Here is a 230686-nt window from a genome sequence, read left to right as displayed (position 1 = left end):
TCAAACTGGTTCGCGCGATCCGCGAATCCGAACACGCGCCCTACCGGCACACACCGATTGTTCTCATCTCCCAGCCACGCTCGCGCCGGGAAGTCGAACGGGCCCGCGATGTCGGTGTCTCGGAATTCCTGATCACGCCGATCGCACCGATCACCCTGCAGAACAGACTGCAGGCGCTGGATACACAGCCACGAGACTTCATCAGCGCGGCCCGCTTTGCCGGGCCGGATCGTCGGCGTCGGCCACGCAAGGCGCACGGGCCGGCCCACAAGCGCACGGCCGATGTCGAGGCTGGCCTGGCAACACCGATGGGCGCCGCCCGGGCGGCAGCGGTAGCGTTGGCCCACGAGACCCAGCTCAGCGGCGACCGGCTGGCGATCCGGGTCGGGCGCTCATTGCAGCGCTTCATCACCGCCGTGACCGACTATACACCCGTCGAGGCCGAGGTTGTCGAAATGCACCGCGCTGCCCTGGCACAACTCGTACGCATGGCTGAGGATGGTAATCCACTGCGCGAACCGGTCGTTGCCGGCCTCGAGCAGGTGGTCGCCAAACGCATGGGCCGCCGCTGACGCCGCTTCCGGGAAACCCCGGCCTGTCCTATCAAGACGGTCCAAGTCCGCAGGATCGCCATGACCGACGATATCCAGTCCCGCCTCGATTCCATCGCCCCGCTCATCGTGGACGGGTCACCACATGCCGTCGCGCTCGGCCTCTCGCTCAAGGCGTTGACGCCGGGACGAGCGGTGATGGGCGCACGTTATGACGAAAGCCTGATCGGTGATCCGGATACGGGAACCCTGCACGGCGGCGTGGTCACCGCCTTGCTTGATCATGCCTGCGGCATGGCGGCCTTTGCCGGTTTCGGCGCCAAGGACACGCCGGCCACACTTGACCTGCGGATCGACTATCTGCGTCCGGCGAAACCCGGCCTTGATGTCACGGCCGAGGCCAGCTGCCTGAAATCGCACGGCCTCGTCGCCTTCGTCCGGGCCACGGCGCATGATGGCGACCCGGATGACCCGGTCGCCATCGCCCAAGCCGCTTTCATGATCACCAAGGCGTCCAAGCTTGCCCAGGAACGGGCCCGCCGGGCCTATACCGAGGGGCGGATGGAATGAGCCAGGTGCTGATCGAAACCCTCATGTCAGCCCCCTATGTTGCCCGCTTCGGTGTCCGCCTGGAGCGCAAGGGCAATGAGCTGACCGGCGTGCTGCCCTTCGCGGACCACCTGGTCGGCAATCCGCTGATCCCGGCCCTGCATGGCGGCGCCGTGGGCGCCTTCCTGGAAATCGTTGCCTCGGCCTCGCTGCTGGCCAGCCAGCCGCTGCAACGCCTGCCCAAGCCGATCGATGTGGCGATCGACTATCTGCGCCCGGCCCGGGCCCAGGACGTCTATGCCCGCGCCGTCGTCGCCCGGTCCGGACGACGCGTCGCCAATGTCCGCGTTGAAGCATGGCAAAACCGCATTGATGCGCCGGTTGCGACCCTGCACGGTCATTTCCTGATTACACCGGGACAAGACGACACCGCGGCCGACTGACCGGTCGGTGTCGTTCGTCGCACACACGCCGTCACTGGTCGCAGAAGACTGACGGGTACTTACCTGCACCTTACAATGCCGACAGTTTCTAACTGTTTTCTCTCAAAGGTTTAGGCCCGCTGTCAGGGCCCGGAGACATGGCATCGTGCAATCTGGTGGGCGTGGTGACGGGTCACAGAGGGTAACCGGCCACGCTTGAGGAGACAGCCCCATGCTTATCACGTCCCTGGCCGCGCTCACGATGAGCCTGACCGCAACCCCACTCGCCGCCGCCACCGATCAGTCCCCGCCAAGCCAGATCGTGCGCATTCATATGAATGAACTCGAAAGCGAAGCCGGTCGGGCCGATGTCGAGACCCGCATCCGCGTCGCTGCGAATCGTGTCTGCCGCCAGCACGGCCTGCGCGGCCTGGTCGCCGAACGCATCCGGCGAGCCTGCTTCCGCGAAGCCTTCACCGACGGCATGTCGCAGCTCAACCGCCAATACGCCGATACGACCAGCCGCACCGTTGCTGTCGTCATCGCCGCCCAGTAGACGCTCGCAATCAAGGCGGCCGCCACGGGGCTGGCGCGGCCGCCTGCGACCTTGTGACATCTCGCCTGTGGCGCGCGCTCGCGGCACGGTGACGCCATGACCAACGCCAATGCCGTGATTGCCTATTTCGACGGTTTGTGTCCGATCTGCCGACACGAAATGGCCGGCTATGCGAGACGCGCCCCCGATCTCATCCAGCTGCATGATTGCAACGGCGAGCTGCCCGGCGATGTCGACCGCGAGGCCGCCCTTGCCAGCCTGCATGTCCGCCTTCCCGACGGTGTCGTGGTCGACGGGTGGATTGCATTCCTGGCAATCTGGGAACGTGTACCTGGCTGGGGCTGGCTGGCTTGGCTGACCCGGCCAGCCTGGATCCGCGTCCCGCTCGACCGCCTCTATCGCTGGTTGGCCCCCTACCGGCCCCGTCAGGTCTGCCGCGACGGTATCTGCGACGGTCGCATCTGACATCCATACAATTTTGTATAGCTGCCAGAGACAAACCTCAACAACACAGCCATGGACTCTTGGACAACCCCACCCAAATAGGGGTCGTTGCATCATGCATGTTTGCATGTCGCGTGACATCCATTCTGGAGAGAGCCATGAAACATACCCTGCTCACCCTCGCCGTCTGCCTGACCGGCCTCACCGCAGCGCTGTCGGGAACGGGTGGTACCGCCACCGCCCAAACACCCGCCGGCCCAGCGGTCCAGATCCCGTTCGAAGCGGCCGACCTGATCGACCCGACCCGCTACGAAGCCCTGCGTGAACGGGTCGAAATCGCCGCCCGCGATGTCTGCCGCGAGCAATTGCTGGGTGATCTGCTACGCCCCGTCACCCTCAACGCCTGCATCCGGGACGCGCATGCCCGGGCCATTGATCAACTCGAGGCGCAACGATCAACGGCCCTGACCGTCGCCGCGGCATCAGTGCCGGACCAGGGCTGACCGTTCGGCTATTGCCTGCCTCGCCGGGCCGGGATAGGTGCGGAACATGTCTGTTCCGTCCCTGACCCGGCTCGACGTCATCAAGCGCGCCTGGCCCCTCGTCTTCGCCAATGCCGCCGTGCCGCTTGCCGGGGTCGTCGACACATTTGTGCTCGGCCTGTCGGGGGACAAGGCGGATCTGGGCGGTGTGGCGCTCGGCGGCGCCCTGTTCGCGGTCTTTTACTGGAGCTTCTACTTCCTGCGGATGGGGACGACCGGGCTGACGGCCCAGGCCGATGGCGCCGGCGACCGGGCCGAGACCCAGCGCATCCTGTTGCGCGCCCTCGCCATCGCCGCTGCCTTTGGCATCCTCATCTTCGCGCTGCGCGACCTGATCGCCCTGGCCGGCTTTGCGGTCCTTCAGGGCGAGGCCCGCGTCGAGGACAAGGGCGCGACCTATCTCGTGGCAAGGGCCTGGGGCGCCCCGGCGGCCCTGGCATGTTTTGCCCTGTCCGGCTGGCTGATCGGGCTGGGGCGCAACGCCGCGACACTGGCCATCTATGTCGTCTTCAGCCTGGTCAATATCGGGCTCGATCTGTGGTTTGTGCTCGGCCTTGGTTATGGGCCAGGCGGAGTTGGCGCCGCGACGGCCATCGCCGAATGGGTCGCCCTTCTGGTCGGCCTGGCCTTCATGGCTGACACACTGCGACGCCAGAAAGGCTGGGCGGACGGCGTTCTCGACCGCGCCCGCCTGCTCGATGCGGCCGCCATCCGCGAGCTGTTCCAGGTCAATGTAAACCTGATGATCCGCACCTGGTCGCTGGTGATCGGCTTTACCTGGTTTGCCAATGCCGGCGCGCGCCAGGGGACCGCCGCGCTGGCCGGCAATCACGTCCTGCTGCAGGTAATCTCGGTCTGGGCCTTCGTGCTCGACGCCTTCGCTTTTGTGGCCGAGACCGAAGCGGGCCGCGCCTTCGGGCGACGGTCGGTAAGCGATTTGCGGCGCTCGGTGCGCCTCACCGGCGAACCCATGCTGATCGCCGGCGGCCTGTTTGCCCTCGCCACCTGGCTGTTCGGTCCCGCCGCCCTGACCGCGCTGATCGAGGACCCCGAAGCCCGCGCCGCCGCCATCGCCTATCTGCCCTGGTGTGCCGTCGTACCGCTACTGGGCGCGCCGGCCTGGCTGATGGACGGTATTTTCATCGGCACCACCAGCGGCAAGATCCTGCGCAATGCCGGACTGGCCGCGGTCGCGGTCTATCTGGCCGCCGATGCGATCCTGGCGCCGGCCTTTTCAAACCACGGAGTCTGGGCCGCTTTCCTGATCTTCTACATCGCCCGGGCCGGGGCGCTGATGAGTGCCTATCCGGCGTTGGAACGCCGGCTTCACTCGGCGCCGACAGCCTCGGCGACAGACGCAAACCCGTCGACCTGAAGCCGCTCCGCCAGGCCGCGCTTGATCCGTTGGACAAGACCCGGCCCCTCATAGACCAGCCCCGTATAGACCTGGATCGCATTCGCCCCGGCACGGATCTTGGCATAGGCGGTGTCGGCACAGGCCACACCACCAACGCCGATGATCGCCATCTCCGGTCCGGCCGCCTTGCGGAAGACCCGGACCAGCTCGGTCGACCGGGCAAAGATCGGCGGGCCGGACAGACCGCCCCCCTCGCCCATCTTGTCACTGACCAGACTTTCCGGCCGGGTGATGCTGGTGTTGGAGATGATGATCCCGTCGAGCTTGTGGCGGGTGATCGCGGCGACCATGACATCGGCCTCGGCGTCATCAATATCCGGCGCGATCTTCAGGAAGACCGGCGCCTTGGCACCAACCGCAGCCACCGCCGACAGAAGGTCATCCAACGCGCCGGAAGATTGCAGTGTGCGCAGGCCGGGCGTGTTGGGCGAAGAGACATTGACGGTGAAAAATTGTGCCAGATCCTGCAGCTCGCGCAGACAAGTGACATAGTCGGAAACCCGGTCCTCACTGTCCAGATTGGCACCAAGATTGACGCCGACCACGCCGCTGCGGCCCATGCGGGCCTGCAGCCGCGACCTGAACAGGTCGAGACCCTGATTGGGAAAGCCCATGCGGTTGATGACGGCGCGGTCCTCGGCCAGTCGGAAAATGCGCGGCTTCGGTTTGCCATCCTGGGCGCGCGGCGTCACGGCGCCGCATTCGACAAGACCGAAACCGGCTGCCAGCAGGGCGTCGGGCGCTTCGGCATTCTTGTCGAAACCGGCAGCCAGCCCGACCGGATTGGGCAGATCGAGGCCAGCCAGCGAGGTTTTCAGGATCGCCGGATCGCGACGCAATTGGCGTGGCCCAAGGCCGGCTTTCAGGCCGAGCAGGCCCAGCCGATGCGAGGTCTCCGGCTCGAATCCGTACAGCAGGCGGGTGGCGAGGTCGTGAATCATCAGCGGCTCTCCAGATCGGCGGGCAGAATCCAGTCACCCTCCTCATTGCGCCGGACATGGCGCATGCCGCGCACGACCGCCGTCGGGATCTCGCCATAGACATGGGGAAAGAGGGCGCCGCCGCGGGACTTTTCCCACTTCACGGCATCGCCCAGCGGTTCCAGATCGATCTCGACCAATAACAGCCGCTCATGGCTGTCATAATGCTTGATCAACGTTCCTTCGACCTGATCGGCAGCGGACAGGTGGATGAAACCGTCGGCGATGTCGTGCGGATCACCGGTGAAACGGCCCGCGGCCATGACGTCGGACCAGCCTTCGATCGTGGCCAGTCGATATGCGGTTTTAATGGTCATGGGGAGGGACTAGCCCCGAGGGCGGATTCGGGCAAGCACACGACTCGCGCATGGGACAATTTTCCTATAGCGTTCCGCGCCCATGCTCACCCATGAGGACATCTGGCGCGGGATCGACCGCCTGGCCCGGCATGCGCAGACCAGCCCGTCCGGTCTGGCCCGACGTGCGGGGCTGGATTCGACCACGTTCAACCCGTCCAAACGGGTATCATCCGACGGCAAGAAGCCGCGCTGGCCGTCGACCGAGAGCATCGCCAAGGCGCTGGCGGCCGCCAATCTCGACTTTGATGATTTCGCCGCCCTGATCTCGGGCCAACCGCGCGGCGGCGCCCTGCTTTCACGCGCCCTCGCGGACAGCGAAGCCAACAACCCGTTTGATGCCACGGGTCACCCGGTCGGCCCCGATTGGGAGGCCATTCCCTTTCCCGGCCTGGCGCCCGGTGATGCCTACGCCCTGACCGTACAGGATGACACGATGCGGCCTGTCTACCGTCCCGGCGATCGACTGGTCGTGTCGCACGAGGCGCCGACACGGGTCGGCGACCGCGTCATCATCCAGCGCCGCGACAGCACGCGTGCAGCCTGGACATTGGCGGAGAAGACCGTGCAAGGCGTGCGGCTGACACCATTCGACCCGCTGCGCCCCAGCATAAACCTGCCCTTGTCGCAGATCGCCTGGATGGCGCGCATCATCTGGGTCAGCCAGTAGCGGCAGATCCTACCGTTGCAGACGCGCATCGGCCCAAGCCGAGACGACGCGATGATCGTCCAGTCGGGCCGCGAACTCGTCAAGCTCACCGAGTATGGCAGCCTCGAAGGAATCACGCGGCGGCAGTTGGCGACCGGTCTCGACCAGTTCACGGATACGGACCCGGTAGGCCGGCTCATCCAGCGCCGCCAGGCCGAGCGCCGCAAAATAGCGCGGTGCCGGACTGGCCGGATCCAGCGCGATGGCTTGCGAATAATAACCCATGCCAGCCTCGACCGAGGCATCGAGCACCCGCAGACCTCGCGATCCGCCACGGCGGGCGACTTCCAGATGCCAGGCCCCCAGCATGCCCAGCGCCCGGGCATTGTCGGGCTGCCGGGCCACGACGTCTTCGAGAAGATTACGGCCGCGCTGCGGAACCCGGGTTAGATAGGCCCGCCAGCCACTCATGTAACGGCCGCGAAAACCGAGTGCGCCGGCAAGGCTGACGCGCGCTTCGACATGATCCTCATCCAGCTGCAGGGCATGTTCGGCGAGATCAATGGCACGCTCGGCCAAGGCTTCACGATCAGCCCCGGCATCCTCGACCATCAATCGGGTCAACAAGGCACTCGCTGCGAAGGCGTACCCGTCGGCTGTGTCCAGCCGCTGCGCCTCATTCGCTGCCAATTCCCAATCGCCTTGTTGATAGGCCGCCGCGGCAGCAGCGTGATCGGCCTCGGCCGGCGCTGCGAGAAGCAGGAATGAGAGAAGCGCGAGGGTCCGGACCATGCCGGCAACTCTAGATCAGTCCGACGACGGCGCAAGTCGCGACCGCGACTTTTCGCGCGCTGGCGTAAGGCGCAAATCGGGCTAGTTTCGTGACGTCACAAGGAAACCCGCATGACCCTCGCCTTCGCGCCGCCCAAACCGCCCTATGCCAACTACAGCGGCGTCGGCAAATTGAAGCTGTCTGACTACTGGACCTATTTCCAGGCGATGCAGCGCAATCCCCTGGAGGTCTGGGGCGAGCATCATTTCTCGATCCGGCTGGCACCCTTCCGCTTTCTCGGCCGCTCCAACCTGCTGCTCAACGATCCGGCCGCCATCCACCAATGCTTCGTCTCCGACGCCGGCAATTTCACCATGAACCCGCTACGACAGGCGGTGCTGCGCCCCTTCCTGCGCGATGGGTTACTGACGGCAGAGGGCGATGTCTGGAAGACCGCCCGCAAGGCCGTTTCACCGGTCTTCACGCCGCGCAAGGTGAACGGGTTCGCGCCACAAATTCGCGATGTGTGCGAGGCCGCAGTCACGCAACTGGCAGACCGGGCCGGTGAGACTGTCAGCGTGTCGGACCTGATGGTCGAGCTGACCCTGGACGTGCTCTTGGAAACACTGTTTTCCGGCGATGAGGCGCTCGACAAGGCGCGCTTCACCCGCGGCATCTGTGATCTCCTGGAAATCTCCGGCATCCCGCACCCTTTCGACCTGATGCACCTGCCCGGCTGGCTTCCGCGCATCGGCCAAGGCAAGTCGCGCCAGGTGATCCGTGATTTGCGCGATCAGGTCGGGGCCGTCGCCGCCGCCCGCCGCGCCGCACCCTCGCCGGAAGCTGCCGGGCGCACACCCGACTTCCTCGACCTGCTGCTGGGCGCCGGACTGGACGATACCGCCGTCATCGACAATCTCCTGACCTTCCTCGCCGCCGGCCATGAGACGACGGCACGCAGCCTCGCCTGGACGCTTTACCTCCTGTCGCGCGACGCGGATTCCCGCGACCGGGTCGAAGCCGAAATCGATGCCGCACCGCTGGCCGATACTGACCCCGCCGCCTGGTCGGGCCTGCTGCCCTTCACCGAGGCGGTACTGAAGGAGAGCCTGCGCCTCTACCCGCCGGCGCCGATGCTGACGCGGACCTCGAAGGCCTGGAGCCTGGTGGCCGGTCTGCCGGTGCCCGCCGGCACCGACATACTGGTCTCGACCTGGCTCCTGCATCGCCAGCGCGACATCTGGCAACAGCCGGACGAATTCCGTCCAGACCGCTTCCTTGGCGAGGCCGCCGCCGCCATTCCGCGCGATGCCTACCTGCCCTTCGGGCTGGGGCCTCGCGTGTGTATCGGTGCCCGTTTTGCGATGATGGAGATGGTGATCGTAATGGCATGCCTGTCCAAGCGCCTGCGTCTCGACTTCGCCGGCGAGCGCGACCCGGTGCCGGTGATGCGCATCACACTGCAGCCGGACACCGGCATGCCGATGACTGTCCAGCCCCGCTAGCGCTGGAAGCGCAGGCGTACATTCACCGATGGCACCGATTGCGAGTCGCGACTCAGCTGATCGAGTGCCACCCCGTCGAGCGTTTCGACACGGCTGACGCCGGCTCGGTCACGACCGGTGCGCAGGGACAGGCGCAGATAGGCGGCGCGGCGAATTTCCCACTCTGACCAGATGTCAGCATGTATGCCTTCGGCACGGTCCAGCGTGTTGACGAGGATCGGTGCATTGCCCGACTGGCGGACCCCGTCGAACACGTAAATCCTGTCCTCGCGATCACCGCGCCAACGCGTGGCAATGCCGGACCGCCAGCCCGGCGCGTGTCGCCACTCGCCATCCAGCTCGACACTGAGACCATTGGCTTCCTTGCGGATTTCCGTCAGCCAGTAATGCATGGCCGGAGCCTTGTCCTCGACTTTGGCGGCCACGACATAGCGCCCGTCGGACCATTCCTGACGCAAGCCAAGACGGACATGATGATCGCGATGGCCCGACGTGGTGCGGGCAAAGCCCTGCAAGGGATCCAGGCGGTCCGACCAGCGCCGCGTCGCCATGCCCTCGACACTCAGCCCATCCAGGCCGAACCGCGTGAGATCGAACTCGAACTCGGCAGTCAGCTGATCAATGCTCTCCGGTCCGACATTGGCCGGACGAACGCTGCCATCACCATCCAGGACATTGGAGACCGGATTGTCCGTGCGCCGGGCGGCAGCCTCGAGACGCAACAAGTCGCGTTCGCCGAAACGGCGCTCCAGCGTGACGCGATGGACCCAGTCGCGTTGCGGTTCCAGCGTCGAGGCGCCCGCCGTGTTGAGGGCGTTGTCCAGATCCGTCGAGGCGAGGAATTGGTCGAGATTGAGCTGACCGACCTCACGTTCCGTGCTCAGGCGCAGCGTCCAGGCTTCCAGCAGGGTCCAGTTGAGATCGGCCCGCGGTGCGATATCGGTCAGGCTGAGCGAAGCACCACCCTGGTTCGAACTTTCCAGCGAGAATTGCTCGACGCGACCGCCAACCGTGGCTGTAACCGTCGAGGATGGTGTCCAGGTCGCCGACGCCAACACCGCCGACCGAGTCTCCTCGACCCGCGCATCGGCGCCATCAATCGCCTGGTCGACCCCGTCAATCGACGCCGAGGAGGCCCCTTCAAGCGTATTGCTGGCCCAGGTGACGCCCGTCTCGGCGGTCAGCCTATCAATTGGCCGCCAGCGCAGATCAGCCCGGGCCGCGGTCTCACTTGTTTCGCGCAGCGAGGCGGAACGGCTGCGCGACCCGCCTGAGAACAGGCTGTCACTGGCGACCGTTTCGCCCTGACGTCGCGTCACCAGCCCGATCATCTGCAATCGCCGGGTGAGGATATGGCGCCAGCGCGCCGAACCGAAACGGGCGACCGAAGACGACTCCCCTGTTTCGATCAACCCGCCCGCGGCCTGCGCCTCGGTGGTGGGCTCACCCGTGTCTTCCCGGCGCTCGGTGGACAGGGTGAATTCAAACTCATTCGCCTCGTCCAGTTCGAACCGGGCCATCGCCTGCCAGTTGCGCCGCGTCCGTGTCGTCAACTCGTCAACCGAGGCTCGTGCGACGGGTTCGTCGGCCGTCGATGCCCGCACTTCAGCAAAATCGATGCGGCTCTCGTCCAGCCCATCAATGCGTGCTTCCAGTTCGAGACGCCCACCACTCAGCGAGGCCAGCAGCTCACCACTATTGCGTTCACCGCCATTGCCGCGCTGCTCCAGCTCGATCCGACCATCGGTGCGAGCGGCGCTGCGCTGGGTTGTCACGATATTGAGCAGGACGGGATAGCCCTGCATATCGACATCGCGGGCGCCGGCATCGATCAATTCCAGCCGCACCACGTCCCCGACCCGGATGGCGCGAACGCGGCTTTCAACCGAGCCGCCACCGCGGGGTGGCCGGCGACCGTCAATCAGGACATTGCCCTGCGCGCCGGAAAGGCCGCGGACATTGTCGCCACCATTGAGGCTGAAGCCGGGCAATTGCCAAACCATGTCCAGGGCGTTGCGCGGCAGATATTCGCGGAAGGAGGCCGGCGTGTAGACGGCAACCCCGGTTTCTGCCGCTGCGGCGGGTTCAACATCGGCGCCGTCTGCCAGGGCCGGTACGCTCGACAGCCCAGCCAGGATCAGTCCGGCTGCGACCGGAAGCTTGTGCCAGTTCTGTTGCGTCACCACCCGCCCTTTCCAACAAAATCAAACGGCAAGATCGCTGAATTTTGTTAGAAAAGAACGAGGATTGACCGGAAAATCCAGCTTGCCCGGCGAGAAATTGCAGCGCAATTCTCCCTTGCGCAACCGGATGCAGGCTTAATCTTCCGGATACTGGAAAACTGCGTCCAATCCGACCTTGAAGACACGGGCGATCTTGAAGGCGACCTCGAGCGAGGGCGAGTATTTGCCTTGCTCGATGGCAATGATGGTCTGCCGCGTCACACCGACCTGCCTGGCCAGCTCGGCCTGGGTCATCTCGCCGGCGTGAAAGCGCAGGGTGCGGATCTCATTGATGATGGGGGTGGGTTTGGCCATGTCTCACACACCTCCCCGATAGCTCATCCATTTCACCAACATGCTCGTCAGGCCGGCCAGCATGGCGCCCACAAAGAGGGTATTCGCGGCCCAGAACGGATCGGAGTCCAGCACCAGCAAGATCAAGGCAATGAAGGCAACAGCATGCATGGCATGCCCACCCCAGGCGTCGCCGCGCCGTTCGATCACGTCATCGCGCTCATCATCCAGCACATCCGCCTCGACGAGTTCTTCCCGGCTGGCGATGGCAGCCCGGATACTGTCGGCAATCAGGGTGGCCACGAAGATCACCACCGCAATCATCATCTCCCCCTTCCAGGACACATCGTCCAACGGCCCGCTGGTGAGTTGCGGCACGACCCGGATGAGATACCAGCCCAAGGCCAGGATGGTGCCGATCGCGGCGGCGCGGTTCAGTTTTTCGAGGAAACCGGACATCACACACCCCGCCGATAATCGACCAGCTTGGACACGCCCTTGACCAGCTCGCTGGCGACCAGGCCGGCCAGGATCAGATTGGCGATCAGGTGGTAGGGCTGCGCGGTCATTGCCGACGCCATCGCCGCCAGGGCAAACAGGGCCAGCACGAAGCCGCCGCGCTGGTCGCCGCGCATCTCGACCAGCTTGTCACGCTCGTCGGCATCCTCATTGGCCTGCGACGGGGCCGAAATTGCGATCGCGATATTGGCGACGATGGAGGCCAGGATGATAATGCCGACCGTGACCAGCATCTTGGTATTGGTCAGGTCGAGCGCGTCCTCCGGACTCATCGCTCCGCCGAACAGGACACCGGCCGAGGTCGCGAAGTACCAGGCATAGACTCCGCCGGTCAGCAGCAGCATGGCGATATTGCTTTTCTCGTGAAAACTCATGTCAAACACTCCATTCTCTGTGTCTGATTTTTTTGACATGATGTTATGTAGGAACAATCGGACTTGATGTCAAATTTTTCTTACATTTTGTGAGAAAAAGAAGACCCGCATGGCGGGCCTTCCAGTCAAATCAACCTGTTACCAGCTCGCCCGCCAGCGCTTTTTCGATCAGCTTGATGGTCTCGCCAACGCCGTAAATGGCGACAAAGGAACCAAAGCGCGGTCCCTGGGACTGGCCGAGCAGGACTTCATAGAGGGCCTGGAACCAGTCACGCAGATTGTCGAATTCCTGCGTCTTGCCGGCGGCAAACACCTCGTCCTGGATCTTGGCAGCGTCACGCTCGCCGGCATCCATCGCGCGAAGCCGGGACAAGAGATCCTCCATCGCTGCCCGCTCCATGTCGGTGGGTGCGCGGAAGGATTTGGTCGGCTTCACGAAGTCCTGGAAATACTGCACGGCAAAGCCGGCCAGCTGGTCGAGCAGCGGATGGCTGGCCGGCGAGGCGCCTTCGACATAACGACCGATAAAGCCCCACATCACCTCGCTATTATGGGCCGACGCGGCCGAAGCGAGATTGAGCATCAGCGCGAAGGAAATCGGCGAGGTATCAGAGGGCGGATTGCCGTCATGGATATGCCAGGCCGGATTTTCCAGCTGCTTGTCCGGCGTCTGGCCGGCATAGGCCGCCAGATGCTGCATATACTCGTCAACTGCCTTGGGAATGACGTCGAAATACAAGCGCTTGGCCGTCTTCGGCTTGACGAAGTTATAGTAGGAGAGGCTTTCCGCCGGGGCGTATCTCAGCCAGTCCTCGACCGACAGGCCATTACCCTTGGACTTGGAGATCTTCTCGCCCTTCTGGTCCAGGAAGAGCTCGTAGACAAATTGCGTCGGCGGCTCGGCACCGAGGATTTTGCAGATGCGCGAATAGATCGGCGCATTGGTCTGGTGGTCCTTGCCGAACATCTCGAAATCAACGCCCAGGGCGGCCCAGCGCATGCCGAAATCCGGCTTCCATTGCAGCTTCACATGGCCACCGGTGACCGGCAGCGTGGTCTCGGTCCCGTCTTCATCGTCAAAGGTGATCGTGCCGGCTGCGGCATCGACAGCCTTCATCGGCACATAGAGGACACGGCCCGTCTTCGGCGAAATCGGCAGGAAAGGCGAATAGGTCGCCTGGCGTTCCGCCCCCAGCGTCGGCAGCATCACCGCCATGATGTCGTCATAGCGTTCGGCCGCGCGCTTGAGCATCGCGTCATAGGCGCCGGACTTGTAGAGCTCGGTCGCCGACTGGAAGGTGTAGGTGAAGCCGAACCCGTCGAGAAAGCCGCGCAGGCGGGCATTCATGTGGGCACCAAAGCTCTCATGCGTGCCGAACGGATCGGGCACCACGGTCAGCGGCTCCTGCAGGTGCTGGTTCAACATGTCCTGTTGCGGCAGGTTGTCGGGCACTTTGCGCATGCCGTCCATATCGTCGGAGACACAGATCAGCTGCGGCTCATAGGCCCCGCCAGTCAGCGCATCGAAGGCGCGCAGCACCATGGTGGTGCGCACCACTTCGCCGAATGTGCCCATATGCGGAAGCCCCGACGGGCCATAGCCGGTCTCGAACACGACCGGCCCGGATTTTCGCCCCAGCTTGTCCAGACGCTTCTTGAGCAGGCGCGCTTGTTCAAACGGCCAGGCTTTCGCGTTTTGGGCAAGATCGGAAACAGACATCCCGGGCAACTTTCTCATGCATGTGGACAGAAGCTCGCGAGGTAGAGGGGAAGCGCTGCAGGGTCAAGCTGGCGGGGCTTGGCAGCGATGGCCTTTTCGACGCGGCTGCGCTTAACTCGCGCGGAAGATGCAGGACAAGAGCGCCAAACCCATGCTGACCAAGGAAGAACGCCAGGCCGCGATCAAAGCGGCGGACGAGGAATGGTGGAAGGGCTGGTGGGCGGCGGATTATAGCTGGGAGGGGTTGGGACGGCTGGACGAGGATGGCGATCCGGTCCATCCGTGGATTGGTTGGTCGGTACAGGAAGACACCGAGGCCAAGACGAAAACCCTGATTGAGGCCAGCCACGCCACGGCTTCGGCACGGCCTGCCAGCTTGCAGGACTATTTCCGCTGGGATGCCGCGTCCCGGCATTGGCGTGGGGACAAGCGGCTGATCGCGGACGGCGCCCTGATCGAGACGCCAAACCAACCGCGTTTCCACATCCTGCATTTGCCCGAACGCTGGAAAGACGGCTCGGAAAGTTGGAAAATTGATCCCGCGCATCCGTTGTGGACAGCCCTCACCGACGAATTGGAGCGCCTGTTCAGTCATACGAAATCTTGCGATATCCATACAGATGGCTTTGAAAAAGGGTCCCTCAAGGGCGCGGATCACCGGGCCCAGCTGACCGGCGCCCATCTTCGCGCCCTGCCCCGCCCACCCAGCCAGCCTGAACACCCTGATACCGACCGCGCCCGATCGACCAATAGCGATGCGCCCGGGGCAAACTCACAGGCTGCCCAACCCGGTGCCTACAATCTGACCGCCCATCACACCCGTTGGCTCGAACATCTGCATCTGGGAAACGCCCGCTTTGACTCCCCTGCGAACTTCAGCCAAGCGCAATTCTCCGGCGGAGACGCGAGCTTCCAACAAGCGCAATTCTCCGGCGGATACGCGAACTTCGGAAAAGCGCAATTCTCCGGCGGATACGCTGGCTTCGAAAATGCGCAATTCTCCGGCGGATACGCTTACTTCAATCAAGCGCAATTCTCCGGCGGAGACGCTGACTTCAATGAAGCGCAATTCTCCGGCGGAGACGCTGACTTCACAGAAGCGCAATTCTCCGGCGGATACGCTAACTTCCAACAAGCGCAATTCTCTGGCGGATACGCTATCTTCAGAGAAGCGCAATTCTCCGGCGGTAACACTTACTTCTGGGACGCGCAATTCTCCAGCGGAAACGCTATCTTCAGTGAAGCGCAATTCTCCGGCGGAGACGCTAACTTCAAAGAAGCGCAATTCTCCGGCGGAGACGCTTACTTCGAAAAAGCGCAATTCTCCGGCGGTGACGCTTCCTTCAATCAAGCGCAATTCTCCGGCGGTAACGCGAACTTCGACAAAATAAGCGCCAAGCATGAGTGCCGTTTTATTGAGGCCCAATTCGAAAAAGCCACCTATTTTCGGGATTGCACGTTCGAGGGTGGTGTCCGATATGGCGACGCCTTTCAGTTTGGCTTGCGCGACACTGCCGTCCGGTCCGGCGCCCGGTTTTGTGCGGAACTCAGCTTCCGCGGTTCGACCTTCCATGCCCTCGCGGATTTTGCTCGCTGCCGCTTTCCCGAACAGGCTGAACACCGCAATGGCGCGCTGGAAGGGGCGCGCTTTCATGAGACGGTGGATTTCAAAGGTGTGGAACACCTGCCCTTCTCCGCCTTTCAGGGGGCCATATTCGATCAGGGCGTGCTGATCGGCTCAAACCATCCCAAGAATGCCGACTTCCACCGGGCCCGCGACGAGACAGAAGCCGCTGTTCGCCGCGATGCCGCCATCTGCACGGACCCGTCCTATGACGCCAACAAGGATGGTGATCGCGACAGGCGGGGCCGCGACGCCCGTTTCGCCGCGCTGGAAAAAGGCTGTTTGGTCCTCAAACACGCCATGGCGCGCGGCAGTGACCGGCAGCGCGAACAGGCCTTTCACCGGATGGAGCTGAAAGCGCGGGAGCGGCGGCCGGTCTACTGGATCAAGCAGAAGCCGGAAACACAGATCTCCATTTTCTCCAATCTCGCCTCACGATTTTACGGCCTCGTGGCCGACTATGGCGCCTCGTCGTCGCGGCCGCTGCTTGCCCTGCTCGCCACGGCCATAATCTTCTTCCTACTCTACACGATGATCGCCCTCGGCCTGCTGAGCCAGGATACAAACCAGCTCTGGCCCGATCCGGACCCAGCCTTGAACCGCGCCAGCCTCGCCGCTCTGGAACTGGCCCTGACCAACATGCTCGGCCCGCTCAAATTCGCCCTGACCGACAGCCAGCCCTTCGCCGCGATGACAGCGGACGCACCGGGCACGCGATTGCTGCTGGGCCTGCTGTCGGCGGGCCAATCGCTGATCTCGCTGATCCTCCTCTTTCTCTCGGCCCTCGCCCTGCGCCGGAAATTCCAGATCAACTAGGCACGCTTCCCCTCTCCCTTGGGAGAGGGGCAGGGTGAGGGGGAAATCCCGATGATGGCGGGCTGATCCCCCTCATCCGCCCTTCGGGCACCTTCTCCCACGGGAGAAGGACTGAAGGCGGCACCCCACACCACGAACCCGTCACCCAAAAGCCACACTTCGCGCCAATCCAACCCAGGCGTGTCGATTTCGCCTTGAACGCGAAGTCGGACGGCGTCATAAGCCGCCTCCCGTTAGCCCCGCTCGGGACCGGCCCATCCGGTCCTGCGCACAAGAAGAGACGATCATGAACCCAGTTCAGACCCGATATCGCCTCTCCCGCCCGGCCCTTTGGCCGGCGGTGGTTGTGCGCGCGGAGGATGACGCTTCCACCCGGTAGACTGGCCCCACAGTCCCGGTTGTTGGCCCTCCCGAGCGCCCGCTCGAGGAGGGTTTTTTGTGTTCTGCGCCGCTCTCCCCCCATGGCGGCCGGAATGCAAACCCAGGGAGGGAGCGCGACCCCCGACGCGCTCCCTCCCGTATTGGGGCAGTCGCGGGTCGCCACAACACTGCGGCGCTAGCCTGCCACCTCGTCCAGCGACCAGCCCGCCTTGCCGCTGCACTTGCGGGCGAGGAGATGGATGAGCAGGCCGACCGGTCCGAACAGGAAAGTCAGGATGAGGGCCGGCGTCACGATCCAGCGGCCCAGGCCGATCCGCCGGGCATCGCGGCTTATCCAGGCACCAACGAAAAGATCAAAGACCAGGAAATGGACCCAGCCGGTCAGCAAGCCGACCGGGTGCGAGAACAGGGCCTGGACAGCGGCCAGGCTGGACATGCCGGCCTCCGGGTCGGACTGGCCGAAGCCGATCCCCAGCGTCAGGAAGCTCAGATAGACCGCCGCCAGGACAAGCGGGATCAATGCACAGTGAACCAGGCGCTGTGTCCATGACCAGCCAGGTGCGAGGATCAGCAGGGCCCAGGCCGGCACAACGGACAGGTTGAGCACGGTGTAAAGGGTGTCATAGCTCATCACGAACTCCTTCCGCGATGGATAGGGGCGAACCGGACTACTTCATCCAGATTCGCGATCGGCTCCACCCTTGTTACTGACTGACTGGTCAGTTATAAACAATCTCATGACCTCCGCTCCCAAACGACGACGCCGCCCTGACGCCCGCCCCGACGAGATCCTCGACGCCGCCCTCGCCGTGTTTTCGGCCAAGGGGTTTGCCGCGGCGCGCGTGGAGGACATTGCCCGGGAAGCCGGCCTGTCGAAGGGGGCGGTCTATCTCTACTTTGCCTCCAAAGAGGCCATGCTGAACGGCTTGGTCGAACAATCCGCCGGCGAGCTGGCCAAGGGTGCCGAGCAGCTGGTCGCGCTGGGCGCACCGCAGGACCCGGAAACCGCTTTTCGCGGTCTTCTGCGCATGCTCTTCGCGGCCATGGGCGATCCGGACATCAATGCCGCGCCGCGCCTGGTCTTCGCCGAGGCCGGCCGCTTCCCGGAGATCGCTGCCCATTACCGCAGCCAGGTCCTGGATGTGGCTCGCCGTGCCTTGCGGGCACTCCTTGCGGCGGGTGTCGAGAGCGGGGCCTTCCGGGATGTCGATGCTGACGCCTTCATGCGCGCCACGGGCGGGCCCGGCATCGCGCATATGGCGCTGACCTCGATTTTCGGCTTCCCGCCCGACCAGCTCACAGATCCAGCCGAGATGGCCGACGCCCTGGCCGACATTCTCCTCAATGGTCTCAAGCCGCGAGTTCCCGCCTTATGACCCGACTTCGCACGCTTGCCCTCCTTCTGGCCCTGCCCCTGGGACTCACCGCCTGCAGTGCGGAAACGAACACCACGCTGCACGGCTACGCCGAAGGCGACTTCATCCGCATCGCACCCCAACAGCCCGGCCAGCTCATCGACACGGCCGCGCGCGAGGGCGATCGGGTGATTGAGGGCGACGAGCTCTTTCGCCAGGACGCCACGGCCGAAATCGCGGCCCTCGCATCCGCTACCGCCCGCATCGATGCCGCCACCGCGCGCTATGATGATGCCCTCGCCGGCGCCCGTGACCCGGAAATCGAGGCCGCGCGGGACTTGTTGCGCCAGGCCCTGGCCGCCCAGAACGACGCCGCGCATTCGCTTGAGCGCAGCCAGGCCCTCTTTGCCGACGGCCATATCTCCCAGGCCCGACTGGATACTGTCCGGGCTGCCGCGACAGCGGCGGATGCCCGGGTCGATGAAATGCGCCAGCGGCTCAACATTGTGCGCCTGCCCGCCCGGGCCGATCAGCTGCGCGCCCTGCAAGCCGAGATCGCCGGCGCCGAAGCCAACCGCGATGCCGCCCTCTACCGGCTGGAGCAGCGCACGACCCGCGCTCCGGTCGATGCGCGCATCCATCGCCAATTGCGTTTTGGCGGCGAACAGGCAGGACCCAGCGCGCCGGTCTATGACCTCCTGCCCGACGACGCCGTGCATGCCGTGATCTTCATCCCGGAACCCGCCCTGGCCAGCCTGCCGGTCGGAACCCGGCTTCGGGTGAGCTGTGATGCCTGCCCGACCGGTCTCGAGGTGACCATTGCGACGATCGACGACGAAGCCGAATTCACCCCGCCCATCCTCTATTCCGACAATGAGCGGGCGCGTCTGGTCTATCGCGCAGAAGCCCGCTTCGCGTCTGATCCGCCGCCACCCGGTACCCCGCTCTTTCTTGAGCCTGCGCAATGAGTGACGCTCTCGCCATCGACGTGCTGGGATTGAGCAAGTCTTTCGGCGGTACCCGGGTCGTCGATGGGTTCGACATGGCTGTCCCGCCCGGGAAGATCTATGGCTTTCTGGGCCCCAACGGGTCCGGCAAGACGACCACGATCCGGATGATGTGCGGCCTGTTGAAGCCCGATGGCGGCGGCGGCACGGCGCTCGGCCTCGACATCATCCGCCAGAGCCGGGAGATCAAGGCACGGGTCGGCTATATGACCCAGCGCTTCTCGCTCTATGGCGATCTGACCGTGCGCGAAAATCTGACCTTCATGGCGCGGCTGCATGCCCTGCCCAAGGTCCGTGATGTCGTCGACCGGGCGCTCAAGGAATATGATCTGGCGCCACGCGCAAAACAGCTGGCCGGCAATCTCTCCGGCGGCTGGAAACAACGCCTGGCCCTCGCCGCCGCCTCGCTGCACCAGCCCGGCCTCTTGCTCCTCGACGAACCGACCGCGGGCGTTGATCCCAAGGCGCGGCGCGACTTTTGGGACCGTATCCGGCGACTGGCCAAGCAGGGCGTCACGGTGCTGGTCTCGACCCACTACATGGATGAGGCGGTGCAATGCGACAATATCGCTTTCATCGCCTATGGCCGAAAGCTGATCGACGCCCCCGCGGGTGAGATCCCGTCGCGCATCGGCCTGCACACGATCCGCATTGAAGGTCCCGGCCTGCAGCCGGTTTATGACACGCTGGAACAGGATCCGGGTGTCGAGCAGATCGCGCGCTTTGGCGCCGCCCTGCACATCTCCGGCCGCGATGCCGACGCACTAGCCGCCGCCGCGCAGCCCTACAACGGGCGCGACGGGCTGAGCGTGAGCGAGGCCAAGACCGGGCTGGAAGAAGCCTTCATCTGGTTGATGAGCGGCGCAGAGGACAATTTCCAGTGAAGAGCCTGTCCCGCATCCTGGCCATTCTGGGCAAGGAATTCATCCAGATGCTGCGCGACCGGCTGACCTTCGGCATGATGGTCGGCATTCCGGTGATGCAGCTCTTGCTGTTCGGCTATGCCATCAATACCGATCCGCGCCATCTGCCGACCCTTGTGGAGATGGGCGATAATGGCCCGGCCAGCCGCGCCATCCTGCAGGCCATGGAGATATCGGCGTATTTCGACCTGGTCGGGACGGTCGCGCCGGGTGCCTCGGTTGAGAACGCCATGCGCGACGGTGAGGCTGTCTTCATCGTCACCATTCCGCCCGGCTTCGAACGCGCCCTCGCGCGCGGCGAGCGGCCGCAAATCCTGCTCGATGTCGATGCCACAGACCCCGTGGCGGCCGGGGCTGGCAGCGGCGTTTTCTCCACCATCGTCCAGCAAGCACTGGAACCCATGCTGGGCGACCTGTCTCCTCCCGTCGAAACCGTGATTCACCGTCGCTATAATCCGGCCGGGCGGACCGCACTCAATATCGTGCCGGGACTTCTTGGCATCATCCTGACCATGACCATGGCGATGATGACCTCGATGGCGCTGACCCGCGAAGCCGAGCGCGGCACGCTGGAGGCCCTCCTCTCCACCCCGACCCGGCCGCACGAGGTGATGATCGGCAAGATCACGCCCTATGTCGTGGTCGGCTTCATCCAGGTGGCAATCATGCTGCTGGGTGCCCGCTTGCTGTTCGACGTGCCCTTTGAGGGTTCGCCGCCCGCCTTCCTGGTCGCAGTCTCGCTCTTCATCCTGGTCAATCTGGCGCTGGGTTTTTTGTTCTCGACCGTGGCGCGCAGCCAGATGCAGGCGATGCAACTGACCTTCTTTGCCTTCCTGCCCTCCATCCTCCTGTCCGGTTTCATGTTTCCCTTCGCCGCCATGCCGCAATGGGCACAAGCGTTGGGACAGATCATCCCGGCCACGCATTTCATCCGGGCGGTTCGCGCGATCATGCTGAAGGGCGCCGAACTGGATCACGTCTGGCCCCAGATCTGGCCGCTTCTGGTGATCTTCACGGCGATCGCAGCGGTGGCGATGCTGCGCTACCGCCGGACGCTGGACTAAGTGGGCAGGCGCTAACCCGCCCACTCATCATCGAAAATGCTCTCGATCGGTTCGCCGAACAGGCGGGCCAGTTTGAAGGCGAGCGGCAGGGACGGGTCATACTTGCCGGTCTCCAGCGCGTTGACGGTCTGGCGGGAGACGTCGAGATGGTCGGCCAGCACCTGCTGGCTCCACCCCTTCTCGCCGCGCAAGTCCTTGAGCCGGTTCTTCATCGCACCTGGACCTGCTGGACGGCGGCAGCAAGAGAGTGCACGACGGCCGCCAACGGAAACAGCATGGTCATGTTGAGCGGTTCCATGATCCCGTAGATCTCGGCCACCCCGAAGACCGCGCTGAACAAAAGCATCGCCAGCATTGCGATCGCCGCAGCCCGAACCTGCATGCGTGCCAGCATCTCGTCGATCGAGCGCACATAGCGAATGACTTCATAGCCGTAGACCAGCAGCGGCAGACAGGTCAGCGCCACCAATGGCCAGGCCGAAATGGCGTCCCAACCATTGAGCGATGGGTTGAGCACCTTGTCGATGGCAACGAGAATGGCGGTGAAGGCGATCATCGCCACGAAAGTCCGCCAGAAATAGCGACGGGTCACCGAGGCCTGTTTTTTACTTGCACTCATGACACGTCCTTTTCGTCGCCGCTGACCAACAGCGAGATAATGCGGGCAATCGCCATCACGCCGAGAATGAACACCGTCAGGCCGGCCATCTTCATTTCAGGAGACAATCCGTCGACGACGTCTCTCACCATGTCGAGCGACGGACCAACCATTCCAGCCAGAAAGATGGTCGGCAGGAATACGACGGCAAACAGGGCCAGAGAGACCAGGCTGGGCGGGTCGCCCGCATCTCCAAAATCCTTCATCCAGTCACGCATCGTCATGAAAACCTCCTTCACGCTTGTAAAGTGACCTTGACTATGTGGCGTAAAGGAAACTTGTCGTCAAGGGTGCTTTACAATCGAATGCGAAAAGAAAGGCGCCCGGTTGCCCTGAGCGCCTCTCTTCCGACCGTATAAAATGCGCCTACTCCGCAGGCTCATCGACCTTGTTCGGCTGTTTCGTCACCCGCAGATAGGGCTTGATCTTGTTGTAGCCGGCCGGGAAGAGCTTGTCGGCTTCGGCGTCCGAGATCGACGGCACGACGATCACGTCCTGGCCATCTTCCCAATTGACCGGGGTGGCGACCTTGTAGCCGTCGGTCAGTTGCAGGCTGTCGATCAGGCGCAGCACTTCATTGAAATTCCGGCCGGCGCTGGGCGGATAGGTGAAGGTGGCGCGGATCTTCTTGTTCGGATCGATGATGTAGACCGAACGCACGGTCAGCTTCGGATCGGCGTTCGGGTGGATCATCGAGTAGAGCTCGGACACGGAGCGATCCGTATCGGCGATGATCGGGAAGTTCATCCGGACATTCTGGGTTTCCTCAATGTCCTTGATCCAGCCCTTGTGGTCCTCGACGCTGTCCACCGACAGCGCGATCGCCTTGGCGCCGCGCTTGGCAAACTCGTCCTTCAGCCTGGCGGTAAAGCCCAGCTCGGTTGTGCAGACAGGGGTATAGTCGGCCGGATGGGAGAAGAAGATCACCCAGTCCTTGCCGATCCAGTCGTGAAAACTGATCGGTCCGTCACTCGTCTCGGCTTGGAAATTCGGGGCGATATCGCCCAACAGCAGGCCCATGGCTTTCTCCTCGGTTCAAAACGCGATGAAACTGGCCTAGGAGTAGGTGCGCCTTGTCGGTCGGGAGATCAAGCCCTGTTCCGCCCGGCACGCCCGACTTTGCAACAGCCGGCCCTGGCTTGAAACAGCGGACGCCATGACTGCCACATTGATCCTTATGCGACATGCCAAGGCCGTCGACCGGCTGGAAGCGGAAGATGATTTCCAGCGCGGCCTGACGCCGCGCGGCCGCCGCGATGCCGGTGATGCAGGAGAGGCTTTGGCGGCGCTCGGCATCAGCGCCGACATCGCCCTTGTGTCGCCCGCTTGGCGCACGCGTCAGACCTTCGACCAGCTGGTCCCGCAAATTGGGTCACCGAAAATGGACGACCCGATGGTGCTCTACCACGCCTCGACCGACATGCTGGAACGGGCCACGCGCGACGTATTGGCGCCGGGACGGAGCGTCCTTCTGGTCGGCCATAATCCGGGCATTGGCGGCTTTGCCCACAAGCTGGCCCAGCTGTGCGGCGCGACCCGCGATCTTCCGTCCGGCTACCCCACCGCGACGGCCAGCGTGTTCGAACTGACCGATTGTGATCTGCGCCAGCCGCACTTCGTGACCTGCAGCAATCCCAAGACGTAACGCCAAGCGATTCGCGTTAAAGATGCAATCATGCTTGTATGCGCCCATGGGAGGCAGTGGGGATCTTTGCACCATGGCGATGCTGGACGACGAAACCCGCGTTCGAACGCGACCGCGAACCGTTGCAAGGCGTGACTCCGTAACATCAACCTTCCGGCCTTGGCGCCCCCAAGGCGGACACGCCTTCCGGCCCACACGACTGGCGCGGCCGCCGGCACAATTGGCGCGCCTGTGGCGGGATCACGCCGCTTGTGGCCTGCCATGCCGGGCGCCCGAGCTGAGTGCTTTTGGCCGGGTGTCGCACGGCCTCGCTACAGCAAGCCTCGCCGGACTTGTCGGCAGCCTGATCCTGTTTCTGCTCGCCCCTGGCCTCGCCTTGTCGCTCGCCAGCTGCCTTGTCTGCGCATTGTTCGCGGCACTGATCGGCCTGCGGCTCGCTGCCAGTGTCGTGGCACCACGCTGGCAAGCGGCGCCGACGCTTCCGGACACAGACCTGCCGACCGCCTGCGTCATGGTCGCACTTTATGATGAAGCGGCCGTCCTGCCACAGCTTGCCGCCAGCTTGGTCGCAATCGATTATCCGCCCGACCGGGTCAGCTTCAAATTGGTACTGGAAGCCGGGGATGGCGAGACCCTGCATGTCGCACGCGCCTTGGCGCTGGATGACCGGTTCGAGATCATCATTGTGCCGCCGGGCCATCCGCGCACCAAGCCGCGCGCGCTCAATTACGCCCTGCGCCTGTGCCGCAGCGAACTGGTCACCGTGCACGATGCCGAGGACAGGCCCGACCCCGGTCAGCTGCGCCGGGCTGCGGAGGCCTTTGCCGCCGGCGACGCCCGACTGGCCTGTATCCAGGCCCCGCTGAACTGGTTCAACCGCAACGAAACCTGGCTGACGCGCCAATTCGCACTGGAATACGCCGCCCATTTCCACGCCCTCCTGCCACTTTATCAACGCTTGGGATGGCCACTGCCGCTGGGTGGAACCAGCAATCATTTCCGCCACGACGCGCTGATCCGGGTCGGCGGATGGGATGCCTGGAATGTCACCGAAGACGCCGATCTCGGCCTGCGCCTGCATGCCGCCGGCTATCGTTGCGGCCTGATTGCGCCGATGACGATGGAAGAAGCCCCGCTGCGCCTGGCACCATGGGTCACGCAGCGCACCCGCTGGATCAAGGGCTATGCCCAGACGCTGGCTGTGCTCGCGGCCCGCCCCGACACACCCTGGAGACAGGTCTGGCCCGGCGCCCTCGTCCTGGGCGGCGCAGCCTTGTCGGCACTGATCCACGGTCCGCTGAGCCTGGTCTGCATCGCGGCGCTCGCGCTCGCCCCGGTCGCCTGGCCCGGCAGCCTGGCGGCCCTGGCCTTCATGCTGACCGGCTATGCCAGCGCCCTCACATGCGCCACCATCGCGATGCGCCGTGCCGGACTGCGCCTGCGGGTCCGTGATCTGGCGATCATGCCCGGCTATTGGCTGTTGCAAACGCTTGCGGCGGCACGGGCCTTGCGTCAACTCCTGACCAACCCACATCACTGGGAGAAAACCGAACACGGCCTGAGCGCCATGACGGGGCGGCCATGTACCTCTCACTCACCCCCACACTCATCGGCCTTGCCGCCTGCATCGGCGCCTTCTTCCTCGCCCGTTGGCGCGCCGGACAGCCGGTCCGCCCGGAACGCGGACCCCGCCTCATCCCCTGGACGCTGATCGCCATTCTCGCCGCGGCAATCGCCATCGTGATGGTGGCACACCTGGTGGAGCTGGCCGGCATGGACCCGGCGGCGTTTCGGCCTCAGCGCTAGGCTGGAACGAAATGTGTAGCGCTCAAAGCCCCGGCCAGGTCCACTCAACGACATAGGCGAGAACGACTGCCATCACCACGCCGAGCGCAAAGCGGGACAGCGCGACCGCCAGCCGCATTTTGTGCGCAACATGGTCCCGAATTTGCGCGGCCGCCGCCTCCGCCGACACCGTCACCAGACGGCCGATCAGATGGTTGTCTCGCGCGCTCAAGGCCTCGATCTGACGCTCAATCCGGGCTTGTTCCTTCTCGAGCATTTCGACGTCCTTGCCGAGCTCGATGATGCGGTCCCGGACCTCATCCCAACTGGAAAGGCTGTCCCAGGCCGATTTGGCCAGCGGTTGCACAAAGCGAACATTCGCGCCTCCCGCCAGCAGGCTCAAGCCGGCAAGCGCCAGCCCGCCCACCGCCTTGCCAACCTTCTTGGCCCGCGTCCAATTGCGATCATCATAGGAGGCTTGCAGCTCATCCTGGATACTCTTGAGTTCGCTGATCGCAGCCGACTGCGTCTCCTTGGCCGACTGTAGCTCAACGACCCAACGCAAGCGTTTCCGGATTGAAGACCTGATTGTCTGCGCCGTCCACACCGCGCGCAAAAACGGCCCGATGGCAAACAGCACGAGCGTGGCAACTTCAACGACAAGCAGCGATGGATGCCAATCCAGCCAGTCACCGAGATATGCGGCAAGCGGGACGACCGCAATTTCGTGCCACGCGACCACGATCCTGTCGACGACATCGGCGACCTGCCCAAGCTGGCTGAGCCAATCTTCGACCACCGAAAGAACGGCATTGGAAAAGTCGCGCCGCACCACAAGCGTCAGTGCGGTCAACAGGGTCGCGGTGAATGTGAGATAGCCCAGCATCGTGCGAAATGCGCCAAGCGCTGTCGTGATCACCTGCGAAATCCCGCGCCGTATCGCCTGTGCCGCAGTCGTTGCTGACATTGGACACTCCTCAAAACCACCACAATGAAAGATAGGCTACACGCCTTATGTGACGGCTCTGCCCGGCGGGTCGACGGAAAAGGGCGCAGGGACTGGAGCGGGTGAAGGGAATCGAACCCTCGTCGTAAGCTTGGGAAGCTTCTGCTCTACCATTGAGCTACACCCGCGACACCGTCAGCTTATACGCACTGATTGCCATAGCGGAAGCCGCGATTTGCACGCCCGGCTGCGACCGGCTCAGAGCGTGAAGAACTTCGACAGCTTCAGGCCTTGCGCCTGGTAGTTCGACGCTACCTGGCCGTAGGCCGTCTGCGGCGGTTCGAGCATCGGCTCATAGACAAGACGGGCGATCGGCTGGCCGTGCTCGAGAATGAAGGGGACATCGCGACCACGCACTTCCAGCACCGCCCGCGCCCCGACACCGCCCGCCTCGGCTGTGCCAAAGCCCGGGTCGAAGAAGCCGGCATAGTGAGCGCGGAACTCGCCAATCTCTGTGGCGATCGGCGCCATTTCGGCCGCCTCGCCACGGCCGATCTCGACCGCCTCGCGCGATGCCAGGATGTAGAACTCACCCGGATCCAGAATGAGGCGCCGATCCGGCGCCCGCAGCGGCTCCCAATAACGGCTCGCCGCATGTCCGCCGATCCGTGCAAGGTCGACGAGTCCGGAATGACGACGGGCCCGATAGCCGACAATACCATCATCAAACCCGGCCAGATCGACGCTGACGGTGACTTCGCGCAGTGTCGAATGCGCACCCTGACGGAACCGGACCTGGCTCAGCCGGTCGCCTTCGCGGGCAAGGATGGAAAAGGTGCAGGGCGAGATCTCGGCATAGAGTGGCCCGTCATACCCGACCGGGGCTTGGTCGAACGCAACCCCGCGATCCGTGATGACGCGGGTGAAGACGTCGACACGACCGGTTGAACTTTTGGGATTCATCGCGGCAGTCAGACCGGCGGGCAATTTGAGTCCTTCCTGCAGTGGCGCGAGATAGACGCACCCCGTCTCCAGCACCGCACCAACGGTGAGATCGACCGTGTGCATGACCAGATCATCATCGAGACGTTCGGCAACCGTGCGGTCCGGACCGGGCAGGAAGCTGGCCCGCAAGCGCCAGGCCTTGCTGCCCAGGCGCAAGTCGATACTGGCCGGCTGCACCTGGCCGTCCGCCAGTGCTTGCTGCGTGGTCAGGATACCCTGTCCGACGAGGGCGGCGAGATGATGGTCAGGTAGGATTCCGGTGTCGGCCATGGCTCTCGATCAGCATGTCTGGTGCGTGGCAGATGTCCAACATCCAGCCCGCCCTGTCCAGCGATGCTGACCGTGGGGGTTGAGCCGGCCCGCCCGCAGGTTGATGATAGCGGCGAATTCAGAACCGACCGGCGGCACAGGGCGTGCCGGTCACAGGGGCGCTCCATGTACCAGCACGAAAGCTGCGGCGTGCGGATCAGTGTCAGTCCGGACTATCTCGAAGACGAAAGCACTCCGGACGAGGGGCGCTATGTCTGGGCCTATACGATCGAGATCGAAAATACCGGCGAGCAACCGGTGCAACTGATTGCCCGCAAATGGGTGATTACCGACGCCAATGGCCGCACCGAGCATGTGCAGGGCATGGGTGTGATTGGCGAACAGCCGGTCATCGAGCCGGGTGAGCGCTTTCGCTATACCTCCGGCGCACCGCTGCCGACCCCGTCTGGCTTCATGAGCGGCAGCTATGAAATGCGCCGCGGCGATGGTGAGAGCTTTGCCGCCACCATCCCCGGCTTCTCGCTCGACCGCCCGTCCGACCGGCTCTGGCTGCATTGATCCGATGAACGCCTCCGCCCGGCACGTCTTGGCCCAGGAAGCCCTGCAACCGTGACCCAGGCCCTGCGGCAAGTCCTCTTCATGATCGGCATGATGGTCACCGTCTTGGCGGTGACCATGCTAGCCCCGGCCCTGGTGGATTTCGCCGCGGGTGATCGCGAGAGCGCGACCGCCTTCATCCTGTCGGCGGTGATCGGGGTTTTCGTCGGCGGCGCGGTAACCCTCGGTACGCGCGGCCCGGTCGGCGACATGCCGCCGCGCGGCGCCTTTGTCCTGATCGTCGGCGCATGGTTAGCACTGGCACTGTGTGCGGCGCTGCCGTTACGGCTGTCCGGCGAGGGGTTGAGCTGGACCGATGCCGTTTTTGAGTCGATCTCGGGCCTGACCACGACCGGGGCCACGGTGATCACCGGCCTCGATTACCGACCGCCGGGCCTGCTGCTGTGGCGGGCCATCCTGCAATGGATTGGCGGCATCGGAATCATTGTCACCGCCATGGCCTTCTGGCCGATGCTCGGCATTGGCGGCATGCAGCTCTTCCAGCTGGAGAGCGGCGACAAATCAGACAAGGTCTTGCCGCGCGCAACCCAGATCGCTGCCGGAATCGCCATCATCTACCTGCTTTTGACCGTGATCTGCTTCCTTGCCTACATCGCGGTGGGGATGGACTGGCTGCCGGCAATTTGCCACGCCATGTCGACGGTCTCGACCGGCGGTTTTTCCACGTCGGACAATTCCATGGGCCAATATGTCCATCTGGGCGCCGACATGATCACGACGGTTTTCATCGTGTTGGCTTCCTTGCCCTTCGCCCTGTTCCTGCTTGCGGCAAGGGGGCGGTTCAGCGGTCTGTTTCGCGATGCACAGGTGCGTGGTTTCCTGCTTGTCATCCTGGTGGCCTCGGTCGGACTCACAGCCTTGCTGATGCTGCAGGACATCCCGACCGACGATGTAGCGGCATGGCGCCATGCCAGCTTCAACGCGATCTCCATTATCACCGGAACCGGCTTTGCCACCACGGATTACGGACAATGGGGACCCTTCGCACAGGCTTGTTTCTTCATCTTCATGTTCATCGGCGGCTGTGCCGGCTCGACAACCTGTTCGATCAAGATTTTCCGCTTCCAGATCGCCGGCACCGCAATCCGCCGATACCTGGCCCGGCTGCTTCGCCCCAATGCAATCATCCCCATGCGGTATAATGGCCGACCGGTATCGGAGAGCATCCTGCATTCGGTGCTGGGCTTCTTTTTTGTCTTCTTCGCGGTTTATGCGGTCTCGGCGGCCCTGCTGTCCGCCTTGGGGCTGGACCTGATCACGGCCTTGTCCGGTGCGGGCACCACGCTGACCAATACCGGCCCGGGACTCGGCACCCTTATCGGGCCATCGGGCACGTTCCAGCCACTGTCCGATCCAGTGAAATGGGTGCTGACCGCCAACATGTTTATCGGGCGGCTGGAAGTCCTCGCCGTGCTTGTCCTGCTCAGCCCGCGCTTCTGGCGCGCCTAGGGGGCGCTGTTCAGCCCGCCACCTCGTCCGGCGCGAAACGCCAGTCGCGATTGCAGTATTCACAGGTCATCACGATGGCCCCGTCAGCCTCCATCTCGGCCCGGTCATCGGCCGGGAAAGAGGCGATGATGCGCCGCAGGCGTTCACGCTCGCAGGAGCAGCGTTTGGTGACAGCCGCCGGCTCGAGCAGGCGAACACCGTCCTCATTGTACAGGCGATAAAGAAGCGCCCCGGCAGACAGGTCAGGATCGAGAAGCTCGGCATCCTCGACCGTCTCGAACAGGGCACGGGCGTGATCCCAGTCCTCCTCGGCCGACCCGCGGGCTTCGTCACCGGCCACCGACTGGAGCAGGGCCCCGCCGCCGCGCCATTGCCGCGCCGCATCGCCGGTCCATATCTCGCCGATCGCACAACGCAGCCGGGTCGGCGTTTGCTCGGACTGACGGAAATAGGTTTCGGCGACCTGGCTCAGGCTCTCGCCTTCCAGCGCCACCACGCCCTGATACTGGTCCATATCCGGCCCGTGATCGATGGTCATGGCGAAGGAACCGCGCCCGAGCAGGGTCGACATCATCGCTTCCGGCGCGATCTCGGCGGCCAAGGCCGCATCCACCGCATCGCGGTCCATCGAGGCAAAGCCCCGAACGCCCTCGCCGGTGACGTATTCAGCAACGAGAAAGCGGACCGGTCCATCACCCTGGGCCTGCACGATCAGGCGACCGTCAAATTTCAGCGCATCACCGACCAGCGTGGTGACCAGCACAGCCTCGCCCAGCAGGCGCGCGACCGGTTCGGGATAGTCATGCGCCGACAGGATCTCGTCGAGCACGGCGCCCTGCCGGGTGATCCGCCCGCGAACGGTGCGGCCTTCAACCTGAAAGCCGGCAACAATATTGTCGTGTTCACCGAGCGGGTCACTCACGGTCGAAATCCTTGTTGATCATCCAAGCCTGACAGGATCAGGCGGTTGGTTCCAGAGCAGCCAATGCCTCGTCCAGCACCGCGACAGCCTCGCTGGCATCGTCCTTGGTGATGACCAGCGGAGGCGCCATGCGCGAGACATTGTCACCAGCGGCGCCGATCAACAGATGACGGTCGCGGGCGAGGCCCACCAGCTTTTTGGGGTCGAAACCCGGCTTCAGTTTCATGCCGATCAAGAGGCCCTTGCCGCGCACTTCCTCGATCTTGTCGGGATGACGGTCCATCAGCCCATGCAATTGCTGGCTGAGATAGTTGGAGACCTCGACCACCTGGTCGAGGAAGCCATCCGAGGTGAGCTCGTCAAACACGACATTACCAACCGCCATGGCCAGCGGGCCGCCGCCATAGGTCGACCCGTGCGTGCCGACGACCATGCCTTCAGCCGCCGCTTCCGTAGCGAGACAGGCGCCCATCGGGAAGCCGCCGCCAATGCCCTTGGCCGCGGCCATGATGTCCGGCTCGGCGCCCTCGACCCATTGGTGGGCAAACAGTTTGCCAGTCCGGCCGGCTCCCGACTGGACTTCATCATAGACCAGCATCAGGCCGTGCTCGTCACAGAGCTGGCGCAGACCGCGCAGGAAGCTGTCCTCGGGGGCGCGCACACCGCCCTCACCCTGGACCGGCTCGACACAGATGGCAGCCGTCTCGTCGCTGATGGCATTCTTGACCGCGTCAAGGTCGCCAAACTCGACCTGGTCGAAGCCTTCCATCGCCGGACCGAAGCCCTCGAGATATTTCGGATTGCCGCCGGCATTGATCGCGCCATAGGTGCGGCCGTGGAAAGCGCCGGTGAAGGTGATGATGCGATAGCGCTGCGGATTGCCGTTCACATAGTGATAACGGCGCGCCGTCTTGAGCGCGCACTCCATCGCCTCGGCCCCGGAATTGGTGAAAAAGACCCGGTCGGCGAATGTTGCCTTGGTCAGCTTGTCAGCCAGTTCGACACCAGCCGGAACCCTGAACATGTTGGACAGGTGCCAGAGCTTGCCGGCCTGCTCGGTCAGCGCCGCGACCGCCTTGGGATGCGCGTGACCCAGGCAATTCACCGCAATGCCCGAAATGAAGTCGAGATACCCTGCGCCATCGCCCGTATACAGGCGCGCGCCCTTGCCATGGTCGAAGACCAGATCCGGCGGGGCATAGGTGTCCATCATCGGTGCGGGCATGTCGTGTCCTCCTGGAGTGTCCGGCTGGTTATCCGGCCCGGTCTTGATGCGGGCCTTTCCTCTCCTCTAGGCCGCGCCGATCAGCTCTTCAAGCGCCAGCCTGCATGCAGGAGCGCATAGCTCACCGCGCCCAGTGCAAGGTTGATCACGGCGAGCAGGACAACACCAATCAGCAGGTTGCCATCGGCATGGCCGGTGAAACCATAGCGAAAGCCGTCGATCATGTAGAAGAAGGGATTGAAATGACTGATCGTTGCCAACGGTCCGGGCAGATTGGTGATGGAATAGAAAGTGCCCGACAGGAAGGTCAGCGGCGTGATCACGAAAGTCGTGACCGCCGCCATGTGGTCAAATTTCTCGGCCCAGAGACCGCCGACAATACCGATCATCGACAGCATGGCCGCCGCGCTGAAACCGAAATAGACCACCGCCCACCAGTGTGTCGGCATGACATCAATGAAGGGTACCAAAGTGATGGCCGTGACGGCCGCAACCAACACGCCGCGCGTCATCGCACCGGCCGTGAAGGCGATAAAGAGCTCCAGCGCCGAAAGCGGCGGCATCAGGAAGTCGACGGTATTGCCCTGGACCTTCGAGACCAGGATCGAAGAGCCGGAATTCGCGAAGGCATTGTTCAACAGCCCCATCAGGATCAGGCCCGGCGCCAGGAATTCCGCGAACGGAATGCCGCCGACATCACCGCGCCGCGCTCCGATGGCGACAGCAAAGACAGTCATGTAAAGCAGCGTGGTTGCGACCGGTGCGAGCACGGTCTGCATGCCGACCTTGAGGAATCGCCGAACTTCCTTCTTGTACAAAGTCCAAAGACCCAACCCGTTGAAAAGGCCGAATTTCTTGGGCTGTGGAAAATCGGTTAAGGCAGCGTTACTCATATCGAATTACCCTTAATTTCCCGGTAACCATCTTCGTTAACGATTGGTGTTGCAAGGGAGCTTTCCACAGGTATGACCATAACCCCATCTTGTGGCACCGCTCCGCGTGGGTACAATATCTAGTGTAATTAAACATGCATTGAGCAATGCGCGGTTTACCATCATCTAGGTAGGCAAGCGCATCCCAAACGGGAGACTAGGGCGATGGCTTGGACTGACGAACGCGTAGAAGAACTCAAGAAACTCTGGTCGGAAGGCCTGAGCGCGAGTCAGATTGCGAAACAGCTCGGTGGTGTGACCCGCAATGCCGTCATTGGCAAGGTGCACCGTCTTGGTTTGTCAGGTCGGGCGACCCCGTCGCGACCGGCCCGCCGCACCGCCAAACCCTCCCGCCCGCGCGCAACCACGGCTTCCACCGCGCCGGCTCGCACCGTTGCGCGCCCCTCCCCCTCAGCGCCCCCGGCTGCAACGCCGGCGCCGGTGGAGCCAGCCGTCCTTCCGTCCGGCGAATTCGCCACCGTGCTGACGCTCCGCGAAAGCATGTGCAAATGGCCGATCGGCGATCCGTCCCAGTCGGAATTCCGTTTCTGCGGCCGCAAGACCGACACCGGTCAGGCCTATTGCAACGCGCATTCCGACATGGCCTACCAGCCGAGCCAGAAACGCCGTCGCCGCAATTCCGACGCTTCGGCTGCACTCGACGCAATTGCTGCCACGCGCCGCTATAATTTCTGACCCGACCCCTCACCCAGGTACCGGGACAGACAATGGCCGCCTCGTTTTCGAGGCGGCCGTTTTTTTGCCGAAATCCCGGTTCCGACCATATCCCGCAAGCACCAGCCTCGCCTCTGCGCCAAGTGACCACACATTTTGCTCGGCAACGTATAGACTTATACAAACATTAAATTTGCGATCTCCACAAAACTTGGAATAAGGCCAAGTTTGCGCATAATAGCGCTCATCTGTTCAGGAGGTCACGATGGAAGCCAAATCAAAAAATCGCACTCTGAATAGGATTTACAACTTAACGGGAAATCCCGATGAGTGCGTGGAAGCTTACAAGGAGTGGGCTGATCATTACGAAGAGGACACCGTAGACGGTATGGGCTATGTCGCGCCGACCGTGGTCGCCGAGAAGCTGGCAAGCCTCGCCAAGCTGGACGGCAAATCGGTTCTTGATGCCGGCTGCGGCACCGGCCTCGCCGGTGTCGAACTGGCGGAACGCGCCAGCGCGCTGATCGACGGCATGGATATTTCGCCGGACATGCTCGACCTCGCCCGCAAGAAGGGGGCGTATGAGGATTTGCGAACCGCCGACATGACCGGCCCGCTCGACTACAAGACCAACCAGTATGACGCGGTCATGTGCGTCGGCACCTTCACCCACGCCCATGTCGGCCCGAAGGGTTTCGACGAGTTGGTCCGCATCACCCGCCCGGGCGGTCTGATCGTCGCCACCGTGCATGAGGACGTCTGGGACGCCGACGACTATCTGGCCCATCTCAAAAGCCTGGACGCCTCCGGCGCTGCCCGCCTCAAGGAGTACGATGTCGCCCCTTATCACCTGCACAAATGCCGGCTTGTGGTACTGGAAGCGGTTTAGCGCCCAATGACGCCTAGCGAGTGAAGCTCGACGCGATCACGCATTCACATCAAACGCATAGCCGGCCGAACGCACGGTGCGGATCGGGTCACGCTCGTCCTTGTTGTTGAGCGCCTTGCGAAGGCGGCCAACATGGACGTCGACGGTACGGGCCTCGACATAGACGTCCGACCCCCAGACCGCGTCCAGCAATTGTTCGCGCGAGAAGACCCGGCCCGGGTGCTGCATGAGATAGTCCAGCAAGCGGAACTCGGTCGGCCCGAGATGGATTTCGCGATCGGCACGGCGCACCCGGTGGGCGACCCGGTCCATGGTGATATCGCCGGCCTCGATCACGTCCTCGGCCAGGCCCGGACGGATGCGGCGCAGCACGGCACGGATGCGGGCAAACAGCTCGGTCATCGAAAAGGGTTTGACGACATAGTCGTCGGCGCCGGTATCGAGACCGCGCACACGATCCGTCTCCTCGCCGCGGGCGGTGAGCATGATGATCGGCACATTGGCCGTTTCCTGGCGACCGCGCAGGCGGCGGCAGACCTCGATGCCGGACACTTTCGGCAACATCCAGTCGACCAGCACCAGGTCGGGCGTGGTCTCCTCGGCCTGCATCAGCGCGTCTTCGCCATCAGCGGCAACCGCAACGGTGTAGCCCTCCTTCTCCAGATTGTACTGAAGCAGGGTGGCGAGGGCATCTTCGTCTTCAACGACTAGGACTTGGGGTTTCATCGACCGGCTCCGGGCTATCGATCAGCTATGGCTCAGGACTTGCCGTCTTCGACCAGTGGCGACGCGGTCACCATGAAGTGGACGGCTTCGGCAATATTGGTGGCATGATCGCCGATACGTTCGAGGTTCTTGGCGACAAACAGGATGTGGACACCCGGGCCAACCAGGCCGGAATCCTCGGTCATCGACAGCAGCATCTCGCGAACCAGCGTGTTGTAGCGCTCGTCCACCTCATCATCGGAATGCCAGACCCGCACGGCCGGTTCGACATCGGCCGAGGACAGGGCGTCCAGCACTTCGCGCAATTGCTTGATGACGATAGCGCCAAGCCGCTCGACCTGCTGGGTCAGCGAGACCGGGGCATAGCCGGCCAGATCGCCGGCGCGATAGGCGATATTCTTGGCCAGGTCGCCGACACGTTCGAGGTCGGTGGCGATCTTGAGTGCCGAAATCGTCATGCGCAGATCCGTCGCCAGCGGCTGGCGCAGGGCAAACAGGCGCAGGACGCGTTTTTCCACGTCAACCTGCAAGGCATTGACCTGGGCTTCGCGGGCCTTGATGTCCGGCTTGACGCTGGCATCACGGCGGACAACCGCAGCGATGGCCTTTTCAAGCTGGGTCTCGACCAACCCGCCCATGCGGGCAAGATCGTCGGCGAGCTGATCCAGCTCCTCGCCATAGGCGGTGACGATATGCGCAGTTCTTGAAAGCGCCATGACTGGCCCCCTTCTCGATGGATGCAGCGGCCTAGCCGAAGCGTCCGGTGATGTAGTCCTGCGTGCGGGTGTCGCGCGGGTTGGTGAAAATGTCCTCGGTTGGCCCGTATTCAACGAGGTTGCCCATATGGAAGAAGGCGGTCTGCTGGGAGACCCGCGCCGCCTGCTGCATCGAGTGGGTCACGATGATGATGCAGTAATTCTCGCGCAGCTCGTCGATCAGCTCCTCGATCCGCGCCGTCGCGATCGGGTCGAGGGCCGAGCACGGCTCGTCCATCAGGATGACTTCCGGATTGACGGCTATGGCGCGCGCGATGACCAGACGCTGCTGCTGGCCACCCGACAGGCTGGTGCCTGGATGGGCAAGCCGATCCGACACTTCCGCCCACAGGCCGGCCTTGTGCAGGGCATTCTCGACGATCTCGTCGAGTTCGGGGCGCGACAGGGCGAGGCCATGGATACGGGGTCCGTAGGCGACATTGTCATAGATCGACTTGGGAAACGGGTTTGGCTTCTGGAACACCATGCCGACGCTCGCGCGCAGCACGACCGGGTCGATCGACTTGTCGTTGATTTCCTGGCCGTCAATGGTCAGTGAGCCGCCGACCTTGGCGCCCTCGATCGTGTCATTCATGCGGTTCAGGCACCGCAGGAAGGTCGACTTGCCGCAGCCCGACGGGCCGATGAAGGCCGTTACCGAGCGATCGGGAATGTCGATCGAGACATTGTGCAAGGCCTGTTTGCCGGAATAGCTCACGGTCACGTCGCGCGCAGCGACCTTGATCGGCAGCTCGTCAGCCGGGTTGTGAATAGCGTCGGTCATGGATCTACCATCTCCGCTCGAAGCGACGGCGCAGATAGATGGCCAGGGCATTGAAGCCGATCATCAGCGCGAGAAGAACAAGGATTGCGGCGGCCGTGCGCGCCTCGAAGGCCCGCTCGGCGCCATCCGACCACAGGAAAATCTGGACCGGCATGACGGTGGCGGGTTGGGTAAAGCCTTCCAGGCCCAGCGTCGGGGCGTCAGCAATGAAAGCGACCATGCCGATCATAAGGAGCGGCGCGGTTTCGCCCATCGCCTGGGCCAGGCCAATGATGGAACCGGTCAGGATGCCCGGCGCCGCCAGGGGAAGAACATGGTGGAAGACGGTCTGGGTCCGTGAGGCCCCCACGGCCAGCGCCGCCTGCCGGATCGATTGCGGCACAGCCTTCAGCGCCGCGCGGGTCGCAATGATCACCGTCGGCAGCGTCATCAAGGACAGGACCAGGCCACCAACCAGCGGCGCTGATCTCGGCAGGCCGAACGCATTGATGAAGACCGCGAGGCCCAGCAGGCCGAAGACAATGGAAGGAACGGCCGCGAGATTGTTGATATTGACCTCGATCAAAGCCGTGAAGCGGTTCTTCGGCGCGTATTCTTCCAGATAAAGTGCCGTGAAGACGCCGATCGGGACCGAGATGGTGATGGTGATGATCATCGTCAGGATCGAACCGAACAAGGCACCCTTGACGCCGGCAAGTTCCGGCTCGCGGCTGTCGGCATTGGCGAAGAGATAGGTGTTGAACGCGGAACTGATCACGCCGCGGGCCTCGAGGGCCCGTGTCCAGACGATCAATTGATCGCTCACCCGGCGGCGCTCGGCCGGCGTGTCGATCACATAGAGCGTCCAGTCTGACATGGCGTCGACCGGCTCTGAGCCGAGCAGGAAGCGGCCGCTCGCCGTCGCCCCGTCTGCAGCGATACTGGTCAGCGCAACTGCCCGCCCGTCGACTTCGACCAGCACACTCGGCAAGCTGGCATCGAGTGCCAATGGGCCAGCGTCCCGCTCCAGGGTCGCGCGGATGTCGAGCGCCCGGCGCCGGTTGAGCTCGGCATCATAAAGCATGTCCTCGGCGTCATTGCCGGACAGGCCTTCGGCGCGTTCAGCCAGCGTGTCGGCCTCGACCTCGAGCAGGGTGGCACGGGCGCGCAAGGTGCGGGCAAACTCGCCCGCGAGGTCGCGAAAGTCGGTCGCGCTGGAACGCACCGTCACGGCATCACCCTCGACCGACAAGGACAGTGCCCCGTCGGTATCAAGGACCCGGTCCTCGACCAGCAGGCCCTTGAGGTAAAGGTCGAGATCATCTGCCAGCGGCATGGTGAAGACATGCCGGCTACCGATCAGCCCGGGATTTTCAAGCACCTCGTCCATCAGGCGGGTCGCGTTGAGCGCGGTGTACAGGCTGAACAGGTTGCGCAGGTCACGGCGCGCCTGCACCTCCGGGAACTCGGCCCGCATCGCACTCTGCAGGACACGGCTGTAACCACCCCGGCGCAGCGACTCCTCGCTGCCATCGCCAAGCGGGTCAATGACCTCGCGTTCAAGATCGACCGTCAGCTCCAGCTCATTGACCGTGAATGCCGGCAGGCCGCCGGAAACGATCGAGCTGAGCAATACGATCAGAATGCCAACGGCCGCCGCAACGGCGGCGAGACCGGCGGCACGAAAGCGCAGTTCGGCGCGATAGCGCGCGCCGAGATTCTTGCTGACGGCGGACCGGATCGGCGAGATGTCGGGGGTATCAGTCATATTTTTCCCGGTATCTTTGCACGACGCGCAGCGCGATGACGTTCATCAGGAGGGTGATGACAAACAGGACCAGACCGAGGGCAAAAGCCGACAGGGTTTTGGGGCTGTCGAATTCCTGGTCACCAGTCAGCAACATGACGATCTGAACCGTGATGGTGGTCACCGATTCCAGCGGATTGGCGGTCAGGTTGGCGCCTTGGCCGGCGGCCATCACCACGATCATGGTCTCGCCGACGGCACGCGATACGGCCAGCAGGACGGCCCCGACAATGCCCGGCAAGGCAGCTGGCATGATCACACGGCCGATTGTCTCGGATTTGGTCGCGCCCATGGCATAGGATCCGTCCCGCAGGGATTGCGGCACCGAGTTGATGACGTCATCGCTGAGCGAGGAAATGAAGGGGATGATCATCACCCCCATGACCAGGCCGGCAGATAGCGCGCTCTGGGTCACCACGTCGTCAATGCCGACCATGGCAAAGAAGCTGCGGATGGCCGGCCCGACGGTGAGCAGGGCAAAGAAGCCATAGACCACGGTCGGAATGCCGGCGAGGATTTCCAGGATCGGCTTCGCCGTGAGGCGAAAGCGCGGCCCGGCATATTCGGACAGGTAGATCGCGGACAGAAGACCGATCGGGACTGCGACAACCATTGCAATCAGGGTGATCATCGCCGTGCCGGCAAACAATGGCACGGCCCCGAAAGCGCCGGACTGGCCGACCTGATCCGCCCGCAACGCAATCTGCGGCGACCATTGCAAACCGAACAGGAATTCGGTCAGCGGCACGGTCGAGAAGAAACGTATGCTTTCGAACAGCAGCGAGAAGACAATGCCGACCGTTGTCAGGATCGCGATGACCGACGACAGGAACAGCATCGCGGTGACGAGGCTTTCGACATGATTGCGGGCCCGGAAGGCGACTGCGACTTGGCCGCGTGTCCGGATCAGACCGGCCACGGCGAGGGCGAGCGCCAGTCCGGCGAACAGGTTGCGCATCTGGGTGTCATGACGCGCCATGACCGCAGCCGCCGCATCGAGTTCATCGCTCGACCGGCTCGCCAGACCGTCGGTGGCGATCCGGCGGGCATCCGACAAAAACAGCTGGCGGCGTTCCCGCGGGGCATGAACGAGTTCAAACCCGGCCAGCGCACGCAGACTGGCCCCGTCCTCGGCAGCGGCACGGGCGACCGCATCCCGCAACATGTTGCGACGGGCCAGCCGGGCCTCCTCGGCCGTCGCGATCTGATTGACCAGCTCGGTCTGTTCGACCCCCAGCGCCTCAAGCCGGTGGGGGTCACGATCGCTGCCGCTGGCGTCGCGCAAATCAGCCATAGAGTTGGTGATCGCTGCGGCCCGCGCACGCAGCATGGTGAGGGCTTCCTCCAGATCACGCGTGGCGGTGTCGGCGACAAGTTCGGCCTCGAAATCGGCGGTCAGCACGACGGCGTCGCGGCGCAGCTCGCTGGCCGTCAACCGGTCAACCAGCGGAGTTCCGAACATGCCGTAGACGGCGAGCAGGAGAAACGCGGGAAGCCCGGTCCAGATCGCTACATAATAGCCGTGATAATTGGGGAGGGAATGCAGGCCCGCTGTCGCGCCGGCTACAGCCGCGATCGCGCGCGAACGACCGACATAGAAGGCGCCGGCCAGCATCACGATGATCGCGAGAGCGACTATGGCGATAATCGACATGCAATTCCCCTCGGCTCGCCGATGGTGGTCGGGTTTCGTTGGCACCGTGCTGCGTGGTACGCCCGGTGCGCGCCCCGTTTATGACAGTCGGGCTACAGTTTTGTGACAGCGCCCGAACTGCCTGCAGGGATATTCCGAATTTCGCCTCAAGCCCTTGGTGTTTGCGACGTTTTTGGCATGCGTTTCATGACAGGCAAAAACACGGTGAAAACAGAACCAGCGCCCGGCAAGCTCTCGACCGTGAAGCCGCCACGATGCCGGTTGATGATGTGTTTGACGATGGCGAGGCCGAGGCCGGTGCCCTCCCTGGGACCGCTTTTCTGACCATCAACGCGGTAGAATCGCTCGGACAGCCGCGGCAGGTTCCGGCGCTCGATCCCCTTGCCGGCATCGCGGATCCGGACCGCCACGAACCGGTCGCCCGCATCCGAACTGGGCGCGGCCAGGGTCAAACGACTTGCCCCCTCGCCCAACAAGAGGCCCGGCCGCTCGGCCTGGTCACGCGTAAGATCATTGCTGAGCTGCAGTGTCACCGTCGCGCCGGGTTCGGAATACTTGATTGCGTTCTCGACCAGATTCATCACGACCTCGAGCAATTGATCGCGATCCCCCATCGCCGTCGCCGGGTCGGCCTCGACGGACAGGGTGATAGATTTCTCGGTGATCTGCGGTCGCAGAACGTCAACGACGTCATCAATGATCGCAGCCATGTCCGCAGTACCGCCCGGCAGTACGTGTTCGTCCATTTCGACCCGGGACAGCGACAGCAGATCATTGATCAATCGCTGCATGCGTTCGGTCTGGTCGAACATGATGCCGAGGAAACGGTCGCGCGCGTCCGGGTCGTCCTTGGCATGGCCGCGCAAGGTCTCGATGAAACCGGCCAGTGACGCCAGCGGCGTCCGGAGTTCATGACTGGCATTGGCCAGAAAGTCAGCCCGCATGCGGTCGGCCCGCTTGATCGAGGTTTCATCGGACAGCACCAGCATGGCGCGCCAGGGCTGCGCCGGATCACCCTGCGACGCGACTGGCGCGACGAAGGCCCGGACATGACTCTCAACCGGCGCCATCATCGAATACTCCACCGGGTCGACAGTTTGCCCACGCAGCGCCGCGCTGACCGCCTCAAGCACTTGCGGCTGGCGCAGCACGGCCGACAAATGCCCGGTCACCGGGCCAAGACCGAGAAACTCGCGCGCCGCCGGATTGGCAATTTCAATGCGACCTCCGGCCCCGATGAGCAGGACCGGAATGGGCAGGCTGTCCAACATCAGCTTGGCATTTGCCGGGCTGTCGGGACCGCTGGCCTCATGCTCGCGCCGCGACGCCGGGTCCGGCAGCGGATTGAGGGTTGTGCGCACGGTCAGGTAATAAAAAGTAGACAGGGCCGCGATGGTGGCGATCGCCACCACGGTTTCCAGCAGTCCCAGCTCGCCGAACAGCCAGAACAGGATGAGCACCATGCTGCCGAGCGCAGCGACCGCCGCTGTGTCGCGCCGCCTGATCCGGATCAGCGGCGCCTCTGAGTCCCTTTTATTGCTCAAGTTTTAGTCGCCTTCGCACTGATGATGCGTCATGTAGCGCGCCAATCGGGCGCAAAGCTTGACCGGAGCGCCCTGTCGCGCGCCGCTTCTAGCGTGATTTGCATCCAAATGACGAGCCTGCGGCATCAAAGGTGTCATGGCAGGCGGACGACATCACGAATTTCGAGAGAGTTTTCATGCCATTCGCTATGCATTTAGTGTTTTTCGATAAAAATCTGTTGACTTTCGCTATGCCCTTCCTAGGATGCAATTCCAATTCAGATCAAGACGTGCGGGGACAACGCATGGCAAAACGTTTGCTAGTAATCGCCACAGCACTGGCCACCGCTTCCTGCAGCACGATGCAGGCCTTCGAGACGCGGGAATTCAGTGCCGATGGAACCCTTCCCCCGGCACCGACCTCCTGGTCGGCCGGGACGGGTGAAGCCGGCGCCGAACTGGCCCGCGACTGGGTCGCCTCCCTCCAGGATGCGCGGCTGACCGCTCTCATCGACGAGGCCTTCGCGGGAAATCCGTCCCTGGCCCAGTCCTTGGCACGGTATCATGGTGCCCGGGCCGCCGCCCGCATCGACGGTGCGCGTTTCCTTCCACAGCTTGACGGCAGCGCCAGCTATACCCGCACCGAGCGTAACACCGGTGCCGGATCGGACAGCGTCAGCCTGGGGCTGTCCGCATCCTGGGAAACCGACCTGTGGGGTGCCCTCCGCGACAACTCACGCGCCAGCGGCCTCAACGCCGAAGCCGCGGCAGAAGACGTGCGCGCCGCGCAATTGTCGGTCGCCGGACTGGTGGCCAAGGGCTGGTTCTCGCTGATCGAAGCCCGCCAGCAGACCGAATTGGCCGAACGCGATGTCGCAACGCGCCAGAGCTCACTCGACCTTACTGAACGCCGGTTCGCCCGCGGGCTGGTTCGCAGTTCGGACGTTCGTACCGCCCGCAGCGCGCTGGCCTCGTCGGAAGCGGCCCTCGCTTCGCGCCAGCGTGCCGAAGCATCGTCCGCGCGCAGCCTCGAAACCCTGCTTGGTCGCTATCCGTCCGCCAGCCTCGCGCCGGAAGGCGACTTCCCGGAGCTTGCCACCCTTGGCGGGCTGGGCACGCCGGTCGACCTGCTCGGTCGCCGCCCGGATGTGCGCGCCGCGCGTGATCGCCTCGATGCCGCCGGCCTGCAGTCTGAGGCCGCAGCCAAGGCCCTCATTCCGAGCCTGTCACTGCGCGGATCGTCCGGTACCGGCGGTGTCGACGTCTCGGACATGTTCGACCTCGACACGCTGGTCTCCAGCATCACGGCGTCGCTTGTGGCCCCGATTTTCGATGGCGGCACCTTGCTGGCGCAGCGTGATCAGGTCTATGCCAATGCCGAAGGCTTGGTCGCGAGCTATGTTTCGACCGTGCTGACCGCGTGGCAGGAATCGGAAAACGCGATCCATGCCGACGCCATTCTCGCCCAACGCGTCGAGAATTTGCGCCAAGCCTATGAAGAAGCCGCCGCTGCCGAGGATCTTGTGGTCCGCGAATATGCCCGCGGCGTCTCGACCATATTCGAACTGCTGACCGCCCAGTCGCGGCGGATCAGCGCTGAAAGCCAATACATCTCGGCGCGTCGCGAACGTGTGACCAATCGCGTCGACCTCTATCTCGCCCTCGCCGGCGATTTCTCCGCGGCCCAGTCCGCAGACCCGGCCGCGCACACAGGAGAATAATCATGGGTAAGTTTCTCGGACGTTTTTTGATCCTGATCGTTGTCGGCGCAGTCGGCATTGGCGTCATCATCAGCCTGGTGGCATCACAACAGCGCCCTGAGCGCGCCAATGCGGCACCGCGACCGGTCGCGGTCTTTGTCGACGAGGCTCGGCTGGACACCATCGCGCTGCAAGTGACGTCGCAGGGCGAGGCGCGGCCACGCACCCAAATCAATCTGGTTCCCCAAGTCGCCGGCCGTATCACTTTCGTGAACCCGGACTTCATCGAGGGCGGTTTCTTCGAAGCCGGCGAGACCCTGGTCCAGATCGAGGATGCCGACTATCGCCTGGCCGTGACCCGCGCCTCGGCGCAGGTCGCCCAAGCCCAGCAAGCCTTGGTCCGCGAACAGGCCGAATCCGAACTGGCTGCCAGCGAATGGGCCGAGCTCGGTGACGGCGAGGCGTCTTCCTTGACGCTGCGCGAGCCGCAATTGGCCGAAGCCCGGGCCCAGCTGGCCGCCGCCGAAGCCGCGCTGCAATCGGCACGCCTCGACCTGCAACGCACCCGCATTTCTGCACCCTTCAGCGGTCGCGTCCGCGTCAAGAATGCCGATCTCGGCCAGTATGTCTCTCCGGGCACGCCGCTGGGTGAGGTCTTCTCGACCGATGCCGTGCTGGTCCGCCTGCCGCTGACCGATCATGAACTCGGCCTGCTGGGCATTCCGATCGCCTATAATGCCGGCGGCGATGGCGAAGGCATGCCGGTCCAGCTGCGCGCCGCCCTGGGTGGCAGCCAGCAAACCTGGCAGGGCCGCATCACCCGCACCGACAGTGCCATCGACCCGCAAACCCGCGTCCTCTACGCGATTGCCGAAGTGACCGACCCCTATGGCGCCGGCGCATCGAACGGCACGCCGCTGGCAGTCGGCCTGTTTGTCACGGCCAGCATCACCGGACGGGATGTGGAAAACGCCTACATCCTGCCGCGGTCAGCTCTGCGCGGCCAGAACAGCGTCTATGTCGCCGAAGAAGGCGGAACGCTGTCGGTCCGCACGGTTGAGGTCATCGACTCCAACTCCGAGCGGGTCGTGGTCTCGTCCGGTGTCCGTGGCGGCGAAATGGTCGTCACCTCGCCGATCCGCGGCGCCAGTGATGGCATGCGCATCCAGACATTCGACGCCGAAGGCACAATGATAGCGTCCCATTCAGCAACCTATGACGAAGAAGACACGGCCGAAGGCCTGGCTGAAACCGAAACCGGCGAAGCTGACAGCGAAGCTGTCGCAAGCGCCGGTTGATCGAACAGTCCCCAGGGAGGAATACGGCGATGACCGACCCGAACACCACTCATGACGAAGCCCCGCGGGGCGGTATTATCGGCTGGTGGGCGCGGAATTCCGTCGCCGCCAACCTGGTGATGATCATCGCCGTTCTCGGCGGTTTCATCGGCTATACTTCGCTCAACCGCGAAGTCTTCCCGACCGTGTCGGTGAACGGCGCCAGCGTGTCCGTTGCCTGGCCCGGCGCTTCACCGCAGGAAGTCGAAGAACAGATCATCGTCCGCATCGAAGAAGCCCTGTCCGACATGGACGGGATCGAGACCATCACCTCGACGGCCCGCGAAGGCGGCGGCAACATCAATATCGAGGGCAAGCGCTCGGTCGATGTTGGTGAGTTCATCGACGCCATCAAGCTGGAAGTCGACTCGGTCAACAACCTGCCGCAATCAGCCTTCCGCCCGGTTGTGACGCCCTGGCGCTCGCAGGACCAAGTCGTCGGATTTGCCGTGCATGGCAGCCCCGACCGGCGTGAGCTTCAGGCGATCGGGCGCGAGATCCGCGATGAAGTGGCCCAGCTCCCGGGTGCCTCCATCGTCAACATGTGGGCAACCCGCGGCGAAGAAGTGTCCATCGAGGTCTCCGAAGAGACGCTGCGCCGCTATGACCTGACCTTTGACGAGATCGTCCGCGCCGTCCGCTCCAGCTCGCTGAATGCATCGGCCGGGAGCGTGCGAACCGATCTCGGTGATGTGAACATCACCTCGCGCCAGCTCGCCGACACGGCGCCCGAATTCGAGGACATCATCATCCGGCAGACCTCGGACGGCGGTACGCTGCGCGTCCGTGACGTTGCCCGGGTGACGGACGGATTCAACGATTTCAACCTTGAAGCCACCTATAATGGTGAGCCGATGGTGCTGGTGGTCGTCGAGACCTCGCCCAATATCGATGTCGTCGACACCTCACAACAGGTCCGGGACTACATTGATCGCAAGCGCGCCGAACTGCCCGATGGCGTCCACCTGTCGCTGTGGTGGGACAACTCGGAAATGTATACGGGGCGTATGGAGACGATTGCCAAATCGGCCCTGTTCGGCGGCATTCTGGTGCTGATCGTCCTCTTCCTCTTCCTGCGTCCGATCGTGGCGTTCTGGGTGACTGTCGGCATTTTCGTGGCCTTCGGTGGCGCCTTCCTGCTCCTGCCCATGCTCGGCGTGACGCTGAACATGCTGTCCCTGTTCGCCTTCCTGCTGGTGATCGGTATCGTCGTCGATGACGCCATCGTTGTCGGCGAGAACATCCACGACCGCGTCGAACGCGGCGAACCCGGGCTGACGGCCTCGATCGTCGGCACGCAGATGGTGGCCAAGCCGGTGATTTTCGCCGTCATCACCACCATCATGATGTTCTCGCCCTGGATGTTGCTGACCGGTCCGGAAGTCCAGTTCACCCGCCAGATCTCGCTGGTCGTGATCGCGGCGCTGGCCTTCTCGCTGATCGAGTCCCTGCTCATCCTGCCGGCCCACCTGTCGCACATGAAGCCGCAGTCCAATACCGGCCTCTTCGGGCCGCTGATTGCCGTGCAGCGGATGATCGCCAACTCGCTGCTGACCTTTGCCCGCGGCGTCTACCGCCCGGTCGCCAAGGCCTGCATCCGCAATCGTTATGCGACCTTCCTCGGCTTCTTCCTTGTCTTCCTGATCTCGATCTTCATGCTGACGACGAACCGCGTCGGCTCGGTCTTCATGCCGCAGATCGAGAATGAGACGATCCAGACCTCGATCACCCTGGCCGAGGGCACGCCCTGGAACCGGACCGAGCAGGTTCGCCAGCAGCTTGACCAGGCCCAGGACGAGGCTCTGAGCTACTATCGGGAGCAGTTCCCGGGCGAAGTCGACATGATCGAAAGCCGCTCGACCCTGGCAACCGATGGCCGTATCCGGGCCTGGATCACACTTGCCGATCCGGAAGTCCGCCCCGGCAACCTGCCGACATCAGAAGTCGCGGCCCAGATCCGCGAGTTTCTGGGACCGATCCCGGATGCCGAAGAAATCCGCCTCGACTCCACGATCAATGACGGCGGCAATTCGATGAACTTCGCCCTGTCCGGGCAAAATCTCGACGAATTGCGTGCTGCGGCAGACGATCTGAAAGCCCAACTGCGCAGCTATGACACGCTCTATGACGTCGTCGACTCGATGCAGACCTCGACCGAGGAATTGCAGGTCCGCCTGCGTCCCAACGCCCAGGCACTCGGCCTGACCCTGAATGACGTGACCCGCCAGGTCCGTCAGGCCTTCTGGGGTGAGGAAGTGCAACGCCTGCCGCGTGACGGTCAGGATGTCCGGGTGATGGTGCGCATGGACGAAGCCTCGCGCCGCTCGCTCGACACGCTTCGCGATGTCCGCATCAGGACCGCTGACGGCCGGGAGATCCCGCTGGCAGCTGTCGCCGAGGCGGATTTCGCACCGGGCCTCAACCGGATCAACCGCCGCAACGGCATGCGGACCATCACGGTCAGTGCCGAACTGTCTGACCCGGCAGCCCGCGGCGACGTCAATACCAGTCTCAACGAGAACTACTGGGAGACCTTCGAAGCCCGCTTCCCGCACGTCTCGCGTGACGAGATCGGCCAAGCCGAAGGTGAGCGCGAATTCATGGCCGAAGTCATGGTCCTGCTGCTCTTCGCGCTGATCTCGATGTATCTGCTGCTGGCGATCGCCTTCCGCAGCTACTTCCAGCCGATCGTGATCATGATCGCGATCCCGTTCTCGCTGACCGGCGCCATTTTCGGACACTATATGTTCGACATGCCGATCGCCCTCTTCTCCTACTTCGGAGTGGGCGCCGCGGCTGGCGTCGTGATCAACGACAACCTGGTGCTGATCGACTTCGTCAACCGGCTGCGGGCCAATGGCGTCGGGGCTTTCCAGGCGCTGGTCGATGCGGGTGTGCAGCGTTTCCGCCCGATCCTGTTGACCTCGGTCACCACCTTCCTCGGGATTTTCCCGATGATGGCCGAGCGCTCGACCCAGGCGGAATTCCTCAAGCCGATGGTCGTCGCCCTGGGTTTTGCGGTCATCTTCGCGCTCTTCCTGACACTGGTGATGGTTCCGGCCATGTACGCGATCGGCGTCGACATCGCCCGCTTCTTCCGGATGATGTGGACGGGCCAGAAACAGCCGGCCCTCGGCGAGCATTATACCGACACCGATTTCGCCCATGGCGAACGGCCCGGCCATCTCGACCATTCGCCTGCCGAATAATTGGCGTCAAAACGCCCCGCGTTGTATCTAGCGCGGGGCGTTTTTGCGTCTTGGACAATGAAACAAGGGGATCATCGCATGAAAAAGCTCTTGCTGAGCACCGCCGTGCTGGCGCTTACCGTGGCCTGCCAACCGGCACCATCCAATGACACGACCGCCGAAAACACGCATACAGCCACCACCGGCAGCCCGGAAATCGGCGCCTGGGGCTTTGACCTGACTGGCATGGATACCAGTGTCGTGGCCGGCAATGATTTCTATCGCTATGCCAATGGCGCCTGGCTCGACCGCACCGAAATTCCGGCCGACCTGACCAATTACGGCATGTTCACCGAGCTCGCACTTGAAGCCGAGGAACAGGTCCAGGACATCATTCTGGAACTGGCGGCCCTCGACGCTGCGAACGGCTCGATCGAACAAAAGGTCGGCGATCTCTATGGCAGCTGGATGGACACCTCGACCATTGACCAGCTCGGCCTGGCGCCGGCCCAGCCTTATCTCGACGAGATCGCGGCAGCCCAGACCCATGCCGACATCAATGCCCTGTTCGCGACGATCCATCACCAGTCGCCCTACGGCGTCGGCATCATCCCCGATCCGGCCGACACCACCCGCTACACGGTCTTTGTCGGCCAAGGCGGGTTAGGCCTGCCGGACCGCGACTTCTACCTGGTCGAGGAAAACCAATCGATCCGCGATGCCTATCTGGCCTTCATTGCCCAGATCTTCGATCTGGCCGGCATCGAGGACGGAGCCGCCAAGGCACAGTCGATCTTCGATCTGGAAATGCGTCTCGCCGAGTCCCATTGGACCCAGGCCGACAGCCGCAACATCCAGAAGATCTACAACCCCATGCCGATGGCGCAGCTTGCCAGCCTCGCGCCCCAGCTGAACTTCGAAGCGGGCATGGAACAGCTTGGTCTTGATGGCGTCGCCACCTATCTGGTCGCCCAGCCGAGTGCCATTGAAGCGGCCGGCGCAATCTTCGAGGAAACGCCGGTTGATGTGTGGCAGGACTACATGACCTTCCACTTCATCCGCTCGAATGCCGGCGCACTGCCGGAAGCATTCGACGCCGCCAATTTCGCCATGTTCGGCACCACGCTGAACGGCGCCGAGGAGCAGCGGCCGCGCGATCGCCGCGGCGTCAACCTGGTCGGTGGCCAGCTGGGCGAGGCCGTCGGCCAAGTCTATGTCGAACGTCATTTCCCGCCGGAGTCGAAAGCGGCGATGGAAGACCTCGTGGCCAATCTCACTGTTGCCTTTGAGGGCCGCCTCGAAGCGCTGGACTGGATGGATGACGAGACCCGGGCCAATGCACTGCAAAAGCTCTCCACCTTCGAGCCACGCATTGGTTATCCCGACGAATGGCAGGACTATTCGGCACTGGAAATCCAGGCCGACGACCTGTTTGGCAACCTCTTCCGCCTGACCGAATTCGAGTGGAATGAGCAAATCGCCGACCTCGCGGGTCCGGTCGATCGCAATGCCTGGCCTTACCCGCCGCAAACGGTGAATGCGTCGTACAATCCGCTGATGAACCAGATCACCTTCCCGGCCGGCATCCTGCAGCCGCCCTTCTTTGATCCCAATGCTGACGCGGCGATCAATTACGGCGGTATCGGTGCCGTGATCGGCCACGAAATCGGCCATGGCTTTGACGATCAGGGCCGCCGCTTCGATCATGACGGTTCGATCCGGGATTGGTGGAGCGAGGCCACCAATGAGCGTTTCGAAGAACGGGCCGACATACTGGAAGCCCAGTATTCCGGCTATTCCCCGGTTGAGGGTCGCTTCGTCAATGGTGAGTTCACCATGGGTGAAAATATCGGCGACCTCGGTGGTCTGCAGATGGCCTACACCGCTTATCAGCGTCATCTTGATGCCTGCTGTGACGGCGAAGCCCCGGTCATTGACGGCTTCACCGGCGAGCAGCGTTTCTTCCTTGCCTGGGCCCAGGTCTGGCGTCGCCTGTATCGGGAAGAAAACCTGATCAACCGCCTGGCGACTGACCCGCACAGCCCGTCACAATACCGGACCAATGGCGTCGTTCGCAATCTGGACGTCTGGTACGAGGCCTTCGGCGTCACCGAGGACAATGACCTCTACCTGCCACCGGAAGAGCGTGTCTCGATCTGGTAGGTTCACACCTGACCGTATGAAACGGCCCGGCGGAGACGTCGGGCCGTTTTGTTACAGGGCTGTAAGACATGTCTCCCGCGTATTGCGCCGCCGCCCTATCGCACTAGTGTTTCCGCCAATGAAATCGCTCTGAGGGGAAACACCATGAAAAAGCTTCTGCTGACCAGCGCCTGCGTGGCGCTGATGGCGGCCTGCTCGCCGACCAGCGAGACGCCGGATACTGCCAACGACACGACCGCGTCCCAGGACACCGCCGCGATGCCGGCCGGCTCGCCGGACCTCGGCACATGGGGTGTCGAGATTGAATACGTCTCCGAGACCGTGGCTCCGGGCGATGACTTCAACCGTTATGTCAATGAAGGCTGGCTCGACACGACCGAGCTACCGCAGGGCTTCTCGTCCTTTGGCGGCTTCACCGAACTTTATCTGCGGTCGGAAGAACGCGTGGAAGGCATCATCCAGGAAGCCGTCGCCGCCAATGCCGAAGCTGGCACACTGCAGCAGCAGGTCGGTGACCTCTACGCCTCCTATATGGACACCGACACCCTCGCGGCCCGCGGCTTGGAGCCGGCGCGCCCGATGCTCAACACGATCGCCGCCGCGCAGTCGCATGACGACATCGCGACCCTGATGGGCAGCCCGGGGACCGCGTCCATCTTCGGCGCCGGCGTCGGCCGCGACCCGGGCAACCCGCAGCGCTACATCGTCTCGGTCAGCCAGAGTGGTCTCGGCCTGCCGGACAAGTCCTATTACGAGCGCGACGACGAGACCTTCGTCGGCTATCGCGACGCCTATGTGGCCTACATGACCGACGTGTTCGACATGATCGGCATGGACAATGCGGCCGAGCGTGCCCAGGGCGTGCTCGATCTGGAAACGCGCATCGCACAAATCCATTGGACGCGCGCAGAGAGCCGGGACCGGGTTCGCACCTACAATCTGATGGGCATGGATGATCTGACGGCTTCGGCACCGGGCTTCCCCTGGCAGGCCTTCATGACCGCGCTCGAGTTTGAGGGCGAAAGTGAAGTCGTGGTCCGTCAGGACACGGCGATCCAGTCGCTGGCCACCCTGTTCACGGAAATCCCGGTCGAGGCCTGGCAGGACTATCTCAGCTTCCGCTACATGTCCTCGAACCAGAACCTGCTGACGCCGGAATTCTACGAGCGCTCCTTCGACTTCTACAGCCGCACCCTTCGGGGCACCGAACAGCCGCGCGAGCGCGATCGCCGGGGCATCCAGTATGTCAACGGCAATCTCGGCCAGGCCATCGGCCAGATCTATGTCGACCAATACTTCCCGCCCGAGCACAAGGCGCAGATGGAAGAACTGGTCGAGTATCTGCGTCGTGCCCTGCGCGAGCGCATCGAGACGCTCGAATGGATGGATGACGAGACCCGCATCGAAGCCTTCGACAAACTTGAGAAATTCCTGCCCAAGATTGGCTATCCGGACATCTGGCCGGACTATTCCGAGATTGAAATCCGGGCCGATGACCTGTTCGGCAATTCCGAGCGGATCGCCGCGTGGTTCCGGGCCGACAACCGCGCCCGCCTCGGCAGCCCGATCCGCGAGTGGGAATGGTTCATGTCGCCGCAAACGGTGAATGCCTACTATTCATCGACCGCCAACGAGATCGTCTTCCCGGCCGCTATCCTGCAGGGTCCCTTCTTCGACCCCTATGCCGACGCGGCCGTGAACTTTGGCGGCATCGGCGCCGTGATCGGCCACGAAATGGGCCATGGTTTCGACGACCAGGGCAGCCAGTCCGACGGTGACGGCGTCCTGCGCAACTGGTGGACAGATGAGAGCGCCGAGAACTTCAATGCCCTCACCGACCAGATCGTCGCCCAGTATAACGGCTTCTCGCCGGTCGAAGGCCAGACGGTCGACGGCTCGCTCACGCTCGGCGAAAACATCGGTGATATCGGCGGTCTGTCGATGGCACACCGCGCCTACCAGATGTATCTGGCCGACAATGGCGGCGAAGCGCCGGTGCTCGACGGCTTCACCGGTGATCAGCGCTTCTTCATGGCCTGGGCGCAGGTCTGGCGGAATGTGCGCACCGAGGACAGCCTGCGCGCGCAGCTCCTGTCCGACCCGCACAGCCCGGCCCAGTACCGCATCAACGGCGTCGTCCGAAACAATGACGCCTGGTACGAGGCCTTCGGTGTGACCGAAGACCATGAACTCTATCTGGCCCCGGAAGAACGCGTCTCGATCTGGTAGGGTTTAACCCTAAACCCACGAAACGGCCCGGCGCTCGCGTCGGGCCGTTTTGCATTGCGGAAGCTTAATCAATCCCCCATCGGCGCGACGCCTGCCCGATTCCAGTTTTGCGGCGTCTGAAACCGTTTTTCGGGGGTAACTGATGAAACACATCCTGCGCGCCGGCGTCGCCGGCATTGCCTTGTCACTCACCGCTCTTGGTCCCACCCTAGCGCAAGACGCCATTCTCGGGGACTGGGGTGTCGAAACCGCCCATGTCAGCGACACACTGAACCCGGGCGATGACTTCTTCCGCTACGTCAATGAGGGCTGGCTCGACACGACCGAGATCCCGGCGGGCTTTTCTTCCTACACCGCCTTCCACGAGCTTTATCTGCAATCGGAAGAACGGATCGAGGGCATCATTCGCGACAGTGCCGCTGCCCACGCGCCGGCCGGAACACTCGCCCAACAAGTGGGCAACCTCTACGCGTCCTACATGAATGTCGACGCGATCAACGCGCTCGGGATTGATCCGGTCCGTCCAGGTCTGGCGCCGATCACCGATGCCGACAGTCATGACGACATTGCTGCCGTAATGGGGATGCTCGGTCATGCCTCGATCTTCGGCACGTCGGTGCAGAGAGACGAAGGCGATCCGAGCCATTACATCCTGTATCTCAACCAAGGCGGCTTGCACCTGCCGACGCGCGATTATTACCTGCTGGAAGATGAGCGCTTCGTCGAATATCGCGCCGCCTACCGCGCTTATATCGCCGACGTGTTCGGCTTCCTCGGGCTGGATGATGGCGAAGCGCGCGCCGACCGCATCATCGCGCTGGAAACCGCGATGGCGAATGTCCACTGGACCCCGGCCGAGAGCCGCGACCGTGTCGCCACCTATAATCCGACATCGCTGGCCGAGTTGCGCGAACTGGCGCCGGGCTTTGACTGGGATGCCTTCTTCGAAACGGCCGACTATGCCGACCAGGAGAATTTCATCGTCTCCCAAACGTCCGCGATTACTGGCCTGGCAGCCGTCTTCGCTGACACGCCAGTCGAGACCTGGCGGGATTACCTGACCTTCGCCTACGTCAATTCGAACACCAATCTTCTGTCCGAGGAAATCTACAACCGCTCCTTCGACTTCTGGGGCCGGACGATGAGCGGCGCCCAGGAGCCGCGCCCCCGAGACCGCCGCGCGATCCAGTTCGTCAATGGCAATCTGGGCCAAGCGATCGGCCAGATCTATGTCGAGCAATACTTTCCGCCCGAGCACAAGGAACAGATGGACGAACTCGTCGACTATCTGCGCCGCGCGTTGGAAGAGCGGATCGAGACCCTGGAATGGATGGATGCCGAGACCCGCACCGAAGCGCTCGACAAGCTCGACAAATTCCTCCCCAAGGTTGGCTACCCCGAGGTTTGGCCGGACTATTCCGAGATCGAAATCCGGTCCGACGACCTGTTCGGCAATGCCTGGCGCATCAATGCCTGGTTCCGCGCTGACAGTCGCGATCGGCTGCGCGGTCCGATCCGCGACTGGGAGTGGGGCATGTCACCGCAAACGGTGAATGCCTATTACAACTCCACCGGCAACCAGATCGTCTTCCCGGCGGCCATCCTGCAACCGCCCTTCTTTGATCCGAACGCCGACCCGGCAGTCAATTTCGGCGGTATCGGCGCCGTGATCGGTCACGAGATCGGGCATGGCTTTGACGATCAGGGCAGCCAGTCCGACGGCGATGGCGTGTTGCGGAACTGGTGGACCGAATCCAGCCGCGAACAGTTCGATGCCCGTACCGACCGGATCATTGCCCAGTACGAGCAATTCTCGCCGATCGAGGGCATGCATGTCGACGGGCAGCTGACCCTTGGTGAAAACATCGGAGATATCGGCGGCCTGTCCATGGCCCACCGGGCCTATCAGATGTATCTGGCCGATCACGGCAATGAAGCGCCGGTACTGGACGGCTATACCGGCGAGCAACGCTTCTTCATGTCCTGGGCCCAGGTCTGGCGCGTGATCCAACTCGACGATGCCGCGCGCAGCCAACTCCTGTCCGACCCGCACAGTCCGGGCCAATACCGGGCCAATGGCGTCGTGCGCAACATGGATGCCTGGTACGAGGCGTTCGGCGTCACCGAGGACAATGACCTCTATTTGCCACCGGAAGAGCGCGTCTCGATCTGGTAGGCCTGAGGATGAACTGACGAAACGGCCCGGCATCACAGCCGGGCCGTTTTGCATCCGGCGCCTTGCCATGTTTCACCAAAACCGGTCCTATCCGCCAACAAGAACCATTCTCGGGGGAATTCATGGACGCCGAAACCGCGCCGCTCTTCAGCAATGATGCGATCATCATGGGCCTGCTTGCCGTCCTGCTCGGCGCCGTATTCTGGACCTCCAACCTCGACAACAAGCTGGCCAAGGGCTTCTACCGGATTTTTCCGCCCCTGCTGCTTTGCTACTTCCTGCCCTCGCTGTTGAACCTGTTCAACATTGTCGATCCGGAAGCCTCGCAGACCTATTTCGTCGCCTCACGCTATTTGCTGCCCGCCGCGCTGGTCCTGCTGACCATGTCGGCCGACCTGCCGGCGACCTTCAAGCTCGGCCCCAAGGCGCTGATCATGTTCTTCACCGGTACGATCGGCGTCGTGCTGGGCGGCCCGGTCGCGCTTTTCATTGCCAGCATCCTCTTCCCCGACCTGATCGGTGTGACCGGTCCGGATGCGGTCTGGCGCGGCATGTCGACTGTGGCCGGCACCTGGATCGGTGGCGGTGCCAACCAGGCCGCCATGTATGAATTCTTCGGCGTCGGAAGCGAGGTCTACTCGGCCTGGATCGCGGTCGACATCATCGTCGCCAATATCTGGATGGCCTTCCTTCTGCTTGGTGTCGCCAACGCCAAGCGCATCGACAAGGCGCTGAACGCCGACAGCCGTTCGGTCGATACACTGCGCGAAAAGGCCGAGGGTTTCGAGAAGACCCATGCCCGGATACCCGAGCTCAAAGACCTGATGATCATCCTCGCCTTCGGCCTTGGGGCCATGGGCCTGTCCCACATCGTCGCTGACTTCATGGGGCCCTGGGTCGGAGCCAACTTCCCGGGCTTGGCGGACCTCGGGCTTAACTCAGGTTTCTTCTGGCTAATGCTGTCGGCCACGGTGATCGGGGTCGCGCTGTCCTTTACCAAGGCGCGCAAGCTGTCAGGTGTCGGCTCCATGAAGGTCGGTTCGGTCTTCATCTATGTGCTGGTCGCCACCATCGGCATGCGCATGGACATCACGGCGATCTTCCGCAACACGGAGTTCTTCGTGATCGGCATCATCTGGATGCTTGTCCACGTCGCGCTGCTGTTGCTCGTCGCGTGGCTGATCAAGGCCCCCACCTTCTTCATCGCGGTCGGCTCGAAGGCAAACATTGGCGGCGCGGCCTCGGCGCCGGTCGTCGCAGCGGCCTTCCATCCATCCCTGGCACCGGTCGGCGTGCTGCTGGCGGTCGTTGGCTACATCGTCGGCACCTGGGCCGCCATGATGACCGGCTACTTGATGATGTTCATGATGGGCGCCAGCGTAACCCCTTGAGTTGAAAACACCTCTTCCATTTCCCCTGAGGGTTGAAAATACCGTCTGACGCGTATTATTTCTTAACGACACCCCGTGTTTCCGTTAACCTTATTTAATCGAGGGGCGGATCAGCGTGCCTTCAGCGAATTCCTAGGGGGGATGCAAGATGAAACACCAACTCCTGTGCGCCAGTGCCATCACACTGCTGACCGCGTCGACCGCGTTTGCCGGTGATACCGAATGGTTCCCGCCGGATCCGCCAACCACCGCCGCCACCGGCGAGTGTTACGCCCGCGTGCGGATCGCGCCGGAATATGATGTCTATTCCGAGCAGGTCACCACCCAAGACTCCTACGAGCGCTACAATGTGGCGCCGCCGAGCCTGCGTGACGAGTATCGCGAATATATCTCGCGCGAAGCCGGCATGCGCTACATCGTGCACGAGCCGGTCTACGAAACGGTCACCGAAACCGTCCAGGTCCGCCCGGCCTATGTCGAGTATGAAGTCGTTCCGGCCACCCATGACACCGTGACCGAGACCATCCTTGTGCGCGAACCGCGCATGGTCTGGCGTCGCGGTTACGTGCCCGGTGCATCGATGACGCGCTTTGACAGCGAGACCGGCGAAGTGTGGTGCCTGGTGGAAGAAGCCGGCGAATACCAGACCGTGACCCGCAACATCGTGGTCTCGCCGGCCAATATCCGTGAGATCAACCATCCCGCCGAATACGCCCAGATCACCCGCGATGTCCTTGTTCAGGAAGCGCGCATCGAGGAAATTCCGATCGCCGAGGAACGCGACACCTATCGCATCGAAGTCCTCGACCAACACGCGACCGTCGACAGCCATGTCGTGCCGGTCGAAACCCAGACGGTGACGCGCTACTCGCTGCGCACCGAAGAGCGTTGGGAATGGCGCCTGGTCGACTGCGAAGAGATCAATCTTCCCGGTCACAACCCGCCAATGAGTTCGGAAATCCCGCCGGTCGCTTCGCGGCAGGCCGCGCCGTCGAGCCAGGGCAACACCTATCTCTACGGCACCGACATGCCGGCCGATGGCAATGCCTATTCGGAAGAAGTGCCGGTGGCGCAGGCGTCCTATTCCTCGCCCCGCTCATCTTCGCGTTCGACCCGGCGCCAGCGCTGATCAACAGACGAAGACTGGACACGGGCGCAAGCCCGGAGACAATGAAATGGCGCGGAGCGATCCGCGCCATTTCTTTTTGTGCGCCGGGATCGGAGTTCGCGTGTCTGACTACATGATCGGTTATGGCAGCCTGCTTTCAAGTTATAGCCGCCGCACCTACTCGAAGATCGAGAGCGTCATTCGTCCGGTTGTCGCCACCGGCTGGCGACGCGGCTGGACCGTGCGCTATGGTGACGAGGCGGCGACCTATGCCGGCGTGAGGCAGGCGCCCGGACAGGTCCTGCATGCCGCCCTCGTCCCGACCCGCATCACCGCGGAGCTGCGCCATCGCGAGCGCGGCTATGTTTTCACAGAAGTCGACCCGGCGACCGTCCACCCGGCCGGGTCGGACAAATCCGCCCTGCCCGACGGGCGCTACTGGATCGTCGTCAATCGCGAACAGCTCCGCGCCGACAGTGCCCATCCAATCCCGCAAACCTATGTCGATACCTGCCTGGCCGGCTGCCTGGAAACGGGTGGCGAAGCCCGCGCCAGGGCTTTTATCGAAGCGACGGAGCTCTGGGATGCACCCTGGGTCAATGATCGTGACAGCGCCGCACCGCTCTATCCGCGACGCACACCGCTGGACGCCGGCGATCGCGCGTTGGTCGATCGGCTGCTATTGGCCTGCGGTGTCCTGAAATACCGACAACCGGTCTGATCGGCCATAAACTGTCAGGCTTCGACCAGTTGGATGTCCCGCGGATCAAGGCCGGTCTCCCTGAAAACCCGCACCATGTCCCGCGCCACCCGGAAGGGGGCGTCAAAGCGGTCCTGCGGATCGGGTATTTCGGTCAAGTCCTCGCTCGCCGGACGGAAAGTCCGTTCATCAAGCAGGCCGGTGGGCCAGATGCTACTGTCCTCGACCGGGTCACCGGCCCAGTGCCAAGCCCCCGTCGCCGGGTCGCGGTCGTAGAAACCGGCGAAGAATTCAGCGTTTTCGGCCAGGAAGCAGACGGCGTCGATGAGATAATCGATTTCCGCCTCCGACATGATCCAGTGCAGGCTCACCCGGCACCAGCCCGGACGGGCACCGACATCGCCCGCCAGGACGCGGGTGCGGATGTCCTGCGTGGTATCCGCGTCAATTCCCAGCAGGTGATGGCCATAGGGACCCGCACACGAACAGCCGGCGCGGGACTGAATTCCGAACAGGTCATTGAGCAACAGGGTCACCAGGCGCGGCTCCACGAGATCGCCATCGGCCTTGCGCAGATTGAAAGCGACAATGCCCAGACGGCGAGCCGGCAATTGCGGCCCCAGCACGTCGATCCGGTCATTGCAGCACCAGTGTGAAAAGGCACGCTCCAGTGCGTCATGCTCGCGCCCCGAAATGACGTCGAACCCGATCTCACTCTGGATCTGCAAGGCCAGCGCTGCCCGGACCAGTTGTGGCAGTCCCGGCGTGCCGGCGCGTTCACGCGCTTCGATCCCCTCGAGGAAATCATGCCCGTCCTGCCAGACATAGCGCACCGTGCCACCGGCACTCTGGGTTGGCGGCAGGTCGCGCCGGTAAAGGCGTTCGTTGAAAACCAGGATGCCGCAGGCGCCCGGACCACCGACAAACTTGTGCGGCGAGAAATAGACCGCGTCGATCGCCGCATCGGGGTCGAGTTCCGGATGCATATCGATCCGCTGATAGGGCGCGCTGGCGGCGCAATCGAGACACAGGATCGCGCCGGCGGCATGCAGGCAATGGGCCAGGCTGGCAATATCGGTGCGGATGCCGGTGACGTTCGAGGCGGCCGAGAAGGCGCCAATCTTCCGCCACCCGTCAAAGCGCGGATCGGCCAATGCCTCGGTCAGCGCCGCGAGGTCGATCCCGCCGGCCGTGTCGAGTCCGATCGGCACGACTTCGGCCAGACTGTCGCGCCAACTCAACTCGTTGGAGTGATGCTCATAGGGCCCGACAAACACGACGGTCTTGACCTTTGCCCCCTGCGACAGCCCCAGTCCGGACCGACTGGCCGGGGCGACGGCGAGGCCGAGAATTTCCTGCAGCTTGTGGATCGCCCCCGTGGCGCCGGCAGCACACGGCAGCTGACAGTCATCCGGCGCCGCATTGACGGCGCGGCGAATGACAGACTCGGCCTGACGCATCCAGCGATTGCTGGCCCGCCCGGTCGCGCTGTCCTCGGTATGCGGATTGGCATAGTCCGCCATCATGCGCTCGACCTGCGTTTCGACATGACGCATCGCCCGTCCGGACGCCGTATAGTCGGCATAGAGGAAGGGCTTGCTGCCGAAAGGCGTCGCCAACATCCGCTCCGCGCCTATCATCCCACGGCGGGCAGCCTCAATGCGAGCAGCGGTTCTCGACGGATGGGACATGCGCGACTCCTGACAATGAGCCGCTATACAAACATCTGACCAGGGGCGATAATCACCAAAGTTCAGCTATACTGGGTTCGAATGATGGTGAAATTCACCTCGATGGAGATAACGCATGGTGTTTGATGACCATGATCGCCGCTTGCTACGGGCCGTACAAAAGGACTCCGACCGGACAGTCCAGGAACTCGCCGACCTGATCGGGTTGAGCGCAACCCCGACGGCCCGACGTTTAAAGCGTCTGAGCGAGGCCGGCGTCATTCGCAAACACGTCGCGCTGCTCGATCCGGAAGCGCTGGATCTGCAAGCGACACTCTTCGTCACTGTGCGGACCAGCCATCATGATGCCGACTGGCTGAAACGTTTTGCCGACGGCGTGGCGCGCATGCCGGAAGTGGTGGAGTTCTACCGTCTGAGTGGCGATATCGACTATCTCATCAAGCTCTGCCTGCCGGATGTGCGCGCCTATGACGAAGCCTACAAGAAGCTGATCGCGATCGCGCCACTGTCCGATGTCAGTGCCAGTTTCGCCATGGAAGCGATCAAGAACACCACCGAATTGCCGGTCTGACCCAAGCCAAGCCTTGCATGCCTGCCGGGTCTGTTTGAAGCTGCCGCCTCGCCGCCCGCGTTTCGGGCACCCGCACCGCCGCCCTCTGACGAGCCATCATGACAATCCCCCAAACCGCCGCTCCCGGAACCGACAGCTATCGCAATGTCGCGGCAATCGTCATTGCCCTCGCCATCCTGCAGACGGCCCTCGGCGGTCTTTCGGTGGTCGGCCCGCTGACCTTGTTGTCGCAGGGCGCTGCGCCAATGAAGATCGGTGCGATCGTATCGGCCTATGCGCTCGGCTTCCTGCTCGGCGCCCGCTTGGCGCCACGCGAGATCATGCAGATCGGCCATATCCGCGCCATCGCCGGTTTCGCCGCGGCGGCCTCGCTCGGCGCTGCCTCGCTTTACATCAGCGGCGCGATGGCCTGGTGGATGCTGGTGCAATTCATCATCGGACTGTGCGTGGCCGGCTTCCTGGCCTCCGGGGAAAGCTGGATCGCCGACGCCGCGCCGAGCCAGAGCCGCGGCGCCATCCTCGGCTTCTACCTTGTCACGTCCAAGCTCGGCTTCATGGCCGGCCCGTTTCTGGTCGCCGGCGCGCCGACAGGAACTGCGACCGGCTTCCTGATCGTCGCAGCCTTGCTAACCGCCAGCCTGATCCCGGTGTGCGCCACCCGCCGAGCCGAACCCGCCATCCCCACCACCAAACCCTTCAGCCCTCTTAAAATCTGGAGTTTTGCGCCGTCCGCCATCATCGCGGCACTGATCTCGGGGATGGTATCGGGTGCCGTCCTGCAGCTCTACGCGGTCTTCATTCAGGACTTCTCCGCCGCCAGCGTCACCCAGACGGCCGCCCTCTTCAACGCCGCCATGATCGGAGGATCCGTGATCGCGACATGGCCGGCCGGCATGTTGTCGGACCGGATTGACCGGCGCCTTGTCATTGCCGGATTGGCAATCGTGGCAGGTGGCTCAGCGCTGATCCTTGCACTGTTCAGTGGCCTCCTTCCACAGGCCGCAATCTTCGCCATCGCAGCATTATGGGGTGCCGGGGCGCTGTCCTATTACGGGGTAGCAGTGGCCCACGCCGCCGACCGCGCGCCCGAAGGGCAGGCCACCAGCATGATGTCCGGGATTTTGATGGTCTGGGCGCTGGGATCCATGATCGGCCCGCTGGTCGCCAGCGTTGTGATGAGCCTGATAGGGCCGTCGGGCCTGTTTTATTTTGCCGCGACCGCCTTGTTCACCCTGACCGGGCTGATGCTGGTCCGCCGCACCGGGACGCCGCCTGTGCGCAGCGAGGACAAGGCCGACTTCGAGCCCACGGCCACGACCTCGGTTTCCGTGATCGAACTCACGGAAAGGGCCGGCGAGGATCAGGAATTCGCGGCCGACCCTGAAACCGAATTCGGATCAGAGTTCGACACCGAGTTCGAGGACGCCAGCTGGCGCGACTGACGTCGCGCGCCCGTACGGGATATCCAGGCCGCCGGCACTGTCATTGCCAATCGCGAGGTTCACTCGACTGTTTTTAAGTAATTGCAAATTAAATCGACATCGATATTGCACAGTTCGCACCTAGCATAAGCATAGTGCCAAGTGAATTTGTAAAAATTTCGCGCACCTGAATTATTTCCTGACCGATAATATATTTTAATCGCACACGCGCCCCTTGATTCGATGCGCATCATCATTATTCCTCTACACGATTAAACTTTGGCGCCGGATGAACTGCGCCCGCAAAAATGGAGAGCTTCCGCTTGATGAAACATGGTCCCCGCCCCACCCGCGTCGCGGCCTTTGTCGCCGAAACCGTCAATGTGCAGCAGATGCAGACGGCCACCGACGCACTTGCCCGCCATAATCGACGCCTTGTCCTGGTATCCGGACAGCAAGCACTGCTGCGCGGCAAAAATGGCGGCACGGAGATCAATTTCGCCGTTGCGGAAACCGTCGCCGATATCGATGAGAGCGCCTATGACGCGCTTGTGCTGCTCGAAGACGCGGTGACCCAGGCCGACAGCGCCAGTGCACTGGCCAAGCTTTTCGCCGACAAGGGCAAGCCGGTGATCGCCCTGAGCGGCAGTGCGACGATCATCGCCGCCATGGCCGGCACCGCGACGCCGACCGACACAACCGCCGCCGCGCTGATCGATGGCAATCTTTACGCCAGCGACGATGCTGACAGCGACTGGAAGATCATCGACGCCGTCGCCGGTCGCATGCAGCGTGAAGCCGCGCCAGCAGCCTGACGCAAACTACCGACGACATGAAAAAGGCCGGGCGCGCTTGCCCGGCCTTTTTCGTGTCTGTTGCCCGCTGTCGTCAGCGGCTATAGGTCAGCACCACCCACTGCTTGGTACGGTCTGCCGGCGAAAGCGGGCTGGACCCGCCTCGATAGTCGGCAAACTGGAATGACAGGCCGACATTGCCCGGCAGGTCGAAATTCAACCAAGCATCCCATTCGCGGCCCAGATCATCGCCATTGCGCTGCGAGGAGAAATCACGGTGCACCGCGCCGATTTCCCAACCGGACAGGAAACCCGCCTCGAGCGTGCCTTCATAGCTGCCTCCAAAGCGCAGATCTTCAAGGCCATCGACCGTCGATTGCGCGCCGCCACCACTGAAGGCATCAGCCCAGCCATGGAAGCTGTGGCCGGAACCCAACGGGGTTGCGATCGTATTGCTGCCATCACCGTCCAGCACGTCATAGCCGAACAGCAATGTCCCGCCGGCGCCAGAGACCCGCACGTCGAAACTTGCGAAACCGAGCTCAAAATCAGCCGTCGATGAGCCATAATCGGATTGGCGGGCCAGCATCGCCGCATAGCTCAGCCGGGCTTCACCAAGCGGCACAGAGCCGGTCAGGCGACCACCCCAGGTCATGTTCGACCGGTCCTGCGGAGCGGCGGGATCGGTGAGATCAATGAAATACGCAAACCCGGTCAGCTCGGCAGAGTCATTGATCGTATAGCCCAGATTGACCAAGTGGCTGTCACTGTCCCAATCGAAATCATCGCCAGGTCCGCGCAGAACCCGGTCGTGATAGACATAGCTGGCGCGCCAGCCGTCCTGACTGAGATCGACACGCACGGCATCATGGGAATTGCGGTCCTGACGCCAGGACGGCGAACCGACGAAACGGTTGCCGTCGAACGACAACAACTGGCGGCCAACGGTGATGCGCGCATGCTCGCTGGCGGCATAGCTCACTTGCAACCGGTTGAGCTCGGTGACGTCATCATCCTTGATCGACGCGTAGGCCGTCTGGCCGTTAAGGCCGGAATTATAAGTGTCCGAGCCGAGGGCAATGACCGACTCGCCTTCAAGCAAAACGGTAAAACCGGCCCATTGCGGCGACTGCCACCCCAAACGGGTTCGCAGCGTCGCCGCCTCCGCATCCAGCTTGCCATCCTGCTCCACCGCCTCATAGCGGGCACGGATGTCGAGCAGGATGGTCCCGGCCTCGTCATCGGCGGCGGCAGCCGGCATGGCGGCAGTGGCAAGCAGCACAGTGGCGGTATTTCGCGTCAGTCGCATCATGGTCGCTCTCCTGCCTCAGGCCGCACGGATGGCGGTCAGGAATTCATCAAACTCGGCCTTCCAGGCCTCGTGCCGGCTGGCCATCTCGGTCGATGCGCTCAACACCGAGCGCGAGACATCATCGGTCTGACGGGTAAATTGCGCGACCTGGTCAACATCAGCGGACGCCCGGCTCGTCCCATCCTGCGCGCGCTGCGCCGACTGGGCAATTTCCGAGGTTGCGACCCGTTGCTGTTCGATCGCCGAGGCCGAAGCCACTGCCAGCTCACCCAATTGCGCGACCGCTTCCAGCGCCTTGGCGGACGAGGCCGTACACGCCTCAGCCGAGCTCTGGATGCCATTGATTTTCTCCGCAATCTGCTGCGTCGCCGACGTGGTCTGCTCGGCCAGGGCCTTGACCTCTGAGGCGACGACCGCAAACCCCTTGCCAGCCTCGCCGGCCCGGGCGGCCTCGATGGTGGCGTTGAGTGCGAGCAAATTGGTCTGCGAGGCGATGGTGTCGATGATTTCAACAATGGCGCCGATCGCGTCAGCTGCCTCTGCCAGTTGGCCGATGACTTCCGCGCTCGACCCGGTTTCGGCGCCCGCCTGCTGCGACAACTCGCTGGTCCGGGTCACCTGGGTCGACACTTCACTGATGGATGCTGCGAGTTCCTCCGAAGCCGCCGCGACGGCCTGGACACTCGACGCCGCATTCGATGCCGCACCGCGGGCTGAATCTGACAGGTTGGCGGCCTCGCCGGACGTCGATTGCATCTGATTGGCCGAGGCCGACAATTGTTCTGATGCCGCCATCACACTGGCCAGAAGCTCACTGGATGCCTGCTCGAACTTGCCAACGGCCTCCTCACGGGCCGCATGGCGGCGCGCTTTCTCCTCAGCCTCCGCCTGTTCGCGCTCGCGGATCGCGTCCGCGGTGCGGAGTGTGTCCTGCAGCGTCGATGTGGCACGCGCGAGATCACCGAATTCGTCGGTCCGCTCGACGCCGATGATATCAACATCCCGGCGACCTTCGGCGAGCGCGCCGACAATGTCGCGTGTCTTGACGACCGAGGCACGGATCGTGCCGCCGATAAGCGAGGTCAGGCCGAACAGGCCGATCGTGGCGATCACGACCGCGATGATCCCGGCCCAGAAAGTCACCGATGCCATGCCGTCAAGGCTTTCCCAAGCCGCATCCAGATCGGCGCGAGCGCCGTCACGAACGGTCTCGATCGCCGTATCCATCCGGTCATCATAATCCGCCAGCTCGACGACGAAGCGGGAAATGCCCTGCTGATCCATGCCGGCAATACCTCGCGCGGCATCACTGATCAGGCGGTGCAATCCTGCATAGTCGGCCCGCACGGCCGATAGCGCGGCATCATACTCTGGCCGCGTCACGATTTGCTCGACCTCAGCCAGCGAGGTTTCAAAGTCTGCCAGATTGCCGCGCGCGGCCTCGATCCGGTCCGCCATCGGCTCGGCCGCCATCAGATAGGTGTCACGCAACAGGGAGGTCAGGTCTTTTTCAACCGTATTCGCCGCCATCAGACTCAGCGTGGCGTGTCGGGCTTCATCCTCGATACCGGAAACGGCGTTTCGCAACAGTCCGTTTGCAACGACATATCCAAGCAGAAGGACCACGGACGTGGCTGCAAGCAATGCGAGCCGGGCTTTCAGGGAAAGGGCCTGGAGACGGAATGGCATGGGGCTACCTTTTTTGTTCAAGCAAAAGCATGGCCCCAGCTAGCGCGGCAAACCTTAACCATCGGCTGAGATGTGCTGGCTAAAGCGGTGGCGAAAAGGTCATATTATATAAATGCTTATCGGATCGCCTCCGACGAACAGGGTTCATGGACGCCTGGCCACGTCCGATTAGCCTGTCGCGGCAGGACAATCGGTCACATGATGCCGGATTCAGCTTCGCCTTCACCGGCCACCAAGGAATGCGGCACCAAGATCCGCCCCATCGGAGGCGCGGATAACGAGCTGCCGTAAGATCGAGGAAATGGCGCACCTTTAGGGATCAGGTTCAACCCCACAGCCCTGAGCGCGTTCCATGTGAGCATCGACCCCGGCACCGAAATTGGCATCAGGCGCGGGTCGAGCGGAGCGGGAGCAAAGAAAGAAATGGCGCACCGGGGAAGATTCGAACTCCCGACCCCCAGATTCGTAGTCTGGTGCTCTATCCAGCTGAGCTACCGGTGCAGACCGTGTCACTCCAAGGCCTCAGCCCCGAAGAGGCGCGGAACCTAGCCCCGGGTTTTGCTGATGGCAAGTCCCCGATTGCGGCAATTGCACAGCGACGTGCAGCACATCTCAATCGCTGGCGGTGCGGGCAGCGTGGACGCCGCGGGCGACGGCGCGGGCAAGGCAGTCGGCAGCGGCGGATCCGAGCCGTGCGAGCGCAATTTCTCCCCCCTCGCCCAGCGGTTTGGCCGCCGTCGACAGCGCAAAAACGACGTCACCATCGAACGGGGTGTGAACCGGGCGGATGGCACGGGCGAGCCCGTCCTGAGCCATGATGGCCAAGCGTTTGGCCTGTGACGGGGTGAGCGCGACATCGGTGGCGACGACGGCAATGGTGGTGTTTTCACGCGGGCCTGGCTGCATCTTGGCGGCGCCCCAGTCTTCGGCGCCGGCCCGCCAGCCAGCGGCCGGGCGGCGACCGCCGAACTCGCTGCCGATCTCATGGGGCCAGGCCCAGTAAACATCGTCGGCGCCAGGCAAGGTGACCGAACCAAAACTATTGACACAGACCAGCGCGGCAACGCGCCCGCCCTCGCCCGACAGTTGGAGACTGGCGCTGCCGGTCCCGCCCGCATGCAGACCGGCCCGGGCGCCATGGCCGGCGCCGAAAGCGCCCAGCTCGACCTCGTCGGAGACCGCCGCCAGCGCCTGTTTCCCGAGCCTGCGATAGGGCGGCTCCTCACCCCATGCCTTGTCGCCGCCATTGGCGAGATCATAGAGGATGGCCGAGGGAACGACCGGGGATTTGGGTACGCCGGGCATGTCGAACAGGCCGAAACCATCGCCGCGCGCGCCCAGCGCCGCGGCGACACCATCGGCGGCGGCCAGGCCATAGGAGGAACCGCCAGACAGCACGATCGCATCGACAGCATCAACCAGGGTGTGACTGGCCAGGGCGTCGGTCTCGCGCGTGCCCGGCCCGCCACCGCGAACGTCGACGGCGCACACCGCGCGCTGGTCAGGCAGGATCACGGTCACACCCGTGCGCACCGCTGCATCATGGACCTGTCCGACGCGCAGACCGGCAATATCGGTCAGGCTGTTGCGGGGTGCTGGCATTGACATGACCGGCCTCTTATCTGTGTGTTGTGGGTCCAGTCTGACCGGACATTGCTGAGGGGCAAGTTAGATGCTGCGTTTCCTGTTCGCCACCACCGCGCTCGCCGGTGGGCTCATTCTTGCCAGTTGCTCCAGCGCCGACGAGGCAATGCCGGAGACCAATGCCGGGGCAGGAATTGAGGCCGAGGTCACCAGCGCGAGCGGTCCGGCCATGGTCGCTGCCGCCAATCCCCATGCCGTTGAAGCCGGGCTGGACGCCTTGCGTGCCGGCGGCGACGCGATTGATGCCGCCATTGCCGTGCAAAGTGTGCTGGGACTGGTCGAACCGCAAAGTTCCGGCCTCGGCGGCGGTGCCTTCCTGCTCTATTACGACGCCCAGTCGGGCGACCTCACCGTATATGACGGGCGCGAAACGGCCCCGGCGACCGCCACGCCCGAGCTTTTCCTTGACCTGAATGGCCAGCCGCTCGGCTTCGTGGAATCAGTCCTCTCCGGCCATTCCATCGGTGTGCCGGGCGCTGTCGCAATGCTGGCAATGGCCCATGCCGACCACGGCGCGCTGGATTGGGCCGATGGCTTTGATGCGGCGACCGGCTTGGCCGAAGACGGTTTCGAGATTTCGCCGCGCCTGGCCGGCTTCATCGCCGGCATGGCACCGCGCGGGCCACTGGATGAGTGGCCGGCCTCGCGCGACTATTTCTTCACCGATGACGGCACACCGCTTCCCGCCGGCCATCTGTTGCGCAATCCGGCCTATGCCGAGACCACGCGCGCGCTCGCGGCCGACTGGCGGGCGCTTTATGAAGGCCCCCTGGCCGCCGCGATTATCGACGCGGTCCAGGACGAGCCGCGCCCCGGCGGACTGACCCTGACCGATCTGGCCGCCTACCAAGCTGTACGGCGCGATGCGCTCTGCCGCGATTATCGCGAATGGACGGTGTGCGGCGCGCCGCCGCCGGCGTCCGGCGGGATCACCGTCAACGAGATCCTGGGCCTGCTCGAACCCTATGACATGACTGCAACCGGCCCAGACACGGTTGAAGGCTGGCGGCGCTTCATCGAGGCCAGCCGCCTCGCCTATGCCGACCGCGACGCCTATGTCGCGGATGCTGATTTTGTCGACGTGCCGGTCGCCGGGCTGCTGGACGCCGACTACATCAATCGCCGCGCCCTGGGCATTAGCCGGACCACCGCATTGCCAACATCGGTACCAGGCATCCCCGATGGTGTGAGCGAGCCAGGCGCCGACGCGACCCCGGATTCACCCGGCACCAGCCATTTCGTGATCGTGGACAGCGATGGCGACGTCGTGTCGATGACCACAACCGTTGAAAGCGTGTTCGGCAGCCATCGCATGGCCGGCGGTTTCTTTCTCAACAACCAGCTCACCGATTTCTCGCGCGCACCGACCGATGCCGAAGGCCGTGTCGTGCCGAATGCGCCCGAGGGCGGCAAACGGCCGCGCTCGTCGATGTCACCGACCATCGTCTTTGATCGCGACGGCGAGTTCGTGCTGGCCACCGGCTCACCCGGCGGCTCCTCCATCATCGCCTATACCGCCAAGACGCTGGTCGGCATGCTCGATTGGGGGCTGACACCACAACAGGCGATCGAGCTACCCAATGTCGTTGCACGGGGCGATATCGTTCGGGTCGAGGATGGCATGGATGCGAATATCCTTGCCGGCCTGGCCGCGCTCGGTTTCACGCTGGATGCCAATCGCGGCGAGAATTCCGGCCTGCATATCGTGCGTCGGCTGGAAGACGGAACCCTGATCGGCGGCGCCGACCCACGCCGCGAAGGCCAGGCCCGCCAGCCCTGATCAGGGGCGCACCGGCGGGGCCGCAGGCAGGCGAACGGCGAAAACCGTGCCGGCGTCACCTGTGGTGACCAGATCGACATCACCGCCATGGGCACGCGCCAGCTCGCGGGCAATCGACAAGCCCAGCCCGCTGCCGCCACGCCGTGTCGAGCCGCTGAAGGCCTGGAAGAGGCGTTCACGCGCCTTGGGCGGCACGCCAAGGCCGCTATCGGCGATCTCGATGCGGATTTCGCCTGATCCGTCGGCAACCAGCGGCATCGCCGTGGCACGGGCGGACAGACGCCGTTCGCCCTCGACCGACTGCATCGCCTGGATGGCGTTACGGCACAGGTTGAGAAAGAGGCGATGCGCTTGGTCGGGATCGGCATCAAGCCGCAATTCATCACCGATATCATTGGTCCAGACGACATCGCCCTCGGCGAGCATCGCGTCACCGGCAACCTCTTCGAGCAGGGCACGGGCCGCGATCGGTTGACGCACCGGGGCGCTTTCCTCGGCCCGACCAAATTCCAGCGTCGCCTCGCACAGGCGGACGCCCCGATCGACCGCCCGCACCAAGCGCTCGCCCATGCCGCGAACCCGGTCATCACTGTCCATGGCCAACCGGTCGGAAACGAGCTGGGCACTGGCCAGAACATTGCGCAGGTCGTGATTGATCTTGGCGACGGCACCGCCGAGCGCGGCCAGGCGTTCGCGTTGCAACAGCGCTTGGCGGACATCAGCCTGCATGCGGGCCAGTTCATGCTCCGCCTGGCCAATCTCATTGCGCGCGGCGCCGGGCCGGATCATGCGGGCGGGATCTGCCGGATCTTCCCGGAAATGCGTCATCGCGCCGGCCAAACGGCGCATCGGCCGGACAAAGAGAAAGAAAAGCGCGCAATAAAGCACAGCACCGACAATGATCGCCGCAAGGCTGGCATAGATGAGCAAGCGGCGTGAAAACTCGCGCAGGGCAGCGTGCAGCGGCGCTTCGCGGACAATCACATCGATCAACTCGTCCGGCGCGCCCATCGGGTGGGCCCGGATGCGCAGCAGCCGGTCGTCAGGCGCGTTCAAGGTCTCGATCGTATCGCGGATATGCGTGAACCAGCCCGCCTTGCGAAGGTCACTCTCGACCAGCCCTTCGCCGATCGGGCCGGAATAGAGCACCAACTCGTTCATGCCATTGCGGACGCGTGCCACAGCGACCGCGTCAGCCCCCATCAGGAGCGCCCGCACTTCTTCCTCGCCGAGAGCCCCGCCGGGTGCCACATCCGCCGCCAGGGCGGCCAGGTGGGCCGCTTCGGCGCGGTCTGTCATCCATTGCAGCCGGAAGCTCGCCGCCGCCGGGAAATAGACCAGCACGAGGCCGACCGTGACCAGACCCAGCGTCACCATCAGCAATTGCGCCCGCAAATTGTCGAGGACACCGACGAGCGGCGCGGCATCGGGGCGAGCTGGATCGTCGCTGGAGGAGGATGGTTCAATGGACATCGGCATTCGCGGATAGCCTAGAGCGATTTGCCCGGCAAGGCGCCTGCTTTTGATGGCCATGTCGAGCGCGATGACATCAAATGGGTGCGACAGCGGCAACCTTGCCGCCCGGCGGAATCGGATCGGCCGACGTTCTCTCTGCGGCAGACCCGGTCCGCAATGCACTGCGAGTCCGGCGAAGGCCGGCTGATGATGTACAGCAGCACGAAAGCCGGGCCATAATCGCTGCCATCCACCGGGCAGCTCTCCCCTGGCAGCCGGTTCCGGCGATCCGGCGGCGCCGACAATGGTTGGACAGGCGCGTCCGACATGTCATTCTCCTGCGCGACAGGGGGCATGAACGCTTGACGCCGCGGCTTCAAGCGCGTAATTGCCGCCGCTCTCGAATTGCATGCCGATGGAGCGCGACCGTGAAACGTACTTTTCAGCCGTCCAAGCTAGTCCGCAAGCGCCGGCACGGCTTCCGTGCGCGCATGGCGACGAAATCTGGCCGTATTATCCTGGCTCGCCGCCGGGCCAAGGGCCGCAAGCGTCTGTCCGCTTAAGGACGATGCCAACGCCGCTTCCTGCCGTCCGACGGCTGAAAACGCGGCGCGAATTTTTGCACGTCGCAAAAGGTAAAAAAGCCGTCCGATCGGGCGTGGTCATCCAGGCCCGCTCGCGAGACGGCTCTTTGCATTTGCAGGACGCGCCCATCGGGGCCGGCTTCACCGCCACCCGCAAGATCGGCGGTGCCGTCATCCGCAATCGGGCCAAGCGCCGTTTGCGGGAGATTGTCCGGCTGCTTCTCCCCCTCCACGGACAGCCCGGCATTGACTATGTATTCATCGCACGTGCGACGACGCCCGATCGGGACTGGTCGCGCCTGGTGGGGGATGTCGAAAGCGCATTGGTGAGTCTGGCCGACGGTCAGGTCCCGGGCGATCGCGAACACAAAGCGCAAGAGGCCTGAGTTTTCATGGGCGAAGATCAACGCAACCTGTTTATCGCACTGGGCCTGATCCTGGTGATCCTGACTGGCTATCAGGTCTTCGTCATGGGGCCGGCCGAGGAAGAGCGCCGCGCCGAACAAGAAGCCGCCGTTGAAGCGGCCGGCCAACTCGCCGATCCGGACCTTCCTGCCTCAGCCTTGGAACCGGCCGCCCCGACGACGGTCGACCGCGAAACCGCGCTGACCGGCAATCAACGTGTCGTCATCGATGCCCCGGCCGTGCTCGGCTCGCTGTCGCTGACCGGGGCCCGTCTCGACGATATCCGCCTGCGTCGCCACAGCGAAACGATTGACGACCCGACGCCGGTCGCCCTGCTCAACCCGATCGGCAGCGACCATGTCTTCTACGCCCGTGATGGCTGGACCTCGGGCACGGCCGGTTTCAATGACCTGCCGGGTGGCGCCACCGAATGGACGCTCGCGTCAGGCTCGACCCTGACCCCGGATACGCCGGTCACCCTGACCTATGACAGCCCGTCAGGCCTGCATTTCGAGCGCGTCATCTCGGTCGACGAGAATTATCTTTTCACGCTCACCGACGTGGTCACCAATAATTCCGGCCAGGAAGTCGAGTTGTCGCGCTATGGCCTGGTGCGCCATGAGGGTCGCCCGGAAGACGAGACGCGCAACATGGCCGTCTTCGAAGGCGCCCTGGCTGTCGTCGATGGCGCCATGGTGCGCAGCAGTTTCGGCAAGCTGGAAGACGGCAATCAGACCGAGGACAGCGGCACTGGCGGCTGGGTCGGCGTGACCCAGCGTTACTGGATGGCGGCGGCCATTCCCGATCAGGACCGTCCCTTCACGGCCCGCTTCCGCACCATTGAACGCGGCGAGATTGATGCCTTTGAAGCCAGCTATGTCGAACAGGCCATCGCTGTTCCGGCTGGCGAAAGCCTGGCCTCCACGACACGGATTTTCGCCGGCGCCAAGGAACTTGGCGTGTTGCAGCAAGTCCAGGACGTGGTCGGCATCGAGCGTTTTGACATGGCGATCAATTGGGGCTGGTTGTGGTTCCTGACGCGGCCTTTCGTCTGGCTGCTCACCATGTTGGAAGGCGCCCTGGGTCAATTCGGCCTCGCCATCCTGGCGCTGACCCTGATGGTCAAGATTGTCATGTTCCCGCTGGCCAACCGCGCCTACGCCTCGATGGCGAAGATGAAGGCCGTGCAGCCGAAAATGGCCGACATCAAGGAGCGCTACGCCTCGGACCAACAAAAGCAGCAGCAGGCGTTGATGGAGCTTTACCGCACCGAGAAGATCAACCCGCTGGCCGGTTGCCTGCCGATCCTGCCGCAAATCCCGATCTTCTTTGCGCTCTACCAGACCCTGTTCAACGCCATCGAAATGCGCCACGCGCCCTTCTTTGGCTGGATCCGTGACCTGTCGGCCGCCGACCCGACCAATATCTGGAACCTGTTCGGCCTGATCCCCTACGACCCGTCCGGCATCTGGCTGATCGGGGGCATTCTGGGCATTGGCGTCTGGCCGATCATCATGGGCCTGACCATGGCGGCGCAGCAGGCGCTCAACCCGCCGCCGCCGGACCCGATGCAGGCGCGCATCTTCGCCTTCCTGCCGATCGTCTTCACCTTCATCCTGGCCCCGTTCGCGGCCGGCCTGGTGATCTACTGGGCCTGGAACAACTTCCTGTCGGTGCTGCAGCAATACATCATCATGCGGCGTCACGGGAATGAGACCCAGGTCGACAAGTTGATCGCCCGCCTGATGAAACGGGACCGCGGAGACTGACCCTGACCGACGGTAGCGACGACCTCGACATCGGCCTCGGACGGCGTTTCTTCTCGCGCCCCTGCACCTTCCTGATGGGTGCAGTTGCGCTGGATCATCTGCCCGAACCGGACCGAATCGAGATTGCCTTTGCCGGTCGCTCGAATGTCGGCAAATCCTCGCTGATCAATGCCCTGACCAACCAGAAGGGCCTCGCGCGCGCCTCGGGCGAGCCTGGGCGGACGCGCGAGCTGAACTTCTTCAATGTCGAAGGCGGCGACCTGCGCATCGTTGACCTGCCCGGTTATGGCTATGCCAAGGCGCCCAAGCCGGTGGTCGAGAAATGGACCCGCCTGACACGCGCCTTCCTGCGCGGCCGGGTCAATCTCAAACGCGTCTACCTGTTGATCGACAGCCGTCACGGCCTCAAGGATGTCGACCTGAAGATCATGGACGTGTTCGACGAGGCCGCGGTGAGCTATCAGGTCGTGCTGACCAAGACCGACAAGATCAAACCGCCGGCTGTCGCCCGACTGATCGGCGAGACCGGCGAGAAGATCGCCAAACGCCCGGCCGCCTTCCCACGCGTCGTCGCCACATCCAGCGCCAAGCAGGACGGCGTCGACCAGCTGCGGGCCGAGATTGTCGCCTTGCTGCCCGACATGGGATGACAGGGGCATGTTGCGTTTCCTGATCCCGGCGCTGTTCGCCCTGCCCGCCCTGACCCTTGCGACGACAGAACGCGCCGATGCGGCCGAACTGTGCAATGAAACCAGCTATATCGTCGAAGCCGCGACGGCATGGCCGGTCGATGGGGGCGTCGCGATCGAGGGCTGGACCCGATTGCGTCCGGGCGATTGCACCACTGTCGCCAGTGATGTCGATCTCGATGGCGACCAACCGATCTTCTTCTACGCCAAATCCTCCATCGCCTATCTCGGCGGTGTGCGCGAATGGCGCGGCACCGTGCCGCTGTGTGTCGATGAGGCGGATTTCGAAGTCGTGGCCAACACGCGCTGCGCCTCGCTCGGCCTGGCCTCACGCGACTTTTTTATCCGGGAAGGCGATGACCGCGAGCGCACCGTGCTGGTCGAACCGATCGATTTCGGCATCCGTGCCAGCGTCGCCGGCATCCAGCGCCTGCTGCAATCGGCCGGCTATCCGATCACGGCGGTCGATGGGTTGAGCGGTCGCTCGACCGCCCGCTCGATCAGCAGTTTTCTCAGCGATGCCGGTCTTGCCAGCCGCCCCTCCGATGATGCGCTGATTGACGCGCTGGAGGCTCGCGCCCTGGGCCGCAACGCCGCCAGTGGCCTGAGCGTGTGCAATGAGGCCGACGGCGACATTGCTGTCGCAATCGGACACCAGGTTGGCACGATCTGGCAGTCCCGCGGCTGGTGGCGTATCCATGCCGGTGAGTGCGCGCGTGTTCTGGCCACCCGGCTGGAGACGGCCAACACTTTTTACTATGCCGAGCGCATCAATACCGCCGGGCGACGCGGCCTGACCGAGGGCGATGAGGGCTTTTGCATCGCACCGGCCCGCTTTGTCGCCGAGGGGCGCCGTGACTGTGCCGACCGTGGCTACACCGCCGCCGATTTCCGCCGCATCACCCAGCCCAGCGAGGGCGGTGCCCGCATCACGCTCGGTGAGGGCGACTTCCGGAGACCCTGACATGGCCGATCTGAGACATATCACCCACTGGGTCTTTGACCTCGACAATACGCTCTACCCGTCCGACGCGCCGATCATGACCCAGGTCGATCAGCGCATGACGCAGTATGTCGCGCGCCTGCTGGACCTGCCCGAGGACGAGGCGCGCGGCGTGCAGAAATCCTACTGGCGCGACTACGGCACCACACTCAACGGGTTGATGGCCAACCACACGGTCGACCTGCGCCACTTCCTCGACTTCGTCCATGATGTCGATCCGACCGTGATCATACCGCATCCCGAGCTGGAAGCGCGGATCCGCGCCCTGCCCGGCAAGCGCCTCGTCTACACCAATGGCTCACTTCGCCATGCCGAGAATATTCTCGGCCATATGGGGCTGACCCACCTGTTCGACGATATCTTCGATGTCGAGGCGTCCGGCTTCCAGCCCAAGCCGCATCAGGCCGGCTTCGACAGTTTCGTCAGCAAATTCGCATTGCCGGTTCCCGAGTCGGTCTTCTTCGAGGACAGTGTCCGCAATCTGAAAACCGCCTTCGACATGGGCTTCACAACCGTTCTCGTCCGCGCCAAACATGGGCCCCGCGACGATGAAAGCGCCGCGCCCGACGAACATCCCGATCATGTCCACCACGCCGTGGACTGCCTGCCCACCTTCCTCGGCACCGTACGGACCGCCGCGACACCGGACGATGACGCCACGTGACGGACCAAGCCAATGCTGCCGCGTTTGATCCTGGTGATGACGATGTGTTTGCCCGCATTGCCGACAAGTATGATCTGCTCTGCGACATATTCAGCTTTGGCATTCACCGTCTCTGGAAGGCTGGCATGGCGCGCCGCATCGCCGCCCTGAATGTCGACACAGCCCTCGACCTGGCCTCCGGCCCCGGCGACATTCCGACCCGGCTGGTGGGACGCAGCGGCGCGCCTCGCCGCCTGATCGTCACCGATCTCAGCCCCAAGATGCTCAGCCTCGCCAGCGAGCGGCTAGCCGGACAGGACCATATCGCGATATTTCGCCTCGATGCCCACACGCTCGACGGCATCGACGATAATTCCGTCGATCTGGTCAGTATCTCCTTCGGCATGAAGATCTGCGACCGAGAACGCGTCCTGGCCTCCGCGCTTAGGGTTCTCAAGCCGGGTGGCCATCTTTTGAACCTCGAGGCCGCCCGTATCCCCGTGCCGGTCATCCACTGGGCCTATTTGACCTATATGGATATCTGCCTGCCACTCATTTCCGGCATTGCGACCGGCGGCGACCGCTCGGCCTATGACTACCTGCTCAAGGGCATCCACACATTTCCCGATCCCGTCAGTTTCTCCGAAGAAATTGCACGGGCAGGGTTTGAAGACGTGCATCATACCAATTACACCGGCGGCATCGTGGCCCTGCACGAAGCCCGCAAACCCGACACCAAGAGTACAGCCCCATGACCGATACCACCCTCATCACCACCATCGACAACGCTTGGGACAATCGTGACAGCGTCTCGACCGACACGACCGGTGAAATCCGTGATGCCGTGGAGACCGCGATCAACCTGCTCGACAGTGGCAAGGCGCGGGTTGCGTCGCGCGGGGATGACGGCAATTGGGTCGTGCATCAATGGCTGAAGAAGGCGGTGCTGCTGGGCTTCCGGCTCAACCCGATGGATCTGATCGACGGCGGCATTGCCGGTGCCAAATGGTGGGACAAGGTGCCGTCCAAGTTTGATGGCTGGGGCGAGCCCGAGTTCAAGGCCGCCGGCTTTCGCGCCGTTCCGCCTTGTGCCGTGCGCCGCGGTGCCTACATCGCTCCGGGCGCGGTGCTGATGCCCTCCTACGTCAATCTGGGCGCGTATGTCGGCGAAGGCACGATGATCGACACCTGGGCCAGTGTCGGCTCGTGCGCGCAGGTCGGTGCACATTGCCATATATCGGCTGGCACCGGCATCGGCGGCGTGCTGGAGCCGCTGCAGGCCGACCCGGTCATCATCGAGGACAATTGCTTCATCGGCGCCCGTTCGGAAGTCGTCGAGGGCGTGATCGTGCGCGAGGGGTCGGTGCTGGCGATGGGCGTCTACATCACGCGCTCGACCAAGATCGTTGATCGCACCACAGGCGAGATCAGCTATGGCGAAGTGCCGCCCTGGTCGGTGGTCGTGCCCGGCGCCCTGCCCGACCCGAAGGGCGGTCCGAGCCTTTATTGCGCGGTCATCGTCAAACGCGTCGACGCCCAGACCCGGGCCAAGACTTCGATCAACGACCTTCTGCGCTAGTCGGCCTCGGCCAGCCAGGCCTCGATACCGCGGGCTGCTGCCATGCCGGTGGCAAAACAGGCCTGCAGCAGGTAACCGCCGGTCGGCGCATCCCAATCCAGCATTTCACCGGCCGCGAACACACCCGGCAGGTCGCTCAGCATGAAGCGCGCGTCGACCGCGTCACGTGCAATCCCGCCTGCCGAGGAGATCGCCCGCTCCAGACCGCGCTGGCCGTTGACGGTCAGGGGCACGGCCTTGATCAACCTGGCCAGGCTGCCCGGATCACGCGGCAGGTCCGGGACGGCGTCCCGCAGGACGGAAATCGCCTGCGGCGTCAGCCCGGCCTTGCGCAAGGTATTGGTCAGCGACTGACCCTTTTTGGCCCGGCCCAGCCAGGCGGTCATGTCGGCCAGATCGCGATGGGGCTTGAGATCGAGATGCAGCGTAACCGGCTGCCCTGTCGCCAGCGCGTCGCGGATTGGCCCGGCCAGCGCATAAACGGCCCCGCCTTCCAGGCCATAGCGCGCGATCATCGCCTCGCCCGCGACACGTTCCTCGCCGAGTGACAGGGCGATGGTCTTCAGCGGCGCTCCCGCGAAGCGGTCCTGTGTGATCGCGCTCCAACGGGTCTCGACGCCGCAATTGGAGGCGGAGAATGGAACCAGCTCAACGCCGCGCGCGGACAACAGATCCGCCCATCCACCGTCGGATCCGAGACGCGGCCAGCTTGCACCGCCAAGGGCCAGCAATACCGCGTCCGGACGCGTGGTGACGCGCCCGTCCGGCGTCTCGAACATCAACGCGCCGTCATCGCTCCAGCCGACCCATTGCTGGCGCAGATGCAGACTCACGCCCATTTCTTCAAGACGCATCCGCCAGGCCCGCAGCAGGGGCGAGGCCTTCATGGCTTCGGGGAAGACACGGCCCGACGAGCCGACGAAACTGGCCTGCCCCAGCCCGTCACACCAGGCCCGCACGGCACCCGGGTCGTGCTGCATGACTGCCGGGCCCAGCCAGTCCGCCGCCTCACGATAACGCCCCAGAAAGGCCGGCAGCGGTTCGGAGTGGGTGAGGTTGAGCCCGCCGCGTCCCGCCATCAGGAATTTGCGTCCCGGCGTCGGCATGCGTTCATGCACGTCGACGCGATGGCCGATCAGGGCGAGATGTTCAGCGGCGATCAGGCCGGCCGGGCCGGCACCGATGATGGCGATGTGTCTGGATGCGAGGGATGACATACAGCCGCCATAGCGGTTGCACGATCAAAAGGCGAGGCGAAGCCCCACCATCGCCGGTCTAGGGTCGCAGGACGATGACCGGATTCTCGCGCGGTGCGGTATAGGCATTGAGCACACGGGCCTGGATGTAGACCGCCGCCGGATCCGGCGTATCGGTGATACTGATACGCAAGCTGCCATGGGCGGGAATGGTCACCACGCTGGCCGCATTGGCAAAGTTGCGCGGACCGACATTCTGCAACACCACGGGCAGCGGCCCGTCATTGCGGACATTGACCCGCAATACGGTTGAATTGCGCTGATAGTCGGCCACCTCAAGGCTGAGCACGGCCCCGAGCACGGTCTGCATCACGTCTTCCCGGCCGATGAACTGGTTCTTGAACAGGGCCACCGTTTGCCGGGCTTCCAGCCCGTCACGAATTCCCTGCAGGGAGCGCTCGGACGCGATCACCAGCGACGCCGTGCGGTGCTCCCCAGCAATGATGTCATAATCATAGTCGATCAGGCCGTGAATGTCGGACGTGCCGAGAATGGCCAGGTCATTGTCGAGGGCAAACTGAAGTGCTTCCTCGCTGAACTCGCCGCCATTGGCCACTTCAATGCCCTGGATCAGACCTTCGCTGACCAGCGCCTGCTGCTCGGCCGGCACCTGCATGATCCCGGCAGGCGCATCGTGGCCCCAGGCCGGATGGTTCCAGAAGGTGAAAGCGCCCTGGCGCTGTGCTTCTTCAAGGGCGAGCCGGGCATTGGCCAGATTATCATCTGCGCGGCGTTCGATCGTCAGGATCGGATTGGCATCCTGGACGAAGACAGCATTGACGTGACCGGGGGGCAGTTGCCGCGTGATCTCCACACCCGGAATAACCAGGGGCGCACTCTCGCCGGCATTGGCCGCAGCCAGCTCGGCCAGCTCGAAAGACCGGTTGCGATCGGGATGGGGGATGTCGTCACGGTGCGGCTGGTATTCCAGGTGCTCGGTCACCGCCATGGCATCAAGCTGGTCACGCGACGACTCCCAGACCCGCACGGTCGGCCAGACATGCCCGTCGGAAAACACGCTGTGCGTATGCAGGTCCACCACCAACAGGGCACGGCCATCCGGAAAGTCAGGGAATTGCAGCGACCGGGACGGCCGGACCTCGGCATGCGGATGGTCATGGGCATGAGCGGGTTGAGACGTCGCCTGCTGGCCGGAAGCGGAAGGTCCCGCCAGGCCGAATAGGATGATCAACGCGCAAACACGATACAGATATGACAACATGAAGCCCCCCCTGCATCGGCTCTACCCCGCCCCCATGACATGCACACGACCATCCGGTGACAGGGACGCGACGACGGGAGCTGTGCTGATGCGCCGCTACCGCTTTGGTGTCGAATCTGGTCACATGGTGGAAATCACTCACAAGGGGCGCGCCATGACTGACGACATCACCAGGGAAAAGCCGGTGGCCAAAAATCCGGCGGCGCCATACGGCTCGGCCGACAACCCGTCGGAATTCGACGTATTGCACCGCATGGGCTCCGAAGAGCCCTATTTCATCATCCGCGGCGGCGACCCGCTGTCCGACGCGCTGGTGGAGCTGCACGCCTATATCGGGGCCGGTCAGTCCGGCGCGGCCCATGACACGCTCGAGCGTATTCTCGCCCTGACCTCGCAGAAGCCGCCGCGTCCGGTGGGCTCGCCGAAATACCGCGAGACCTTCAAGATCTCCGTCTCGATGGAGCGCTTCCGCGAGACCCACGGACGTTCGCACTGAGCGGCAGCTCCTGCGCCTTTGATCAATGCAATGGGTATGACGGCGATGAAACCGGTCCTGCGTCGCGGCAACGCTGCCGATCATGACGCGCTCGGCTTGCTCATGCATGCCGCCGTGCATGGCCCCGGCAGCCCGTACCGTGCGGCCCAGCGCCAAGCCTGGATTGCCGCGCCGCGGTCCGGCCCGGACTGGGATGCCCGCCTGTCCGGTCAGACCATCATCCTGGCCGAACAGGATGACCATCCCGTCGGCTTCATGACACTGGCACCGCCGGACTGTGTCGATTTCGCCTTTATCCATCCAGACTGGCAGGGATGCGGCCTGTTCCGCCGTCTCTATCAGGCACTGGAAGACCACGCTCGCGAAACCGGTATACCTGCCCTGCGCGTCCATGCCAGCCTGCAGGCACGACCGGCCTTTGCGGCCATGGGTTTTGCGGTCACAGCACAGGAAACCGTCACCATCGGCGACCAGTCGCTGGCCCGCTTCGCCATGGAAAAATCGCTGCCCCCCCGGCAACGGGCTGACTAAAAAAGTGGTCCGCCCGAAACCTCCGGACGAACCACATAGAGGGGACTCAGGAAAAGCGGCGACGCAGGAGTTTGAACGCCTGCGCGGATTCCGGCATGGCGTGGCTCAATCCCATGAAGCCGTGCAGCGTGTTCTCGAAACAATAAAGGCCGGCCCTGCCGCCCGCCCGACGAACCCGGCACACGAAATCGGCACCTTCATCCCGCAGCGGGTCATAGCCGGCTGTGATCACGGTGACCGGCGGCAGCCCGGCAAACCCGTCGGCCAGCAAAGGTGACACATCCGGCAATCGAGCCAGTTCCGGATCGTCGAGATAATTGCCCGCCGACCAGGCGACATCCTCGCGGGCCAGGAAATAGCGCCCGTCACCGAGGGTCTGGCGCGAGCCGTGCTCGGGCAGATCGGGAACCAGCATGACCGGGTAGAACAGCGCCAAATGGCTGAGCGTGACCTGCGGTATGTCCCGGGCGCGCAGGGCAAGCGCTGCCGCCATCGTTCCGCCCGCACTGTCGCCGGCGAGGGCGAGCGATGACAGGCCGCGCCGGGCCAGCTCGTTCCCGGCCCAGGCCAGGGCCGAGAGACCTGCATGGATCGCGGTCGGGTATTTGTTTTCCGGCGACAGGGGATAGCCGACACTGGCCACCACATGCCGCGTCGCCACCGCCAGGCGGCGCGCGAAGCCGTCATAGGCATCCAGATTGCCCAATACACAGCCACCACCGTGAAAGAAGACCAGCACACCGCGCGCCCGGCCCCGCGGTTCATAGACCCTGAGGTCTGCGACCTGCCCCTCGACAACGGGCCCGGTCGCCGGTTCAACCGACTTCATGCGCGGGCCGGGCTGGTCGACTTCCGTCATCAGCCCTGAAATCGCGGCCCGCGCCTCGTCCAGCGGCAGATCACGGATGGGTGGCGCGTCCGGCGGGGTGGCATCGAGGAAGGCTTGCGCCCCCTTCGAGAGGGGGCGCGGCCGAGCCCGCGCCAGCGGTACGGGCCGGGTGGTATAGGGTCGGAACCACATGCGCCTTATTGCGTCCGCAGGACAAGGCGGATGTCGAAGGTCCGCGGCGCACCATAGTAGGCGAGCTGGTAGCCGGGGAATTCGATCAGGTCGAAGGCCTGGTTGATATAGGCTTCATCAAACAGGTTGCGGACACCCGCCCGGATCTCCCACCTTTCGTCCGCCGCAGCGATCGAGGCGAAAGCATTGACCAGGGCATAGCCATCCTGCGCCAGACTCTCGGCACTGGAGACGGTGGTATAGGTCTTCGACCGCCAGGACGCATCGGCATGGACGGTGGCATAGAGATTATCGCTCACCGGCCACTCATAGGTGAAGGCAATGCCGCCACTCAGTTCCGGCGTGTTTACCAGTTCCCGGTCGTCAGCGATATTGACCCCGCCGGCGCCGATATATTCCTCGTAGAAGGCGTCCATATAGCCGACATGTCCGGTCAGGGTGAGTCCGTCGGCAGGGCGCCACATGGCTTCCGCCTCAACGCCCTGGATGACCGCCTCGCCGGCATTGGTAAACTGGGCCTCAAAGGCACCCGTCCCCGGATTGGCGGTGAAGCTGGACAATTGCAGGTCGGTGTAATCATTCCGGAAGACCGCCGCATTGAGGACCAGCTCACCGTCCATCAGCGTCGATTTGATGCCGGCCTCATAGGACCAGACAAATTCGGGATCATAAGGGTTGGCATCGAAAGGCGTGTTGGAGCGACCATCAAAGCCGCCGCTCTTGAAGCCGCGCGAGGCCAGCCCGTAGAGCATGACGGCATCATTGACCCGATAGTCCAGCCCGATGCGCGGGGTCAGGGCGTCAAAGGTTTCAGACGTGTCGATATCCGTCGCCACAATCCCGGCCCCGGTCTGGAAGGGCGGCGGGTTGGACGTGCCCGGTGCATAGACTTCCTGCAGCCGCGTGAAGGACTTGTCCTCGGACGTATAACGCAGGCCACCGCTCAGGCGGAGCCGGTCGGACAGGGCATAGCTGGCGTCAAAATAGGCCGCCCAGGCTTCTGTGTTCTGGTCATTGATGGAGGCCGTCTGCAGGGGATAGGGCAGATAGGCTCCACCGCCCAGCGGCAGGGCAATGGCACTGCCAGCCAGCCCGTTAAACGTGGTGTCCTGATCATCGAAATAATAGACACCGCCGGTCAGTTGCAAGGCACCGCCAGCATCATATTCGGCGCGAAACTCCTGGCTGAACTGCTCGGCTTCCTCACGAACAAAGATCTCGAAAATCTCCAACTCAGTGCCGTCCAGATCGAGATTGGAGTCGTAGTCCAGTGTCCGCTGCCCGGTAATCGAGGTCAGGCTCAGCGCGTCCGACACCTGCCATTGGGCCCGCGCTGTCACGCCCCAGCTCGACAGGTCGTCGAGGTCATTATAGCTGGCGCGGATGGCGTAGGGATCGTCCTGGGCGGCGAAGATGCTGACCGTACCGGTCGCCGGATCAATGCCCGCGACATCCGTCATCCGCGCCGGCGTGCGTGAAGTGTCCGGGCTGTCGCTTGCCCCTTCCACCGTCAGCTCGAGTTCGACATCATCAGTCGGCATGAACAGGAAGCCGAGACGACCCGCGATACGGTTCACATCGCCATCATCGGACCCATCGACCTCATTGGTGGAATAGCCATCACGAGCGGAATAGAAGAGCGCCGCCTTGCCGGCCAGCCTGTCATCAACCAGATCCCCGGACATGCGTGCCCGGGCGAAGAGCTGGCCGTGATTGCCGGCTCCCAGTTCGAGCCGCGCGCCCGGGTCCGAGCCCGGCCGGGTCGAGATGAAGCGCACGGCGCCACCGATCGTGTTGCGGCCGTACAGCGTGCCTTGCGGCCCGCGCAGCACTTCCACCCGTTCAACGTCGAACACGTCGAGGATCGCGCCCTGGGTGCGCGCCAGATAGACATCATCCAGATAGACACCGACACCCGGCTCGGCGAAAGCGAGTGAGTCGACCTGGCCGACGCCGCGGATATAGATGACCGCGTTTTCGGCGTCGCCGGTATGCATGGTCAGGTTGGGCACGGCGTTCTGCAGGGCAGAGATGTCGCTCGCCTGGAGGTCTTCCAGCTGCGCCTCGCCGAAGGCCGAGACCGACAATGGCACATCCTGCAGGGATTCCTCGCGGCGCCGAGACGTCACGACGATCACGTCATTGCTGGTGCGGGCAGCGGTCCCGTCGCCGCCTTGGGCCTGCGCAGAACTGGCGGTGGCGAGACTGATGGACCCGGCCAGAGCGATACACACGGCGATTGTCGAAGATGTCCGGAACAGACACATTTTCATTGGTATTCCTCCCCATGATCGACCGGTTATTCCGGCTTGATCTCATGTTGGGAGAAGTGTGCGCCCGGCTGGAGACTGCGCTCAACCGGAGAAATAGCGGAAAGAATACCCGCAAAATCTGCGTCTATTCTTCGCTGTCATCTACTGTTTCCGGACCGAGACCGAAATGCGCCCGGCCCGCCGCCAGGGTGCGTTCGAGGTGCCCGCGCAACAGGGCCTCGAGGCGCTCGGACGGGACCAGCACGGTTGTGCGCCGGTCCTCGCCGGTCTTCGCCTTTGTGAGAAAACCGTCACTGACGGCCCGATTGATCCGCTCTTCCCGGGTCCGGTTGGATCCGGTCTTCATGGCCTGGCAAGCGGCCGATACGGTGATCGGCGTGCCGCGCCAGTGCGAGCGCAGGCAAGCGACGAAAAGATACCAGAATTCCTGCGTGAAATAATGCGGTTGCCCGTCAAAGGCGCGATCCCAGTCGCGTGCATAGTCTTCCAGGAATTCCGACCAGTCGGCCAGCGCGTCGACATTCATCGTATTGCGGTCATCCTTGCGCATACCGGTTCCGGCACTCATTCCCAAACCCCTGCATTACCGCGCTTGTGGCGCTCGGGGCAAGCGATCGGCGCCCGGGCCACACGCCCTAGCCAACCGGCGAGCCATCCTTGCGTGTGAACAGACCCGGCCCGGAATAGCGACCAGGCTTCGCTTCCAGGTCAATGTCGGGATAGTGCGCCCCGTCTTCATCCAAGCGGGAACCGACGACCAGGAAGACACAATCGGCCTCCGACTTGTTGATGAGACAATGCCCGTCCGCCACGCCGCCAGGAAAGCCAGCGCATTCGCCCGCCCGTATCGGGGTTTCGCCGACACCAGTAACCAGCACGGCCTCGCCCTCCACAAGCCAGACGAATTCATCTTCATGCGTATGCCAATGGCGCTGCGCCGACCAAGCACCCGGTTTGAGCCGAACGAGATTGACCCCGAATTGGCTGAGCCCTGCCGGCCCGGTCAATCGGCGCACCAGGCGCCCGTCGACCACGCCAGCGAATTCCGGCGGATATCCGGTACCCGAGCTTTCCTGAATGTCACTCACGGCAAATTTGGGCATGGTTGCCTCCTTGGTCTTGCCTGGCAGCCGCAGTTTGGCGCCGCCTGCGCGCCTGTCCGGCACCGAATATCGGTGACGCCCCACGCCGGCACCAGCACCAGCACCAGCACCAGCACCAGCACCAGCACCAGCACCATGGCGACCACATGATCTCGCGGACAACGCAAACCCGCCGCCCTGTATAACCCGTTACGACCAATACGACCGCTGATCGCTACGGCAAACTTTCGCAGTGGCACCGGCGGCCCTACCCTGCCCCCGCCCCACGGCCTCGGCCTCTGCACCTTGAACGCGACCTCCTCGCCTCCTCGCCGCCTCGCCGCCTCGCCGCCTCGCCTCCTCGCCTCCTCGCCTCCTCGCCTCCTCGCCTCCTCGCCTCCTTGCCTCCTTGCCTCCTTGCCGCCCGGCCACCGGCTGCCATCGGCCCAGCGGATGCCAGGTCAATGCCTACGCTCCCTTGTAAGGAAATATAACGCGCCTTTGTCTCAACATGCCTTATAAGGACAATATGGAGGCAGCGTTATGACTACGAATTTGACGCAAGCAGGCTTGCTGCAGCTCGATCTGGACGCGCATCAGGCGCTGGAATCGCAACGGGCTTCGTTGGACGAGACGCAACTGGACATTCTCAAACGTGTCCTGGCAGCCGCAAGCGACAGGCGCGCCGTCGGCGGGGACATAAAGCCCTCAGCCCGTCCGACCACACCGCACCCGCATCGCCAGGAAGAGTCGCGCCCGCCACCAGGGGGCTGGCAGGACATGGCGGGCGTCAGCGACCGGAAGACCGGTGATTATCTGGTTCGATTGAACATCTATGCCCAGTTCGCGGAAAGCCAAAAGGCCGCCTACCGATTGGCTTTGATCTGGCTGGAAAAACAATATCCTGGTACACTTCACCGGCTCGCTGACACAGCCTCGAGACGCCGCCGAATTGTCGCACGGTCGCCGCAGGCCCTTTATCCCAAGTCCCCATCGCTGGTGAATATGGCTGAAAAGCTGATCGACGACTGGTATGTCGATGTGAACCTCTCGAAACAGCAAAAACTGTCGAGGCTCAAGATCGCCTGCCGCGTTGTCGGCCTCGAATTCGGCAAGGATCTGGTTGTTGACCTTTGATACTGCAAATGATCTCGCCAACCCCCTGCCGCTCGCCCAAGCCCTGATCCGGCGCCCGTCGGTGACGCCGGCCGATGCCGGGGCGCTGGGCGTGCTGGAAGCGGCACTTGAGCAGCTAGGCTTTGCGTGCCGCCGCTACCCGTTCGGCGAGGTCGATAATCTTTATGCCCGGCGCGGCACGGCGTCGCCCTGCTTCCTGTTTGCCGGCCATACCGATGTCGTCCCGCCCGGCGCCGACGCGGACTGGCAGCGACCGCCCTTCGGAGGCGAAGCCGATGACGGCTTGCTGTGGGGGCGTGGCGCGGCCGACATGAAGGGCGCCATTGCGGCCATGGTCGCCTCGGTTCAGCGCTTCCTGGACGCCGCCGGCGAGCCGGACGGATCGATCGCCTTCCTGATCACCGGCGATGAGGAAGGTCCGGCCATCGACGGCACCAAGGCTGTCCTCAAGGCGCTGGCCGATGAGGGCGAGCAATTCGATCATTGCCTGGTCGGTGAGCCGACCAATCCCAACCAGCTTGGCGACACCATCAAGTCGGGTCGGCGCGGCTCGCTGAACTGCACGCTGACCGTGACCGGTCGGCAGGGCCATGTCGCCTATCCCGAACGGGCCGAAAACCCGATCCCGCCGCTGCTCACGCTGCTTGGCCGCCTGCTGGCGCGCAAGCTGGATGACGGGGTTTCGCCCTTCCAGCCATCCAATCTCGAAGTCACATCCGTCGATGTCGACAATCCAACCACCAATGTCATTCCGGCAACCGCCACGGCGCGGCTCAATATCCGCTTCAACATCGCCCATACCGGTGATGCTTTGAGCCAGTGGATCCGCGACGAGGTCGCCAAGAGCGACCTTGAGTTCGACGGGCGGGTCGAAGCCGACATCCACGTCACCGGCGAGGCTTTCCTGACCCCGGCCGGTGCCTTCACAACCTTGTTGCAGGATTGTGTCGAGGCAGAAACCGGTCGCCGCCCGGCCCTCACCACGGGCGGCGGGACCAGCGATGCCCGCTTCATCCAGCTCTATGCCCCGGTGGCCGAGTTCGGCCTGGTCGGCGCCACCATGCATCAGGTCGACGAACATGTGGCGATCAGCGATATCGAGAGCCTGACCGCGATCTACACCCGCATCCTGACCCGCTATTTCCAGGACCGTCCCGCATGATCGGCCTCGTGATGGAAGGCTGGCGCGGCATGGTCGGCGCCTTGCGTCTGCTGACCTTCCGGCCGGGCGGCGAAGCAATGTTCGACGTCTCGCTGCGCGGCTTCTGGCGCTCCTTTGGCGCCATCCTGTTTGCGTTGCCGCTTGCGGCACTGGCCCATATCGAGCGACAGCATCTGGGCACGACAGTCAGCGCACAGACCTATTTCCTGATTTTCTTCGGGACCTGGTTGAGCTTTCCGCTGACCGCCGCGCTCGCAGTGGCGATTGCCGGTGCCCGAAAACGCTATCTGCACTGGGTCGTCGTCCACAATTGGGGCGTGGTCTGGCTTTATGGCGTGATCGCCGCCATCCTGTCGCTGGAAGTGATCGGCCTGATCAACGCCCAGTTCCGCGACTTCCTGTTCTTCCTGTACGGCTATCTGCGCATTCTCGTGCACTGGCGCATCGCCTATGTGACGTTGGGCCTGCCGACGATCACGGCGGCGCTGACGGCAACCATCCCGGCAATGACCTCATTCCTGGTGCTGGTCGCAATCAGCCAGGCACTGGCGACCGGTCAGGCACCGGCCGGGTAGTCCACCGCCGTCAGATAAAGGCCGTCGGCGGGCGCGACAGGGCCGCACCGGCTGCGATCGGCAGCGTCGAGGGCACGCTTGAAGTCCCGCGCCGACCATTTGCCAACGCCGACTTCGACCAGTGAACCCACCATTGATCGCACCTGCCGGTGCAGGAAGGAACGGGCCGAACAGGTCAGCTGCACTTCTTCGCCATAGCGTGACACCGCGATCGCATCGAGCGTCTTGACCGGGCTCTCGGCTTGGCATTGGGCATCGCGGAACGTGGTGAAATCATGCTGACCGATCAGTGCCTGGGCGGCATGATGCATGGCGTCAGCGTCGAGCTTTCGGGTCACCCGCCAGACCTGTCCCTTGTCGAGGGTGAGCGGCGCCCGGCGGTCGATCATGCGGTAGAGATAGTGACGCTGTGTCGCCGAAAAACGGGCATGGAAGTCGTCGGCGACGCGCACCGCCTCGATCACCGCCACCGGGTCCGGTTTGAGATGGTAATTGATGGCATCGCGGACCTTGTCGGTGGAGAGATCCTTGGTCAGGTCGAGATGGGCGACCTGGGCCAGCGCATGCACGCCGCTGTCAGTGCGGCCAGCGCCGTAAACCAGCACCGGCGCGCCATCGAGCTTTTCGGCGGCGCGTTCCAGGCTTTCCTGCACCGATGGCGCATTGTCCTGGCGCTGCCAGCCGGCGAAGGGACGGCCATCATACTCGATCGTGATCTTGTAGCGCGGCATCAGCCCAGCACCGTGCCCGGCGGCACATTATTGCCATTCAGGAAGGTGGCCGCGTCCATGGCGCCCTTGCCTTCGCGTTGCAGGCGGGTGAGCGTCAGCGCGCCGTCGCCACAGGCAATGGTGAGTCCATCCAGCACCGTTCCCGGGCTTGTATTCCCGGCCTCGGCAAGCCCTGCCATCAAGACCTTGACCCGGACCGGTCCCTTCTCGGTCGGCAGCTCAAACCAGGCGCCCGGAAAGGGCGAGAGACCGCGAACATGACTGACCAGCTCGCTGGCCGGCCGCGTCCAGTCAATCCGCGCCTCGGCCGAGGAGATCTTGCTGGCATAGGTGACGCCGTCATCGGACTGCGGCACGGCTTCGAGGGAGCCGCGCTCCAACGCCGCCAGGGCCCGCGGCCACATCAGGGCGCCGGCATCCATCAGCTTGTCGTGCAGGCTGGCGGCGGTATCGGTCGGGCTGATCCGGACGGTTTCGGACAACAGGATGGGACCGGTATCGAGACCCGCTTCCATTTGCTGCAGCTGCACGCCGGTGAGGTCGTCCCCGGCCATGATGGCACGCTGGATCGGCGCCGCACCCCGCCAGCGCGGCAAAAGAGAGGCGTGCAGGTTGAGGCAGCCCAGTCGCGGCGCATCAAGCGCTGCCTGTGGCAGGATCTGGCCATAGGCGACCACGGCCGCGAGATCGAGATCAAGGCTGGCGAAGTCCTCGATCACTGCCGGATCACGAAAACTCGCCGGCGTCGAGACCGGTATGCCGAGGACTTCCGCGAGCTGGTGGACCGGCGTCTTCTGTTCCGCCTGGCCGCGACCGCGTCGGCGCGGGGGCTGGGTGTAGACGCGGGCGACCTCATGGCCGGCAGCCGCGATCTCCGCCAGCGAGCGGGCAGCAAAATCGGGTGTTCCCATGAAGGCGAGGCGCAAGGTCATATTCGTGCCGGTTCGTCAAAGCTTCTGATTGGCATTTGATATCGCCCCTGGCGCTGAAACACCAAGCCCGCGCCTCACCCGCCCCGCGTCGTCGCATCCGGGATGTCGTTGTGACAAAGGCGATCACGACGGTGTGTGATCGCAACAAATCGTGATGGCAGACGCTCGAATATCCACTACGCGCGAACCGGGCAAAGTGGTAGATCGCACGCACGTGCCGATCACGGCACGCGGGTCAAGGACACCTCACATGCGTATGCAATTTGCCGCTGCCTGTTTCGGCGGCGTGCTTCTGATGGCCTGCTCGGCGCCGGACTCCGTGTCGGCTGACCAGGATCTGGCCGCACTCGAAACCCCGGCCGAAGATACCACCGCTGCAGAAACCACCGTCGAGACACCGGTTGAGACCGCGATGCCTGCGGACATCACCACCGAAGCCGACCTGTCTGCCGACGCGCAAGCGATGTGCACGCAGGACTATGCTCCGGTCTGCGGCGCCAATGGCGAAACCTACGGCAATGCTTGCGAAGCAGCCGCTGACGGCGTCGAAGTCGCAGCGACCGGCGAATGCCATGCTGACGAAGAGACGCAAGACTAAGCGTCGCCGTCACTGACAGGACTGCCGACAGGGACGGGCTGGTTCGGAAACGACCAGCCCGTTTCCCGTTCTGCTACCCGGCGCCCCAGGGCGGCGGCGGTGCGTCGACGGGTTCGGTGAGATCAAACTCGGCCTCGAAATGCCGACCCGGTCGGTCGAGTGCATAGGTGAAGGTCGTGTCGGTCACTGTGATCGACCAGACATTCTGCATCGACACAGCAATGCCCTCGCGATCAAACAGGACCCGGGTAAATTGATCCGCCGGGAACTCGGCATGGCTTTCGGTCGGCGTGGCGACGGTCGTGCCACCATATTGCGAGAGGACATCCTCGATGCCGTCCTCGTGCCGGTGCTCATGCTTGAATTCAAGCCCCCCGGCGACCCGGCTCAAAACGAATGTGCGGGATCGATTGTCGCCAACATGCATCGGCATGCGCAACTGTCCGGGCGTACACTCACGAACGTGCAGGGTCAGGATCTCGGAGGCCCAATCTGCATCCCGCGGATCGTCACTCACCACGCGCCCCTCGAAAGCCTGCCCGCACAGATCAGACAGGGTCGAGAAGAGTGCGTCACCCGCAGGCGGGGACGATGGCGAGCAAGCCGCCAAGACCAGCGGAAGCGTCAAAAAACTGATTACTCGCATGAATTCCCCCTCTATTCGGCAATAGCTTGCCCGATCACTTCCGATATGGAAACGATGAGTTTCACCGGCCTGCATAGCAAGCCTGACGAAAATCCCTATCTTGTGGTCTGCCTCGCGCCCACTCGGGCTTATCGGACAGGAACACGCCATGTCTGCCACTGCTACGCTCACCCGGACCCGCCGGATCACCAAGGTGTCACGCGGCCTGCCGACATCCGACGGCGCCGGCGTCAAATTGACCCGCATGCTCGGTCATCGCGGCCTGATGGACCTCGACCCCTTTCTCATGCTCGACCAGATCCGCTCGGACGACAGCGCCGACTACATGGCCGGCTTTCCCAATCACCCGCATCGCGGATTTGAAACCGTGACCATCATGCTCGATGGCAAGATGCGCCATGGCGACAACAAGGGGCATGCCGGCGTGATTGAGGGCGGCGGCGTCCAATGGATGACGGCCGGTCGCGGCATCGTGCATTCGGAACAACCCATACAGGACGATGGCCGGCTGTGGGGCTTCCAGCTCTGGGTCAACCTGCCCGGCAAGCTGAAGATGACCGATCCCGGCTATCAGGAGTTCGACAAGTCGGAAATCCCGGTCGAAACCCGCGACGGGGCGAGCCTGCGTGTCCTCGCCGGCACCAGCTCGACCGGCGTCACGGGCCCCGCCAGGTCAGTCGCCATCCAGCCGACCCTGCTCGACATCGTGCTCGAACCCGGCGCCACGCTGGATGAGTCGATCGATCCCGGCCACACCGCCTTCATCGCGGTCTACAAGGGTTCGGTCTCGTCCGGCGAAGGCCGTGTCGATGATCCCGATCTCGGCGTGCTGGAAGATGGTGACCGGATCGAACTCAAGGCCGGACCCGAAGGCGCCAGCCTGCTGCTGGTCGCCGGCAAGCCGATCAACGAGCCGGTCGCCCGCTATGGCCCCTTCGTGATGAATACCGAAGCCGAACTGCACCAGGCCGTGCGTGACTTCCAGGCCGGGAAGTTCTGACAACGACGAGACCTGGTACGAAAAGGGCGCCCGGAGAGATCCAGGCGCCCTTTTTGTTACACAATACCGACGGCTTAAGCCGCGTCGCGGTCCTTCGACTTCTCGACCTTCTTCACCTTCTGGACCGCGCGCTGGCGTTTCAGTCGGGACAAATAGTCGATGAAGAGCACGCCTTCGAGATGGTCCATCTCGTGCTGGATACAGACGGCGAACATGCCTTCGGCAATTTCGTCCTGCGGATTACCATCATAATCGAGATAGCGGATGCGGATCCGGTCCGGGCGCTCGACCTCGTCATAGACGGTCGGCACGGACAGGCAGCCCTCTTCATAGGGTTTCAGCGTGTCAGACGGGTCGGACAAGACCGGATTGACGAAATAACGCGGCTGCGCTTCCTCGTCCGGACCGGCCAGATCCATGACGATGACCCGCTTGGCAACGCCAACCTGGATCGCCGCCAGACCGATGCCATCAGCGGCATACATGGTCTGCAACATGTCATCCATCAGCTGGCGGAGGTCATCATCAACCTGATCAACAGGTTGCGACACCTCTTTGAGGACAGGATCGGGAACGGTGCGGATTTCAAGAACAGCCATGGCCCCTAGATAGTCGCCCCGGCTTAAAGGATCAAGAATCGACCGCTTCCGGAGCTGTCAGGGCAGGCTTGGAGGCTGGATCGGCCTCGGCGCTTGGGGCACCCTCATACGCGCCGGCCGCGTCCAGATACTCGGCCGGAAGGGACTTGCGGGCATTGGCACCGAGCGTTTTGAGCATTTCGGTTTGGCGCACGAGATTGCCGCGTCCCTCGACCAGCTTGCCCTTGGCCGCCGCCCAGGCATCCTTGGCGCCGTCGATGCGCTTGCCGACGGTTTCCAGGTCTCCGACGAAACCCTCGAACTTGTCGTAAAGCGCGCCGGCGCGATCGGCGATATCGATGGCGTGGCGGTTCTGGCGGTCAATCGTCCACAGATTGCCGACCGTGCGCATGGCCATCATCAGCGTCGTCGGCGTCGCGATCATGACATTGCGCTCCCAGGCAAAGCTCGACAATTCGGGGTCATTCTGCAGCGCCAGCGAGGCCGCGCCTTCGAGCGGAATGAACATCAGTGTGAAATTCACGCCTTCATAGAGCTTGGCATAGTCCTTCTCGCCCAGCGCCTTGATATGGGCCCGCACCGAGGCGATGTGCTGTTTCAACGCCGCCGCCCGGGCCTCGTCATCCTCGGCATTCACACAGCGTTCGAAGGCCGTCAGCGACACTTTGGAGTCAATCACCAGGCGATGACTGCCCGGCATGTCGACGATCACATCGGGACGAAGCAGTGCGCCGTCGGCATTGCGTTCGGTGGACTGGGTGTGGAAGTGCTCGTTTTCCAGCAGCCCGGCTCGCTCGAGAATGCTGGCCAGGATCATCTCGCCCCAATCACCCTGAACCTTGGACGAGGATCGCAGCGCATTGGCGAGCTTCTGGGCGTCCTCAGACATGCGCGAAGCGTCCTTGCGCACGGTCTCCATCAATTGCTTGATCTCGCCGGCATGGCCATGGCGTTCCTTGGCGTCAGTTTCGACCTTGGTGCGAAATTCGCTCAATTGTTCCCGCAAGGGCTTGAGCAGGGTCTGGAGATTGTCGGTGCTCTGCTTGTTCAACTCCTCGCCCGAGGCTTTCAGGATCTCGCCGGCGGTCAGCTTGAACTGCTCGGACAGCCGCTCGCGGGCCTTCTCAAGCTCGGCCAGCTTCTCACCATGATGGCGCTGGGTCGCCTCATGCTCGGTCTTAAGCGCTTCATGGCGGGCATTGAGCGCATTGCGCTCGGTCGTGACCGTTTCCAGCTGTATCCGCAGCCGGTCACGCTCCTCGCTGACACCGTCGAGCCGCGCCAGTGCCTCACGCGCCTTGGCGAGATCACTCGCGGTGGTCTCCTGGCGCTGGCGCCAGTCATCGCGCTCGGCCCGCAGCCGGTCGGCCTCGCCGGTGTCGATCCCGGCGGTGTCCGGCTTGCGCGACAGGATCAACCCGGCCAGCACGATGAGGAGAAGGGCGATCCCGGCCAGAACCAGCCAAGTATCGGTGGATATCTCGTTGAGGGTCACGGTTTCAGCACCTTCTGATTGGCGGCCATTCTGGATGAGTCGGCCCGGAGCGGCCAGCCGCCCGCCTTGCTCATCTCACCCTGCCACGCAGACCCGACAAAACCTGTCACCTGCCACTTGAAGCGGCGACCTCGCAAACCGGCCCGTCCCTTGCTTGGACAAGGGTGAACGTCTTGGGAGGGACAAGGTGCGCACACAAATCGTGTCAATCGAGGACATTTCCGCAGGCCAGGCCGACCAGTGGAACCGTTGGGCGTGCCCGGATGGCAAGCTCATCAGCCCCTATCTGCGTTTCGAATTTGCACAAACTGTCGCCCGCGCCCGCCCGGACTCCCGTGTTGCCATCATTGAGGATGGCGGCGAAACCGTTGGCTATTTCCCGCATCACACCGCACATGGCGGCATTGTCCGACCGATCGGTGCTCCGATGAGCGACTATCAGGGTGTCATCGCCAAAGACCCGTCACGCATCGCACCGGAACGCCTGGCCAGGGCGGCGGGCGGCTCGGCATTGGTCTTCGACAATTGGCACGGCCCCCTGCGCGCGACCGGCGAAACCCGGCGCCAGCGCTGTGGCAGCCATGTCGCCGATATCGGCGCAGACGGTGCCGCCTTCCTGGAAGAGCGCCGCTCGGCGCACAAGGATCACTTCAAGAAAACCGCCCGCCGCCTGCGCGCCGCCACCCGTGATTTCGGCGAGGTCCGTGTCACGCTCGGCGATCCGGACGGTCGCGCCTTTGCGGCGCTGAGCGAGTGGAAACAAGCCCAGTACCGCGACACTGGCAAGCTCAACGTGTTCGGGATCGACTGGGTGCAATCAGTGCTGGACGAGTTGCGCCAGCGCGAAGGCGCGGAGTTTTCAGGCCTGACCGCGGCATTGTGGTTCGGTGATCGACTGGCAGCCGTCGAGTTCGGCCTGGTCGGTGGCGATATCTACCATTCCTGGTTCCCGGCCTATGACCCGGAATTGTCCCGCTACTCGCCCGGCCTGCTCCTGTTGCACGGCCTGTTCGAACAAGCCCCGGCCCGTGGCCTGACCCGGATCGACCTGGGTCGCGGCGGCGATCACTACAAGAAATATTATGCCAGCCATTCAGTACCGCTGGCCGATGGCCGCGTTCTCGCACCCGGCATTGCCGCCGTCGGCATCCGTACCTGGGAATTGGCCGAGCTGGCCGTGGCCCGCATGCCGGGCAAGGTCGGGGAATTGCCGGGCCGACTGCGCCGCCGCTGGTCGCAGGTCAGTGCCTTCCAGCCGCGTCTGGGATCACGCCTGGCCAGCTTCGCGGGTTCAATCGCGCTTTAACGCTGCTCCGGAAAACCCCGGATCGTGATGCAAACACCGCTGCCCCGGCGGCAAGCTTGCGCTAGTCTTGGTGCGGCGATGCCGTGTCGGGAGTTGATGAATGCGTATCATTGCAAGCCTTGCCGCCCTCTGCGCCGCGACGATGTCTGCGGGATGGGCACAAACCGGGATCCACGAGACCGAGCAGGCGGACTTCCGCGTCGAGACGGTGGCCGAGGGGCTGGAATTCCCCTGGTCGATCGCCTTTCTCCCGGACGGCGACATGCTGGTGTCCGAACGCGAGGGCCGGCTGCGACTGATCGATGACGGCGTGTTGCGCGATGCGCCGATCACGGGTCTGCCTGACATGCTCGTTTCCAGGCAAGGCGGCCTGCTGGGCCTCGCCCTGCACCCGGAATTCGACAGTAATCGCCTCGTCTATTTCGCCTTCTCGGAGGGCCGGATCAACGCCAACCACACGGCCCTCGCCCGCGGCCGGTTGAGCGATGACGCCACGGCGCTGGAGACTGTCGAGACGCTGTTCCGGGTCAATTTCGACAAGGCGCGCGGCCTGCATTTCGGCGGTCGCATCCAGTTCATCGCCGACGGCACGCTTCTCCTCACTCTCGGCGAAGGCGGGCTGCATCCCAATGAAGCGCAGAACCTGGCCAATCATCTCGGCAGTGTGGTCCGGCTCAATGATGATGGGACCGTGCCGTTCGACAATCCCTTCGTCAGCGTGCGCGGCGCCGGGCCAGAGATTTACACCTATGGCCACCGCAATGTGCAAGGCATCGCCATCAACCCGCAGACCGGCTCGGTCTGGACCCATGAACACGGCGCCCGTGGCGGTGACGAGATCAACATCATCGAGGCTGGCAATAATTACGGCTGGCCGCGCATCACCTGGGGCATCGACTATGACGGCACGCCGATCTCCGATGCGACGCATGGCGATGGTCTGGAGCAACCGATCTGGTTCTGGGATCCGTCCATCGCCCCGTCGGGCATGGCGTTCTACGAGGGCGAAGGGTTCGAGCGCTGGCAGGGCGATGTGTTCATCGGCGCCCTGGCGGGTTCCCGGCTGGTGCGGATGGAAGTTGATGGTGACCGGGTGATTTCGAGCGAGGACCTGCTGGTTGATCGCGGCGATCGCATCCGCGATGTCGCATCCGGGCCGGACGGACATCTCTATATTCTCACGGACTCCGACGAGGGTGCCGTCTTGCGGCTGGTGCCGGTCATTCCGTGAGCCACTAGCCGGTCAAGTCGGTCAGTCGCCGGCCTTGGGCAATATTGCGCAACAAATAGACCAGCGGCGTGTCGATCACGGCGACGAGCAGTTTCACGATCACCTGACCCAGTATCAGGCTGCCGATCACCGACCAGGTCTGCACCCCCGCAAAGGCGACCGAGATGAAGATCGCGCTGTTGAAGGTCTGCGACACCATGGTCGAGATGTTGTTGCGCAGCCAAAGCCGGTTCTTGCCGGCATCCTTCTCGCGGAGATGGTGGAAGATCATCACATCAGCCAGGGCGCTGATGCCGAAGGCGACCATGCCAGCGAAATTGGTCCGGTTGCCCGAAGATAGCACGTCCACAAACGCGGCCTGCTGCGCATCGGTCCAGCTGCCGCCCGTCGTGATGAAGGGAAAGACGGCCTCGGCGTGCATGGCGTAAAGCAGCAGGATGAGAATGAGAAAACGCATCAGCACGCCGGAAATCACGACACACAGGGCATAACCGCGGCCCCAGACTTCCGAGATCACATCGGTGGCAAGATAGGTCAGGCCGAAAGCCAGTGTACCGGCCGGTACCAGCACCGTAAGCGGTCCCAAATGAAAGGCCTGGATCTTGACGGCGGTGATCGCGGCGAGCACCAGCGACACCATGAACAGGCCAGTGCAGAAAAACAGGATGAAGGTCCGCGGCGTGATCCGAGCCGGATCCATCGCGTCACGCGTCTCTGGGTTAGCCTGATCCACGCTTGTCTCCCCGATGCCGGTTCTGAGAATAGACGGAAATTCGGCGTTGGATAGGAGAATTCAAACGCTTGACCGGCTGCGGAAGGCGGCGGCCAGCGTTCCATCGTCGAGATAGTCAAGCTCACCACCAACCGGCACACCCCGGGCGAGCGAGGTGATCGACACACCGCAATCGGCCATCCGGTCGGCCAGATAGTGCGCCGTCGTCTGACCGTCGACAGTGGCATTCAGTGCCAGCACAATTTCGCTGACCTCATCGCGGGCGGCGCGCTCAACCAGCTTGGCAATATTGAGATCTTCCGGCCGCACCCCGTCCAGGGCCGAAAGGACACCACCCAGTACATGATAGCGCCCCTTGAAGGCGCCGGCGCGCTCCAGGGCCCACAAATCGCCGACGGTCTCGACCACACAGATCGCGGCATCCAGACGGTTCGGTGCGGCGCAGACCGTGCACGGATCGGCAACATCGAGATTGCCGCATTCCTGACAGGCGCGGATCTTGTCGGCAGCATCGGCCAGCGCATCGGCGAGCGGCCGCATCAACGCGTCTTTCTTGCCCAGCAGATGCAGAGCGGCCCGCCGCGCCGAGCGCGGCCCCAGGCCGGGCAGTTTGGCGAGCAGCGAGATTAGGCGTTCAATCTCGGGTCCGGCGGAAGCGGTTTTCATTCTGGCTGCGACCTAGAAGGGCATCTGCATGCCGGGCGGCAATTGCAGGCCGCCGGCCGCTTCCTTCATGATCTCCTGCTGGGCGGCTTCGCCCTTGCGGCGGGCGTCGGCATGCGCCGCCTTGACGAGATCCTCGAGGATTTCCGGCTCGGACGGGTCGATCACACCCGGATCGACCTTCACCGATACCATGTCGCCCTTGGCCGTCAGCGTGACACGGACCATGCCGGCACCGGCTTCGCCAGTGACTTCGGTCTCGTCGAGCCGGGCCTGGGCCTCGGTCATCTTCTCCTGCATGGCCTGTGCCTGTTTCATCAGGCCCATCAGGTCCTTCATGCGCGTTTCTCCGTCGTTTCGTCTTTGTCACGGGTTTGCGCCGGCGCGGGATCGCGCACGGCAATGATCTCGGCCCCCGGGAACAGGCGCAGCGCCTCGGTTACCGCAGGGTCACGACGCGCCTCTTCCAGCCGCTCGGCCTTCTCGCGCTCGCGCCGCTCGGCCCAGGTCTCGCCGCCCGTCAGGCCGGCATCAGCCAGGATCATCCAGCGTTCGCCGGTCCATTCCAGAAGCCGCCGCGACAGGCGCTGGGCCAGATCGCGCGGCGCATCCTCAAGCGGTTGGAAGCTGAAGGAGCCGGGCTTGAAGGCCGCCGGGCGGACATAGCGTTCCATGTCCGACTGCAGGCCGATATCGCGCTTGTCGCGCAACATCTCCATCAGCGCTTCCCAGGTCTGGGGACCGGAGATTGCCACCTCTTCCTGTTCGACAGCGCTGGCCTGTTCCGGTTCCTGCAAAGCACGATGGACGGCTTCCGGGGCGTCGTGCCCGGCGGTGGCAGTCGGTGCCGGCGCAGCGGCCGGATCAGGCTTTCCCGGCGCCTCCGGTGGCGCATTCGTCCGCGGCATTCCGGCGAGGATGCGGGCGGCCTCCTCGGGCGGTGGCAGGCTGGCGGCTGACGCCAAGCGCAAGACTGTCATCTCGGCGGCCGCCAAGGCATCCGGCGCGGCCCGGACATCATCGAGGCCGGTCAGCAGGATTTTCCACATCCGGGTCAATTGCCCCAGCGACTGGCTCTCCGCCAGCGTCACCAGACGCGCCACCGTGTCGGCAGCTTCGCCGAGATCGGCCTTGGGACCGGCGGCCTTCACCCGCGCCGTGGCGTGGACATAGTCCAGCAGGTCGCGCGTGATCACCACCGGGTCTCCGCCTGCATCATGCAGCGAGGCCAGTTCGGCCAGGGCATCGGCGGTCTTGCCGGTCAAAGTCTGTTCGAGAAGATCGAGCACGCGGGCCCGGTCGGCCAGGCCCAGCATGTCACGGACTTGCGGCGCACTGACCGGCCCGTCGGCATCGCTGCCCTGGACAATCGCCTGGTCGAGCAGCGACAACGCATCGCGAACCGAGCCTTCGGCCGCGCGCGAAATCAGCGACAGGCCGTCCCGCTCGACCGACGCGCCTTCAAGGCCGCAGATACGGTCGAGATGATCGGTCAGAACCTCGCGGTCGATCCGCTTGAGGTCGAACCGCTGGCAACGTGACAATACGGTCACCGGGACTTTGCGGATTTCGGTCGTCGCGAAGATGAATTTGGCGTGCTCGGGCGGCTCCTCCAGCGTCTTCAACAGGGCGTTGAAGGCGGAGGTCGAAAGCATGTGGACTTCATCGATGATGTAGACCTTGTAGCGGGCCGACACCGGGGCGTAGCGCACGCCTTCCAGGATTTCGCGGATATCGCCGACGCCGGTGCGAGAGGCGGCATCCATCTCCATCACATCAACATGGGCCGAGCGGGCGATGGCATCACAATGGCGGCCTGTCTCTACCAGGGCCATGGACGGCGCATCGATCTCGTCGGTCTGGAAATTCAGGGCCCGCGCGATCAGGCGGGCTGTCGTCGTCTTGCCGACCCCGCGGACCCCGGTGAGCATGTAGGCATGGGCGATGCGGCCGGCGGCGAAGGCATTGGTCAGGGTCCGCACCATGGCGTCCTGGCCGATCAGGTCTTCGAATGTGTTCGGTCGGTATTTGCGCGCCAGCACCTGATAGCCCGGCGTCGGACCGGTGGCCGGCAGATCGAGCCCGGGCATCAACGCTTCGGTCGCTCCGGTGTCTTCGGCTGGGAGCGGCGTGTCGTCCATGACGTCCTGTCGGCTGGTGCGAGTGGAGTGCGGGTCGGGCGCGGCAACCCCCACGACGACCCCACCGGTCGCCGGGATCGAGCCTAGAGCAAGATTCGCGATCCGCGAAGGGCGATGCGGGGTTTGAAGTGGAAGACCGGACAGCGACCCGAGCGAAAACTCGTTACGGCTGCTTCCTTCCGGACCTGACCGGGTTGGCGAGGCGCTCGTCCACCGCCGATCTTCCGCCCCCTATATCGCGTGCCTGAGGCGGCTGTGCAAGGCGTGGTCTCATTGTGTCTGCAGGACATCCCCCTCACCACGAAGCGCGGCGGCCTCCAGGAAACGGGCATGATCATCGAGCGCTTCGATCAGGGCGAGACTGCCGCCGGACGAGAGCAGCACATCGCGCCAATAGCCGGTCACCCGCGCCTGGGTTTCCAGCCAGTCACGCACGGCGCGTTGGGCGTGGTCCGCCACAGCGCGCGGGCGGTCATCGGGAAAATCACAGGCCATGTCGGCACCTCCTGCACACACAGTAATTGCGACTCATTCTCATAATCAAGTCGAAAGATGACAGCCGCCGCGCCGCGCCGCAGTTGGCCAGCACCCGGCAATGCCCGGAACGGACCGTGTTGAAGGCCGGGTCAAACATATCTATGGCTGCACACAGATTGCTGTCCACGATCCGGATGGTTGCCGCATCATGTTCGGATACTGCCCATGAATGATCGCACAATCCTGGCCGGCCGCGACCCGCTGGTCTTTGCCGGCTCTCCGCTCGACCGCGGCGACCAGCTACGCCGCGACGAGGCCGGCATGGCCGCACTGCTCGGCGGTGATGATGGCTGGTGGCTGGGCCTCATCGAGGGCGATCCGGTCCTGCAGGGCCAGGGCGGATTATTCTGGTTCCGCCGTAGCGAAATTGCGTCACTGGCTGATATGACGACGGGCCTGTTTCTCGGCCACTACAAGGGCTCGCCCTGTTTCGCCGCTGCGATCACGATGGCTGACCAGCTGCCCCTGGATGCCGAGATCGCGCCGGCCCGCCAAGCCGCCATGGCCCTAAGCCATGACGAGGCAGCCATCTACGCCCAGGCCAAGGCCCTGCTCGCCTGGCACGCCCGACACGGCTTCTGCGCTGCGTGCGGAGGCGCCACCACGGCAAAGTCCGGCGGCGGACGGCGGCAGTGTGACGCCTGCGGGAGCGAACACTTCCCGCGCGTAGATCCGGTGGTGATCATGCTGGCGGTCGATGGCGAGCGCTGTCTTCTGGGGCGCCAGGCCTCGTGGCCGGAGGGCATCTGGTCGGCCCTCGCCGGTTTCGTCGAACCGGCGGAAACACTGGAGGAGGCCTGCGCCCGCGAGCTTGAGGAAGAGGCCGGGATCAAGGTCGACATCGCCGGCGTCCGCTATGTCATGGGTCAGCCCTGGCCCTTCGCCTCGTCCTTGATGATCGGCCTTGTCGCCCCGGTGACCGATGCCAATGTGACAATCGACCCGCACGAGCTGGAGCAGGCACGCTGGTTCAGCCGCGACGAGGTGCGCACCATGCTGGCCGGCACCCACGCCGACGCCGCCATGCCACCCTCGATCGCCATCGCCCGCCGCCTTGCGGAATTGTGGGCCGACGGCGACATCTGAACCCCGTCGTCAAAACGGTGCGGGGCCGCGCCCGAAAGCACGGCCCCGGTCCGGTCAGCCGCCGAAGCGGTGAACATAGGCCAAGCTGTAGGCATCGCCATTGCCAAAGCCGTCATAGTCAGTCCGTGTGTAGTCAAACCGCAATGACCCGGCCTGTGTCAGCGCCAGTTCGGCGCCGGCGCCCCAGGCGAAGCTGTTGGCATCCATGCCGCCCGTATAGCTGAAATTGGTCGAAAACTCGTTGTGCACATAGCCACCGCGCGCAAAGAGGCTGAAGCGTTCGCCCACCGGCAGGCGACCGATCGCGAACAGGCCGACACCATAATCCAGTCCGACGGAAGGATCAGCGACAAGGCACGCCGCGCCGGCCGGACAAGTCGCGACCGTGTCATCACCCAGGCCGATATCGAGCTGGCCTTCGAAACCGAAATAGGCGTTGACGTCATAGCCGGCCCGGAAGGTCACAGCATCGAGTTTGAAATCGTCCAGCTGGATCTGGCTGTAACCGCCGGACAGGGTGAACGCGTCGTCCTGGGCGCTGGCCGTGCCGACCATCGCCAAAACGGCCAACACACTCACCGAAATTGTACGCAACATAGTGATATTCCTCGCAAATGTCCCTCGACTTCGGAATAGGCGACGCTGCCTGAGCGCGCGCTGAATGACGGGTTCATCAAGGTTACATCGCGCCAATATTGTGACATTGCGGCAATGAAAAAGGCCGCGGCGCTGCAGCACCGCGGCCTTTCAATGCCCGAAGGCAGACGGCTTAGCCGCCGATGCGACGAACGTAGGAGATGCCGTAGAAATCGGCTTCGCCACCATCATCATAATCATAGCGGGTGTAGTCAGCGCGGACGCCGTTGCGGCCGTCGAAGAAGTATTCGCCACCCACGCCATAGGCCCAGGCCTGGTCGTCGGCATTGAAGTTCAGGCCGGCGGCCGAGGCTTCGGCTTCCGTCGTGGTGTAACCGGCACGCAGGAAGACCGAGCCATTCTCGTTGGAGAAGGGACGGACCACGCCGAACACGCCAGCGACATAGTCGAGGCTGACATCGCCGGTGACGGCACCAACGGTGACGCTTTCATCGCCGAGGCCGATATTCAGTTGGCCTTCGACACCCAGATAGCGGGTGAAGTCATAGCTGCCGCGCACGACAACCGTATCGAAATCAACACCGTCGAAGTCAGCGGCTTCATAGCCGCCGCCGACGCGGATCTGACCGTCCTGTGCCAAGGCACCGGCGGTGAGGGCAAGAACGGAGAGGGAGGAGACAAGCACTGTGCGGATCATTTTGGATCAACCTTGATTAGTATTTTCTAGCTGTACGCCATTGGCGCCCCCCAGCCAGACGTTATCTGGTGAGCAATCGAGTCCGGATCAAGGCGGATGCGTGGCGAACTGCAGGCCGACATGCAGACTGCGCAAAGTGTTGCATCCGGCGCACACCAGGCGTGTCGTGATCACGCTGTGCGGCGCGATACCGCATGCAGATGAGCGCGTTGCGGTGTTGCCTGAGGGCGCGGCGCGTGCCAAACACGGTTCGATTTTCAACCTGAATGAATTTGGGGGCGTCCATGGGCGAACTCTTCTGGAACAAGGTTGCCGGCGTCGTGCTGGCAACAGTACTGGGGGTCCTGGCCATTACCGAGCTGGGTCACCTTCTGGTTCCGTCGCATGCCGCGCACGAACTGACCGCTGAGAATACCGCCTATCCGGTGGACTGGGCTGCCATCGGCTCCGGCCCCAGCACGGAAGTGGTCGAAGAAGGCCCGACCGATTACGGCCTCGTCCTCGCGGCTGCCGATATCGGTGCCGGCGAGCGCGCTGCCCGTCGCTGTGCTGCCTGCCACACCTTCAATGAAGGCGGCGGCAATGGCGTCGGCCCCAATCTCTGGGGCATTGTCGGTGCCGACATCGCAGGGCATGACGGCTTCAGCTATTCCGGCGCGCTCGAGAGCCTGGACGGCACCTGGACTTATGAAGCGCTCGACGCCTTCATCGAGAACCCGTCGGCCTATGCTTCGGGCACGGCGATGTCCTTCCGCGGCCTGGGCAATGATGACACCCGCCTCGAGTTGATCGCCTATCTGCGCTCACTGTCGAACAATCCGATGCCGCTGCCGGCGCCGCTGGCCGACACAGCGCCTGCCGAAGCCGTCGATGACGCCATGGCAACCGCGACGGATGCGGCCGAGGACATGGTCGATGACGTTGCACAAACCGTTGACGCGACGGAAGAGCCGCAAACGACCGAAGACGGTCAGAACTAGGCTTGGCCGCATCGCCAATTGATCAAACCCCGGGCGGATCGTCCGGGGTTTTTTCTTGCTTGAAATTGACGCTGGATCAGGCCGGACGGTAGATCGCCCGCACCGGATTTTCGGCCGCGCGAATGCGCGCCTCGGCCTCAAGGAAGGGCTCCAGCGTTACATCCATGCTCGACGCGTTGGCGTGCAGCAGGTGTTCGCTGTCAGTCATGATGCCGACATGACCGGGCCAGAACACCACATCGCCGCGCTGCCGCTCCGGCTCTCCGGTCACGTCCCGCCATAGCGCCTTGAGCACAGCCTCCTGCTGGTCGGTATCGCGCGGCATATCCTGACCGGCCGCCTGCAGCGCCATCTGCACCAGGCCGGAGCAATCCAGACCCAGGCTCTCCTTGCCGCCCCACAGATAGGGCGCCCCGAGAAAGGCCTCGGCGACGGCAACAAAGTCGGACGCGGTCTCATCCAATGGCGCGCTATGGGCGGCGATCACCCAACCGAGGCCGACCGCCTCGACAAAACGCCCCTCACGACGCCCCGCTGCAAAACACGCATTGAGACTGAGCAGATGGTTTGGTGCCGTCTTGATGCTGGGTTCGGAGAAGGCATAGCTCCGCAGGACGGACACTTTGTGATCAACCGGATGAATCGTCGCGGACAGGCCCGCCATGTCCACCCAGCCGACATAACCATCAGCCCGCGACTGTCCCCAGGCCCATCCATCGCGGGCTTCAAGCACTGCAAAGACCTCACCTGCCAGGAGCTGGTCGTCCATGGCGGCAGCATGTTCCGGTGCCTGGCGGATCGGCGCAGCGGGGATGATGACTTGATGATCGACGGGATCGACAAAGCGCTCCGCATCGACACGCCCCTTCAGTTCAGAGGATGCGAGGTCGGCGCGGGCGGCGGTGACACGGGGATCCAGCTGGGACATTGACGGGTTTCCTCGGCACGATGGGCAACGGCTTCGCCGTAATCGTACAGGAAAACCGCTCCCTTTACAGTGCGATGCACCGACACGTCGCGCTTGTCGGCGCGGTCGCGCTTGCGCCGGACAAAGCCCTGGCGTTCCAGCACGTCGAGCGCCCGCGTCACGGCGGGCTTGGGCAGGTCGAGCTGGCGCGCAAGGTCGCGGATCGCATGCGGGCCGGGTTTCATGAAGATCGCCAGGAGCAGCGCAAATTGACGCGCCGTCAAATCGGCCGCGGCGCCTCGCACCGCGTCCGCCGACACGCGTCGCATCATCTCAAGCGATGTCATCGCCTGTGACGGCATGGCCAACTCCAGAACTCGTCCGACCGGTTTGATCAGCCCTTATTCTGGAACCGCTCCTTGAGCATTTGGTAAACGGCGCGCGCTGCGTGCATGTCGCCGCCCTTGGGCCGGCCGGGGCGAGGCTTGGGGTTCCAGGCGAAAATGTCGAAATGCACCCAGCGCGCCGTGCCGACAAAGCGGCGCAGGAAGAGCGCGGCGGTGATCGAGCCGGCCATCGGCGTTGCGGCACTGTTGACCAGGTCCGAGATCTCGCCGTCCATTTCGCCCTCATACCCGTCCCACAAGGGCATGCGCCACAAGGGGTCGGCGACCGAGCCGGCGCTTTTCGCGAGATCCGCCGCAAGCGCGTCGTCATCGGTGTAGAACGGCGCCACTTCCGGGCCCAGCGCGACCCGGGCGGCGCCGGTCAGCGTCGCGAAATCAATCAGCAGGTCGACATTCTCCTCGGTGGCACGGGTCAGGGCGTCACCCAGCACCAGACGGCCCTCGGCGTCGGTATTGTCGATCTCGACCGTCAGCCCCTTGCGCGAGTCGATGATGTCCCCGGGCCTAAACGCCCCTGCCCCGACTGCATTCTCGACGGCCGGAACAAGCAGGTGCAGGCGAACCGGCAGATTGCGCGCCATCACGATACGGGCCAGCCCCATCGCGTTGGCCGCGCCGCCCATGTCCTTTTTCATCAGGCGCATGAATTGCGCTGCCTTGAGATCGAGACCGCCGGTATCAAAGGTCACGCCCTTGCCGACCAGCGCCAGGCGCGGATGGCTGTCATCGCCCCATTCCAGCTCAAGCAGACGCGGCGCTTCACCGGCAGCGCGACCGACGGCATGGATCATCGGATAATTCTGCGACAGGAGATCATCGCCGCGTGTCACCCGGACCGTCGCCCCGAACTGGTTTGCGAGCGCTCGGAAAGCCGCCTCCAGACCCTCCGGCCCCATCCGGTCGGCCGGCGTGTTGACGAGATCACGGGTCAGGTGCACCGCCTCGGCGACGGCCTTCGCCTCGTCGAGATCGGCCCCCTCCGGCGCCACCAGACATGCCGCCGCGCGCGGCGCCGGCTTGTAGGTCGTGAACATGTAGCTGCCCAGCGCCCAGGCCGTGGCGGCCAGCGTCGCGTCCCAGCCTGCGGGCAGGCTCTCCAGTTGCCAATTGCCTTCCGGCAGGGTGAGCGGCGCGGCGCCAAGCACAAACGCGTCCTTGCCCTTGCCGGTCCCGAACAAGGCCCCGGCCTCGGCCGCATCCGGCAGCAGTGCGATCTGACCCGGCTTGCCCTTGAAACCGGCTGCCAGGCTGCGGTGTTCCGGCGCCAGGGCTGCGATCGCCGCCTCGGCACCGGCCTCATCGACGAGGCGCAGAATCCGGGCATCCGAAGCGGTTGCGATGAGGGCGGTCATGGGTGTTCCTTTCATGGCTCCGGGCGGGAATCCTGTTGCCGGTCCGGAGTGAGCGGGCGGATTAACCCATTCTTGACCGGCGCAGCGCAGATTCAAGTCATGCTTAACAGTGGCCCGGTTCTGACCATGCGCAAACTCATCGCCCTCGCCCCGCTCGGCGCCCTCCTGCTCGCGGCCTGCGCGACCACGGCACCGACCGAGCAGGAACAGGCTGTCATCGACACGATGAACGCCAACACGATCGTGCCGGCCTCGGCCAGCGAGCGTCAGGCCGTGCGCAGCCAAGACATGCTGACCCAGGCCGCCTTCTGGGCCGAAGCCTTCGACCTCAACCCGTCGGACCTGGAAGCCGCGCTGGAATTGTCGCGCACCCTGCGTCAGCTCGGCAATCACCAGCGCGCCAGCGAAGTCGCGCGGCAAACGCTGGCCCTCTATCCGGACAATGCCGATCTTCTGCTGGCCCATGGCAGCGCGCTGGCCGCCGCCGGTCGCGGCGTCGCCGGCATCGAATCACTGCGCCGCGCCAGCCAGATCGACAGCACGCGCTGGCAAATCCACAATGCCCTCGGGGTCGCCCTCGAACAGGCCGGCCAGAGCGAAGCCGCGCGGGGCGCCTTCCGCCAGGCGCTGACCCTGTCGCCCGGTGAACCGGCCATCCTGTCCAATCTCGCAATGTCCTACGTCACCGCCGGCGAACCCGACACGGCCGAACGCATGCTGCGGGAAGCCATGGTGCGTCCGGGTGCCGACGCCACCGTGCGCCAGAACCTGGCGCTGGTGATCGCCCTGCAAGGCCGGTTTACCGAAGCCGAGGAATTGGCCCGCGTCGATGTCTCGCCGCAAATGGCGGAAGCCAACATGGCCTATATCCGCGCCATGCTGACCACCAACCGCCGCTATGACGCGGTGCGCGAGAATTAGCGTCGCGCCGGACGTCCATTCAACAGACCCATCGACGTGATGAGAATGATCGCCGAGAGCGCGATCAGGTTCACCGTGATCCCGAAATAGCCATTCATTTCCATGCCGATGAACGGGTTGCCGACCAGCAGCAGCCAGTCGACCATGGAGGCGAAGAAGAATGCCCCATAGGCAAAGGCCGACCAGCGAGACCGCATGAGCAGCATCACCCATGCGACCAACGCCGCGAACAGGGCGATCAGGAAGACTGCTTCCTGAAGCACCGACATGCTGGCGACATAGCCGTAGGCGTCAAAGCTGAAACGATCACTCGGCCAGGTGCCGGTGCGCACCAAGAGCTCGAGCACGCCCCAGCGCCCATAGGTAAAAGCGCCATATCCGCACAGCAGGACCGTTGCCCAATAGAGCGCCACGTCACGCGATAATTTCATGTAATGATCCCGATCACCTGTATCATCGCCTCGCCCCGGCCTCTTTGTAACCCGCGCGACATCATCCGCGGAATACAAATATTCAGTGGCTGTTGCTGTGCACAGGCGGTGGCGGGGGAGGTGGCGGCGGCGCGACCTCGGCATCGTCGAGGGTTTTGAGCGGAAAGTCCTTGCGCAACAAGGGCGTGACCAGGGTGTGGTCGAAACGGAAATCCTCGACCAGTTCACGCAACTCGACCGGCGCCCGACCATCTTTCGACGCCTCGCTGCCGCGATAAAGCGCATAAAGACGCAGATAGTTCTTGTCGTCGCGGGACAGGGATGTGTCGTCGAGACGCGAGCACACAGTGATCAGCTTTTGCAGACCCTGTTTGCGCTTGCCGGCCTTCAGCTCGATCATCGCGCCGGCCAGACCGACTTTCCAGCCCATGTCGGCGAAATGCGTCTTGGGCGCATGCGACAGGGCGCGGCGGGCCGCCTCGATCTTGTCAGCCGCCAGCGCGCTCATGGTTTCACCCACAGCAGAATCGGCGCTGCGGATTTCCTCGCGGAGCTTGTCGGCCGTTTTTCGCCCGGAAAACATGGGCTGTGTCCACCTGTTCAACATGCACGATACCATTCAAGTAACGCGCCAGAACGGATTCGTCACATGCTATTGAAGCGGATGATGGCCGGACCGAGAATGACGACGAACAAGACCGGCAGGAAGAAGACGATCATCGGCACGGTCAGCTTGGCCGGCAGGGACGCTGCCTTCTTCTCGGCAGCCGCGAGGCGCATGTCCCGGTTTTCCTTGGCCATCACCCGCAGGGCCTGTCCCAGCGGCGTACCGTAGCGCTCGGCCTGGATCAAAGAGGTACAAACCGCCTTGACCCCGGGGTGATTGGTGCGCTTGGCGAGATTTTCATAGGCGGTCCGGCGATCCTGCAGATAGGACAGCTCAGCTGTGGTCAGCGACAATTCCTCGGCCAGTTCAATCGATTGCGAGCCGACTTCGCTCGACACTTTGTGGAAGGCGGCTTCGATCGACATCCCGCTTTCGACACAAATCAACAGCAGGTCGAGGGCATCGGGAAAGGCGCCCATGATCGATTGCTGGCGCTTGGTCGCGAGATTGGAGAGGTAGAGGTTCGGGGCGTAGTACCCAAGCAGGCCGAGCCCGAAGGAGAAGCAGACGCGGGTGATCTGCGGCAGGCCGAAATCATTGATCACGAAGACATAGAACAAGGCCAGGACGAACAGGATGATCGGCGACAACAAGCGGAAGAAATAGAAGGTCATCGCCGGCCGGCTGCCGCGCATGCCAGCCTGGGCAAGCTTTTCGTGCAGGGCCGGATCTTCGAACGCCTTTTGCAGGTTGAGCGCATCGACGATCGAGCGGACCAGGCCCTTGGCCTCGGCCCCGCGGATCGACCCCTTGCCGCCGCGGGCATTGGCTTCCAGTGCCTCTCGGCTCTTGCGACGCAGCTCCTCGCGGCGGTTGTTGACCGACTTGATGCGCTTGTCGAGCTTGTCCGTACCCATCGCCGGCGACGACAGGGTGACGATCGTGGCGAAAACCAGAATGGCCGCGACCATGGCGATCAGGCTCTGCGGATCGGTGAGGAAATCACGTATGTCGGTAAAGCTGATGCCGAACATGACCGCCTCAGATCTTGAAATTGATCATGCCGCGCATGACCATGATGCCGATGAACATCCAGGTCACCCCGCCGAGCAACATCAACTGGCCGGTCGGGTGAGTGAACATCTGGCTCATATAGGACGGGGTGGTGGCATAGACGATGCCGAACACGCCGGGCGGCAGCGAGCCGATGATGGCGGCCGAAGCATTGGCTTCCGACGCCAGCGCGCCGACCTTTTCGCGCATCATCTTGCGCGAGCGCAGCACGGTGGAGAGATTGCCCAGCGTCTCGGCCAGATTGCCGCCGGTCTTCTGCTGGATGATCAGCACGGTGCGAAAGAAGTTCAGCTCGGGCAGCGGCATGCGCTCGCACATCCGGTCGAGACCGTCGGGCAATGACACGCCGACCGCGATGCCTTCCACAAGTTTCTCGAATTCGGTGCGCACCGGTTCGGGACTCTCGACCGAGAGAATTTTCAGACATTCATTGAGTGGCAGGCCAGACTTCACACCGCGGGTGATGACATCCAGTGCGTTGGCGAATTCGCCGGAAAACTGCTTCTGGCGTCGTCCGCGCAGAAAGCCCAACCACCAGCGCGGCAAGCCCAGACCACTGATCAGGCCGACCGCCCCGATCACCAGGAGCTTCTGACCGGTGAGCAAGGCAACCAACATGCCGACCACGGCCAGACAGGCTGATACCACCCAGAAAACAGCGGGCGTGAATGACATGCCGGCTTGCTGGATGCGCGCCTTGACCGACAGCGACTTCTTGCGCTGGTCGCGCTGGCGCTGTTCAAGATCCTTGAGCGTTTCCTGGACCTGGCGCTTGCGCTGGGCGGCCTGGTCGAGGGCCGAGGCCTGACGCCGTCCGCGTTGCAATCCGCCCGTGCCGACGGCCCGGTTCATGCGTTTTTTCGACTGCGCGTCCCCGGCCGCCCCGGTGACGACCCAGCCGACTCCGCCGACCGCCATGAAGGCAGCCGCGGCAGCGAGGATGAAGGCCATGTCACCGCCCATCGCGTCAGGCCTCCGACGCGTCGAGCGCGTTGGCGAGCTCACGCTCCAGGCCGAAATAGCGGGCGCGGTCCCAGAATTTCGGACGCGCGATACCGGTCGAGGCGTGCTGGCCGATGATCTTGCCGTGCTCGTCCTCGCCCTTGATCTCGTAGAGGAAGAGGTCCTGGGTGACGATGACATCGCCTTCCATGCCGACCACTTCGGTGATGTGGGTGATTTTCCGCGAACCATCGCGCAAGCGGGCCGCCTGGACGATGACGTCGATCGAGCCGACAATCATCTCGCGGATCGTCCGGGCCGGAAGGTTGTAGCCGCCCATCGTGATCATCGACTCGATCCGCGACATCGCCTCGCGCGGCGAGTTGGCGTGCAGCGTGCCCATCGAGCCGTCATGGCCGGTATTCATGGCCTGCAGGAGGTCGAACGCCTCCGGGCCACGCACCTCACCGACGATGATCCGTTCGGGACGCATGCGCAGGCAGTTCTTGACCAGATCGCGCATGGTGACCATCCCGGACCCTTCCAGGTTCGGCGGACGCGTCTCCAGTCGCACGACATGTGGCTGTTGCAGCTGAAGTTCGGCGGCGTCTTCGCAGGTCACGACCCGTTCATCTTCCTCGATGAAGCCGGTCATGCAGTTCAAAAGCGTCGTTTTACCGGAACCCGTACCGCCGGAGATCAGCACGTTACAGCGCGAGGCACCGATGATGGACAGGACCTTGGCGCCTTCCGGCGTGATGGAGTTGAACTCCACCAGGTTCTGCATCGTCAGCTTGTCCTTCTTGAACTTACGAATGGTCAGCGTCGGACCGTCCAGCGCCAGTGGCGGCGCGATCACGTTGACACGCGAGCCGTCCATCAGGCGGGCGTCACAGATCGGCGAGCTTTCATCGACGCGGCGACCGACCTGGCTGACGATGCGCTGGCAGATATTCATCAGCTGGGCATTGTCGCGGAAACGGATATTTGTCTCCTCGAGCTTGCCGTTGACTTCGATGAAGACCTTGTCGGCACCATTGACCATGATGTCGGCGATGTCATCACGGGCCAGAAGCGGTTCCAGCGGGCCGAAACCGAGGACGTCATTGCAGATGTCCTGGAGCAGTTGTTCCTGCTCGGCGATCGACATGGCGACATTCTTGATCGAGATGATCTCGGTCACGATGTCGCGGATTTCCTCGGCCGCGGTTTCATTGTCCAGACGCGCCAACTGGCCCAGATCAATGGTGTCGATCAGGGCGTTGAAGATCGTCGTCTTGATTGCGTAATACTCTTCCGAGCGACCGCCCGGCTCCGCGGCGCGGACCGTGCGTTTGGCGGCCTTGGGGCCGGCATAGGCGCCCGGGGCCGGCTTGGCGACCGGCTTCGGGGCCGGCGCAGCCGGTTTGGCGGTGGGACGGGCGGTCGGGGCTGCAGCGGCCTCGCGACGCGGCGACGTCTCAGCACGCGCCTCCGCCTTTGGCGCGGCCGGCGGCGGCGTCAGCGGGGCGGTCGTGGGTGTCGGGCCTCCGGCACGCTTGCCGAACATGGGCTAACTAGCCTCCGAAAAGTTTCGCGATGAGTGAGCGTTTCGGCATCGCCACCGGTGTCCGGCCGGAGACGAGGCTGGCGAGATGCGAAAAGCCTTCCGCGGCTTTCGACTTTGGATCGAGTTCGGTGATCATCTGGCCGTTATTGGCCGCCTTGCCGAACAATTGCGGCTCGAACGGCAGGACCAGGGTTGGCGGAGTGCCCAGCGCTTCGGCGAAATCCTTTATCGGGATTTCCGGACGTTTCGGCATGCCGGCCATGTTGATCACGACGCGCGGCGGCTCGTCATTGGGACGGGCGCCAGCGACCAGATCGAACAGGTTTTTGGCATTACGCAAGGACGCCAGATCCGGCGCCACCGTGACCACGACCTGATCGGCTGCGAGCAATGTCTGCTTCACCCAAGGCGTCCACATGTGCGGCAGGTCGAGTGCAACATAGGGCGCCTGGCGACGGACTTTCTCCAACACCATCTCGTAGTCCTGGGTGCCGAAATCCCATTCCTTGTCGAGGGTTGCCGGGGCCGAGAACAGGCTGAGACGGTCCGTGCAGCGAACCAGGAGCCGGTCCAGCAACGCATCATCCAGACGATCCGGCTCGGCCAGGGCGTCGCCCAGTGTCTGGGCCGGGTCCTGGTTGAAATCGAGGCCCGCAGTGCCAAAGGACAGGTCGAGATCGACCAGCACGGCATCAGACTGCATGCCCTCGGTCAGGGCCCAGGTCGCATTGTGGGCGATCGTCGAAGACCCGACCCCACCCTTGGCGCCGATAAAGGCAATTGTCTTGCCGGCAAACGGCTGCTCGGGATCCAGGAAAAGCTCGGAAATGGTCCGGATCACGTGAATCGGCGTCATCGGCGGCACCAGATATTCACTGACCCCGCGCTTCATCAGCTCGCGATAGAGGCTGATATCATTGGCGGCGCCAATGATGATCACCTTGGTATCCGGATCGCAGACCCCGGCCAGTTCTTCGAGCTGGTCGAACAGGCCGCGTCCGCGCATGCCGCTCTCGATGATCAGCAGGTTCGGGGTCGTCTCGTCATGATAGCGTTCAATGGCCGCCGGCAAGCCGCCCAGCTCAACCGTCACATGCGCCTTGGCGAGGCGGCGGTCATTGGCGGCATTGTGGATCAGCGCCCCGGTTTCCGGTCGTTCACAAAAAGCGCCGACCGAGATGCGCGGCACCGGCTGGTCTGACACGTCGTTATCGACTTCGCCGTAGAGTGACTCGCCGACCTGGATCGCCGCGACTTCATCTTGCACGTCTTCGAATACCGGGTCGATGACGCGCTCCGGCTTGGCCGGAACCGGCGCCGCATCCGACAGGAAGGGATCGTCGCCGAAATCATCATCGAACGTGTCCACCGGGGCTTGTTGCGCCGGAGGCCGGTTCATCTCTTCGCGGGTGGCTTCGCCCAGCAGGAGGCGTTCGACATCGGCCGCGTCCAGGAAGGGATCATCACCGTCCAGGAAAGGGTCTTGCTTCAGTGCGCGATTGGCATCGGTCATGGCTGGCCCTCCCTAGTTTCCGCTGCCGACGCGGGATACGGCGCCACTCTCGTAGTCACTGCGCTCGCTGGCGGTGGATTCACCGGCCCGATAACCGTCGATCACCGTCTGACGGCGACCGGTATCGCCGGCCTCCATGTCGCGCGGCGCGACCAGGTCACGCGGGTCAGCGACCATGGCGGCCAGATTCACAGCCATCGCACAGCCAAAATTGGTGTGGCGCTGGTTGTCGAATTCCATCGCCATCTGGTCCCAGCTGCCATCACATTCGGCAGGCGCCACTGCGGTATATCGGGCGAAGGAGAAGATCACCTCGCCATTGTGCTGACCGCGCGCGTCATAGGCGCCTCCGGCGATCATGCGCCAGTCAATGCCCTGCTCGTAGAAGAAGGTCCGCGCCTCGGCGATGGCGCCGATGGCCGCGTCTTCATTGATCGCGCCCTGGGGATAGCTGATTACCAACGGGCCGTGGCCGCGAGCCTTGTATTCGGCAGCCACCGAGGCGAGCACGCGCTGCTGTGCCCAGGTCAGGCCATTGTCCTGCGGGTCGACGGCAAATTCGGCACGATAGGTCTCCGCGACCGCGCTGGCCTGGGGCAAGCCAAGGCCGGTCGGCGTCGCGGCACAGGCGCCAAGCGAGACAAGGCCGGCCAGTCCGATCAGGGCACCGATTGTTTTTTTGTAGGCCACCATCACCAACTCCACTACTCGAACAGGAAGCCGACCGGACCACTCCAACCGCGTTCGCCCGTATCCGATCCGGGGACCGAATAAGCGCGATTGATGCGGCCGAAGAGCAGGGTCGATGCCTCGCTGGAATTGCGGAATCCGTCCGCAGGCGTCTGCATCTGGTTCGGGTTTGTCGGATCGACCAGATACGGCGTCACCAACACGACCAGTTCGGTTTCCTGGTTCTCGTAATCCCGCGAACGGAACAAGGACCCCAGCACCGGCAGGTTCTGGACACCGGGAACCCCGTCGAGATTCTGGCGCGTTTCTTCCTGGATCAGGCCGGCCAGGACAAGGCTGCCACCCGACGGCAGTTCCACAGTGGTCTCGGCACGGTTCACATTGAGGGCGGGAATGGTCAGGCCCGGCACCGTACCGATGACGTTTCCGTCGTCATCCGTGACATTGTTCGACTGGAAGGTGAGCGAGCCCTGGCTCGTCAATTCCGACACTTCCGTCGAGATGCGCAGCGAGATGCGACCTTCTGACAGGACAACGGGCGTGAAGCCCAAGCCGACACCGAAGGGCTTGTATTCAATAATGATATTGCCATCACGATCGCGCCCGACCGGGACCGGGAATTCGCCACCGGCCAGGAAGTTCGCGCTTTCACCGGTGATCGCGGTCAGGTTCGGTTCGGCCAGGGTGCGGACCAGGCCGACCCGTTCCATCGCCTGCAACAAGGCGCTGACATTTTCGACACCGCCCGGATTGCCGCTGACCCAGTCGAGCATGGCACTCGTGCCACCGAGAAAGCGACCGACGCGGGAGAAGTCCGGCTGCGTCGAGACCCCGAAACCGAATTCACCCGTGGTGCCGGCGGTCGACAGATTGACACCGAGCTGGCGCACGATGGTGCGTTGCATTTCCACGATCCGGACGCGGAGCATGACCTGCTCGCGCGCTTCCACCGTGATCATCGACAGGATGTGATCGGGCTCATCGACCCAGCGCTGGGCGATGCGCAACGCGGCATCGGCATCCGACGCGCTCGGGGCACGGCCCGACAGCACGATATGATCATTCATCGCTTCAACCTCGACCCGCGCATTGGGCAGGAAGCGGTTGATCGATTCCTGCAGCGGCGACAGGTCGCGCTCGACTCGCAAGTTAAGGTCCAGGATCAGCTGGCCATTGGCATCAAAGAAGAAGGCGTTCGTCTGGCCGGTCGCCATGCCCATGATGTAAGCGCGACGCGGCGTCCGCACGATGGCCTCGACCACCGCAGGATTGGTCACCAGCACGTCCGCGACATCAACCGGGAGATGGACAACCGCGGCCTTCGACAGCGGCAGGTTCAAGGTCTCGGAAACCGGACCATTGCCCGGCTCGCGGATATAGACCTGCATCGTATTGCCACGTTCGGTGCCTGCCGGCTGGGCGGCGACCGGCGCTGCAAGGGCCAGGCTGGCCAGCAGGAGCAGGGTGCGGATCATCATCTCGGTCCTCATTCGTCCCCACCCAGCGCAACTTGCTGGGCGCGGCCATAGCGGATCAGGGTGACGGAGCTCGAACGACGCTCCTCGAAAGACTGGGCCGGGGCTTCCGGCAGATTGCCGCCGGAAACCAGGACCGGATCACCGGTATTGTCGGTCAGGCTGCGCAGCACGAGCGCGATTTCGCCGCGGGCGACCGCGACGGACACGGCACGGGCCTGGTCGGGGGTGAGTTCCAAGGTCGCAGTCTCGCCGACGGCAACTTCGTCATCACCATCGCTGGAGAAGGACTGGTCAATCGCGAGCACGCGGGCATTTTCGACGATCGTGCGGGCGACGAAGGCACGGCTCGAACCACGACGGCCTTCCGACTCTTCTTCAAAGGAGACGATCACGTCGACGCGATCATTCGGCAGGATAAAACCGCCCGCCCCGGTCTCGGCCGAGATCGGTACCGCCACGGCGCGCATTCCCGGCGTCAGAACGGCGGCCATGAAACCGGCATCACCGGGCTGGACAAGGCGGCGACCGGTGATCGGTTCTCCCTGACTGATCGGGGCACGAACCACCGAACCGGCGAAGTCGGCAATCGCCTGACCGCGGTTTTCAACAATATATCCCGGCGCAATGGCCTCATCGGGCCAAGCTTGCCAGTAGAAGTCAGCAGCACTGATTCGCTCGCCAATCTGAACGTCGCGGCGGGCCGCAAGAATGCGGACGGCGGGCCGCTCCTCGACTTCCACAACCTGCGGCGTTTCGTTGCTGGACATGGCCTGGCGAACGAAAATGGCCACGGCGACCGCAGCAATGGCGGCGGCGACAAGAATGGCGATGCGGACGGCGTTCATCAGGCGTCTCGAACCTCTCAGGCACACGAATTCATGTGCTAGGAGACGCTGAATTCCTCAAAGTCGCGTTAATGCTATCGGGACAATGCCCCCTAATGAGGGCTTTTTTCAGGGCCGGCAAGACACCGCTCAAATGTGCCTAAAAGGCGCCCCAGAAGACGCTGTTCGGCAGGCTCCAGAAAACCCCGGCGGCGATCGCAATTCCGTAAGGAACCGGGGCATTTACCGCCAGTGCGCTATCCTCGACACGTGCCGCGAGGGCGGGAATGCGCGGGGCAAGCCAGCGCAGGGCAAGGAGGAGGATCACCAGCACCCCGCCGGCAATCACGGTATGGATAAGAAATGCGAGGATTTCCGGCCAGCCGAACCACAGCGCCGAAGCGGCGAACAATTTTGCGTCGCCGCCGCCAATCCAGCCCGGAGCGAACAGGGCAAAGCCGATGAGCAGGGCAATCACGCCACCAAGCATGTGATTGCCGGCGTCCGACCAACCCAGGCCGGCGGCCAGCACCGCGACCGGGAAAGTCAGCACGACCAGGCCGCACAACCAGTTGGGAATGATGAATTTGACGGCATCGAAAACCGCCGCCACCAACATCAGGCCGACCAGGCCCAGTATCACCATCTGCATCAACACGGGTTCGCCCCCTCTACCATTCCTGCGGAGAGTGACCACGAAGCCTTAATGAGCGGTTGGCAAACGAAACAGGGCCGCTCCGATCGGAGCGGCCCTGCCATTCGTGTCACGCAGACGCCGTATCAGATGGCGGCGGTGATTGCGTCGAAATTGCCCGAAAGCTCGGTGCCAAGAGCCGTCACAGCGCCGATGATGACAACAGCGATAAGGGCGGCAATCAGGCCGTACTCAATCGCGGTGGCGCCAGATTCGTCTTTGAAGAAGCGAGAAATCATTTTCATTTTGTATACTCCCGTGAAAGTTCCCAACCATCAGGAGCCGATCCGTCCCGACCCCTCCTGAACGCTGACCAATAGACACGAGAAGACTTTCTGCCGAGTAAAAATTCGTGCTTAACAAAACATATATTTGCGTGAACCTCTGCTATAGTTAACATTCAAATAACGGGAACCGGGCGCAAAGAGCTCAAACAATCTCAGCTGCGTTTAGAAAAGATTCAGACGCGCGCGCGAGAGTGGTCGCCAGTTTCACACAGCGGCACGGAGCGCCTGCCATGTTCAACCGGATTGCCACCGCCTTCACCCTGGCGATTGTCTGCGTCGCCCCCGTTGCGGCGCACGACCTGGCCGTGCCTGTCGAGCATGCCGAAGTGATCCGCCTGCCTGCCGAGGCCTCCGCGATTGTGGTCGGCAATCCCTCAATCGCCGACGCCATGGTGCATGACGGCCGCACACTGATCGTCACCGGTCGCCTGCAGGGCCGCACCAATGTGATCGCCATCGACCGTATCGGCCGCGTCATCTACGAGCGCGACGTCGTCGTCTCGAATCCGGTCGCCGGCCAGGTCGCCCTGTTCCGCGGCCCGAACCAGCACACCCTGTCTTGCGGGGCGGTGTGTGGTGAGGTCCCGCGCGTCGGCGACGATACCGAACGCACCGAAGCCCTGACCGACCAGCAACGTGGTCGCCTGTCGATCGTCGACACGGCGATGTCCGGCGACAATCCCCAGTAACAGGGAGGAGGCCCGCAAAAGCCGGGCCTTGGATGGGGACACCAATGACCACCGCATCAGATACAGCCGCACCAAAGCGCCACCAAGCGCAACTCGCCCGCTTTTGCCGGGCCGACAACGGTGCAACCGCGATCGAATTCGCAATGATCGCGGCGCCCTTCTTCCTGCTTCTCTTTGCGATGATCGAAATCGCCGCTGTCTTCTTCACCGGTACCGTGCTCGAAAACGCGGTTTTGGAGTCAGCCCGCAAGATCCGCACCGGCGAGGCCCAGACCGGTGGCATGTCGCAAGCCGGCTTCCGTCAGGAAGTGTGCAACCTGATCTCGACAGTCGCCGATTGCGATAAACTCGAGATCGACGTGCAGGTGTTCGAGGACTTCGACACGGTCGACCAGTCCAGCCCGATCGACGAAAATGGTGCCCTCGACAATTCCGATTTTGGTTGGGAACCCGGTGACGCGGGCGACATCGTGCTGGTGCGCGTCTTTTATCGCTGGTCGCTGATGACCCCCAATTTCGGCGGCGCCCTGTCCAACATGGAGAACAATCAGCGCCTGATCACCTCCGCGACCGTTTTCCGCAATGAGCCTTTTGATGATTAAGCCGCTCACCCGCTCGATCAGCCGTCTTTTCCGCGACCGCCGCGGCGTGTCCGCGGTCGAGTTCGCCCTGATCGCGCCGTTCATGATCCTGCTCTATCTCGGCTCGGTGGAGATCAGCCTGGCCCTTTCGATCGACCGCAAGATCACCTCGATCTCCAGCGCCCTCGCCGACCTGGTCGCCCAGGACGACATCATCACCGATGACGAGATGACCGACATTCTCAATGCCGGCTCTGTCATCGCGGCGCCGTTTGACCCGACCCCGCTGCAGATCCGCATCACCTCGGTGCTGATGGACAGCAGCGATAATGTCGAAGTGCAATGGTCCGACGCGCAAGGCATGGCGCCCTATTCCGAGGGCAGCACGGTGACCATTCCCAGCGGTGTGTTGGAGCGCAATCGTTCCGTCATCATGGTCGAGGTGAACTACGAGTACGACACCATGTTCGGCGAGCTTGGGGTAAGCCAGTTCAATATTTCTGAAATCTTCTATCTCCGCCCGCGCCGCTCGATCGTCGTCTCGCGGAGTTAGGCAAAGAGCGCCTTGATCCGCGCCGGCAATTCGCCGGTCCCCAGGGCACGCCCGTCGAGCGTCGCTACGGGAACCGCGCCGAAGGCGGCATTGGTCACGAACACCGCCTCAGCCCCCTCCAGCACATCCAGTCCGAACGCACCGGTTTCGACCGGCATCGAGTCAAGAATCTCGGCCCGCACCGTCCCGGCGAGAACACCGCAAGCGGTCGCCGGCGTATAGACCTCGCCGGCAATCAGCCAGAACACATTGGCGCTGTCGCCACCCGACACATGACCGCGCGTATCCAGCAGCAAGGCCATGTCAGCCCCCTGCCCGCGCGCCTGCCGGCGCGCCTGGATATTGTCCATGTAGGACAGGGTCTTGTGGCGCGCCGCCAGACTGGCCGGCGAGCGACGGATTTCACTGAGCGACAGGGCAATGGAGGCGGGCGGCGCAGCGCGGGGCGAGGCCGTCAGAGTCAGCGACGGGACCAGCTCGTCGGGCCGCTCCAGACCGCGCGGCCCCGGCCCGGCCGTCAGGGTGAGGCGCACCATCGCGTCCTTGAGCGCATTGCGCGCCACCAATTCCTCGATCAGGCCGGCCATGCCGTCAGCGTCGTGTGGCCCCGGCAAGCCGAGTTCGGCCGCGCTGCGTGCCAGACGCGTCATATGGCGATCAAAACGGACCGCCTTGCCCTTGATCACATGCAGGGTTTCAAACAGGCCGTCGCCCAGAAGACCGCCCCGATCCGCGAGGCTCCAGCCGGTGCGGGCGGTTTCGATCCACTCGCCATCCTTGAAAGCAATTCCGTTCATGCCGATCCCGCCCCCAAGGCCTGGCGCAGGGCCGAGACCTTGGTCAGTGTTTCCTCGTACTCCGCGACCGGCTCGCTATCGGCGACAATACCACCGCCGGAGCGCAGGCTGGCGCGCCATTGGCCGCCATCGCGGCGCAGGGCCGCCGTGCGGATCATGACATTGAAGTCCATATCGCCGCGTTCCATGTCGATCCAGCCCAGCGCACCACAATAGGCGCCGCGCGGCTCGCCCTCGAGTTCGGAAATGATCTCCATCGCCCGCACCTTCGGGGCGCCGGTGATCGAGCCGGGCGGGAAGCTGGCGGCCAGAAGGTCGAACCCGTCGCGCCCGTCGGCAAGGTCACCCTCCACCACCGAGACCAGATGATGGACATTGGCATAGCTCTCGATCTCGCACAGCACCGGCACGCTGACCGAACCGGGCGCACAGACCCGCGACAGGTCATTGCGCATCAGGTCGACAATCATCAGGTTTTCCGCCCGGTCCTTGGCGCTGGCTAACAATTCAGCGGCCAAGGCCTTGTCCTCGGCCGGATCGGCAGATCGGCGCCGCGTGCCCTTGATCGGCCGCGCCTCGACACGGCGCCCCCCGACCTTGAGGAAACGCTCCGGCGAATTGGTCAGCACGACATGGTCCGCGTCGAGGCAGAGATATGCGGCATGCGGCGCAGGCGAGGCCTCACACAGACGGGCAAAGACCTGCCAGGGCGTGTCGACCGGATCGAGCCAAACGTCAAAGGCCTGCGAAAGATTGACCTGGAAGACATCACCGGCATGGACATAGTCGCGCGCCTTGCCGGCAGCTGCGAGATAGGTGTTGCGGTCCCAGCGCGGCGACCAGTCGAGTGCCCGCGCGTCAACCGCAGCAGTCGACGCCGCGTCCGGGACGGCATTGATGGCATCGGCCAGCCGGGCAACAGCACCGGCAGACCCGCCGCGAACCCGGATCATGCCACCGTCCCGATCAAATTCGGCCCAGGCGGGATAGCGGGCCATCGCAAGCGGTGGCCAGCGCGGATCGAGATGCGGCAGGCGTTCAAAGGCGGCGGCAAGGTCATAGCCGAACAGGCCGGCCCAGACGCCCCCTTCGCGGCGCGCAATGGCCGCCAGCGCGTCGAAATCGGCCCGATCCGTCCCGGTCATCACCCGGTCGGGATGCACGAAGAGACGCGCGCGATTGTGTCGGCCGTCATGCAGGAGCAGCGCGTTCGGCGTCTCGGCCCAAGGCGCAAACACGACGAGCGGGTCGCGCCAGGGCAGATGGGTTTCAGGGTGTGGAGCGGCCATGGCGGGAGGCCGGGTCAGCCGGTCAGCCAGCGTGCGCGCAGGGCGGCGCGTTCATCCTCGGTAATGCCAAGATGCTCACGCACATAATGATCAACCCCGCCCATGGTCTCGAAAGCCTGGCGAAGATAATCACCATCGACACCCAGGAAGACCCGCATCATGTCCGGCTCCATGGCCTGTCCATAATCGGCCAGCACGCGCTCACGGATGCGCGGGATTATGGCGTCGAAATTCACCGCCTGATTGGTCATCTCGTAATCCGCGATGACGGTATCACGATCGACGCCCAACTCGTCGAGCACAAGGGCGCAGAATATCCCGGTCCGGTCCTTGCCGGCAGCACAGTGGACGAGGAAGCCGGCCTCGGCGTCGCCGGTCGCGAGCGCCCGGTAGGCGTCGCGATAGACATCCATATTGCCCTCTTCCATCGGAATGCGGCGATAGGCCGAGAGCATATAGTCACGCACCCCGTCCGGCGTGTGCACACCCATGCGCAAAAAGCGCAGGTGCGGCGGCTCGCCGGCATCACCCTTGTCGGAGGCCAGCACACGCGGCGCGATCGGATCCGGCCAGTTGGAGGGCTCGTTGGTGCGTTCGCGCGGCTTGCGCAAATCCGCGACGACCCGGATGCCCAGCCCGCCGATATGGTTCCAGTCATTGTCACTGGCACGGGAAAAGTGGCCGGAGCGGTAAAGCCCGTCCTTCACGCGTGCGCCATCCCGACCTTCATAGCCGTGGAAATGCCGGAAATTGTGGACGCCTTCGAGCGGTGTGATGCGAGTCATGCATCGGAGGTACGCAATCACCCGCCCCGCGGCAAGGGGCGCTGACCGAATTGCCGCGCTCCGCAAAAGCAGGACGGGGACCATGTATCTTTAGTGCCTGTCCCTCGCCCGCTGAATGATCTGCCGACGGATCGGAATGGCTAGGCGTCCGGGCTCTCGTCCAGCCTCTCCAGCAAACGCTCATACTGGCCGATCAGGAAGCGTTCCTGGGAGGCCAGTTCGGTAAAGCCGATCTGGGTGAAGCGCAGGCTGGGGCCGAGATCCTGCGGGCGCATGATTTCCGGCCCGGCAAACAATAATTCGACGATTTGCCGCCAAGTCGATTCCACACCATTGGCCTGCATTTCATAGATCCGGGCGACCTCGGATACGCGGGCATAGGGCAGAACATTGAGTCGGCCATGCTGCTGGGCGTGCTCCCAGGCAAAACGCGACAAGCCCGGCGCATTGACCCCGCGCGGCAGAACGCGGGGGAATTCATCGAACAGCACGCCCTCGGCCCCCTCCGGCGAGGCCTCGAGTTCCGCGAGCCGCGCACCGATCCGCTCGACCACCTCCTCGTGATAGCCGGCGACGGCTTCCAGGGCCGCGATATTGGCCTCGATCTCGGCGACGACACGGCCCATCGCCGCCTCGGCCGCGCGCCGATCCGCCACATCCTCGCGCCATTCATTGACGAGAAAACCGAGCACGACCGCAAAGACGATCAAAAACCCCTCGACAAGGGCACGACCGAACCAGGACGGCAGGGAGGGGGATGATTGTGTCGACATGAGCTGATCCGCATTGGCTGGCTGGAGGTTAGCCGGACTTGCCCCGGCACAACAACCGTTCAGGAACGCCGCGCACCGCGCGCAAGGATCAGCCATTCGGTCACGACAAGATTTCCCACCCAGCAGGTCCAGGCTGCAATGCCATAAGCGGTCGGGAAATCCAGTTGGAAACCGGCGACCAGGACCGCGGTTTCCGCCCGGAGCGTGACGGCGGAGAAAATCAACGCATAGGCGCGCAGCATCCAGATACGATGGCCGGCCGGATCGCGGATGAGAATTTTGCCAACCCCCATGACGGTGGTGACAAGCAGCAACACTGCCAACGCCGAGAACGCGGCATTGTTGGGTCCACCGCCAAACGCATGCCCGGCGAGGATCAACCCGCAGACAGCGCATAGCACCGCTGCGCCGGCAAAGGTCACGCCGACGAGGCGATGCAGCGCCCTGAGCCGGGCCTGCATGCAAACCAGCAACTGGATCGGTCCGGCCAGCAAAGCCGTCATGCCTGCGGCGATATGGACCACCAGCACATCATGAAGGCCGGCATAGGCGCGGTTCTGCTCGTCAAACGGATAATCCCCGACCGGCGCCGAGAAATAAGCCAGGGACCCGACGCAAACCGCCACGGCCGCAAGTCCGAGCAGCGCCGTGCCGGGACGCTGGCAGATGAAGCCCATGGGCCGCCTCCCGATCCCCGCACGGCGCGACATGCAGCCCTAATACCGCATGGTGACAGCAAGGAAGGCGCCGTACTGGGAGTCGGCATCAATGATCGGGCTGTCGCGTCCCTCGTCGGGGATCATCTCGAACTCGATGCCGCCGACCAGGGCGACACGGTCCGTCAGGGCGTATCTGGCGGTCGCCCCGAAGAACGGCGATACAGTGCCGCTGACCGAATAGGCCGGGCGGTCGAGGGCAACCTCATCGGCAAAGACGCCATACATGTAGGTGCCCAGATCTCCATCACGCCAACGGGCGCCGGTTTCTGCCGCCACCGTCCATCGCGGCGCGATTTGCGACACCACGCCCGCCGTCAGCGCCACTTCCTGGCCCTTGTGGCGGCCGGATATGTCAGTGAGATAGTCGAGGGAAATCGAGACCGGGCCGGTTTCAGTCGACAGGCGGAAGCCGGCATCCACCGCGATTTCCCGCTGCATGTCTGACAGGTCGGGCACGTCTGCCGGGTCCGAAAACTGCCAGCGCGGTGCAACAAGCCCTTCAAGACGGATCCGGTCATTCTCATACAGGCCGACCTCAAGCCCTTCGGGTGACACAGAGAAGCGGTCTCCTTCGTAGGCAATATAGGGCAGCGCCTTGACCGTCGTGTCATCGGTCGCGCCGAGATAGGGATTGGACTCAATGGCGACGCCAAGCCCGAACGTCCATCGGCGCTCTAGCTCTTGCGCGCCGACATTGCCGCAACACAGGCTCGACGCCACCGCGACCGAGGCCAGGATACTCCAGCAATAAACAAGCTTCATCTTCACTCTCACCTTTGGTTGGCGCCCGCTGCCCCCGGGGGGACTTATCTGGGGAGATGGGAGCAACGGGCCGGCTCGACTTGTGACCGTCGGCGGCACACAAAGTCGTCCGGACCGTCAGGCCGGTACGTTCAGATGTCCGGACGGTCACGCCCGGACATGATCGCAGTGAGACAATCGGAAAATTCAGGCGGTGTCCGGCCGCGGCAATCCGTCAGGCCAGACTTCGGGTTCCCGACGCCAGGCACTGGGCGTCATGCCGGTGTGTTTGCGAAAAGCGGCATTGAAGGTTGACCGTGAATTGAAGCCGGTCGCGTGCGCGGTTTCCAGTATCCGGGCTCCGGCGGCGAGGCGCTGGCAGGCCTCACCGATGCGCCAGGCATTTACATAGTCGAAGAAATTTCGCCCCATCTGGTCGTTCAGGGTTTGCGAAATATAGTTCTCGGAGACCCGGATTTCGTCCGAGAGCTGGCGCAAGGACAGGGTTGAGTCGCGGTATAGCTTCCGCTCCTCCATGGCCGCAGCGACACGACCTGCGATCCGTTGCATGCGCGGCGCATCCAGTGCCGAGCGATGATATTTTCCGGTCGGCACCGATGGCGTCGCCGGCTCGACCGGCTTGTAGATCGCCGCCTGACGTACGCCAAAAAAGCCGAACGCAAAGACCCAGCCCAACTCCAGCACCGTTGCCGCGAGGCCCTGCCAGCCCGGCAGACTATTGTCGAAGCGCCACATCACCATCACTGCCCCCCATATCCAGGCCGCCGACAGGACAAACAGGACCACCCGCACCCAGCTCAGCGACTTGTCCTCGATATTGGCGAACAGGTTGCGCACCGAGCGGGTGTGAACGAGCAGGGCCCGGTACGCGATCACCAGGGAGACAAATGCGATAACGAGGAAGGTCGCCATCAAGACCAGGGGTACGGCAGCGGCCAGCTCGAGCCCGTCGGTTTCGCCGGCAAACAAGGCCAGTTTTCTGTCGGCTGGCAGGAAATAGAATGGCAGTGCGATCACATAGCCTGCGGGAACCGACCAGAAATAGCGGACAAGGCGTATCGGCGTCAGCGGTCGTCGCTGAGCCGCGGTCATGTCCCTCACATAAAGCAGGATGGCCGGGCCGATCACCACGGTGACCGGCCAGAACACCATCGCCAGATGCGGATAGGCGACATAGGCGCCGCCGAGCATCGCAAGCTCATCCAGTTCCGACACAGCGGTCGCAAGCAGGAAGATGGCGAGGCCGAGCGCACGCATGCGCGCATCGTGATCGCGACCGAGCAGCAACAGGCCGGCGAACAGCGCCGTCGCGGCTGTCATCCCGCCGGCCACCAGCTCCAGGAATTCGGACAGGGTCAGTTCCAACGGCAAAAACAGACCGGCCATCACATCCTCGCGTGTGCTTGTATTATCCCTCCCCTACCGGAAAGGCGGCGCCGTCACTACCCCGCCTCGGCCTCATTCGACGCTTCCAGCAGCTGCCGGTGCTAGCTGATCAGGCAGCGCTCATCGGACGCAAGTCGATAAGGTCGGTCTGCCTGACGACATCTTCATGATTGTTGCCGAAAGAAGAATGCGGTCGCACAGTGTTGCAATGCCGGCGCCCGGCACGGGGTCTCACGCGATTGCACACTCGGACTGGCGCCTTGAGACTGGGTTGTTGCGCACGAGACGCCATCGACGCGAGCCCGAGCAGTCAATCCCTGAAGGGCGTACTGATTTTGTCGGCGCCGGTCATTGACCGGTCGCCCATCAGGTCATCGCGGCATTTTCGACGGCGGTCCGCACGTCGTCGACGACCGACCGGATCAGCTTCTGTTCGCCCTCGGCCATGACACGAACGACCGGCTCGGTGCCCGACGCGCGCACAACGAGACGCCCCGCCTTTCCCATGCGTGTTTCGGCCTCGGCAATGGCCGCTTTCACCGCCTCCGCTTCCAGCGGCTTTTTGCCCTTCGACACGCGGACATTCTCGAGCAATTGCGGGGCCGGCTTGAACACGTTCAGCAATTCGCTAGCGCGCTTGCCGCTCTCGCCGAGCACGCGCAATACCTGCAATGCGGCGATCAGGCCGTCACCGGTCGGCGCGTAATCCGGCATCACGATATGGCCGGACGCTTCGCCGCCGAGATTGATCCCGGTTTCGCGCATGCGCTCGGACACATAGCGGTCACCAACCTGCGTCCGCTCAAGCGTAATGCCGCGTTTGGCGAGGTGTTGCTCCAGACCCAAATTGGACATCACTGTCGCGACGATGGCCGGGTGTTTGAGATCGCCTGTATCCTGCCAGTGCCCCGCCAGCAGCCCAAGTATCTGGTCGCCATCAATGACACGCCCCTTCTCGTCGCACAGCACCACACGATCACCATCGCCGTCGAGGGCGATGCCAAGATCGGCGCGAAACTTCACCACTTCCTTGGACAGACGGGCCGGCGCGGTAGAGCCGCACTCCTCATTGACGTTGAACCCGTTCGGCTCAACCCCGATCGGGATGACGTCGGCGCCGAGCTCCCACAGGACCGTGGGTGCGACCTTGTAACCGGCGCCGTTGGCGCAATCGACCACGAGGCGAAGATTGGACAGGCGCTGCGAGCGTGGGAAGGAGGATTTGACGATCTCGACATAACGCGCCTGGGCATCATCGACACGCTTGGCACGGCCGAGGTCGGACGGCGCGGCGAGCTCCTCCGACAGCGACCCGTCCATCAGGGCCTCGATCTCGAGCTCGGTCTTGTCGTCGAGCTTGCGTCCGTTGGGGCCGAAAAGTTTGATACCATTGTCGTGGTAGGGATTGTGTGACGCCGTGATCATGACGCCCAGATCGGCGCGCAGGGACCGCGTCATCAGGGCGACGGCCGGCGTCGGCAAAGGGCCGAACTGGAAGACATCCATCCCGACCGAGGTGAAACCGGCGACCAGCGCGCTCTCGATCATGTAGCCGGACAGGCGCGTATCCTTGCCGATCACCACCGAGTGGCGCCCGGTGTGCCGGACAAAATGCTTGCCCGCAGCCATGCCCAGACGCAGTGCTGTTTCCGCCGTCATGGGGAAGCTGTTCGTCAGACCGCGCACGCCGTCGGTGCCGAAATATTTCTTGCCCATGACTTGGTCCCCGAATGTCGTCCGGCGTCCTATATAAGACGTACCGCCTTATGCGAAGTGAATCGTTGTGCTGGACGCTACAATCCCGATACGCTAACCGACAAACCGCTTCGTCAAGGGGATGATAAATGAAGCCTATTCGCAAGGCCGTGCTTCCGGTGGCCGGCTTGGGGACGCGGGTATTGCCCGCCACCAAGACGATTCCGAAAGAAATGTTGCCGGTCTTCGACCGCCCCGCCATCCAGTATGTCGTGGATGAGGCACGCGCCGCCGGGATCGAGCACTTTGTTTTCGTCACCGGCCGCAACAAGGGCGCCATCGAGGACTATTTCGATACCGCGTTCGAGCTGGAAGCGACGCTGGAAGCCAAAAACAAGACTGACATCCTCAAAGAGGTCGCGTGCACGCGACCGATCCCCGGCTCAATGAGTTTTGTGCGGCAACAGGCCCCGCTGGGCCTGGGACACGCCATCTGGTGCGCGCGCGACATAATCGGTGACGAACCCTTCGCGATCCTGCTGCCGGACGTCCTGGTCCAGGCCGAACGCAGCTGTCTTGCCCAGATGGTTGATGCCTATCAGGAAACCGGCGGCAACATTATCGCCGTGGAAGCTGTTCCGGATAGCGAAGTCGACAAATACGGGGTGATCGACCCGGCGTCCCGCGACGGCAATCGCCTGCGTATGAACGGCATGGTCGAAAAGCCACCGCTCGGCACGGCGCCTTCCAATCTGGCGATTACCGGCCGCTATATCCTGCAGGGTGAAATTTTCCGCTTCTTGGCCGACCAGGCAGCCGGTGCCGGTGGTGAAATCCAATTGACCGACGCCATGGCCAGGCTGATGGATATCCAGGACTTTCACGCCGTCGAGTACGACGGACAGTCCTATGATTGCGGCAGCAAGCTGGGCTATCTGCGCGCCAGCCTGGCTTATGCGCTCAATGACAAAGTCATCGGCGAGCAGGCCAGGGCCGTCGCTCGGGATGTCCTTGATCGGCACAAATAGGACCGTCGTGCGCGCATATCCTCCGCTGGCGCCCCGACAAGGAAGCATTCAATTGCCGCAGAACACCTGCCGAGCGTGATCCGACGTCGCGATTTGGCGCGGCAGGTCACGTTTCTCAAGACGTTGTTCAGGCATTCCTGTCGGGACACATCCGGACTCGCCTTGAGACGGCTCGTTTCTCAACACCCCGTCTCAAGGCGGTAGCCTGGGTGGACAGGCTTGTGAAACTCGCACCTAGCCCGGCGGAGTGAAGTGTTCCGCGCTGAAGCTGTAAGCGGGGGCCGCAGCGGGCGACGTCGCCGGCGCCACGTCCAGCGAATAGCCGACATCGCTGCACACGCCCGGGGCTTCCGGCATCGTTCGGTTGAAGATCATCAGGGCGACCGAGTCATACGCAGTGGTGTCGACAACACCGCCACGCCCCAGCGGGATGACCTGGATTTCGCCGCCGTCATGGGCAAGGGCCAGCAATTCCAGCCCGTCATCGCCGCGCAGGGAAAACGCGTAAACCCCGTCCAGATCGACCACAATATAATTGGCGCCGAGCTGCTCCAGACCACCCTTCGACATCCAGCCGCGCTCACTGCTGAGCGTGTGCTGGATACGGACCGTGCTGTTGAACATCGGAGCCAGATCGTAAGCGAGGGCATAATTCTGGGTCCGCCAGCGGCTGATGACGTCCGGGATGGTCGTCCCGACCGGTTCCAGCGTCGCCGCCATCGTTTCGAACCCGTCCAGAGCGACGCTGTTCTCCCACATCGTGACGACAATACCGTCGCCATAGACGTCGGCCATCGACTGCAGCAAGGTCCATTGCGAGTAATCGAACCCGTCCTGGCTGGTGGTCCAGCACACTTCCGGTGCGTCGAAATCGGTCTCGACATAGTCGGTGGCATCCTGGTCGGCGCCGACCGTGGTCGTCTCGGTCCAGGAGGCGGTCGCCTCATAGAGCCAGTCCAGGCCTTCTTCGGAGTCGTAACCGAACTGGATCACATGGTTGAATTCATGCGTCGCCGTGGCGCGCATCAGGCTGTGCACCGACGCTTCCTTGCCCATGCCAACGAAATCATTGTCGATCACGAAGACGGTCCGCGCTGCCGAGGTCTCGCGGACATCGGCAGTATTGGCGTTGTCGAACACGATCTGCACCGGATAGGTCACGCCCATCGAGCCGTCGGCATCGGCGACATAGGCGGTATAACGACCATCATCATCACGTACCGGCTCGGCCCAGCCGATTTGCGTCACCTGGCTGTCGAGCATGGCCTGCAGGGCCTCGCCGACAGATTCGGCATATTCGGTGGAGGAGGCGTCGACGCCTTCCAGCGTATAGTGGACCCGGAAGTCGGGTGTTTCCAGTGTCAGCTCCGGACCGCTCAGCGTGACCCGGTTTTCCAGCAATTCCTGCAAGATATCGACCACCGAGGCCTCGACATGCGACAGTTCCAGCGTGAAATCGCCGGAACTCTCGCCGCTGCGATAACGACGCAGCTCGAGCGTATAAGTCGCGGGTTCCGGTGCCGTGAAGGCGATGGCGGAATGCAGCGAGCCGTCACCGCGATCATCATTGAGCGCCACCGGATTGCCATCCGCGCCGACCAGGCGCAGGACCGTGTCGAGATCGCCATTGGTCGCTTCGGCAATCGCCAGAATGGTCTCGCCGGCAGCGAGCTCCAGCGGATAGTCAAACTCGGTGTCGCGACCACCGATCGTGCCGCTGTATTCGGCAAAGGGCGTGCGCTCGATACTGTCGAAGTCGAACGGCACCTCGGCATGCGGATCGACGGCGATGGACAGGACGACATCGCCGAAACTCGCGCCTTCGAACGTGCCCAGCTCAACCGTGTAACGCCCCGCCTCCTGTGCCTGGAAGACCAGCTGGGAGTTCAGTGATCCATCACCGCGATCATCATTCTGGGCCGCGATCGTGGCGCTGGCGTCCAGCAGTGTGAGCGTGGTGTCGAGCGTCTCGGTGAGCGCATGGGTGGTGACCACCAGGATCTCGTCGGCCGCCAGATCGACCGGTCGGGTCTCGAGCGGGCGCTGGCGTTCGAGCGTGACAATGCTTTCGCTGATGATGCGCGCTTCGCTCGACAGGCCGAACTCGACGCCATCGGCAATGACCAGGTCGAAACTGCCCGTCGCACCGCCATAACCGGTGACCACGGCGGTATGGCGGCCGGACACTTGCGGGACATAGATGAGCTGCGAGGACAGGTCGCCGGGTTCGCGGTCATCATTCTCCGCCACCGTTCGCCCGTCCGGACCGAGCAGTTCGAGCATGGTGTCAAAACCACCGCTCGGCTGGGTCGACACAGTCACGGCCTGGCCGGCTTCCAGCTCGATTTCGATCGTCGCGCGCGGCGCCGCCTCGGTCACCTCGCCGGCGACAATCCGATCCTCGGCCGCCTGCGCAAACGCGCTTCCGGCCAGACACACAAACGCCCCCAGGGCATAACCAACACGCACAGACACCTCCCGCAGCCAGCCGCCGGATGAGTCCGGTGCAACTTCCCTGTCCCGCTTTAGCGGTATCCCGAGGCCACCACAAGCACGGCCCTGCCGCCGACCACCGCACTGGTTCAACGCAGCTTGTAGCGTTGCAGCTTGCCGGTCTGGGTTTTGGGCAGCGCATCGACGAAGACAATGGCGCGCGGATATTTGTAGGGCGCGATCTCGGCCTTCACATGCGCCTGCAGCGCCTGTTCGGTGACCGCCGCGACATCACAGCCGGGCTTGAGCACGACAAAGGCTTTGACGATCGTGCCACGCTCATCGTCCGGCGCCCCGATGACGGCGCATTCGGCGACGGCCTCATGGGTCAACAGCGCCTGCTCGACCTCCGGCGCGGCGATATTATAGCCGGACGCCACGATCAGATCGTCGGCGCGGGAGAAATACCAGAAGCGACCGTCCGTATCGCGGCGATAAAGATCACCGGTGACATTCCAGCCATTGCTGACATAGCCCGCCTGACGCGCATCATCGAGATAGAGACAGCCGGTCGGACCTCGTACGGCCAAGCGCCCGACTTCGCCGTCGGGCACATCGCGGCCTGCCTCATCAATCACACGTGCCTGATAACCCGGAACCGCGCGGCCAGTGGCGCCGGGATGAATATCCCCGCCGGATTCCGAGATGAAGATATGGATCAATTCGGTCGCGCCGATCCCGTCGATCAAGCGAATGCCGGAACAGGCAAAAAAGGCATCCGACGTCGCCTTGGGCAGATGCTCGCCGGCGGAAATCCCCTTGCGCAGCGAGGAGAGATCATGATCGGACCAGCTCGCCATCAGGGCGCGATAGCCCATCGGCGCGGTGAACAAAGTGGTGGCACGGAACCGTTCAATCGTCTCGCACAGGGCCTCAAAGCCCGGCCGCTCGGGCAAGGCGACGGCGAGACCGAAGCGGGCGGGAAAGACGACGAAGGCGCCGAGGCCGAAGGTGAAGGCGAAAGGCGGCGTGCCGGTGTAAATCTCGTCCGGTGCCGGTGCCAGCGTGTGGCGGGCAAAGGTGTCGGCCATGGCCAGGACGCTGGAATGGAAATGGGCGCAGGCCTTGGGCTGGCCTGTCGTGCCCGATGTGAAGGCCAGCAAGGCGACATCATCGCGGGCGGTGTCGACATTTTCAAAATGGGTCGGCATCGCCGCCAGCGCGGTCTCGAACGCACTGCCCGGCCCCCAGCCGGTGATCGAGGCCAACACCGGCTCGGCTTGTGCCGCCTCGCGGACCGGCTCGGCCAGCGCCTGGTCGCACAGGGCAAAGCCGACCTCGCCCTTGGCGATCACCTTGGCCAGCTCACCGGCGCGCAACATCGGCATGGTGGTCACAGCGACAGCGCCGACCTTCATCACCGCATACCAGGCGGCCATCAGATCGATCCCGTTGGGCCCGTGCAGCAGGACACGATTGCCAGGCACCACACCCAGCACCGTGACCAGGTAGTTGGCGATCCGGTTAGCCGCTGCGAGCAGCGCGGCATAGCTCAGCGAGCGGTCGCCACAATGGACCGCCATGCGCTCGCCCCAGCCCTTCGCGACGGCGCCGTCCAGCAGTTCGGCGCCGCAGTTGAGGCGGGCGGGATAGTCCAGACCGGCGAGGTCAAAACGGAAATCCGGCCATTGCTCGCGCGGTGGCAGGCGGTCACGGGTGAACGGGTCGAGATGACCGGTTGGCTGCATTGTCATCACGTCCTCCCCGACGCGGTTGACGATAATGTCGTGCGGACCTTGTGGTCCGTCTGTTCAGTCCGGCAGGACGGCGGTGGTCTCGATCTCGACCTTGGCCCGCGGCTCTACCAGCCCCTCGACGATGACGAAGGCCATCGCCGGGTAATTGCGTCCCATGCAGGATTTCCAGATCGCGCCGAGCTTTGGTCCGGCGGCGAGATAATCTTCGCGGTCAGTGAGATAGCCGGTCATGCGCACCACATGTTCCGGGCCGGCTCCGGCCTCGGCGAGCACGGTCAGCGTGTTGACCAGGACCTGGCGGAACTGGTCCGCGAAATCATCGGACACCACGGTCTCGGTCTCGTCCCAGCCGATCTGGCCGGCCACGAAAACCGTGCGTCCACGCGCGACAATCCCGTTGGAATAGCCCTTGGGCCGCGGCCAGCCGGGCGGTTGAAGAACAGCCATCATGCGGCCTCCCTGTAACCGAGCATGCGGGCCCGCAACGCCTCCGGTATCGAGACCGGCTTGTGGGCCGTCTGGTCGATGAAAACCAGGGTCGGACGGGCCACCATCCGGACCTCCTCACCGCAGCGGGCGGTCAGGGTCAGCCGGATCGATGCGCGTCCGAGATCGCGGACCACAAGTGAGAAAACCAGCGTGTCGTCGAGCCGGCTCGGCGCCTTGAACTCGGCTTCCATATGCGCCAGCGGCACGCCATGCGGCCCTTTCAGGATCATCGCATCGAAGCCGTAGCCGACGCCCTGTTCGAACCAGTCCTCGATGACCGCATTGATCATCTCGAAATAGCGCGGATAGAAGACGATGCCGGCCGGGTCGACATCGGCAAAGCGGATGCGGCGGGTAATGTCGAAACTCATGGCGCCGCCTCCGCCAGATGGGCGCGGGCGATCACCAGTTTCTGGACTTCCGAAGCGCCCTCATAGATCCGCAAGGCCCGGATCTCGCGATAGAGCGCTTCGGGCACGCTGCCCTTGGTGACACCCAGACCGCCGAAGATCTGCACCGCGGCATCAATCGCCTTTTGCGCCGCTTCGGTGGCAAAGAGCTTGGCCATCGCCGCCTCGCGTGTCACCCGCGCGGCGCCCATGTCCTTGGTCCAGGCAGCGCGATAGATCAGCAGCGCGGCGGCGTCGATATCGACCGCCATGTCAGCGAGCTGCGTCTGCACGCCTGGCAGGTCGGCAAGCGGGGCCCCGAAGAGCTTGCGGCCACGCGCCCGGCGTGTCGCCTCATCCAGCGCCCGGCGGGCAAAACCCAGGGCGGCAGCCCCGACGGTTGAACGGAAAACATCGAGCGTCGCCATCGCAATCCTGAAGCCCGCCCCGGCCTCGCCGATCCGGTTGCCCACCGGCACCCGGCAATTTTCGAACTGCAGGCGGGCCAGCGGGTGCGGGGCGATGGTTTCGATCCGCTCGGCGACGACCAGGCCCGGCGTCGCGGCTGGCACAATGATGGCACTCAGCCCACGCGCACCCCCAGCTTCACCGGTGCGGACGAAGACAACGTAATAGTCGGCAATGCCGCCATTAGAGATGAAGGTTTTCTCGCCGCTGATCACATATTGATCGCCATCCTGCGTCGCCGTGGTCGCGATCGCCGCGACGTCGGACCCGGCCTCCGGCTCGGTCAGGGCGAAGGCGGCGCACAGGGCGCCCTCGCCGGTCCCCGGCAGCCAGGTCTGCGCTTGTTCCGGCGTGCCAAACAGCGAAATCGCGCCCGATCCCAGCCCCTGCATGGCGAAGACGAAATCCGCCAGTCCGGAGCGATAGGCCAGGTGTTCGCGGATCAGGCAGAGCGAGCGCACATCCAAGGCCTCGCTGACACCGCCATGGGCGGCCGGCACGGCATTGCGGACAATCCCCGCCGCTCCGAGCGCGCCCCGGATCACCGCGCAATCGGCGTCGACATCGGCGTGCTCGGCAAAGCCGCTGTCACCGAACCGGTCCGCGGCCCAGTTCGTGACATCACGCGCCAGGGCGCGATGATGGTCCTCGAAGAAAGGCCAGGCGAGAAAGCTTGTATCGGCCATTCAATTGCCCTCGAAGATCGGCTTTTCGCGGGCGATGAAAGCCTTGTAGGCGCGCTCGAAATCGCGGGTCTGCATGCAGATCGCCTGAGCCTGGGCCTCTGCCTCGATGGCCGTGTGCAGGCTCATATCCCACTCGGTATTGAGTTGGTTCTTGGTCATCGCATTGGCGAAGTTGGGACCGGCGGCGACCCGGTCGGCCCATTCGCGGGCCGTGTCCATCAGCTTGTCCGCCTCGACCAGCGCATTGTAAAAGCCCCAGCGCTCGCCTTCCTCGGCTGACATGGATCGTCCGAAGAAGAGCAATTCGCTGGCCCGGCCCTGCCCGATGATGCGTGGCAGGATGGCGCAAGCCCCCATGTCACAGCCCGCCAGGCCGACACGATTGAACAGGAAGGCGGTCTTGGCGGCCGGTGTCGCGATCCGCAGGTCCGACGCCATCGCCATGATCGCGCCGGCACCGACGCAGATCCCGTCCACCGCCGCGATGACCGGTTGCGGACAATCGCGCATCGCCTTGACCAGATCGCCGGTCATGCGGGTGAAATCGAGCAGGCCCGCCATGTCCTTTTCGACCAGCGGACCGATGATCTCGTGGACATCACCGCCAGAACAGAAATTGCCACCGGCGCCCGTCACGATGACGGCCTGGACCGACTTTACATAGACGAGATCGCGGAACAGGTCGCGCAGCTCGGCATAGCTCTCGAAGGTCAGCGGGTTCTTGCGATCGGGCCGATTGAGCGTGATCGTCGCCACCCCGTCCGCGAAGAACCAGAGAAAATGCTCCGGCGCATAGGTATTGGGGTCCATCATCATCTATCCATCCTGTTCGGTACGTAGGCTGTGCATCAGGGTTTCGGTGTGGCTGCCAAGGGCCGCGGCGGTCTCGCCCGGCAGATCGGCCAGCAGCTCGGCCAGCCAGTCGGCATGGGCGCGGGCCATACGCGCGAAGGTCTGGCGCCCGGCATCGGTCAGCTCGACCCGGAAACTGCGCCGGTCCTGTGGCAGCGCCGCTCGGGTCGCCAGGCCGTCGGCGACCATGCGGCTGATCAGGCCGGTGACATTGCCATTGGTCACCAGCAAACGGTCTGACAGCTCACCCATCAACAAACCGTCCGGCGCCCGGTCGAGCGCTGAGAGCGCATCAAAGCGCGACAGGCTGACGCCGAATTCACGCTGGAAACGGCTGCGCAACTCTCGCTCGATCAGCGAGACCGGGCGATAGAGACGCAGCCACAGCTTGACCGCCGCGCGCGGGTCCGTCTCCGGATGCCGGGCGGTCGCGTCCATCTCAGATCGCCCCACCGGAGATGGTGATCGCCTGGCCGGAGACCGAGCCTGACAAGGGCGAACACAGCCAGGCGACGGCCTCGGCCACTTCTTCCGCCTGGATCAGCTTGCCTTGGGGATTGGTCTTGGCCAGTTCGGCGATGGCCTCATCGCGGCTGCGGCCGGTCTTGGCCATGATATTGGCGATCGCGTTCTCGACGATCTGCGTTTCGACATAGCCGGGGCAGACCGCATTGACCGTCAAACGCGTGCGGGCATATTCCAGCGACAGCGACTTGGTCAGCCCGACGACGGCATGCTTGGACGCGGTATAGGGGGCAACATAGGCACCGCCGCGCAAGCCGGCGATCGAGGCGATATTGATGATGCGGGCATAGTCGGCCGTCAGCATCGGCCCGATCACGGCCTGGCTGCACCGCACCAGTCCGTCGACATTGACCGCCTGGATTTTCTGCCAGTCGGCCATCGGCGTCTTGTGGAAGGCGGCGGCAGCAGCAATCCCGGCATTGTTGACCAGGATATCGATGGCGCCCGCGGCCGCGAAGGCCTCGGCAACGCTGTCCTCATCGGTTACATCACAGCGGATCGCGCGGGCACCGGCGATGGTCTTGGCCGCGTCCTCAAGCCGGTCTAGCTGGCGACCCATCAGGATGGTTTCGACGCCCATCTCCGCGAGGCGGCGGGCGCAAGCCAGTCCAATCCCGGTGCCGCCACCGGTCACAACGGCCGTGCGGCCCTTCAAGTCACTCATGCCCGAAACTCCGTCTGTTGGGCGCGCCGAAGATTGCGCGCGAGTTGGTCAAAACCGGCGAGATATTGCGGTGGCACATCGACGCCTTTCCAGGCGAGTTCGGCGGCCGCACGCAAAGTCCAGTTGGGATCAAGCAGGTGCGGACGCGCCAGCGCCACGAGGTCGGCCCGGCCCGCCGCCAGGATCGAATTCACGTGATCGGTCTCGTAGATATTGCCGACCGCCATGGTGGCACAGTCGAGCGAATTGCGGATCTGGTCGGAAAATGGAGTCTGGAACATGCGGCCATAGACCGGGCGCGCAGCCGGCGAGGTCTGGCCGGCTGAGACATCGATCAGATCGGCGCCCAGCTCCCGGAAAGCCCGCGCCACAGCGACACTGTCGTCGCCGTCAATGCCTTGGCCCGTTACCCAGTCGGTCGCCGACAGGCGCACCGCCATCGGCTTGTCGGCCGGCCAGACCGCCCGCATCGCTTCGAACACTTCCAGCGGATAGCGCAACCGGTTTTCCAGGCTGCCGCCGTATTCGTCGGTGCGCTGGTTCGAGAGCGGGGTGATGAAGCTCGACAGGAGATAGCCATGGGCACAATGCAGCTCGACCATGTCGAAACCGGCCTGGAGCGCGCGTTCGGTGGCCCGGACGAAATCCGCCTTGATGCGGATCATGTCATCGCGGTCCATCTCGACCGGCGTCTGGTTGTCCTGGTCCCAGGCGATCGCGGACGGGCCGTAAATCGGCCAATTGCCGGTATCGAGCGGCACGTCATAGCCTTCCCAACCGATCTTGGTGGAGCCTTTGCGGCCGGCATGGGAGAGCTGGATCGCCATCCGGGCGTGGCCGTTTTCGCGGGCAAAATCGGTGATTTTCCGCCAAGCGGCAACGTGGTCGTCCGTGTACAGGCCCGTGCATCCCGGCGTGATCCGCGCATCGGCGCTGACATTGGTCATCTCGGTATAAACGAGCCCGCCCCCGCCCATGCAGCGGGCGCCGTAATGGACCTGATGGAAAGCGCCCGGCATCCCGTCGGTCGCCGAATACATGCACATCGGCGAGACCACGACACGATTGTCCAGCCGCATGTCGCGCAGCGCGAAGGGCGCGAACATGGGCGGGCGCGGATCGACCTTGCGACCGCGGCCAGCAAACCAACTCTCGACACCGGCCAGCCAGTCCGGATCGCGCTCGCGCAGGTTTTCATGGCTGATGCGTTGTGAGCGGGTCAGCAGGGAATAGGCGAACTGTTTCGGCTCAAAACGCAGATAACGGTCGAGATTTTCGAACCATTCGGTGGAATTCCGGGCGGCGCTCTGGAGTTTGAGCACTTCGACCTTGCGCGCCTCCTGATAATCGACAAGCCCGTCGGCGATCGGCTTTTCAGTGCTGGTCAGTACGTCGGCCAGCATGATCGCATCCTCGAAGGCCAGCTTGGTACCGGATCCAATCGAGAAATGCGCCGTGTGCGCGGCATCGCCCAGCAGGACGATATTGTCGTGCACCCAAGTCTCGCACAGCACGCGCGGGAAGTTCAGCCAGGCCGAACCGCGCAGATGGCGCGCATTCGACATCAGGGCCTCGCCGTCCAGCCAGTCGGCGAACAGGGTCTCGCAGGCGCGGCAGGTCTCGTCCTGGTCCATCGCGCCGAAGCCGAGCGCCTCCCAGGTCTCCGGCGCACATTCAACGATGAAGGTCGAGGTCCGGTCATCGAACCGGTAGGCATGGGCCCAGATCCAGCCATGCGGGGTTTCGGTAAAGATGAAGGTGAAGGCATCGAACACGCGATGCGTACCGAGCCAGATGAATTTGTTGCGACGGGTCTCGATATCCGGCTTGAAACTGACGGCATGGGCGGTGCGGATTTTCGAGTTCAGCCCGTCCGAAGCGACGATCATGTCGGCATCGGCAAAGCGTGACAGGTCATCACCCGCCTCGCTCTCAAAATGCAGGCCGACCCCGAGTTCCCGCGCCCGGTCCTGCAGGAGGTTGAGGAGGTGTTTGCGACCGATGCCGCAAAAGCCATGACCGCCCGACGTCTCGACCGTGCCACGAAAATGCACGTCGATATCGTCCCAATGGGCCAGGCTTTCGGCGATGGTCCGGGCGCTGACCGGGTCATTGGCCGCGAGATTGTCCATCGTCTGGTCCGAGAACACCACGCCCCAGCCGAACGTGTCGCCGGGCCGGTTGCGCTCATGCACCACGATCTCGCAATCCGGGTCGCGCAGCTTCATCGAAATCGCGAAATACAGGCCCGCAGGTCCGCCGCCGACACAGGCTATTTTCATCGTGCGATCCCTCCCGGCGCGCGCGGTTACTTTAGAAGTAAAATATCTCGACATTCAAGCCCCCGGCAAAAACCCGGGAAGACGCCGTCTATGACCCCGACAATGCCCCCCACGATGAAGCGGCCTTTTTGCCGCCATGCCCCGCATCTGCGTGACAAGCCCGGCGAGATTGTCCAACCTGTCGGGGAAATCACAGGGCCGGGGGATAAAACATGCGTGTTTCCAAGATGGTGAAAGGATTCACCGCATGAGCCTGAAATCACTCGCCCCGCTGATCCTGACCAGTCCGGCCCTGCGCGCCGCCGCCCGCCTCCGGCACACCGTCCAACGCCGACTGACCGGCCGAACACGCACACTCCATGCCTTCATCGAACGCGACGAAGCCTATTCCAACCTCCTGCTGCAAGCCCTGCCACAGCTGGCCGATCGCTACCGGGTCAAGCTCGTCTGGCACGAAGTCGGACCGCCCGACCGCTCCGCCGCCCCGGAACCGGACAAGCTCGCCGCCTGGTCCGCCGAGGACGCCCGCTACCTGGCCACCGCCTACAATCTCGATCCGGCGCCACAAGCCTGGCCGGACACGGCTGGCCCGGATGCCGGCGAGGCCATGCGTACAAGGCTTGGGCACTATGGCTCGGCGATGAGCTGGTTTGAGGGGGAATGGTATTGGGGGATCGACCGGCTGCATCATCTTGAACGCCGACTGGACAGTCACCCGCCGCTATTCGCCCCGATCCCCGAACCCGACACGGCAATGGGTGGCCAGCTCGACGTCTTCCTGTCGCTGCGCAGCCCCTACAGCTATCTCGCTGCCATGCGCCTGTTTGCACTGGCAAAATCCTGGCAAGCGGAGGTCCGCCTGCGGCCCGTCCTGCCCATGGTCATGCGCGCGCTGCCGGTCCCGACCAGCAAGCGCCTCTACATCGTCCGTGACTGCAAGCGCGAGGCCGAACGCCTCGGCCTCCCCTTCGGCCATATCGCCGATCCGGTCGGCCCCGGCGTTGAACGCGGACTGGCGGTTCTGGTTGGTGAGATCAATCGCGGTCGCGGCCAGGCCTTCCTGCAAGCCTTCATGACGGCGGTCTGGTCACAAGGCATCGACCCGGCCGGCGATGCCGGCCTGCGCCGGATCTGCAACAGCGCCGGCATCGCTTGGGACCAAGCGAGTACCGATCTGGCCGACGAAAGCTGGCGCGAGCGTGTTGAAACCAACCGCATCGAGCTGTTTGAGCATGGACATTGGGGCGTTCCGACCTTCAAGGTCGGCGACCGCCTGGCCTTTGGACAGGACCGGTTGTGGCTGGCCGGTCAATGGTTGGCGGAGCGCACGCCCTAAGCCCAGGCGCGGGACAGGAACCAGTAGCAACCCGCCGCCGACAAAAGCGCAATTGCGACGAAACGGCCATAGGTGAGGACCCGGCCGGGAAGCAGTCTGCGCGCCAGCAGGAAGATCAGTCCTGCCAGGGCGACAAATACGACCTGGCCCAGCTCGACACCGAGATTGAAACCAAACAGGGCCGCAACCTGATCCTCACGCGGCAGGTCGAGTTCGAGCAGGATACCGGCAAAACCAACGCCATGAATGAGCCCGAACCCGGCACTGAATGCCGGGATGGTGCGCTGGACTTCGCCGCCGGCTGAAAGCCAGGCCAGATAGCTGCCAACACACACCACCAGCCCGAGCCATACCGGTACGGAGATTGTGCCGACCAGTACGCTGTTCGCGATTGCCATCACCGCCAGCACCATGGTGACCAGGACGACCTGGCGGCGATCCGGCTTCGCGGTCTGGAAAGCCGCCTCGGCCGCCACGAACAGGATCGAGAAACCGATCAACGCCTCGATCGCCGCGCCCGGCGGATTGATCCAGCCGAGATAGGCCAGGGCGAGGGTGGCGGAATGCCCCAGCGTGAAGCCGGCCGTCGCCAACAGGATTTGCCGCCAATTCGCGACGATCAGGAGCAACGCCAGCAGGAAGGCCAGATGGTCCGGCCCGCCAAGAATATGCGTCACGCCGAGCGAGACATAACGCCCGAGCCGTTGCGCCAGCGGCAGCGCTTCACCGGCCTCACTGAGCCGGGCCAGCGTATTGCCGCGGGTGAGGACGAATTCCTGACGTTCACCGACCTGCATCCGCGCCTGCAGGAAATGCACATGGTTCGGGGAGAAAGGGGAATAGACCTGCACGTCGATCGCGACCGGTCCGCCCCCTTCGCTGCAACGCCAATCCGTGAGGCCCTGCAATCGTCCATCAGCCAGCAACCGTACCATCGGGGCCGCGACAAGGTCGCAAGTCCTGTCGCCACGGCGCACTTGCAGACCGTCGGCAAGACGGATGCCGAATGCCGTCTCCAGGCTCGTGCCGCTTGGCATCGTGCCCAGGAAAAGCGTCGCCTGGCGGGCATCGAGCAGAAACTCACCGGTCATCCCGCTTTCGGTCTCGCGCCAGTTCGATACTGAACGACTGCGCTCATGCGCCAGGGCTGGCGCGGACAGGCTGAGGACGACGAGGACAAGCGCGAACAGCTGGCGCATCAATCAGCCTGTATCGCGATGCTGGCGCGGTCCCGCAAATCGGCCAGATAGGATTCGAGCGCGGCTTCCTCGCCCCGCTCGCGCCAAAGCGCCGTCACGGCCTCGCGTTGCTGGTCGAACCCGGCCGGCACCGGATCGACACGCTCGATCACCGTCAGCTGGTGCCGGCGCTCGCCCGCTGCGATAAGATCCGCGGTCTCACCGGCAGCCAGCGCAAGCGCCGCCTGGGCCAGCTCCGCCCCGAGATATCGCCGCAGATCACTGGCGCTGATCAATCGGTCTGGCGGGTGTGAGGCCGGACGGCTCAACCCGTCGCCTGCCGCCGGACCGCTGCGCCAGTCAATACGGAGCAGGACTTCGCCGGAAAAACGCTCCGGCTCCGCCGCGAACAGCGCGCGCAGCTCGGCGTCGGTCGGTTCGAGATCGGCCCGGGCCAGGATCGAGTCGATCATTGCAATGACGACAGACCGGCGAATTGTCGAAGCATTGCGCGGCAGATCAAGCTCGATCGCGCGCTGGTAGAGCAATTCCTCATCGATCAACCGGGCCAGCGCATAGTCCGACGCGTCCTCCGGCAAGACATTGCGGCTGTCGCGCGCCATCGCATCAAGAGCAAGCTGCAGGTCTGCATCGGTAATCAGATGACCATTGATGCGGGCCACAACCGGGCTGACGGGTCGGTCCTGCGACGCCGGCCAGAACAGGCTCACCATCGCCAGCAGGGCACCGGCAGCAGCGCCGGCGAGACAATAGGCGCGGGCGTCGGCCATCAGCCTTCATCCACCACATCACGACCAATCGCTTCGCTGTATCCGAGATAGATCGGTGACGACCAGGCACGGTGTTCAACCTCGGCGACACAGTTCTCATCCATATCAACCCGATAGTCACCGAGACAGGGATTGGCGCGAATGCACTGACCGGTCTCGTCATACTCGCAGCGCAGCGGATCGGCATTGACCTGACCCGTCGGCTCCTGGATCGCCCGTACGTAGTAAACGGTGTCGCGCCCGGTGGTGGCGAATTCCGTATCGGTAAATTCAACGATGCAGCCCTCGCCCTGGTCGTCGCAGGGCAGGACCAGCCAGTCGTCCTCGATCAACAGGTCGAGATTTTCACCGGGCGTGATCTGCGGCCGGATGCGGACAATCTCGATACGGGTGATGCGGTAGCGCTCATTGCCGGGATTGTAACATTCACCGCGACACAATTGCTGCAGCCGGTCCGCCGGCAGGCCGCGGACGGCGTAATCCGGACATCCCGGATCCTGTCGCAAAGAGCCGGCAGCCCGAACCCGGAATACCGGATCGGATTCCGTTTCCGCCTCACCGCCCATCGGGGTCAGCACATTGCCCGCATCGTCGATGCGATCAAACCACAACAATTGGCGCAGACCCGATGTGGCGTAGACATTTCGCGTCTGCAGGGCGTCCCAGATACCATCCCGACTGCGTTCGCCGGCATGGGCGGCAACCAGGCCACCGCCTGTGAAGAAGCTGGACTGGCGTTCGATCTCGGTCAGCTGAAACCCGAGCGTGCGGGTCAACTCTTCGCGCGAGATTGCGCGGGACCGCGGCGGCGCCTCCGGGTCGGATGGCAACAGGCGCTCGGCAATGTCGCGGCTAACGGCACCGCTGGTGTCGGTCATGTAGTGACGCGCATGCGATTTATACCCGATACCCGGCCGGGCCGTGTGGGTGTCGGACGAGCCGATAAAGCCCCAACGGAAACGCTGTGGCTCGTCATCGTCGAAATTGGTGATCGCCAGCCCGTACTGGACCGATGTGGTCGGGTTGAAGTTGAAGGCCGGGAGGAAACAGTCGCGGCACTGGCCGGCATCGAGCCAATCGGCAACGCTTTCGCCCAGCACCGTCAGGTGTGCTGCCAGGCCGACATGCACCGCGTTGACACGGGCTTCCTCGGCCCGGGCCGCACAGTCAACCTCACCCTCCCCAGCGGCGCGGCAGCGTTCTTCAATGATCTGGCCGGCCCGTTGACAGGTCGGCAGATAATCCGCCGTAGCATCCGGACAGACCGGGGCATCGGTTGTCCCGGCATTGGGGCGCCAAGCCCGGTATTCCTCGGCATTGCCGTGACCGGAAAAAATCTCGATCAGCGGAAAGGCCTCGGGTCGCTCGGAGTCGACAAGCTGCTTGTCCCAACTGGTCCCGGGCGGTGTATAGAGCCCCCATGCAGAGCCGTGCGGGATGATGAGTGGGTCGAGCGCCTGGGCTTCAAGACGGGTCACCAACTCTCCGGGCGTCGCCGCCATTTCATAACAATCACGCGGCAGGTCGCCGGACGCGATATCAGGGTCGCACAGCGGCGTGTCGCGGACCTCCTGCACAAATCGCCCGAAATCATAATAGTCCTGCCGGTGTTCGAGATCGAGAAAGACGATTTGTTGCGGCAGCAGACCGCGCGCATTGTCCCGCAAGACCCGCACCGTCGTGCCCGCAGCGGCGATCGGCCGGGCCGCAATCTCGTCCGGGTCAAGCGTTCGGAAGATGACATTCTTGTGCCCGTAATGATCCTCCGGAAGCGGCGCCACCTGGGTCCATTCGAACCCCATAAAGGGCACCACGTCGGGAATAATGCCCGTGCTCGACTGAGCTTCGCATTGCTGCATGCTCTGCAGGGATTGTGCCCAGCGTGCCGGCGTCAGCGCCTCGGCATGATCGGTGATCGCCCAGAAATCGAGCGCCGAGCAATAGCGCGCGAAGTCACAAGCATCAGCGAGCGGATTGGCACCTTCGCCGCGCAGCAGCGGCAAGGCCCAGACGAAGGCGTCGGTCGAGAAGGTCGAATGCACATGCAAATCGCCGAACAGGATTTCGGTCCCCGGATCAACCCCGAGTGCGGCTTGCTGCGCGCGTTGGGCCGAGCGCCGTTCGGCAATGATTTCAGCCGGTATCTCCGTACCGACGATCTCGCCGGGGCCGCGGGTGCGGCCATGCCAACCCTGGAATATGCCGATCACATATATGCCCAGGATGACCGTCAGGACACCGAGCCCGAAAAGGGTCACCCGAAGTACACGCGGCATCACCTTGCCTCCCGCATGGCTGGTTGCATTCATGGGCCGAGACCCTATAAATTGGCACTATGAGTGTCAATTTATTTCGGAGCCTTGGGCATGGTGCAGGACGCAGCCGATGAGGACGATGGCCGGAAGGCGCGACGCGCCCGCAACCGCCTGAAAATCATCCATGCTTTCAAGGAACTGGTTCGCGAAGGCGTGGCCGCGCCAAGCGCGCCTGATGTCGCGGCAAAAGCCGGCGTCGGGCTGCGTACCGTCTATCGCTGTTTCGAGGACATGGGGGCGCTCTATCGCGAGCTGACGACAGTGCTGCACGATGAATTCCAGCCACGTACCCTGACCGACCTCGGCACCAATGACCGCGCGGCGCGACTGGCGCATCTCTTGGCCAATCGGGCCGCGATCTTCTCCGACCTCGAACCCTTCCTGCTGGCGTCCGAGGCAAAGCGGCATGCCTATGCCGCCCTGGAAGATGACTACAACTATCTGCTCCGGCTGGAGCGCGAACGCCTGCAGGCCGTTCTCAATCCCGACGGGCGCTTGCCGGACGAATTATTCGAAGCTCTGCACGCGGTCACCAGCTTCAGCTTCTGGCGACGCTTGCGGGTCGAGCAGGACCTCACGCGTGATGCGTCCCGTCGGGTGATGGCCCGCGTCGCCACCTCATTGCTGACCGCCTTCCCGCTGCCGCCGATCACCCCGCAGGTATGAACCCGATTGAAGCTGTCAGTCATCCGCCAGCGGGACAGGCGGCGCCTGCCAGTCGCGGTCAGGGCCACCGGTATGCCGGCCATACCAGTCCAGTTCGGCATTGAGCCGGAACAGGCGGTGACGCGGCGCGCTGAAACTGTGCTCTTCGCCAGGCACCAGGTAGAAACGCGCTTCAACTCCCAAGTTCCGCAATGCCTGATAGAGCATGATCGACTGGGATGGGTGAACACGCTCATCATCTTCACCGGCGAAGATCAGGGTCGGCGTGGTCACCGCATGCAGATCGCGCAACAGGGATTGCGGCACAAAGGCGCGGTCATAGGCGCCTTCAGCCCAGACATCGGCGTCAAACAGGAGTCGGCGGGCACCGCGGACATCACTGGTCAGGTGATGCACCGCCCAATCGACCGCCCCGGCACCGCTCATCGCCGCCGCGAACCGGTCGGTCTGCGTGATCAGTCGATTGGTCATGTGGCCGCCGGCACTCCAGCCGGAAATGATCATCCGGTCAGGATCCGCCAGACCTGACGCCAGCAGATGATCGACACCCGTCAGCACATCCCGGTCGGCATGGGCGAAGTATTCTCCGTGCATGCCACGCATGAATTCATCGCCATAACCGACACCGCCGCGGTAGTTTACCCACAGGACAGCATAGCCCTCAGCCGCAAGCACCGGCACATAGCGCGACCATTTCCACTGGCCGAACTGGTCGCTTGAGCGTGGGCCACCATGGATCTGGACGACCAGCGGCGGCGGACCATCGCCAGCACGCAGAGGCGGAAAATAAAAACCCTCAATCACCGCGCCATCATGACTGCGCCACTCGACACGCTGTTGCTGCGGCCGGTTGAACGCCGACACCGTCGCCGCACCGATCGTCGTGAGACGTTCGCTCTCCCCGTCCGGGGTCACACGCCAGAGGTCACCATTGCTGGCTTCGGTCTGGAACAGCGCCAGCACCTCACCGGTCTCATCCGCCAGCGACCAGTCGACCAAGGCCCGGTCCTCGAGCGAGATCACGGTCAGGCTGCCGGCATCGACATCGACACGCACCAGGCCGGAGCGGACGCCGTCACGGACCGCAACGACCAGGCTTGCGCCGCCGGGCAACCAGGCGAACCCGTCGACTTCCCAACTGGCGTCCGGCGCCAGCACGCGGGTGACGCCGCCCTCAAGGTCGAGCACGACCAGTTTTTCCTGCACATAATCAAGCCCGTCCTGGCCCAGTCGGGCGCGATAGGCGATCCGGCGACCATCCGGCGACAGACGGGCATTGGCTTCCGGCCAGTTGTTCGATGTGACGCGGCGAAAGGGCTCGCTCGGTCCGGCCGCCACCATCAATTCGCTCTGATAGGTCGCATCGGGATGGGTTTCGGTCGAAACCCGGACCAGGATCGCGCCATTGGCCGCAAGGTGATAGCCGCGGACATGGAGTTCACCCTGGGTGACCTGTTGACGCACGCCGCTGTCCACCCGCACCCGCCAGAGATGTCGGCGACGCGTCGATTCATAGTAGGGATCAACGATATGCGTGGTGCTGCGCCGCTCGCGCTCGGCCTCGGAGCGGGCATCGCTGGCGATGTAATAGACGAACAGCTCGTCCGGAGACCAGGTGATCGAGCGGACGGCCGTGGGATGACGGGTCAGACGCTCCAGCTCGCCACCGTCGAGATCGCGGATATAGACTTCGTCATTGCTGCTGCCTTCCGGCGCGATCTCGGCAGCTATGCGCCGCCCATCGGGTGAAAAGACAACGCGATCAGCGGCGTCGAGATCCGGTTGGTGGACCAGGCCGGTCTGGCCCTGCTGCCAGAGCCAATAGCCGGTCTCGTTCTCGTCTTCGGCCCAATCCGTGCTGACGCGCTGAACCAGGGCGGACCGACCATCATGTGACACGCGAATACCATCCAGGCGGGGCAACTCGATCATGTCGACGGGCGTCATGTCACGCCGCTCGGTGGCCGCTGCGGGATTGAGGGCCACCAAGCGATTGTCATCGGCGAGCGCGAAAGCGGCCTGCGGCAAGGCACAGCTCAGCCAGCCCGCAAAGGCCAGGCTGGCCAGGACGGTTGATCGGATCATGTCAGACTCCGCAGGAATGTCGGGAAAGAATTAGCGCGCAGGCCATCTGCGCGAAGCGGATCCGCCCGCCCCGACCGCCGCAGGGCGGATCGGGACGGGCGTCACCGGAGGAACCGGTTGGCAGCGCGATCAGAACTCGCTGCGGATACCGAAGTAGAACTGCCGCCCGACGAGCGAGTTTTGCGGCGAGTTGATGTTCGAGCTCGAACCGCTCGCGAAATTGCCCGGCATGAAGGGACCCATTTCATCGAACAAGTTCGTGACACCGGCATAGACACTCGTCCGGTAGTCATTGTCGAAGCGGTAGCGGGCATAGACATTGGACCGGAACTGGTCATCCGCCACGAAATAGAGCGGGTCGGTCGGATCGACGTCGAGATCGTCAATGCCACCAGACTCGTAGTGCAGCGTATAGGAGGCGTAGAAACCGCCTTCGCTCCAGGACAGGCGGGCGCGGGCTTCATGCGTCGGATCATACATGGAGCCGTTGGAGTCTTCGCGGACCGGCTGACCGGCCTCACCGACAAACTCGAACTCATCGGCCAGCGAGCGCGAATAGCGCAGGTCCAGACCGAATTCACCCGGCAGGCTGTCGACCTCGAAGTCCCACATCACCGAGACATCAATGCCTTCGGAGAGCAGCTCGTTGAGGTTTTCCTGGCGATTGATGACCTCCACAACCCGGCCGTCCGAGGCGTCACGGGTGATGACATCGCAGAAACGGTTGTTCGGGAAATCGGCCGCGCCATAACACAGATCGACCGTGGTCTGGGTCGAGATCGAACCGATCGCATCCTCAACGCGGATATTGTAGTAGTCCACGATGATGTAGAGGTCTTCAGCGAAGCTCGGAGCCCAGACCGCGCCCACCGTGAAGGTATCGGCCGTTTCTTCCCGGACATTCAGATTGCCGGCATTGGGACCATTGACCGAGCCGTCGAACTCGAAGGGCTGACCGGCATTGTTGGGATCGGCGAAATAGGCCTGGATGCCCGCTTCAGAAAGACAGTTCGCAGAAATCGTTGCGGCACTGAAGTCACTTCCGGCCGGCGGCGTCACACCGCTGCCATCCGGCATCAACCCGTCACACGGGTCGAGCAGGCTGTCGGAGTCCTGACGCGGAGCCGAGAAGATTTCCGTGATCGTCGGCGCCCGTTGCGAGCGGGAATACTGACCGCGCAGGCGCAGGCTGTCAGTCGGTTCCCAATAGCCCCCCGCATTGTAGGAATAGATCGTGCCGATGGTGGAATAATCCGCGACGCGACCGGCCAGCTGGGCGGTCACATTGGAAAACAGCGGAATTTCCAGCTCGGCGAAGGCTTCAACCACATCGAAGCTGGCCTCGATTTCCGGGACGACCGAGAGGCTGGTCGTCTCTTCCAGAATGATCGCGTCGACATTGGTGTCCTGGCTCTCTTCACGCCATTCAATGCCGAACGCCGCCGCAACCGTGCCGGCCGGCATCTCGAACAGATCGCCGTCGACAGAGCCGCCCAGAACCGTCTGTTCGCGGATTTGCTGCACATGGCCAGCAATCCGGATGTAGTCAGCCATTTCCGGCGTGATCGATCCCTCACCGAAAATGTCGAGCGGAACGCAGCCATCAGCCCGGGCGCCGGCATCGACACATTGATAGCCGCCATTTCCGTCCGACTCGATGTCGAGCGCATGGTGGATGTTGAGATAGTTGAGATTATTGCCCTGAATCTGGTTCTGCTCAAACCGTCCATAAGTGGCGAAGGTCTGCCAGCGCCAAGTGTCGCCCAAATCACCAGCAAGACCGACGGCGGCGCGGGCCGTCGTGCGCTCATTGTCGCGGGTTTCCTGACCGATCTCGTTGAAGCGGCGATACCAGCTCACCGAGCCGACACGTGTTTCTTCAACCGCAGCCGGGATGAAGGGGTGGTCGCTGGCGATCTGGCCGATATCGAACGTATTGCCCAACGGGCCGACATCGGTGGAATAGATCGCGGCTTCGTACGAGCCCTCATACAGGCTGTCGACACGCGACCAGAGGAAGTCAGCCGTCGCTTCAACGCCATTGTCGAACTCGTAGCGGGCTGCGAGCGCGGCCGTATAAGCTGTGACTTCCGGCGACAGGGTGCGGCCCGGGCGGAAATTGAACCCATCAAGGTCGGTCTCGAAACCGACACTGGGATTGCGACCGTCATTCGGGGCCAGAGACTGGTCATTGTACCAAACACCATCGACATTCCAAGCGTCATCGCTCTCAAACCGCCCCCCCGGAATATAGGATGACAGGTAGATATCGTTGAACTCGCCATTGCCCGACCAGTCGTCAAAACGGAGCGAATCCGGACGCGTTTCGTCGGCATAGATCGGGGTTTCATGGTCATAGCTGGCGCCGAACATGATATTGCCGCGGTCATTGTCGAAATTGCGGCCCATCGTCAGTTCGACCGTGGTTTCCTCTTCGCCACTGGCGTCGGCAAAACCGTAACGGGCATTCACTTCGATACCGTCGAAATCACGCTCGAGAATGATGTTGGCAACACCGGCAATCGCATCCGATCCGTAAATCGCGGAGGCGCCGCCCGTTGTGACTTCAATCGACTGAACAAAACCGGCCGGGATGGTTTGCAGGCTGACCCGCTCGCCATTGCCCGAGTTCGAGACGGCCCGGCGGCCATTGATCAGCACCAGGGTGCGATCGGCGCCAAGGCCCCGCAGATTGACCGTCGACAGGCCTGAATTCTGGATCGAGAGCTCAGAGTTTTCCGGCGACAGGTCGGCATCCACGCCGGGCATTTCGGCGAGCAGCTCGCCAACATCGACCGTGCCGGACTCGACAATGTCATTGGTCGTGAAAATCTGCGTCGGGATTGCGGTGGTGGCATTGGTCCGGCGGATACGCGATCCGGTGACGACAATCGTGTCATCCTGATTGGCCCCTGCCGGCGCTTCACTTGTTTGTTGCGCCAGACCCGCCGTGCTTGCCAGCACGATTGCAGACATCGCCGCACCAACCATCAGCGTGCCCCGTGTCGTTGCCCGGCCCACTCGTTTCAACTCCCGCATTGGATACTCCCCTCGTCGCATGCCACGCCGTCCCCTCGACGGCGGGTCAACACGCCTGTCTAGGGGAGACACGCCAGCGCGCGGGTCGGGTACCTGCACAGCGACATTTTTGTGAAATTCCGTCCGACCTTGACCGGCGGAGGGACTACCAGTTGCGCCTCAAACCCAGATAAGCCGTGCGTCCCGCGACATCATAGGCCGGGTTGAAATTGCGCCGGTCGCCACTGTCGGTGCCACTGGGAAGGAAGGGACCATAGTCATGAAAGACATTGTTGATCCCGCCGAACAAGCGCCAGCCGTCGGCAAGATCGATCCGGGCCGACACATCGTGTTGCAGCCAGGGGTCCACCGCCAGGAAGAGCTGGCCATCGGTATCGCCCGCGGCAGCGCGATCATGACTGTCCAGACCGGCCCCCTCATAGCGGGCGCGCCATTGCAATTGCCAGTCACCGCGCTCCCAGGTCAGCGAGCCGGCCCAACGATGCGTCGGCGTGCCGACCTCGCCGTCCCAGCGATTGATCTGGACCGAACCATCCGTGCGCGCGAACTCCTGCTGCAGGCGATGGGTGTAGGCGTAGAGAAGTTGCGCATTCCAGTCGCCACGCAACCAGCCATCCGTGACACGCCAGCCCTCGCGGATACGCATATCGACGCCGCTTGATGTGAGCGCATGCAGATTATCGGTGCGATTGAGCATCGCGACCAATTGGCCGGACTGGGATCGTTCAATCGTGTCGCAATAGGCGTTCGCGGCAGGCAGGCTTGTCGCGCCGTAACATTCACGCAGCAGCGACTGGCTGCTCAGCGATGAGATCGCCCCGTCAACGCGGATATCATAGGCGTCCAGCATCAGCGAGAAGCCGGGACGCTGCGGTGGTGTAAAGACAAAACCGAGATTCCAGCTCCGCGCGCCCTCCTCGGTGAGATCGGGATTGCCGGAATTGGGCGCATAGACGCTGCTGCCACTCTGCGTGAAAACGCCGTCGCTTGCGATCACGGCGGCAATACGGGCATCGGCGCGGCAATTCTCCGCCACAGTGCCGGACGATGCCGGTGTGACGCCGTCGCATGGGTCCGACACGCTGTCGTAATCGCCGCGCGGCGGCGAGTACAACTCATTCATGCCCGGCGCCCGCTGGGCATTGGCGATCTGGGCGCGCACTTGCAAACCGGGTGACACCACCCAGCTGGCGCCAAGCCGGAAACTGCCGACCCCGCCAACACTTTCAATGTCGTAGCGGGCCAATCGCCCCGCGAATTCGACACCGAGATGCTCAATCATCGGTCGCCCGGACAACAGCGTCAGGGAGGTTTCGAAAAAGGCTTCCGTTGCATCCACGGCCGCATCCAGGTCCGGCACATCGACATAACCGGTATCGCGCGACTGGGTGACCGGATCACCGACCGTATGCTGCTGGTCACGCCGGTGCTCGACGCCCAGGGCCAAGGGTATGGCACCCAGGCCCGGAAAGACGGCCTCGCCGGTCAGCGTGACACCGAATGTATCCTGGCGCACATCAATATCGAGCCGGTCGGTCGCTCGGATATAGTCCGCGGCTTGAGCGCTGATCGAACCGACGCCGAACATGTCGAGTGGCACACAACCGGCGAGCCGGGCGGCGCTGTCGCGGCATTGATAGCCGCCCGATCCGCCGGCGACCGGCTCGACATCGAGTGCGTTCTGGATATGGCGATAGTTGAGTTCGCCGCTGCGCAACTGGATCTGGGTGTAGCGCCCATGGCCGACATAGGCCTCCCAGTCCCAGCCCGCCGCCTGCCCCGTGAGCCCGGCCCAGAAACGGTCGGTCGCGCGGTCAATATCGCGATATTCCGGCCCCAATTCGGTAAAGCGTCGACGCCAGGTGATACCGCTCAGCCCGTCGGCCAGCGCCGCATCACGGATCGCTTCGGGCACAAAAGGATTATCCAGCGCGATACGACCGATATCGGCCCGGTCGGGACCAAAATCCTGCCCGTAATAAGCCGTCTGTGCTTCGCGTGTCGCCCGGCTCTGACTGCGTGAAATGAGGGCCGTCGCAAAGAGTTCGACATGATCTGCCAAATCATAGCGGGCCTTCAACGACAGCATCTGACGCTCGCGCGGCAAGCTGACCGTGGCTTCGGGCCGGATCGAGACACTGTCCAGGTCCGGGTCAAACCCCTGCTGAAGACCGGATTCATCAAACCAGAAATCATAACCAATGAAGCGCCCACCGGACGTGTAGGTGCTGCGGTCCGCCTCCAATTGCGTGCCGTCATTGGAGAGAGCGATATCGGCCTGCGCCCAGTCCCGCTGGTCGCCGCCGATGCGGCCGACCTGATCGATCGTGAGGTTGGCAAGCACATGGCCGCGGCCGGCCGCAAACGCGCGCCCTATGGTCATGGCCCCCACCGAAAAGGCACCGCCACCATCTTCGGTCAAACCCGATTGGAAAAGCACCGAACCGCCGTCGATACCGTCGCGAAGCACGAAATTGACCACGCCGGCGATGGCATCCGAGCCGTACAGCGCCGACGCACCGCCGGTTGTGATCTCGACCCGTTCGACAAACTCGACCGGGATGGAACCTGATCCGAAACGACTGGCATTGCCGCTGTTGGACACAGTCCGACGCCCGTCGATCAGCACCAGGGTCCGGGTCGTTCCCAACCCCCGCAAGCCGACCGATGTGAGGCCTGCATTCTGGGCGCTCAGATGCGTCGATTGTCCCGAGAACTCGAGTGTCGCTGGAGACTGTGCCGCCAGCAGCGCCCCCATTTCATAGGCTCCGGAGGCTTCCATCTCGGCGCGACCCAAGACGAAGACCGGCGTCACCGCCGTCAGATTGGAGCGGGCAAAGCGGGACCCGGTCACCACGATAACCTCGCCCGGATCAGCCGGTACTGCGGTGCCGGACAAGGTCAACCAACCAACAGGCCGGCTTTCAACAACCCGGGCCGCCTCGACGGGCAGACCCGTCGCCACATCAGGTGATGTCGATACCGGTACCGAGACTGACAGGACCCCGGTGCGGGCATCGACCCGGTCAACCTGCAGGCCGGTGCCGGCCAACAATTCATCAAGTGCCTCGCCGGGCGTTGCCAGACCCCGCAGGGCCGCCACGCGACGCCCCTCGACAAGACGCGATTCGAACAGGAGCTGGCGGCCGGTGAGGATGGAGTAGCGACGCAATGCGTTGGCGAGCGGCCCCGCCGGAATGTCGAACAGGATGCGGGTTTCTCGGCCCGCTTCAGCGCTGGCCGGCGTGTCGGCCTGCGCCATGGCACACGGCGCCAGAACAAGGCTCATGGCCGCGCCAGCCAACAGCCGGGCAGCGAAGCTCAGACCTGACCGCCTGACGCGCATGCCGTCCCCTCAAACCTGTCCGGGCCCGTCCCCGGGGTGTGCAGTGGCACCTCCCCGCCCGTCACTCATTGGAACTGTAAAGCCGGATCCGGTCGACATCGCGATCAATCCCGACCGGGCCCATCCGGTCGAGTGCCGCAAAGAATGCGTCGCTGTCGCGCGGGTCGAACACGCCGGACACGGCAATTTCAGCAACATCCGGATCGGCAAATTCGACGGCAATATCCCCATAGCGCCGGAACTCGTCGACGACATCTGCCAAGCGCCGCCCGTCGAACACAAGCCGGCCGGAGCGCCAGGCCACGGCCAGGTCGGCATCGACCCGTTGCGGTGTCGGCAGTGGCGTCCCCGGGGCCAATTCAACCTGGTCGCCGGCATGCAACAGGGCCGGATTCGCCTGGGCAACCGTATCGCGCGCCTGCACGATCCCTTCGACAACGGTGACCATCGTGCGCCCGTCAGCACGGGTATAGACGTTGAACGCGGTGCCGACGGCCCGCACCTCATACCCGCCCGCCGCGACGATGAAGGGGCGTGACGGATCGTGCGAAACTTCGAACAGGGCCTCACCGCGCGGCAAAACGATACGGCGCTCGCGGTCGCTGAAACTGACCTCGATGCGCGAACCGGTATTCAATGTGACGGTGGACCCGTCGGCCAGGACCCGGGTCTGCATTTCCCCGCGTTCGGTCGAGAAGGCTTCGGCGACAACCTGTTCGACCGGCGCCGTCGGTGTGCCGACCAGAAGCGGGCCGACCAGGAAAGGGGTCACGGCCAACAGCAGGAGGATCGAGGCCGCCAGGGCGAGCGGCCTCCATCCCAGGCCGGCAACGATACCGGCAGGACGTGGCGCAGGTGCGACGTGATCGAGCTCGGCCTCGACTTCAGCGATCAGGTCCTCGGCCCAACCGCCGAACCGCATCTGCTCAAGCGCCGCGTCAAGATCGAGGCAAGCCGACAGGGCCTCGCCATGGCGAGGATCGACCTCCAGCCAGGCTTCCAGCGCCGCCTGGCGCTCAGGGTCGAACGGCGCTCCGGCCTGCAGCCAGATGGCCCAGCCAGCCGCGTCGTGGTGAATATCGGACGTCGGATCAACCGGCATCATTCCCAGCCCCTGTGGTATTGCTTCCGGGTTTGTCCCCGGATTGCAGACGCGCAGCGCACAGCGCCATGCCGCGTTGAATGTGTTTCTTGACCATGTGCGATGACACGCCCATGCGCTCGGCGGCCTGCTGATAGGTCAATCCTTTCAACTTGCACAGCACGAAAGCGGTCCGGCATTTCGGCGGCAGGCTGCGGATGGCCGCCTGCAACGCCTGTTCGCGTGCCTCGCTCGGCATCGCACTTTCAGCCGGCGTGCGCGATTGCACGAACACGTCGGTATAATGGTGCGCGACGCTTTCGGAATGGCGCTGCACGGTATTGCGGTGGCGCAGATGATTGCGCGCCAGATTTGTCGCGATGGTGGTGAGGAAGGCCGATTCATCGCGCACAGGTCGCGCCTCGACATCAGTCTTCAACAAGCGCTCGAAGGCCGACTGGGTGATGTCGTCAGCATCCTGCGGATTCTTGACGATGCGGCGCACAATCCAGCGCAGGCGCGAGCCATGCTCGCGATACAGACTTTCGACATTGAACGCGTCACTCACGGCCACGACCAAGCCCCACGTTTGCGACCTTGTCCGCCACAAACGCTTTCCCCGTTGGCCCGCACACCGGGCCCGCACGCCAGACCACGCCTGACACAAGACTGTCATCGTCGCCCGCACGGGCTGACGACGCAAGGTACCCGATCAGCCGCGCTGCGTGTCCAAGTCAGATGGCCCTTTGACAATCACACAGCAAATATCTGGACCGGTATGGTCCGGGCCAATCTTGCTCGTTTGGATTCATGGACTTGTCGGCAATCCGGGGTGGTCGGATCGGACTCTGCTTGACTCTTTTCGGTTTTGGAACAAAAACAGAACAATGTTCCGCCAACCGATTACCTCCGAGGCCCCTGAGGCCGCTTCGCCCCCTTTTCCCTTCGGATTGGGGCGGGCCGGAATGCATGAGCTGGTGGAAGCGGGGTTCGGGGATTTCCCGGCCCTGACAGGTTTCGCCCTGGCGGCCCTGCGCGATGCGGGGCGACCGGGTGTCAGCCTGTGGGTGCGCCAGCGGACGCTCAGCCTGGAGCACGGGCGGGTTTGCGGCCAGGGCCTGGTCGCGGCCGGGCTCGATCCGGGACGCTTGTTGCTGGTCGAGGCGCGCGACCGGATGGAGGCTTTGCGAGCCGTTGAAGAAGGCGCGCGGGACAAGGCCCTGGCCGCCGTGGTGGCCGAGCTGGACGACATGGATTTCACCGCGGCGCGGCGCCTGGTCCTGGCCAGTCAGGACAGCGGCGTGCCCCTGGTCTTGATGTTTCCCCACAAGCGGTCGGGGGCGACGGCCGCACACGGGCGTTGGCGGGTTTCGGCCCAACCTTCCATGCCCGACCCTCATGATCAGCGCGCCCCGGGGCGGCCGGCCTGGCGCGCAGTGCTGGAGAAGTCCCGCCTGCGGCCGGGCGAGGCGGGACGGGATTTCTATCTGGAGCTTCATGATGAGACGCCATGTCTGCGTCTGGTTTCCGGACTGGCCACTGCAACGCCTCGGCCGCAGCCGCGCCGGCTCGGCCCGGCCCTTGCCGGCAGCAGTGTCGGCTGGCGACGCACGGGATAAGGCGGGATCATACAGGACGGAACCCTCCGTCACGCCGCCCTTCGTCCTGACCGAAAACGGGCCGGCCGGGCTGCGCGTAGTCGCCGCCAACGCTGCCGCACAGGATCAGGGCGTCGAGCCGGGCCAGCGCTTTGCCGATGCCCGCGCCCGCGCACCGGATCTGATGGCCGAACCGGTCGACCGGGATGCCGATGCCCGGGCGCTGAAAGCGCTCGCCCTGTGGATGGAGCGCTGGTCGCCCAGTCTCGCCATCTGGGGCGATGACAGCCTGTTGGTCGATATAACCGGTGGAGCACACCTGTTCGGCGGCGAAACGGCCATGCTGGCGGACATTGCCGGCAGTTTGGCCCGTGGCGGACTGACAGCACGACTGGGCCTGGCACCGACCCCGGGGGCCGCCTGGGCGCTGGCGCATGAGGGCGCGGATCGAACCTGTCTGGACACGCCGGACCTGCACGACGGCCTCCGGGGCCTGGCCATGGCCGGGCTGCGCCTGACTGACGAGACCCTGACCCTGTTGCGCCGCTTTGGCCTGACCCGGATCGGCCAGCTCTATGACATTGACCGCAAGGCGCTGGCCCGGCGCTTCAGCTCGCGGCAGGCGGCGGAAGCGGTCCTGATCCGGCTCGACCAGGCATTGGGCCGACGGACCGAACCGCTGGATCCGATCCGTCCGGCGCCGGATCATTCCGTCCGCCTGCCCTGCCTGGAGCCGCTTTTGCACCTGGACGGGGTACGGGCCGGGCTGGAGCGACTGGCCCCGGCTTTGAGCGAGCGTTTGAACCAGCATGGCGAGGGGGGCCGCAGCTTCCGGCTGGCCGCTTTCCGGGTCGATCAAAGCGTGGCCCAGCTGACGGTCGGCGCGGCGCGACCGGTCTTCGATCCGGCTCACATCCTGCGCCTGTTCCGGGACCGGCTGGAGCAGGTTGATCCGGGTTTCGGCATTGAATTGCTGGAACTGGAAGCGGCGCGGACCGGGCCGGTCACGGTCGTGGCCCGCGGCTTCGGTGCAGATTTCGAGGGTGAAGCCCCGGACCTGGCCGCCATCTCGATGCTGGCAGACCGGATCACGGCCCGCTTGGGCGACCGGGTGGTGCGCATTCTCAAACCCGTCGCCAGCCATCTGCCGGAACGGGCCGAAGCCTTGAGCCTTTACGACGGTGATCTGCCCGATTGGCGCGGAGCGATCCCGGCCGGCCAGGCGCCACGTCCGATCCGCCTGTTCGAACGTCCCGAAACCCTGGAGGTGATCGCAGAAGTCCCCGACGGCCCGCCCATGCGTTTTGTCTGGCGCCGCATCATCCACCAGGTACGCCGGGCCGACGGGCCGGAACGCATCGCGCCGGAATGGTGGCGACCGCCGCCCCGGCCAAGCCGGGCGCGGGATTATTACCGGGTCGAGGACATGCAGGGCCGCCGCTACTGGATCTTCCGTGAAGGCCTTTATGGCGATGGCCGCGGCGGGCCGCCTGCCTGGTATGTGCACGGGCTGTTCGCATGACCGCAGCCCCCGCCTATGCCGAGCTGATTGCGCTGAGCAATTTTTCCTTCCTGCGCGGCACCTCCCATGCCGAGGAAATGGTGCTGGCTGCAAAGGAGCTCGGCCTCGAAGCGCTGGGAATTTGCGACATCAACACGCTGGCCGGCGTGGTGCGGGCGCATCTGGCGGCGCGCGAACACGGACTTAAACTGCTGGTCGGTGCCCGCCTGCGTCCCAGTGACGGGCCAGACTTGGTCTGCTACCCCACCGACCGGGCCGCCTATGGCCGTCTTTCCACCCTGTTGTCCAAGGGCAAGATGGGCGAGGTGCCCAAGGGCGAATGCCATATCAGCCTGGCCGACATCCTCGCCCATGCCGAGGGCCAGATATTCATCGCCATCCCGCCCGCGGATCCCGATCCGGATTTTGAACCCCTGCTCCTGCGCCTCAGGGCGCATTGGGAAGACCGCCTCTACCTGGCCGCCATCCACCGTATGGGCGGCGGGGACGGTGCCCGTCTCGGCGCGCTGGCCGCCCTGTCCGAGCGGACCGGCGTGCCGTTGGTGGCGACGCAGGATGCGCTCTACCACACGCCCGCCCGGCGGCCGCTGCAGGACGTACTGACCTGCATCCGCGAAGGCTGCGACATTGAAAGCGCCGGCTTCCGGCTCGAAGCCAATGCCGAACGCCACCTCAAGCCACCGCAGGAAATGGCCCGCCTGTTCAAGGGATATGAGGCGGCACTGGCCCGCAGTTGCGAAATCACCTCGCTGTGTCAATTCAGCCTGGATGAGCTCTCCTATACCTATCCCGACGAGCCGGTTCCGCCAGGCCGGACGCCGCAACACCACCTGACGGACCTGGCCTGGGAAGGCGCCCGCAAACGCTATCCCGAAGGCATTCCGCCCAAAGTCAGCGCGCTGATCGAGCATGAACTCGCCCTGATCGAAGATCTCGACTATCCGGCCTATTTCCTGACCGTGCACGACATTGTCGCCTGGGCACGTGGCCAGGGCATTCTCTGCCAGGGGCGGGGATCGGCGGCCAATTCGGCGGTCTGCTACTGCCTCGGCATCACCAGTGTGGACCCGGCCAATTCTTCACTCCTGTTCGCGCGCTTCCTGTCAAAGGAAAGGCGGGAGCCACCCGATATCGACGTCGATTTCGAACATGAACGGCGCGAGGAGGTGATCCAGTATGTCTATCGCCGCTATGGCCGGCACCGCGCTGCGTTGACGGCAACGGTGATCTCCTATCGCCCGCGTTCGGCCGTGGGGGATGTGTGCAAGGCACTCGGACTGTCCCGGGACATCTCGACGGCGATGACGGGCACGGTCTGGGGCAGTTGGGGCACCAAGGTGAGTGCTGACCATATCCGTCAGGCCGGGCTTGACCCGGACAAGCCGGTGATCCGCCAGGCAATCCAGCTTGCCAGCGAACTGATCGGTTTTCCGCGCCATTTATCCCAGCATGTCGGCGGTTTCGTGCTGACCCAAGGGCCGTTGATCGAGACCGTGCCCATCGGCAATGCCGCCATGGAGGAACGCACCTTCATCGAGTGGGACAAGGACGATATCGACGCGCTGGGCATCATGAAGGTGGATGTGCTGGCGCTGGGCATGCTGAGCTGCATCCGCAAGGCCTTTGACATGCTGGCGCTTTACAAGGGTGAGACGTGGGACCTCGCCTCGATCCCCGACGGCGACGCGGCGGTCTACGACATGCTGTGCCGGGCCGACAGCGTCGGCGTGTTCCAGGTGGAGAGCCGGGCGCAGATGACCATGCTGCCACGGCTGAGGCCCCGCAATTTCTATGACCTGGTAATCGAGGTCGCCATCGTGCGCCCGGGACCGATCCAGGGCGATATGGTGCATCCCTATCTGCGTCGCCGCAAAGGGCTGGAACCGGTGCGTTTTCCCAGCCCGTCTCCCGATCACGGCCCGCCGGACGAGTTGGCGCAAATCCTCCGTCGCACGCTGGGCGTACCGCTGTTCCAGGAACAGGCGATGCAGATCGCCATTGATGCCGCCAAATTCACACCCGACGAGGCCAATGGTCTACGCCGGGCAATGGCAACCTTCCGCAAGATGGGCACGATCGCCAATTACGAGACCAAAATGGTCGATGGCATGGTGGCACGCGGTTATGCGCCGGAATTTGCTGCCGCCTGTTTCAACCAGATCAAGGGTTTCGGCGAATACGGCTTTCCGGAAAGCCACGCCGCGAGTTTTGCCCTTTTGGTCTATGTCTCGTCCTGGCTGAAATGCCATCACCCCGAAATATTTGCGGCGGCAATCCTGAACGCCCAGCCGATGGGTTTTTACGCACCAGCGCAATTGGTGCGCGATGCGCGTGAACACGGTGTCGAGGTGCGCGGTGTGGACGTGAACTATTCCGATTGGGACTGCACGCTGGAGCCTTGCGAAGCTGGCGGATTCGCCCTGCGCCTGGGCTTTCGCCAGATCGACGGGATGCGCCAGGACGAAGCGGAGGTCGTGATGCAGCGCCGCGGACCCGGCTTCGATGATCCAGCCGGCCTACGCCGCCGCACCGGGTTGGGGCGCGGCATGATGGAAAAGCTCGCCGCCGCCGATGCTTTCCGCTCGATGGGATTGGACCGGCGCGCGGCCTTGTGGGCCGTGCGCGGCGGGGCACGGGATCGCGGCCTGCCCTTGTTCGACAGCGCCGATGTCAGCGCTTTCGGCCATGAAACCGAAGCCGGCCTGCCGCAAATGCCGCTGTCGGAACATGTACTTCAGGACTATCAGACCACCGGCCTGTCCCTGAAAGCCCACCCCATGACCTTTCTGCGCGAAGCGCATGGCCGGCTTGGCCTGGTGACGACAAGCAAGGCCAATGAGCGCCCTCATGGCCGCTGGGTGAAAACCGCCGGCGTGGTGTTGGTGCGACAACGACCCGGCACTGCCAGCGGCGTTGTCTTCATAACCATCGAGGACGAAACCGGCATCGCCAATCTGGTGGTCTGGCCGCGCGTTTTCGATCGCTTCCGGCCCGTGGTGATGGGCGCGCGACTGGTGGCCGTGACCGGCCGGATACAAAAGGCCGATGGCGTGGTTCACATCGTCTGCGACAGCCTGATCGACAAGACCGATGATCTCTCCCTGCTGTCAGAGGACGCCCAGCGCGCGGCACTGGACGGCGCCGTGGCACGGGCCGACGAAGCCAAGGGACCGGTTGCCCGCGACCCGCGCGGCCGCTCCCATCCCAGAAATGTCAGGGTGATTCCGAACAGTCGCGATTTCCATTGAAGCCCGCTGCCGGCAAAGCCCCGCACTGGCGCCAGTTGTTTGGTATTCTTATGGTGACCCGAATCCCTCCGGTCCGACAGACTCTTAATTCTGATGCGGGACCAAATGGGACTCGGGTCACCCACTCCTTGGCCCTAAAACTCGAAGTTACCTAAATCACTTGCTCAACTATGAAAATCGGACGGCGCTTTACTTCCGAAAGCGTGTGCCCGACGTACAAACCCACAAAGCTCACCAGCGAAACCTGAGCACCACTCAAAAAGGTCAGCAGGATTGCCAGTGACGCGTAGCCCGGAACCTCAACACCCAACCAAAAAGACGTGATCAACGTGTACAAACCGAACAAGACGGACAGGAAGCTCACCACGAACCCGACAAACGCTGCTATCCACAGCGGCTTCTCCGAATAGGCGATGATCGTTTCGACGCCCAGTCGGGCGAGGCTCAAAATATTGTAGCTGGATTTTCCGATCGTTCGCTCGTTCCGATCCAACTCCAGAAAGGCTTTTTCGAAACCCAATTGACTCATGATCGCCGGGAACAGCCGCAGCTGTTCCGGATATTGACGGAAGGCCTGAGCCACCTGATCGGAGAATATCCGGAAATTGCCGACCTTGCTGGAAACCTCGAGGCCAGACGCCCAACGAAGCGTGCTGTTGAAGATAGCCGACCCAAGATTACGCCCCGCGCCAAGTCCCGAGGACTTGCGCGCCGCAATAACGACATCCACCGGATTTTCACGCGCATGATCATAAAGTCCGGCAATCGCCTCCGGAGGGTCCTGCAGATCACAATCCATGACGACATACCAGTTGGCACGCGCATGAGCGATTCCAGCAGAAATTGCGGCGTGTTGACCGAAGTTCCGGCTCAGCCGGATGCCCTTCACGCGACCATCGGAACGCGCATTGTTTTCAATGAGCGCCCAAGCCTGGTCGGGAGCCCGATCATCAACAAGAATGATCTCGTAGGAAGAGTTAATAGCGCTCAGCGTCGTATGCAGACGCGAGCAAAGCTCATCGACGAATGGCTCACCCTTGTAGACGGGAATGATGACGCTGATCTCAACATCGCCATCATAGGCCTCTTGTACGGCGACGCTAGGAGCCGAGATAGTCGCTCGATGAAGGGACAAAACGCAATCTCGCGATGTGCGGCGCCGTAAAGGCGTTCATATTGGAAATACGCCAATTACGCTATACTGACGCCCTAACCTTGGCAAGCGGGGCATCACGCAGAACCGGGTTGCCGTAGCAGCCAGGGCAAAATATCGGGTTTGCTTGAAGGTTGCTCTCGGATTTAGGTGACGTTCGTGACTAAAGTGAATGTGAACGGATGACCGGGAGGACACGAACTTCTGCGGGGTTTCAGTGCTCCGAAGTTTGCCGATGACGCGCTCCTTTCACCAGAAGGGGAGGTGGGGCGGCCGCTCGGTTGTCGAGCCAACGTCCAGTCTCCTGACGACCAGCATTGCCGATCAGCGTCATAGCGGCACGATAGGACTCGAGACGATCAATCACGACAACATTCTGATGGCCGTGGCGCTTCACTGGTTTACGCAAAAGCCTCGTCGGGACGTCACGCTCAGTTTGAGCAACTTTGGTTCTGAAATAGCTTTCGGAAATCGCCTTCATCAGACGCGCGGTCCGGTACGGCGTGGTTGGCATTGTTGCCAATACTGCTCTGTTCGGACTCTACCTCGTTCTGGCGAGTTGGGGAGCCACTCCGCCTCTCGTGGCAACGTCGCTCGTATACGCCATCGGCATCGTGTTGACCTATCTTGGCAATGCCCTTTGGTCATTCGAGCGCGCCAGGACACATGCCCACACCGCACCGCGCTACGTCGCAGCCTACTTCATCGGATACATCGTGCAGGCGGGCGGACTCCAAGTTTTTCTTCACACGTTTTCAGTGCCACACCAGATTGCACAATTAATGGCCATGGCATGCGCTGCCGGCTCAATTTTTCTACTGTTGAACATCTGGGTTTTCGCCGCGAACCGACAACAACGCCCCAACGGATGAGCCGCCCGGCACCTCACCCCAAGGCCGTCAACGCTACCTCGACGACCCTCGACACCTCATCCTTCACGCCGTAGTACACCGGCAGGCGCACCAATCTCTCACTGAGTGAATCGGTGTTTGCCATCGAGCCCTCAACCCTTCCAAGCCTGCGGCCGGCCGGAGCTGAATGTAACGGCACATAGTGGAAGGGCGTCATGATGCCGGCGGCCTTCATGGCTTCGATGAAAGCTGACCGATCCTCAATATTGTTGAGGATCAGATAAAACATGTGCCCGTTCGACTCGCAGTGATCCGGCGTCACTGGCAACCGTAATCGCCCTTTTGCCTCGAGCGCTGTGAACGCCTCCTGGTAGGCCGAACACACGTCTCGGCGGTATTGGATAATTTCGGCGGCCCGCTCCAGTTGGGCATACAGGAACGCGGCAACCAGCTCGCTTGGCAAATAGGACGACCCAAGGTCGACCCAGGTGTACTTGTCGATGGCGCCGCGGAAGAACTGGCTACGATTTGTGCCCTTCTCCCTTATAATTTCGGCCCGATGGAACAACGCCTCGTCACGGACAATCAGCGCCCCACCTTCACCCGACAGAATGTTTTTCGTTTCATGGAAGCTGAACGCTGCCGCATCGGACAACGTGCCTGCCTGCCGACCGCGATAGGTCGAAAACAGCGCCTGTGCGGCATCCTCGATGACAAAAAGACCGTGCTTCGAAGCAATCGCATTGATCGCATCCATTTCGGCCACGACGCCTGCGTAGTGCACTACGATGACCGCCTTGGTCCGCTCGGTAATTGCAGCTTCGATCAAGCGCTCGTCGATATTGAGCGTGTCGTCACGAATATCAACAAAAACGGGAATCGCGCCGCGTAGCGCGACTGCGTTGGCCGTGGACACAAAAGTGTAGGACGGAAGAATGACCTCGTCGCCCGGCTGCAGGTCAGCCAAAAGACACGCCATTTCCAGCGCGCCTGTGCAGGAGTGCGTAAGCAAGCCGTGCCCGCCAATCTGGCTGTCGAGCCAAGCATGGCATTTTTTGGTGAATGGGCCGTCGCCTGACAAATGGCCTTGGGCAACAGCCTCCAAAAGATAGTCTGTCTCGCGGCCCACTGTGTTCGGAACGTTGAAGCTTACTTTGGTCACAGATCTTCTCCAGGGCGGCAGAATGTCTTCGATTCTATTTCAGCAAACCTGCTAAGTACGCACCGTATCCACTTTTGCCGAACCGCGCCGAAGCCTGCTGAAGTGCATCGTCAGAGAGCCAGCCTTGGCGCCAGCCGATTTCTTCGGGGGACGATATCTGCACCCCCTGCCGCTCGGAAAGCGTACGCACGAAGTTGCCGGCATCGAGTAGCGAGTTATGCGTTCCGGTGTCGAACCAGGCAAAGCCTCGACCAAGGAGGTTCACTCCGAGATCACCGCGCGCCTGATAGGCCTTGTTGATATCAGTGATTTCCAGCTCACCGCGGGCGGACGGCTCAACTTCGGCCGCAATATCCAGTACGTCATTGTCGTAGAAATACAGACCTATCACGGCGTAGTTGGACTTCGGATGGGTCGGCTTCTCCTCGATCGAGGTAACTTTGTTATCCTGATCGAACGCCACAACACCGTAACGCTCCGGATCATGAACGCGGTAACCGAACACCGTAGCGCCGCTTTGCTTGCCCGCCGCTGACGTGAGTATGCCTCCGAGCCCGGTGCCGTAGAGGATATTGTCACCCAACACCAAGGCGACACTGTCGGAACCGACAAAATCTCGCCCTATGATAAAAGCCTGAGCCAGACCATCCGGAGACGGCTGCTCGGCATAGGTCAGTTCAACACCGAACGCCGAACCATCACCAAGCAAGCGCTTGAACCCCTCTGCGTCGTGCGGGGTGGTGATAACGAGTATCTCCCGTATCCCGCTCAACATGAGCAGCGACAGCGGATAGTAGATCATCGGCTTGTCGTAGACCGGCAGGAGTTGCTTTGACAGGGCGATGGTCAAGGGATGCAACCGTGTGCCCGATCCACCGGCGAGAATGATGCCCTTCATGCTGTGGCTCCTTCGGCGCTCTTGCCGTTGCCTGCCGTTCCCAGGCCGACCCGTTGGCCGCCGCCGGATCTGTCAAGGACGCCGCGCCACCAGGCTTCGTTGTCGAGATACCAGTTCACTGTATCGGCAAGCCCTTGAGTGAAGGTTCGCTTCGGCCGCCAACCAAGCTCGCGCTCGATCCGGCTATAGTCGATCGCATATCGGAAATCATGGCCGGGGCGGTCGGTGACAAAGCTGATCAACTCGCGATGGGGCGGGGCTTCAGGAAAGCGCTCGTCAAGCGAAGCGCAAATCGCGTGCACCACATCCAGGTTGGTGCGCTCGGCGCCACCGCCGACATTGTAACTTTCGCCGAGCTGGCCGCGCTGGGCGATAAGGATCAACGCCTCGGCATGGTCCTCCACATGAAGCCAGTCACGTACATTCGCGCCCTTGCCATACACGGGGAGTTTCAATCGGTCGCGCCCCTTGGCGATCATCAACGGGATCAGCTTTTCGGGATATTGCCACGGCCCGTAATTATTCGAGCAGTTCGACAGCACCACCGGCAGTCCATAGGTTTCTCCCCATGCCCGAACGAGATGGTCGGAGGCCGCTTTCGAGGCCGAATAGGGCGACCGGGGGTCGTAACGCGTTGTTTCGGTAAAGCCGGGTGCGTCCAGCGACAGGGACCCGAATACTTCGTCGGTTGAAATATGATGGAAGCGAAACCGGGAGCGCGCCTCTGCATCCAGGGTTTCCAGGTGGGCACGAGCCGCCTGGAGCATGTTGAATGTGCCGACGATATTGGTCTGGATGAAATCTCCGGGCCCGTCGATTGACCGGTCCACATGGCTTTCGGCGGCGAGGTGCATCACCAAATCAGGTTTGACTGACTCGAATACAGCGCGCACGCGCTCCACATCGCGGATATCGCCCACCTCAAGCCTGTAGCGCCCGGTCCCGACACAGGACTCCACCGCTTCGGGCAAGGCAGCATATGTCATCGCGTCAAGCACGACGACCTCGTGATCGCCGTTCTGGACAAGCTGACGAACGACCGAAGAACCGATGAAGCCCAAACCGCCGGTGACAAGAATTTTCATAAGCCCCCCAGAATGTCCCTGCGCGTTGCAGGTCAAACCTGCCAGTGTACGCGTGTGAACCCCAGCTTTCACGGCAGCCAGTAGACCATTATCTCACCAATAACTACCCTCACGGGCGCTAAAGGCCACAACTGAATGCAATTTCGTGCGGCTCCAGGTCGCGCCCGGCCAATAGCGCCTCGAGCGCCTCCCGCCCCTCGCCCTCGCCGACCGGTCGCGCGCCGAAATCACCTGTCTGGTATAGCGTCCATGGCCCATCGAGACTTCCGCCTTGCGTCGAGAGTAGATGACTTAGCTCGGCACCTTCACCGTTCGGTCCAAAAAAGCCCACGATACGGATCGGTCGCTCCACCGTGAGTCCACCGGGCCCATGACTCCAGAAACTTTCCCATGGAGAGAACGGATCTGCACAAAGCCGCCTCCTTCCAGCATAGCCGACGACATTCAGGTTGGACGTAACAAAGCGAAGAAATCCAAGACCAGGCCCCCTATGGGGGTAGAGATAAGGAAAGTTGTTTTCCGCAACCAGAATGAGTTGGTCTTGCGGTCGAATATCAACACCAGCCTGAATCGGGCCGCGCGAGGCATAGTGTAGATAGTTTGAGACCAATTCAATACGCCGAGAAATGACACCTATGTGCTGCTCAACGTGGATACTTTTTTGAAATCCCAGCGCAAGCACGCAAAGCACCACGACCCCTGAAGCAAAGGAAGGACCTGTTGACACTTGCCCGCCAGCGCTTTCTGCACTCAATGCACCCCGGACGAACGACGCAACGATCTGGAACATCACGCCTACGGAGCAGCTGAGACCGACAACGGAAATAAAGCTGTATCTGTTAGGAAAACCACCTCGCCCAATACTGTAAATTATTATCGGAACAACATAAACAGCCGCAGCGAATCCAATGATCGCGAGCAACCCATACTCTTTCTTGAGAATTGCAAAATAAATGGCGCCGACAGCCATTGCAAAAAGCGCCAACAGCACCACCCATGCGATGAGCTCCCCACCCGGAAGCACGGTGTCGATGGGTGTGGCGAAATTCGACAGCACGGCGCGCAACGGGTCGCCCGCCCACTCGGCGCGGCCAAGCGAAGATTGCTCACGAACGACCTTGGTCGTCACTAAAATTATCGAAAAACAGATCAGGGCGCTTTGGAGGAGCGACTTTGGTCGAATGAAGAGCGCCGCCCAAAAAATTGCAGGCACCAGCAGCACGCTGGACGATATCCCGTCCGAAATAGTGAAAGCGATCAACGCTGAAACAATTACTGTTGCAGGCCAGTTATTCGCATGCCGCCCGTAAACGAGAAACAAAATGCAAACAAAGAAAAAAGCAACATCGAAAACGACATAGCTAAGATTTATTCCAATAAATATTTCCCACTGCCCAACAATCACAAGCGGCAGACTAGCCGCAAGCGCTGCGCCAGCCGGCGCGAGTGAGAAACCCAATCGAAGGGCCCAATACGCAGTCAAGAACAGAGGAACCCCGCCCACAGCGATAAGAACCAGCCGCGCGGCGAACGGAGAAACATTCGTCATTATCTGCGCGAGAAAATTATCAACTATCAGGTGCCTAGTCACCGTACCCCCGCCCCTGCGCATCATGTGGTTGAGCGAAGATTGAAAATATGACGTGGCATCATCATGCCAGAGCAAATAAAGATCCGAGATGTAATTTGCATTCGCAACAAATATGATAGTCGCGCCCACAAACATGAGCGCCCAGTCTTCGCGTCCGGCGACAGGGTTCATGGAGCCGTTGAAAGACAAACTCCGCAGAAACAAGCCTCGCAGTTCGAGGCCTCTCCTAAACCACTGAATCATGCTCTTCCTCCACTCAGCAGAGCGCCTTCAAATGAGAGGACTCCAGCCCATAGATATTTCCGACACAAGCGAAACCCGACCCTCGAACTCCATCGCCGATCAATCTGTTCCCGCCACGCTAGATTCGAATTGGGCCACCACCAGCTCTTCGACGCTTGGCAACAATTACGGTTTTCGACGATACACTTTGGAAACACATGCCCAGTACTTGCCCAGGCAGCACCGCCTCTCTTGAAATTTCCCGAAGCCAGCACGCACCTCGTCGGGCTTGGGCCTTGCCAATCAACGATAACCTTGAGAGTTGTACTTGCGAAACAACCCGCCCACCCCACACCTTCGCAGCTCCCGATCATCACGATGATCTGCTTCTCTGAATATCAGCCGCGAAGCATCGCCCACCCTTCCCGATGGGCCCCGCGATTTCTTGGGTCAAAGCTCGAAAAAGGGGCGAACACTCCCCTCCCCAGCCTTGAAATTTAGATAAATTTCGGGCTTTCGGCAACGACAACTCCATCGCGCAGCTGCGTCCGACCATAAAGCGTTTCGGACGACTGGTCGCTCTCGTACTCCATACAGCTTCCCCAGCCCCGCCCCCCTACAGCCTCAGGATCGAGCGATGATGCTCGGGAGAAATGTGCGTGCCGACCGGCACCGCCTTGACCTGATCATTCAGCAGATTTACCGCTGCCTGGATCGTGCGCACCCTGCGCCTTGGGTATCGACGTGCATGAAGCGAACCTACGGCGCCACGTAGACATAGCCATAGACAAAAGCGTCGTCAGATTCCGAAAGCATCCTGACGTGATTCGTCACTCTCAAATCCGCTAGTCAGTCGTCTCTGTTTCCCCAGCAGGGCACTCCGGACCGAGGCAGGGTTAGCTTGTCCGCAATGCCCCTAGGACATCTGGGACGAAATTCGACCGGCCATAGCGAACGGCGAGGAGCCTCAACGCGGCCTTGCGGCGACGCAAAGCCTCCTTATCTGCGACAGCGGCTTCCAAACGCTCTGGCAACTCGCGGATACTGGCACGATCTTCGGCACACCTGATAACGGCCTGCTCCCAGATCGCCGGCGAGCCAGGCGACTTGTAAGTATCAGCCAACACGACAGGTATCGCGCCACTGGCAATTGTCTCCCACAAACGGATTGAGTTCGGCCCGGTTCCCGATGGACACAAGGCAAACTGGGTCTGAGCCATCACCTGCTTGAACTCCTCCGAGGCGTTATTGTCCACCAAGCCGACGCTACTGTGCGCCCGCGCCAGCACCTGATGGTCATAAACAACCTTATTGTAGTGCCAAGTCTCGCGATCGCGCACAAGGCCGCGCGGGTGCTCGGCCAACTCCTCGATCAGGAAGGTCCTCGACTCCGTGAGGTAGATCGGTGTCGCCTTGGCGCCCACGAATGAGAACAGATATCGCCGGTCCTCAAGCGGGATCTGCGGCCCCTCGGGAATCTGGACCGGATAGAGGGGAAACGGGTGGATCGCGATATTGCGATCATCACCAAATCCGGTCTCGCCATGGGTCGCATGCGACCAAAAAACATCGGTGACACCGGCCATTTCAAATAGCTCTGGAAATTTCAGCATGTGTATGTGCTGGCAAACCGTGAATATCCGCTCACGCCCCGCCAGGGCGTCGACTGCACGCTCCAAACCGTCACGTAAAATACTCAACCGCTCTGTGTCGGTCTGGTTGTGCTTGCTGACATCGATCAGCGTCGCCCACGGAAAGCCCAGATAAGCGGCATCACTGTTGCGCTGGGCAAGCAATCTGACCTGATTGAAGGCATGCTGCTCGGTGATTGCGGGATGCTGCCAATGAGCATCATAGGCCGCAACGTTGCGATCGACATAAACATCCCCCCCGCGCGTCGGCGCCACCAGCGGCGCGTCGACGGCGACAATCGCCGGACGGGTCAATGCGGCGAGCGGATTGTCTTTTCCTATCGGCTGGACAGGCTGCGCCGGAGGAAGCTTTGTCCCTCGCTCTTTCGCCCAACGTTCCAGCGATGCGTTGATCTTCGCACTTCCAAACTGAGCCGACCGGATGGGCCAGAACTCTATGTCCAACTTGGCCGGGTCGGCCAATCCATCGCTTGCGTGCACCATGGCCATGCCGCCAACAATACGCATGTCACCCTTCTTGTCGTATGTTCGCAAGCCGGTCTCATGCACATGAATGCTACGGATATCGTAACAGGGATTATAGATCGTGTGACCATAGACCGCAAAGATATAGGCGACCTTGTTGTCGCAGCGGGGCACGCCGAGCGGGAAATTCAGGCAGCGGTCACGATCAGGATTTGAGGCGTGGGCCGCACAATAGGCCCAGCTGTCCTGGGACCAGTGCGGATTGGGATGAAGACTGGTTTCTTCGCCAATCAGCTCATATCGACTCAACGCGACGAAACCGGTCGGATCAACGGCAAACAAGTCCTCAAGTCGACTCACCGTTTCATCAAAACAGATATCCGCATTCGCCAATATCGAAATGTCCTGCGGACAGTAAGCTTCGGTGAGGCGGGTCCAGTCTTGGTAGGTTGGACGCCGGTCCATCCGGATCACGGTGACACGGCCGTCCTGCTGACTGACCTCCGCATCATCATCAACCATCAGATAGATATGGGAGATCAGCTCATTCTCCCTGTTCTTCTGAAGACAAAGCGCCAGCTCTTCCTGCCTCGCAGCTTCGGCCGGCCTAAAATATGGCATGAACAACGAAATCGACACTACCACCCCCCTCGAAATTGCAATCTGGCCAAGACCCAAAGGTCGCGAGCAACAGGCACCTCTTCACCAATATGAAAATTGCCATCCGTCATTCGAGCACCGAATCATAGCCCAATTGAAGGCACAACGCCTGATAAGACGTGCTGGCTTGCGCTTCCTGGACCAGATCATCGGAATACGCCCGCCGCGATCTCGGCGCAATCTTGTCACCTCGCCGACCGCTGTCCCCGGAAAGCTGGACCGCCGAGAGCAGAGCCTTCCAGTCTGGATTGTACACAAGCTCAAGTCGCCGGCAGATACCCCGCATTGTCTCATCAGGATCAGAAACAAAGCTCTCGTACCGAATGATTGCGACATCTTCGTAAGCGGCAAGGAAAGCGAGATACCGACGCGCGTATTCCTCCAGTGAGAACGGGGAAAAATGCCGCCATCCGTTCTGGTCGAGGGCGAGGTAGGAGTCGATGGGATGGCGAACCGTCACGATCGAGCGAAGCGGCGCAACATCTGCAAGCATCGCCGCAAGGGTTGGCCGGGCACCATAGTCGACATCCGTACAGAATTGGGAATGGGTATGGTCGCGCAGGATCAAGCGACGGCCAGTCCGATTCAGGCGCGTGTACAGAACCTTCACTGCCGCACCAAACATTTCGACCGCGGTTCCCTCATCAACCGGATTCAGCGCACCGCGCGCCAAAAGGATCGGATCGGTCGGCGCAAACCGGGACCGTTGCGTGTTCAGCTGGGCCGTGCTGAGCGGGTCGACCTCGCTCAACAATAGAGAGTTCGGTTGCGACTGCAGCCCCCTGGCGATCAGCGTCCCGCCCGTGCAGGCAAAATGATGAATTGTCCGGATAGGCGCCGGTTCGCCCACCGGACGCTGACTGAGCAATGTGGCCAAGCGGCTGAGATCCCCTTGGCTCAAACCGGCAATTGTCTCAGTTGGCGATCGCGTAAACCCGTCACCTCCGCTGGCAGGTATTGCCGCATTTCTTGTCGTCAACGCCGTCATGAAGACTTCGCCCGACTGGTCACTTTTGTGCTCTTTGAGGAAGACTTGGCCGTTGGGCGTGTCCGCGCACCAACACGCTTGGGACTCGCCTTGGCCCCGGGCGCTTGGTCTGCCCCCATCGATCGCGACACTTTTTGCGCGAGATCATCAAAGAAGCGTTCGAGCTGAAGCTTCTCATCAGCCAATGCGGCAAAACGATCCTGAAGATCGGCGAGATCCGCCTGAGCAATCCGCTGAATTCGCAGTGACAAGCGATTATCGTCTCGCAGCGCCTCGAGTTCGGCACTTGCTCGTTGGGCAGCCTGATTTCGCTCGACCAACCGATCTTCGAGAACGTCTTTCTCGCCCTTCAACTGGTCAAGTTCAAGGCGGACTTCCGAAAGAGCATCCAATGTCGCCTGCGCTTCACTCGCTGCCTGCTCGCGCTCGGTCGTAAACACATCCATCTCGCCCCTCAACCGGTCACGCTCGCGGCACGCTTCCGAAAGAGCATTCTGTGCAGCCTGCGCGTCTGCCGCGATCTTCTCGCGCTCGGCCGCCAGCGCGTCCATCTCGCTCCTCAACCGATCACACTCGAGGCGGGCTTCCGAAAGAGCATCGACATCCAATGAGGCCGCTTCACTCGCCGCCTCCTCGCGCTCGGCCGCAAGCGTGTCCATCGCGTCCCTCAACTGGTCACACTCAAGGCGGGCTTCCGAAAGCGCCTCCAATGAGGTCTGCGCTTCACTCATTGCCTGCTCACGCTCGGTCGTAAGCGTGTCCATCGCGCCCCTCAACTGGTCACACTCAAGGCGGGCTTCCGAAAGCGCCTCCAATGAGGTCTGCGCTTCACTCATCGCCTGCTCACGCTCGGTCGTAAGCGTGTCCATCGCGTCCCTCAACTGGTCACACTCAAGGCGGGCTTCGGAAAGCGCCTCCAACGTAGCCTGTACTTTACCCGCGGCCTGCTCGCGCTCGGTGGCAAGCGCGTCCATCTCGCGCCTCAACCGGTCACGCTCGCTGCACGCTTCCGACAGAGCATCCTGTGCGGCCCGCGCCTCACGCACTGCCTGTTCCCGTTCGGTCGCAAGCGCGTCCATCTCAACTTGCAGGCTGTCGAGGATCGCGCGGTCCTGGTCGAATTGAAGCGCATAAGTTTCTCGCAAATCCGAAATAACCAATTCGAACTCCCGAACACCTTGTTCGAACGTCAAGCTAAGCGCCTTCCAGTTCTTTTCGACCCGCGCAAACCGCATGTCCGGATCGACTGAATCAGCCTCCCAAACAAGGTGTCGGTTCGTCGCTTCAAGCCAGTCGGTCACCATTTTCCGATCCGCGCCGCCGTCATGGAGCGCTGTCTCGGCGACACAGACGACAACGGCATCGAACTGGTCAAGCAAACCAGCTTCATCCAGGTCGGACAACACAACAAGCACTTCCGAAGGGGGCTCGACAACAAGAGCCTTCAAACCCTCAATCGCCGCGACATTACGCCCATCAAGCAAATCGCGGGCCCGAACTGTTTGAACCGGCACACTTTCGAGATACTGCAGGCCTGGAAAGAGGGTCGTCGCGCCAGTATGCTCGCGCACACTGTTCATGTCGCCAAAGCTGGTGCGTCGGAAATGCGCCTCGCCCAGCCTGTCCATTACTGCGGCCTCTACCAGGGAGCCCGCGCCGCTTTCCTCAAGCCAACCCCGAACAGCCTGAGCCCGTTCCGGATCGGGTTCCACCAGCACGAGGTCATCGACACGCCCTTGCCAAGAACGCCCCGCGGCCTCACCGCAACCGATATGGACAACCAAGCCGAAGCGCTCGCCCACGGACTCTAACAACCCTTCCATCATTCGCCGCCCACGTCAGTCGCCGAGCCTCCGCGCAGCCTCCTCAGCGGCGCAGTAACCTTCCAAGATGTTGAATTCCGCATCTGATCGAGCGCATCACGCAACATCTCAGCGTCTCGTTGCGCCCACTCCAGCTTCGACTCGAGATCAGATACCTGGGCCTTGAGTGCGACAAATGCTCCCAGCCCCATTTCACCCTCAGAACCCGCCTGCCTCCGCTTTAGCTCGCCGCCCTTGCGAGATGCCTGACGGTGGCTCCACTCCATCTCGGACTGACAAGCCAGAAGTGCGTCCTGTAACTCCGACACCAGCTCGCGCTGGGCGTCCAGGGCGGTCAGAGGGCCTTCATCAACACCGGCAAGATGGTGCGATGGCGATGCTGCCCGTTTGGCCATGTCCGAAAGCCCGGCCAGCGCCACGTCGACATCCCGCGCCAGAATGTCAGAATCGAAGTCCAACCGCCCCATGCAGCCCCGCAACTCCTCATCCAACCTCTTGAGCACGGGGCTGACTTCGACCGCAGCGGCTCCGATAAGCCGAAACAACAAATGGGTCGGATCCGAAACTGGCTGTTCGTTCGCTCTGATGCGGAAAGCGGGTTGCATGCGCCCCTCGAAATAGGCGCTCACCGCAGTTGCAACAATATTGGGCCGGAGCCAACAGACCTCAGCCGGCAAGATCAACGCTTGGCGCCGGGCACGCCTGAACAAATCCAAAACTTCCTTGATACGCGTCTGTACCCACTCATGGGCGCCATCGGAATCCATGCCTTCTGACAGACAAGCAGCGTAAAGTTGCGGTGCAGGCGCCGCCAACATCACAAGCCGTGCATCGATCTTGCCGTGGAGACGCTTGTGCAGCAATTCGCGGTCGAACGGCACAGCCTCTCCGAGATGTGCCATATTGGCAACGCCCCCTGGGAGCAGTTCCGAATGCACAACCGAGTGATACAAGTTCATGCCCCTTCTCAACATTTTGGACACAACCCGATACCCCACATGCGTACGAGCAACAAGGCCGCCCCGGTGCTTTCAAGTCTCCGTCAGCGAGCATGCGCGTCTTGCGAGCATGCTCGGTGCTTGTCTTCGCTAGTGCGACAGTTTAACAGGATGCTCAAAGATCAGCCCCACATGCTCAAGTTCCGAGAATTCCATGACAAAGCGTGCACTTATTACTGGCGTGACCGGACAAGACGGTGCGTATCTGGCCGAACTTCTACTCGCCAAAGGCTATGAGGTTCACGGCCTCAAGCGTCGGGCCTCGTCGTTCAATTCCCAACGCGTCGATCACCTTTACGTCGATCCGCATGAAGCCGAGACGCGCTTCTTCATGCACTATGGGGACATGACGGACTCGACCAACCTGATCCGGCTGGTCCAGCAGATTCAACCTGATGAAATCTACAACCTGGCCGCCCAGAGCCATGTGAAAGTCAGCTTCGAAGCACCGGAATACACCGCCAATGCGGACGCAATCGGTGCGGTACGCCTGCTCGAGGCGATCCGGATTCTCGACCTCAAGGAAAAGACCCGCTTTTACCAGGCCTCCACCTCGGAGCTTTACGGCCTCGTCCAGGAAGTTCCACAAAGCGAGAAGACACCTTTCTACCCCCGCAGCCCCTATGCTGCGGCCAAGCTTTATGCCTACTGGATCACGGTGAATTACCGCGAAGCCTACGGCATGCACGCGTCGAACGGCATTCTGTTCAACCATGAAAGCCCGACCCGCGGCGAGACATTCGTCACGCGCAAGATCACGCGTGCAGTTGCCGCCATCCACCAGGAACGGCAGACCAAGCTCTATCTCGGCAATCTTGACGCCAAACGGGACTGGGGACATGCCCGCGACTATGTCGAAGGCATGTGGCGTATCGTGCAACACGACGTCGCGGATGATTTCGTGCTCGCCACAGGTGAAACCCACACCGTCCGTGAGTTCGTGGAACTGGCCTTCAAGGAAGTCGGCATTACCCTGGAATGGAATGGCGCCGCTGAAAACGAGACCGGCCGCTGCGCGAAAACCGGTCGTGAACTGGTCGCCGTCGATCCGCGCTACTACCGCCCAACCGAAGTCGACCTGCTGATTGGTGATCCCACCAAGGCGAAGGAAAAGTTGAACTGGGAGCATACGACGCCTTTCCACACCTTGGTAAGCGAGATGGTCCGGAGCGATCTGAAAGTCATCGAAACTGAGGCTGCCTATCGGTCCAATCACGGCGAGGTCTGATCGGATGTATTCGCTTGAAGGCAAACGCGTTTGGGTTGCCGGGCATCGCGGCATGGTCGGCGCAGCCCTGGTTCGGCGCCTTCAGCGCGAACATCCTGCTGAAATCATTACAGTCACACGGGCCGAGTTGGACCTGACCAACCAGGCATCCACATCACGTTGGATAGAGGACACCCGTCCCGACGCCGTTTTCGTCCCGGCCGCCAAAGTCGGTGGCATTTATGCCAATGACAGCTATCCGGCAGAATTTCTGTACCAAAACCTGATGATCGCCGCGAACATCATCCACGCCAGCCACACGGCCGGCGTCGAGAAATTGTTGTTCCTCGGCTCGTCTTGCATCTACCCGAAATTCGCCGATCAGCCGATCCGCGAAGAGGCCCTGCTCACTGGTGATCTCGAGCCGACCAATGAATGGTATGCGATTGCCAAGATTGCCGGGATCAAATTGTGCCAATCCTATCGCAAGCAGTACGGCGCCGATTTCATCTCCGCCATGCCGACCAATCTTTATGGTCCGGGCGACAATTACCACCCGATGAACTCGCACGTTATCCCGGCCCTGATCCGCAAGGCGCACGAAGCCAAGCTCAGTGGTGCCGCCTCCATGGAGATTTGGGGAAGCGGCACACCACGACGCGAATTCCTGCACGTCGATGATTGCGCGGACGCCCTGGTGCACCTGATGAAGGTGCATTCGGACGCCGGCCACATCAACGTCGGGTCAGGCGAGGACCTGCCGATCGAGGACTTGGCGCGCGAAATCATGTCTGTGGTCGGATTTGATGGCGAATTGACGAAGGATACCAGCAAGCCGGACGGTACACCGCGCAAACTGATGAGCGCCGACAAGATCCGCGCCCTGGGCTGGACGCCCTCCATCAAGCTGCGAGAAGGCTTGGAAGATGCTTATGCCTGGTTCCGTGATCACGAACTCGGTTCCTGACACGCAACCCGATTTCGTTTACCCGCCGCAAGCATGTCGACCGAGGCGAGTGGCTGGCGCCCCTCTGGTCGGCGGAAGGTGCCTAACATCGATCCGGTCATAATTCGTAGACGAGATCCCGTTTTCCGCGACGCCCGGCCAAGCCTCCCAGGAGAGGCGGTTGATCACGCGCCGCCCCCGACACGAACCGACCCATTTTGAGTACGCGATCATTGGGCCCTTCAAAATCCACCGCCCCCTGGCCCGAGGCCGCCCCACCCCGGCTGCAGCAAAAGAGGGATCAAGCCCTGTTTCACAGCCCGTAGAAGTCCCAAATCGAGTGCGGCGCCGGGTTTGGCGCTTGTGTCCGTGCAACGCATCAATATAGAAGCTGAAGGTGGCGTTTTGCCTGATCAAACTAGCCGACCGAGCCGCGCTCAGGCGCAATTTTGAGAGCTCACCAAGACATGTCGGGGGAAGGCATGGCCGATACAGGATTCAATATCCAATCGCTGCCTCTTAAAGATGCCGCGATAATAGAAACCCGCCGACATGCCGACTATCGAGGGTATTTTGCGGTTCCGTTCAACCGGGACGCCTTTCGACGCGGCGGGATCACTGCGGATTTTCTGCAGGACAACCAATCCCTTTCGAGCGAAGTGAATACGCTGCGCGGCATGCACTGCCAACTCCCGCCACACGATCAGGCCAAGCTGGTCCGCGTGCTCCAGGGTCGCATCACTGACGTGCTCGTTGATGCCCGCCGCGGCTCCCCGACATTCGGCCAACACGCCAAACAGGAGTTGAGCGCCGAGAACGGTCTTCAGGTATTTGTGCCGCGCGGCTTCCTGCACGGCTTTATCACCCGCGAACCCGGCACTTTGGTATTGTACAAGGTCGACAATGAGTACGCCGCCGGCGCCGATCGATCGGTAAGCTGGAACGATCCGGCGCTGGGCATTGACTGGGGACTGGGCACGCAAGCGCCCATTCTCTCGCGCAAGGACAAAGACGCGTTAAGTTGGGCCGAGTTCGATACACCCTTCCGGTATGAAGCAAGCTAGACAGGCTGGGCGATGAAGCTTCAGATCACAGGAGGATACGGCTTTATCGGTTCCGCAGCTGCGCGCGCCGCGCGTGCTCGCGACGACGCATTCGACAAGGTCAGAATTGGCGATGCTGCCCTGCACGGCACCGTTGGTGCTGTACCTTCTTCACGTCTTGTCTTGGCCGGCACATGACGGGTCTCCGCGTTCTGGTCATCGGACACTCGGGCCAGTTGGCGCGATCGCTGGTCGGCGCGGGCATGGCGCGCGCAATCAAAATCGAAACCGCCGGGCGCCCGTCTCTCGATCTCAACGAAGTCCAGCACGCGCGAACCTGGCTCCGCGAACGCCTGATGCAAACAGACCGTCCGCAGGTGGTGATCAATACCGCCGCCTTCACCGGCGTGGATGCGGCCGAGGCGCAAGCCGCAGAGGCCCGGCGGATGAACACGGACGCCCCGAGAGTCATCGCGAACGTTTGCGCCGAATTTGACCGTCCCATGATCCATGTCTCAACCGATTATGTCTTCTCGGGACGAGCCGTGAGACCGTGGTCGGAGATTGACCAACCGGCACCGGTATCGGTGTATGGGCGAACCAAATTGGACGGCGAACGCTCGGTCGCGCAAGCCTGTCAAAAACACCTCATCGTGCGGACATCATGGCTGTTCTCCGCCTTCGCACCGAATTTCATGACGACCATTCTTCGGCTCGCCCGGGACCGGAATGAAATTTCGATTGTGGACGACCAAGTCGGCACACCGACTCCGGCGGCGGCACTCGCTGACACTTTGCTGACTATGGCTGAACATGCCGCAAGCGAAGATGCGCCCTGGGGAGTGTATCACTACGCCGGCGACACCGTGATGAGTTGGGCGACCTTTGCGGCGCATATCCTGGCCGCCGCCGGCCTGACTGACCGCACCATTCGCCCTATTCCCGGTTCCGATTATCCGAGCATCGCCGCGAGGCCAGCCTGGTCGGCCCTGGATTCAAGCCGGGTCAGGAAAGTCTTCGGCTGCGCCCCGGCCGATTTCAATGCCGGGTTGGCGGCGGCAATAAATCGCCATCGCGCAGACGGCTGAAACCGTTGGTGACGTCGCACAAGCCAGCCTGACATCGCTCGATCAAGCTTGAGCGGAGTTTGCTGCGGCCGAACGCCCCCGCCAAACCCTGAACCAATCGGCAAACGCCTTCAGTCCTTCCTCAATACCCACTTTCGGCTTGTACCCATAATCCGCCTCCAAACGACTGGTGTCGGCATAGGTGCGGGTCACATCGCCCGGCTGCATGGGCAGCATGATTTTCTCGGCATCAACGCCAAGTTCGCGCTCGAGCGTCTCGATCATGTCGACAAGTCGAACAGGTGACGAGCCGCCAATATTGTACACGGCATGGTGGGCGCGAGCCGGCGTAGCGGCAAGAATGCGTGACAGGGCTTCAACAACGTCATCAATGAAGGTGAAGTCACGCTCCATATCGCCATTGTTGAAGACCTCGATGGGGCGACCTTCGAGCATCGCTTCGGCGAACAGCCAATAGGCCATGTCCGGACGCCCCCATGGACCATACACGGTAAAGAAACGAAGCCCGGTCGCCGGAATATCGTAAAGCCGGCAATATGCGGCGCTCATGAGCTCGTCAGATCGTTTGGTTGCCGCATACAGCGAGGCGGGACACTCAGCTGCATCACTTTCGCGAAACGGTACTTGTGAACGCTCTCCATACACCGAGCTCGACGAGGCGTAGACGAGGTGTTCCAGCCGGTCACCAAGCAGACGAGCCGCTTCCAGGACCGACAAATGCCCGAGCAGGTTCGAGCGGGCGTAGGCAAAGGGGGCTTCCAAGGAATACCGGACGCCGGCCTGCGCACCGAGATGCAGAATTCGTTGCGGCCGGACATCCATTGCCAACGCCGCGATGGCGTCATTGTCGGCAAGATCTATCTTCTCAAAGCGGAAGCCGGGAAACCGTGCCAGCTCGTCGAGGCGAGCCCGTTTCAGCGCCGGATCATAATAGGTGTTGAGATTATCGAGACCGACGACATCTTCGCCCGCTTCCAACTGCGCCTTTGCGGCATGAAAGCCGATAAAGCCCGCCGCTCCTGTAACCAGACACGTCAAACGCACGTCTCCCCGATCCGCCGATCAATACCTTCTCGACCCATCCTGTTGATGGAAAACCGGAGGCGCTGTTAACGGCACTGGTGTTTTGCCTCAACGCCGGACGACGCGACAGCCCCCACATACACTAACGCCCGCTAACACCGGGCAGGGGGTCAGGACGGGGAGACGATGCCATCTCCCCGTCTTGCCATCAGGCCCAACCGTCGGGTGTCTCGTCCAACAGGGCCGGAACCCAGGCGCCGAACGGATCGGTCGATTCACCGCCTGGCGCACCAGGCTGGAAACTCGCCAAATGCAATGGTTGGCTGGCCGTGATCGCCAGACCCGTTGCCTCAGGCAAGGTCAGCGTTTCCATGACCGGGCCGGCTTTCTCGGTCAGGACAGCGACGTCGATATCCATCGACATGTCGAGGGCCCACTCGCGCATCACCTGCACTGCGCCCTTTTCGACAGACAACGTCATGGCGTTGGCATCGCTATCGCCCAAAGCTTCAAGCAATGCCAGGTCGTCATCGCTCAGATGCGGATAGACATGCCGATCGTGACCGTGGTCAGGCGCCTTGCTGTCATTGAGGACTGCCATCACAAGATGCCCGCCATCCTCACTCACCGCAAAACGCGGATCGATCGGGGAAAGCTCCAACGGCTTGTCGAGGTCCAGCCCCTCCTGGCCTGCATTCTCCGGATCACCAAAATACTCCGGGTGACCAGTCGCGCCATCATAGGTGATGGTCTCGACACTGATGAGCTCGACAATGCCATCCGGCGACCCGGCCCGGTTGTCGGTGACGACCGTATTGCCGGATCCATTGGTGCTGAGGCTGTATTCACTCGACGCGCCAGAGAAAATGACCGTGTCATTGCCGCTGCCGCCATCGAACACGTCTGTACCGCCAGACGCGTAGAATGTGTCGGCGCCGCCATTCCCGGTCAGCGTATTGTCGGCGTCATTACCGACAAGGATATCATCGCCGCTGCCGCCGATGGCGTTTTCAATCACCGTATCCTTCGCGATCCCGACATTGCCGGTCCGGCCCTGGACACTGGAATAAGCCTGTTCACGCAGGTCGAGAATCTGGTCGGCGCCGGAACCGGAATAGTCGAGTGTGTCGGTACCGCCAGCGTCGAAGATCGTGAAGCTCACCGGGTTTGTGAAGGCGGTCGCATCGAAGATCGTGTTGCCCGCGGTGGAGTTGTAACCGTAGACCGTATCGCCCGACCTGGTCGTCGTCGATGCGCCATACATGTCGTGCACGGCAATGATGTCAGCCACCTGCGGCCCGATCACATACCCGAAAGAGGCGTCCACATACGTATTCTCGTTCTGGGAGAAGTACGACATGATGGATGCCTGCCAAGAGTCATTCAGATAGATCGCATCGACGGCGTAGTCAGCGGACCCATCATAGGGGCCGCCATGACCAAGCCCGAGTGCATGCCCGATCTCATGGATGTAGGTTTGGAAGGAATAGCCATCCAGATTGGTTCCGTAAGTCGACAACCAACCGGTGCCGACATTGACGCTGGCCGAAGTAATGAAGCCACCGGACGTCGTATCCGGTCCCGCAAACGCACCTTCCTCGTCATCATCGAAGGTGATTTCACCTCCGGTCGCAACTTCGCTGAAAGTGATGCCGGTGATATCTGACCACAATTGCAGGGCCGCACGTGCCAATGTCTGGCCGTCCGTCGTCAGGGCCGTGATGTTGACGGTGATCGTATCCCCAGTCGACCGGTCCCATTGCAGGCCGCCGAAACCGTTGGCATTCAGATAGTCGCCAATTTCCTGGTAGTTCCAGGCGCTCAGCGGGTCGACATGGTGGAATTCAAATGTGTACTCGCCGGTCCGCTCATCGGTCGAGCCGCCATCCCAGGAATCCACCTCAATATAATAGGTGCCGGACGTTTCGGCGGTAAAGGCAAGGCGGCTGTCGCGGATGCTGCCCAGCGAGATATCGTCGTTCTCGGCGATAAGATCCCCTGAGGCGTCGAACAGCCGGATAAGGGGGTCCTCGACTTCTTCAGCCCCGGTCCCGGTGAGATTGAACTCGTAGCGCTGGCCAGCAACCAGCTCGACACGGATCCAATCCTCATCGCCGGCCGTCTCAAGATTGCCGACATAGGAGCCGCCGGAGACCATGCTGATCTCGGTAGAGTCATTGTCGGGAATTTCGGCAGCATCATCGATATTGTCGACAGTCACGGTGACCGACAGGTTATTGGACGCCGATCCATCGCTGGCGGTCACTGTGAACTCGTAATTGCCGTCGGCATTGGCATCACCGGGCGCTTCGGCATCCGGCGCGGCATTGAACGTGACCTCACCGGTCGCCGCATCGATCGAGAACAGGGCGGAGTCGGTGCCCGAGATGGAATAGCTGACCGTATCACCCTGGGGATCGGTTGCCGTCGCAACATAGGCCGACGTTTGGTTCTCGGATACCGATTGGCTCGCCGCCGATGAAAAGACCGGCGCGTTCGCCTCGTCGACATCGGTCACTGTGATGCTCACCGCCTGGGTGTCTGTCAGCGTTCCGTCGGACGCGACCACCGTGAAATCATAGACATTGTCGCCGCCATTATCGGCGGGACTTTCGAAATCGGGCGGCGTCAGGAACGACACGGCGCCGGTCGAGGCATTGATCTGGAACAAGGCGGCGTCAGTTCCGGTGATCGTATAGGAGATTGTGTCTCCCTCGGCGTCCGTCGCGGTTGCCGTATAAACGGTTCCGGAGTTGTTTTCAGCTGTCGACGCGCTCGCCGCCGAGGTGATCACCGGCGCGACATCATTCTCGTTGGTCACGCTGATAGCCACTGACTCGGTATCTGACAGAAGGCCGTCCGACGCCGTGACGGTAATGTCATAGACATTGTCGCCATCATCGTCGGCTGGCGCTTCAAAATCGGGCGATACGAGGAAGCTCACAGCACCTGTCGCGGCATTGATCGCAAACAGCGCCGCATCCGTCCCGCCGATGGAATAGACGATTGCGTCCCCATCACCGTCCGTCGCGGTGACGGTATAGGCGGTGCCGCCACCATTCTCGACAAAGTTCGCGGTCGCGGACGACGTGATGACCGGCGCTGCGTTCACATTGGTTACCGTAACGACGAGCGCATGCGTCGTTGTTGTCGACCCGTCACTCGCTTGCAGTGTCAGCTCATAGACATTGTCGGCGTTCGCGTCTGCGGGGTTTTCGAAGTCCGGTGATGACACAAAACTCAGCTCACCTGTCGCGGAATCGATCTGGAACAGCGCGCCATCGCCACTCGCGGCGATACTGTATGTCAGCGTGTCTCCGTCCCCGTCGGTTGCGGCAGCCGTATAGAAGCTGCCAACACTGTCCTCAGCCACCGTGTCGACTGCCGCCGACGAGAAGACCGGTGCGAATTCATTGACATTGGTCACCGAGATCGAAACGGCTTGGGTCACTGTATTGGCGCCGTCCGACGCGTTGACCGTAATTTCGTAGACATTGTCGCCATCGGCATCGAGCGGTGTTTCGAAATCGGGCGGCGCGAGAAAACTGACGGCGCCCGTGTTGGCATCGATACTGAACAGGGCTGCATCGGCACCGGTCACCGAATAGGTCAGCGTCGCGCCTTCCGGATCTGTTGCGGTCGCCGTGTAGACGGTCCCGGCCGTGTTTTCCGCGACCGACGCCGTTGCGCCGGATGTGATCGCCGGTGCCTCATCAACATTATCGACCGTTACGGACACGGTGTGCGTGGTCGTCGCGGTACCATCATTGGCCTGGATCTCGACCTCGTAGACATTGTCGGCATTGCCGTCAGCGGGCGCCTCGAAGTCCGGTGCGGTCAGGAATGTCAATTCACCGGTCGCGGCATCGATCGCAAAGAGCGCGCTGTCGCCCGCCGTCCCGAGCGAATAGGTGATCGTGTCATTGTCGGGATCGGTGGTCGTGGCGGTGTAGACAACCCCGGTACCGTTCTCGTCGAAACTGGTCGCTGTACCCGAGGTGAAAGATGCCGGGCCTTCCTCAACACCATTGACCGTGATCGAAACCGCCTGGGTCGAGCTGGTCGTCCCGTCAGACGCCGTGACGATCACCTCATAAACATTGTCGCCATTTGCATCACCGGGATTTTCAAAGTCGGGTGCCGCGACAAAGCTGACTGCGCCGGTCGCGGCATCGATGGTGAAAAGGGCCGCATCCGTGCCGCCGAGACTATAGGTGACCGCTTCACCTTCGGGATCCGTCGCAGTGGCCGTGTAAACCGTGCCGGCGTCATTTTCGTCGACACTCGCTGACGCACCAGATGAGAAGACCGGCGTCTCATCCACATTCCCGACCGTGATGGTGACGGTCTGGTCGGTCGTGTTGGTCCCGTCCGACGCACGGATCGTGATCACATAATCATTGTCACCACCCGAATCCGCCGGATTCTCGAAATCAGGCGGCGCGTTGAAGGTCACTGCACCGGTCGTGCTGTTGATCGAGAACAGGCTCGCATCCGCACCACCACTGATCGAGAAGGAGACGGAATTGCCGTCGGCATCAGTTGCGGTCGCAGTGTAAATCGTGCCGGTGACATTCTCATCGACGCCCGCCGTCTCGGCCGAGGTGAAAACCGGAGGGTTTGTATTGGTCGGTGGAGGCGTCGGTGTCGGCGAGCTGCCCCCGCCACCACCGCCGCCGCCTGCGGCCGCACCGAGCAGGCCGACACCACCAAGCAGGCCGAGCACTGCACCGCCGCCGCCGCCGCCAGCGGCTGCCCCCGCAGCGGCCTCAAGCAGGGCATTGGCCTCCAACGCCGCGTCAGAGAGATAGACAACACCGTCCAGCACGGTGACGTCCTCAGCGGCGATCAGAACCGTGCGTCCGTCGGCCATCACCAGCTCAACCGACCCGTCGGCACCCATCGCGACCCGGGCAACGCCATCGACACCAGACACCGGCGTGAAACCGTCGGGCGGCGTTGCTCCCGGCTCTTGGGCCTGGGCGCCACCCGCCAGCATCAGGGCTCCCCCCGTCGCCAGTGCGGTGGACAGAAGGGCATTGCGGACAGTGGACTGTCGATTTGTTTTGTTGGCAGCAGGCATGATGGATCTCTCCCGACGATCTTCTTGCTTCTCCGAAAAGGCATATTTCTGCGGGTGCGCATTGACCAACGCCCGCTCACAAGCCCCGCCCTGAACCCAGGGTGTTCATTTCCTCCCGGAACCGGTCTCGTTGCAGACTGGTTCAATCCCCTATCGGGTTCGTCGCGAACCCGGCGTGCCCAGCCGTCCGGCTTTTCGGCACGCGATACAACCAATTTCATTGGCATCAGAATGCCACCGTTCACGGTGCCCGCCCCGGCGTCAAGGCACTGATGTCAACCTTCCAGCATCCGCGCGCGGCTCAGGCATGCGCGCCGTCAACCCCATCAGCTCCAGCTTCTGACGAAGCAGCGAGAACCTCGCACCGATCACATCGAGCTCGGCCCGTTCATACGTCAGGCGTGCATCAACCAGATCAGGCAGAGTTCCCAAGCCGAACTCGAACTCCCCCGAGATCGCGTCGAAATATTCATACTGTGAGCGAGCGACGGCTTCACGACGGACCAATTGTGCTTGCAGCGAAATCGATCGGCGAAAAACGATCTCGGCCTGCTCACGCAGTTCACGCTGGAGGCTTCTCAGACCACTCTCCTGCTGCTCCATCCGGGCCACGGCCCGTTCGCCGCGCGCCTGCAGGGCCTCGCCGGTCAGCAGCGGCACCGACAGGTCTATCCCGACCCGGTCGCGGGCATCCCACGTCTCACTGAAATCATCATAGACCCAGGACGCGATACCCACAGCTTCGATCACCGGAAGTCGGCTGCGCCGCGCCCGTTCCCGCTGCGCATCCAGGCCACGAACGGCCTCGGCCTGGGCAGCAATTCCGGGATTGCGGGTCAGGGTGTGGTCGACCGCATCATGCACCGTCTCGATACCGCGCAACGCGCGGGCAAGGTCTTGCTCCGCGGCCTCCGCGCCGCACAGCGCATCAGGGGCGAAGCCCGTATATTCGCGGATACGGGTCGCGGCCCGGTCACGCATGAACCCCAGTTCCAGCGCGTCGGCCTCGGCCTCGGCCAAACGCGCTTCGATCTGCGCCCGATCCGCACGGGTGGCGCCGCCAGTGGTCAGCAAGGACTGCACGGCAGCCCGCTGACGCTCGAAATAATCGCGCCGCTCGGCCACGACATTGATCATGGCATCGGCTTCCAGATGCGTAAGATAAGCGTCGGCGAGGCGTCCGGATGCGTCGATTTGCTGAGCCCGAAGCTCGTGCGCGCGTTGCTCGATCGAGCTGCTGGCCGCGGCCATGGCGTAGTGGGAATCACCGAAATCCCAGAGTCGCTGTGACAAGCGCAGGCCAACCTGGTTCTCGATCTGACTGCCGGTCAACCCGCTATCGCCCGACGCCGTACGACCGAAGGTCGACAATTGCGGAAGCCTTAGTGACTCGGCCTCGCGGTAGTCGGCGGCGGCCTCGTCCTGACGGGCGATCGCGCCGGCGACTTCCGGCGCGCGTTCGGCAGCGATCCGCAAGGCGTGCTCGAACGACAGGCACGTCTCCGGCTGCGCCGCAAAGGCAGCCGCTGGAGCGGTCACCACAAGACACAGACCGGACAACGCCCGGCCCAACACAAGATGAAAACGGTCAAATCCCATCCCGCTCACCCGGTCCGCGCGCCGCGGAACAGCGACTCGCTGATCGGCTCGAGCAGGTAATCCAGCGTGGTCCGGCTGGACCCGGAGAAGATGAAAACCTCCACCGGCATGCCCGGGATCACATCCAACTCACCCAGACGCGCGGCTTGTTCGGCGGGGATGCGGATACGCACTTCGTAATACGCTGCACCGGTATTCTGGTCGGTCTTGAGGTCGGCGCTGACACTGATCACCTCGCCATCAAGCCGCGGCGTCATCCAGCTCTTATAGGCCGTCAGCCGCGTGCGGACCGCCTGCCCCTCATAGACCGCCGCGCGATTGGCGGGCTGGATACGGACCGACGCCGTCATTTCACCGACGGCTGGAACGATCTCCAAAATGGCTTCGCCGGGCCGGACGACGCCGCCGCGTGTGGAGAAGCGCAAATTGAGGACCTCGCCCGATTGCGGCGCCAACACAACGGACCGGTTCAACACGTCCTGCGCTGCCGCAAGACGCTCCCGCGCCTGTTCCAACTGGCTGCGGACCTCCAGCTGATCAGCCGACACCTGACGGTTGAAAGCTGCCTCGGTCTGGGCGATCTGCCCGTCGAGATCCTGTTCCAGCGTCGCGGCCTGCTGCGCCTCGGTACGCAAGCGCGAAATATCGGCCTCGAGCGCCGCCACATCCCGCTCCATGCCGCGCAACTCGTCGAGCCTCGCCATCTGGCGCTCGTAACGCTCGTTCAGCAGGGACAGCTGGTCCTGGGCCGCTGACAGCACGCGCTGGGTGATGCGAATCTGCTGGGCGTGCAGGTCACGGGAGGAACGGGCGCCGTCACGCCGGGCCGTCAGCACAGCAATGTCGGCCTGGAAGGATTGGGTTTGTTGCCGGAACAGGTCGCGCTGGCGCGTCACCACCGCGTCGCGCTGTTCTGTCGTCAGACCGAGTTCGTCGAGCGACGAGAAATCCGGCTCTTCCAACCCGTCGCGCAAGGCCGCAAGGCGCTGGGTGGAGCCGGTCAGGGTCGCGATTTCCTGCAATAATTCATCGCGCACCGCCAGCGATGCGGTTTCCTGCAACGTCAACAACGGCGCGCCGGCTTCCACCCGGTCGCCGTCGCGCACCATGAGCTCCTGGATGATACCGCCTTCCAGATGCTGCACGACCTGACGGTCATTCTCGACCACGATCTGGCCGGCGGCGGGCACCCCTTCTTCCAGCGGCGCCAGACCGGCCCAGGCGAGAAAACCACCAAGACCAATCAGGCAGGCAAGGGCCGAGCGGCGCACGAAGCTGTCGCCGAGAAGACGGGTGGGTGTGTCGGGACCGGACATCAGGCTGCCCCTCCGCGGCCGGACGCGCTCGCGCCGGCGCCGGGGCCGGTCGCCAGTTTGAGGAATTGCTCGGCCGGCGCCGCCATGACATCGCCATTGCGCACCAGCAACACTGTCTTGGCCCGTTCGATCACCCGTCGGTCATGGGTCGCGGCGAGGATGATGGCACCGCGCTCCGCAGCCTGTCGCAAGGCATTGACCAGGGCCGGTGCCGCGGCCGCATCGAGATTGGCAGTCGGTTCATCCAGCAGCAGCAGAACGGGATCGCCAAACAGCGCCCGCGCGAGACCGATCATCTGGCGCTGCCCGGCCGAAAGGTGCGTGCCACCCGGTCCGACGCGGGTATCATAACCGTCCGGCAAGGCGAGGATGGTTTCATGGGCACCGGCGGCGCGGGCCGCCGCGATGACCGCCTCCGGCTCGGCATCACCGAGGCGCGCGATGTTCTCGCCGACGGTCGCGGGCAGCAATTCCACATCCTGCGGCACATAGCCGACAAAGCGGCCGCGATCCGGCGCCGGCCAGTCATGCAGATTGCGTCCGCCCAGACTCATTGTTCCTGAACCCGGCTGCCAAGCGCCGGCCAGGGTCTGGAGCAGGGTCGTCTTTCCGGCACCATTGCCGCCGGTCACGGCGACCAGCTGACCGCCGGACGCGGACCAGCTGAAGGGCCGAACCTGCGGTGTCTCGGCGCCCGGCACCACGACAGACAGCCGATCCAGCTTGAGTTCAGCAGCCGGCCTCGGCAGCGGTGTGTAACTGGCTTCGGCCTGGGCACCATCGAGGCTTTCCATCAGCCCTTTCCAGGCCGACCAGGTCTGGATCGTGTTGCGCCAGCCACCGACAATCTGGTCGATCGGTCCGAGCGTACGCGCGAGAATGATCGACGACGCAACAATGGCGCCCGGCGAGATTTGCTGGCTCAGCGCCAGCGCCGCTCCTCCGCCCAGCACGCAGATCTGCAGGACCTGGCGGGTCGAGCGTGAGATGGCGGTGAATTTTCCATCATCCTTGGCCGCATCGAGCGAAAACCCCTGCCCCGCCCCCTGGGTGGCGCGCCAGCGACGGAACGCCGCCGGCACCAGACCCATGGCCGCCATCGCCGACCGCTGACGCTCGAGCCCGGCAGCGAAATCGCCCGCACTGCGCAAGGCACCTTGTGAGAACTGCCCGGCCTGCCGGGTGCTCAACTCCGCCGTCACTGCGACGCCGAACACGACCACCGCGCCAACCAGACCAACCAACCCGATGACCGGATGGATCAGAAACAGGACGACCAGGAAAAATGGTGCGAACGGCAGATCCGCGAAAGCCATCAGACTGCCCGTTTGCAAGGCAGTCTGCACGCGCTGGATCGCACCAAGATCCCGCGCCAGATGCGGCTGGCCGGACTCACTCTGGAAACGGTCGAAAACGAGCGGTGTCAGCAACGCATCAAGCTCGCGCCCGGCCAGGGCGCTGACCCGGCGACGACCGGCTTCCGCCGCGCCATAAACACCGAGCAGGAAGACCGCCAGCACTGACAACCAGATCAGGGTATCGATCGACCCCGACGACAGGACACGGTCATACACCTGCAGCATGTAAAGCGGGGACACCAGGAGCAGCAGGTTCGAGGCAAGTGAAAACCCTGCCAACGCCGCCATGTGCGGTCGCAAGCATTGCCTGACCTGCAAGGCGAGGGGTTTTTGCATTCTCACTCCGACCCGGGCGACACGAAGCGGTCACGCTCCCCGCAGGCTGCGTTGACAACCACTTTTACCCTCTCATGCAACGATAACGTCAGAAACGGCATTTCGCCAGTGCCGACACGGGCTTGTGTGCAGGGTCTCAACCTTATTTGAGGCCGACACGCAAAAGATCATGCAGGTGCAATATCCCCACGGGCCGCTTGTCGCCGTCGACAATGAAGAGTTGTATGATCTTGGGCTGCCCTGCAGTCATCAGACGCAGGGCGTCGGCGGCGAGCATGCCGGCGCTGCCGGTTCGCGGGTTGCTCGTCATGACATCCGCGGCGCGCTTGTCGACCAGGCTCGCGCCCATGTGACGGCGCAGGTCTCCATCCGTAATGATCCCGGCCAGCCGGCCCTCGCCATCGACAATACCGGCACAACCAAAACTCTTGGTCGTCATTTCGATCAGCACATCGCTCATCGGTGCATCCTCACCGATCAGCGGGACAGCCTCGCCAGCGTGCATGATGTCACCGACGCTGGCCAGGGCGGCACCGAGTGCGCCGCCGGGGTGAAATGTCTTGAAGTCCGACGCCGTGAAACCCCGTGCCTCCAGCAAGGCCACCGCGAGCGCATCGCCGAGCGCCATCATCAGTGTGGTCGATGTGGTCGGCGCCCGCGTCTCGCCACAAGCTTCCGGTGCCGCCGGGATCGCCAACAGGTAATCACCAGCCCGACCGAGTGTGCTGTCAGGCTGCGCCGTCATCGCAATCAGCGGGACCCCGAAACGGCGGCAATAGGCGATCAGGTCACCCAGCTCCTTGGTTTCACCCGATTTTGACAGGGCTAGCACCGCATCGCTGGCACCGATCATGCCGAGATCGCCGTGGCTGGCTTCGGTCGGATGGACGTAATAGGCCGGCGTTCCTGTCGAGGCGAGGGTCGCCGCGATCTTGCGGGCAACATGCCCCGACTTGCCGACCCCGGCACAGATCAGACGCCCCTCGAGTCCGCGCAGGCGCATCACCGTCTCGGCGAAGTTGGTTGAAATCGATTGCTCGAGCGCGACCATGCCTTCGCGTTCTGTAGCAATCACCCGGCGGGCGGATTGCACGGGATCATTGTCGGACATGCCGGTTCCTCGCAGCCAGTCAGGACAGGAATGCCCTTTTCAGGGATGACCCCATACCAGAACCGCGCACGTCCGGGGAAGAGACGCGCGCGGTTGGTGCGGCGAGATGCGATCCGGCTCTAGGGGGACGGAGAAGAGCCTCACATCCGGCCGCCGCTCATCGGGGCGGATAAGTCATGCCTTGGGTGTGGGTTCGGATTTTTCGAACCAGGCCCGCCCCGGAACCTGTAGTCTCTTTATACCACAACTTGATCGGGAAGTGTAAGTGATTTCTGGGCTCTGCGCCTGCGGGCGCGCCTGCCTTGCCCTGCAGGCCGTCACGGGCTATCGCTGCGCGCAACGGGACAATCTCGGGAGTCGACGCATGCCGCAACTTGCCCTCATCCGACACGGCCAGAGCGAATGGAATCTGCAAAATCGCTTTACCGGCTGGGTCGATGTCGACCTCACCGAAGAAGGCGTGGCCCAAGCCCAGCGGGCCGGCCAGCTGCTCGCCGACACCGGCTTCAAGCCACAGCACGCCTTTGTGTCGGTGCTCAAGCGCGCGATCAAGACTCTCAACTTCACCCTCGATGGCCTCGACCGGCTGTGGATCCCCGTCGACAAGTCCTGGCGGCTCAATGAGCGACATTATGGCGGTCTGGCCGGCCTCAACAAGGACGAGACCCGGGCCAAGCATGGCGATGAGCAGGTCAAGATCTGGCGGCGCTCCTTTGACACACCGCCACCGCCAGTGGCCGAAGACCATGCCTACCATCCGCGCAACGATGATCGCTATGCTGACGTGCCGCGCGAATTCCTGCCGGCCTCGGAATCCCTGAAGTCGACACTGGACCGGGTTGAACCCTATTGGTCGGCCTCCATCCTGCCGCGCCTCAAGGCCGGTGAGACCCTGGTCGTGGCAGCGCACGGCAACAGCCTGCGAGCCTTGGTCAAACTTCTCTTCCACGTCTCCGACCGCGACATCATGGACATTGAGGTTCCGACCGGAAACCCGCTCCTGATCGACCTTGAGGACGACGGCGAAACCATCACGGCGGCGCGCTATCTTGACGCGCAACGCGCCAAGCCCTTGCCGCCGCTCCCCGGCGCATGACAGCGCTCGACGACGCGCGATATATGGGCCTTGCGCTGGCATTGGCGCGGGCCCGGCAAGGGCACACCGCGCCCAATCCCGCCGTCGGCTGCGTTCTCGTCAAGAACGGCCGAATTCTCGCGACAGGCGCCACCCAGGATGGCGGTCGCCCGCATGCCGAACGGGTTGCCCTCGATGCGGCCGGCGCGGCGGCACAGGGCGCGACCGCCTACGTCACTTTGGAACCCTGCGCCCATCACGGCCAGACACCGCCCTGCGCCGATGCGCTGATCGCTGCGGCGGTCTCCCGTGTCGTGATCGCCTGTCTCGACCGTTTCCCGCAGGTCGCCGGCCGTGGCATCGCCCGCCTTGAAGCGGCGGGCATCGCGGTTGATACCGGGCTTGGCGGTACGGCGGCCGGACAACTCTATGCCGGCTTCTTCTCGCGCGTCGAAACCGGCCGCCCTGAAATTCGCGTCGATGCCCGGCTGCGCGGCTATGACGCCACCCTCACGGCGACCACGCCGCACGAGGCAGAATCCGAACTCAAGGCGCATGGAGAAGCCGGTCGGAACCGGATCCGGATTGCGCCGGAACACCCGCTGGCCGGACGCGACTGGCCGACCGCGCATGACAGATAGGCGACAAACAGCCTGTTAACGGTCATTCTCTATGGTGGTAGTCCGGACACTACACCACAGGATCGCGCCGATGACCGGTCGCAAGATCGAGTTCAAGAAACTCACACAGGATGAGGTCGACGCGATCTGCGAGCGGCACGAACGCCTGTGGTCGGGACGCTCCGGCGGTGCCCGGGCCAGCTTCGCCTACACGATCCTGGAAGACATGGTGCTGGCCAATCGTGATCTGTCGGATGCTGATTTCAGCGGCGCCGTACTGCGCGGCACGGTGTTTTCGGGCGCCACGCTGAACAGTGCCATATTCTTCGCGGCCGACATGCGCCGCGCCAATCTTGAAGGCGCCTCGCTGCGCCGCGCCGATCTTCGTGGCGCCATCATGCGCGGCGCCAACCTGACCGGCGCCGACCTGACCGAGGCCGATCTGCGCGAGGGCGCGATCGCGCAGATGGACAAGGAAAAAGGCCTCGCCATCCTGACCCATCAGTCGCAGGAAAACGATGCTGGCAACGCCAATTTCACGGGCGCCAACCTGTCGCGTTCGAAAATGGCCGGTATCGCGGCCCAGAAGGCCGATTTCACTGACGCCATGCTGCTCGGCACGCGCATGATCCGCGCCAATCTGCGAGGGTCCTCCTTCCAGGGCGCAAACCTGGAAGGCGCCGACCTGTCAGGCGCTGACTTGTCCGACACCGATTTCAGCCACGCCGTGCTGATCGGGACCAAGACAGTGATGGCCAAGACCCAGGGAATGAATACGGACGGTGCATTGACCAACAAGCCGGTCGGCATCGATGCCAACGCTCTCGAGCAGCCGGTCGCCGACCAGATCGCCGAACATGTGCGCTGGTGCGATACCAACGGCAAGGAGGGCAAACCCTCGCTGTTCGATGGTACCGATCTGCGCGGCCTGACGTCGCTGGCAGGCAAAACCCTCACCGCCTTCCATGCCCGCGGCGCAACGCTTTACGGGCTCGACCTGGAAGGCGCGCAATTGCAGGGCGCCCGACTGGAAAAGGCCGACCTGCGCATGGTGAGCTTGCGCGGCGCCGATTTGCGCGGTGCCGACCTCACTGGCGCCAACCTGTCGAATGCCGATCTGCGCGACTGCCAACTCGGGCCGCTTCTGCTCGACGGCAACCGCCTTCTTCCGGCCTCGCTCGCTGGTGTGCGGGCGCGCTACACAGACCTGCGTGGCGCCGACCTTCGTCAGGCCAAGGCAACCGGTGGTGACTTCTCCTACGCCACCCTCAATGGCGCCAATGTGAAAAAGGCCAGCTTCAACGGCTCCTGCTTCACTGGCGCTCGCATCGACGAGGAATTTGTCGGCAGCGTCGAGTCGGTCGACGGCGCCGTTGATCTCAACGCGGCCTGAGCCGTCCCCGAACAAGACAAAAGAAAAGGCGGCGAGCTGTCGCTCACCGCCTTCAGGGTCAATCGGAGGGGAAATCAGTATCCGTCAGCGACGGGTCAGGCGGCCTTGGTCTTGCCGCCCTCGATCAGCTTGGCACGGGTCTTACCCGCACCGGATTTGATTTCGATCCGTTTCGGCTTGGCGGCTTCGGGAACTTCCCGGACGAGCCGCACCTGCAACAAACCATTCTGCAGCCCGGCATCAGCCACTTCAACATGGTCGGCCAAGTGGAAACGGCGTTCGAAAGACCGTTCGGCAATGCCGCGATGCAGGAAGCGACGGTCATCGGTTTCGGCTTTCTCACCGATCTTGCCGGACACGGTCAGGACGTTTTCCTGGACTTCCACAACAAGATCGTCCTCACCGAAGCCGGCAACGGCCAGTTCGATCAGATACTCATCATCGGCAACGTGCTGGATATTGTAGGGCGGATATCCCTGCGACTCGATCTTGGTCGCGGAATCCATCATGTCCGCGAGCCGGTCAAAACCGACGATCGAGCGGTAAAGCGGGGTAAAATCAACAGTACGCATGGCAGTCCATCCTCCTTCAGAGCGATAAACAGGCCCGGAAGTCCGGGCAGTTGGAAAATAGCCAGATCCGACGGATCCTGGCCGCTGTTCCGGGTCCCTGATGGCGACCCGTGCCATCTATTTGGGTAACCCGTTTTTCGGCTTCAACCCCCGAAAACAGAATTTGCGCACGGGCGGCAGCTTGGTTACCAATTGCGCTCTCACCAAGGAGTTCTCCATCATGCGTCATCTCTCTCTCCTCGCTCTGCTTGCCAGCACAGCCGTGCTTGCGGCCTGCAGTGGCGAAACCGGCGATCCTGTCGAACCGGTTGCGCCGGACACTGCGGTCGAAGCCGCAGACGAGACCACGACCGATGTCGCAGAGGTCCCGGCCGGTCCCGACCTGACCGTGCTGGCCGAGGTGATCAACGCGGATTGGCGCGCATCCAGCCAGGACCGGGACAGCTCGCGCCATCCGCAGGAGACACTGGAATTTTTCGAGATCGACCCGAGTGGCACGATCGTCGAGATCTGGCCCGGTGGGGGCTGGTATGCCGACATTCTGGCGCCGTGGATCCATGCCAATGGCGGCCAGTATGTGGCGGCCCATTTCGACGCCGAGTCGGATAGCGAAAATCGCCGCCGGTCCCGAGCCGCGTTCGAAGCCCACGTCGCGAATGCCGAGATCTATGGCGATGTACAGATTGTCGACTTCAACAGCGACACGGCGCTGGCGCTGGAACCGGGATCGGTCGATACAATCCTGACCTTCCGCAACATTCACAACTGGATGTCACGCGGCTATGCCGAACGCGCCTTCGCGGATTTCCACACAGCGCTCGCCCCCGGCGGCACGCTCGGCGTTGTCGAACACCGCCTGCCCTCGACCCGCGAGCAGGACCCCGGCGCATCAAGCGGCTATGTCCAGCAGGCCTATGTCATTGCCCTCGCGGAAGAAGCCGGGTTTGAACTTGTCGGCGCCTCGGAGATCAACGCCAATCCTGCAGACACTGCCGACCATCCGATGGGCGTGTGGACGCTGCCGCCGGTGCGCCGCAGCCCGGCAGCCGACAGCGAACAGGCCGCCGATTTCGACCGCGCCGCCTATGACGCGATCGGCGAAAGCGACCGCATGACGCTGTTATTCCGCAAGCCGGCCGCCAGCGAATAATGCGCCTCGGCCTGCTCATGATCGGTCTGGTGACCGGCCTCCTGTTGCCGACGGATGCGTTCGCGCAATCCGTCGAACGGGAGGCCGGCCCCCTGCCCCGTTTCTTTCCCCACCGGGAGACTTATCTCGAGCTGGATGCCGACCGACGCAGCCATTTCCAGCTCGCCTATATCGTATCCTCGCAGGACGGCATCCCGCCGGACGAGATCGAGATGTGGTACGAGCTCGATGGCACGCGCATCTCCTTCCGGATCGACGCGCAGGGCCGTATCCAACACCTGCCAGACCTGGAAACACTTGAGGCTGAACCCGCCGTCTGGATCAATCAGGAAGGCGGCGGCATGTCGCTGTCCATGCAGTTCGAGGCGCGGCTCGGGGACGGACCAGCCTATGCCGCGGATGACCTTGACCTGGCCCTGGGCCAGGCCAATCACGCCGTCCGACAGGCCGCCGGCGTCGCCGCCTTGTTCGCACCGAATTTCAAAACCCTGGTCTTCGTCTTCGACGGTCCGGCGCCCCGGGCCCGCGCCATTCACGAAGACGGATCATCGACAGACCTGACGGTGCAGGAAAACCGAGTCCTCGTGCGCCCGCGCGATCGGGGCATGCGCGATCTTGTGCGTATCGAGTTCGGTGAGGCGCCGATCCGGGTCTTGATCGACAGCTAAACAGCAGCATCCGAAAGATGTTCAAGCGCTTGCTCAACCAGCGACCGGCTGGCGGCGGCAACAACCTGTCCGCCGCCCGAGGCCTCGCCGCCCGACCAGTTGGTGACGACACCGCCAGCGCCGGTCACCACGGGGATCAGCGCTTGCACGTCATAGATCTGCAGGCCGCTCTCGATCACCAGATCGACGCCGCCAGCCGCCAGCATGGCGTAGGCGTAGGCGTCGAAACCGAAGCGGCACAGCCGGGCCCGGTCCAGCACCGCTTCAAAGGCCCGCCGCTCGCCGTCCTCGAACAGATAGGGATCGGTGGTGGCCATGATGGCGGTGTCGAGCCTGTCGCAGTTTGACACTTTCAGGGCACGGCTTACGCCACCATGGTCCAGCGAAGCGCCGCCAGGCCAGCCGGTGAAACGCTCGCCGATATGCGGCTGGTCAATAACCCCCACCCTTGGCTGGCCGGCCTGTTCCAGGGCGATCAGCACAGTCCAGGTGGGCAGGCCGGCGATGAAGGCGCGGGTGCCGTCGATCGGGTCGAGAACCCAACGGCGGTCGCCCGGGGCATCGGTTATGCCGAACTCCTCGCCCAGAATACCGTCGTCCGGCGCCAAGCGGGCGAGTACATCGCGCATGGCCGCTTCCGAGGCCCGGTCAGCGGCCGTGACCGGGTCGAATCCGCTCGACAACTTGTTGTCGACCGAAAGGGCGGTCCGGAAATAAGGCTTGATGGCGGCGCGTGCCGCGTCCGCCATTTCGTGGGCGATGCCGATATCAGGCTGGAAGGTGCGATCAGACATGCAAAGGCGCCTAGCACGGGCGGCGAGCCGGTGCCAGACGCCATCGCGTCAATATCGGACTGGTCAGGCGGCGTCGTTCGCCGCCTCTTCGGGCTCGAGCGATTTGGCCAGCTCAAGAAGCCGTTTGCGCGGCCGCTCACCGAGCCGGTAATAGGCACGGATCAGGTCGACCGTTTCCTTTTGCGACAGCACGTCGGGCGCCAGCGTATCATCGCCACCCGCCTCGTCGCGCTTGGACAGGCCCTCGTAGAAATACTGCACCGGCACATCCAGCGACTCCGCCAGCTCGAAAAGCCGGCTCGCGCTGACGCGGTTGGCGCCGCACTCATATTTCTGGATCTGCTGGAAGCGGATACCGACCGACTCGGCCAGTTGTTGCTGGGTCAGGCCCAGCAGGCGACGCCGACGGCGCAACCGTTTACCCACATGAAGGTCGATATCATTCGTCATAACTACTCGCCGCCTAATCTTCGCGTCTCAAAATGCGCCGGTATGGGACGCACACCTCACAGGGGAGCAAAGCGCGTGCCGGGCGAAGGCAGCGACCAGTCTTCGCCTGAAATGGGCATGATTATGGCTAGCGGAGCATCGACCAGTCGGTTGCCGTCAATCCCCTGACAAAGCAGCGCATTTTGTCGATCAATTCGGCGTGACACGCGGTCAGGGTGACCCGGTTTTCATCCATGTAGAGGCGGCGATTGATCTCGATCTGGATCACATTCACCGCTTCCATGGGACGGCCATAATGCTCGGTGACATAGCCGCCAGCATAGGGATTGTTCCGAACTGTAACGAATCCCAAGTCGCGGAAAAGCGCCTCGACCCGATCAATCACGACATCACTGCACGACGTGCCGAACCGGTCTCCGAGCACGATATCGGCGCCGTGTGCGCTGAGCGCCGGCATGGAATGCATGTCGGCGAGCACGACACAGCCAAAACGGCTCCGAAGCGCGGCAATCTCGTTCTGCAAGGCTTGGTGATAAGGGTGGTAGAAGCGGGCCAGCCGGGCCTGGGCCTCGGCAAATCGCAGGCGGCGGCGATAAAGGGTGCGCCCGTCGGCACCGATACGCGGGATCACGCCCAGCCCTGATGCGGCGCGCCGGGATGGCTGCACATCATCCGCCGGGACCCGGTCTGAAAACATGCCGGGATCTATTTCCCCGACCGCACGATTGACATCGACGAAAACGCGCGGAAATTCGGCACAGATCAGTGACGCACCATATTCCGGCGAAAAATCAACTAGTTGATCGACATACGCATCTTCGGACCGACGCAAATGATCCACGGAAAGTCTTGTGGAAGCCCTCAGATCGGCGTCATACTCGCGTCCGGAATGCGGCGAAGCGAGTATGACCGGTCGAGCCAGGTCGAAAGACGGACGCTCGATCCGCACAACCTTCCCGTCACGCTTCGGTCGAAGTGTTTCGTCCGTGGCGTGCGGAGTGGGAATCGTGGTTGCCATTGACGAAGATTGGTCAGCTGCATCTCGCGGGTCAAGCGCCGCAGCGCGTTCAGCCCGTTTTTACCAGATGGCTGTAGGGTGCGTTCACTTTGAGATTTCGCAAGGGTGGGAACACACATGGCTAAGATACTTCTCGCGGAAGACGACGATTCGATGCGCGACTTCCTCGCCAAGGCGCTCAAACGGGCCGGGCATGAGGTATTGGTCTGCTCGGACGGCGAAGAGGGGCTGGATGCGATCGGCGAGCAGCCGGCCCAGTTCGACCTGTTGCTGACGGATATCGTCATGCCGGGTGTGGATGGTATCGAGCTGGCGCGACGCGCGGCCGAGATCGATCCGGCCCTCAAGATCATGTTCATCACCGGCTTCGCGGCCGTGGCGCTGAACCCGGGGTCCGGCGCCCCGACGAATGCCAAAGTCCTGTCCAAACCGTTCCACCTGCGGGAACTGGTCGACGAAGTGGCCCGCGTCATGGCGGCCTGAGCGGCCACGATACTTGAAAAGAAAAGGCCCGCCGGCGATTGCCGGCGGGCCTTTCACATTGCCATCAGGGGTGTCCGGTCAGAGACCGCCCGGACCGCAATCATTCTCCAGGAAACCCAGCATCTCACTGTAGAGCGTCATGCGGTGGTCGAATGTCAGCGTGTTGTCGAAGTGGTCTGCCCCCTCCAACACAACAAAACGGTGCGGTTTGCCGAACCGTTCCAGCTGATCGACGAATTGTTCGGAATGATAGAGCCGAACCCGTTGATCGAGCGCGCCGTGGATGACGAGGATCGGAACGTTGACGTCCGCAGCCCGGTCAATCGTGTTCATGCCGGCATATCCCTCTTCCAGCATCGAACGGCCGAAACGGTTCCGGGTGAAGAACGCCCGGAATTCCACCGGATCACCCACGCCCGCGCCGGCAATCGTGCACTGATAGATCTGCGGCGTCCGAATGGATGCAGCAAAGGCTGAATAGCCGCCAAAGCTCCAGCCGAACATCGCGATCCGGTCCGGATCGACCAGGCCCTGGTCGACGAGGTACAGCGCGCCATCATCCATGTCATCCGACATCGCGCCCCCCCATTCGCCGAAAGCCGACAACCAGTGATCATTGCCGTGACCTGTCGTCCCGCGGAACAGCGGCTCAAGGACCATGTAACCATTATTCGCCAGAACCTGGCCCCACTCGTCAAAGCCCGTTGTGCGGAAATTGACCCACGGACCGCCATGCGGCAGCACGATCAGCGGGAAGGGACCTTCACCCTGCGGAACGGTCAGATAACCGGGAATCCGGCGACCATCACGCGCGGTGTACTCGATGTACTCAACATCGGCCAAGGCATCAGCAGGAAGGGTCGGGCGTTGGTTCCCGATGACCTGGAGCTGACCATCGGCAAGCAGGTAATACGTGCCGGGATCGTCGCCGCTGACGGTGTGGATCACCATCATCTCGCTTCCGCGCGACCGGCTGGAGATGGTCACTTCCTTGCCCGGGAAGGTCGCCTGCAACTGCTGATACAGCGCCTGCTCCTCAGGATTGATGAACGCCACCTGGCGCTCACCATCGGCATCATAGAAGACAAAACCGATCAGATCGCCAAGCGTGTCCGGATCGGTGCTGAACCAGCCGCTGTCGATATCCTGATGTGGCACATTGTCCAACATGTCATAGCCGAACACGCGCTCGCCAAAACTTGCCGTCAGGATGTTGAACTCGTAGATGCTCGCCGTGTCCTGACCACGATTGGCCGATACGAACAGCATGTTCGGATTGGACGGATCGAAGTCGATGATCGAGAAGGACGAGTTGCGATCCTCGGTGTCCGTTCTGAAGAACTCCACCCATTCACTGTCTTCGCCTGGCGCGCGGTGCCAATACACCGACTGACGGTTGGCAGGATCGAAGGACTGGGCGATCCGGACATTGCCGTCATTGTCGAGCCGATAACCACCCAACATCGAGACGCCGCGCAAATAGGTCTGCGTCCGCATGGTGTCCACATTCAGGATTTTAAAGTCCGGAACAATTGCGGACATCGAGCGACCGCTATTGCGGATGTCGTCGCTGTTCATGTCCTCATAATTGACATCCGCGCTGTAGATGAGGATTTCGTTCGGGCGATCCGGAAGCGAGCTGTAGAGCTGCACGTCATCAAACAATTCACGGAAGCGACCGCGGCCGTCAGCGCGAACAATCGCCTGCTTGGATTGGAAAACGCCGGCATTCTGACCTTCGATGCGGTTCCGCACTTGCTGGAGGAAACTGACCCGCAAGTGCTCGTTGCTGACCCAGGAAAAGCCGGTGATATCCATGCGCTCGGATCCGAGGCGAACCGGATCGGCTCCGAGATTGTCGGTCTCGCGAATTTCGATGTAGTAGTCGCCGGTCCGATTCTGGGCCACGCGATAGGCGAGATAGCGACCATCGGGCGAGAGCGCGACATTGCTCATGACCGGTCGGGTTGCAAAAGCTTCAAGCGGAAGCGGGTCCTGGGCTTGCACCGTGGCCCCGAAGCTGGCCAGCGCGGCGGTCAGGCCGGCCAGGAAAACCGTGATTACGTAACGCATAGTTACTCCCCGTATGGCTATGCGGTGATTGTGAAGGTGACCCACGGTCGCGTGACGCCACCAGCCTGAGCGCAAACGGCGCCGTGGTTACCCACGGCGCCGTCCACTAAAGCCGGGATCACCTGCGGCAAGCCGCAGGTGATCATTCAAGTGCTTAGAAGCGCTTGGAAATGCCAGCGAAGAAGGTACGGCCGTAAACGTCGTAACCCATACCGATCACCGCGTTGGCGGAGTTCGGAACACCTTCATTGCTGTCAATGATCGGCGGGGATTCAGAGAAGACGTTCCGGATACCACCGGTGATTTCCCACGTGTCCTGCTCCCAGGAGACAGACACGTCGTGGAAGATCTTGGCATCAGCTTCCTCGACATCACGGAAGCCTTCCTCGAAGAAGACAACACCGCTGGCTTCGTCGATGAACTGACCAACGCGAACCGCGTCGATATCATCTTCTTGCCATTCACCGATGTAGCGGGCCGACCAGTTCAGGCCGAAATCACGCCAATCAAGGTTGGCGCTCATATTACCCTGCCACAGCGGATAGCCGTAATTGCCGCGGAAGGATTCGATCGGAGCCGTATCCTGGTCAGCAAAGATATCGCGACGGTTGGACGCGATATAGGTGGCAACGCTGTTGACCGACAGGTCAGCCTGCGAACCGAAGAGCGTGAAGTCGGTATTGAAGCCGACATTCAGGTCAACACCATCGGTTTCAATCCGGCCCACATTCACGAAGCCGGAATTGATCTGGCTGATGAAGTTACGGGACGGATCGGTCGAGGTCGAACGATCGATGAGTTCGCAGAACGGCGAATTCAGGTTGGTCGACTCGACGATACAGGAATTGAGGATGAGACCGACAGTCGGCTCCTCAATGGAGTCCTGGATTTCGATTTTGAAGTAGTTGACCGCAAGACGGAGGTCGAACGAGTCGAACCAAGGCTGCTCAATGATGAAGCCGGCTGACAGCGAGTCAGACGTTTCAGCATTCAGCTCTTCAAAACCACCCGAGACAACGGCGATCGAGGTCGCGCCGCCAAGGCCGAGCGAGTCCACATCCGCACCCTGCAGCAGGCAGTTGTTACGGATACGGGCTTGATCATCGGCATCGGTGTAATTGTCGTAGGTCGACGCGACGCAAGGATCGGAGAACGCGCTGGCGAACGACGTCTGGCCACCGAGGAACTGCTCGCGCAGGTTCGGCGCCCGGAAGGTGGTGCCAACCGTGGTACGCAGCGTCACCCAGTCAACCGGACGATACAGGGCCTGACCACGATACGTCCAAAGCGAACCGTAGTTCTCTTCGTCGGTATAGCGGGCAGCGGCCGTCACAGACAGTTCTTCAGCGAGCGGCATGCCAGCCAGGATCGGGATTTCCGTCTCAACGAAGAATTCCCGGGTGGTGGTGTTGCCGACCGTGTTGCTTTCCGAACGACCCGTGCCGGAAGCAGAGGTGATCAGATAGCTGTTCTCGGTGTAGATTTCGTCCTTGCGGTATTCGAAACCGAACACCACCGGCACGGTACCAGCCGGCAGATAGGCCAGGTCGCCAGAGAAGGCAGCTTGGAACATCGACTGCTGGATGGTCGTCCGCGTCGAAGCGAGGCCACCGGCATACGCCAGGAAGTCTTCCGGCAGCTGACCGTTGATGTAGATGTCCGGATCGGTGATGTCGAGCGGGACACATTCTTCAGCGGTAATGAAGCCGAACAGGTCCGACGGGACCGATTCACAGCTGAACGTGCCATCGCCATTGTCCGTCACATTGTTCAGTGCGGCAGCGACGCGCTCTTCGTTCAACGTTTCCTGGGTGTCGATACCGACATTGCGGTCATAGGAAGCGAAAACGTCATAGGTCCAGTTGTTCAGACCGATGCCGAAGCTTTCACCACCCAGATCGCCCTGGATGAAGTCCAGGTTGCCACGCAGGCCGCCGAGGCCGCGCGTTGCGGTCACGTCGACATTGATCGGGCCGAGCGTGTTGTCGATGATCGGCGTCCAGACGAGACCACCGAGACCGGCACCTTCAAGAATGCTGCGGAACGGTTCACGGCAGGAACCAGCGTTTGCAAGCACCGGATCCGACTGAAGGAACGGGTTGTCACACTGGACGGCCGGGAAGATCTGGTTACGGCCGGCATAGATTTCCTGGGTACGACCGGAATGCAGGGCTTCAAAGTAGAAGTCCGCATCGCCGAGCATGTCCAGCGAGTATTCGCCATTCGTGAAGAATGAATAGCGCTGCGTGCCCTGGGCAAGGTCGAAGGCGCCCTGGCCTGCATTGTTGTTGTAACGCGGGTCATACAACCAACGCGAACCGAGGTCATCGCCCGGGCCACCCGGCTGCGAGTTGGTCGGATAGACCTGGAAGCCGGAGCCATTGTCGAAATCAAAGGCAAGAATACCGAAGTCGGCGCCAAGGCCCGGATCATCAACCGTACCGAAGAACACCTGATAGGGGTCCAGGAACATGTTGCCGAAGGCATTGTTTTCGCAGATTTCGCGGATCGTGCCCGTGTCAGGATTGACTTCGACGTCACGCGTGCAGAGGGCGGTGAACTTGCGCTCGCCGCGACGCACATTGTCGCGATTGTAGTATTCGAAACCGAAGCCGATATAGCCGCTGGAATTGCTGACACCGGTCACGATGGAGATCTGGCGCTCTTCACCGCCACCGTCTTCCGGATGCGAGAAGAAGGTGTCGATTTCGATGCCGTCAAACTCGGTGCGGGTGATCACGTTGATCACGCCGGCAACGGCGTCCGAACCATAAACCGAGGAAGCGCCATCGGTCAGGATGTCATAACGCTCGACAATGCCCGACGGAATGAGGTTCAGGTCGGGACGGGTCGGCGCGCCACGCACACCGGCCGGACCAACACGACGACCGTTGAACAGGATAAGCGTACGCTCGGCGTCAAGACCACGAAGGCTGACCGTCGATGCACCCGGACCGGAGTCCGTGACCTGGCCGGTGAAGGTGTTGTCGAACTGCGTACCAGCAGCCACCGAGGTGCGCTGGACGATGGAAGCAGCATCGATCAGACCCGCGTCGCGCGCGGTGTCGGCATTGATGACCTGCAGCGGCGACGGGCTGGAGAAAGTGTTACGCGCAATACGCGAACCGGTGACGACAATGCGGTCGTCCGCGCTGTCTTCTTCTTCTTCCTCAACTGCGTCAGGAACCTGCTGGACTTCCTGTGCGTAGGCCGGCGACATCGCCAGACCTGCGACAGCAAAACCAGCAAGCATGGTGGAGCGCAGAAGACGCTCCCGATCCCAAATATTGCTCACGATTGTACCCCTTTGTTACGTGTCACCCGGATCCACTTTGGCGCAGAACTCGGGATGGTTGGGTTAAACCCTACCTGCCGGGACTATGTCGAAGGCCGATGGACGATGAAAGCAAGACTCACCGCGCCGCCGCATTTCCGTCTCAATTGTTGCAAAAAAGTCATAGCCCATTCAGGTGCCGGACATGCCGTGGACAGAAAGCGTGACCCGCACCGTCACGCTTCAGACACCGTCGCCTGCGACCCGTGTGCAACCGGGTGCGACAGACGGCTTGCACTCCGCGGAAGCTGAGGTTAGAACCCCGGCTCTCTTGAGACGGATGGGCGATTAGCTCAGCGGGAGAGCACTTCGTTGACATCGAAGGGGTCACTGGTTCAATCCCAGTATCGCCCACCATCCAAGTCTCAGGCATTCCGGACACCGTAGAGTGCAGAGGCAAGACACACCGGTCGAGCCCGCCGGACAGGCGTGTCGGCAATCTCGTCACGGCTGCAAAGGCCCACATTCCGCCGCCGACCAGGCAATGCCGAAGAACTGATCCGGATCGGTCGGAGCCTTCCCCGACGGGCAGAGACGGCCGACGCCATCCGGCGCCGGCCGCTCCTCACCAGGACTCTCGACCGAGCACCGGTGGAGAATGACACGCGGGAATTGGGTGAGGACCCACGCGCCAAACCTGTCGGACTAGCCCTCGGCGTCGACGCGGTCCGGCAGACCGGTTTGAACCATCCGGCCGCTGGCGCTCAGGCGCGTCTCACCGAGCAATTGCCCGAGCCGTTCAATCTCCCGTCGGGGGTGGCCGATCGGGAATGGGGGTGGCGGTATGCTGGCGCCATTGGTGGCAAGCGTGGACCTGACATCGGCCCATTTGTCGCCGAACGCAGCAACCGCCCGACCATTATCGACGATCCGCAATCCGTCAGGGTAAAGGGCGAGGTCGCCCGCCCGGCGCTGTCGCGCCAACCGGTTTGATATCCACTGCAACCATCTCATCCCCGCCCCCCGGTCTCGCGCTTGGCTTGGCCGGAGATTCACCATGTCGGGGCAATGCGCGGAATACGGCGATCGTCGTATTTTCGACGCGTTCAACTCATCCCGCCGCGATCGGCAGCACCAGCCTTGCGATGACGCCGCGTCCCGGCCGCGACCGGATACGCAACGGCGCATCGACCAGTTGCGCCATGCGGAATACGAGGTCGAGGCCATGGCCGGAATTATGGGCGGCCGGCGTCAATCGATTTGCGAAGAAACCGGCGCTGTCGAGGTCCAGCGCGACATCGGACAGGCCGCGCCCATTGTCGATGACCAGGATCACGACCCGGCCCCGTCGCGGCCGGGCGATCAGCTGGACACGTGTGGCGCCGGCATGATTGATGGCGTTGACGAGAAGGTTGACGAGGATGCGCTCGATCATCGCCGCACTCGTGCTCGCCGTGCACGGGCTGACCCGGGTCGTCAAAGCGATATCGCCGGAGGGAATCATCGCCGCAACGCGATCCCGGATGCCATCGAGCAGGGCGGCGAGTGCCACCTCGTCACGCGTCCGCCAGCCGGGCAGGTTTCGTTCAGCCCGCGACAATTCCAGCACCGAGGTCAGGATATGCGATACATGGCGTGTCAGATCCCGCTGGCGGGCCGCAAGGTCGCGGGCGGCCGGCAGGTCGGCGCGCCCGATCGCCCCGTCCAGGGCGAGCGCATTGGCATCGAGGGCGAACAGGGGCTGGCGCGCATCATGGCCGGTCGTGGTGAGCAGGAGGGAGAGGACCGAATTGACTTCTTCGGCCTTCTCGCGCGCATCGGCATAGACCCGGGTGAGGTGGAAATTCCGGCGACCGGCGCCGCCGAGCAGATGCAGGCTGAAATGCAGGATGAGCAGGGTCACCAGCATGCTGGTGCCGCCGATCAGATAGGGGCGCGGATCGTCCGGCCGGAACACGGCAAGGAGCAAAAAATACCAGACCACACAAACGGCGCCGAACAGACGGGCCCGCAGCGCGTTGTGGAAGGTCACGATACCGACCAGGCCAAAAGTCAGCGTGACCCAGAAAGATGTCGCCAGAAAACGGTCGGCGAGGCCCTGCGGTGTGGTTTCCAGACTGAGATAGACCGTCGAGACCACGGCGATCTCAACCAGGTAAAGGGCCAGCCAAGCCGTCAGGACATGCCCCTCGGTGGCGTGCGGGCGACGCGGAACCCGCCACAGCCAGTAGGCTGCCGCCACGACGCTGCTGACGACCAGAAGAATGCGCAGCGCGATCAACAGGCTCATGCCCGGATGCTCGGCGATGCGTCCCATCTCGTGCGAGATCGACACCAGCCAGATCAACCCGCTCGACACCACGATGAAAGCCGCCAGCTGCAAAGCCTGGGCCCTGACCGAGCGCCGATAGGCGGCTTCAAGGTCGTCATCAGCAAAAGCGCCAGTCAAACCGTCGATCTTCGGATACTCGATCAGACCCATTTACTTCCCCCCGGCAATCTGTACGGGTACTGTTCGGGTCGACACAGTATTGCTTTGTTCCCGTGATGGAAGTCATGACGCCAGCACAATCCCCGTCCGACAAGGCCCCTGCGATGCAGGGCCGCACCGTGCTGTCAGAGACCGGCATCACCGCGCTGATCCTCGACGACCACCAGATCGTGATCGACGGGATGGCCAGACTTCTGCGGGATCAAGGGCTGGTCGACCATGTCCTGTCACGATCAAGCCTCGCCGGACTGGCCGACGACCAGGCGTTTGACGCGCTGAGCTTTGCCATCATCGATGTCGGACTGGCGGGCGAATCCGGACTGGACGCCGTCGCCACGCTGCGATCCGCCACCCCGTCCCTGCCCTGCATCCTGATGACCGGCTCACCGCTCGATGCGGACGAACGCCAACGCCTGCAGGACCATACAGGCCATTTTTATCACAAGCAGGATCCGGTCGAGCAATTGATCTCGGTTGTGCGCGACGTCCTTGATGCGAACCCGACCGCTGGCACAGCGACCGGTCCCGAAAGCCCGGATATCGACCCGGACCTCACCCCGCCCGGTCTCGGTCGGATCGGCCAGCTGACCCGGCGCGAGCGCGACGTCCTGCGACAAATCGGCCGCGGTGCCGGTCTGACGGAAATCGCGGCGCGCCTCGGCATTGCCCGGGCCACGGTCCGCAAGCATCGCGAGAACATCATGGACAAGCTGGCCGTCCGCTCGAGCGCCCGGCTTGTGCGGATTGCGCTGCAGATCGGACTGTCCTGACACCACCCTGCCGGCCGCGCCTGCGGCTGCCGCTTTAACCGGCGTGCCGGAAGGCCTATCTCAGCCGGGCAACCGGAGGCCCGACATGGATACCCGCCTGAAAGCCGCGCTCAACACTGTTATCGAGACCCAGTCCGGCCGTCCTTTGGTCGATGCCGACCGGATCGAGTCCGCGGCCATACGCGGCGATACGGCCACCATCATCCTGCGCGCACCTGTCGCCGGCAAGGCGGATATGGACCGGCTGAAACCAGAGATCGAACAAGCCCTGGGCAAGCTCGACGGGATCGAACGCGTCCAAGTCATCATGACCGCCCACAGCGACAAAAAGCCCGCCCCTGCCCGCCCGGCGCCACAGCGCACCGGCAAGCCGGCAGGCGCCAAGCCCGCCAAACGCATCATCGCCGTCGCATCCGGCAAGGGCGGTGTCGGCAAATCAACCATCGCCGCCAATCTCGCCGTGGTCCTGGCCCGGACCGGGCTCAAGGTCGGCCTGCTCGACGCCGATATCTACGGCCCGTCAGCACCGCGCCTGTTCGGTCTCACGGATGTCGCCGGCCTGCGCAAGACCGATGCCGGTGTCCAGCCGGTCGAAGCGCATGGTGTGAAAATCGTCTCGATGGGCTTCGTGGTAAAACCGGGCGCCGCCGTGGTCTGGCGCGGCCCGATGGTGCAGGGCGCGATCCGGCAATTCATGATGGACACGGATTGGGGCCAGCCCGACGTGTTGATCATCGACATGCCACCGGGCACCGGCGACGCCCAGCTGGCGATCGCCCAGGACCTCCCGGTTGATGGCGCGGTGATCGTCTCGACCCCGCAGGATCTGGCCCTGGATGATGCCCGCAAGGCAATGAGCCTGTTCGAACAGACCCATGTCCCCCTGCTCGGCATGGTCGAAAACATGAGCGTCTTCCTGTGCCCGCATTGCGGTGAAAGCAGCCATATCTTCGGCGAGGGCGGTGTCCGCGCCGAAGCCGAGCGCATGGGCCTGGCCTATCTCGGCGATATCCCGCTGCACCCGGATCTGCGCGCCCGGTCCGATGCCGGCGAACCTGCAGCCCTTGACGACGGCCCCGTCGGCAAGGCTTTCCGCAAGACGGCCCTGGCCGCGCTCGAAGCCGCCGAACAGGCCAACAAGCCGGCGCCGGAAATCGTCCTCAGCTAGACGGGTTCAGCGGGACAGGCGAAGCCCTCCGGACGTCAGCCCGTCCGGCGCTTCGACGCCGAAAACATCCGCCAGGACTGTGGTCGTCAGCGCCTGTGCCGGTGGTCCATCTGCAACGGGCTGACCCTGATCGAGCACAATGACGCGATCTGCATGCCGGGCCGCAAGGTCGAGCGCGTGCAGCGACACGATCACCAGCGCACCACGCCGGGCCTCGGCGGCCAGGATTTCCAGCACACCGAGCTGGTGACGCACATCAAGCGCCGCCGTTGGCTCGTCCAGCAGAATGACGGAGGCCCCGACCGCCAGTGTCCGCGCCAACAGCACCCGGGCCTGCTCGCCTGATGACAGCGTATCAAAGCCACGCTCGGCGAGATGCGCCGTCGCCGTCCGCTGCAGGGCGTGCTCGATGGCGGCCTCGTCGTCCGCGGTCAGGCGGCGCAGGGGTTTGAGGTGTGGAATACGACCCAGCGCGACGAGGCGGCGCGCGGTGATCGGCCAGGCAGCCCTGCCATCCGGTGGCAGATAGGCGATCGCCCGCGCCCGCTCTGCCTCGTTGAGCGCGGCGAGGTCGCGACCGTCGAGGAGAACATGGCCGGCAGCCGGCGCGGCCAGGCCCGCTGCCAGTCGCAAAAGGCTGGACTTGCCGGCCCCGTTCGGTCCGACCAGCGCCACCAATCCCGGGCCGGAGACCTCAAAGGACAGGCCGGCAAACAGGTCTGCAACGCCGGGGCGATAGGTGACGGTGTCGAACACAATCCGGGTCATGGCGCGCGCCTCTGGGAATGCCGGACCAGCCACAGGAAGAAGGGCGCGCCGATCAACGCCGTCAACACGCCAAGATAAAGCGGGATGCCCGGTCCGGACAGCAGGCGCGTGACCAGATCGGCGAGCACGATCAACACGGCGCCACCGAGTGCCGATGGCAGGATGAGGGCGCCGGGGCGGTGTTCGACGAGCGGTCGCAGGATATGCGGCACGACGAGACCGACAAAGCCGATAGCACCGGCCACGGCAACGCCGCCACCGACCACCAAGGCCGTGCCGAGGATCACCGCCAGTCGCAATCGCCCCAGTCCGATCCCCAATGATCGCGCCGTTTCCTCGCCCAGCCCCAGCGCGTCCAGCCCGCGGGCGAGCGGCGCCAGGACCATGAGTCCGGCCAGGATGACCGGCGCCGCGAAACCCACTTCGGTCCAGCTGGCATCATTCAGGGACCCCATCAGCCAATAGGCGATTTCCGCCAGCGCCCAGGGATTGGGCGCCAGATTCATCAACAGGGCGGTGACGGCACCGGCGGTCGCATTCACGGCGACACCGGCCAGTATCAGCGTGGTCGCGGTCGCACCGCGCCCGGCGATCAGGAACAAGGACGCCACGCCCAGGGCGGCACCGGAAACACCTGCCAAGGGCAGGGCCAGGGCGAAGCTTGCCGACAAGCCGAAATAGAGACAGATCACCGCCCCAAGTCCGGCACTGGCCGAAACACCGATCACACCGGGATCGGCCAGGGGGTTTCGGAAAAACCCCTGCAGCACGGCCCCCGCCGCACCCAGTCCGGCACCAATCAAAACGCCCAGCAAAACCCGCGGCAGCCGCAATTCGCGCAGAACGAGGGCGTCAAGCGCCCCGCCAGTGTCGAACAGGGCCGCCGGTGCGGCACCGCCACTGCCGGCGAAGATCGCGACCAGCGACACCAACACCAGTGCAACAAGCAGAAGCCCATTGAGACGCAGATGGGTCACGCGCCGTCCTCCCAGGCATCAATCGCATCCGCGATCAGTTCCGCAGCATCGACCAGGCGCGGCCCCGCACAGGGCCACAGGCCGGCGGGGATTTCCGCACGCTCGGGATGGTCGAGCAAGCGGCGATAGGCGGCATGGCGGCGGGCCCGGTTGAACGTGCTGGCATAGCCGTCGATGAAGAAGCTGGTGAGCACGATGTCGGCCTCGAGCGTGAGGGCAAATTCCGGATCTGACCGGGTCCAGCCCACCGCGCCGTTTTCCGCCACGACATTGATCCCGCCGGCCGCGACGATGGCCGTGTCGATATAGGTTCCCGCACCCGCAGAGCCGCCCGACACACTGAGATAGGCAATCCGCGGTGTTCGGGCTCGGGCCTCGGCTCGACGCACCATTTCGGCAAGGCGCGCGTCGATATCGGCAATCACGGCATCGGCCGCCTCGGCCTGGCCGGTGGCGGCACCCAGGGCGCGAAGATTGCCGCGGACCGCATCAAAATCATCGGCCCAGGCCAGCTCGAACACCGTCTGCCCGGAACGCTCCAGCAAACGACCGGTTCGGCCCGCCTCGCCGGTTCCGAACACGGTCAGTGCCGGTGCCAGCGCCAGCAAGCGCGCCGCATCCGGCCACGCCTTGGGCAAGCCGCGAGACCAGGACGGCGCGACAGAGACGGGTTGATCAACCTGCCAGGACAGGGCGCTGATCGACTCCATCGGCACCACGGCCAGCACATAGGCGTCAGCGCACAAGGAGGCCGAGGCGACGCCGACGTGCGGCGTCGCCTCCTGGGCCAGGCCTTGCGGAGCCAGAAGCAGACTAGCGGTGGCTGAGACGCAGGCCGACATGAAGGCCGCGCCCCGGCGTGTGATAGCCGAAGACATCCTGATACTCCTCATCGAGCAGGTTTCCCCCACGCGCATAGACCTCAATGCCGGGCCGGACATCCCAACTGACCTGACCGCCGACCAGCGTGTAGGCATCGAGCACCACCGGTTGGAACGTCCCGAAATCGGTATCGGTCTGATCGCCGGTATGGTCGAGCGTCGCCGAGGCCGAAACCGGCCCGTCCGCCGGCGCCCAGGATATCGTCAGCGAGGCGAGTTGCTCGGGGCGGCGGATTTCTGCGACACCATTCTCCTCGCTCTCCAGCAGGCTCAGCGAGCCGAACAGCGACCAGTCGGCGTCGATTTCCCAGATGCCGGAAATCTCCACCCCGCTGCGGTCCGATTGCGTGCCGGAATTGAGCGCGGTTGACGGGAAGGCCGAGAAATCCGTGTAGATCTCATTCTCCAGCTCGGATCGGAAATAGCTCACGGACAGGCTGGCGGCGCCGTCCAGCAGCGTCTGGTCCCAAGCGATTTCCCAGCCTTTTGACTGTTCCGGTTCCAGATCGGGATTGCCAACGAAGAAATCCGGGAAGAAGCCGAACAATTCATAGACGCCGGGATTCTTGACCGCCTCGCCGAAATTGGCCCGCAGACGACCGTCAAGACGGTCGAACGCCCAGCCGGCGCCGACGCGCCAGGTCGTCGAGTCCGCGAACAGGGTGTGGACATCGCGCCGGGCCGATGCGGTGAGATCGAGAGCACCGCGCGAAATACCATAGTCAAACGCGATCGCGTCGGCCTCGAGCTGGCGGCTCTGATTGGAACCTGCCGCCGGCCCGGCATCCGCCTTCAAACGATCCTGGTCGCGCTCGATCAGACCGGTCAGGCGATGCTGGAAGGGCCCGGTCTCCCAATGCCCGGTGAGCTGGTAATGCGCCTGCAAGCGCTGGCCAAGTGAACGCGATGTCCGGACTCCCGCCGACAGGGATTGCGAGGTGTCGTCGGTCAGCTGCACGGCCGCCTCATGGGAGAGGCGGACGCTGCCGACGCTCTGCTCAGCCAGCACCGCGACCCGCGCCAGCACCGTCTCGCTGTCAGTATGCAGATCGACATTGTCGAGCCGGCCATCGAAGTCCGTATCGCTGTCATAATCGCTGCCGCTCTCGATGCGGCGCAGCGTGGCTTCAAGGCGAACCGCCTCGTTGAACCGGTAGCCGCCAGACAGCGCCAGGACGGTGTTGTCATAGCCATCCGTCTCGCCGCCAAGGCCGGACACATCGATGCCGTCGCTGGCATAATCGCTGAAACTGCCGGTCAACCAGTGATCCCCCAACTCGCCGCCGGCCTGCAGGCTGATCCGCCGGGTGTCGAAGCTTCCTGCCTCCAGGCGCAAGCCGACATTGAAATCGCTGTCGGGACGGACCGAGTTGAGCCGGATCACACCGCCGATTGCGTCAGCGCCCCACAAGGCTGATTGCTCGCCGCGCGCCACCTCAATCGAGGCCAGATCATCGAACACATAATGCGAGAAATCCGCTTCGCCGGTGAATGGGTTGGATGCTTCCACGCCGTCGATCAGCACGAGGACGTGATTGGCCTCAGCGCCGCGCGCCCGAATCTGGGTCAGCGAGCCGGGAGCACCGGACCGTGACACGGCAAGGCCGGGCACGGCCCGCAGCGCGTCAGCGGCAAACGGCGCACCGCGAGCCTCCAGCATGGCGGCATCAAGCAGGGTCACGCTCGACGTGGCCTGGTCAGCCGGCAGCGCGATACGCGCCGCAGTGACATAGACGACATCCTCGTCGCCGATATCCTGGGCCAGAACCTGGCCGGGAAGGGAAAGACAGGTGGCAGCAAGGCAGAGCCGGTGCCAGTTTTTGATACGCATATGCCGCGTCTCCATAGCATGGGTGCCGGCGCCCGCGCGGGTCACCGGTTGGTTGCAAAGGAGTCGTCAAGAAACGGATATACCGCGCCGGTCTCGTGAGCTCCCGCACGAGCGGACAGACGACAGCGACGGCAGGTCTTCCGGCTTGCGGGTCATTGCAGATGAAGCGCCTTCCCAGGGTCGCCCCAGTGGCTTTGTGCTTCACCGCTCACCGCCTACGGCTGCGGGGACAGCGCTGGACTTGGCGTTGCGGCCTGACCAGCTTCCCTATTATTCCCGTGAGGGAACCATCACGGCGCGGACGCTATGTCGCGCTGCGGCAAAAAGCAATGAAGGAGGGTCAGTCGCGCGTTGCGAGCTGGCGCTCGAGATCGCGCAGGCGCAGATGGAGATTGCGTTCCTTGACCTTTTCCGGCGCGCCAAGTGCCATTTCCAGCTCACGCATCGAGCGCCGCGTCTTGCGCCAGCGGCGCCACAGCAGCAGGATTTTCGGCCCTTCAACCAGGTAGCGACGCCACATGCGGGTCGGCTCCTGGACCAGACGGTGCAACCATTCCAGTCGTGACTTCTGCATCCAGACCGGCGCCCGCTGCGCAGCCCCGGCGAGAAAATCGAGCGACGCGCCGACACACAAGCCGACACCGGTGCAGCCACCATGGTCCAGGCAGGCTTCAGCAATCATCTCCTGTTGCGGCGAGCCGACACAGAAAAAGGTGAAGCGTGAGGGATTGTCGGCGACGAATTTGGCACACGCCTCAACCGCTTCGCGGTTGTGTCGCAGCCCCATGGGAGGCTCATGCCAGCGCACATCGGTGAGGCCATAACGTTGCGTCACGGCATCAATGACCGCCTGGCTACCACCGATGATGGTGACCGGCTGGTGCGGATCAATGACCGTGTCGAACAGGCGCGCGGTGAGGTCCGAACCCGGCGTGACATCAATCGTTTCGCCGGAGATCTTGCCGATCAGTTCGAGCACGCGGCTGTCACAGACCGTCAGCCAGGCCTGGGCGTAAAGCGTCGCCAGAACCGTGTCCGTTTCGAGCCGAACGAGGTGGTCGACATTGGGTGTGACGACGAAAGCGAAGGGGCTGGCGGCCTCGCGCTCCGTGATCCGGCGCAGGGCGACGTCCATGCTGATCTTGTCGAAGGCCGAGTTCAGGAACCAGACATGTCGCGAACCGGAACGCCGATCAACGAAACTCTCACCCGTTGCCATGACCATGTTGCACCACTCTTGTCTCGATACGCGTCAAATCGCGCGCTTGCGCCCGTCCCGTGCAAAACCTGCGCCGAAATTTTCCGGTCGCCCTGCATCCAAATGCACGTTTGGCGGCATCACAGGTCGAAGCCTTGATGTGAGGGGAGAGGATGATGCTGACGAAATCCGCGATTATCGCCGGACTTCTTTCGGGCGCGCTCGGCCTGCCGGTTGCCCTGCCCTATGCCGCCGGCGCGGCCGTGTCGGTGTCATTCGGGCCGGTGGGCGTCGAAGTTTCCCGGACCCATGGCGTCGATTTTGATCTGGATGTTTCCTGCCTGGTCTCGGCCTGCCCGATCGCCATGCTGCATATCGGACCAAGCGAGGCGCCGCGTTATCAGCCGGTCGTCTGACCGGCCTTGCGCGCTCGCCGCTCGGCAAACCGCTGCGGCCCCAGCACCGCCCGCGCATCGGCCGCCAACACCGACGCACCGCCGGTTATGCGGCTGACAAGATCTTCCGCCAGCAAGGGCGCATGGGCAAAACCGCGGGACCCAAGCCCTGACAGGATGGACAGCCTGTCGCCAAGCATCCCCGCCACCGGCAACCGGTCCGGCGTCGAAGCCCGTACACCGCTCCACCGCTCCGTCACACGCCCCAGCGCGAGGTCTGGCAAACGCTCGGCGATGGCCGTCCGGAAGGACGCCTCGGCCTCGTCATCGGGTGCCGCCGCCTCACCGCGCAGATGGGTCGCGCCGACCAGCACGCCGTCGCCCGCCCGACAGGCATAATGCCCCCAACTGACCGGTGAGGCCGGCGCCGGCCCCTCAAATACCGCGACCTGCCCGGCGCTGGGCGAAATATCGCCATGGAAGGCCTGGGAAGCCGCCCCGGCGGCAATCACCAGATGCGCCGCCTCAAGCCGGCACACACCGTCACGGTCGAACAGGCGCACACCATCACCACCCGCCTCGTGATGACCGAATTGCCAGTCCTGGCGATCACAGGCACCGATCAGGCCGGAGACCAGGCGGGACGGTTCAAACCGTCCACCACAGCTGATCACCAGGCGGTCATCCTGCCAGTCGAGATGGTCCGGCAGCCAATCGGCCAGCACCGCGAAACGCGCCGCCTCGCGCGCATCCCCGGGCAGGCGGATCACCGGTTCGGCGTGAAACCCGTCGCGACCCTCATACAGGCGACGGGCAAAATCAAAGGCCGCCATCGTCGCACGGACATGCGGGCGGTCGGCTTTTTCCAGACGCGGCGTCAACAGGCCGGCCGGTGCATTGGAGGCGCCGCCGGGCGCATCCGCCGCGCCGATCAACACCGTCTCGACGCCGCGCGCTGCCAGGGCGTGCACCAGGCTCGCACCGGCGATACCGGCACCAATAATGGCGACCGGACCCGCGGCCTGCAATCCCGACCGGGCCACCGTCTCACCCGGCCAGATTGCCTCCAGACGCTCACGCTTGCGCCCGAAGCCCGGGCGTTTGGCAACCGAGAATCCGGCCTCGGCCAATCCGCGCCGGACAAAACCTGCGACCGTGAATGTACCGATCCGGGCGCCCGGTGCCGACAGCTGACCGATGCGGTTGAAGACAGGTTGTGACCACATGGCGGCATTCCTGTCAGGCGCAAAACCATCAAGGAACCACGCGTCTACCGGACCATCCATCTGCGCCAGCGCGGCCTCGACCTCGTCCTGGAAAATCGTGATCGCGAACCGGTCTTCAGGGAAGACAAGCCGCTGCGGCCCTTTCAGACGGCTTGGCCATTGCGCCAGCAGGCGCCCGGCCAGCTCGCCCAATTGCGGCCACGCCGCGAAGGCGCGCGCAGCCGAGGCCCGGTCGAGCGGGTGTTTCTCGATCGAGACCAGGTCAAGCCAGCCATCATCCGGCCGGGTCTTACGCCACAGCTGCCACAAGCCCAAGGCGTTGAGGCCGGTGCCAAAACCGAGCTCGCCGACGGTGTAAGTGCGCCGTCCGGCCCAGGCGTCCGGCAGGCCGCAGGCGCGCAGGAAGACCGCGCGCGTCTCTTCCAGGCCATCTTCGGCGGAAAAATAGACATCGCCATAATCACGGGCACGCGGGCCGCTTTCGGCAGACCAGTCGAGCACGGCGGGCTGGCAATAAAGCCCGTCCGGGGTCATTGCGGCGTCGTACCGAGGGATTGGGTGAATTTGGCGAAAGCCATCAAGCCTTCCGGCCACGGGCCATGCCCGCTCTCGGCCTCGAAATGACCCGCCTCGCCGGCATTGCCGAAACGAACCTCCCAGTCACGCGCCCAAGCTTCCGCCTTCAGTATATTGCAGGTCGGATCATTGGAGCTGGCCAGCATCAGGCCGGGAAAGCCGAGCGGCACGCGCGGCACCGGGTCGAAGCCGTGATCGCCATACTTGTCCTTGAGTTCTGGACGTTCCCAATCAGAGGCGCCCACGAGAAAGGCCCCGGCCACCTTGTCGACCAGGGCTGGGGCCGCATGGGCAACCGTCAAAACGCCAACCGAATGGGCAATCAGGATGACGGGCTTTTCAGCCTTCTCGACTTCGTCGATCAGGCGATTGGCCCAATGCTCGCGCCGTGGCAGATCCCAGTCATCCTGCTCGACCCGGCGCGCGGTGGACATCTTGTCCTGCCAGCGACTTTGCCAGTGGAAGGGCGAGGCGTTGCCGAGGCCCGGCACGATGAGAAGTTCGCAATCCTTGATTTTCATGCCGCTCTTCTAACCTCAATTTCGGCGGCTGCCAGCCCCGGCAGGGCGAGCGATTGCACAAAAACAAAGGCGCGGAGCCTTTCAGCTCCGCGCCAGTAACCCGTGTGCGCCTTGTTTGATCAGGCCGCTTCGGCGGGAATTGCGTCCAGGGCCGTTTCCAGCTCGGTAAAGCTGGGCTGCATCTTGGAGGGCACGCCGCCGCGACCGATCTCGACGGAGATCTGGGCGGCATTGCCGTGCAGATGCGCCACCAGCACATCCTGGATGATCTTGTAAAAAGCGTGCTCTTCGTCATAGACGGCCTGCATGTAAGCTGCGAACGGGCCGACAAAACCATAGGCGATGAAGACGCCGAGGAAGGTCCCGACCAGCGCGCCACCGATATAACCGCCCAGCACCGCCGGCGGGCTTTCGATCGCGCCCATCGTCTTGATCACGCCCAGCACGGCCGCGACGATACCCAGGGCCGGCAGGCCGTCGGCCATGGTCTGCATGGCATGGGCCGGGTCGGCGGCTTCGTGATGGTGCTTTTCCAGCTGTTTTTCCATCGCGTCCTCAACCTGGTGCGGATCTTCCAGGTTCATGGTCATCATGCGCAGCGTGTCGCAGATGAAGTCGACCGCAAAATGGTCCTTCATGATGCGTGGGAAGCGGGTGAAAATTGTGCTCTCGGTGGGGTTCTCGATATGACTTTCGAGCGCAATAACCCCTTTTGTCTTCATTGTTTTTGTTAGCAAGAACAATAATGACAAGAGGTCGGTATAGTCCTGCCCCTTCCATTTGGGACCGGTGAAGACCTTGGACAGGTCGCCCAGGGTTTTCATCACGGTTTTCGGCTTGTTGCCGATCAGGAAAGCCCCGACGGCAGCGCCGCCAATCATCATCATCTCGAAGGGCAAGGCCTTCAAAATAACGTCGAAATGCCCGCCGGCGAGCGAAAAGCCGCCAAACACCATCACGAAAACGACGACAATGCCGATAATCTGAAACATCTACCCGTCCACCACGCTTTCCGGGCGGTTTCTCCACCCGATTTGAGCGTACTATGGCGCGGTAAGCTTAATGTCCGGTTGAACCGGCGTTAGATGGCTGTTTACCGGAGGCCATCGCAAAATCAGATGGCGGCCTTTCGGGATTGGCATTGGACGCCGCCGGACCACGCGGTCTACATCTGCCGCATGACGCCGCCCTATGATCCCGCCAATCCATCCAGCCATGCCGAACGCCGCAAGGCCTTTCGCCTGCTCTTCCTGTGCCTGATGGCGACCGGCATCGGCAATAACATGCTGTTTGCCATCCTGCCGCCGCTGGCGCGCGGACTGGCTGTGCCGGAGTACTGGGTTGGCGCGATCTACACGGTGTCCGCCGTCCTGTTCATGACCATGACCCCGATCTGGGGCGCCTTGTCCGACCGGCGCGGGCGCAAGGGCTTCATCGTTTTCGGCCTGTCGGCCTTTGCCTGCTCGACCCTGATCTTTGCCGGCGCCGCCTGGGCCGGGGAAAGTGGCTGGGTACCGCCGCTGGCAGCGATCTTCGCAATGGCGCTGGCCCGCACCCTGTTTGGCTCCCTCGGCTCGGCCACCAACCCGGCCGCCCAAGCCTATGTCGCCGACCGGACCTCACCGGCTGAACGCACCGAGGCCCTGGCCGGACTGACCGCCGCCTTCGGCATGGGCGCCGTGATCGGCCCGACCCTGGCGGCAACCCTGGTCGAACTGGTGGGCGTGCCGATCTTCATGGTCATCATCTCGGCGACCGTGGCCGCGGGGGCCGCAGCGGTGTGGTTCAAACTGCCGGAACAATCGCCGCCGAAACAGCAAAGCCGACCGATCAACCCGTTCAAACAATTCGCCTTTGCCGCCGATCCGCGGATCGCGCCCTTCGTCGGCTATGGCTGCGTCACCTGGATCGTACAATCGCTGAGCCTGTCGACCCTGGCCTTTTTCATCATGGACACGCTGATGCTCGATGAGGCCCAGGGGCTGCAAATGTCGGCCATCGCCCTGGCGGCCGGGGCCGGCGCCTTGATCGTCGCCCAGCTGGTGGTCATCCCGGCGATGAAAGCCAGTGCGCGCGTCCTGATGGCCATCGGGGCGCTGATCACCGTTGCCGGCTTCGCCCTGATGATCATCGCCCCGAATTATGCCGGCATCGTCACGGCCTATATCCTGATCAGCTTCGCCTTCGGCCTGTCACGCTCGGGCTTTGTCGGCGGCGCCTCGATTGCGGTCGAGCCGGAAGAACAGGGCCGCGTCGCCGGACTGACCACCGCGACAGCCGGCCTCGGCTTCATCATCGGCCCGGTTGGCGGTCTGGCCATGTACAATCAGCTCGGCCATCTGGTGCCCTACTACGTGGCCGTCGTGCTGAGCGTGATCGCCGCCCTCATCGCCTGGTACCATCCCGGCATCCGGCGCGCGGTGGATGTGGTCGAGATCGAACCCGACGTCTGATCAGTCGGTGTTTCCGGCCTGCGCCGCAATCACCGCCTCATACATCGCCCGTCCGACATAGCCATCGGCCAGCAGACCGTGGGCACGCTGGAAGGCGCGCAGGGCGGCCCGCGTATTGGGACCAGCCAGACCGTCAGGTGTTCCACTGTCGAAGCCCAGCGCGTTCAGGCCGGCCTGGACTTCCCGCGTCTGGCTGCGGTTGATCGGCGGATTATCAAGCGGCCACGGACCGACCAAGGGGGCCTCGCCGGCGATACGGTCAGCCAGGTGGGCGACGCCGATCGCGTAGGAGGTGGAGTTATTATAGCGCTTGATGACGCGGAAATTGGGAAAGGTCAGAAAGCCCGGCCCCTGCCCGCCGGCGGGCAATTCGAGACGCGCCGCCCGCATCAGATGGTCGGCCTGCCATTCACCGGCAGCCGGCAGCAGGCCCAGCATGGCCCACTCGCTGACCAGGCGTGACTGGCCCGGATCCCAAGCGGCAAAGTCGAACTCGGCCGGAACGCGGACTTCCAGCAGGGTCGGTGCGCCAACGCGCCAGCCTTCGCGGGCGAGGAGATTGGCGGCGGAGGCAAGCGCGTCCTCCGGATCGGTCCAGATATTGCGCTGTCCATCGCCGTCCCAGTCATGGGCGCGTTCGAGATAGGTCGTCGGAATGAATTGCATCTGCCCCATCGCACCGGCCCAGGAGCCGGTCAGCTGGGCCCGTGTGGCATAGCCGGACTCGAGCATTTCAGCGACGGCGACGAGTTGCGCCTCGGCCCAGGACCGGCGGCGCCCTTCCCAGGCCAGGGTCGCAAGCGCCTGGACGATGTCGTTATTGCCGGGAATCGCGCCGTAGGAGCTTTCCAGCCCCCAGATCGCAATCAGGATTTCGGCCCGCACACCGAAATGGGCGGCGATATCGTCGACCGCATCGCGGTTTTCCGCAAAGGCGGCGCGACCATTCGAGATACGCAGGTCGGATGCCGCGATGTCGAGATAGGACCAGAGCGGGCGGACAAATTCCGGCTGGCTGCGATCGCTCTCGATAATCCGCATCTGCGGCTGAAGCCCGTCCAGCATGGCCGCAGCCGTGGCCTCTTCAACGCCGGATGCGACAAGCCGTGTCCGGAACCCGCCAAGCCAGTCGGCGAAACTCTCACCTTCGGGCTGGGCGGTCACACCGGCAGTGATCAGGGAAAAACTGGCGGCCAGTACAAGCAGTCGACGGATCATCCATTCCTCACACGCACAGCCGGCTCGAGAAAACGGGTCGGATCGAGCCCGGCGATTTCGATAATAAGCTTGCGCCGCAGCGCGTCCACGAAATCATCATGCTCATTACTTGGCGAAATGAAGGCACCGGGTCCGGTTATCACCTGATTTTCAAAATAGGCGCTGACATCAATCGAGACTGAAGGCCGGAAAGGATGCTGGCGGTTATTGGTGATCGGCAGACCGTTGACGGTGATGTTGGCCGTATCCGCCCGCTCCCGCGCCAGGCTCAGGCTGGGACCGGAATTCTGCGGACCATCGCCGGAAATATCGATAACCTGGCGCACGCCCTCAAAAGCATTGTCCTGCATCAGGCCGACGGAACTGTCGATGGCCGCGCCAATCGCCGTCCGGCGTCCGGAGATGAAAGGCGCCGTCGCCAGCGTGGCGGCAAAGATCTGGGCATCCTCTTCGGTTTCGATCACCGTCCAGGGCGCCACGACACGCTGGAAATCGGCATCGGCCCACTCCAGATAGACCACCGCGATCCGGCCATAGCCGCCGCTCTGAATGGCCGAGATGATGTCCGGATCGGCAAGGGCTGCCACATGCCCCTCGCGCTGGCGGCGCGCCTCGGTCTCGTCGATCGAGGAGGACACATCGACAGCCAGCACAAGCTCCAGGTCAACAAGTTCGCGACCATCATCGGTGTATTCGTGCGGACGCGCTTCCCCGACCCAAGGCGCAGTCGCCCTGCCGCCGGCGCCCAGCATCAACCAGGCGCTGGCTGCCAGAACGAGCGTGCGCAGAATTGGCCGACCGTCCGTCACGGGGCGCGGCCCACGACCATTCCGTACTCGGCATCAACTTCGCCCGGCGACGGGAGAGCACCGGCGATCTCGATGATCAGCTTGCGCAGGATCGCCTCGCGGAACTCGGCCTCGGTGCGCGCCGGCAGCACAAATGCGCCCGGCCCGGTGATCACATTATCGCGGAAATAGTCGTCCAGATTGACCTCGACCGGGCGCACCCAGCGACCATCGCCCGACGAGATGACGGGCAGGCCATTGACGACGACGTGCGCCGCATCGGCCATCGCCCGCGCCTGTTCCAGCGGCAGGCCCTGGTTCTGCGGCCCGTCGCCGGAGATATCGACGATCAGACGCGGCGCATTGTAGTCATTGCTCTCGATCCGGTTGACGGCATCGGCCAGCGCCGCACCGATCGCGGTGTAATGCCCACGTTCAAGCGGCGCCGCGGCGACGCGCGAGGCAAAGGTCAGCGCATCCTCTTCCGACCCGATCACCATCCAGTCGGCAGCGGCGCGCTGGAAGCCGCTGTCGGCCCATTCGACATAGGTCACAGCGATCCGGCCCAGCGGCCCGCCCTGGATCGAGCGGATCACGTCTTCAGACGCGAGCGCGGCAACATAACCCTCGCGCTGACGCTGCGCCTCTTCCTCGTCCACGGAATAGGAAATATCGACGGCGAGCACGAGTTCGACATCAACATCAATGGACCCCGGCTGGTACGCCGATGCAGCGGACGCAGCCACGAAAAAGGCCGCCAGAACGGCGGCACCCGTATTACCCAAGCCTGTCATGGCGCGCACATTATGGAGCGCCTCTGCGCCGGGCAACTTTCGATACTGTAAGGCAGACGCTTGGCGCGCGGGTGTTACCCCCAAACCTCATCATAGAGTGCGATGATCTCGTCATGGGTCGGAATGCGCGGATTATTGCCCGGTGATCCTGAGGCCAGCGCCTGTTCGGCCATCAGAGGCCGCAATTGCTGCCAGCGCTCCGGCTGGATACCGAAACCCGCCGGTGTCGGCACGCCCAGCTCGGCGTTCAACGCACGCAACTCATCGAGCAGCGCCGTATTGGCGATCTCATCGCTCACACCGTCGCCAACAACGCCCATCGCCCGCGCGCAGTCGGCATAGCGCCGGGTTGCGGACGGGATGGACCAAGCCGTCACCGCCGGCAGCAGCATGGCGTTGGAAAGCCCGTGCGGGACATGGAAGAAGGCACCGATCGGCCGACTCATCCCGTGTACCAGCGCCACAGACGCATTGGAGAAGGCGATGCCGCCAAAACAGGCCCCGATCAGAAGGGCCTCGCGGGCCTGCCGATCCTCCCCGTCATGAAAGGCGCGGCGCAGATTGGGCGCGATCAGGCGCATCGCCGCCAATGCCTGTTGGTCCGAGAAGGGTGAGGCCTTGCGGCTGACATAGGCCTCGATGGCATGGGTCAGCGCGTCAATGCCGGTATCTGCCGTCACCCGCGGCGGCAAAGAGAGGGTGAGGTCCGGATCAAGGATCGCCGCAACCGGCATGAAGGCCAGACCCATGCACAGCATCTTCTCGTCATTGTCGGGATCGGTGATCACCGTGACGCGGGTCGCTTCGGATCCGGTCCCGGCCGTGGTCGGAATGGCGATGACCGGCAGGGCGGGCTCGTCGACAATCCTGGGCACCTTGTAATCCCGCATCCGGCCGCCATGGGGGCCGAGCACCGCAAGCGCCTTGGCTGTATCAATGGCGCTGCCGCCGCCAAGCGCGACCAGACCGTCAAACGCCTGCCCGTCCAAACCGGCTCGCAAAATAGCCTCGGCAACCAACACGGAGGTCTCTGTCGGTTCCGGCTCGGTCGCGTCGAACAGGCCGAACTTGATCCCGGCTTGCGCCAGACCCTGTGCGAGACGGACGAGATAGCCCAGCGCGACCATGGTGGCATCGGTGACAATGAGCGGACGTTTCACGCCGCAAGCGGTCAACACGTCGGGCAATTGGCCGAGCGCACCGCTTCCGGTCCGGATCAGGCGTGGCAGGACAATCGAATGGGTCATGAAAGCTCCGGGTCGGGCCCACGATTGAGCGGCACCCGACCCGGCAGGTCAAGCAGGCACGGCGTCAGTCGTCGAAGCGCCGCGCATCGGGATCGGTCAGGCTGACCTCGGGCAGGCGGATGGCGCGGACTTCCCGGTTCGGGCGGCTGATCGCCCAGATCACGCGGTCATCGGCGGGATCAAAGGCAAAGGCCTGGCCTTCGGCCTCCAGCTCGATGGTCGCGACATGCAGCAGGGCCGGTCCCATCGCCGGACGGGCCAGCACATAAAGCTCCGGCACGTGATGGCCGAAGACGTAGAGCAGGCCGTCAGACCCGATCGCTCCGCCGGAGGCCGCTTGCGGTGCCATGCGCTCAATCAAGGCCGGCGGCAGTCGCCAGCCACCCGTGCGGCGCCATTGGGCGTCAAACGTGTGCACGCCGCCATAGGCGTTGGATTTGAACGGCTCGCCGGTCTCGTCGTTATAGTGGGCGAAGCCGACGATCCAGCCATCGCGATAATGGTCGAACCAGGTCAGCGACCCCTCATCCATCAGGCCGAGGCTATGGCTGTCGACATGGGTCATGCCGTCGGTTTCGAAAACCTCGACCGAACTCGCCATCGGCACTTCGGGATGGTTGGAATTGGCGCAGTAGAGACGGCCTTCTTCCTCGAAACAGGAATTGAGATGGCCGATCAGGCCACGGCGCGGACCGATCCAGCCGCCGACCCGCTCGCCACTCTCGCGGTCATACTGGCCGATGGCGAAATTGACGATGGCGTAGAAGTGCGAGTCATCGACCGCTGCGCCCTGGCCCGCTTCGACGGCCGGAAAACTGTTCAACGTCTCAGCTTGGAGCACAACCGGCACGGGGGCCTCATAGACCGGAATGGACCGCAGGTCGGGCTGCGCCGCAGCGATGCCGGAAAGACCGGCTGCCAATGCGAGGCCAAGGCCCAGGCTTTTGATGTTCAATGTCATCTCTGTCTCCTTCAAACGCACAGACACCCGGGCGCATGAGAGCGCCCGGGTGCTGTTGCTGTGATGCGGCCTAGTTGAAGGCGCCGGTGAAGCCGACCCAGAAGGTGCGACCGAACTCGGCATCTTCCTGCAGGTATTGCGCGTCCGGACCGGTCAGTTCGCGACGCCCCTGGTCGGTCAGGTTCTGGACCTCACCAATCAGCGTGAAGCGGTCGGTCAGGTTGAAGCGGGCCTGCAGGTCAACCTGCGAACGCTCTTCCCAATACTCGTCGAGATTGGGATTGTTGGCATTCATCGTGTCGAGGAACATGTCCGTGAAATTGTAGGACACGCGGACCTCGAAAGCCTCGGTCGCGTAGAAGCCGGTCAGGTTGTAGGTCAGGTCCGGCTGCTGGAAGTAACCGGTCGTCCGGCTGCCCGTTGCGGTCGGCACTTCAAACTCGGTATCGAGAATGGTGACGTTCGCGGCGACACCGAAATCGCTGAACGGACCCGGCAGGAAGGCCAGTGTCTGCTGATATTGCGCTTCGAAGCCGAGAATTTCGGCGCCCGTTGCATTTTCCGGCTGGGTCAGGGCGTCATAGGTGACACCGTCGACCGTGATCGGACCCTGGGTGGTCTGCACGAAGACCTCGTCCTGGATGTCCTTGTAGAACAGGCCGGCGGCGAGGATGCCGTGCGGGATATACCATTCGGCCGACAGGTCGAAATTGGTCGACTGGCGCGGCGCGAGGTCCGGATTGGAGCGCGAGATGGTGTTGTTGACCAGGTTGATGCTTTCGCCCCGGGTCAGCTCGTTCAGGTTCGGACGCCCCAGCGTCCGGGACGCTGCGGCCCGCAGGACAACGTCATCATTCAGATCGAAGCGGACGGTGAGCGACGGCAGGACGTCCGTGTAATCGCCGGAAACCCGCGTGCCGCCCAGCGGTGCACCATCCCATTCGGTCTGCTCGATGCGGACGCCGCCGATGAACTGCCAGCGGCCGGTGCGATAGTCGCCCATCGCGTAGACGGCATTGACGTCCTCATTGGCGGACGATCCGCTCTGAACGGTCAGCACGGAGTTGAACGTGTTGGCGCCGAAGAAGGCGTCGGACGCGTCCAGCCCGATCCGGTTCTCGAACCGGTATCCGCCCTGCCAGACCAGATTGGCCAGCTGCGGGTCGGCAACATCCGCCAGCGTATAGTTGGCGGCCGGATCAGCCACAAAACGCTCGAAGGTGAAACCTTCCGACTTTTCGATCGACCGGCTCAGCAAGCCACCCTTCAGGGTGAGGCCGGCGACCAGACCATCGGTCCAGGTCGCGTCGAGGCGGAATTCGCGGGTTTCGTCTTCGGCAAAACGGTCCAGCGTGCCGCGATTGACGTGGTTCCAATTGGACAGGTCGTTATAGGCAGCCGGATCGAGCGGGCTGAACGTGTTGAAGAATTGCGAGGTGTCGTAACGCGCACCATAGCCGGTTCCGGTGCGGAAACCTTCCGTCACTTCCGGATTGTCGAGCTCGGCTTCTGTGTAGACGAGATTGGCTTCGATCAGCCAGTTCTCGGCCGGCACCCAGTCGGCACCCGCGCGCAGCGACAGGATTTCACGGTCAAGCACGAAGCGGCCAATGCCAATAAAGCCATAACCGGTGTCCGTGATACCGGATGTGGCGGTCTGGTCCCGGATCACGGCCGGTTGCGAGGACGCACCGCTGGTGCCCAGCTCATAGGTCTCTTCGTCGCGGCGTTCGCTGTCATTGTACTGGTTGTAGGAAATGCCGGCATCAAGGTGGAGGGCGTCGCTGGCGCGCCACTCGAACTGACCGGACAGGCCCAGGCGTTCGCGCACATTATTGTAGAGGAAAAGGCGGTTATTGGTCGGGACAACGAAACCATTGCCATTGCCGAGGCCGACATTGGCGCCGGTGGCGTCAAATTCGGTGTAGTCGGCATCATCGACTTCGACCTGGGTGATCTCGAAATTGCGGATTGAATAGTCGATGCCGAAGACAACGCCGAACTGGTCATTCGGACCAAAGGTCGTACCGGCCGCGAAATTGCCGCGCCAGGGCTGGACCTGATCGCCTTCATCCAGCGTGGTGCCGGAACCGGCGCTTTCGTGGCGGCCAAGGAAAAGACCGCCGACGAAGAACGGGTCTTCGCTGTCAAAGGCCGAACGGGTGACCAGATTGATCGTGCCGCCGATGGCGTTGTGATCAAGATCCGGCGTCACCGACTTGCGCACTTCGATACTGCCGACCAGCGAGGCCGGGATCAGGTCGAGCGGGACTGCGCGGGCCGAACCGCCGCGCTCCGGCGAAGCGACAATGCCGCCATCAATCGTGGTGCGGTTATAGGTGGCGTTGAGACCGCGGATGATCGGGAAGCGGGATTCGCCCTGGTCGTTCTGGACCGCGACGCCCGGCACGCGGACGATGGCCTGGGCAATATTGAGGTCCGGCAGGCGGCCGATATCATCCTGGGCCACCGCATCGAGGATGCCGTCAGCCTCACGCTTGGCTTCGATGGCCCGCTGGATCGACAGCGCCTGACCGTAAACCGTGACCACGTCTTCCGACGCCGCCTGGTCCTGTGCGACAGCCGGTGCCGCAAGAACGGCGCTTCCGATTAGCAGAGCGGCCTTGAAGCCGTTTGAGTATGCAGTCGCCATGATTGATCCCCTCTATCCAGGCGTTACCGCGCCGCATATGGGATCGAAACGTAACAAAGAGGAGACGATTTATTAACGTTTTGAAGAATTGAGAAAGCATACAATCACCTATGGTTGATATCAATATTCTGAAAGTTTCAAATTCACGAAATATTCGCAAAAAAGAGGTCGGCATTTCGCGCGCCGTGCTGAACCGCTCCCTACGTACACCGTCAAAATGACGTCTGGCGCGATTGAAATCCGCCAGCGAGAGAACTGCAGTCCGGCCGAATTGCGCAGGCGGATCGTGTTGACAGGCCGCTATTGCTCCAGTATCCACCGCGCTCCGTTGAATTACGCTTCTAATGCGAAGGCCATACGATGAAAGTCCGCAGCTCGATCAAATCGCTGAAAAACCGCCACCGCGATTGCCAGGTCGTGAAGCGCCGTGGCCGGATCTACGTGATCAACAAGACCGATCCGCGCTTCAAAGCGCGCGCCGGTTAGTCGACGCGTCGGCAGCGCCCCACCGGGGCGCGCCCGCTTATCAGCTTTTACGCCGCTTGCCCCGTGCATCGAAAAGGTGCGCGGGTTTTGCGTTGAGGAGATGGCCATGACGACGAAAGCCGTTCTGTGGGATCTCGGCAATGTCCTCCTGGACTGGTCGCCCGCCTATCTCTACTCGAAACTCTTTGCGACGGACGCCGAGTGCCGGGACTTCCTGGACAATGTCTGCACCATGGACTGGCATGCCGAGCATGACCGCGGCGTCTCCATGGCCGATAACCGTGTCGCCCTGATCGAGGCCCATCCCCACCTCGAAGATGCCATCCGCGCCTGGGAGACGGGCTTCGAGCAAATGCTCAACGGCGCCGTCGAAGGCACGCCGCAGATCATGGACGCGCTTGCCGCCCACGGCGTGCCGCAATACGCGCTGACCAATCTGCCGGCCGAATGGGTTGAACCGGTCCATCGCCTTTACCCGCAGATGGCCCATATGCGCGACGTCATCGTCTCGGCACATGAAGGCGTGATCAAGCCGGATCCCAAAATTTACGCGATTGCCGAGGCCCGTCTTCCCCATGCCCCGCATGAGGTTGTCTTCTTCGACGACCGGCAGGCCAATGTCGACGCGGCACGGGCGCATGGCTTCGATGCCGAGTTGTTTACCGGCAAGGCGGCGCTGAGCGACGCCCTCGAATCGCGCGGCCTGCTCGTCTCGGCCTGACGCCGCCGCCCGGGTCTCGCCCGGGCCAAACTTCCCCTTACGTCACCCTGACCTGCGCCGCAGCGCCGCACCAATTGCTGCAGGTGCGCACTATTCACACCGGCAGGTTTTGATTTACATACATACCCAGTCATCGAAAGCGGCACGGACCCGGCACAAGACCAGGCCCCGCCTTCGTCGTGAATACGGTCGATAACAGGGCGCGAGGAGAAACAAGATGGATCTGAATTTCACCCCCGAGGAAGAGGCCTTCCGTGCGGAAGTCCGGGCTTTCCTCAAGGAGAATTTGTCCGAGGAGCTGGCCACCAAGGTCCGCAATGGTCGCGACCTGAACAAGGCCGACCTGGAAGGCTGGCACGCGACGCTGAACAGCCGCGGCTGGCTGGCGCCGGGCTGGCCGGTCGAGCACGGCGGCACGACCTGGGACTCGGTCCACATGCATATCTTCGAAGAGGAGTGCGCCCGTGCCAACGCGCCGCGCACGGTGCCCTTCGGCCTCAGCATGCTGGGCCCGGTGCTGATCAAATTCGGCACCGAGGCGCAGAAGGCGACCATCCTGCCGCGCATCCTGTCGGGCGAGGATTGGTGGTGCCAAGGCTATTCCGAGCCGGGCGCCGGTTCCGATCTGGCGAGCCTGAAGACCCGCGCCATCCGCGATGGCGACGACTACATCATCAATGGCCAGAAGACCTGGACCACGCTGGGCCAGTTCGCCAACAAGATCTTCTGCCTTGTTCGCACCTCGACCGAGGGCAAGCGCCAGGAAGGCATTTCCTTCATCCTCGTCGATCTCGACACGCCGGGCATTGAAATGCGTCCGATCAAGCTGATCGAGGGCGGCTATGAGGTGAATGAGGTCTTCTTCACCGATGTCCGCGTGCCCGCCGCCAACATGGTCGGCGAGGAGAATATGGGCTGGACCATCGCCAAATACCTGCTCGGCCACGAGCGCACCAATATCGCCGGCGTCGGCGCCTCCAGCGAGGCGCTCAGCCAGCTCAAGGCCCTGGCCCGCAAGGTCAAGCGCAGGGGCAAGCCGCTGGCCCAGGACCCGATCTTCGCGGCCAAGATCGCCGAGGTCGAGATCGATCTGGAAGCGATGCGGATGACCAATCTGCGCATGCTGTCCGGCGTAGCCGACGCACAGGGCTCGGTCTCGTCCATGCTGAAGATCAAGGGCACGGTGATCCGCCAGGCCATCAATGACCTGGCACGCCGCGCCCTCGGCGCCACGGCGGCGCCCTTCCCGTCAGAGGATGTGATCGGCAATTACGCCATTGCCCCGTCGGAAGCGGCGTCGAATGCCGCCAACTACTTCAACAATCGCAAACTCTCGATCTTTGGCGGATCGAACGAGATCCAGCGCAATATCATCGCCAAAGAAACATTCGGAGCCTGATCCATGGATTTCACGCCAACCGAAGATCGCCGCATGATCGGCGATAGCCTGCGTCGCTATCTGGCCGAGCAGTATCCGATCGAACACCGCAACAAGATCGCCTATGAGGGCGACTTCCACGACCCGGCCAAATGGGCCGAGCTGGCCGAACTGGGTATCCTCGGCGCCCTCGTTTCCGAGGATGATGGCGGTTTCGGTGGTGCCGGTTTCGACATCACCACCGTGTTCGAGGAGATGGGCCGCGCCATCTGTGCGGAACCGATGCTGGGCAATCTCATGGCCCTGCGCCTTTATGCCGCCCATGGCGAGGCCGAGCGCGTCGAAGCCATCATCGCCGGGGCCGAAAAGGCGGCCTTCGGCTTTGACGAGAGCGACGCCTATGGCGATCTCGACAGCATCACCACCAGCGCCGACGGCGACACGCTGACCGGCCGCAAAACGGTGGTCTATGGCGGCAATAGTGCTGATTACCTGCTCATCGCCGCCAAATCGGCCAAGGGTGCGCTCGGCCTCTATGAGGTTGCTGCCAACGACGCCGAAGTCCTGCCCTATGCCATGATTGACGGCGCCGGGGCGGCCGAGATCATTCTCGACAAGTCCAAGGCTCGTTGCCTGGCCGAAGACGCCCGTGCCGCCATCGAGCTCGCACTGGATGCCGGTCGCGTTGCGCTGTGCGCCGAAGCGGTCGGCGCCATGGATGTCCTCAAGGTCATGACCAAGGACTACCTCATGCAGCGCCAGCAATTCGGTCGCCCGATTGCGCTTTTCCAGGCCCTGCAACACCGGCTGGTGGATTTCTCCATCGAGATCGAACAGGCGCGCTCGATCACGATCCATGCCGCCGCCAAGTTGGACTCGAATGATGCCAAGGCCCGCGCCCTGGCCGTCGCCCAGGCCAAGAACCTGATCGGCCGGGCCGGCAAGCTGGTCGCCGAGGAAGCGGTGCAGATGCATGGCGGGATCGGCATGACCTGGGAATATTCCGGGTCGCACTACGCCAAACGCCTGATCATGATCGACCACCAGCTGGGCGATACCGAAGACCAGCTGCGCACGGCGATGGCCCTGTCCGACCTCGCCGGAACCGCCTGAGCCGCCGATTGACGGGCCGGTGACACACCGGCCCGTTACGGCATGCCTGCGCAAATATTTGTCGGACCGACAGAATTGCGCTTCAATCATACCCGCGGGCGTCACCGATAGCAGCGACGCGGGAGGCGATTGCGCTAATGCGTGATCTCAGGGCCAATGCGATCATACTGATCGCCTATCTGATCGTCGGCGTCGGCTCCTTCCTGCTTGCCATACCCCCGGGCTTCCTGGCCCCGGTCTGGCTGCCCGGCGCTGTCGGTCTTGCCAGTGTCCTGATTGTCGGTCACCGCGCCCTGCCCGCCATCGCGCTTGGCATGTTCGCCC

Annotated in this window: 206 protein-coding genes, 3 tRNA genes, 1 other RNA gene, 2 pseudogenes and 1 riboswitch (2 of these 213 only partly in view); of the genes and pseudogenes, 85 read left to right on the top strand and 127 right to left on the bottom strand. The window is 63.2% G+C overall.

All coding sequences use genetic code 11. The features are described 5' to 3' along the window. The 7 genes from C7435_RS01685 to C7435_RS01655 all read left to right on the top strand — a co-directional run. A protein-coding gene (locus C7435_RS01685; RefSeq protein WP_121209775.1) for a response regulator crosses the window boundary here: on the top strand, positions 1-572 show its 3' portion. The gene continues 262 nt to the left of window position 1, outside the view; only the last 572 of its 834 coding nucleotides appear in the window; its start codon lies off the left edge, out of view; its stop codon occupies positions 570-572. A gap of 60 nt (positions 573-632) precedes the next feature. Further along, positions 633-1121, top strand: a complete 489-nt coding sequence (locus tag C7435_RS01680) for a PaaI family thioesterase (RefSeq protein WP_075188791.1) — start codon at positions 633-635, stop codon at positions 1119-1121. Beyond that, the gene (locus C7435_RS01675) at positions 1118-1543 is read left to right on the top strand and encodes a PaaI family thioesterase (RefSeq protein ID WP_121209774.1); all 426 of its coding nucleotides are present in this window, start codon (positions 1118-1120) and stop codon (positions 1541-1543) included. Before C7435_RS01680 ends, C7435_RS01675 begins: the two co-directional genes overlap by 4 nt. A 211-nt stretch (positions 1544-1754) precedes the next feature. Then, positions 1755-2078: a UrcA family protein gene (locus tag C7435_RS01670; RefSeq protein ID WP_075188789.1), complete on the top strand. Its 324-nt coding sequence runs from the start codon at positions 1755-1757 to the stop codon at positions 2076-2078. 96 nt (positions 2079-2174) lie between these two features. Beyond that, a complete protein-coding gene (locus tag C7435_RS01665) occupies positions 2175-2543 on the top strand; it encodes a thiol-disulfide oxidoreductase DCC family protein (RefSeq protein WP_121209773.1) in 369 nt (122 codons plus the stop codon). 137 nt (positions 2544-2680) lie between these two features. Beyond that, complete coding sequence (locus C7435_RS01660; protein ID WP_170150305.1) at positions 2681-3025, top strand: UrcA family protein; 345 nt, start codon at positions 2681-2683, stop codon at positions 3023-3025. A 46-nt stretch (positions 3026-3071) separates the two neighbouring features. Next, on the top strand, positions 3072-4439 hold the full coding sequence (locus C7435_RS01655) for an MATE family efflux transporter (protein WP_121209771.1): 1368 nt from the start codon (positions 3072-3074) through the stop codon (positions 4437-4439). Here the strand turns inward: C7435_RS01655 and C7435_RS01650 are convergent. Together C7435_RS01650 and C7435_RS01645 are read right to left on the bottom strand one after the other, a co-directional pair. Further along, positions 4391-5422, bottom strand: a complete 1032-nt coding sequence (locus C7435_RS01650; RefSeq protein WP_121209770.1) for a quinone-dependent dihydroorotate dehydrogenase — start codon at positions 5420-5422, stop codon at positions 4391-4393. The genes C7435_RS01655 and C7435_RS01650 overlap by 49 nt on opposite strands. Next, entirely contained in the window at positions 5422-5778 is a 357-nt protein-coding gene (locus tag C7435_RS01645; RefSeq protein ID WP_075188784.1) for a DUF952 domain-containing protein, read from the bottom strand. The genes C7435_RS01650 and C7435_RS01645 overlap by 1 nt, the downstream gene beginning before the upstream one ends. An 82-nt stretch (positions 5779-5860) precedes the next feature. On the opposite strand from C7435_RS01645, the gene C7435_RS01640 reads away from it, so the two are divergent. After that, positions 5861-6487: a S24 family peptidase gene (locus C7435_RS01640; RefSeq protein WP_121209769.1), complete on the top strand. Its 627-nt coding sequence runs from the start codon at positions 5861-5863 to the stop codon at positions 6485-6487. A gap of 9 nt (positions 6488-6496) precedes the next feature. Here the strand turns inward: C7435_RS01640 and C7435_RS01635 are convergent, their stop codons facing one another. Then, a complete protein-coding gene (locus tag C7435_RS01635; protein WP_121209768.1) occupies positions 6497-7258 on the bottom strand; it encodes a tetratricopeptide repeat protein in 762 nt (253 codons plus the stop codon). A 111-nt stretch (positions 7259-7369) separates the two neighbouring features. Between C7435_RS01635 and C7435_RS01630 the strand changes: the two genes are divergently transcribed. After that, positions 7370-8743 (top strand): cytochrome P450, encoded by a 1374-nt coding sequence (locus C7435_RS01630; RefSeq protein WP_121209767.1) that lies wholly within the window; start codon positions 7370-7372, stop codon positions 8741-8743. Here C7435_RS01630 and C7435_RS01625 read toward each other — a convergent pair. The 5 genes from C7435_RS01625 to C7435_RS01605 all read right to left on the bottom strand — a co-directional run bounded on the left by C7435_RS01625 (position 8740) and on the right by C7435_RS01605 (position 13872). Then, on the bottom strand, positions 8740-10929 hold the full coding sequence (locus C7435_RS01625; RefSeq protein ID WP_121209766.1) for a TonB-dependent receptor plug domain-containing protein: 2190 nt from the start codon (positions 10927-10929) through the stop codon (positions 8740-8742). The genes C7435_RS01630 and C7435_RS01625 overlap by 4 nt on opposite strands. Positions 10930-11061: 132 nt before the next feature. Continuing rightward, positions 11062-11280 (bottom strand): helix-turn-helix transcriptional regulator, encoded by a 219-nt coding sequence (locus C7435_RS01620; protein ID WP_075188776.1) that lies wholly within the window; start codon positions 11278-11280, stop codon positions 11062-11064. 3 nt (positions 11281-11283) lie between these two features. Continuing rightward, positions 11284-11718 (bottom strand): hypothetical protein, encoded by a 435-nt coding sequence (locus C7435_RS01615; protein WP_121209765.1) that lies wholly within the window; start codon positions 11716-11718, stop codon positions 11284-11286. Beyond that, positions 11718-12152 (bottom strand): hypothetical protein, encoded by a 435-nt coding sequence (locus C7435_RS01610; protein WP_075188774.1) that lies wholly within the window; start codon positions 12150-12152, stop codon positions 11718-11720. Before C7435_RS01610 ends, C7435_RS01615 begins: the two co-directional genes overlap by 1 nt. A 130-nt stretch (positions 12153-12282) precedes the next feature. Then, positions 12283-13872 (bottom strand): lysine--tRNA ligase, encoded by a 1590-nt coding sequence (locus tag C7435_RS01605; RefSeq protein WP_199288351.1) that lies wholly within the window; start codon positions 13870-13872, stop codon positions 12283-12285. Between the two features lie 151 nt (positions 13873-14023). Here C7435_RS01605 and C7435_RS01600 point away from each other — a divergent pair, with 151 nt between their 5' ends. Continuing rightward, positions 14024-16312, top strand: a complete 2289-nt coding sequence (locus C7435_RS01600; RefSeq protein WP_170150304.1) for a pentapeptide repeat-containing protein — start codon at positions 14024-14026, stop codon at positions 16310-16312. A gap of 556 nt (positions 16313-16868) precedes the next feature. Here the strand turns inward: C7435_RS01600 and C7435_RS01595 are convergent. Continuing rightward, positions 16869-17324: an ABA4-like family protein gene (locus tag C7435_RS01595; RefSeq protein WP_121209762.1), complete on the bottom strand. Its 456-nt coding sequence runs from the start codon at positions 17322-17324 to the stop codon at positions 16869-16871. A gap of 106 nt (positions 17325-17430) precedes the next feature. Between C7435_RS01595 and C7435_RS01590 the strand changes: the two genes are divergently transcribed. Genes C7435_RS01590 through C7435_RS01575 form a run of 4 tightly spaced genes read left to right on the top strand, consistent with a single transcriptional unit; the run spans position 17431 to position 21042 of the window. After that, a complete protein-coding gene (locus C7435_RS01590) occupies positions 17431-18069 on the top strand; it encodes a TetR/AcrR family transcriptional regulator (protein ID WP_121209761.1) in 639 nt (212 codons plus the stop codon). Beyond that, positions 18066-19016, top strand: a complete 951-nt coding sequence (locus C7435_RS01585; protein ID WP_121209760.1) for an HlyD family secretion protein — start codon at positions 18066-18068, stop codon at positions 19014-19016. The genes C7435_RS01590 and C7435_RS01585 overlap by 4 nt, the downstream gene beginning before the upstream one ends. Then, the gene (locus C7435_RS01580) at positions 19013-19939 is read left to right on the top strand and encodes an ABC transporter ATP-binding protein (RefSeq protein ID WP_121209759.1); all 927 of its coding nucleotides are present in this window, start codon (positions 19013-19015) and stop codon (positions 19937-19939) included. The genes C7435_RS01585 and C7435_RS01580 overlap by 4 nt, the downstream gene beginning before the upstream one ends. Then, the gene (locus C7435_RS01575; protein WP_121209758.1) at positions 19936-21042 is read left to right on the top strand and encodes an ABC transporter permease; all 1107 of its coding nucleotides are present in this window, start codon (positions 19936-19938) and stop codon (positions 21040-21042) included. Before C7435_RS01580 ends, C7435_RS01575 begins: the two co-directional genes overlap by 4 nt. Positions 21043-21053: 11 nt before the next feature. Here the strand turns inward: C7435_RS01575 and C7435_RS01570 are convergent, their stop codons facing one another. The 4 genes from C7435_RS01570 to C7435_RS01555 all read right to left on the bottom strand — a co-directional run bounded on the left by C7435_RS01570 (position 21054) and on the right by C7435_RS01555 (position 22720). After that, on the bottom strand, positions 21054-21254 hold the full coding sequence (locus C7435_RS01570) for a helix-turn-helix transcriptional regulator (RefSeq protein ID WP_075188766.1): 201 nt from the start codon (positions 21252-21254) through the stop codon (positions 21054-21056). Next, positions 21251-21661 carry a hypothetical protein gene (locus C7435_RS01565; RefSeq protein ID WP_121209757.1) on the bottom strand — a complete coding sequence of 137 codons (411 nt, stop codon included), beginning with the start codon at positions 21659-21661 and terminating at the stop codon, positions 21251-21253. The genes C7435_RS01570 and C7435_RS01565 overlap by 4 nt, the downstream gene beginning before the upstream one ends. Then, positions 21658-21924: a hypothetical protein gene (locus tag C7435_RS01560; RefSeq protein WP_147422601.1), complete on the bottom strand. Its 267-nt coding sequence runs from the start codon at positions 21922-21924 to the stop codon at positions 21658-21660. The genes C7435_RS01565 and C7435_RS01560 overlap by 4 nt, the downstream gene beginning before the upstream one ends. A gap of 142 nt (positions 21925-22066) precedes the next feature. Next, positions 22067-22720 carry a peroxiredoxin gene (locus C7435_RS01555; protein ID WP_121209755.1) on the bottom strand — a complete coding sequence of 218 codons (654 nt, stop codon included), beginning with the start codon at positions 22718-22720 and terminating at the stop codon, positions 22067-22069. Between the two features lie 136 nt (positions 22721-22856). On the opposite strand from C7435_RS01555, the gene C7435_RS01550 reads away from it, so the two are divergent. Then, entirely contained in the window at positions 22857-23345 is a 489-nt protein-coding gene (locus tag C7435_RS01550; RefSeq protein ID WP_083634916.1) for a SixA phosphatase family protein, read from the top strand. Between the two features lie 295 nt (positions 23346-23640). Next, positions 23641-25056 (top strand): glycosyltransferase family 2 protein, encoded by a 1416-nt coding sequence (locus C7435_RS01545; RefSeq protein WP_170150303.1) that lies wholly within the window; start codon positions 23641-23643, stop codon positions 25054-25056. A gap of 117 nt (positions 25057-25173) precedes the next feature. Here C7435_RS01545 and C7435_RS01535 read toward each other — a convergent pair whose 3' ends face one another. From C7435_RS01535 to C7435_RS01525, 3 genes are all read right to left on the bottom strand, one after another. Continuing rightward, positions 25174-26097, bottom strand: coding sequence for a hypothetical protein (locus C7435_RS01535; RefSeq protein ID WP_147422600.1), 924 nt, complete (start codon positions 26095-26097; stop codon positions 25174-25176). Positions 26098-26190: 93 nt separating this feature from the next. Continuing rightward, positions 26191-26264: transfer RNA gene (locus tag C7435_RS01530), tRNA-Gly, on the bottom strand. Between the two features lie 70 nt (positions 26265-26334). Next, positions 26335-27351: a 2'-deoxycytidine 5'-triphosphate deaminase gene (locus C7435_RS01525; RefSeq protein ID WP_121209752.1), complete on the bottom strand. Its 1017-nt coding sequence runs from the start codon at positions 27349-27351 to the stop codon at positions 26335-26337. Between the two features lie 165 nt (positions 27352-27516). Here C7435_RS01525 and apaG point away from each other — a divergent pair, with 165 nt between their 5' ends. Together apaG and C7435_RS01515 are read left to right on the top strand one after the other, a co-directional pair. Next, a complete protein-coding gene (gene apaG / locus C7435_RS01520) occupies positions 27517-27909 on the top strand; it encodes a Co2+/Mg2+ efflux facilitator ApaG/CorD (RefSeq protein ID WP_075188970.1) in 393 nt (130 codons plus the stop codon). A 51-nt stretch (positions 27910-27960) separates the two neighbouring features. Further along, the gene (locus tag C7435_RS01515) at positions 27961-29418 is read left to right on the top strand and encodes a TrkH family potassium uptake protein (protein ID WP_121209751.1); all 1458 of its coding nucleotides are present in this window, start codon (positions 27961-27963) and stop codon (positions 29416-29418) included. A gap of 10 nt (positions 29419-29428) precedes the next feature. Here the strand turns inward: C7435_RS01515 and C7435_RS01510 are convergent, their stop codons facing one another. The 3 genes from C7435_RS01510 to C7435_RS01500 all read right to left on the bottom strand — a co-directional run bounded on the left by C7435_RS01510 (position 29429) and on the right by C7435_RS01500 (position 32458). Further along, positions 29429-30349, bottom strand: a complete 921-nt coding sequence (locus C7435_RS01510) for an Hsp33 family molecular chaperone (RefSeq protein WP_121209750.1) — start codon at positions 30347-30349, stop codon at positions 29429-29431. Positions 30350-30377: 28 nt separating this feature from the next. After that, positions 30378-31565 carry an aspartate aminotransferase family protein gene (locus C7435_RS01505; protein ID WP_121209749.1) on the bottom strand — a complete coding sequence of 396 codons (1188 nt, stop codon included), beginning with the start codon at positions 31563-31565 and terminating at the stop codon, positions 30378-30380. Positions 31566-31645: 80 nt separating this feature from the next. Continuing rightward, positions 31646-32458: an ABC transporter permease gene (locus C7435_RS01500; RefSeq protein ID WP_075188756.1), complete on the bottom strand. Its 813-nt coding sequence runs from the start codon at positions 32456-32458 to the stop codon at positions 31646-31648. A 204-nt stretch (positions 32459-32662) separates the two neighbouring features. On the opposite strand from C7435_RS01500, the gene C7435_RS01495 reads away from it, so the two are divergent. Together C7435_RS01495 and C7435_RS01490 are read left to right on the top strand one after the other, a co-directional pair. Then, positions 32663-33193, top strand: coding sequence for a GcrA family cell cycle regulator (locus C7435_RS01495; RefSeq protein ID WP_075188755.1), 531 nt, complete (start codon positions 32663-32665; stop codon positions 33191-33193). 313 nt (positions 33194-33506) lie between these two features. Next, the gene (locus C7435_RS01490) at positions 33507-34061 is read left to right on the top strand and encodes a class I SAM-dependent DNA methyltransferase (protein ID WP_233350649.1); all 555 of its coding nucleotides are present in this window, start codon (positions 33507-33509) and stop codon (positions 34059-34061) included. Between the two features lie 36 nt (positions 34062-34097). Here C7435_RS01490 and phoB read toward each other — a convergent pair whose 3' ends face one another. From phoB to C7435_RS01460, 6 genes are all read right to left on the bottom strand, one after another. After that, complete coding sequence (phoB, locus tag C7435_RS01485; protein ID WP_075188753.1) at positions 34098-34787, bottom strand: phosphate regulon transcriptional regulator PhoB; 690 nt, start codon at positions 34785-34787, stop codon at positions 34098-34100. Positions 34788-34819: 32 nt separating this feature from the next. Then, positions 34820-35503, bottom strand: coding sequence for a phosphate signaling complex protein PhoU (gene phoU / locus C7435_RS01480; protein WP_075188752.1), 684 nt, complete (start codon positions 35501-35503; stop codon positions 34820-34822). Between the two features lie 31 nt (positions 35504-35534). After that, on the bottom strand, positions 35535-36326 hold the full coding sequence (pstB, locus tag C7435_RS01475; protein ID WP_075188751.1) for a phosphate ABC transporter ATP-binding protein PstB: 792 nt from the start codon (positions 36324-36326) through the stop codon (positions 35535-35537). Positions 36327-36330: 4 nt separating this feature from the next. Continuing rightward, positions 36331-38073: a phosphate ABC transporter permease PstA gene (gene pstA / locus C7435_RS01470; RefSeq protein WP_075188750.1), complete on the bottom strand. Its 1743-nt coding sequence runs from the start codon at positions 38071-38073 to the stop codon at positions 36331-36333. Next, positions 38066-39766, bottom strand: a complete 1701-nt coding sequence (gene pstC, locus C7435_RS01465; protein WP_121209747.1) for a phosphate ABC transporter permease subunit PstC — start codon at positions 39764-39766, stop codon at positions 38066-38068. Before pstC ends, pstA begins: the two co-directional genes overlap by 8 nt. Positions 39767-39912: 146 nt before the next feature. Further along, a complete protein-coding gene (locus tag C7435_RS01460) occupies positions 39913-41310 on the bottom strand; it encodes an ATP-binding protein (protein WP_233350648.1) in 1398 nt (465 codons plus the stop codon). Between the two features lie 284 nt (positions 41311-41594). Here C7435_RS01460 and C7435_RS01455 point away from each other — a divergent pair, with 284 nt between their 5' ends. From C7435_RS01455 to C7435_RS01415, 9 genes are all read left to right on the top strand, one after another. Continuing rightward, positions 41595-43010 (top strand): efflux transporter outer membrane subunit, encoded by a 1416-nt coding sequence (locus C7435_RS01455; RefSeq protein WP_075188748.1) that lies wholly within the window; start codon positions 41595-41597, stop codon positions 43008-43010. A 2-nt stretch (positions 43011-43012) separates the two neighbouring features. After that, entirely contained in the window at positions 43013-44287 is a 1275-nt protein-coding gene (locus C7435_RS01450) for an efflux RND transporter periplasmic adaptor subunit (RefSeq protein WP_121209746.1), read from the top strand. 29 nt (positions 44288-44316) lie between these two features. Then, positions 44317-47535, top strand: a complete 3219-nt coding sequence (locus C7435_RS01445) for an efflux RND transporter permease subunit (RefSeq protein WP_075188746.1) — start codon at positions 44317-44319, stop codon at positions 47533-47535. Between the two features lie 78 nt (positions 47536-47613). After that, the gene (locus C7435_RS01440; RefSeq protein WP_121209745.1) at positions 47614-49677 is read left to right on the top strand and encodes a M13 family metallopeptidase; all 2064 of its coding nucleotides are present in this window, start codon (positions 47614-47616) and stop codon (positions 49675-49677) included. Positions 49678-49821: 144 nt separating this feature from the next. After that, a complete protein-coding gene (locus tag C7435_RS01435; RefSeq protein ID WP_121209744.1) occupies positions 49822-51906 on the top strand; it encodes a M13 family metallopeptidase in 2085 nt (694 codons plus the stop codon). A 142-nt stretch (positions 51907-52048) separates the two neighbouring features. Next, complete coding sequence (locus tag C7435_RS01430; RefSeq protein WP_121209743.1) at positions 52049-54082, top strand: M13 family metallopeptidase; 2034 nt, start codon at positions 52049-52051, stop codon at positions 54080-54082. 122 nt (positions 54083-54204) lie between these two features. Next, a complete protein-coding gene (locus C7435_RS01425) occupies positions 54205-55473 on the top strand; it encodes a DUF819 family protein (RefSeq protein ID WP_075188742.1) in 1269 nt (422 codons plus the stop codon). 148 nt (positions 55474-55621) lie between these two features. Further along, positions 55622-56602, top strand: a complete 981-nt coding sequence (locus C7435_RS01420) for a hypothetical protein (protein ID WP_121209742.1) — start codon at positions 55622-55624, stop codon at positions 56600-56602. A gap of 100 nt (positions 56603-56702) precedes the next feature. Continuing rightward, complete coding sequence (locus tag C7435_RS01415; RefSeq protein WP_143742864.1) at positions 56703-57302, top strand: gamma-glutamylcyclotransferase; 600 nt, start codon at positions 56703-56705, stop codon at positions 57300-57302. A gap of 14 nt (positions 57303-57316) precedes the next feature. On the opposite strand, the gene C7435_RS01410 is transcribed toward C7435_RS01415, so the two are convergent. Then, on the bottom strand, positions 57317-58903 hold the full coding sequence (locus C7435_RS01410; protein WP_233350647.1) for an aminotransferase class V-fold PLP-dependent enzyme: 1587 nt from the start codon (positions 58901-58903) through the stop codon (positions 57317-57319). A gap of 184 nt (positions 58904-59087) precedes the next feature. Between C7435_RS01410 and C7435_RS01405 the strand changes: the two genes are divergently transcribed. The 3 genes from C7435_RS01405 to C7435_RS01395 all read left to right on the top strand — a co-directional run bounded on the left by C7435_RS01405 (position 59088) and on the right by C7435_RS01395 (position 61779). Then, positions 59088-59543, top strand: coding sequence for an Lrp/AsnC family transcriptional regulator (locus C7435_RS01405; protein WP_075188739.1), 456 nt, complete (start codon positions 59088-59090; stop codon positions 59541-59543). Positions 59544-59641: 98 nt separating this feature from the next. Next, the gene (locus tag C7435_RS01400; protein WP_075188738.1) at positions 59642-60985 is read left to right on the top strand and encodes an MFS transporter; all 1344 of its coding nucleotides are present in this window, start codon (positions 59642-59644) and stop codon (positions 60983-60985) included. 305 nt (positions 60986-61290) lie between these two features. After that, positions 61291-61779: a DJ-1/PfpI family protein gene (locus C7435_RS01395; protein WP_158025534.1), complete on the top strand. Its 489-nt coding sequence runs from the start codon at positions 61291-61293 to the stop codon at positions 61777-61779. A gap of 73 nt (positions 61780-61852) precedes the next feature. Here C7435_RS01395 and C7435_RS01390 read toward each other — a convergent pair whose 3' ends face one another. The 4 genes from C7435_RS01390 to C7435_RS01375 form a co-directional block, all read right to left on the bottom strand. Beyond that, on the bottom strand, positions 61853-63070 hold the full coding sequence (locus C7435_RS01390) for an alginate export family protein (protein ID WP_075188736.1): 1218 nt from the start codon (positions 63068-63070) through the stop codon (positions 61853-61855). Positions 63071-63085: 15 nt separating this feature from the next. Continuing rightward, on the bottom strand, positions 63086-64759 hold the full coding sequence (locus C7435_RS01385; protein WP_121209740.1) for a methyl-accepting chemotaxis protein: 1674 nt from the start codon (positions 64757-64759) through the stop codon (positions 63086-63088). Positions 64760-65183: 424 nt separating this feature from the next. Next, positions 65184-65260 (bottom strand) — tRNA-Arg (locus tag C7435_RS01380). Between the two features lie 111 nt (positions 65261-65371). After that, positions 65372-66367 carry a P1 family peptidase gene (locus C7435_RS01375; protein ID WP_075188734.1) on the bottom strand — a complete coding sequence of 332 codons (996 nt, stop codon included), beginning with the start codon at positions 66365-66367 and terminating at the stop codon, positions 65372-65374. 64 nt (positions 66368-66431) lie between these two features. On the opposite strand from C7435_RS01375, the gene ggt reads away from it, so the two are divergent. After that, the gene (ggt, locus tag C7435_RS01370; protein WP_121209739.1) at positions 66432-68183 is read left to right on the top strand and encodes a gamma-glutamyltransferase; all 1752 of its coding nucleotides are present in this window, start codon (positions 66432-66434) and stop codon (positions 68181-68183) included. On the opposite strand, the gene C7435_RS01365 is transcribed toward ggt, so the two are convergent. After that, positions 68184-69662 carry a sensor histidine kinase gene (locus C7435_RS01365; protein ID WP_121209738.1) on the bottom strand — a complete coding sequence of 493 codons (1479 nt, stop codon included), beginning with the start codon at positions 69660-69662 and terminating at the stop codon, positions 68184-68186. A gap of 404 nt (positions 69663-70066) precedes the next feature. Here C7435_RS01365 and rpmH point away from each other — a divergent pair, with 404 nt between their 5' ends. The 8 genes from rpmH to dapD all read left to right on the top strand — a co-directional run bounded on the left by rpmH (position 70067) and on the right by dapD (position 76310). Continuing rightward, a complete protein-coding gene (rpmH, locus tag C7435_RS01355; protein WP_075188732.1) occupies positions 70067-70201 on the top strand; it encodes a 50S ribosomal protein L34 in 135 nt (44 codons plus the stop codon). 5 nt (positions 70202-70206) lie between these two features. Further along, on the top strand, positions 70207-70608 hold the full coding sequence (locus C7435_RS01350; protein ID WP_075188731.1) for a ribonuclease P protein component: 402 nt from the start codon (positions 70207-70209) through the stop codon (positions 70606-70608). Between the two features lie 6 nt (positions 70609-70614). Beyond that, positions 70615-72396, top strand: coding sequence for a membrane protein insertase YidC (yidC, locus tag C7435_RS01345; protein WP_121209736.1), 1782 nt, complete (start codon positions 70615-70617; stop codon positions 72394-72396). 74 nt (positions 72397-72470) lie between these two features. Further along, positions 72471-73046 (top strand): ribosome biogenesis GTP-binding protein YihA/YsxC, encoded by a 576-nt coding sequence (gene yihA / locus C7435_RS01340; RefSeq protein ID WP_233350646.1) that lies wholly within the window; start codon positions 72471-72473, stop codon positions 73044-73046. A 7-nt stretch (positions 73047-73053) separates the two neighbouring features. Continuing rightward, the gene (locus C7435_RS01335) at positions 73054-74049 is read left to right on the top strand and encodes a DUF1036 domain-containing protein (RefSeq protein WP_121209734.1); all 996 of its coding nucleotides are present in this window, start codon (positions 73054-73056) and stop codon (positions 74047-74049) included. A gap of 1 nt (position 74050) precedes the next feature. After that, the gene (locus tag C7435_RS01330; RefSeq protein ID WP_121209733.1) at positions 74051-74752 is read left to right on the top strand and encodes a pyrimidine 5'-nucleotidase; all 702 of its coding nucleotides are present in this window, start codon (positions 74051-74053) and stop codon (positions 74750-74752) included. After that, the gene (locus C7435_RS01325) at positions 74749-75486 is read left to right on the top strand and encodes a ubiquinone/menaquinone biosynthesis methyltransferase (protein ID WP_121209732.1); all 738 of its coding nucleotides are present in this window, start codon (positions 74749-74751) and stop codon (positions 75484-75486) included. The genes C7435_RS01330 and C7435_RS01325 overlap by 4 nt, the downstream gene beginning before the upstream one ends. Beyond that, the gene (dapD, locus tag C7435_RS01320; protein ID WP_121209731.1) at positions 75483-76310 is read left to right on the top strand and encodes a 2,3,4,5-tetrahydropyridine-2,6-dicarboxylate N-succinyltransferase; all 828 of its coding nucleotides are present in this window, start codon (positions 75483-75485) and stop codon (positions 76308-76310) included. Before C7435_RS01325 ends, dapD begins: the two co-directional genes overlap by 4 nt. Here dapD and C7435_RS01315 read toward each other — a convergent pair. Next, the gene (locus tag C7435_RS01315; protein WP_121209730.1) at positions 76307-77527 is read right to left on the bottom strand and encodes a TIGR03862 family flavoprotein; all 1221 of its coding nucleotides are present in this window, start codon (positions 77525-77527) and stop codon (positions 76307-76309) included. The two genes, dapD and C7435_RS01315, sit on opposite strands and share 4 nt — an antisense overlap. 58 nt (positions 77528-77585) lie before the next feature. After that, entirely contained in the window at positions 77586-78788 is a 1203-nt protein-coding gene (locus C7435_RS01310; RefSeq protein ID WP_075188723.1) for an Sb-PDE family phosphodiesterase, read from the bottom strand. 88 nt (positions 78789-78876) lie between these two features. Here C7435_RS01310 and C7435_RS01305 point away from each other — a divergent pair, with 88 nt between their 5' ends. Together C7435_RS01305 and C7435_RS01300 are read left to right on the top strand one after the other, a co-directional pair. Beyond that, positions 78877-79284, top strand: coding sequence for an aspartate decarboxylase (locus C7435_RS01305; RefSeq protein WP_233128228.1), 408 nt, complete (start codon positions 78877-78879; stop codon positions 79282-79284). A 36-nt stretch (positions 79285-79320) separates the two neighbouring features. Next, on the top strand, positions 79321-79815 hold the full coding sequence (locus tag C7435_RS01300; protein ID WP_170150302.1) for a GNAT family N-acetyltransferase: 495 nt from the start codon (positions 79321-79323) through the stop codon (positions 79813-79815). Positions 79816-79861: 46 nt separating this feature from the next. On the opposite strand, the gene C7435_RS01295 is transcribed toward C7435_RS01300, so the two are convergent. The 4 genes from C7435_RS01295 to C7435_RS01280 all read right to left on the bottom strand — a co-directional run bounded on the left by C7435_RS01295 (position 79862) and on the right by C7435_RS01280 (position 84212). Then, positions 79862-80836, bottom strand: a complete 975-nt coding sequence (locus tag C7435_RS01295) for an alpha/beta hydrolase (protein WP_121209728.1) — start codon at positions 80834-80836, stop codon at positions 79862-79864. 5 nt (positions 80837-80841) lie between these two features. Then, on the bottom strand, positions 80842-83109 hold the full coding sequence (locus C7435_RS01290) for a TonB-dependent receptor (protein ID WP_121209727.1): 2268 nt from the start codon (positions 83107-83109) through the stop codon (positions 80842-80844). A gap of 124 nt (positions 83110-83233) precedes the next feature. Beyond that, positions 83234-83677, bottom strand: coding sequence for a hypothetical protein (locus C7435_RS01285; protein WP_075188720.1), 444 nt, complete (start codon positions 83675-83677; stop codon positions 83234-83236). Positions 83678-83744: 67 nt separating this feature from the next. Continuing rightward, positions 83745-84212, bottom strand: a complete 468-nt coding sequence (locus tag C7435_RS01280) for a cupin domain-containing protein (RefSeq protein ID WP_121209991.1) — start codon at positions 84210-84212, stop codon at positions 83745-83747. Between the two features lie 522 nt (positions 84213-84734). On the opposite strand from C7435_RS01280, the gene C7435_RS01270 reads away from it, so the two are divergent. Genes C7435_RS01270 through C7435_RS01260 form a run of 3 tightly spaced genes read left to right on the top strand, consistent with a single transcriptional unit; the run spans position 84735 to position 87065 of the window. Beyond that, entirely contained in the window at positions 84735-85328 is a 594-nt protein-coding gene (locus C7435_RS01270; RefSeq protein WP_147422597.1) for a hypothetical protein, read from the top strand. Further along, entirely contained in the window at positions 85315-86490 is a 1176-nt protein-coding gene (gene dapE / locus C7435_RS01265; RefSeq protein WP_121209724.1) for a succinyl-diaminopimelate desuccinylase, read from the top strand. Before C7435_RS01270 ends, dapE begins: the two co-directional genes overlap by 14 nt. Next, on the top strand, positions 86487-87065 hold the full coding sequence (locus tag C7435_RS01260) for a hypothetical protein (RefSeq protein WP_121209723.1): 579 nt from the start codon (positions 86487-86489) through the stop codon (positions 87063-87065). Before dapE ends, C7435_RS01260 begins: the two co-directional genes overlap by 4 nt. Here the strand turns inward: C7435_RS01260 and truA are convergent. Both truA and fmt read right to left on the bottom strand, forming a co-directional pair. After that, on the bottom strand, positions 87047-87796 hold the full coding sequence (truA, locus tag C7435_RS01255) for a tRNA pseudouridine(38-40) synthase TruA (protein WP_121209722.1): 750 nt from the start codon (positions 87794-87796) through the stop codon (positions 87047-87049). The genes C7435_RS01260 and truA overlap by 19 nt on opposite strands. Beyond that, positions 87796-88728: a methionyl-tRNA formyltransferase gene (gene fmt, locus C7435_RS01250; protein WP_121209721.1), complete on the bottom strand. Its 933-nt coding sequence runs from the start codon at positions 88726-88728 to the stop codon at positions 87796-87798. Before fmt ends, truA begins: the two co-directional genes overlap by 1 nt. Before the next feature lie 250 nt (positions 88729-88978). On the opposite strand from fmt, the gene C7435_RS01245 reads away from it, so the two are divergent. Next, positions 88979-89326 (top strand): Kazal-type serine protease inhibitor family protein, encoded by a 348-nt coding sequence (locus tag C7435_RS01245; RefSeq protein ID WP_121209720.1) that lies wholly within the window; start codon positions 88979-88981, stop codon positions 89324-89326. Positions 89327-89399: 73 nt separating this feature from the next. On the opposite strand, the gene C7435_RS01240 is transcribed toward C7435_RS01245, so the two are convergent. Continuing rightward, entirely contained in the window at positions 89400-89972 is a 573-nt protein-coding gene (locus C7435_RS01240; protein ID WP_121209719.1) for a hypothetical protein, read from the bottom strand. A 148-nt stretch (positions 89973-90120) separates the two neighbouring features. Here C7435_RS01240 and C7435_RS01235 point away from each other — a divergent pair, with 148 nt between their 5' ends. After that, entirely contained in the window at positions 90121-90972 is an 852-nt protein-coding gene (locus C7435_RS01235) for a pirin family protein (RefSeq protein ID WP_121209718.1), read from the top strand. A 74-nt stretch (positions 90973-91046) separates the two neighbouring features. Here the strand turns inward: C7435_RS01235 and def are convergent, their stop codons facing one another. Together def and rmuC are read right to left on the bottom strand one after the other, a co-directional pair. Continuing rightward, on the bottom strand, positions 91047-91571 hold the full coding sequence (def, locus tag C7435_RS01230) for a peptide deformylase (protein WP_121209717.1): 525 nt from the start codon (positions 91569-91571) through the stop codon (positions 91047-91049). Positions 91572-91602: 31 nt separating this feature from the next. After that, a complete protein-coding gene (gene rmuC / locus C7435_RS01225; protein ID WP_170150301.1) occupies positions 91603-93066 on the bottom strand; it encodes a DNA recombination protein RmuC in 1464 nt (487 codons plus the stop codon). Positions 93067-93253: 187 nt separating this feature from the next. Between rmuC and C7435_RS01220 the strand changes: the two genes are divergently transcribed. Then, on the top strand, positions 93254-94372 hold the full coding sequence (locus C7435_RS01220) for a GNAT family N-acetyltransferase (RefSeq protein WP_121209715.1): 1119 nt from the start codon (positions 93254-93256) through the stop codon (positions 94370-94372). A gap of 100 nt (positions 94373-94472) precedes the next feature. Next, positions 94473-95603, top strand: coding sequence for a PQQ-dependent sugar dehydrogenase (locus tag C7435_RS01215; RefSeq protein ID WP_075188709.1), 1131 nt, complete (start codon positions 94473-94475; stop codon positions 95601-95603). 4 nt (positions 95604-95607) lie between these two features. Here C7435_RS01215 and C7435_RS01210 read toward each other — a convergent pair whose 3' ends face one another. From C7435_RS01210 to C7435_RS01185, 6 genes are all read right to left on the bottom strand, one after another. Next, a complete protein-coding gene (locus tag C7435_RS01210) occupies positions 95608-96336 on the bottom strand; it encodes a queuosine precursor transporter (protein ID WP_147422596.1) in 729 nt (242 codons plus the stop codon). 60 nt (positions 96337-96396) lie between these two features. Further along, positions 96397-97002, bottom strand: a complete 606-nt coding sequence (recR, locus tag C7435_RS01205; protein WP_075188707.1) for a recombination mediator RecR — start codon at positions 97000-97002, stop codon at positions 96397-96399. A gap of 12 nt (positions 97003-97014) precedes the next feature. Next, positions 97015-97338, bottom strand: coding sequence for a YbaB/EbfC family nucleoid-associated protein (locus C7435_RS01200; protein WP_075188706.1), 324 nt, complete (start codon positions 97336-97338; stop codon positions 97015-97017). Beyond that, entirely contained in the window at positions 97335-99140 is a 1806-nt protein-coding gene (locus tag C7435_RS01195) for a DNA polymerase III subunit gamma/tau (RefSeq protein WP_121209713.1), read from the bottom strand. The genes C7435_RS01200 and C7435_RS01195 overlap by 4 nt, the downstream gene beginning before the upstream one ends. A 127-nt stretch (positions 99141-99267) precedes the next feature. Then, positions 99268-99366: signal recognition particle sRNA small type (ffs, locus tag C7435_RS01190), an RNA gene on the bottom strand. 44 nt (positions 99367-99410) lie between these two features. After that, positions 99411-99635: a hypothetical protein gene (locus C7435_RS01185; RefSeq protein ID WP_121209712.1), complete on the bottom strand. Its 225-nt coding sequence runs from the start codon at positions 99633-99635 to the stop codon at positions 99411-99413. A gap of 207 nt (positions 99636-99842) precedes the next feature. On the opposite strand from C7435_RS01185, the gene nudC reads away from it, so the two are divergent. Beyond that, positions 99843-100763 (top strand): NAD(+) diphosphatase, encoded by a 921-nt coding sequence (gene nudC, locus C7435_RS01180; protein WP_121209711.1) that lies wholly within the window; start codon positions 99843-99845, stop codon positions 100761-100763. 54 nt (positions 100764-100817) lie between these two features. Here the strand turns inward: nudC and C7435_RS01175 are convergent, their stop codons facing one another. Further along, positions 100818-101360: an outer membrane beta-barrel protein gene (locus C7435_RS01175; RefSeq protein WP_121209710.1), complete on the bottom strand. Its 543-nt coding sequence runs from the start codon at positions 101358-101360 to the stop codon at positions 100818-100820. 172 nt (positions 101361-101532) lie between these two features. After that, entirely contained in the window at positions 101533-102057 is a 525-nt protein-coding gene (locus tag C7435_RS01170; RefSeq protein WP_083634906.1) for a porin family protein, read from the bottom strand. Between the two features lie 284 nt (positions 102058-102341). Here C7435_RS01170 and C7435_RS01165 point away from each other — a divergent pair, with 284 nt between their 5' ends. Continuing rightward, positions 102342-103037 carry a c-type cytochrome gene (locus C7435_RS01165; protein WP_170150300.1) on the top strand — a complete coding sequence of 232 codons (696 nt, stop codon included), beginning with the start codon at positions 102342-102344 and terminating at the stop codon, positions 103035-103037. 76 nt (positions 103038-103113) lie between these two features. Here the strand turns inward: C7435_RS01165 and C7435_RS01160 are convergent, their stop codons facing one another. The 3 genes from C7435_RS01160 to C7435_RS01150 are packed head-to-tail and all read right to left on the bottom strand — an operon-like array spanning position 103114 to position 105703. Next, on the bottom strand, positions 103114-103965 hold the full coding sequence (locus C7435_RS01160; protein ID WP_121209708.1) for a C40 family peptidase: 852 nt from the start codon (positions 103963-103965) through the stop codon (positions 103114-103116). Next, positions 103905-104306, bottom strand: a complete 402-nt coding sequence (locus C7435_RS01155) for a MarR family winged helix-turn-helix transcriptional regulator (RefSeq protein WP_121209990.1) — start codon at positions 104304-104306, stop codon at positions 103905-103907. The genes C7435_RS01160 and C7435_RS01155 overlap by 61 nt, the downstream gene beginning before the upstream one ends. Positions 104307-104338: 32 nt before the next feature. After that, a complete protein-coding gene (locus C7435_RS01150; RefSeq protein WP_121209707.1) occupies positions 104339-105703 on the bottom strand; it encodes a leucyl aminopeptidase family protein in 1365 nt (454 codons plus the stop codon). Between the two features lie 99 nt (positions 105704-105802). Between C7435_RS01150 and C7435_RS01145 the strand changes: the two genes are divergently transcribed. Beyond that, positions 105803-106624 (top strand): tetratricopeptide repeat protein, encoded by an 822-nt coding sequence (locus C7435_RS01145; protein WP_075188698.1) that lies wholly within the window; start codon positions 105803-105805, stop codon positions 106622-106624. Here the strand turns inward: C7435_RS01145 and C7435_RS01140 are convergent. The 11 genes from C7435_RS01140 to C7435_RS01090 all read right to left on the bottom strand — a co-directional run bounded on the left by C7435_RS01140 (position 106621) and on the right by C7435_RS01090 (position 116671). Continuing rightward, a complete protein-coding gene (locus C7435_RS01140; RefSeq protein ID WP_147422595.1) occupies positions 106621-107055 on the bottom strand; it encodes a hypothetical protein in 435 nt (144 codons plus the stop codon). The genes C7435_RS01145 and C7435_RS01140 overlap by 4 nt on opposite strands. An 82-nt stretch (positions 107056-107137) precedes the next feature. Further along, complete coding sequence (locus tag C7435_RS01135) at positions 107138-107638, bottom strand: hypothetical protein (RefSeq protein ID WP_121209705.1); 501 nt, start codon at positions 107636-107638, stop codon at positions 107138-107140. A gap of 62 nt (positions 107639-107700) precedes the next feature. Continuing rightward, positions 107701-108696, bottom strand: a complete 996-nt coding sequence (locus C7435_RS01130; protein ID WP_075188695.1) for a type II secretion system F family protein — start codon at positions 108694-108696, stop codon at positions 107701-107703. A 7-nt stretch (positions 108697-108703) separates the two neighbouring features. Further along, complete coding sequence (locus C7435_RS01125; RefSeq protein WP_233128225.1) at positions 108704-109699, bottom strand: type II secretion system F family protein; 996 nt, start codon at positions 109697-109699, stop codon at positions 108704-108706. Between the two features lie 4 nt (positions 109700-109703). Next, complete coding sequence (locus tag C7435_RS01120) at positions 109704-111227, bottom strand: TadA family conjugal transfer-associated ATPase (RefSeq protein ID WP_121209704.1); 1524 nt, start codon at positions 111225-111227, stop codon at positions 109704-109706. A 7-nt stretch (positions 111228-111234) separates the two neighbouring features. Continuing rightward, complete coding sequence (locus C7435_RS01115; protein WP_233128224.1) at positions 111235-112740, bottom strand: CpaE/TadZ family protein; 1506 nt, start codon at positions 112738-112740, stop codon at positions 111235-111237. 12 nt (positions 112741-112752) lie between these two features. Beyond that, positions 112753-113433 carry a CpaD family pilus assembly protein gene (locus C7435_RS01110; protein ID WP_121209703.1) on the bottom strand — a complete coding sequence of 227 codons (681 nt, stop codon included), beginning with the start codon at positions 113431-113433 and terminating at the stop codon, positions 112753-112755. Between the two features lie 11 nt (positions 113434-113444). Beyond that, positions 113445-114920 carry a type II and III secretion system protein family protein gene (locus C7435_RS01105; RefSeq protein ID WP_083634904.1) on the bottom strand — a complete coding sequence of 492 codons (1476 nt, stop codon included), beginning with the start codon at positions 114918-114920 and terminating at the stop codon, positions 113445-113447. Beyond that, entirely contained in the window at positions 114917-115753 is an 837-nt protein-coding gene (gene cpaB / locus C7435_RS01100) for a Flp pilus assembly protein CpaB (RefSeq protein ID WP_075188691.1), read from the bottom strand. The genes C7435_RS01105 and cpaB overlap by 4 nt, the downstream gene beginning before the upstream one ends. Before the next feature lie 139 nt (positions 115754-115892). Beyond that, the gene (locus tag C7435_RS01095) at positions 115893-116384 is read right to left on the bottom strand and encodes an A24 family peptidase (RefSeq protein ID WP_121209702.1); all 492 of its coding nucleotides are present in this window, start codon (positions 116382-116384) and stop codon (positions 115893-115895) included. A 128-nt stretch (positions 116385-116512) separates the two neighbouring features. Beyond that, positions 116513-116671 (bottom strand): Flp family type IVb pilin, encoded by a 159-nt coding sequence (locus tag C7435_RS01090; protein ID WP_075188689.1) that lies wholly within the window; start codon positions 116669-116671, stop codon positions 116513-116515. Between the two features lie 272 nt (positions 116672-116943). Here C7435_RS01090 and C7435_RS01085 point away from each other — a divergent pair, with 272 nt between their 5' ends. Genes C7435_RS01085 through C7435_RS01075 form a run of 3 tightly spaced genes read left to right on the top strand, consistent with a single transcriptional unit; the run spans position 116944 to position 118536 of the window. Then, positions 116944-117402 (top strand): pilus assembly protein N-terminal domain-containing protein, encoded by a 459-nt coding sequence (locus C7435_RS01085; protein ID WP_075188688.1) that lies wholly within the window; start codon positions 116944-116946, stop codon positions 117400-117402. A gap of 44 nt (positions 117403-117446) precedes the next feature. Further along, positions 117447-118004: a TadE/TadG family type IV pilus assembly protein gene (locus tag C7435_RS01080; RefSeq protein WP_121209701.1), complete on the top strand. Its 558-nt coding sequence runs from the start codon at positions 117447-117449 to the stop codon at positions 118002-118004. Then, on the top strand, positions 117997-118536 hold the full coding sequence (locus C7435_RS01075) for a TadE/TadG family type IV pilus assembly protein (protein ID WP_075188686.1): 540 nt from the start codon (positions 117997-117999) through the stop codon (positions 118534-118536). Before C7435_RS01080 ends, C7435_RS01075 begins: the two co-directional genes overlap by 8 nt. Here the strand turns inward: C7435_RS01075 and C7435_RS01070 are convergent. The 8 genes from C7435_RS01070 to glmM form a co-directional block, all read right to left on the bottom strand. Then, complete coding sequence (locus C7435_RS01070; protein ID WP_121209700.1) at positions 118533-119333, bottom strand: aminotransferase class IV; 801 nt, start codon at positions 119331-119333, stop codon at positions 118533-118535. The two genes, C7435_RS01075 and C7435_RS01070, sit on opposite strands and share 4 nt — an antisense overlap. Next, positions 119330-120622 carry an anthranilate synthase component I family protein gene (locus C7435_RS01065; RefSeq protein ID WP_121209699.1) on the bottom strand — a complete coding sequence of 431 codons (1293 nt, stop codon included), beginning with the start codon at positions 120620-120622 and terminating at the stop codon, positions 119330-119332. Before C7435_RS01065 ends, C7435_RS01070 begins: the two co-directional genes overlap by 4 nt. Before the next feature lie 14 nt (positions 120623-120636). Continuing rightward, on the bottom strand, positions 120637-121407 hold the full coding sequence (locus tag C7435_RS01060; RefSeq protein WP_121209698.1) for a tyrosine-protein phosphatase: 771 nt from the start codon (positions 121405-121407) through the stop codon (positions 120637-120639). Between the two features lie 140 nt (positions 121408-121547). Then, positions 121548-122180 (bottom strand): hypothetical protein, encoded by a 633-nt coding sequence (locus C7435_RS01055; RefSeq protein WP_121209697.1) that lies wholly within the window; start codon positions 122178-122180, stop codon positions 121548-121550. A gap of 59 nt (positions 122181-122239) precedes the next feature. Further along, positions 122240-122857, bottom strand: a complete 618-nt coding sequence (locus tag C7435_RS01050) for a DUF2306 domain-containing protein (RefSeq protein WP_170150299.1) — start codon at positions 122855-122857, stop codon at positions 122240-122242. A gap of 39 nt (positions 122858-122896) precedes the next feature. Beyond that, a complete protein-coding gene (locus C7435_RS01045; RefSeq protein ID WP_121209695.1) occupies positions 122897-123661 on the bottom strand; it encodes a MipA/OmpV family protein in 765 nt (254 codons plus the stop codon). A gap of 186 nt (positions 123662-123847) precedes the next feature. Continuing rightward, complete coding sequence (locus C7435_RS01040) at positions 123848-125047, bottom strand: helix-turn-helix transcriptional regulator (RefSeq protein WP_075188679.1); 1200 nt, start codon at positions 125045-125047, stop codon at positions 123848-123850. A 366-nt stretch (positions 125048-125413) separates the two neighbouring features. Continuing rightward, the gene (gene glmM / locus C7435_RS01035; RefSeq protein WP_121209694.1) at positions 125414-126763 is read right to left on the bottom strand and encodes a phosphoglucosamine mutase; all 1350 of its coding nucleotides are present in this window, start codon (positions 126761-126763) and stop codon (positions 125414-125416) included. 128 nt (positions 126764-126891) lie between these two features. On the opposite strand from glmM, the gene galU reads away from it, so the two are divergent. Then, the gene (gene galU, locus C7435_RS01030; protein ID WP_075188677.1) at positions 126892-127770 is read left to right on the top strand and encodes a UTP--glucose-1-phosphate uridylyltransferase GalU; all 879 of its coding nucleotides are present in this window, start codon (positions 126892-126894) and stop codon (positions 127768-127770) included. Positions 127771-128004: 234 nt separating this feature from the next. Here galU and C7435_RS01025 read toward each other — a convergent pair whose 3' ends face one another. The 9 genes from C7435_RS01025 to C7435_RS00985 form a co-directional block, all read right to left on the bottom strand. Next, positions 128005-130239 carry a DUF2268 domain-containing putative Zn-dependent protease gene (locus tag C7435_RS01025; protein WP_121209693.1) on the bottom strand — a complete coding sequence of 745 codons (2235 nt, stop codon included), beginning with the start codon at positions 130237-130239 and terminating at the stop codon, positions 128005-128007. Positions 130240-130352: 113 nt separating this feature from the next. Next, positions 130353-131957, bottom strand: a complete 1605-nt coding sequence (locus C7435_RS01020; RefSeq protein ID WP_233350644.1) for an AMP-binding protein — start codon at positions 131955-131957, stop codon at positions 130353-130355. 57 nt (positions 131958-132014) lie between these two features. Further along, on the bottom strand, positions 132015-132407 hold the full coding sequence (locus tag C7435_RS01015) for a RidA family protein (RefSeq protein WP_121209988.1): 393 nt from the start codon (positions 132405-132407) through the stop codon (positions 132015-132017). Next, positions 132407-132820, bottom strand: a complete 414-nt coding sequence (locus C7435_RS01010; RefSeq protein WP_121209692.1) for an acyl-CoA thioesterase — start codon at positions 132818-132820, stop codon at positions 132407-132409. The genes C7435_RS01015 and C7435_RS01010 overlap by 1 nt, the downstream gene beginning before the upstream one ends. After that, the gene (locus C7435_RS01005; protein WP_121209691.1) at positions 132817-133992 is read right to left on the bottom strand and encodes an acyl-CoA dehydrogenase family protein; all 1176 of its coding nucleotides are present in this window, start codon (positions 133990-133992) and stop codon (positions 132817-132819) included. The genes C7435_RS01010 and C7435_RS01005 overlap by 4 nt, the downstream gene beginning before the upstream one ends. Then, positions 133993-134805: an enoyl-CoA hydratase family protein gene (locus C7435_RS01000; RefSeq protein WP_121209987.1), complete on the bottom strand. Its 813-nt coding sequence runs from the start codon at positions 134803-134805 to the stop codon at positions 133993-133995. It abuts the gene before it with no gap. A 3-nt stretch (positions 134806-134808) separates the two neighbouring features. Continuing rightward, positions 134809-135282 (bottom strand): MarR family winged helix-turn-helix transcriptional regulator, encoded by a 474-nt coding sequence (locus C7435_RS00995; RefSeq protein WP_121209690.1) that lies wholly within the window; start codon positions 135280-135282, stop codon positions 134809-134811. A gap of 1 nt (position 135283) precedes the next feature. Continuing rightward, on the bottom strand, positions 135284-136033 hold the full coding sequence (locus C7435_RS00990) for an SDR family NAD(P)-dependent oxidoreductase (protein WP_121209689.1): 750 nt from the start codon (positions 136031-136033) through the stop codon (positions 135284-135286). Beyond that, entirely contained in the window at positions 136030-138315 is a 2286-nt protein-coding gene (locus C7435_RS00985) for a bifunctional salicylyl-CoA 5-hydroxylase/oxidoreductase (protein WP_121209688.1), read from the bottom strand. Before C7435_RS00985 ends, C7435_RS00990 begins: the two co-directional genes overlap by 4 nt. Before the next feature lie 247 nt (positions 138316-138562). Here C7435_RS00985 and C7435_RS00980 point away from each other — a divergent pair, with 247 nt between their 5' ends. Further along, positions 138563-139651: a 2-hydroxychromene-2-carboxylate isomerase gene (locus C7435_RS00980; protein WP_170150298.1), complete on the top strand. Its 1089-nt coding sequence runs from the start codon at positions 138563-138565 to the stop codon at positions 139649-139651. On the opposite strand, the gene C7435_RS00975 is transcribed toward C7435_RS00980, so the two are convergent. Genes C7435_RS00975 through C7435_RS00965 form a run of 3 tightly spaced genes read right to left on the bottom strand, consistent with a single transcriptional unit; the run spans position 139648 to position 143896 of the window. Beyond that, positions 139648-140850 (bottom strand): HupE/UreJ family protein, encoded by a 1203-nt coding sequence (locus C7435_RS00975; protein WP_121209686.1) that lies wholly within the window; start codon positions 140848-140850, stop codon positions 139648-139650. The genes C7435_RS00980 and C7435_RS00975 overlap by 4 nt on opposite strands. After that, positions 140850-141620 (bottom strand): hypothetical protein, encoded by a 771-nt coding sequence (locus C7435_RS00970; protein ID WP_121209685.1) that lies wholly within the window; start codon positions 141618-141620, stop codon positions 140850-140852. The genes C7435_RS00975 and C7435_RS00970 overlap by 1 nt, the downstream gene beginning before the upstream one ends. Beyond that, positions 141620-143896, bottom strand: a complete 2277-nt coding sequence (locus C7435_RS00965) for a DUF3604 domain-containing protein (RefSeq protein WP_170150297.1) — start codon at positions 143894-143896, stop codon at positions 141620-141622. The genes C7435_RS00970 and C7435_RS00965 overlap by 1 nt, the downstream gene beginning before the upstream one ends. Before the next feature lie 90 nt (positions 143897-143986). On the opposite strand from C7435_RS00965, the gene C7435_RS00960 reads away from it, so the two are divergent. After that, a complete protein-coding gene (locus tag C7435_RS00960) occupies positions 143987-144601 on the top strand; it encodes a TetR/AcrR family transcriptional regulator (RefSeq protein ID WP_075188664.1) in 615 nt (204 codons plus the stop codon). A gap of 15 nt (positions 144602-144616) precedes the next feature. Here C7435_RS00960 and C7435_RS00955 read toward each other — a convergent pair whose 3' ends face one another. From C7435_RS00955 to C7435_RS00935, 5 genes are all read right to left on the bottom strand, one after another. Beyond that, the gene (locus C7435_RS00955; RefSeq protein ID WP_121209683.1) at positions 144617-146686 is read right to left on the bottom strand and encodes a S9 family peptidase; all 2070 of its coding nucleotides are present in this window, start codon (positions 146684-146686) and stop codon (positions 144617-144619) included. A gap of 129 nt (positions 146687-146815) precedes the next feature. Beyond that, complete coding sequence (locus C7435_RS00950; protein WP_170150296.1) at positions 146816-149725, bottom strand: TonB-dependent receptor plug domain-containing protein; 2910 nt, start codon at positions 149723-149725, stop codon at positions 146816-146818. A 145-nt stretch (positions 149726-149870) separates the two neighbouring features. Beyond that, positions 149871-153014, bottom strand: coding sequence for a TonB-dependent receptor (locus C7435_RS00945; protein ID WP_170150295.1), 3144 nt, complete (start codon positions 153012-153014; stop codon positions 149871-149873). A gap of 118 nt (positions 153015-153132) precedes the next feature. Next, positions 153133-154176, bottom strand: coding sequence for a FecR family protein (locus C7435_RS00940; protein ID WP_121209680.1), 1044 nt, complete (start codon positions 154174-154176; stop codon positions 153133-153135). Then, entirely contained in the window at positions 154163-154720 is a 558-nt protein-coding gene (locus C7435_RS00935; RefSeq protein ID WP_170150294.1) for an RNA polymerase sigma factor, read from the bottom strand. The genes C7435_RS00940 and C7435_RS00935 overlap by 14 nt, the downstream gene beginning before the upstream one ends. 397 nt (positions 154721-155117) lie before the next feature. On the opposite strand from C7435_RS00935, the gene C7435_RS00930 reads away from it, so the two are divergent. Genes C7435_RS00930 through C7435_RS00920 form a run of 3 tightly spaced genes read left to right on the top strand, consistent with a single transcriptional unit; the run spans position 155118 to position 160520 of the window. Then, entirely contained in the window at positions 155118-155771 is a 654-nt protein-coding gene (locus C7435_RS00930) for an ImuA family protein (protein ID WP_121209678.1), read from the top strand. Beyond that, positions 155653-157272, top strand: a complete 1620-nt coding sequence (locus tag C7435_RS00925; RefSeq protein ID WP_121209677.1) for a Y-family DNA polymerase — start codon at positions 155653-155655, stop codon at positions 157270-157272. Before C7435_RS00930 ends, C7435_RS00925 begins: the two co-directional genes overlap by 119 nt. Then, a complete protein-coding gene (locus C7435_RS00920; protein ID WP_121209676.1) occupies positions 157269-160520 on the top strand; it encodes an error-prone DNA polymerase in 3252 nt (1083 codons plus the stop codon). The genes C7435_RS00925 and C7435_RS00920 overlap by 4 nt, the downstream gene beginning before the upstream one ends. A gap of 151 nt (positions 160521-160671) precedes the next feature. Here the strand turns inward: C7435_RS00920 and C7435_RS00915 are convergent, their stop codons facing one another. Together C7435_RS00915 and C7435_RS16905 are read right to left on the bottom strand one after the other, a co-directional pair. Further along, positions 160672-161655 carry a glycosyltransferase family 2 protein gene (locus tag C7435_RS00915; protein ID WP_083634895.1) on the bottom strand — a complete coding sequence of 328 codons (984 nt, stop codon included), beginning with the start codon at positions 161653-161655 and terminating at the stop codon, positions 160672-160674. 232 nt (positions 161656-161887) lie between these two features. Continuing rightward, on the bottom strand, positions 161888-162154 hold the full coding sequence (locus C7435_RS16905) for a hypothetical protein (protein WP_143742857.1): 267 nt from the start codon (positions 162152-162154) through the stop codon (positions 161888-161890). Between the two features lie 22 nt (positions 162155-162176). Between C7435_RS16905 and C7435_RS00910 the strand changes: the two genes are divergently transcribed. Further along, positions 162177-162545 carry a GtrA family protein gene (locus C7435_RS00910; protein ID WP_075188656.1) on the top strand — a complete coding sequence of 123 codons (369 nt, stop codon included), beginning with the start codon at positions 162177-162179 and terminating at the stop codon, positions 162543-162545. Positions 162546-162558: 13 nt separating this feature from the next. Here the strand turns inward: C7435_RS00910 and rffA are convergent, their stop codons facing one another. From rffA to C7435_RS00870, 8 genes are all read right to left on the bottom strand, one after another. After that, complete coding sequence (rffA, locus tag C7435_RS00905) at positions 162559-163686, bottom strand: dTDP-4-amino-4,6-dideoxygalactose transaminase (protein ID WP_075188655.1); 1128 nt, start codon at positions 163684-163686, stop codon at positions 162559-162561. Positions 163687-163720: 34 nt separating this feature from the next. Then, positions 163721-164584 (bottom strand): glucose-1-phosphate thymidylyltransferase RfbA, encoded by an 864-nt coding sequence (rfbA, locus tag C7435_RS00900; RefSeq protein ID WP_121209675.1) that lies wholly within the window; start codon positions 164582-164584, stop codon positions 163721-163723. Then, complete coding sequence (gene rfbB, locus C7435_RS00895; RefSeq protein WP_121209674.1) at positions 164581-165669, bottom strand: dTDP-glucose 4,6-dehydratase; 1089 nt, start codon at positions 165667-165669, stop codon at positions 164581-164583. The genes rfbA and rfbB overlap by 4 nt, the downstream gene beginning before the upstream one ends. A gap of 118 nt (positions 165670-165787) precedes the next feature. Then, positions 165788-167503: a hypothetical protein gene (locus C7435_RS00890; protein ID WP_121209673.1), complete on the bottom strand. Its 1716-nt coding sequence runs from the start codon at positions 167501-167503 to the stop codon at positions 165788-165790. Positions 167504-168378: 875 nt separating this feature from the next. Continuing rightward, positions 168379-170238, bottom strand: coding sequence for an exostosin domain-containing protein (locus tag C7435_RS00885; protein ID WP_147422591.1), 1860 nt, complete (start codon positions 170236-170238; stop codon positions 168379-168381). A gap of 88 nt (positions 170239-170326) precedes the next feature. Further along, positions 170327-171136 (bottom strand): sulfotransferase, encoded by an 810-nt coding sequence (locus C7435_RS00880; protein ID WP_158025524.1) that lies wholly within the window; start codon positions 171134-171136, stop codon positions 170327-170329. A gap of 107 nt (positions 171137-171243) precedes the next feature. Further along, positions 171244-173073 (bottom strand): hypothetical protein, encoded by a 1830-nt coding sequence (locus C7435_RS00875; protein ID WP_147422590.1) that lies wholly within the window; start codon positions 173071-173073, stop codon positions 171244-171246. Next, positions 173070-173972, bottom strand: a complete 903-nt coding sequence (locus tag C7435_RS00870) for a hypothetical protein (protein ID WP_147422589.1) — start codon at positions 173970-173972, stop codon at positions 173070-173072. Before C7435_RS00870 ends, C7435_RS00875 begins: the two co-directional genes overlap by 4 nt. 250 nt (positions 173973-174222) lie before the next feature. Between C7435_RS00870 and gmd the strand changes: the two genes are divergently transcribed. From gmd to rfbD, 5 genes are all read left to right on the top strand, one after another. Beyond that, complete coding sequence (gene gmd, locus C7435_RS00865) at positions 174223-175296, top strand: GDP-mannose 4,6-dehydratase (protein WP_075188646.1); 1074 nt, start codon at positions 174223-174225, stop codon at positions 175294-175296. A 4-nt stretch (positions 175297-175300) separates the two neighbouring features. Further along, the gene (fcl, locus tag C7435_RS00860; protein ID WP_075188645.1) at positions 175301-176242 is read left to right on the top strand and encodes a GDP-L-fucose synthase; all 942 of its coding nucleotides are present in this window, start codon (positions 175301-175303) and stop codon (positions 176240-176242) included. A gap of 461 nt (positions 176243-176703) precedes the next feature. After that, a complete protein-coding gene (gene rfbC / locus C7435_RS00855) occupies positions 176704-177285 on the top strand; it encodes a dTDP-4-dehydrorhamnose 3,5-epimerase (RefSeq protein ID WP_075188644.1) in 582 nt (193 codons plus the stop codon). A 12-nt stretch (positions 177286-177297) separates the two neighbouring features. Further along, entirely contained in the window at positions 177298-177462 is a 165-nt protein-coding gene (locus C7435_RS17070) for a hypothetical protein (protein WP_158025523.1), read from the top strand. Next, the gene (gene rfbD / locus C7435_RS00850; protein WP_121209668.1) at positions 177459-178352 is read left to right on the top strand and encodes a dTDP-4-dehydrorhamnose reductase; all 894 of its coding nucleotides are present in this window, start codon (positions 177459-177461) and stop codon (positions 178350-178352) included. Before C7435_RS17070 ends, rfbD begins: the two co-directional genes overlap by 4 nt. A gap of 42 nt (positions 178353-178394) precedes the next feature. On the opposite strand, the gene C7435_RS00845 is transcribed toward rfbD, so the two are convergent. From C7435_RS00845 to C7435_RS00820, 6 genes are all read right to left on the bottom strand, one after another. After that, on the bottom strand, positions 178395-179390 hold the full coding sequence (locus C7435_RS00845; RefSeq protein ID WP_121209986.1) for an NAD-dependent epimerase/dehydratase family protein: 996 nt from the start codon (positions 179388-179390) through the stop codon (positions 178395-178397). Between the two features lie 193 nt (positions 179391-179583). Next, positions 179584-184458, bottom strand: a complete 4875-nt coding sequence (locus C7435_RS00840) for a cadherin domain-containing protein (RefSeq protein WP_121209667.1) — start codon at positions 184456-184458, stop codon at positions 179584-179586. Between the two features lie 261 nt (positions 184459-184719). Next, positions 184720-186057 carry a TolC family protein gene (locus C7435_RS00835; RefSeq protein ID WP_121209666.1) on the bottom strand — a complete coding sequence of 446 codons (1338 nt, stop codon included), beginning with the start codon at positions 186055-186057 and terminating at the stop codon, positions 184720-184722. 5 nt (positions 186058-186062) lie between these two features. Then, positions 186063-187373, bottom strand: a complete 1311-nt coding sequence (locus C7435_RS00830) for an HlyD family type I secretion periplasmic adaptor subunit (protein WP_075188640.1) — start codon at positions 187371-187373, stop codon at positions 186063-186065. Further along, entirely contained in the window at positions 187373-189067 is a 1695-nt protein-coding gene (locus C7435_RS00825; protein ID WP_075188639.1) for a type I secretion system permease/ATPase, read from the bottom strand. The genes C7435_RS00830 and C7435_RS00825 overlap by 1 nt, the downstream gene beginning before the upstream one ends. Positions 189068-189209: 142 nt before the next feature. Beyond that, a complete protein-coding gene (locus C7435_RS00820; RefSeq protein ID WP_121209665.1) occupies positions 189210-190178 on the bottom strand; it encodes a KpsF/GutQ family sugar-phosphate isomerase in 969 nt (322 codons plus the stop codon). A gap of 364 nt (positions 190179-190542) precedes the next feature. Here C7435_RS00820 and gpmA point away from each other — a divergent pair, with 364 nt between their 5' ends. The 3 genes from gpmA (at position 190543) to C7435_RS00805 (ending at position 193266) form a co-directional block, all read left to right on the top strand. Next, positions 190543-191274, top strand: coding sequence for a 2,3-diphosphoglycerate-dependent phosphoglycerate mutase (gene gpmA, locus C7435_RS00815; protein ID WP_121209664.1), 732 nt, complete (start codon positions 190543-190545; stop codon positions 191272-191274). Continuing rightward, the gene (ribD, locus tag C7435_RS00810; protein ID WP_121209663.1) at positions 191271-191894 is read left to right on the top strand and encodes a bifunctional diaminohydroxyphosphoribosylaminopyrimidine deaminase/5-amino-6-(5-phosphoribosylamino)uracil reductase RibD; all 624 of its coding nucleotides are present in this window, start codon (positions 191271-191273) and stop codon (positions 191892-191894) included. The genes gpmA and ribD overlap by 4 nt, the downstream gene beginning before the upstream one ends. A 70-nt stretch (positions 191895-191964) precedes the next feature. Next, a complete protein-coding gene (locus C7435_RS00805) occupies positions 191965-193266 on the top strand; it encodes a pentapeptide repeat-containing protein (RefSeq protein WP_121209662.1) in 1302 nt (433 codons plus the stop codon). A gap of 95 nt (positions 193267-193361) precedes the next feature. Here C7435_RS00805 and C7435_RS00800 read toward each other — a convergent pair whose 3' ends face one another. Then, on the bottom strand, positions 193362-193838 hold the full coding sequence (locus C7435_RS00800; RefSeq protein WP_075188634.1) for an Hsp20 family protein: 477 nt from the start codon (positions 193836-193838) through the stop codon (positions 193362-193364). A gap of 220 nt (positions 193839-194058) precedes the next feature. Here C7435_RS00800 and C7435_RS00795 point away from each other — a divergent pair, with 220 nt between their 5' ends. Next, positions 194059-194988: a class I SAM-dependent methyltransferase gene (locus C7435_RS00795; protein WP_121209985.1), complete on the top strand. Its 930-nt coding sequence runs from the start codon at positions 194059-194061 to the stop codon at positions 194986-194988. Further along, positions 194988-195656, top strand: a complete 669-nt coding sequence (locus tag C7435_RS00790) for a hypothetical protein (protein ID WP_121209661.1) — start codon at positions 194988-194990, stop codon at positions 195654-195656. Before C7435_RS00795 ends, C7435_RS00790 begins: the two co-directional genes overlap by 1 nt. Here the strand turns inward: C7435_RS00790 and hisN are convergent. From hisN to C7435_RS00775, 3 genes are all read right to left on the bottom strand, one after another. After that, positions 195653-196450, bottom strand: a complete 798-nt coding sequence (gene hisN, locus C7435_RS00785; protein WP_121209660.1) for a histidinol-phosphatase — start codon at positions 196448-196450, stop codon at positions 195653-195655. The two genes, C7435_RS00790 and hisN, sit on opposite strands and share 4 nt — an antisense overlap. Before the next feature lie 63 nt (positions 196451-196513). Then, a complete protein-coding gene (locus C7435_RS00780) occupies positions 196514-196900 on the bottom strand; it encodes a helix-turn-helix domain-containing protein (protein ID WP_075188631.1) in 387 nt (128 codons plus the stop codon). 127 nt (positions 196901-197027) lie between these two features. Further along, positions 197028-197918, bottom strand: a complete 891-nt coding sequence (locus tag C7435_RS00775; protein WP_121209659.1) for an N-formylglutamate amidohydrolase — start codon at positions 197916-197918, stop codon at positions 197028-197030. Positions 197919-198035: 117 nt separating this feature from the next. Between C7435_RS00775 and cpdR the strand changes: the two genes are divergently transcribed. Beyond that, positions 198036-198401, top strand: a complete 366-nt coding sequence (gene cpdR / locus C7435_RS00770) for a cell cycle two-component system response regulator CpdR (RefSeq protein ID WP_075188630.1) — start codon at positions 198036-198038, stop codon at positions 198399-198401. A gap of 78 nt (positions 198402-198479) precedes the next feature. Here the strand turns inward: cpdR and C7435_RS00765 are convergent, their stop codons facing one another. Continuing rightward, the gene (locus C7435_RS00765) at positions 198480-200474 is read right to left on the bottom strand and encodes an alpha/beta hydrolase family protein (protein ID WP_121209658.1); all 1995 of its coding nucleotides are present in this window, start codon (positions 200472-200474) and stop codon (positions 198480-198482) included. A 154-nt stretch (positions 200475-200628) separates the two neighbouring features. Then, complete coding sequence (locus tag C7435_RS00760; protein WP_143742852.1) at positions 200629-203769, bottom strand: TonB-dependent receptor domain-containing protein; 3141 nt, start codon at positions 203767-203769, stop codon at positions 200629-200631. Between the two features lie 321 nt (positions 203770-204090). On the opposite strand from C7435_RS00760, the gene C7435_RS00755 reads away from it, so the two are divergent. Further along, positions 204091-204165, top strand: a tRNA-Val gene (locus C7435_RS00755). Between the two features lie 288 nt (positions 204166-204453). Here the strand turns inward: C7435_RS00755 and C7435_RS00750 are convergent. Together C7435_RS00750 and C7435_RS00745 are read right to left on the bottom strand one after the other, a co-directional pair. Continuing rightward, positions 204454-204762 carry a hypothetical protein gene (locus tag C7435_RS00750; protein WP_147422588.1) on the bottom strand — a complete coding sequence of 103 codons (309 nt, stop codon included), beginning with the start codon at positions 204760-204762 and terminating at the stop codon, positions 204454-204456. A 97-nt stretch (positions 204763-204859) separates the two neighbouring features. Beyond that, positions 204860-206230: a sensor histidine kinase gene (locus C7435_RS00745; RefSeq protein ID WP_121209656.1), complete on the bottom strand. Its 1371-nt coding sequence runs from the start codon at positions 206228-206230 to the stop codon at positions 204860-204862. 74 nt (positions 206231-206304) lie between these two features. On the opposite strand from C7435_RS00745, the gene C7435_RS00740 reads away from it, so the two are divergent. From C7435_RS00740 to C7435_RS00735, 3 genes and pseudogenes are all read left to right on the top strand, one after another. Then, positions 206305-207009, top strand: a complete 705-nt coding sequence (locus tag C7435_RS00740) for a response regulator transcription factor (RefSeq protein ID WP_170150293.1) — start codon at positions 206305-206307, stop codon at positions 207007-207009. Between the two features lie 85 nt (positions 207010-207094). Next, positions 207095-207301 (top strand): annotated as a pseudogene (locus C7435_RS17380) (iron-sulfur cluster assembly protein); the annotation flags it as partial. 101 nt (positions 207302-207402) lie between these two features. Continuing rightward, positions 207403-208177 (top strand): annotated as a pseudogene (locus tag C7435_RS00735) (Mrp/NBP35 family ATP-binding protein); the annotation flags it as partial. 6 nt (positions 208178-208183) lie between these two features. Here the strand turns inward: C7435_RS00735 and C7435_RS00730 are convergent. From C7435_RS00730 to C7435_RS00710, 5 genes are all read right to left on the bottom strand, one after another. Beyond that, on the bottom strand, positions 208184-208945 hold the full coding sequence (locus C7435_RS00730) for an ABC transporter ATP-binding protein (RefSeq protein ID WP_121209653.1): 762 nt from the start codon (positions 208943-208945) through the stop codon (positions 208184-208186). Continuing rightward, positions 208942-209922, bottom strand: a complete 981-nt coding sequence (locus tag C7435_RS00725) for a FecCD family ABC transporter permease (RefSeq protein WP_121209652.1) — start codon at positions 209920-209922, stop codon at positions 208942-208944. Before C7435_RS00725 ends, C7435_RS00730 begins: the two co-directional genes overlap by 4 nt. Beyond that, positions 209919-210800, bottom strand: coding sequence for an ABC transporter substrate-binding protein (locus C7435_RS00720; protein ID WP_170150292.1), 882 nt, complete (start codon positions 210798-210800; stop codon positions 209919-209921). The genes C7435_RS00725 and C7435_RS00720 overlap by 4 nt, the downstream gene beginning before the upstream one ends. Beyond that, the gene (locus tag C7435_RS00715; RefSeq protein WP_170150291.1) at positions 210736-212634 is read right to left on the bottom strand and encodes a TonB-dependent receptor plug domain-containing protein; all 1899 of its coding nucleotides are present in this window, start codon (positions 212632-212634) and stop codon (positions 210736-210738) included. The genes C7435_RS00720 and C7435_RS00715 overlap by 65 nt, the downstream gene beginning before the upstream one ends. Before the next feature lie 113 nt (positions 212635-212747). Then, a riboswitch (cobalamin riboswitch) is annotated at positions 212748-212941 on the bottom strand. A gap of 33 nt (positions 212942-212974) precedes the next feature. Then, positions 212975-213859 carry a WecB/TagA/CpsF family glycosyltransferase gene (locus C7435_RS00710; protein WP_075188619.1) on the bottom strand — a complete coding sequence of 295 codons (885 nt, stop codon included), beginning with the start codon at positions 213857-213859 and terminating at the stop codon, positions 212975-212977. 149 nt (positions 213860-214008) lie between these two features. Between C7435_RS00710 and C7435_RS00705 the strand changes: the two genes are divergently transcribed. Next, positions 214009-214248 carry a hypothetical protein gene (locus C7435_RS00705; RefSeq protein ID WP_143742849.1) on the top strand — a complete coding sequence of 80 codons (240 nt, stop codon included), beginning with the start codon at positions 214009-214011 and terminating at the stop codon, positions 214246-214248. On the opposite strand, the gene mnmD is transcribed toward C7435_RS00705, so the two are convergent. The 3 genes from mnmD to motA form a co-directional block, all read right to left on the bottom strand. Further along, positions 214233-215987, bottom strand: coding sequence for a tRNA (5-methylaminomethyl-2-thiouridine)(34)-methyltransferase MnmC2 (gene mnmD, locus C7435_RS00700; RefSeq protein ID WP_121209649.1), 1755 nt, complete (start codon positions 215985-215987; stop codon positions 214233-214235). The genes C7435_RS00705 and mnmD overlap by 16 nt on opposite strands. After that, the gene (locus C7435_RS00695; protein WP_121209648.1) at positions 215984-216550 is read right to left on the bottom strand and encodes an RBBP9/YdeN family alpha/beta hydrolase; all 567 of its coding nucleotides are present in this window, start codon (positions 216548-216550) and stop codon (positions 215984-215986) included. The genes mnmD and C7435_RS00695 overlap by 4 nt, the downstream gene beginning before the upstream one ends. Positions 216551-216669: 119 nt before the next feature. After that, entirely contained in the window at positions 216670-217542 is an 873-nt protein-coding gene (motA, locus tag C7435_RS00690) for a flagellar motor stator protein MotA (RefSeq protein WP_075188615.1), read from the bottom strand. A gap of 126 nt (positions 217543-217668) precedes the next feature. On the opposite strand from motA, the gene C7435_RS00685 reads away from it, so the two are divergent. Beyond that, a complete protein-coding gene (locus C7435_RS00685; protein WP_233350640.1) occupies positions 217669-219003 on the top strand; it encodes an MFS transporter in 1335 nt (444 codons plus the stop codon). Here the strand turns inward: C7435_RS00685 and C7435_RS00680 are convergent, their stop codons facing one another. The 6 genes from C7435_RS00680 to C7435_RS00655 all read right to left on the bottom strand — a co-directional run bounded on the left by C7435_RS00680 (position 219004) and on the right by C7435_RS00655 (position 226664). Further along, a complete protein-coding gene (locus tag C7435_RS00680) occupies positions 219004-220221 on the bottom strand; it encodes a lytic murein transglycosylase (protein WP_121209647.1) in 1218 nt (405 codons plus the stop codon). After that, complete coding sequence (locus C7435_RS00675) at positions 220218-221030, bottom strand: DUF1194 domain-containing protein (protein WP_233350639.1); 813 nt, start codon at positions 221028-221030, stop codon at positions 220218-220220. Before C7435_RS00675 ends, C7435_RS00680 begins: the two co-directional genes overlap by 4 nt. Beyond that, positions 221027-221803 (bottom strand): DUF1194 domain-containing protein, encoded by a 777-nt coding sequence (locus C7435_RS00670; protein ID WP_121209646.1) that lies wholly within the window; start codon positions 221801-221803, stop codon positions 221027-221029. The genes C7435_RS00675 and C7435_RS00670 overlap by 4 nt, the downstream gene beginning before the upstream one ends. 74 nt (positions 221804-221877) lie before the next feature. Next, a complete protein-coding gene (locus C7435_RS00665; protein WP_121209645.1) occupies positions 221878-223050 on the bottom strand; it encodes an iron-containing alcohol dehydrogenase in 1173 nt (390 codons plus the stop codon). Positions 223051-223114: 64 nt separating this feature from the next. Then, positions 223115-224011: a hypothetical protein gene (locus tag C7435_RS00660; protein ID WP_121209644.1), complete on the bottom strand. Its 897-nt coding sequence runs from the start codon at positions 224009-224011 to the stop codon at positions 223115-223117. A gap of 70 nt (positions 224012-224081) precedes the next feature. Next, positions 224082-226664 (bottom strand): TonB-dependent receptor, encoded by a 2583-nt coding sequence (locus tag C7435_RS00655; RefSeq protein WP_121209643.1) that lies wholly within the window; start codon positions 226662-226664, stop codon positions 224082-224084. Positions 226665-227024: 360 nt separating this feature from the next. On the opposite strand from C7435_RS00655, the gene ykgO reads away from it, so the two are divergent. The 5 genes from ykgO to C7435_RS00630 all read left to right on the top strand — a co-directional run. Beyond that, entirely contained in the window at positions 227025-227150 is a 126-nt protein-coding gene (gene ykgO / locus C7435_RS00650; protein WP_075188610.1) for a type B 50S ribosomal protein L36, read from the top strand. 106 nt (positions 227151-227256) lie between these two features. Next, a complete protein-coding gene (locus C7435_RS00645) occupies positions 227257-227871 on the top strand; it encodes an HAD family hydrolase (protein WP_170150290.1) in 615 nt (204 codons plus the stop codon). Positions 227872-228088: 217 nt separating this feature from the next. Further along, on the top strand, positions 228089-229270 hold the full coding sequence (locus tag C7435_RS00640; protein WP_121209641.1) for an acyl-CoA dehydrogenase family protein: 1182 nt from the start codon (positions 228089-228091) through the stop codon (positions 229268-229270). 3 nt (positions 229271-229273) lie between these two features. Then, the gene (locus C7435_RS00635) at positions 229274-230362 is read left to right on the top strand and encodes an acyl-CoA dehydrogenase family protein (protein ID WP_121209640.1); all 1089 of its coding nucleotides are present in this window, start codon (positions 229274-229276) and stop codon (positions 230360-230362) included. A 137-nt stretch (positions 230363-230499) separates the two neighbouring features. Next, on the top strand, positions 230500-230686 hold the 5' end (the start) of the coding sequence (locus C7435_RS00630; protein ID WP_121209639.1) for an ATP-binding protein. The gene runs 2426 nt beyond the window's last position; the window shows 187 of its 2613 coding nt (coding positions 1-187); the start codon lies at positions 230500-230502; the stop codon falls past the right edge of the window.

This window comes from Maricaulis maris, from assembly GCF_003634045.1.
Lineage (GTDB): Bacteria > Pseudomonadota > Alphaproteobacteria > Caulobacterales > Maricaulaceae > Maricaulis > Maricaulis maris.
The sequence above is the reverse complement of the archived record's forward strand: the minus strand, read 5'-3'. Positions and strand labels throughout refer to the sequence as shown.

Excerpts from the sequence above, each read along its gene's own strand:
- C7435_RS01680 (WP_075188791.1), top strand. The coding sequence starts at position 633 with ATGACCGACGATATCCAGTCCCGCCTCGATTCCATCGCCCCGCTCATC.
- C7435_RS01675 (WP_121209774.1), top strand. The coding sequence starts at position 1,118 with ATGAGCCAGGTGCTGATCGAAACCCTCATGTCAGCCCCCTATGTTGCC.
- C7435_RS01670 (WP_075188789.1), top strand. The coding sequence starts at position 1,755 with ATGCTTATCACGTCCCTGGCCGCGCTCACGATGAGCCTGACCGCAACC.
- C7435_RS01665 (WP_121209773.1), top strand. The coding sequence starts at position 2,175 with ATGACCAACGCCAATGCCGTGATTGCCTATTTCGACGGTTTGTGTCCG.
- C7435_RS01660 (WP_170150305.1), top strand. The coding sequence starts at position 2,681 with ATGAAACATACCCTGCTCACCCTCGCCGTCTGCCTGACCGGCCTCACC.
- C7435_RS01655 (WP_121209771.1), top strand. The coding sequence starts at position 3,072 with ATGTCTGTTCCGTCCCTGACCCGGCTCGACGTCATCAAGCGCGCCTGG.
- C7435_RS01650 (WP_121209770.1), bottom strand. The coding sequence starts at position 5,422 with ATGATTCACGACCTCGCCACCCGCCTGCTGTACGGATTCGAGCCGGAG.
- C7435_RS01645 (WP_075188784.1), bottom strand. The coding sequence starts at position 5,778 with ATGACCATTAAAACCGCATATCGACTGGCCACGATCGAAGGCTGGTCC.
- C7435_RS01640 (WP_121209769.1), top strand. The coding sequence starts at position 5,861 with ATGCTCACCCATGAGGACATCTGGCGCGGGATCGACCGCCTGGCCCGG.
- C7435_RS01635 (WP_121209768.1), bottom strand. The coding sequence starts at position 7,258 with ATGGTCCGGACCCTCGCGCTTCTCTCATTCCTGCTTCTCGCAGCGCCG.
- C7435_RS01630 (WP_121209767.1), top strand. The coding sequence starts at position 7,370 with ATGACCCTCGCCTTCGCGCCGCCCAAACCGCCCTATGCCAACTACAGC.
- C7435_RS01620 (WP_075188776.1), bottom strand. The coding sequence starts at position 11,280 with ATGGCCAAACCCACCCCCATCATCAATGAGATCCGCACCCTGCGCTTT.
- C7435_RS01615 (WP_121209765.1), bottom strand. The coding sequence starts at position 11,718 with ATGTCCGGTTTCCTCGAAAAACTGAACCGCGCCGCCGCGATCGGCACC.
- C7435_RS01610 (WP_075188774.1), bottom strand. The coding sequence starts at position 12,152 with ATGAGTTTTCACGAGAAAAGCAATATCGCCATGCTGCTGCTGACCGGC.
- C7435_RS01605 (WP_199288351.1), bottom strand. The coding sequence starts at position 13,872 with ATGTCTGTTTCCGATCTTGCCCAAAACGCGAAAGCCTGGCCGTTTGAA.
- C7435_RS01600 (WP_170150304.1), top strand. The coding sequence starts at position 14,024 with ATGCTGACCAAGGAAGAACGCCAGGCCGCGATCAAAGCGGCGGACGAG.
- C7435_RS01595 (WP_121209762.1), bottom strand. The coding sequence starts at position 17,324 with ATGAGCTATGACACCCTTTACACCGTGCTCAACCTGTCCGTTGTGCCG.
- C7435_RS01590 (WP_121209761.1), top strand. The coding sequence starts at position 17,431 with ATGACCTCCGCTCCCAAACGACGACGCCGCCCTGACGCCCGCCCCGAC.
- C7435_RS01585 (WP_121209760.1), top strand. The coding sequence starts at position 18,066 with ATGACCCGACTTCGCACGCTTGCCCTCCTTCTGGCCCTGCCCCTGGGA.
- C7435_RS01580 (WP_121209759.1), top strand. The coding sequence starts at position 19,013 with ATGAGTGACGCTCTCGCCATCGACGTGCTGGGATTGAGCAAGTCTTTC.
- C7435_RS01570 (WP_075188766.1), bottom strand. The coding sequence starts at position 21,254 with ATGAAGAACCGGCTCAAGGACTTGCGCGGCGAGAAGGGGTGGAGCCAG.
- C7435_RS01565 (WP_121209757.1), bottom strand. The coding sequence starts at position 21,661 with ATGAGTGCAAGTAAAAAACAGGCCTCGGTGACCCGTCGCTATTTCTGG.
- C7435_RS01560 (WP_147422601.1), bottom strand. The coding sequence starts at position 21,924 with ATGACGATGCGTGACTGGATGAAGGATTTTGGAGATGCGGGCGACCCG.
- C7435_RS01555 (WP_121209755.1), bottom strand. The coding sequence starts at position 22,720 with ATGGGCCTGCTGTTGGGCGATATCGCCCCGAATTTCCAAGCCGAGACG.
- C7435_RS01550 (WP_083634916.1), top strand. The coding sequence starts at position 22,857 with ATGACTGCCACATTGATCCTTATGCGACATGCCAAGGCCGTCGACCGG.
- C7435_RS01535 (WP_147422600.1), bottom strand. The coding sequence starts at position 26,097 with ATGTCAGCAACGACTGCGGCACAGGCGATACGGCGCGGGATTTCGCAG.
- C7435_RS01525 (WP_121209752.1), bottom strand. The coding sequence starts at position 27,351 with ATGGCCGACACCGGAATCCTACCTGACCATCATCTCGCCGCCCTCGTC.
- apaG (WP_075188970.1), top strand. The coding sequence starts at position 27,517 with ATGTACCAGCACGAAAGCTGCGGCGTGCGGATCAGTGTCAGTCCGGAC.
- C7435_RS01505 (WP_121209749.1), bottom strand. The coding sequence starts at position 31,565 with ATGCCCGCACCGATGATGGACACCTATGCCCCGCCGGATCTGGTCTTC.
- C7435_RS01500 (WP_075188756.1), bottom strand. The coding sequence starts at position 32,458 with ATGAGTAACGCTGCCTTAACCGATTTTCCACAGCCCAAGAAATTCGGC.
- C7435_RS01495 (WP_075188755.1), top strand. The coding sequence starts at position 32,663 with ATGGCTTGGACTGACGAACGCGTAGAAGAACTCAAGAAACTCTGGTCG.
- phoB (WP_075188753.1), bottom strand. The coding sequence starts at position 34,787 with ATGAAACCCCAAGTCCTAGTCGTTGAAGACGAAGATGCCCTCGCCACC.
- phoU (WP_075188752.1), bottom strand. The coding sequence starts at position 35,503 with ATGGCGCTTTCAAGAACTGCGCATATCGTCACCGCCTATGGCGAGGAG.
- pstB (WP_075188751.1), bottom strand. The coding sequence starts at position 36,326 with ATGACCGACGCTATTCACAACCCGGCTGACGAGCTGCCGATCAAGGTC.
- pstA (WP_075188750.1), bottom strand. The coding sequence starts at position 38,073 with ATGACTGATACCCCCGACATCTCGCCGATCCGGTCCGCCGTCAGCAAG.
- pstC (WP_121209747.1), bottom strand. The coding sequence starts at position 39,766 with ATGTCGATTATCGCCATAGTCGCTCTCGCGATCATCGTGATGCTGGCC.
- C7435_RS01455 (WP_075188748.1), top strand. The coding sequence starts at position 41,595 with ATGGCAAAACGTTTGCTAGTAATCGCCACAGCACTGGCCACCGCTTCC.
- C7435_RS01450 (WP_121209746.1), top strand. The coding sequence starts at position 43,013 with ATGGGTAAGTTTCTCGGACGTTTTTTGATCCTGATCGTTGTCGGCGCA.
- C7435_RS01445 (WP_075188746.1), top strand. The coding sequence starts at position 44,317 with ATGACCGACCCGAACACCACTCATGACGAAGCCCCGCGGGGCGGTATT.
- C7435_RS01440 (WP_121209745.1), top strand. The coding sequence starts at position 47,614 with ATGAAAAAGCTCTTGCTGAGCACCGCCGTGCTGGCGCTTACCGTGGCC.
- C7435_RS01435 (WP_121209744.1), top strand. The coding sequence starts at position 49,822 with ATGAAAAAGCTTCTGCTGACCAGCGCCTGCGTGGCGCTGATGGCGGCC.
- C7435_RS01430 (WP_121209743.1), top strand. The coding sequence starts at position 52,049 with ATGAAACACATCCTGCGCGCCGGCGTCGCCGGCATTGCCTTGTCACTC.
- C7435_RS01425 (WP_075188742.1), top strand. The coding sequence starts at position 54,205 with ATGGACGCCGAAACCGCGCCGCTCTTCAGCAATGATGCGATCATCATG.
- C7435_RS01420 (WP_121209742.1), top strand. The coding sequence starts at position 55,622 with ATGAAACACCAACTCCTGTGCGCCAGTGCCATCACACTGCTGACCGCG.
- C7435_RS01410 (WP_233350647.1), bottom strand. The coding sequence starts at position 58,903 with ATGTTGGCGACGCCTTTCGGCAGCAAGCCCTTCCTCTATGCCGACTAT.
- C7435_RS01405 (WP_075188739.1), top strand. The coding sequence starts at position 59,088 with ATGGTGTTTGATGACCATGATCGCCGCTTGCTACGGGCCGTACAAAAG.
- C7435_RS01400 (WP_075188738.1), top strand. The coding sequence starts at position 59,642 with ATGACAATCCCCCAAACCGCCGCTCCCGGAACCGACAGCTATCGCAAT.
- C7435_RS01395 (WP_158025534.1), top strand. The coding sequence starts at position 61,291 with ATGAAACATGGTCCCCGCCCCACCCGCGTCGCGGCCTTTGTCGCCGAA.
- C7435_RS01390 (WP_075188736.1), bottom strand. The coding sequence starts at position 63,070 with ATGATGCGACTGACGCGAAATACCGCCACTGTGCTGCTTGCCACTGCC.
- C7435_RS01385 (WP_121209740.1), bottom strand. The coding sequence starts at position 64,759 with ATGCCATTCCGTCTCCAGGCCCTTTCCCTGAAAGCCCGGCTCGCATTG.
- C7435_RS01375 (WP_075188734.1), bottom strand. The coding sequence starts at position 66,367 with ATGTCAATGCCAGCACCCCGCAACAGCCTGACCGATATTGCCGGTCTG.
- ggt (WP_121209739.1), top strand. The coding sequence starts at position 66,432 with ATGCTGCGTTTCCTGTTCGCCACCACCGCGCTCGCCGGTGGGCTCATT.
- C7435_RS01365 (WP_121209738.1), bottom strand. The coding sequence starts at position 69,662 with ATGCCGATGTCCATTGAACCATCCTCCTCCAGCGACGATCCAGCTCGC.
- C7435_RS01350 (WP_075188731.1), top strand. The coding sequence starts at position 70,207 with ATGCCAACGCCGCTTCCTGCCGTCCGACGGCTGAAAACGCGGCGCGAA.
- yidC (WP_121209736.1), top strand. The coding sequence starts at position 70,615 with ATGGGCGAAGATCAACGCAACCTGTTTATCGCACTGGGCCTGATCCTG.
- yihA (WP_233350646.1), top strand. The coding sequence starts at position 72,471 with ATGGGTGCAGTTGCGCTGGATCATCTGCCCGAACCGGACCGAATCGAG.
- C7435_RS01335 (WP_121209734.1), top strand. The coding sequence starts at position 73,054 with ATGTTGCGTTTCCTGATCCCGGCGCTGTTCGCCCTGCCCGCCCTGACC.
- C7435_RS01330 (WP_121209733.1), top strand. The coding sequence starts at position 74,051 with ATGGCCGATCTGAGACATATCACCCACTGGGTCTTTGACCTCGACAAT.
- dapD (WP_121209731.1), top strand. The coding sequence starts at position 75,483 with ATGACCGATACCACCCTCATCACCACCATCGACAACGCTTGGGACAAT.
- C7435_RS01315 (WP_121209730.1), bottom strand. The coding sequence starts at position 77,527 with ATGTCATCCCTCGCATCCAGACACATCGCCATCATCGGTGCCGGCCCG.
- C7435_RS01310 (WP_075188723.1), bottom strand. The coding sequence starts at position 78,788 with ATGTTGTCATATCTGTATCGTGTTTGCGCGTTGATCATCCTATTCGGC.
- C7435_RS01305 (WP_233128228.1), top strand. The coding sequence starts at position 78,877 with ATGCGCCGCTACCGCTTTGGTGTCGAATCTGGTCACATGGTGGAAATC.
- C7435_RS01300 (WP_170150302.1), top strand. The coding sequence starts at position 79,321 with ATGACGGCGATGAAACCGGTCCTGCGTCGCGGCAACGCTGCCGATCAT.
- C7435_RS01295 (WP_121209728.1), bottom strand. The coding sequence starts at position 80,836 with ATGTGGTTCCGACCCTATACCACCCGGCCCGTACCGCTGGCGCGGGCT.
- C7435_RS01290 (WP_121209727.1), bottom strand. The coding sequence starts at position 83,109 with ATGAAAATGTGTCTGTTCCGGACATCTTCGACAATCGCCGTGTGTATC.
- C7435_RS01285 (WP_075188720.1), bottom strand. The coding sequence starts at position 83,677 with ATGAGTGCCGGAACCGGTATGCGCAAGGATGACCGCAATACGATGAAT.
- C7435_RS01280 (WP_121209991.1), bottom strand. The coding sequence starts at position 84,212 with ATGCCCAAATTTGCCGTGAGTGACATTCAGGAAAGCTCGGGTACCGGA.
- C7435_RS01270 (WP_147422597.1), top strand. The coding sequence starts at position 84,735 with ATGACTACGAATTTGACGCAAGCAGGCTTGCTGCAGCTCGATCTGGAC.
- C7435_RS01260 (WP_121209723.1), top strand. The coding sequence starts at position 86,487 with ATGATCGGCCTCGTGATGGAAGGCTGGCGCGGCATGGTCGGCGCCTTG.
- truA (WP_121209722.1), bottom strand. The coding sequence starts at position 87,796 with ATGCCGCGCTACAAGATCACGATCGAGTATGATGGCCGTCCCTTCGCC.
- fmt (WP_121209721.1), bottom strand. The coding sequence starts at position 88,728 with ATGACCTTGCGCCTCGCCTTCATGGGAACACCCGATTTTGCTGCCCGC.
- C7435_RS01245 (WP_121209720.1), top strand. The coding sequence starts at position 88,979 with ATGCGTATGCAATTTGCCGCTGCCTGTTTCGGCGGCGTGCTTCTGATG.
- C7435_RS01240 (WP_121209719.1), bottom strand. The coding sequence starts at position 89,972 with ATGCGAGTAATCAGTTTTTTGACGCTTCCGCTGGTCTTGGCGGCTTGC.
- C7435_RS01235 (WP_121209718.1), top strand. The coding sequence starts at position 90,121 with ATGTCTGCCACTGCTACGCTCACCCGGACCCGCCGGATCACCAAGGTG.
- def (WP_121209717.1), bottom strand. The coding sequence starts at position 91,571 with ATGGCTGTTCTTGAAATCCGCACCGTTCCCGATCCTGTCCTCAAAGAG.
- C7435_RS01215 (WP_075188709.1), top strand. The coding sequence starts at position 94,473 with ATGCGTATCATTGCAAGCCTTGCCGCCCTCTGCGCCGCGACGATGTCT.
- recR (WP_075188707.1), bottom strand. The coding sequence starts at position 97,002 with ATGAAAACCGCTTCCGCCGGACCCGAGATTGAACGCCTAATCTCGCTG.
- C7435_RS01200 (WP_075188706.1), bottom strand. The coding sequence starts at position 97,338 with ATGAAGGACCTGATGGGCCTGATGAAACAGGCACAGGCCATGCAGGAG.
- C7435_RS01195 (WP_121209713.1), bottom strand. The coding sequence starts at position 99,140 with ATGGACGACACGCCGCTCCCAGCCGAAGACACCGGAGCGACCGAAGCG.
- C7435_RS01185 (WP_121209712.1), bottom strand. The coding sequence starts at position 99,635 with ATGGCCTGTGATTTTCCCGATGACCGCCCGCGCGCTGTGGCGGACCAC.
- nudC (WP_121209711.1), top strand. The coding sequence starts at position 99,843 with ATGAATGATCGCACAATCCTGGCCGGCCGCGACCCGCTGGTCTTTGCC.
- C7435_RS01175 (WP_121209710.1), bottom strand. The coding sequence starts at position 101,360 with ATGTTGCGTACAATTTCGGTGAGTGTGTTGGCCGTTTTGGCGATGGTC.
- C7435_RS01170 (WP_083634906.1), bottom strand. The coding sequence starts at position 102,057 with ATGATCCGCACAGTGCTTGTCTCCTCCCTCTCCGTTCTTGCCCTCACC.
- C7435_RS01165 (WP_170150300.1), top strand. The coding sequence starts at position 102,342 with ATGGGCGAACTCTTCTGGAACAAGGTTGCCGGCGTCGTGCTGGCAACA.
- C7435_RS01160 (WP_121209708.1), bottom strand. The coding sequence starts at position 103,965 with ATGTCCCAGCTGGATCCCCGTGTCACCGCCGCCCGCGCCGACCTCGCA.
- C7435_RS01155 (WP_121209990.1), bottom strand. The coding sequence starts at position 104,306 with ATGCCGTCACAGGCGATGACATCGCTTGAGATGATGCGACGCGTGTCG.
- C7435_RS01150 (WP_121209707.1), bottom strand. The coding sequence starts at position 105,703 with ATGACCGCCCTCATCGCAACCGCTTCGGATGCCCGGATTCTGCGCCTC.
- C7435_RS01145 (WP_075188698.1), top strand. The coding sequence starts at position 105,803 with ATGCTTAACAGTGGCCCGGTTCTGACCATGCGCAAACTCATCGCCCTC.
- C7435_RS01140 (WP_147422595.1), bottom strand. The coding sequence starts at position 107,055 with ATGAAATTATCGCGTGACGTGGCGCTCTATTGGGCAACGGTCCTGCTG.
- C7435_RS01135 (WP_121209705.1), bottom strand. The coding sequence starts at position 107,638 with ATGTTTTCCGGGCGAAAAACGGCCGACAAGCTCCGCGAGGAAATCCGC.
- C7435_RS01130 (WP_075188695.1), bottom strand. The coding sequence starts at position 108,696 with ATGTTCGGCATCAGCTTTACCGACATACGTGATTTCCTCACCGATCCG.
- C7435_RS01125 (WP_233128225.1), bottom strand. The coding sequence starts at position 109,699 with ATGGGCGGTGACATGGCCTTCATCCTCGCTGCCGCGGCTGCCTTCATG.
- C7435_RS01120 (WP_121209704.1), bottom strand. The coding sequence starts at position 111,227 with ATGTTCGGCAAGCGTGCCGGAGGCCCGACACCCACGACCGCCCCGCTG.
- C7435_RS01115 (WP_233128224.1), bottom strand. The coding sequence starts at position 112,740 with ATGACCGATGCCAATCGCGCACTGAAGCAAGACCCTTTCCTGGACGGT.
- C7435_RS01110 (WP_121209703.1), bottom strand. The coding sequence starts at position 113,433 with ATGGTGGCCTACAAAAAAACAATCGGTGCCCTGATCGGACTGGCCGGC.
- C7435_RS01105 (WP_083634904.1), bottom strand. The coding sequence starts at position 114,920 with ATGAGGACCGAGATGATGATCCGCACCCTGCTCCTGCTGGCCAGCCTG.
- cpaB (WP_075188691.1), bottom strand. The coding sequence starts at position 115,753 with ATGAACGCCGTCCGCATCGCCATTCTTGTCGCCGCCGCCATTGCTGCG.
- C7435_RS01095 (WP_121209702.1), bottom strand. The coding sequence starts at position 116,384 with ATGCAGATGGTGATACTGGGCCTGGTCGGCCTGATGTTGGTGGCGGCG.
- C7435_RS01090 (WP_075188689.1), bottom strand. The coding sequence starts at position 116,671 with ATGAAAATGATTTCTCGCTTCTTCAAAGACGAATCTGGCGCCACCGCG.
- C7435_RS01085 (WP_075188688.1), top strand. The coding sequence starts at position 116,944 with ATGTTCAACCGGATTGCCACCGCCTTCACCCTGGCGATTGTCTGCGTC.
- C7435_RS01080 (WP_121209701.1), top strand. The coding sequence starts at position 117,447 with ATGACCACCGCATCAGATACAGCCGCACCAAAGCGCCACCAAGCGCAA.
- C7435_RS01075 (WP_075188686.1), top strand. The coding sequence starts at position 117,997 with ATGATTAAGCCGCTCACCCGCTCGATCAGCCGTCTTTTCCGCGACCGC.
- C7435_RS01070 (WP_121209700.1), bottom strand. The coding sequence starts at position 119,333 with ATGAACGGAATTGCTTTCAAGGATGGCGAGTGGATCGAAACCGCCCGC.
- C7435_RS01065 (WP_121209699.1), bottom strand. The coding sequence starts at position 120,622 with ATGGCCGCTCCACACCCTGAAACCCATCTGCCCTGGCGCGACCCGCTC.
- C7435_RS01060 (WP_121209698.1), bottom strand. The coding sequence starts at position 121,407 with ATGACTCGCATCACACCGCTCGAAGGCGTCCACAATTTCCGGCATTTC.
- C7435_RS01055 (WP_121209697.1), bottom strand. The coding sequence starts at position 122,180 with ATGTCGACACAATCATCCCCCTCCCTGCCGTCCTGGTTCGGTCGTGCC.
- C7435_RS01050 (WP_170150299.1), bottom strand. The coding sequence starts at position 122,857 with ATGGGCTTCATCTGCCAGCGTCCCGGCACGGCGCTGCTCGGACTTGCG.
- C7435_RS01045 (WP_121209695.1), bottom strand. The coding sequence starts at position 123,661 with ATGAAGCTTGTTTATTGCTGGAGTATCCTGGCCTCGGTCGCGGTGGCG.
- C7435_RS01040 (WP_075188679.1), bottom strand. The coding sequence starts at position 125,047 with ATGGCCGGTCTGTTTTTGCCGTTGGAACTGACCCTGTCCGAATTCCTG.
- glmM (WP_121209694.1), bottom strand. The coding sequence starts at position 126,763 with ATGGGCAAGAAATATTTCGGCACCGACGGCGTGCGCGGTCTGACGAAC.
- galU (WP_075188677.1), top strand. The coding sequence starts at position 126,892 with ATGAAGCCTATTCGCAAGGCCGTGCTTCCGGTGGCCGGCTTGGGGACG.
- C7435_RS01020 (WP_233350644.1), bottom strand. The coding sequence starts at position 131,957 with ATGACAATGCAGCCAACCGGTCATCTCGACCCGTTCACCCGTGACCGC.
- C7435_RS01015 (WP_121209988.1), bottom strand. The coding sequence starts at position 132,407 with ATGGCTGTTCTTCAACCGCCCGGCTGGCCGCGGCCCAAGGGCTATTCC.
- C7435_RS01010 (WP_121209692.1), bottom strand. The coding sequence starts at position 132,820 with ATGAGTTTCGACATTACCCGCCGCATCCGCTTTGCCGATGTCGACCCG.
- C7435_RS01005 (WP_121209691.1), bottom strand. The coding sequence starts at position 133,992 with ATGGCCGATACAAGCTTTCTCGCCTGGCCTTTCTTCGAGGACCATCAT.
- C7435_RS01000 (WP_121209987.1), bottom strand. The coding sequence starts at position 134,805 with ATGATGGACCCCAATACCTATGCGCCGGAGCATTTTCTCTGGTTCTTC.
- C7435_RS00995 (WP_121209690.1), bottom strand. The coding sequence starts at position 135,282 with ATGGACGCGACCGCCCGGCATCCGGAGACGGACCCGCGCGCGGCGGTC.
- C7435_RS00990 (WP_121209689.1), bottom strand. The coding sequence starts at position 136,033 with ATGAGTGACTTGAAGGGCCGCACGGCCGTTGTGACCGGTGGCGGCACC.
- C7435_RS00985 (WP_121209688.1), bottom strand. The coding sequence starts at position 138,315 with ATGAAAATAGCCTGTGTCGGCGGCGGACCTGCGGGCCTGTATTTCGCG.
- C7435_RS00980 (WP_170150298.1), top strand. The coding sequence starts at position 138,563 with ATGAGCCTGAAATCACTCGCCCCGCTGATCCTGACCAGTCCGGCCCTG.
- C7435_RS00975 (WP_121209686.1), bottom strand. The coding sequence starts at position 140,850 with ATGCGCCAGCTGTTCGCGCTTGTCCTCGTCGTCCTCAGCCTGTCCGCG.
- C7435_RS00970 (WP_121209685.1), bottom strand. The coding sequence starts at position 141,620 with ATGGCCGACGCCCGCGCCTATTGTCTCGCCGGCGCTGCTGCCGGTGCC.
- C7435_RS00965 (WP_170150297.1), bottom strand. The coding sequence starts at position 143,896 with ATGCCGCGTGTACTTCGGGTGACCCTTTTCGGGCTCGGTGTCCTGACG.
- C7435_RS00960 (WP_075188664.1), top strand. The coding sequence starts at position 143,987 with ATGGTGCAGGACGCAGCCGATGAGGACGATGGCCGGAAGGCGCGACGC.
- C7435_RS00955 (WP_121209683.1), bottom strand. The coding sequence starts at position 146,686 with ATGATCCGATCAACCGTCCTGGCCAGCCTGGCCTTTGCGGGCTGGCTG.
- C7435_RS00950 (WP_170150296.1), bottom strand. The coding sequence starts at position 149,725 with ATGCGGGAGTTGAAACGAGTGGGCCGGGCAACGACACGGGGCACGCTG.
- C7435_RS00945 (WP_170150295.1), bottom strand. The coding sequence starts at position 153,014 with ATGAGCCTTGTTCTGGCGCCGTGTGCCATGGCGCAGGCCGACACGCCG.
- C7435_RS00940 (WP_121209680.1), bottom strand. The coding sequence starts at position 154,176 with ATGATGCCGGTTGATCCGACGTCCGATATTCACCACGACGCGGCTGGC.
- C7435_RS00930 (WP_121209678.1), top strand. The coding sequence starts at position 155,118 with ATGCATGAGCTGGTGGAAGCGGGGTTCGGGGATTTCCCGGCCCTGACA.
- C7435_RS00925 (WP_121209677.1), top strand. The coding sequence starts at position 155,653 with ATGAGACGCCATGTCTGCGTCTGGTTTCCGGACTGGCCACTGCAACGC.
- C7435_RS00920 (WP_121209676.1), top strand. The coding sequence starts at position 157,269 with ATGACCGCAGCCCCCGCCTATGCCGAGCTGATTGCGCTGAGCAATTTT.
- C7435_RS16905 (WP_143742857.1), bottom strand. The coding sequence starts at position 162,154 with ATGAAGGCGATTTCCGAAAGCTATTTCAGAACCAAAGTTGCTCAAACT.
- rfbA (WP_121209675.1), bottom strand. The coding sequence starts at position 164,584 with ATGAAGGGCATCATTCTCGCCGGTGGATCGGGCACACGGTTGCATCCC.
- rfbB (WP_121209674.1), bottom strand. The coding sequence starts at position 165,669 with ATGAAAATTCTTGTCACCGGCGGTTTGGGCTTCATCGGTTCTTCGGTC.
- C7435_RS00890 (WP_121209673.1), bottom strand. The coding sequence starts at position 167,503 with ATGATTCAGTGGTTTAGGAGAGGCCTCGAACTGCGAGGCTTGTTTCTG.
- C7435_RS00875 (WP_147422590.1), bottom strand. The coding sequence starts at position 173,073 with ATGATGGAAGGGTTGTTAGAGTCCGTGGGCGAGCGCTTCGGCTTGGTT.
- C7435_RS00870 (WP_147422589.1), bottom strand. The coding sequence starts at position 173,972 with ATGGCACATCTCGGAGAGGCTGTGCCGTTCGACCGCGAATTGCTGCAC.
- gmd (WP_075188646.1), top strand. The coding sequence starts at position 174,223 with ATGACAAAGCGTGCACTTATTACTGGCGTGACCGGACAAGACGGTGCG.
- fcl (WP_075188645.1), top strand. The coding sequence starts at position 175,301 with ATGTATTCGCTTGAAGGCAAACGCGTTTGGGTTGCCGGGCATCGCGGC.
- rfbC (WP_075188644.1), top strand. The coding sequence starts at position 176,704 with ATGGCCGATACAGGATTCAATATCCAATCGCTGCCTCTTAAAGATGCC.
- C7435_RS17070 (WP_158025523.1), top strand. The coding sequence starts at position 177,298 with ATGAAGCTTCAGATCACAGGAGGATACGGCTTTATCGGTTCCGCAGCT.
- rfbD (WP_121209668.1), top strand. The coding sequence starts at position 177,459 with ATGACGGGTCTCCGCGTTCTGGTCATCGGACACTCGGGCCAGTTGGCG.
- C7435_RS00840 (WP_121209667.1), bottom strand. The coding sequence starts at position 184,458 with ATGCCTGCTGCCAACAAAACAAATCGACAGTCCACTGTCCGCAATGCC.
- C7435_RS00835 (WP_121209666.1), bottom strand. The coding sequence starts at position 186,057 with ATGGGATTTGACCGTTTTCATCTTGTGTTGGGCCGGGCGTTGTCCGGT.
- C7435_RS00830 (WP_075188640.1), bottom strand. The coding sequence starts at position 187,373 with ATGTCCGGTCCCGACACACCCACCCGTCTTCTCGGCGACAGCTTCGTG.
- C7435_RS00825 (WP_075188639.1), bottom strand. The coding sequence starts at position 189,067 with ATGCAAAAACCCCTCGCCTTGCAGGTCAGGCAATGCTTGCGACCGCAC.
- C7435_RS00820 (WP_121209665.1), bottom strand. The coding sequence starts at position 190,178 with ATGTCCGACAATGATCCCGTGCAATCCGCCCGCCGGGTGATTGCTACA.
- gpmA (WP_121209664.1), top strand. The coding sequence starts at position 190,543 with ATGCCGCAACTTGCCCTCATCCGACACGGCCAGAGCGAATGGAATCTG.
- ribD (WP_121209663.1), top strand. The coding sequence starts at position 191,271 with ATGACAGCGCTCGACGACGCGCGATATATGGGCCTTGCGCTGGCATTG.
- C7435_RS00805 (WP_121209662.1), top strand. The coding sequence starts at position 191,965 with ATGACCGGTCGCAAGATCGAGTTCAAGAAACTCACACAGGATGAGGTC.
- C7435_RS00800 (WP_075188634.1), bottom strand. The coding sequence starts at position 193,838 with ATGCGTACTGTTGATTTTACCCCGCTTTACCGCTCGATCGTCGGTTTT.
- C7435_RS00795 (WP_121209985.1), top strand. The coding sequence starts at position 194,059 with ATGCGTCATCTCTCTCTCCTCGCTCTGCTTGCCAGCACAGCCGTGCTT.
- C7435_RS00790 (WP_121209661.1), top strand. The coding sequence starts at position 194,988 with ATGCGCCTCGGCCTGCTCATGATCGGTCTGGTGACCGGCCTCCTGTTG.
- hisN (WP_121209660.1), bottom strand. The coding sequence starts at position 196,450 with ATGTCTGATCGCACCTTCCAGCCTGATATCGGCATCGCCCACGAAATG.
- C7435_RS00780 (WP_075188631.1), bottom strand. The coding sequence starts at position 196,900 with ATGACGAATGATATCGACCTTCATGTGGGTAAACGGTTGCGCCGTCGG.
- C7435_RS00775 (WP_121209659.1), bottom strand. The coding sequence starts at position 197,918 with ATGGCAACCACGATTCCCACTCCGCACGCCACGGACGAAACACTTCGA.
- cpdR (WP_075188630.1), top strand. The coding sequence starts at position 198,036 with ATGGCTAAGATACTTCTCGCGGAAGACGACGATTCGATGCGCGACTTC.
- C7435_RS00765 (WP_121209658.1), bottom strand. The coding sequence starts at position 200,474 with ATGCGTTACGTAATCACGGTTTTCCTGGCCGGCCTGACCGCCGCGCTG.
- C7435_RS00750 (WP_147422588.1), bottom strand. The coding sequence starts at position 204,762 with ATGAGATGGTTGCAGTGGATATCAAACCGGTTGGCGCGACAGCGCCGG.
- C7435_RS00745 (WP_121209656.1), bottom strand. The coding sequence starts at position 206,230 with ATGGGTCTGATCGAGTATCCGAAGATCGACGGTTTGACTGGCGCTTTT.
- C7435_RS00740 (WP_170150293.1), top strand. The coding sequence starts at position 206,305 with ATGACGCCAGCACAATCCCCGTCCGACAAGGCCCCTGCGATGCAGGGC.
- C7435_RS00730 (WP_121209653.1), bottom strand. The coding sequence starts at position 208,945 with ATGACCCGGATTGTGTTCGACACCGTCACCTATCGCCCCGGCGTTGCA.
- C7435_RS00720 (WP_170150292.1), bottom strand. The coding sequence starts at position 210,800 with ATGTCTTCGGCTATCACACGCCGGGGCGCGGCCTTCATGTCGGCCTGC.
- C7435_RS00715 (WP_170150291.1), bottom strand. The coding sequence starts at position 212,634 with ATGCGTATCAAAAACTGGCACCGGCTCTGCCTTGCTGCCACCTGTCTT.
- C7435_RS00710 (WP_075188619.1), bottom strand. The coding sequence starts at position 213,859 with ATGGTCATGGCAACGGGTGAGAGTTTCGTTGATCGGCGTTCCGGTTCG.
- C7435_RS00705 (WP_143742849.1), top strand. The coding sequence starts at position 214,009 with ATGCTGACGAAATCCGCGATTATCGCCGGACTTCTTTCGGGCGCGCTC.
- mnmD (WP_121209649.1), bottom strand. The coding sequence starts at position 215,987 with ATGACCCCGGACGGGCTTTATTGCCAGCCCGCCGTGCTCGACTGGTCT.
- C7435_RS00695 (WP_121209648.1), bottom strand. The coding sequence starts at position 216,550 with ATGAAAATCAAGGATTGCGAACTTCTCATCGTGCCGGGCCTCGGCAAC.
- motA (WP_075188615.1), bottom strand. The coding sequence starts at position 217,542 with ATGTTTCAGATTATCGGCATTGTCGTCGTTTTCGTGATGGTGTTTGGC.
- C7435_RS00685 (WP_233350640.1), top strand. The coding sequence starts at position 217,669 with ATGGCGGCCTTTCGGGATTGGCATTGGACGCCGCCGGACCACGCGGTC.
- C7435_RS00680 (WP_121209647.1), bottom strand. The coding sequence starts at position 220,221 with ATGATCCGTCGACTGCTTGTACTGGCCGCCAGTTTTTCCCTGATCACT.
- C7435_RS00670 (WP_121209646.1), bottom strand. The coding sequence starts at position 221,803 with ATGACAGGCTTGGGTAATACGGGTGCCGCCGTTCTGGCGGCCTTTTTC.
- C7435_RS00665 (WP_121209645.1), bottom strand. The coding sequence starts at position 223,050 with ATGACCCATTCGATTGTCCTGCCACGCCTGATCCGGACCGGAAGCGGT.
- C7435_RS00660 (WP_121209644.1), bottom strand. The coding sequence starts at position 224,011 with ATGACATTGAACATCAAAAGCCTGGGCCTTGGCCTCGCATTGGCAGCC.
- C7435_RS00655 (WP_121209643.1), bottom strand. The coding sequence starts at position 226,664 with ATGGCGACTGCATACTCAAACGGCTTCAAGGCCGCTCTGCTAATCGGA.
- ykgO (WP_075188610.1), top strand. The coding sequence starts at position 227,025 with ATGAAAGTCCGCAGCTCGATCAAATCGCTGAAAAACCGCCACCGCGAT.
- C7435_RS00645 (WP_170150290.1), top strand. The coding sequence starts at position 227,257 with ATGACGACGAAAGCCGTTCTGTGGGATCTCGGCAATGTCCTCCTGGAC.
- C7435_RS00640 (WP_121209641.1), top strand. The coding sequence starts at position 228,089 with ATGGATCTGAATTTCACCCCCGAGGAAGAGGCCTTCCGTGCGGAAGTC.
- C7435_RS00635 (WP_121209640.1), top strand. The coding sequence starts at position 229,274 with ATGGATTTCACGCCAACCGAAGATCGCCGCATGATCGGCGATAGCCTG.